This is a genomic window from Dysgonomonas sp. 520, from assembly GCF_010501095.1.
In the GTDB taxonomy this organism is placed as follows: Bacteria; Bacteroidota; Bacteroidia; order Bacteroidales; family Dysgonomonadaceae; genus QVMP01.
The window spans coordinates 57672-288357 of sequence record NZ_QVMP01000001.1 but is presented as its reverse complement, the minus strand read 5'-3'; the positions used below and the strand labels follow the sequence as shown (position 1 = coordinate 288357).

Annotated in this window: 200 protein-coding genes, 2 tRNA genes, 4 pseudogenes and 1 riboswitch (2 of these 207 only partly in view); of the genes and pseudogenes, 116 read left to right on the top strand and 90 right to left on the bottom strand. The window is 40.1% G+C overall.

The features are described 5' to 3' along the window. From D0T56_RS01250 to D0T56_RS01205, 11 genes are all read left to right on the top strand, one after another. A protein-coding gene (locus D0T56_RS01250) for a CPBP family intramembrane glutamic endopeptidase (RefSeq protein WP_163318319.1) crosses the window boundary here: on the top strand, positions 1-154 show its 3' portion. Its footprint begins 698 nt before the window's first position; the window shows 154 of its 852 coding nt (coding positions 699-852); its start codon lies off the left edge, out of view; the stop codon is at positions 152-154. Positions 155-191: 37 nt separating this feature from the next. Next, positions 192-797 (top strand): porin family protein, encoded by a 606-nt coding sequence (locus D0T56_RS01245; protein ID WP_163318318.1) that lies wholly within the window; start codon positions 192-194, stop codon positions 795-797. Between the two features lie 195 nt (positions 798-992). Then, on the top strand, positions 993-1169 hold the full coding sequence (locus tag D0T56_RS16575; RefSeq protein WP_185153809.1) for a hypothetical protein: 177 nt from the start codon (positions 993-995) through the stop codon (positions 1167-1169). 33 nt (positions 1170-1202) lie between these two features. Continuing rightward, positions 1203-3560: a TonB-dependent receptor gene (locus tag D0T56_RS01240; protein WP_163318317.1), complete on the top strand. Its 2358-nt coding sequence runs from the start codon at positions 1203-1205 to the stop codon at positions 3558-3560. A 17-nt stretch (positions 3561-3577) separates the two neighbouring features. Next, positions 3578-4642, top strand: a complete 1065-nt coding sequence (locus D0T56_RS01235; RefSeq protein WP_163318316.1) for a sensor histidine kinase — start codon at positions 3578-3580, stop codon at positions 4640-4642. Beyond that, the gene (locus tag D0T56_RS01230; RefSeq protein WP_163318315.1) at positions 4639-5715 is read left to right on the top strand and encodes a sensor histidine kinase; all 1077 of its coding nucleotides are present in this window, start codon (positions 4639-4641) and stop codon (positions 5713-5715) included. The genes D0T56_RS01235 and D0T56_RS01230 overlap by 4 nt, the downstream gene beginning before the upstream one ends. Then, positions 5712-6425, top strand: a complete 714-nt coding sequence (locus tag D0T56_RS01225) for a LytTR family DNA-binding domain-containing protein (RefSeq protein ID WP_163309340.1) — start codon at positions 5712-5714, stop codon at positions 6423-6425. The genes D0T56_RS01230 and D0T56_RS01225 overlap by 4 nt, the downstream gene beginning before the upstream one ends. A 231-nt stretch (positions 6426-6656) precedes the next feature. After that, positions 6657-7484: an RteC domain-containing protein gene (locus D0T56_RS01220; RefSeq protein WP_163318314.1), complete on the top strand. Its 828-nt coding sequence runs from the start codon at positions 6657-6659 to the stop codon at positions 7482-7484. Positions 7485-7740: 256 nt separating this feature from the next. Further along, a complete protein-coding gene (locus D0T56_RS01215) occupies positions 7741-8058 on the top strand; it encodes a helix-turn-helix domain-containing protein (protein WP_163318313.1) in 318 nt (105 codons plus the stop codon). Beyond that, the gene (locus D0T56_RS01210) at positions 8051-8389 is read left to right on the top strand and encodes a helix-turn-helix domain-containing protein (RefSeq protein WP_163318312.1); all 339 of its coding nucleotides are present in this window, start codon (positions 8051-8053) and stop codon (positions 8387-8389) included. Before D0T56_RS01215 ends, D0T56_RS01210 begins: the two co-directional genes overlap by 8 nt. 135 nt (positions 8390-8524) lie before the next feature. Continuing rightward, positions 8525-9664, top strand: a complete 1140-nt coding sequence (locus D0T56_RS01205) for a DNA alkylation repair protein (protein WP_163318311.1) — start codon at positions 8525-8527, stop codon at positions 9662-9664. A gap of 65 nt (positions 9665-9729) precedes the next feature. Here the strand turns inward: D0T56_RS01205 and D0T56_RS01200 are convergent, their stop codons facing one another. Further along, positions 9730-10251, bottom strand: a complete 522-nt coding sequence (locus tag D0T56_RS01200) for an antirestriction protein ArdA (RefSeq protein WP_163318310.1) — start codon at positions 10249-10251, stop codon at positions 9730-9732. Positions 10252-10514: 263 nt separating this feature from the next. On the opposite strand from D0T56_RS01200, the gene D0T56_RS01195 reads away from it, so the two are divergent. Continuing rightward, positions 10515-10679, top strand: coding sequence for a hypothetical protein (locus D0T56_RS01195; protein ID WP_221412319.1), 165 nt, complete (start codon positions 10515-10517; stop codon positions 10677-10679). Between the two features lie 208 nt (positions 10680-10887). On the opposite strand, the gene D0T56_RS01190 is transcribed toward D0T56_RS01195, so the two are convergent. Both D0T56_RS01190 and D0T56_RS01185 read right to left on the bottom strand, forming a co-directional pair. Then, positions 10888-12996, bottom strand: a complete 2109-nt coding sequence (locus D0T56_RS01190; RefSeq protein ID WP_163318308.1) for a type IA DNA topoisomerase — start codon at positions 12994-12996, stop codon at positions 10888-10890. Positions 12997-13031: 35 nt separating this feature from the next. Continuing rightward, complete coding sequence (locus D0T56_RS01185; RefSeq protein ID WP_163318307.1) at positions 13032-14597, bottom strand: DUF3945 domain-containing protein; 1566 nt, start codon at positions 14595-14597, stop codon at positions 13032-13034. Between the two features lie 263 nt (positions 14598-14860). On the opposite strand from D0T56_RS01185, the gene D0T56_RS01180 reads away from it, so the two are divergent. Then, complete coding sequence (locus D0T56_RS01180; protein WP_163318306.1) at positions 14861-16117, top strand: hypothetical protein; 1257 nt, start codon at positions 14861-14863, stop codon at positions 16115-16117. 38 nt (positions 16118-16155) lie between these two features. Here D0T56_RS01180 and mobC read toward each other — a convergent pair whose 3' ends face one another. The 3 genes from mobC to mobA are packed head-to-tail and all read right to left on the bottom strand — an operon-like array spanning position 16156 to position 19903. Beyond that, entirely contained in the window at positions 16156-18165 is a 2010-nt protein-coding gene (mobC, locus tag D0T56_RS01175) for a conjugal transfer protein MobC (RefSeq protein ID WP_163318305.1), read from the bottom strand. A 34-nt stretch (positions 18166-18199) separates the two neighbouring features. Next, positions 18200-19468: a conjugal transfer protein MobB gene (mobB, locus tag D0T56_RS01170; RefSeq protein WP_163318304.1), complete on the bottom strand. Its 1269-nt coding sequence runs from the start codon at positions 19466-19468 to the stop codon at positions 18200-18202. Positions 19469-19471: 3 nt separating this feature from the next. Next, positions 19472-19903, bottom strand: coding sequence for a conjugal transfer protein MobA (mobA, locus tag D0T56_RS01165; RefSeq protein ID WP_163318303.1), 432 nt, complete (start codon positions 19901-19903; stop codon positions 19472-19474). 730 nt (positions 19904-20633) lie between these two features. Between mobA and D0T56_RS01160 the strand changes: the two genes are divergently transcribed. The 27 genes and pseudogenes from D0T56_RS01160 (at position 20634) to D0T56_RS01030 (ending at position 40958) form a co-directional block, all read left to right on the top strand. Then, entirely contained in the window at positions 20634-21407 is a 774-nt protein-coding gene (locus tag D0T56_RS01160) for a ParA family protein (protein WP_163318302.1), read from the top strand. 3 nt (positions 21408-21410) lie between these two features. Then, entirely contained in the window at positions 21411-21833 is a 423-nt protein-coding gene (locus D0T56_RS01155) for a DUF3408 domain-containing protein (protein WP_163318301.1), read from the top strand. 11 nt (positions 21834-21844) lie between these two features. After that, entirely contained in the window at positions 21845-22585 is a 741-nt protein-coding gene (locus D0T56_RS01150; protein ID WP_163318300.1) for a hypothetical protein, read from the top strand. 147 nt (positions 22586-22732) lie between these two features. Further along, positions 22733-23035: a DUF4134 domain-containing protein gene (locus D0T56_RS01145; protein ID WP_032853573.1), complete on the top strand. Its 303-nt coding sequence runs from the start codon at positions 22733-22735 to the stop codon at positions 23033-23035. Positions 23036-23059: 24 nt separating this feature from the next. Continuing rightward, the gene (locus D0T56_RS01140) at positions 23060-23395 is read left to right on the top strand and encodes a DUF4133 domain-containing protein (protein WP_163209506.1); all 336 of its coding nucleotides are present in this window, start codon (positions 23060-23062) and stop codon (positions 23393-23395) included. Next, positions 23388-25475, top strand: a pseudogene (locus D0T56_RS01135) (TraG family conjugative transposon ATPase); the annotation flags it as partial. The gene D0T56_RS01140 and the pseudogene D0T56_RS01135, both read left to right, overlap by 8 nt. A gap of 636 nt (positions 25476-26111) precedes the next feature. Beyond that, positions 26112-27920, top strand: a complete 1809-nt coding sequence (locus tag D0T56_RS01130; protein WP_163318299.1) for a reverse transcriptase/maturase family protein — start codon at positions 26112-26114, stop codon at positions 27918-27920. 104 nt (positions 27921-28024) lie between these two features. Further along, a pseudogene (locus D0T56_RS01125) lies at positions 28025-28453 on the top strand (conjugal transfer protein TraG); the annotation flags it as partial. Positions 28454-28464: 11 nt separating this feature from the next. After that, the gene (locus D0T56_RS01120) at positions 28465-28779 is read left to right on the top strand and encodes a DUF3876 domain-containing protein (protein ID WP_163318298.1); all 315 of its coding nucleotides are present in this window, start codon (positions 28465-28467) and stop codon (positions 28777-28779) included. A gap of 52 nt (positions 28780-28831) precedes the next feature. After that, complete coding sequence (locus tag D0T56_RS01115) at positions 28832-29452, top strand: DUF4141 domain-containing protein (protein ID WP_163318297.1); 621 nt, start codon at positions 28832-28834, stop codon at positions 29450-29452. A 3-nt stretch (positions 29453-29455) separates the two neighbouring features. Further along, complete coding sequence (gene traJ, locus D0T56_RS01110) at positions 29456-30454, top strand: conjugative transposon protein TraJ (RefSeq protein ID WP_163318296.1); 999 nt, start codon at positions 29456-29458, stop codon at positions 30452-30454. A gap of 20 nt (positions 30455-30474) precedes the next feature. After that, positions 30475-31098, top strand: coding sequence for a conjugative transposon protein TraK (traK, locus tag D0T56_RS01105; RefSeq protein ID WP_163318295.1), 624 nt, complete (start codon positions 30475-30477; stop codon positions 31096-31098). Between the two features lie 6 nt (positions 31099-31104). Continuing rightward, entirely contained in the window at positions 31105-31389 is a 285-nt protein-coding gene (locus tag D0T56_RS01100) for a TraL conjugative transposon family protein (RefSeq protein ID WP_163318294.1), read from the top strand. Then, on the top strand, positions 31370-32710 hold the full coding sequence (gene traM, locus D0T56_RS01095; protein ID WP_163318293.1) for a conjugative transposon protein TraM: 1341 nt from the start codon (positions 31370-31372) through the stop codon (positions 32708-32710). The genes D0T56_RS01100 and traM overlap by 20 nt, the downstream gene beginning before the upstream one ends. Positions 32711-32756: 46 nt before the next feature. Next, positions 32757-33710, top strand: a complete 954-nt coding sequence (traN, locus tag D0T56_RS01090) for a conjugative transposon protein TraN (RefSeq protein ID WP_163318292.1) — start codon at positions 32757-32759, stop codon at positions 33708-33710. Between the two features lie 2 nt (positions 33711-33712). After that, positions 33713-34297 (top strand): conjugal transfer protein TraO, encoded by a 585-nt coding sequence (locus D0T56_RS01085; RefSeq protein ID WP_163318291.1) that lies wholly within the window; start codon positions 33713-33715, stop codon positions 34295-34297. Between the two features lie 12 nt (positions 34298-34309). Continuing rightward, the gene (locus tag D0T56_RS01080; RefSeq protein ID WP_163318290.1) at positions 34310-34768 is read left to right on the top strand and encodes a DUF3872 domain-containing protein; all 459 of its coding nucleotides are present in this window, start codon (positions 34310-34312) and stop codon (positions 34766-34768) included. A 148-nt stretch (positions 34769-34916) separates the two neighbouring features. After that, the gene (locus D0T56_RS01075) at positions 34917-35510 is read left to right on the top strand and encodes a M23 family metallopeptidase (protein WP_185153808.1); all 594 of its coding nucleotides are present in this window, start codon (positions 34917-34919) and stop codon (positions 35508-35510) included. A gap of 66 nt (positions 35511-35576) precedes the next feature. Next, on the top strand, positions 35577-36029 hold the full coding sequence (locus tag D0T56_RS01070) for a PH domain-containing protein (RefSeq protein WP_163318289.1): 453 nt from the start codon (positions 35577-35579) through the stop codon (positions 36027-36029). A 121-nt stretch (positions 36030-36150) separates the two neighbouring features. Further along, on the top strand, positions 36151-36471 hold the full coding sequence (locus D0T56_RS01065; RefSeq protein ID WP_163318288.1) for a helix-turn-helix transcriptional regulator: 321 nt from the start codon (positions 36151-36153) through the stop codon (positions 36469-36471). An 88-nt stretch (positions 36472-36559) separates the two neighbouring features. Continuing rightward, a complete protein-coding gene (locus D0T56_RS01060; RefSeq protein WP_163318287.1) occupies positions 36560-36991 on the top strand; it encodes a nitrophenyl compound nitroreductase subunit ArsF family protein in 432 nt (143 codons plus the stop codon). Then, on the top strand, positions 36991-37689 hold the full coding sequence (locus tag D0T56_RS01055) for an aromatic aminobenezylarsenical efflux permease ArsG family transporter (protein ID WP_163318338.1): 699 nt from the start codon (positions 36991-36993) through the stop codon (positions 37687-37689). Before D0T56_RS01060 ends, D0T56_RS01055 begins: the two co-directional genes overlap by 1 nt. 23 nt (positions 37690-37712) lie before the next feature. After that, complete coding sequence (locus D0T56_RS01050) at positions 37713-37946, top strand: thioredoxin family protein (RefSeq protein WP_163318286.1); 234 nt, start codon at positions 37713-37715, stop codon at positions 37944-37946. 10 nt (positions 37947-37956) lie between these two features. Further along, the gene (locus tag D0T56_RS01045) at positions 37957-39300 is read left to right on the top strand and encodes a permease (RefSeq protein ID WP_163318285.1); all 1344 of its coding nucleotides are present in this window, start codon (positions 37957-37959) and stop codon (positions 39298-39300) included. Between the two features lie 12 nt (positions 39301-39312). Continuing rightward, a complete protein-coding gene (locus tag D0T56_RS01040; RefSeq protein WP_163318284.1) occupies positions 39313-39771 on the top strand; it encodes an arsenate reductase ArsC in 459 nt (152 codons plus the stop codon). 14 nt (positions 39772-39785) lie between these two features. Next, on the top strand, positions 39786-40619 hold the full coding sequence (gene arsM / locus D0T56_RS01035; RefSeq protein ID WP_163318283.1) for an arsenite methyltransferase: 834 nt from the start codon (positions 39786-39788) through the stop codon (positions 40617-40619). 12 nt (positions 40620-40631) lie between these two features. Beyond that, the gene (locus D0T56_RS01030; protein WP_163318282.1) at positions 40632-40958 is read left to right on the top strand and encodes a cupin domain-containing protein; all 327 of its coding nucleotides are present in this window, start codon (positions 40632-40634) and stop codon (positions 40956-40958) included. Positions 40959-41241: 283 nt separating this feature from the next. On the opposite strand, the pseudogene D0T56_RS01025 reads toward D0T56_RS01030, so the two are convergent. From D0T56_RS01025 to D0T56_RS00995, 7 genes and pseudogenes are all read right to left on the bottom strand, one after another. Continuing rightward, positions 41242-42455: pseudogene (locus D0T56_RS01025) on the bottom strand (IS256 family transposase). A gap of 196 nt (positions 42456-42651) precedes the next feature. Beyond that, the gene (locus tag D0T56_RS01020; protein WP_163318281.1) at positions 42652-42879 is read right to left on the bottom strand and encodes a hypothetical protein; all 228 of its coding nucleotides are present in this window, start codon (positions 42877-42879) and stop codon (positions 42652-42654) included. Beyond that, positions 42876-43055, bottom strand: coding sequence for a hypothetical protein (locus tag D0T56_RS01015; RefSeq protein WP_163318280.1), 180 nt, complete (start codon positions 43053-43055; stop codon positions 42876-42878). Before D0T56_RS01015 ends, D0T56_RS01020 begins: the two co-directional genes overlap by 4 nt. Before the next feature lie 55 nt (positions 43056-43110). Beyond that, the gene (locus D0T56_RS01010) at positions 43111-45087 is read right to left on the bottom strand and encodes a ParB/RepB/Spo0J family partition protein (protein WP_163318279.1); all 1977 of its coding nucleotides are present in this window, start codon (positions 45085-45087) and stop codon (positions 43111-43113) included. Between the two features lie 23 nt (positions 45088-45110). Further along, entirely contained in the window at positions 45111-45326 is a 216-nt protein-coding gene (locus D0T56_RS01005; RefSeq protein WP_185153807.1) for a DUF3873 family protein, read from the bottom strand. A gap of 1 nt (position 45327) precedes the next feature. Then, positions 45328-45540 carry a hypothetical protein gene (locus D0T56_RS01000; protein ID WP_163209459.1) on the bottom strand — a complete coding sequence of 71 codons (213 nt, stop codon included), beginning with the start codon at positions 45538-45540 and terminating at the stop codon, positions 45328-45330. 12 nt (positions 45541-45552) lie between these two features. Beyond that, positions 45553-45792 carry a hypothetical protein gene (locus D0T56_RS00995; RefSeq protein ID WP_163318278.1) on the bottom strand — a complete coding sequence of 80 codons (240 nt, stop codon included), beginning with the start codon at positions 45790-45792 and terminating at the stop codon, positions 45553-45555. A 489-nt stretch (positions 45793-46281) separates the two neighbouring features. Between D0T56_RS00995 and D0T56_RS00990 the strand changes: the two genes are divergently transcribed. Beyond that, positions 46282-46569 (top strand): helix-turn-helix domain-containing protein, encoded by a 288-nt coding sequence (locus tag D0T56_RS00990; RefSeq protein ID WP_163318277.1) that lies wholly within the window; start codon positions 46282-46284, stop codon positions 46567-46569. Continuing rightward, on the top strand, positions 46559-46873 hold the full coding sequence (locus D0T56_RS00985) for a helix-turn-helix domain-containing protein (RefSeq protein ID WP_163318276.1): 315 nt from the start codon (positions 46559-46561) through the stop codon (positions 46871-46873). Before D0T56_RS00990 ends, D0T56_RS00985 begins: the two co-directional genes overlap by 11 nt. 51 nt (positions 46874-46924) lie before the next feature. Here D0T56_RS00985 and D0T56_RS00980 read toward each other — a convergent pair whose 3' ends face one another. Next, complete coding sequence (locus D0T56_RS00980; RefSeq protein WP_163318275.1) at positions 46925-48148, bottom strand: site-specific integrase; 1224 nt, start codon at positions 48146-48148, stop codon at positions 46925-46927. A gap of 1343 nt (positions 48149-49491) precedes the next feature. Here D0T56_RS00980 and D0T56_RS00975 point away from each other — a divergent pair. The 3 genes from D0T56_RS00975 to D0T56_RS00965 all read left to right on the top strand — a co-directional run bounded on the left by D0T56_RS00975 (position 49492) and on the right by D0T56_RS00965 (position 51040). Then, complete coding sequence (locus D0T56_RS00975; protein ID WP_163318274.1) at positions 49492-49821, top strand: hypothetical protein; 330 nt, start codon at positions 49492-49494, stop codon at positions 49819-49821. Positions 49822-49853: 32 nt separating this feature from the next. Continuing rightward, complete coding sequence (locus tag D0T56_RS00970; RefSeq protein WP_163318273.1) at positions 49854-50030, top strand: hypothetical protein; 177 nt, start codon at positions 49854-49856, stop codon at positions 50028-50030. Positions 50031-50158: 128 nt separating this feature from the next. Continuing rightward, positions 50159-51040 carry a DUF6759 domain-containing protein gene (locus D0T56_RS00965; RefSeq protein ID WP_163318272.1) on the top strand — a complete coding sequence of 294 codons (882 nt, stop codon included), beginning with the start codon at positions 50159-50161 and terminating at the stop codon, positions 51038-51040. 174 nt (positions 51041-51214) lie between these two features. Here the strand turns inward: D0T56_RS00965 and D0T56_RS00960 are convergent, their stop codons facing one another. The 7 genes from D0T56_RS00960 to D0T56_RS00930 all read right to left on the bottom strand — a co-directional run bounded on the left by D0T56_RS00960 (position 51215) and on the right by D0T56_RS00930 (position 60209). Next, on the bottom strand, positions 51215-52297 hold the full coding sequence (locus D0T56_RS00960) for an HpaII family restriction endonuclease (RefSeq protein ID WP_163318271.1): 1083 nt from the start codon (positions 52295-52297) through the stop codon (positions 51215-51217). Continuing rightward, positions 52284-53972 carry a DNA mismatch endonuclease Vsr gene (gene vsr, locus D0T56_RS00955; RefSeq protein ID WP_163318270.1) on the bottom strand — a complete coding sequence of 563 codons (1689 nt, stop codon included), beginning with the start codon at positions 53970-53972 and terminating at the stop codon, positions 52284-52286. The genes D0T56_RS00960 and vsr overlap by 14 nt, the downstream gene beginning before the upstream one ends. 292 nt (positions 53973-54264) lie before the next feature. Beyond that, positions 54265-55680 (bottom strand): phage/plasmid primase, P4 family, encoded by a 1416-nt coding sequence (locus tag D0T56_RS00950; protein WP_163318269.1) that lies wholly within the window; start codon positions 55678-55680, stop codon positions 54265-54267. Between the two features lie 258 nt (positions 55681-55938). After that, positions 55939-56045, bottom strand: a riboswitch (SAM-I-IV-variant riboswitch). 70 nt (positions 56046-56115) lie between these two features. Continuing rightward, positions 56116-57318, bottom strand: a complete 1203-nt coding sequence (locus tag D0T56_RS00945) for a site-specific integrase (protein ID WP_163318268.1) — start codon at positions 57316-57318, stop codon at positions 56116-56118. 102 nt (positions 57319-57420) lie between these two features. Then, positions 57421-57493, bottom strand: a tRNA-Phe gene (locus D0T56_RS00940). Positions 57494-57554: 61 nt separating this feature from the next. Beyond that, complete coding sequence (thiL, locus tag D0T56_RS00935; RefSeq protein WP_163318267.1) at positions 57555-58595, bottom strand: thiamine-phosphate kinase; 1041 nt, start codon at positions 58593-58595, stop codon at positions 57555-57557. A gap of 75 nt (positions 58596-58670) precedes the next feature. Beyond that, positions 58671-60209 carry a glycine--tRNA ligase gene (locus D0T56_RS00930; protein WP_163318266.1) on the bottom strand — a complete coding sequence of 513 codons (1539 nt, stop codon included), beginning with the start codon at positions 60207-60209 and terminating at the stop codon, positions 58671-58673. Between the two features lie 300 nt (positions 60210-60509). Here D0T56_RS00930 and ychF point away from each other — a divergent pair, with 300 nt between their 5' ends. Next, positions 60510-61613, top strand: a complete 1104-nt coding sequence (gene ychF, locus D0T56_RS00925; RefSeq protein ID WP_163318265.1) for a redox-regulated ATPase YchF — start codon at positions 60510-60512, stop codon at positions 61611-61613. Positions 61614-61825: 212 nt separating this feature from the next. Here the strand turns inward: ychF and D0T56_RS00920 are convergent, their stop codons facing one another. Continuing rightward, the gene (locus D0T56_RS00920) at positions 61826-63877 is read right to left on the bottom strand and encodes an HD family phosphohydrolase (protein ID WP_163318264.1); all 2052 of its coding nucleotides are present in this window, start codon (positions 63875-63877) and stop codon (positions 61826-61828) included. Positions 63878-64427: 550 nt separating this feature from the next. Here D0T56_RS00920 and D0T56_RS00915 point away from each other — a divergent pair. The 11 genes from D0T56_RS00915 (at position 64428) to D0T56_RS00865 (ending at position 89687) form a co-directional block, all read left to right on the top strand. Then, on the top strand, positions 64428-67616 hold the full coding sequence (locus D0T56_RS00915; RefSeq protein WP_163318263.1) for a TonB-dependent receptor: 3189 nt from the start codon (positions 64428-64430) through the stop codon (positions 67614-67616). A gap of 13 nt (positions 67617-67629) precedes the next feature. Further along, a complete protein-coding gene (locus D0T56_RS00910) occupies positions 67630-69189 on the top strand; it encodes a RagB/SusD family nutrient uptake outer membrane protein (RefSeq protein ID WP_163318262.1) in 1560 nt (519 codons plus the stop codon). A 121-nt stretch (positions 69190-69310) separates the two neighbouring features. Then, positions 69311-70312 carry an SUMF1/EgtB/PvdO family nonheme iron enzyme gene (locus D0T56_RS00905; protein ID WP_163318261.1) on the top strand — a complete coding sequence of 334 codons (1002 nt, stop codon included), beginning with the start codon at positions 69311-69313 and terminating at the stop codon, positions 70310-70312. 78 nt (positions 70313-70390) lie between these two features. After that, positions 70391-74440, top strand: coding sequence for a hypothetical protein (locus tag D0T56_RS00900; RefSeq protein ID WP_163318260.1), 4050 nt, complete (start codon positions 70391-70393; stop codon positions 74438-74440). Positions 74441-74589: 149 nt separating this feature from the next. Then, positions 74590-75759 carry a glycoside hydrolase family 105 protein gene (locus D0T56_RS00895; RefSeq protein WP_163318259.1) on the top strand — a complete coding sequence of 390 codons (1170 nt, stop codon included), beginning with the start codon at positions 74590-74592 and terminating at the stop codon, positions 75757-75759. Continuing rightward, positions 75756-77030: a DUF4861 domain-containing protein gene (locus D0T56_RS00890; protein WP_163318258.1), complete on the top strand. Its 1275-nt coding sequence runs from the start codon at positions 75756-75758 to the stop codon at positions 77028-77030. Before D0T56_RS00895 ends, D0T56_RS00890 begins: the two co-directional genes overlap by 4 nt. Before the next feature lie 45 nt (positions 77031-77075). Continuing rightward, complete coding sequence (locus D0T56_RS00885; protein ID WP_163318257.1) at positions 77076-78839, top strand: T9SS type A sorting domain-containing protein; 1764 nt, start codon at positions 77076-77078, stop codon at positions 78837-78839. A 614-nt stretch (positions 78840-79453) separates the two neighbouring features. After that, the gene (locus D0T56_RS00880) at positions 79454-81649 is read left to right on the top strand and encodes a T9SS C-terminal target domain-containing protein (RefSeq protein WP_163318256.1); all 2196 of its coding nucleotides are present in this window, start codon (positions 79454-79456) and stop codon (positions 81647-81649) included. 220 nt (positions 81650-81869) lie between these two features. Continuing rightward, a complete protein-coding gene (locus D0T56_RS00875) occupies positions 81870-83582 on the top strand; it encodes a T9SS type A sorting domain-containing protein (RefSeq protein ID WP_163318255.1) in 1713 nt (570 codons plus the stop codon). Positions 83583-83872: 290 nt separating this feature from the next. Then, a complete protein-coding gene (locus D0T56_RS00870; protein WP_163318254.1) occupies positions 83873-87901 on the top strand; it encodes a two-component regulator propeller domain-containing protein in 4029 nt (1342 codons plus the stop codon). An 802-nt stretch (positions 87902-88703) separates the two neighbouring features. Beyond that, positions 88704-89687, top strand: a complete 984-nt coding sequence (locus D0T56_RS00865; protein WP_163318253.1) for a phosphatase PAP2 family protein — start codon at positions 88704-88706, stop codon at positions 89685-89687. Between the two features lie 6 nt (positions 89688-89693). Here D0T56_RS00865 and D0T56_RS00860 read toward each other — a convergent pair whose 3' ends face one another. Then, a complete protein-coding gene (locus D0T56_RS00860; RefSeq protein WP_163318252.1) occupies positions 89694-90056 on the bottom strand; it encodes an Imm51 family immunity protein in 363 nt (120 codons plus the stop codon). Positions 90057-90597: 541 nt separating this feature from the next. Here D0T56_RS00860 and D0T56_RS00855 point away from each other — a divergent pair. Continuing rightward, the gene (locus tag D0T56_RS00855) at positions 90598-92613 is read left to right on the top strand and encodes a DNA topoisomerase 3 (RefSeq protein ID WP_163318251.1); all 2016 of its coding nucleotides are present in this window, start codon (positions 90598-90600) and stop codon (positions 92611-92613) included. Between the two features lie 408 nt (positions 92614-93021). On the opposite strand, the gene D0T56_RS00850 is transcribed toward D0T56_RS00855, so the two are convergent. From D0T56_RS00850 to D0T56_RS00830, 5 genes are all read right to left on the bottom strand, one after another. Then, complete coding sequence (locus tag D0T56_RS00850; protein ID WP_163318250.1) at positions 93022-93243, bottom strand: DUF2795 domain-containing protein; 222 nt, start codon at positions 93241-93243, stop codon at positions 93022-93024. Positions 93244-93307: 64 nt separating this feature from the next. Continuing rightward, positions 93308-93868 (bottom strand): cob(I)yrinic acid a,c-diamide adenosyltransferase, encoded by a 561-nt coding sequence (locus D0T56_RS00845; RefSeq protein WP_163318249.1) that lies wholly within the window; start codon positions 93866-93868, stop codon positions 93308-93310. 16 nt (positions 93869-93884) lie between these two features. Further along, positions 93885-94568: a class I SAM-dependent methyltransferase gene (locus tag D0T56_RS00840; protein ID WP_163318248.1), complete on the bottom strand. Its 684-nt coding sequence runs from the start codon at positions 94566-94568 to the stop codon at positions 93885-93887. 78 nt (positions 94569-94646) lie between these two features. Beyond that, on the bottom strand, positions 94647-95057 hold the full coding sequence (locus tag D0T56_RS00835; RefSeq protein ID WP_163318247.1) for a secondary thiamine-phosphate synthase enzyme YjbQ: 411 nt from the start codon (positions 95055-95057) through the stop codon (positions 94647-94649). A gap of 5 nt (positions 95058-95062) precedes the next feature. After that, a complete protein-coding gene (locus D0T56_RS00830; protein WP_163318246.1) occupies positions 95063-95737 on the bottom strand; it encodes a B3/4 domain-containing protein in 675 nt (224 codons plus the stop codon). A 132-nt stretch (positions 95738-95869) separates the two neighbouring features. Between D0T56_RS00830 and D0T56_RS00825 the strand changes: the two genes are divergently transcribed. The 4 genes from D0T56_RS00825 (at position 95870) to D0T56_RS00810 (ending at position 98657) form a co-directional block, all read left to right on the top strand. Next, complete coding sequence (locus D0T56_RS00825; RefSeq protein ID WP_163318245.1) at positions 95870-96736, top strand: nucleoside phosphorylase; 867 nt, start codon at positions 95870-95872, stop codon at positions 96734-96736. Continuing rightward, positions 96736-97395 (top strand): vancomycin high temperature exclusion protein, encoded by a 660-nt coding sequence (locus D0T56_RS00820; RefSeq protein ID WP_163318244.1) that lies wholly within the window; start codon positions 96736-96738, stop codon positions 97393-97395. Before D0T56_RS00825 ends, D0T56_RS00820 begins: the two co-directional genes overlap by 1 nt. 261 nt (positions 97396-97656) lie before the next feature. Further along, positions 97657-97896: a hypothetical protein gene (locus tag D0T56_RS00815; RefSeq protein ID WP_163318243.1), complete on the top strand. Its 240-nt coding sequence runs from the start codon at positions 97657-97659 to the stop codon at positions 97894-97896. Positions 97897-98105: 209 nt separating this feature from the next. Beyond that, entirely contained in the window at positions 98106-98657 is a 552-nt protein-coding gene (locus D0T56_RS00810) for a DUF4269 domain-containing protein (protein WP_163318242.1), read from the top strand. 245 nt (positions 98658-98902) lie between these two features. Here D0T56_RS00810 and D0T56_RS00805 read toward each other — a convergent pair whose 3' ends face one another. The 3 genes from D0T56_RS00805 to D0T56_RS00795 form a co-directional block, all read right to left on the bottom strand. Next, a complete protein-coding gene (locus D0T56_RS00805; RefSeq protein ID WP_163318241.1) occupies positions 98903-99337 on the bottom strand; it encodes a DUF5606 domain-containing protein in 435 nt (144 codons plus the stop codon). Positions 99338-99483: 146 nt separating this feature from the next. Next, positions 99484-100452: a glycosyltransferase gene (locus D0T56_RS00800; RefSeq protein WP_163318240.1), complete on the bottom strand. Its 969-nt coding sequence runs from the start codon at positions 100450-100452 to the stop codon at positions 99484-99486. Further along, positions 100449-101510 (bottom strand): stealth family protein, encoded by a 1062-nt coding sequence (locus tag D0T56_RS00795; RefSeq protein ID WP_163318239.1) that lies wholly within the window; start codon positions 101508-101510, stop codon positions 100449-100451. The genes D0T56_RS00800 and D0T56_RS00795 overlap by 4 nt, the downstream gene beginning before the upstream one ends. A gap of 45 nt (positions 101511-101555) precedes the next feature. Between D0T56_RS00795 and D0T56_RS00790 the strand changes: the two genes are divergently transcribed. Continuing rightward, positions 101556-102647, top strand: coding sequence for a glycosyltransferase (locus tag D0T56_RS00790; protein ID WP_163318238.1), 1092 nt, complete (start codon positions 101556-101558; stop codon positions 102645-102647). Between the two features lie 10 nt (positions 102648-102657). Here D0T56_RS00790 and D0T56_RS00785 read toward each other — a convergent pair whose 3' ends face one another. From D0T56_RS00785 to D0T56_RS00775, 3 genes are all read right to left on the bottom strand, one after another. Beyond that, positions 102658-103893: an ABC transporter permease gene (locus tag D0T56_RS00785; RefSeq protein WP_163318237.1), complete on the bottom strand. Its 1236-nt coding sequence runs from the start codon at positions 103891-103893 to the stop codon at positions 102658-102660. Continuing rightward, positions 103890-104252 carry a 30S ribosome-binding factor RbfA gene (rbfA, locus tag D0T56_RS00780; protein ID WP_163318236.1) on the bottom strand — a complete coding sequence of 121 codons (363 nt, stop codon included), beginning with the start codon at positions 104250-104252 and terminating at the stop codon, positions 103890-103892. The genes D0T56_RS00785 and rbfA overlap by 4 nt, the downstream gene beginning before the upstream one ends. A gap of 110 nt (positions 104253-104362) precedes the next feature. Next, positions 104363-105664 carry an MATE family efflux transporter gene (locus tag D0T56_RS00775; RefSeq protein WP_163318235.1) on the bottom strand — a complete coding sequence of 434 codons (1302 nt, stop codon included), beginning with the start codon at positions 105662-105664 and terminating at the stop codon, positions 104363-104365. Between the two features lie 366 nt (positions 105665-106030). Here D0T56_RS00775 and D0T56_RS00770 point away from each other — a divergent pair, with 366 nt between their 5' ends. From D0T56_RS00770 to D0T56_RS00745, 6 genes are all read left to right on the top strand, one after another. Next, on the top strand, positions 106031-106576 hold the full coding sequence (locus D0T56_RS00770) for a DUF1599 domain-containing protein (protein WP_163318234.1): 546 nt from the start codon (positions 106031-106033) through the stop codon (positions 106574-106576). A gap of 8 nt (positions 106577-106584) precedes the next feature. Further along, positions 106585-107889, top strand: coding sequence for a BT_3928 family protein (locus D0T56_RS00765; RefSeq protein WP_163318233.1), 1305 nt, complete (start codon positions 106585-106587; stop codon positions 107887-107889). Between the two features lie 29 nt (positions 107890-107918). Beyond that, positions 107919-108677: a triose-phosphate isomerase gene (gene tpiA, locus D0T56_RS00760; protein WP_163318232.1), complete on the top strand. Its 759-nt coding sequence runs from the start codon at positions 107919-107921 to the stop codon at positions 108675-108677. 71 nt (positions 108678-108748) lie between these two features. Further along, a complete protein-coding gene (locus D0T56_RS00755; protein ID WP_163318231.1) occupies positions 108749-109225 on the top strand; it encodes an SPOR domain-containing protein in 477 nt (158 codons plus the stop codon). 133 nt (positions 109226-109358) lie between these two features. Beyond that, complete coding sequence (gene folE, locus D0T56_RS00750; protein WP_163318230.1) at positions 109359-109946, top strand: GTP cyclohydrolase I FolE; 588 nt, start codon at positions 109359-109361, stop codon at positions 109944-109946. 18 nt (positions 109947-109964) lie between these two features. Next, positions 109965-110525 carry a hypothetical protein gene (locus D0T56_RS00745; protein WP_163318229.1) on the top strand — a complete coding sequence of 187 codons (561 nt, stop codon included), beginning with the start codon at positions 109965-109967 and terminating at the stop codon, positions 110523-110525. On the opposite strand, the gene ruvB is transcribed toward D0T56_RS00745, so the two are convergent. Beyond that, positions 110469-111491, bottom strand: coding sequence for a Holliday junction branch migration DNA helicase RuvB (ruvB, locus tag D0T56_RS00740; RefSeq protein ID WP_163318228.1), 1023 nt, complete (start codon positions 111489-111491; stop codon positions 110469-110471). The two genes, D0T56_RS00745 and ruvB, sit on opposite strands and share 57 nt — an antisense overlap. 243 nt (positions 111492-111734) lie before the next feature. Continuing rightward, entirely contained in the window at positions 111735-113621 is a 1887-nt protein-coding gene (locus tag D0T56_RS00735; RefSeq protein WP_163318227.1) for a carboxypeptidase-like regulatory domain-containing protein, read from the bottom strand. Between the two features lie 185 nt (positions 113622-113806). Between D0T56_RS00735 and D0T56_RS00730 the strand changes: the two genes are divergently transcribed. Next, on the top strand, positions 113807-114127 hold the full coding sequence (locus tag D0T56_RS00730; protein ID WP_163318226.1) for a cation transporter: 321 nt from the start codon (positions 113807-113809) through the stop codon (positions 114125-114127). A gap of 61 nt (positions 114128-114188) precedes the next feature. Here the strand turns inward: D0T56_RS00730 and D0T56_RS00725 are convergent, their stop codons facing one another. Continuing rightward, positions 114189-115031, bottom strand: a complete 843-nt coding sequence (locus tag D0T56_RS00725) for a lysophospholipid acyltransferase family protein (protein WP_163318225.1) — start codon at positions 115029-115031, stop codon at positions 114189-114191. A 130-nt stretch (positions 115032-115161) separates the two neighbouring features. Then, the gene (gene rplS, locus D0T56_RS00720) at positions 115162-115521 is read right to left on the bottom strand and encodes a 50S ribosomal protein L19 (protein ID WP_163318224.1); all 360 of its coding nucleotides are present in this window, start codon (positions 115519-115521) and stop codon (positions 115162-115164) included. Between the two features lie 526 nt (positions 115522-116047). Here rplS and D0T56_RS00715 point away from each other — a divergent pair. Both D0T56_RS00715 and D0T56_RS00710 read left to right on the top strand, forming a co-directional pair. Next, a complete protein-coding gene (locus tag D0T56_RS00715; protein WP_163318223.1) occupies positions 116048-116359 on the top strand; it encodes a hypothetical protein in 312 nt (103 codons plus the stop codon). Positions 116360-116672: 313 nt separating this feature from the next. Continuing rightward, positions 116673-117422, top strand: a complete 750-nt coding sequence (locus D0T56_RS00710) for a formylglycine-generating enzyme family protein (RefSeq protein WP_163318222.1) — start codon at positions 116673-116675, stop codon at positions 117420-117422. Positions 117423-117493: 71 nt separating this feature from the next. Here D0T56_RS00710 and ilvC read toward each other — a convergent pair whose 3' ends face one another. The 8 genes from ilvC to D0T56_RS00670 form a co-directional block, all read right to left on the bottom strand. Then, on the bottom strand, positions 117494-118540 hold the full coding sequence (gene ilvC / locus D0T56_RS00705; RefSeq protein ID WP_163318221.1) for a ketol-acid reductoisomerase: 1047 nt from the start codon (positions 118538-118540) through the stop codon (positions 117494-117496). 37 nt (positions 118541-118577) lie between these two features. Beyond that, complete coding sequence (locus D0T56_RS00700; protein WP_163318220.1) at positions 118578-119147, bottom strand: hypothetical protein; 570 nt, start codon at positions 119145-119147, stop codon at positions 118578-118580. Between the two features lie 5 nt (positions 119148-119152). Then, positions 119153-119887, bottom strand: coding sequence for an acyl-[acyl-carrier-protein] thioesterase (locus D0T56_RS00695; RefSeq protein ID WP_163318219.1), 735 nt, complete (start codon positions 119885-119887; stop codon positions 119153-119155). Positions 119888-119920: 33 nt separating this feature from the next. Continuing rightward, complete coding sequence (gene ilvN / locus D0T56_RS00690) at positions 119921-120469, bottom strand: acetolactate synthase small subunit (protein ID WP_163318218.1); 549 nt, start codon at positions 120467-120469, stop codon at positions 119921-119923. 13 nt (positions 120470-120482) lie between these two features. After that, positions 120483-122180, bottom strand: coding sequence for a biosynthetic-type acetolactate synthase large subunit (gene ilvB, locus D0T56_RS00685; RefSeq protein ID WP_185153806.1), 1698 nt, complete (start codon positions 122178-122180; stop codon positions 120483-120485). Positions 122181-122268: 88 nt separating this feature from the next. After that, entirely contained in the window at positions 122269-124098 is a 1830-nt protein-coding gene (gene ilvD, locus D0T56_RS00680) for a dihydroxy-acid dehydratase (RefSeq protein ID WP_163318217.1), read from the bottom strand. A gap of 327 nt (positions 124099-124425) precedes the next feature. After that, a complete protein-coding gene (locus D0T56_RS00675) occupies positions 124426-125097 on the bottom strand; it encodes a hypothetical protein (protein WP_163318216.1) in 672 nt (223 codons plus the stop codon). A 108-nt stretch (positions 125098-125205) separates the two neighbouring features. Continuing rightward, on the bottom strand, positions 125206-126396 hold the full coding sequence (locus tag D0T56_RS00670; protein WP_163318215.1) for a hypothetical protein: 1191 nt from the start codon (positions 126394-126396) through the stop codon (positions 125206-125208). 366 nt (positions 126397-126762) lie between these two features. Here D0T56_RS00670 and D0T56_RS00665 point away from each other — a divergent pair, with 366 nt between their 5' ends. The 7 genes from D0T56_RS00665 (at position 126763) to nspC (ending at position 137453) form a co-directional block, all read left to right on the top strand. Next, positions 126763-127578: a helix-turn-helix domain-containing protein gene (locus D0T56_RS00665; protein ID WP_163318214.1), complete on the top strand. Its 816-nt coding sequence runs from the start codon at positions 126763-126765 to the stop codon at positions 127576-127578. Positions 127579-128212: 634 nt separating this feature from the next. Continuing rightward, positions 128213-130195, top strand: coding sequence for a peptidylprolyl isomerase (locus tag D0T56_RS00660; RefSeq protein WP_163318213.1), 1983 nt, complete (start codon positions 128213-128215; stop codon positions 130193-130195). A 9-nt stretch (positions 130196-130204) separates the two neighbouring features. Continuing rightward, positions 130205-131104 (top strand): peptidylprolyl isomerase, encoded by a 900-nt coding sequence (locus D0T56_RS00655; protein WP_255490948.1) that lies wholly within the window; start codon positions 130205-130207, stop codon positions 131102-131104. A gap of 112 nt (positions 131105-131216) precedes the next feature. Further along, a complete protein-coding gene (locus tag D0T56_RS00650; protein WP_163318212.1) occupies positions 131217-132662 on the top strand; it encodes a peptidylprolyl isomerase in 1446 nt (481 codons plus the stop codon). Between the two features lie 75 nt (positions 132663-132737). After that, a complete protein-coding gene (locus D0T56_RS00645) occupies positions 132738-134426 on the top strand; it encodes an OstA-like protein (RefSeq protein ID WP_255490946.1) in 1689 nt (562 codons plus the stop codon). A 23-nt stretch (positions 134427-134449) separates the two neighbouring features. Further along, entirely contained in the window at positions 134450-136303 is a 1854-nt protein-coding gene (gene mutL, locus D0T56_RS00640) for a DNA mismatch repair endonuclease MutL (protein WP_163318211.1), read from the top strand. 7 nt (positions 136304-136310) lie between these two features. After that, entirely contained in the window at positions 136311-137453 is a 1143-nt protein-coding gene (gene nspC / locus D0T56_RS00635; protein ID WP_163318210.1) for a carboxynorspermidine decarboxylase, read from the top strand. 316 nt (positions 137454-137769) lie between these two features. Here the strand turns inward: nspC and D0T56_RS00630 are convergent, their stop codons facing one another. Beyond that, a complete protein-coding gene (locus tag D0T56_RS00630) occupies positions 137770-138594 on the bottom strand; it encodes a hypothetical protein (protein WP_163318209.1) in 825 nt (274 codons plus the stop codon). Between the two features lie 314 nt (positions 138595-138908). Between D0T56_RS00630 and D0T56_RS00625 the strand changes: the two genes are divergently transcribed. Then, positions 138909-139718, top strand: coding sequence for a helix-turn-helix domain-containing protein (locus tag D0T56_RS00625; RefSeq protein ID WP_163318208.1), 810 nt, complete (start codon positions 138909-138911; stop codon positions 139716-139718). A 77-nt stretch (positions 139719-139795) separates the two neighbouring features. On the opposite strand, the gene ahcY is transcribed toward D0T56_RS00625, so the two are convergent. Then, complete coding sequence (gene ahcY / locus D0T56_RS00620; RefSeq protein WP_163318207.1) at positions 139796-141214, bottom strand: adenosylhomocysteinase; 1419 nt, start codon at positions 141212-141214, stop codon at positions 139796-139798. A 60-nt stretch (positions 141215-141274) separates the two neighbouring features. Next, positions 141275-142564, bottom strand: coding sequence for a DUF6080 domain-containing protein (locus D0T56_RS00615; RefSeq protein ID WP_163318206.1), 1290 nt, complete (start codon positions 142562-142564; stop codon positions 141275-141277). A gap of 260 nt (positions 142565-142824) precedes the next feature. Between D0T56_RS00615 and D0T56_RS00610 the strand changes: the two genes are divergently transcribed. From D0T56_RS00610 to D0T56_RS00595, 4 genes are all read left to right on the top strand, one after another. After that, entirely contained in the window at positions 142825-144492 is a 1668-nt protein-coding gene (locus D0T56_RS00610) for a formate--tetrahydrofolate ligase (RefSeq protein ID WP_163318205.1), read from the top strand. A 91-nt stretch (positions 144493-144583) separates the two neighbouring features. Further along, a complete protein-coding gene (locus D0T56_RS00605; RefSeq protein ID WP_163318204.1) occupies positions 144584-145441 on the top strand; it encodes an N-acetylmuramoyl-L-alanine amidase-like domain-containing protein in 858 nt (285 codons plus the stop codon). Between the two features lie 8 nt (positions 145442-145449). Further along, positions 145450-146373 carry a CPBP family intramembrane glutamic endopeptidase gene (locus tag D0T56_RS00600; RefSeq protein ID WP_163318203.1) on the top strand — a complete coding sequence of 308 codons (924 nt, stop codon included), beginning with the start codon at positions 145450-145452 and terminating at the stop codon, positions 146371-146373. A gap of 11 nt (positions 146374-146384) precedes the next feature. Continuing rightward, positions 146385-147785 (top strand): undecaprenyl-phosphate glucose phosphotransferase, encoded by a 1401-nt coding sequence (locus D0T56_RS00595; protein ID WP_163318202.1) that lies wholly within the window; start codon positions 146385-146387, stop codon positions 147783-147785. On the opposite strand, the gene D0T56_RS00590 is transcribed toward D0T56_RS00595, so the two are convergent. Continuing rightward, positions 147782-149068 carry a metallophosphoesterase gene (locus tag D0T56_RS00590; protein WP_163318201.1) on the bottom strand — a complete coding sequence of 429 codons (1287 nt, stop codon included), beginning with the start codon at positions 149066-149068 and terminating at the stop codon, positions 147782-147784. The genes D0T56_RS00595 and D0T56_RS00590 overlap by 4 nt on opposite strands. After that, the gene (locus D0T56_RS00585; RefSeq protein ID WP_163318200.1) at positions 149061-149321 is read right to left on the bottom strand and encodes a hypothetical protein; all 261 of its coding nucleotides are present in this window, start codon (positions 149319-149321) and stop codon (positions 149061-149063) included. Before D0T56_RS00585 ends, D0T56_RS00590 begins: the two co-directional genes overlap by 8 nt. Positions 149322-149634: 313 nt before the next feature. Here D0T56_RS00585 and D0T56_RS00580 point away from each other — a divergent pair, with 313 nt between their 5' ends. Next, positions 149635-151179, top strand: a complete 1545-nt coding sequence (locus tag D0T56_RS00580; RefSeq protein WP_163318199.1) for a glycoside hydrolase family 10 protein — start codon at positions 149635-149637, stop codon at positions 151177-151179. Between the two features lie 172 nt (positions 151180-151351). On the opposite strand, the gene D0T56_RS00575 is transcribed toward D0T56_RS00580, so the two are convergent. Continuing rightward, entirely contained in the window at positions 151352-152197 is an 846-nt protein-coding gene (locus D0T56_RS00575) for a hypothetical protein (RefSeq protein ID WP_163318198.1), read from the bottom strand. Positions 152198-152541: 344 nt separating this feature from the next. Here D0T56_RS00575 and D0T56_RS00570 point away from each other — a divergent pair, with 344 nt between their 5' ends. The 9 genes from D0T56_RS00570 to D0T56_RS00530 all read left to right on the top strand — a co-directional run bounded on the left by D0T56_RS00570 (position 152542) and on the right by D0T56_RS00530 (position 160312). Continuing rightward, a complete protein-coding gene (locus D0T56_RS00570) occupies positions 152542-153459 on the top strand; it encodes a helix-turn-helix domain-containing protein (RefSeq protein WP_163318197.1) in 918 nt (305 codons plus the stop codon). 189 nt (positions 153460-153648) lie between these two features. After that, positions 153649-154059, top strand: coding sequence for a methylmalonyl-CoA epimerase (gene mce, locus D0T56_RS00565; RefSeq protein WP_163318196.1), 411 nt, complete (start codon positions 153649-153651; stop codon positions 154057-154059). A gap of 98 nt (positions 154060-154157) precedes the next feature. Beyond that, positions 154158-155717: an acyl-CoA carboxylase subunit beta gene (locus D0T56_RS00560; protein ID WP_163318195.1), complete on the top strand. Its 1560-nt coding sequence runs from the start codon at positions 154158-154160 to the stop codon at positions 155715-155717. 20 nt (positions 155718-155737) lie between these two features. Continuing rightward, positions 155738-155920 (top strand): hypothetical protein, encoded by a 183-nt coding sequence (locus D0T56_RS00555; RefSeq protein ID WP_163318194.1) that lies wholly within the window; start codon positions 155738-155740, stop codon positions 155918-155920. Between the two features lie 16 nt (positions 155921-155936). After that, the gene (locus tag D0T56_RS00550; RefSeq protein WP_163318193.1) at positions 155937-156356 is read left to right on the top strand and encodes a biotin/lipoyl-containing protein; all 420 of its coding nucleotides are present in this window, start codon (positions 155937-155939) and stop codon (positions 156354-156356) included. A gap of 245 nt (positions 156357-156601) precedes the next feature. Next, positions 156602-156673, top strand: a tRNA-Glu gene (locus D0T56_RS00545). A 35-nt stretch (positions 156674-156708) separates the two neighbouring features. Then, the gene (rpsT, locus tag D0T56_RS00540; protein ID WP_163318192.1) at positions 156709-156960 is read left to right on the top strand and encodes a 30S ribosomal protein S20; all 252 of its coding nucleotides are present in this window, start codon (positions 156709-156711) and stop codon (positions 156958-156960) included. A gap of 214 nt (positions 156961-157174) precedes the next feature. Further along, positions 157175-157975: a polysaccharide biosynthesis/export family protein gene (locus D0T56_RS00535; RefSeq protein ID WP_255490941.1), complete on the top strand. Its 801-nt coding sequence runs from the start codon at positions 157175-157177 to the stop codon at positions 157973-157975. A gap of 6 nt (positions 157976-157981) precedes the next feature. Then, a complete protein-coding gene (locus D0T56_RS00530) occupies positions 157982-160312 on the top strand; it encodes a tyrosine-protein kinase family protein (RefSeq protein ID WP_163318190.1) in 2331 nt (776 codons plus the stop codon). A 72-nt stretch (positions 160313-160384) separates the two neighbouring features. Here the strand turns inward: D0T56_RS00530 and D0T56_RS00525 are convergent, their stop codons facing one another. Next, on the bottom strand, positions 160385-160645 hold the full coding sequence (locus tag D0T56_RS00525; protein ID WP_163318189.1) for a lipoprotein: 261 nt from the start codon (positions 160643-160645) through the stop codon (positions 160385-160387). A gap of 190 nt (positions 160646-160835) precedes the next feature. Here D0T56_RS00525 and D0T56_RS00520 point away from each other — a divergent pair, with 190 nt between their 5' ends. The 4 genes from D0T56_RS00520 to D0T56_RS00505 all read left to right on the top strand — a co-directional run bounded on the left by D0T56_RS00520 (position 160836) and on the right by D0T56_RS00505 (position 164330). Beyond that, the gene (locus D0T56_RS00520; RefSeq protein WP_163318188.1) at positions 160836-161495 is read left to right on the top strand and encodes a hypothetical protein; all 660 of its coding nucleotides are present in this window, start codon (positions 160836-160838) and stop codon (positions 161493-161495) included. 132 nt (positions 161496-161627) lie between these two features. Next, positions 161628-162509, top strand: a complete 882-nt coding sequence (folD, locus tag D0T56_RS00515) for a bifunctional methylenetetrahydrofolate dehydrogenase/methenyltetrahydrofolate cyclohydrolase FolD (protein WP_163318187.1) — start codon at positions 161628-161630, stop codon at positions 162507-162509. 141 nt (positions 162510-162650) lie between these two features. Then, positions 162651-163319: an MIP family channel protein gene (locus tag D0T56_RS00510; RefSeq protein WP_163318186.1), complete on the top strand. Its 669-nt coding sequence runs from the start codon at positions 162651-162653 to the stop codon at positions 163317-163319. A 405-nt stretch (positions 163320-163724) separates the two neighbouring features. Beyond that, complete coding sequence (locus D0T56_RS00505) at positions 163725-164330, top strand: MarC family protein (RefSeq protein WP_163318185.1); 606 nt, start codon at positions 163725-163727, stop codon at positions 164328-164330. Here the strand turns inward: D0T56_RS00505 and miaA are convergent. The 11 genes from miaA to D0T56_RS00450 form a co-directional block, all read right to left on the bottom strand. Further along, positions 164322-165233 carry a tRNA (adenosine(37)-N6)-dimethylallyltransferase MiaA gene (gene miaA / locus D0T56_RS00500; RefSeq protein ID WP_163318184.1) on the bottom strand — a complete coding sequence of 304 codons (912 nt, stop codon included), beginning with the start codon at positions 165231-165233 and terminating at the stop codon, positions 164322-164324. The genes D0T56_RS00505 and miaA overlap by 9 nt on opposite strands. A 252-nt stretch (positions 165234-165485) precedes the next feature. Further along, on the bottom strand, positions 165486-166220 hold the full coding sequence (locus tag D0T56_RS00495) for a M15 family metallopeptidase (protein ID WP_163318183.1): 735 nt from the start codon (positions 166218-166220) through the stop codon (positions 165486-165488). A 6-nt stretch (positions 166221-166226) separates the two neighbouring features. Continuing rightward, positions 166227-169208: a glycoside hydrolase family 3 N-terminal domain-containing protein gene (locus tag D0T56_RS00490; protein ID WP_163318182.1), complete on the bottom strand. Its 2982-nt coding sequence runs from the start codon at positions 169206-169208 to the stop codon at positions 166227-166229. 2 nt (positions 169209-169210) lie between these two features. After that, entirely contained in the window at positions 169211-170056 is an 846-nt protein-coding gene (locus tag D0T56_RS00485) for a bifunctional UDP-sugar hydrolase/5'-nucleotidase (RefSeq protein ID WP_163318181.1), read from the bottom strand. 125 nt (positions 170057-170181) lie between these two features. After that, positions 170182-170940, bottom strand: coding sequence for a 5'-nucleotidase C-terminal domain-containing protein (locus D0T56_RS00480; RefSeq protein WP_163318180.1), 759 nt, complete (start codon positions 170938-170940; stop codon positions 170182-170184). Between the two features lie 107 nt (positions 170941-171047). After that, positions 171048-171338, bottom strand: coding sequence for a putative quinol monooxygenase (locus D0T56_RS00475; RefSeq protein ID WP_163318179.1), 291 nt, complete (start codon positions 171336-171338; stop codon positions 171048-171050). A 310-nt stretch (positions 171339-171648) separates the two neighbouring features. Further along, positions 171649-173034: a phosphoglucosamine mutase gene (gene glmM / locus D0T56_RS00470; RefSeq protein WP_163318178.1), complete on the bottom strand. Its 1386-nt coding sequence runs from the start codon at positions 173032-173034 to the stop codon at positions 171649-171651. Between the two features lie 14 nt (positions 173035-173048). Continuing rightward, complete coding sequence (locus D0T56_RS00465; RefSeq protein WP_163318177.1) at positions 173049-173624, bottom strand: DUF4827 family protein; 576 nt, start codon at positions 173622-173624, stop codon at positions 173049-173051. A 22-nt stretch (positions 173625-173646) separates the two neighbouring features. Beyond that, positions 173647-174681 carry a bifunctional oligoribonuclease/PAP phosphatase NrnA gene (locus D0T56_RS00460; RefSeq protein WP_163318176.1) on the bottom strand — a complete coding sequence of 345 codons (1035 nt, stop codon included), beginning with the start codon at positions 174679-174681 and terminating at the stop codon, positions 173647-173649. Between the two features lie 235 nt (positions 174682-174916). Next, a complete protein-coding gene (locus D0T56_RS00455; protein ID WP_163318175.1) occupies positions 174917-175150 on the bottom strand; it encodes a (4Fe-4S)-binding protein in 234 nt (77 codons plus the stop codon). Between the two features lie 13 nt (positions 175151-175163). Continuing rightward, positions 175164-175463 carry a GNAT family N-acetyltransferase gene (locus D0T56_RS00450; RefSeq protein WP_163318333.1) on the bottom strand — a complete coding sequence of 100 codons (300 nt, stop codon included), beginning with the start codon at positions 175461-175463 and terminating at the stop codon, positions 175164-175166. A gap of 183 nt (positions 175464-175646) precedes the next feature. Between D0T56_RS00450 and rsfS the strand changes: the two genes are divergently transcribed. The 3 genes from rsfS to D0T56_RS00435 all read left to right on the top strand — a co-directional run bounded on the left by rsfS (position 175647) and on the right by D0T56_RS00435 (position 179053). Beyond that, complete coding sequence (gene rsfS, locus D0T56_RS00445) at positions 175647-176006, top strand: ribosome silencing factor (protein WP_163318174.1); 360 nt, start codon at positions 175647-175649, stop codon at positions 176004-176006. Positions 176007-176072: 66 nt separating this feature from the next. Beyond that, the gene (gene ftsH / locus D0T56_RS00440) at positions 176073-178091 is read left to right on the top strand and encodes an ATP-dependent zinc metalloprotease FtsH (protein WP_163318173.1); all 2019 of its coding nucleotides are present in this window, start codon (positions 176073-176075) and stop codon (positions 178089-178091) included. Between the two features lie 119 nt (positions 178092-178210). After that, on the top strand, positions 178211-179053 hold the full coding sequence (locus tag D0T56_RS00435; RefSeq protein ID WP_163318172.1) for a phosphatidate cytidylyltransferase: 843 nt from the start codon (positions 178211-178213) through the stop codon (positions 179051-179053). A gap of 60 nt (positions 179054-179113) precedes the next feature. Here D0T56_RS00435 and D0T56_RS00430 read toward each other — a convergent pair whose 3' ends face one another. The 6 genes from D0T56_RS00430 to D0T56_RS16670 all read right to left on the bottom strand — a co-directional run bounded on the left by D0T56_RS00430 (position 179114) and on the right by D0T56_RS16670 (position 188552). Beyond that, positions 179114-180397: a tail fiber domain-containing protein gene (locus D0T56_RS00430; RefSeq protein ID WP_163318171.1), complete on the bottom strand. Its 1284-nt coding sequence runs from the start codon at positions 180395-180397 to the stop codon at positions 179114-179116. 24 nt (positions 180398-180421) lie between these two features. Beyond that, entirely contained in the window at positions 180422-185320 is a 4899-nt protein-coding gene (locus D0T56_RS00425; RefSeq protein ID WP_163318170.1) for a C25 family cysteine peptidase, read from the bottom strand. Positions 185321-185339: 19 nt separating this feature from the next. After that, the gene (locus D0T56_RS00420) at positions 185340-186260 is read right to left on the bottom strand and encodes a T9SS type A sorting domain-containing protein (RefSeq protein ID WP_163318169.1); all 921 of its coding nucleotides are present in this window, start codon (positions 186258-186260) and stop codon (positions 185340-185342) included. 204 nt (positions 186261-186464) lie between these two features. Continuing rightward, positions 186465-187421 carry a T9SS type A sorting domain-containing protein gene (locus D0T56_RS00415; protein WP_163318168.1) on the bottom strand — a complete coding sequence of 319 codons (957 nt, stop codon included), beginning with the start codon at positions 187419-187421 and terminating at the stop codon, positions 186465-186467. Between the two features lie 182 nt (positions 187422-187603). After that, positions 187604-188437 (bottom strand): T9SS type A sorting domain-containing protein, encoded by an 834-nt coding sequence (locus D0T56_RS00410; RefSeq protein WP_163318167.1) that lies wholly within the window; start codon positions 188435-188437, stop codon positions 187604-187606. After that, positions 188430-188552: a hypothetical protein gene (locus D0T56_RS16670; protein ID WP_255490939.1), complete on the bottom strand. Its 123-nt coding sequence runs from the start codon at positions 188550-188552 to the stop codon at positions 188430-188432. The genes D0T56_RS00410 and D0T56_RS16670 overlap by 8 nt, the downstream gene beginning before the upstream one ends. Positions 188553-189076: 524 nt before the next feature. On the opposite strand from D0T56_RS16670, the gene D0T56_RS00405 reads away from it, so the two are divergent. Next, positions 189077-191425 (top strand): transglycosylase domain-containing protein, encoded by a 2349-nt coding sequence (locus D0T56_RS00405; RefSeq protein WP_163318166.1) that lies wholly within the window; start codon positions 189077-189079, stop codon positions 191423-191425. A gap of 51 nt (positions 191426-191476) precedes the next feature. On the opposite strand, the gene D0T56_RS00400 is transcribed toward D0T56_RS00405, so the two are convergent. Further along, positions 191477-191824, bottom strand: a complete 348-nt coding sequence (locus tag D0T56_RS00400; RefSeq protein ID WP_163318165.1) for a hypothetical protein — start codon at positions 191822-191824, stop codon at positions 191477-191479. After that, entirely contained in the window at positions 191817-192116 is a 300-nt protein-coding gene (locus D0T56_RS00395) for a septum formation initiator family protein (RefSeq protein WP_163318164.1), read from the bottom strand. Before D0T56_RS00395 ends, D0T56_RS00400 begins: the two co-directional genes overlap by 8 nt. A 112-nt stretch (positions 192117-192228) precedes the next feature. Here D0T56_RS00395 and xerA point away from each other — a divergent pair, with 112 nt between their 5' ends. Together xerA and D0T56_RS00385 are read left to right on the top strand one after the other, a co-directional pair. Then, a complete protein-coding gene (gene xerA / locus D0T56_RS00390; protein WP_163318163.1) occupies positions 192229-193131 on the top strand; it encodes a site-specific tyrosine recombinase/integron integrase in 903 nt (300 codons plus the stop codon). After that, complete coding sequence (locus D0T56_RS00385; RefSeq protein ID WP_255490937.1) at positions 193128-193991, top strand: patatin family protein; 864 nt, start codon at positions 193128-193130, stop codon at positions 193989-193991. The genes xerA and D0T56_RS00385 overlap by 4 nt, the downstream gene beginning before the upstream one ends. A gap of 46 nt (positions 193992-194037) precedes the next feature. Here D0T56_RS00385 and D0T56_RS00380 read toward each other — a convergent pair whose 3' ends face one another. Next, complete coding sequence (locus D0T56_RS00380) at positions 194038-194898, bottom strand: helix-turn-helix domain-containing protein (protein WP_163318162.1); 861 nt, start codon at positions 194896-194898, stop codon at positions 194038-194040. A 315-nt stretch (positions 194899-195213) separates the two neighbouring features. Here D0T56_RS00380 and D0T56_RS00375 point away from each other — a divergent pair, with 315 nt between their 5' ends. Beyond that, positions 195214-196023, top strand: coding sequence for a hypothetical protein (locus tag D0T56_RS00375; protein ID WP_163318161.1), 810 nt, complete (start codon positions 195214-195216; stop codon positions 196021-196023). Between the two features lie 158 nt (positions 196024-196181). Here the strand turns inward: D0T56_RS00375 and D0T56_RS00370 are convergent, their stop codons facing one another. The 5 genes from D0T56_RS00370 to D0T56_RS00350 form a co-directional block, all read right to left on the bottom strand. After that, positions 196182-198242: an acetate--CoA ligase family protein gene (locus D0T56_RS00370; RefSeq protein WP_163318160.1), complete on the bottom strand. Its 2061-nt coding sequence runs from the start codon at positions 198240-198242 to the stop codon at positions 196182-196184. A gap of 75 nt (positions 198243-198317) precedes the next feature. Then, positions 198318-198791 (bottom strand): 23S rRNA (pseudouridine(1915)-N(3))-methyltransferase RlmH, encoded by a 474-nt coding sequence (rlmH, locus tag D0T56_RS00365; protein ID WP_163318159.1) that lies wholly within the window; start codon positions 198789-198791, stop codon positions 198318-198320. Between the two features lie 141 nt (positions 198792-198932). After that, positions 198933-200024 carry a glycosyltransferase gene (locus D0T56_RS00360; RefSeq protein ID WP_163318158.1) on the bottom strand — a complete coding sequence of 364 codons (1092 nt, stop codon included), beginning with the start codon at positions 200022-200024 and terminating at the stop codon, positions 198933-198935. Between the two features lie 32 nt (positions 200025-200056). Continuing rightward, positions 200057-200716 (bottom strand): cytidylyltransferase domain-containing protein, encoded by a 660-nt coding sequence (locus D0T56_RS00355; protein ID WP_163318157.1) that lies wholly within the window; start codon positions 200714-200716, stop codon positions 200057-200059. A 90-nt stretch (positions 200717-200806) separates the two neighbouring features. Further along, entirely contained in the window at positions 200807-202051 is a 1245-nt protein-coding gene (locus D0T56_RS00350; RefSeq protein WP_163318156.1) for a hypothetical protein, read from the bottom strand. Positions 202052-202227: 176 nt separating this feature from the next. Here D0T56_RS00350 and D0T56_RS00345 point away from each other — a divergent pair, with 176 nt between their 5' ends. From D0T56_RS00345 to D0T56_RS00325, 5 genes and pseudogenes are all read left to right on the top strand, one after another. Beyond that, on the top strand, positions 202228-202743 hold the full coding sequence (locus tag D0T56_RS00345; RefSeq protein ID WP_163318155.1) for a methylated-DNA--[protein]-cysteine S-methyltransferase: 516 nt from the start codon (positions 202228-202230) through the stop codon (positions 202741-202743). Positions 202744-202815: 72 nt separating this feature from the next. Continuing rightward, positions 202816-203964 (top strand): annotated as a pseudogene (locus tag D0T56_RS00340) (class I SAM-dependent RNA methyltransferase); the annotation flags it as partial. A gap of 33 nt (positions 203965-203997) precedes the next feature. Beyond that, positions 203998-205449, top strand: a complete 1452-nt coding sequence (locus D0T56_RS00335; RefSeq protein WP_163318154.1) for a glycoside hydrolase family 10 protein — start codon at positions 203998-204000, stop codon at positions 205447-205449. Positions 205450-205560: 111 nt separating this feature from the next. Then, the gene (locus D0T56_RS00330; RefSeq protein WP_163318153.1) at positions 205561-206502 is read left to right on the top strand and encodes a glycosyltransferase family 2 protein; all 942 of its coding nucleotides are present in this window, start codon (positions 205561-205563) and stop codon (positions 206500-206502) included. Continuing rightward, the gene (locus tag D0T56_RS00325; protein WP_163318152.1) at positions 206499-207917 is read left to right on the top strand and encodes a DUF6056 family protein; all 1419 of its coding nucleotides are present in this window, start codon (positions 206499-206501) and stop codon (positions 207915-207917) included. The genes D0T56_RS00330 and D0T56_RS00325 overlap by 4 nt, the downstream gene beginning before the upstream one ends. 17 nt (positions 207918-207934) lie before the next feature. Here the strand turns inward: D0T56_RS00325 and D0T56_RS00320 are convergent, their stop codons facing one another. After that, entirely contained in the window at positions 207935-209395 is a 1461-nt protein-coding gene (locus D0T56_RS00320) for a tryptophanase (protein WP_163318151.1), read from the bottom strand. A gap of 243 nt (positions 209396-209638) precedes the next feature. Continuing rightward, entirely contained in the window at positions 209639-211462 is a 1824-nt protein-coding gene (locus D0T56_RS00315) for a DEAD/DEAH box helicase (protein ID WP_163318150.1), read from the bottom strand. A 286-nt stretch (positions 211463-211748) separates the two neighbouring features. Between D0T56_RS00315 and D0T56_RS00310 the strand changes: the two genes are divergently transcribed. The 5 genes from D0T56_RS00310 to D0T56_RS00290 all read left to right on the top strand — a co-directional run bounded on the left by D0T56_RS00310 (position 211749) and on the right by D0T56_RS00290 (position 219030). Continuing rightward, positions 211749-212894: an acyltransferase gene (locus tag D0T56_RS00310; protein ID WP_163318149.1), complete on the top strand. Its 1146-nt coding sequence runs from the start codon at positions 211749-211751 to the stop codon at positions 212892-212894. Between the two features lie 170 nt (positions 212895-213064). Continuing rightward, positions 213065-214873, top strand: coding sequence for a long-chain fatty acid--CoA ligase (locus D0T56_RS00305; RefSeq protein WP_163318148.1), 1809 nt, complete (start codon positions 213065-213067; stop codon positions 214871-214873). A gap of 28 nt (positions 214874-214901) precedes the next feature. Continuing rightward, positions 214902-216029, top strand: a complete 1128-nt coding sequence (gene hemW, locus D0T56_RS00300) for a radical SAM family heme chaperone HemW (protein WP_163318147.1) — start codon at positions 214902-214904, stop codon at positions 216027-216029. Positions 216030-216331: 302 nt separating this feature from the next. After that, positions 216332-218650, top strand: coding sequence for a hypothetical protein (locus D0T56_RS00295; protein ID WP_163318146.1), 2319 nt, complete (start codon positions 216332-216334; stop codon positions 218648-218650). A gap of 23 nt (positions 218651-218673) precedes the next feature. Further along, positions 218674-219030: a hypothetical protein gene (locus D0T56_RS00290; protein ID WP_163318145.1), complete on the top strand. Its 357-nt coding sequence runs from the start codon at positions 218674-218676 to the stop codon at positions 219028-219030. A 60-nt stretch (positions 219031-219090) separates the two neighbouring features. On the opposite strand, the gene D0T56_RS00285 is transcribed toward D0T56_RS00290, so the two are convergent. The 7 genes from D0T56_RS00285 to D0T56_RS00255 all read right to left on the bottom strand — a co-directional run bounded on the left by D0T56_RS00285 (position 219091) and on the right by D0T56_RS00255 (position 227402). Then, positions 219091-220185 carry a Nif3-like dinuclear metal center hexameric protein gene (locus D0T56_RS00285; protein WP_163318144.1) on the bottom strand — a complete coding sequence of 365 codons (1095 nt, stop codon included), beginning with the start codon at positions 220183-220185 and terminating at the stop codon, positions 219091-219093. A gap of 12 nt (positions 220186-220197) precedes the next feature. Beyond that, positions 220198-220617, bottom strand: a complete 420-nt coding sequence (locus D0T56_RS00280) for a hypothetical protein (protein WP_163318143.1) — start codon at positions 220615-220617, stop codon at positions 220198-220200. Positions 220618-220695: 78 nt separating this feature from the next. Further along, a complete protein-coding gene (gene pdxH, locus D0T56_RS00275) occupies positions 220696-221334 on the bottom strand; it encodes a pyridoxamine 5'-phosphate oxidase (protein ID WP_163318142.1) in 639 nt (212 codons plus the stop codon). Between the two features lie 10 nt (positions 221335-221344). Then, a complete protein-coding gene (locus tag D0T56_RS00270; RefSeq protein WP_163318141.1) occupies positions 221345-222223 on the bottom strand; it encodes a BatD family protein in 879 nt (292 codons plus the stop codon). Between the two features lie 217 nt (positions 222224-222440). After that, positions 222441-223400 (bottom strand): outer membrane protein assembly factor BamE, encoded by a 960-nt coding sequence (locus D0T56_RS00265; protein ID WP_163318140.1) that lies wholly within the window; start codon positions 223398-223400, stop codon positions 222441-222443. A 94-nt stretch (positions 223401-223494) separates the two neighbouring features. Further along, a complete protein-coding gene (locus tag D0T56_RS00260; RefSeq protein WP_163318139.1) occupies positions 223495-224979 on the bottom strand; it encodes a hypothetical protein in 1485 nt (494 codons plus the stop codon). A gap of 86 nt (positions 224980-225065) precedes the next feature. Next, positions 225066-227402, bottom strand: a complete 2337-nt coding sequence (locus tag D0T56_RS00255; protein WP_163318138.1) for a cation:proton antiporter — start codon at positions 227400-227402, stop codon at positions 225066-225068. A gap of 192 nt (positions 227403-227594) precedes the next feature. Between D0T56_RS00255 and D0T56_RS00250 the strand changes: the two genes are divergently transcribed. Further along, positions 227595-228422 carry an MBL fold metallo-hydrolase gene (locus D0T56_RS00250; protein ID WP_163318137.1) on the top strand — a complete coding sequence of 276 codons (828 nt, stop codon included), beginning with the start codon at positions 227595-227597 and terminating at the stop codon, positions 228420-228422. A gap of 4 nt (positions 228423-228426) precedes the next feature. On the opposite strand, the gene D0T56_RS00245 is transcribed toward D0T56_RS00250, so the two are convergent. The 3 genes from D0T56_RS00245 to trpS all read right to left on the bottom strand — a co-directional run. Beyond that, positions 228427-229227: a GNAT family N-acetyltransferase gene (locus D0T56_RS00245; protein ID WP_163318136.1), complete on the bottom strand. Its 801-nt coding sequence runs from the start codon at positions 229225-229227 to the stop codon at positions 228427-228429. A 41-nt stretch (positions 229228-229268) separates the two neighbouring features. Continuing rightward, entirely contained in the window at positions 229269-230165 is an 897-nt protein-coding gene (locus D0T56_RS00240; RefSeq protein ID WP_163318135.1) for a DUF2156 domain-containing protein, read from the bottom strand. 103 nt (positions 230166-230268) lie between these two features. Then, on the bottom strand, positions 230269-230686 hold the 3' portion of the coding sequence (gene trpS, locus D0T56_RS00235; RefSeq protein ID WP_163318134.1) for a tryptophan--tRNA ligase. It continues 572 nt past the right edge of the window; only the last 418 of its 990 coding nucleotides appear in the window; its start codon lies beyond the right edge, outside the window; it ends in the stop codon at positions 230269-230271.

Here is a 230686-nt window from a genome sequence, read left to right as displayed (position 1 = left end):
TATTGTCTTTCATATCACAGCCGGATTTTTCAATGAATTATTTGCTCCGCACCCTGACAGTAAAATCATTCAGACAGTGTTGCTATGCGTTTTGGCAACAGTTGTGGTGCTAAAGGATAAGAAGTTCTTCTTCGATAAAACGATAAATAATTAACATACATATTTCACTAAACAATTAATAGATCAAGGTTATGAAGAAAATGATTATTACAGCGATTTTCGCTATTGGTTCAATGTTCGCAGTAACAGTAAATGCACAAACGAGTACTTCATTCGGGGTAAAACTCAACGGTAATCTCTCTAATGTGGAAGTATCTAACCTGCAAAATGGAAGCGATTCTTTCAAACCCGGAGCTTCGCTCGGCGGTTTCGCAAAAATCGAGTTCGGAGAATATTTTGCCCTGCAACCAGAACTACTGTTCAGTTATACGGAACGAAAAATAACCACAGCAGGTGAAAAAACGAGGTTCAAATACGCTTCGGTCGAGATTCCGGTGTATGCAATGGGGCAGTTCAACATTGGTCGAGGCAAACTGTTTGCCGGTATCGGGCCGAATATCGGTTATGGATTCAGCATAGATTCCAAAACAGAGAAATTGCTTGATTGGGAAGAAGGTGTAAATAAATTGGAATTGAGCCATTGGTATATGGGTGGTGGTGTTCTGGTGGGTTATGAGTTTCACAACGGCATATCCATTAATGCCGGATACAAATTAGGATATGATTTAAGTTCCAAAAACAAAGTATCGGGAGCAGATACACAAACGATAAGTTTGGGTGTAGGTTATCGCTTTTAACCATCCCTCGCATTTGCCATATTAAGCCTTTGGATAACCTCCGGAGGCTTTTTTAGTTAGAATGTCTCTAACCCTTCGTCTACAAACTATGCATTTCTGTCGCAGAAAGAATGCGGTTCGTATCATAAAATCCAAGTGCCTGTCTTTGGAAAGTACTTTTGAACCGGAATCAACAATCAATAAAAACATATTACGATGAACAAGCAGGAAGTAGTAACAAAAGTGTCGCAGCTATCAGGAGTAGAATATTCTGATTGCGACAAAGTGATCGAAGCGTTAGAATTGGTTTTGAGTGAAGAACTGGAAGCCTCGAACGGAATAAGAAAGGCATTCGGTAAAGTACATAAACTCATGGACTTTTTAAAGAAATAAAAATCAGTAACAACTCTATAAAATACATCAATCATGAAACAATTATCTATCTTCCTATGGCTACTCATTAGCATTTTGTTTTCAGTCAGCGCATCGGCGCAAGACAATAAACCCGTACAAACGATTCGTGGAACGGTCATCGACCATGCTTCGGGCAGTCCACTTCCTTATGTCTCGGTCGGATTGTTGGACTTGCCCAGCATTGGCACAACTACCAACGATGAAGGGAAATTCGAAATAAAGAACGTATCTGTCGGTCGCCATGACTTACAGGCTACATTTGTAGGCTATGAACCTGCCGTTTTTCGTGAAATCATGCTGACTTCGGCAAAGGAAATCTATCTGGAAATCCAACTGAAAGAAAGCGTTCTGCAATTAGACGAAATAGTTATCCGTCCCCGCATCAATAAAGAAGAACCCTTAAACAGTATGGCCCTCTCGGGCGCACGTATGCTTAGCGTGGAAGAAGCCAGTCGTTTCGCAGGAGGCATGGACGATCCTGCTCGTTTGGTCAGTTCGTTTGCCGGAGTAACATCTGCCGTAGGAAGCAATGGCATATCGGTACATGGAAACGCGCCGAGCCTGCTCCAATGGCGATTGGAAGATGTAGAGATACCCAATCCGAACCACTTTGCGGATGTATCTTCTTTGGGTGGAGGTATGTTGTCTTCATTAAGTAACAATGTATTGGGAAATTCCGATTTCTACACCAGTGCATTCCCTGCCGAATTTAACAATGCCGTTTCCGGTGTGTTCGATATGAAGATGAGGAACGGCAATAGTCAGAAGTTTCAACACACCCTGCAAGCCGGAGTGCTTGGATTGGATGTCGCTTCGGAAGGGCCTCTTAGCCGTAAGCACAACGCTTCGTATTTGTTCAACTATCGCTATTCAACTACTGGACTGATGAACAAAGTAAGCCCTGCTGGAGACTTGGAGCAGGAAATGGACTATCAGGATTTGAACTTCAGACTAAACTTCCCCACTAAAAAGGCGGGTGTTTTCTCGGTATGGGGAACGGCATTGATCGACAAAATCAAGCCCGAAATTAAGACACCCGAAGAATGGGATTACATGGATGATGCGAAAGATTCGCGTATGAAGCAGACTTCTGCCGCAGCCGGACTTAGCCATCGTTATTTCTTAAATAATGGCGGACTACTCAAAACCACGCTTGCCACTACTTATTCGAAAACCGATGCGTGGGAAAGCATCTATGACAACAATATGAACTCCTCGCCCTTTCTTGATTTCAAAAGTCAATATACAAACCTCGTCCTGACCTCTTCTTTCAACAAGAAATACAGCACGAAGCATACCAATAAAACTGGAATCACATTTACAAACATGAATTATGATATGGACTTCGACCTGGCTCCTTTCTACACCGAGTCATTGGAGCGCATCTCAGAAGGAAAAGGCAATACCAATCTGATTTCAGCTTATACCTCTTCGCTATTCAATATCAGCGACCGTCTTTCTGCTACTTTAGGCTTGAATGGACAACTCCTCACATTGAACAACAGTTGGACGATAGAGCCCCGTGCCTCAATCAAATGGCAAGCATCCGCACGAAGTTCGTTCGGTTTTGCTTACGGACTACACAGCCGCATGGAGAAAATGGACGTCTATTTTGTAAAAATGCAGGCAACAGGGAATGAGTTGGTTAACAAAGACCTCGACTTCACCAAAACTCATCATGTTTCGTTGTCTTACAATTACAGAATATCCGATGATATGAACCTGCGGGTAGAGCCTTACTTCCAATACCTGTACGATGTTCCTGTGATAGCCGACAGTTCTTACTCCGTGCTTAACCGCAGCACGTTCTATGTGGAAGACGCGCTGGTAAACAAAGGAAATGGACGCAACTACGGAGTGGACATTACGTTCGAGAAATACATGACCAAAGGCTTGTATTATATGGTAACGGCTTCCGTGTTCAACTCGGAGTATTGCGGCGGCGATGGTGTTTGGCACAATACGAAATTCAATCGCAACTATGTCATCAACGGATTGATAGGCAAAGAATGGATGATGGGTCGTAACAAGCAGGATGTGTTAAGTATCAACCTGAAACTGACGATGCAAGGCGGCGACCGTTATTCGCCCATAGATGAAGCGGCAACCTTAGCCCATCCCGATAAAGAAACACAGTACGACGAAACAAAGGCTTATTCCAAACAGTTATCGCCCATGTTTCTTGCCAACTATACCCTCAGTTATCGCATGAACCGAAGTAAAGTGTCGCACGAGTTCGCCGTAAAAGGCATGAACGCTACAGGATACAAGGAATATTTCGGGCATGAATATAATCTGAAAACGAGTGTGATAGAGCCAAGACGTTTGAAGAACGCAATCTTTAATGTGACCTACAGACTTGATTTTTAATACATTTTTATCATCGAATGACTTATAAGCAGGATATGCTCAAATCGAAATTGTATAATTTTCTGATTGCTCCAAAATACAGGATATGGAGGCATATCCTGTTTGTTTTGGCATTTGCATTAATTTCATTCAGGCAGACATCTTATATCTTTCGGGATAAAATAGATATAGTTCAGGATTATATACCGCTTCTCAGCTTGATAACCCTGACGGTGTATTTAGTGTCGTTGTATGCAAATATCTATTTTTTAGTACCCCGCTATTTGTTAAATAAAAAGTACAAACGATACCTGCTGAGTGTCTTCGCTATCATATTTATTCAAATAGCATACTTACTTATCATGGAATATGTTGTACGGAACGAGTTGGGATTACCTCATAAAATTCCGGTGTATAACCTATTTACCTTTATCCAATGCATACCCAGTTCTACCATAAATCTGATGTGCATACTGGGGACATCAGCCACAGTTCTGTTCAAAAGACAGGCAATGGAAAATGAATGGATAACCAGAATAGAACAGGAAAATATCAAATCAGAATTAGACCGGCTGAAGGAGCAACTCTCGCCCGACTTCCTTTCTAAGATACTCAATAAGACTTCGGTATTGGTTACGACCGATCCAAAGAAAGCTTCCGATATGCTAATGAGGCTCAGCGGGCTATTGCGCTATCAACTCTATGACTGCAACCGCGACCGGGTATTGTTGAGTGCCGAAGTGAACTTTATGAGAAGCTATCTGGAATTGGAAAAGATGTACAACAGCCGCTTTGAATATGAATTTACCGTTGACAAGAAGCTCAAAGACATCTTTATCCCTCCGATGCTCTTTATCCCGTTTATCCAGCATGCCATCATGCGAATAGAAAACTCGGATGAATTCATTTCCATGCATGTAAGTTTTACGCCCGAAAAGAACGCTCTGTTATTTATCTGCCGAACTTCAAACAAGGTATTGATATCGGAAGTTGAACTTTACGCGATAAAAAAAAGATTAGACCTGATTTATCCCGACGAGGGCTATTTCCTGTCCGTAGTCCATAACGAGGCAAGGCTTCAACTTAAAGATATAACTGTATGATGACGAATCAATCGAATGAAAAAACGATATTGCATTATCTGAATGATAAGAAATATCATATTCACAGGCATGTATTATTGCAACTATTTGCATTGATTTACGCTTCGGATGTTTTTTGCGCTGTTCCGGGAAAACTAAGTTTCTCCATAGGTGCCTTTTGGGCATTCATTGGAATGTATCTTATTTTTTGTCTGACGGTTTATCCCAATGCATATATTTTGGTTCCACGTTATCTGGCAAAAGGGAAAATAGTTAAATACATAATATCGGCTGTGATTCTTATTATTATATGCTTGTTTGTTATGGCTGTCATTTTAGCCCTGTTTGAGAAACCAAATACCGGGGTTCTGAAAATTGTCCCGTCGCGCAATATACTTCAAATCATGATGATTATGCTGCCGTCCGGATTGACCATTGGATTGCAGATTATTGCTGTAGCAGCATTTATGTCGTTCAAAAAATGGCTGGAAGATAATAAGCGGGCAGATGAACTGAAAGCCGCCACACTGACTACGGAGCTTATGTTTCTGAAAAGCCAGATCAACCCGCATTTCCTCTTTAATATGCTGAACAATGCTAATATTCTGACGGAAGATGATCCTGATCAGGCTTCACTGATATTGGTAAAATTAGACGATCTTCTGCACTATCAGATGAACGACAGTACGCGCGATAAGGTTTATCTGAGTGCCGATATATCCTTCCTTCGCGACTTTCTTGATTTGGAAAAGACCCGCCGGGATGATTTTAAATACACGATATCGAAAGAGGGAAATACAAGCAATGTACAGATAGCCCCTTTGCTGTTTATCCCCTTTGTCGAGAATGCGGTAAAGCATAATTTCGACAGTAGAGGCGACTCATTCGTGCATCTATCATTCACGGCAAGAGATGGCAGATTGGTATTTACCTGTGAGAACTCTATTCCACAGGAAGAAATACCCCGAAAAGTTGGTGGTTTAGGTCTGGCAAACATCCGCCGCCGTTTGGATTTATTATACAAAGACAATTACACATTGGAACAAACAAAAACCGATACTGTTTACTCCGTCATATTAGAATTAATGTTATGAAATGTATTATTGTAGATGACGAGCCTATTGCTCGCAAAGGAATAAAGAAGTTGATCGAGCAAATTCCGCAACTGGAACTGCTGGATAGTCTCAACAGTGCAAATGCGGCATCCACCTACATGGAATCAAACCAGGTCGATTTGATATTCCTTGATATTCAGATGCCGGGAATAAACGGAATCGAGTTTGCCCGGAGCATACCCAAACATACGCTGATTATTTTCACAACGGCTTATTCAGAGTATGCACTTGATAGCTATGAAGTCGATGCTGTCGATTATCTGGTAAAACCGATTGATCCGGCTAAGTTCCGTAAGGCGGTAGATAAAGCGATCATCTACCACTCTCTGCTACTGGATGAAGATAAAAAGAGTGTGGAGGATGTAGAAGACGAATGTATCTTTGTAAAGTCAGACAGGCGGTTCTTCAAAGTAAACCTGAAAGACATCCTCTTCATCGAAGGATTAAAAGACTACGTCATCATCCAACTGGACGGGCAACGTATTATTACCCGTATGAATGTAAAGAACATTCACGATCTTCTCCCCAAAAATACATTTCTGCGGATAAATCGTTCCTATATCGTAAACAAAAACTGCATAGATTCTTTCGACAACAACGATGTATTCATCAAGAAACATGAAATCGCCATCGGTAATTCGTATCGGGATGCTTTCTTTGAGAAATTTCTGAAAGGGAAGTCGGTGTGAGAAAATATTCTTCTAAATAGTATTTCTTAAATGATCTCGTAGCTTTGCCGCGAGGTCATTTTTCTATTAGATTAATCTTCTTTCTTCTCCTAAATATGCACTACAATCCTTTCTATACAAACGAGCTGTTTCTGTCTACAAATTAGTCTTATCTGTCTCAAATAAGAACCAGACTTTTCAAAACTATATATCTTCGTAGTGTATTAATCGAAGTTATAAAACATATTGTATATGCACCAGTTTACTTCCAATCTGAAAAGAGAAATAGATACCAATATTGAGCAAATAGAATGCTCGGAAATCAGTATGATTACAAAGTCTTTTGAGGTTTCATGTATGCTTACCGAAGCAGTCAATCAGTTAAAATCATTTATTTTATCATACAGTTTTAAGGACGATGAAGAAGAAATATTCTTTTTCAAAGAAACAAAACCCAGACTTTGTTCTCGTTTGATATACTATCGAAAAGTCTATAACATTGAGATAAACCGTCCGGCTGGAGTTGAAAAACAACGGGAGTACCTAAGCGAAATGCTAAATGATATAAACAGGTACAATCATAAACGTCTCGATTTTATACGCTATTACCGTTCTGGCTCATCAAATTTGGATTCACTCTATTTCCTACGTGGTCAGACAAATGCAGAACAATATCTGGAAACATTTCGCCATGAATTTGACCCTAATTTTTCCACCAACTGTGATTTTAAGGTTGCTAAAATATTAGCAAATGATATGCTTTCCGCTTATTTAATGGACGAAATAGAACTACTTACAGACAATGGGATTAAGATTTTTACCAACGGTTTTCCTGCCACCAAAATAACATGGATGGGAAGTAAAGCGGAATTACAGGAACAAATCTTCTCATGGGACAGTGCAGGAATATTCGGAAAAGTACCACAAACACAACTGTTTGACTATATCCAGAATGTCTTTAATATCCAATTAGACCGTAACCTCTCACGAAGTTTCGATGACCTAAAAATACGGAACACCCCTACGCCATTTCTTGATAAACTAAGAAACGCCCTACTACGGCGTATGGGAAGAAGATAACCGATACCGATGTCGGTATTTTTAATAGAACGCCCGATTTTGATGCTAATTTAGGTCAAAATCGGGTGTTTTAGCGTATAATCCGCATTATACCGACCTTTTCTAACTTTTCTCTCCCCGCTTTTTGACGGAAAACACATTTTTAATTCACTATAAACAAGCGAATTGGAAAATATTTTCAAGAAAAGTCATACCGACCTCGTTAGCGACTATTGAGAAACACCCGAACTTTGCAGTAAATCAACAAGTTGCAAATATGAAAGTGATAACAATAGAATCGGAAGCATATAAAAAACTGGTACGGAAAATTGAGTGTATCCATTCCGATATAAAAAAACAGGCGAAAGAAAATGCCGATCCACATCCCGATCCTTCAGAAGTTTGGCTAAACGATCAAGATGCCGCAACCATGTTGCAGATAAGTAAACGGACGATGCAACGGCTACGCAGTAACGGAGAAATAACCTACTCCATCCGAGGCGGTAAAGCGTGGTACACATTAGCAGAGGTTAAACGTCTGTTGCCGGGACGTGTGGTAAGAAACGATAAAAAGGAAGGAGGTAGCCATGAGTGAGGAAGACGAAGGATTGAGAGATTGGATGCGGGAATGGTTCGAGCAATTCATGGGGCGTTTCGACCGACTGGATAAGTTTATGGATATAATGAGCGGACGGCATAATGTATTAAATGGCGAACGGCTTTTGGATAATCAGGACTTGTGCCAACTGCTGAATGTGAGTAAACGCACTTTACAGCGTTATCGTTCTGCGGGTGAATTGACCTACATCACTATCCATCACAAGATATTTTACACAGAGAAAAACGTAGAGAAATTCATCCGTGACCATTTCGCCAAAGGAGATAATGACAGTGAAACGGAACTTGAACCTGAATCATCCGATTAGCTTTTCTGATTTATCCATTGTTAAGACCCCGTGCTGTCGCGAGATAGAGCGGGGTTTATCATTATAAAGAGGTAGAAACAACAGCTAATTCTCCATTATATGCTATTTTTGCAAAAGAATTTATTTAATAAAGATATGGCAGAAGCCTTTAAGAACTTTTATAATGTACAGTTTTTCGATAAATTTACGAAAGAACTGAAACTTGTTATCAATGATTTAGACGAACGCAAGTTTGTTTCGCTATCTATGGACAACGAGTGGGAAAACAGAGAGTACAAACAACGTATTGCTCACATAGCAACTGTTCTGAAAAAGTTTTTGCCAACGGACTACAAAGACGCTATCGCCAAGATATTGGAACTGCTGGATCATGTAGAAAAGGAGCAGCCCCATATCGGAGTAATTGACGATACGAAATTCACTCTCACTTTGGAATATGGCGCAATATTGGATAGTTACATAGAACAGTACGGACTGGACGATTACGAAAACTCTGTCAAAGCGATTGAAAGAATAACCCAGTTTACGAGCTGTGAATTTGTAACTCATCCGTTTATCGTCAGATATCCGGACAAGATGATGAAACAAATGCTGATCTGGTCGAAGCACGAACATTGGGGAGTAAGACGGCTTGCATCGGAAGGTTGCCGTCCACGCCTTCCTTGGGCGATGGCTCTGCCGGATTTGAAGAAAGACCCTATGCCAATCATCCCTATTCTGGAAAATCTTAAAAATGACCCAGCGAAATCGGTTCGACTGAGTGTAGCCAATAATCTAAACGATATTGCCAAAGACAATCCCGAAATAGTGATCGAACTTGCAAAAAAATGGCATGGAGAATCGAAAGAAGTGGATTGGATCGTTAAACACGGCTGCCGGACACTCTTAAAACAGGGTAATCCCGAAGTGATGGAATTGTTCGGATTGGGTGGTGTAAAAAATATCAGCATTGAGAGCTTTCAAATTTCAACCCATCAAGTTAAAGTCGGGGACTCATTGGAGTTCTGTTTTAACCTGCTGAACAACAATGACAAAAAGGTTAAAATACGCCTTGAATATGGGATTTACTACCAAAAAGCGAACGGAACATTAACCAAGAAAGTCTGCAAAATCAGCGAAAAAGAATACACTGCAAATTCAGCGATACGAATTAATCGTAAACATTCTTTTAAAGTGGTAACAACCCGAAAACTTCATCCCGGACTTCATCAGGTTGCTGTAATAATCAATGGAACCGAATTTGAAAAATATGACTTTGAATTAGTTGAATCATAATATCAAAAAATCCAAAGACACTAAAAAAGGCGGATGCTCCGCCTTGAAAACCGTTTCCGGTTCAGTTATGAATGTCGGAACACGTAACCGCTATCGAACCAGTAGTCGGTCATAAACAAATCGCGGGCGAATTTTTCATAGTCGAAATACGTTTTCGCAAATTCCGGCAGGTCGTAGCATTCTTCAACGACTTCATACGCATAATCTTCTTCATCTTTGTATGCGCCCTGAAAGTCATCCTCGAAAGAGGAAATCAAGTCGTTTATGTCTTTTGAATCGAGGTCGTGGCTTTCGTGATTCAGCCATACCTCGAATGCCTCTTTTTCACCCATATTTTCTACGGCTTCGATAATTTCAAAGATGTTATCGGACAGCCAGCTTTCACCTATTAACCCGGAGGGTATATATTCCCAATCCTGAAACATTAATTCCGGGTCTTCCTCATCCTTGTGTAACTCGCGGCAAGCCTCGTAAAATTCTTCTTTATCGGAATAATCCGAAAGGTCTAACCACTTACCGAAAATTGAACCTTCATTATACTTAGCGTAAGTTCCTACATAAATCCGTGCTTCTGATATATTTTCCATAACCTTAATTTTTAATCGGCATCTGCCGGGTTGATTTTTTATTCAGGTGCATTTCCGGTGTAGGGATTAGGGCAGTCAAGTATTCACGGATAAAATACTACCCTGAACTTATACAGTGTGGAGATTTTTCGCGTGAACCTGTAAGGCTTGTACTTTACTGCCCGTTAAGATTCCGTAAACACCTTTGCGCCATGATAGAAAATAACCTGCCGGGGTAGTTGCCGTATGTATTAAGGTGGAAAATGTAAGAAGCCGGATTTTTAATGCTTACGCCTATGAATGATGGTTCTTATTTAATGATGTGGTTTCCTGTCTTAACCGATAAGGAAGATAAAAGATGCTGCCGTTTCAACTGGACGAAAGAAAGAGCCGTAGGTAGCATAAGATTGGGAATATCCCGATATATAGGGGAAAACAATGCCGCTTAATATATAGATGCGAGGCTTTGATATGGACGAAAAAAAGGCATCCGAAGCCTTGCCCCGGATGCCCACCACTAAAAGATCAATGTTAAACGACTATTCCGAATCGTAAAACAAAGTCTTTCAGTGGCAAAGATACGATTAAGCGAGAACAGTGCAAAATTCATTTTAGCATTGTCGAGCGTGAGTATCTTATGAAAAGATAATGAAGATTTTACTTAGAACGTCGTCTTTTGCTACCTCCTTTATTCTGCGGGAACTCAAAGACTGTTTTATACTCCGCATCGAACTTGATTGCAGCCTCGAAAGTGCTTCCGGTCTTACTGCTTACAAAACCTTTAATAAGGGCGGTCTTGCCGTTCATCAAAAGGTCTGTCAGTTGCCCGTCCGTCAGTTCCTTTTTAGCAATGGAACGCCATACGGTAAGCCCGCAGCTTTCATTCTGGCATTTGGCGAGTTTATTGTAGATAACCACATTCCCGCTCTTGCATTTCGGACAAGGGCATGACTGGCGGTTATCCTGTCGTTCAAATGTCATATCCAACAATTCGGATGTTATTTGTGAAGCGTAAACCTCTATTGCTTTATGGAATGTCGATGCCTCCATATCGCCCGATGCTATCTTATTCAAGGCTTGTTCCCATTGCCCGGTCATAGCAACGTCCGCTATTTTCTTGTCCTTTACCGCCAGATAGACCACCAGCCCTTTGTTAGTCGGGACAAGGGATTTCTTTTCACGGGTGATATACTCGCGGGAAAACAGGGTTTCAATAATGGCGGCACGAGTAGCGGGTGTTCCGATACCGCAATCCTTCATTGCTTCGCGCTCTTCCTCGTTCTCTACCTCTTTACCAGCGCTCTCCATCGCCGCCAGCAACGAACTCTCTGTGTGAAGCGGGCGGGGCTTGGTTTGCTTCTCCTGTATCTCGCAATCGCGGACAGATAGACTATCACCTTCTATGAGGGCGGGCAGAACTGTCGTATCGTCCTCATCGTTTGGCTCGTCCTTAAAGTTAAATACTGACCTCCAACCGGGGACGAGCGTAACGCTGCCTTTGCAGGAAAAGTGTACGCCGCCCACGTCAAGCGAAACGGTGGTGTTCTCTTTGATGCAACGTTCGCCGAAGGCTTCAAGCATACGCCCGGCGACCATATCGTAGATAAGCTGTTCATCTTTGGATAATCCCGAAGCCGGATCTTCCGTAATAATCAGCGCATGGTGGTCGGTTACTTTACTGTCGTCCACCGAACGGGTATTAAGCGTTGTATCGAATCTGCTGTCAATATACGCACCAAAAAGAGGATGCGAACGAAGCATAGCGATCAGGTGCGGTATTTCCTCCAGTACGTCTTCGGAGATATATCGGCTACCTGTTCGTGGGTACGAAATCTTTTTTGCTTCGTATAAAGCCTGTGCTATCGTCAAGGTCTTATCCGCCGAAAAACCATGCTTGCTGTTGGCTTCCTTTTGAAGTGTAGTAAGGTCATAGAGCAACGGCAGCTCCTGTTTGACCTCCTTACGCTCCACACCTGTAACCTTAACCACTCCGGCAGCTTTGACCTGTGCCGTAACTTCTTCGGCAATGGTTCGTGTAACGAATTTATCCACCGAAAGGGCGGGAAAAGCCACAGCATCTTTCGCCGTATGGAGTTTCAGGCGGAAATAGGTTTGCGGTTTGAAATCCTTGTTTTCAAGGTATCGGCTGCAAATAATCGCCAGTGTCGGTGTCTGTACCCTGCCGAGCGACCAGACACCATACCCTGCGGAGATAGAAAGTGCCTGACTTGCGTTAATACCGACAAGCCAATCGGCGGTACTGCGGGCTTTTGCTGAAGCATACAGGTTATCGTAATCACTTCCCGGACGGAGGGTTTGGAAACCATCACGGATGGCGCGGTCGGTAAGTGAGTTTATCCACAAACGGTGGAACGGAAGAGAACTGCCTATATATTCAAATATATAGCGGAATATGAGTTCTCCTTCACGTCCGGCATCGGTAGCCACGATAATTTCATCCCCACGATTGAACAACTCCCTGATTACTTTAAGTTGTTTCATTACTCCGGGATCGTTCTTATACTCCTTGCCTTCTTTCACCTGACGGGGCAATAGCTTAAATTCTTTCGGGAGTATCGGCAGGTTCTCACGCTTAAAGCCCTCGATGCCGTAATGCTCCGGCATGGCAAGCCCGACCAAATGCCCGAAAGCCCACGTAACGGCATACCCGTTACCCTCTATATAGCCATCTTTTTTATTGTTTGCGCCGACTATGGCTGCTATACTCTTAGCCACAGACGGTTTTTCTGCAATTATAATTTTCATTTTAACATTGATTTTTTAGTGGTTTGAATAATGGATTACATCTTGCGCCCTTTCCCTTTCTTCGGAGCGGCAGGAGATTGTTTCTGTTCCTGCTTCTGCTCTTTTTTCTCCGCTTGCTTTTCGGTAGGTTGCGACTGACCTTTCTTTAACGGCTCGGTAGAATGCTTGGTCGCTTCGTTGGTCTTACCTTCGTTATTGACGGCGACCTGTGTTTTACTCTCGGCAGCGGGTTTAATGTTCTGTGTATTCTGTACCGCCTGTTTTGCTTCGATAGCCCGTACCTGATCGGGGTGCTTCGTGGTATGGCGAACTTTCCCTCTGTTTTCGTCAATCCATACCCACGCATTGTACTTCTGCCCTTTCTGGTCGGTAGCTTCCACCTTTTGCGCTCCCGAAGCATCCGCCTGTTGTTTGGGTTTCTGTGATTCCATGTCCTTGACAAAGACAGGTTCTTTGTTGCATAGCTTGTCAAAATCCTCGCGGGATAGTTGTACGCCGCCCTGTTTGGAGTAAACCCAAATCTCACCGAGCTTGCGGGCTTTAGGCATTTTCTGTTCCTGACCTTCCGCCTGCCCCTTGCCCTGTTTGGCTCGCCGTTCCTGGTTAAACTGCTGGCGTTGTTCATCGCTGAACTTAAAGTCGAAGTTTTTACTGGCGGCGTTGTACTGAACGAAGCGGTCAATCTTTGAGGGTTGTTCGCCTTGTTTAACTTTCTTATCCATGCCCTCAATCCAAACGGCTTTACCCTCTTTCAATCCTTGCTGTTGTTCATCGGAAAGCGGGGCGTTTTTCAAGGTCTGCGGAATATAAATATCCTTCAACGCCATAGCCTCAAAGCGGTTGGTAAGTTTGTCAAGGGAGATAAGCGAAGGAACTTTTTCGCCTCCGGCTACGGGTTCGAGGTCGAACACACGCCCGCCGTGTCCTGTCTTTTGGAACTGCTCTTTATCCTGCTCGGTAAAGACAACTCCCATAAACGGTTTTTCAAAATCGGGCTGCTCCTGTTTGGGATGGGTAGCGATTTTGATACTGCCGTCCGGCTGCTGTTCCAACGATAAGCGGGCTTGCATGGGAAATTCCTGTCCGTCAACGGCTGGCTTAATATCGACCAGACCGGGCGACTTATGACCATAAACCATTGCTTTGAGGGCATCTTGCAAGCTCTCACCGGAAACGCCTAACTTTTCAACCTCTTTCCAGTTGAGTTTATTCAGGTCTAAAGGTTGGTACTTGCCTGTAAACTCTACCTCTATGCGTATCTTACCGTCAAATTTGACGCGGTACGGGTCGAGTGCCTTGTCTTTGTGGTCGATACGGATAAGTTTGTCGAAGAAAGCCGCGACCTTATCCACCGCCGATGCGGCAACTGCATACACACCCGTGTGCGATGGGTGGCTGAACTGCGCCGAAAACTTCTTGAAGAAATTCTCCAACGCATTGCCGTTGGTGTCAATCTTCATAAACTGGTCGGCGTTCTCTTTCTTGGGATCGACTGTTTTTAGCTTGCCGTCCTGTTCTCCTGCGATGACTTTTAGTTTGCCATCTTCGCCCTGTGTCAGAAAGACTTTAGGCTCTTCATTTTTTACTTTTTTTTCGTCCATAATAAATATGTATTTATTCTGCATTAATAGTAATGCAGAACGAAAGTAAACCTAAGTAATGGATTGAGAGCAAGGATTTAAGACGGTGGATGCTTGTGTCCGGGGTTGTCTATGGATGTTTTGAAAATCGGGGCGTTTTTGCCTTCCGATTTTGCAATCTATGTATAAATTGATGAGAACTGAGAAAGAATAATATGATATGTTATTTTATACCTGTAACAGAGAAATAGCCTATCTTTGTGATTATTTGTAAATAAGGAATTATGAGTCAGACAACAGCTAATGGATTACTATATCCTGCAATGCATAAGTTATATAGTGCTCTAAACAGTTTGGAGCAATTTCAAAAAGGGAACAACTTTTTTGACAATATATCCTGTTTGGATAATTTCTTTTCAGAATACAGAAACATAACTTTTGTTTTGCAAAAATCATTAGCCCATACTGAATATGAGAGTATATATGAGGAGAATAGGGCGAAGTATCTTTTGAATGAAACCTGTAAATGGTTTGTAGAAAAAAGAAATGAAGTTCTGAAACAGCATCCTTTCAATTTAGAAAAAAGGATAACTATAACTTTATACTCTCCTCAAACATCAATTGCTCTACCTGAATATGTTTTCACTATTGAAAATGATGTGGAATATTCAACCATCATTGACTCTCTGAGAAGTCTTTTTATTGACATTAATCCAGTAGAAGTTTTTTTCTCTGTGGAATTTTCGTTCTACGAAAAAGGTCAGAACAAAGAATTATATGATGATTTGATCTTAGGCATAAGTAACATGAAAATGTTTATATCAAGTATGAGAGAAGCAATAAACGAAGAATGTAGATTATGCGATCAGTTAGAACAGAAAATAGATAAGATGAACTTTTATCAGGTTCCCAAGAATATGTTATTCATCGAAGACTTTGCTTATTATCCTCAAAAGGATCATTTTGAAAAAGGATCAAGGATGGAAGTTATGATGCCTGACCTTTCTATAAGGATGCCTTTGTCTGGGTTTTGTAACTTCCTCAGTAAAGACAGTAATGAAAAAAGGAATGCATTTGACGATTTTATCACGATGCATATAGTCGTATTTTCTATGCAGAAAACATTAATGCCAACTTTTATGATTGTGTATGAGGATGAAACTTTTGCGTTGAAATCATTTCATGCTTCCATAAAAACGACAATGTATAGGACTATAAATGATATTGCAAAGAGAATTGAATCAGATAAAATCAAGTCTATTTTTTATGTAACCGAAATGCTAAAATACGCCAATGAAAGTAATGATTATAGGGAAATTCTAAAAATGAACTCTAATGATAGAGCAAAATATAGAACATCCGAATTACTTTGCTTTTATATGTTAGACAGCAATTTGCATTTCCAATCTTATTGTTTTGATAGTGAAAAAATTGATGATGTGGGATATGTTATGTCTATATTAAAAAGCCAGTTCCAAGAAAGTACAATTACGAATTTTCTTCAGCCAATAAAAGATGAATTTGAAAGGATTAGAAAATAAGAGTCACCCAAATTTTGAGTGACTCCTACTAACTGTCTCTACTCCTCTTTCGGCAACAAATGCCGCAAGTTCTCATCATTGCGAATCCGCTCCAACTCATCCGCCACAATCTGTTTGGCTTCCGCTTTGATACGGTCGTAATTCTCCTTAATCATTTCCTTCATGCGATCCACGCCGTTTTCATCTACAAAGTTGGTAATAACGGGTATTTTACGGTACGCTTTCGTTTCAGCGGAAACACGCTCGTTATCGACAACGATTTCACAATGGAAAATCTTCTGTTCTATCCGTTCATCGAAGTTGTCCGCTACCGCACCCACAAACATACCCTGTGTGAGATTGGAGATTTTAGACGGAGGTATCAAACTATCCATTTGGGTAGAAATGGAAGTTGATTTATCGTTTCGGTTTATCGTCATGGACTGGCGTTTCTGTAATACTTTCCCAAAACGGTCGGAAAGCGTTTTTGCAGTATCGCCGACCACTTGCCCGGAAAAGATGTTACCTACGGTGTTCATTACTACGGCAGCTTCTTTATCTCCGTAGTCGCGCTTTAGCTGCGAAAAGTCCTGAAAGCCCAACAATACAGCAACCTTGTTGCTCCGTGCGGTGGCTATCAGGTTATCCAACCCTTTGAAATAAATAGTCGGCAACTCATCAATGATAACCGAAGATTTGAGTTGCCCCTTTTTATTAATCAACTTCACAATACGGGAATTATACAATCCGAGAGCCGCACCGTATATATTCTGGCGGTCGGGATTGTTCCCCACGACCAACATTTTAGGGTCGTCCGGATTATTAATATCCAGCGTAAATTCATCGCCCGACATTACCCAATATAATTGTGGACTAATCATGCGGGAGAGCGGTATTTTCGCACTCGCAATCTGTCCTTGAAGCTGGTCGGCAGCCCCAGATTTCCACGCATCCATAAAGGGAGAAAGGTAGTTTTCGAGGTCGGGATAAGAGGTTAGAATCGGAAAAATATCTTCATAACTTTTGTTCAAAAACTCGATAGCATGGGGAAAAGTACAATACTTCCCATCCTCATAAATCCGCAAATACCAGATAATAGCGGCGAAAAGAATAATCGGGGATTCGACGAAGAAGTCACCCTGCTTCTGTACCCACGTCCGGTTCAAATTCAGCATTATCGTATATGCCGATTCGTAGGCATCCGAAATATCATCCATAAACGAAGGATTAATCGGATTGCAACGGTGCGAACGGCTCGGATCATCGAAATTAATTACATAGAATGTCGGTGCTTTCTCGTAACCTTCCCGGTTGTTTAACAGGTGGTTATAAGCAATGGTAGAGAGGTCGGGAAATTTGAAGTCGTAAATATAGCCTGTATAGCCTTTCTCAATCTGCTGTTTGATAAACTGGTTTACAACGGCGTATGATTTACCCGAACCCGGAGTACCCAACACAATCGCTGCCCGGAATGGATTTACAACGTTTATCCACCCTTTCCACTGCTTCTTTTTATACCAGAATTTCGTAGGCAGATTTACCGAATAATCGTTTACCATCAACTTTGTTTCCTGCATGAACGATTCGTTTTCCGTATTGAAAACATCATCGAACATATTGTTTTTGAGTAAGCGGCTTATCCATGTACCCGCCATCAGGAGTAATATGTAGCCTATCGAAATGGTGAAAATATATAATCCGGCATTGGCTACTTTAGGTAACGGCAATGACAATAACCACCAGTTCAAAAAGAACAGGACAAAACCAATGCCGAGGCATACATAGATTTTCGTCCATGTAATCTTTTCCTCTTTCACGCCCTTTGTTCCCAGACAGGACAAAGCAAGAAACACTACGGCAAAGATTTTCGTCCACAGGATTGAGGTAAATAATCCGGCGGTACGGTTAAAATTCATCAAGATTTTATCGACCACCCCGATATTGATTCCCCACTCGTGCATTGCCTCATAGCAGAACCAATACACATTTATCACTACGAATAATATAGAGAGCGCACGCATAAAGTCCATCACCTTAGCCAAGCCCCTCAAATCATCTTCATTTTGCATAATCGTAAAAATTAAATTGTTATTATTTCAAATCTTATAGCTGCCTGCCATACCTGCGCTTTTTCTTCTTTTTGCGCTTAATGGTCGGCTGGGTATTATCCTGTCCTCCGGCTTCGGGAGTAAGGATAGATAGCAAACTGCCCGCTGCATCATCAATCGTTGATTGAGAGAATTGCGGTTGTTTGTCGGTGGCGGGTTTATCAGCCTGTCGCAGATTATCGGACTGCTTCGGCTGCCAGGTTTGCAGATCCTCGCGGGGCGAATCATCTGCAAACCGTTCGTTAAGGACATTCGCTGAAAACTCCTTACCCAGACGCGAACCGTTTAATACCGCCCGTTCGTTGTGGTCGATAAACGTAGCCCCGAAAATACGCCCTTCATCATTGCGGCGAAGTACCAAGTCAATGCCCTTCTTCTGTAATGCCGCCCGGAACTCGCTTTCGGTGCGGATACTGTTCAAGGTTTCGGAAACCACTGTGCGGGTACGGGCTGTAACACCGTCCGCTTTGATTGTTTCTTTCGATACGCCAAACTGCTTTTCCAATGTTTCGATACCGAGAGCTTTACCGAACAGGGAAGATTTCAAAGGTTTACCGATACGGTTGCCCTCGCCGTCCAATGCCGAATAAACCAATCCCCGGTAAGGCTTGCCCTTGTTTTCCCCTTTGATTTCTTCCACGCCTACATTATATAAGGAAAGCAGGGCGCGATATTCGCCGAGCGTCTGGAAACGGTACATTCCGGAAAGCGGTTTGATAACGTTGGCCACCTGTTTTTTTAAGTTCCCCTGGCTAACGTCTACCGGAGCAAGCCGCCACGCCTCGCCCTGCTTCTGACCGTTGGCGGGAATCAGGTTATATTCCTTTTCCAACTCCCGCCGGATTTTGTTACTGCGGTCTTTCTCGAAGCTGTCAGGAACAAGTGAGCCATCAGGACGGACACGGGTCGAAACGATGTGAATGTGCTGGCGGTCTATATCCTCATGTTTGAAAATCATGTAAGGCTGTGAGCCATATCCCAACCGCTCCATATACTTTTGTCCGATCTCGGTAAGCTGTTCATCGGTCAGCTTATCGTCCGGGTGCGGGTTCAGCGAAACATGGATAACAGGTTTCTTGGTGGTGATATGCGAAGGCATAAACCGCTCAAAATCCTGCATACAGGCAGAGGCATTGAACGCTCCATCGGTAGGTTCGATTACTAAATTAGTCGCCAAAACCTTACCCAAACCCTCGTCCACTTTCTCCTGATTGTAGGAAAGTGCGCCGTACAGATTGCTTCCGTGAGAGATTTTCGCCACCATTTTTTAGAGGTATTTCGCCTTAAACTGTTCACACAAGCTCATCACTTCGCGCCCGATTCCCGCCAGTTCTACGGTCGCTTTCTCCAATTTGTAGAGCAAAGCGAGTGCTTTTTTCTCCCCGAAATTGCTGTGCAGTTCCTTCACAATCTGGTTGTAATTCACGCCCACGCTCCGAAACTGGCTGTGTAACGCGGTCAGCTTTGCGGTAAATTCAACTGCCGAAGCGTCCGTTTTTACTACCCGGAACTCATCGCCAAAGATGCGGGCACAGATAAAAGCTGATAGCGAACTTACGCCTGACTGCTCGAACATGGCAAGAAATCCGGCGTGCTGGGTGTCCGTCAGGTTCACCGTCAGCCGATGTTTTGCCGGGTCGTTCTTCGGGGGTCTGCCCCCCTTTCCCCGCTTACGGGGTTCTCTTTTTTCTTCGTTCATAACATTAATCTTTTAGTGGTTATATGAACGTTTGCGGACGGCTCGTGCCGGCTTAATTTTTCCCGACTTCGGAGAGGAAAAACCCCTCTGGAAGAGCAAGAGGTTGATGCTGCAAAAAACGAAGTTTGCTGCAATCAACACATCTTGCTATTTGCCAAAATGCAAATACATTTTGCCCGCAAGGGGCATCTTTTCGTCCCGAACTTTTCGGGATGTAAGACTGCCTTCGCCGGGCAATTTTTGAGTGCCGGAACTATCTTAAAAATCGGCATGAATACCCCGCAACGTTTCACGCTGCAAAGTTATGTCTAATAAATAATACGCTGTATATCAACAGGTATAGACAATGCTGGACAGAAGCTACCACCCCTCGAAAATGTGGTGCAAGTATGAAAAAGAAGGCGTTTATTTGCCGAAAATTTGGATTTGAAGCCTTATTGATTTCTGAATTTACAGAGGCAAAAAATCAAAGATTTGAATTTGTATTGTCGTGCTGTCGTACTGTTGTAAATAAGTGCTGTTGTAAATGAATATCGCTTTGCTTTTTTGGTTTTCCAGCTATGTATTGCAATAAGTAAATGAACAGGTAAAAAACTATCAAGGCGATTCAATCCGTCAATAGAATAGTATCACAGTCAATAGGCAAACAAACGAATATCGACTGAAATAAAACAGTACCGAATCAGTGGTACGGATAATTAAATAATTAACAATTAAAACATTTAGAGCAATGAAAAATGAAGTAAGTAAAAAAGAGCCGAAGTATGTAGCATTCAGCACACAGAAAGGCGGAGCAGGAAAAACCACCCTTACCGTTTTGGTCGCAAGTTACCTGCATTATGTAAAGGATTTCAATGTGGCAATCGTGGATTGCGACTACCCGCAGCACTCCATCGCGGAGATGCGGGAACGCGATTTCAAAATGGTGGAACAGGACGAGTATTACAAAGGGATGGCTTATGAGCAATTTACCCGTATGGGGGGTAAGAAAGCCTATCCCGTAATTGAGAGCAGTACGGAAAAAGCGTTGAGCGATGCCGATACGCTTTGTGAGCAGGGCGAATATGACTTTGTATTCTTCGACCTGCCCGGAACGATGAACAATCGTGATTTAGTCCTCGCCCTTGCCAGCATGGATTATATCATTGCTCCGATTGCCGCCGACCGTGTGGTAATGGAAAGCACCCTTAACTACATGATTGTCGTAAGGGACAATATCGTGAACACGGGTAAGTCCAATATCAAAGCTATACGGCTTCTATGGAATCTGGTCGATGGCAGGGAAAAATCCGAATTATATGAGGTGTACGAAGGAGTTATCAAAGAGTTGGGGTTTATAGCCCTTAACACCTTCATCCCCGACAGCAAACGTTTTCGCAAGGAGCAGTCTGTCAATCACAAAGCCCTGTTCCGTTCAACATTATTTCCTGCGGATAAATCCCTTGTCAAAGGTAGTAATATAGATGCCCTTACCGATGAGCTTTTGGAATTGATAAATGGGTAAGCTATGGCAAAGAAAGTGGATACATCAGGGTTTGACCCCGACTTTATCATAGGTCAGACCAAACCCGACAACAGGGCTAATTCGCAGGTTATCCAACCCGCTGAACCTGCGTTGGAAGATAGCCCGCCGGAACAGGAGAATTTACCGGAACAGCCGAAAGAAAAAGAAACGCCGAAGCGCAAGCGCGGCGGGCAGGCAGGATATAAAGAAACCTTTTTGAAGCGTAACGAAATCAAGACACGGCAATGTGTCTATATCAGCTACGATGTTCATGCGGTTATCACAAAACTTGTCAGGGCTTTGGTCGATGCCGGAAATGATATTTCCGTAGGCGGGTATATAGATACGGTGCTTAATGAACACCTGCAACTCCATAAGGAAGAAATAAACGAGGTATATCGGCAACGCCCGGACGATTTACTGTAAATGAATAAGCTATGGAAAGATATATTATTTCAGCCATCGTATTGTACGCATTGGTTGTCGCCCTTTACCTGATTCGGGAACGGATGCAGAAACAGAAAAAGAATGCAGCGAAAAATCCCAGTTTCAATCCGTTTCGTTCTGCCCCGAAAGAGGATATAATTGGCAAAAGCAAATTTGACCTTAGACAATCCCGGACAGAAGCTACCACGCTGATTCATAATGAAAAACGGATTGAAAATGAGCCTATATTTGCTGACGAAAACAAAAAATATGCTCCGGTAACACCCCCTTTGGTTGAATCGGAAACAGTCTTATCCGATGAAAATATGACGGACGAAAATTCAAACGAAATCAATTTAGTAATTGAGAACACACCCCCCGAATTTGAGCCGGAATATAACACGGAAGATATAGACGAAGAAGAAACAGAGGACGAAGATACCGAAGGGGTTGCCGGGGTTTCGATGGCACTCGGACTTGGCTTTGATGAATTGGCAGGCATGGTGCGGACGGTAGAAACTGCCGATGTCGCAACAATCGAAGAAAAAGAAGAAGCCGGGCGGGTACTCATCGAGATACGAAAGACCGAAATGTTCGATCAGGTCGCAGGCGATGAACCGAAAAAGAAAGTGGTATCCACACTTATGGACGATTACTTCTCTGCTTTCCACCGAAAGAAACGGGAGGCGGGAGAAACGGACGAACCAACGGTAAAAGCACCGAAAGATTTTAATGTACGCGGCTTTGCGTAAGATGTATAACAGTAAAAAACAAAGTAAAATGAAAGAACGGGATTACGGTTAGCTACGCTGACCACCACTAAAAGATCAAGTTAAACAATTATTCATTTCCGGTACAGGGGACTATTCCACCCCCTGTACCATTAATCAAAAAATCGTATGACAAAGAAAAAAATTCTTATGTCGGCAGCCTTCATTTTCGCTGCCGTATCATCCGCCTTTGCACAGGGTAACGGTATCGGGGGTATTACCGAAGCTACCAATATGGTAACATCGTATTTCGATCCCGGCACAAAATTGATTTACGCCATCGGAGCCGTTGTCGGCTTGATTGGGGGAATCAAAGTTTATAACAAGTTCTCTTCGGGCGACCCCGATACATCGAAAACCGCCGCCTCTTGGTTCGGCGCGTGTATCTTCCTGATTGTTGCCGCCACCATCCTTCGTTCCTTCTTTTTGTAATCCATTTCCAAAAAACAATAAGAAATGGAGCATAATATTAATAAAGGCATTGGCAAGAGCGTGGAATTTAAGGGCTTGAAAAGTCAGTATCTCTTCATCTTTGCGGGCGGTTTATTGGCTGTATTCGTGGTCTTTGTGATTATGTATATGGCAGGTGTAGACCAGTGGGTCTGCATCGGTTTCGGCGTTATCGCCGCCTCCGCTTTGGTGTGGCTGACTTTCAACCTGAATGCGAAATACGGGGAGTATGGATTGATGAAAATGCTTGCCAAACGCCAGCACCCGCGCTACCTGATAAACCGCAAAAATTCCCGCCGCTTGTTCAGCCGACCAAAAAAGAAGGAGGTGCGCGATGCGTAATGTAATGAAAGCGGCTACCATCGAAAGCAAATTCCCGCTGTTGGCGGTGGAGCATGGCTGCATCATCAGTAAAGACGCGGATATAACGGTAGCTTTCCGTGTCGATCTGCCGGAACTGTTCACAGTTACCGCAGTCGAATATGAAGCCATACACTCGGCTTGGGCGAAAGCCATCAAGGTCTTGCCCGATTACTCGGTTATCCATAAGCAGGACTGGTTCGTAAAAGAAACCTACAAACCCGAAACGGACAAAGAAGATATGAGCTTTTTGTCCCGCTCGTTTGAACGCCACTTCAACGAACGTCCCTACCTGAACCATAGCTGTTTCCTGTTCCTGACAAAAACGACTAAAGAGCGAATGAGAATGCAGAGCAATTTCTCATCGCTTTGCCGGGGGAACATTATACCCAAAGAGGTAAATAAGGATACGGCTACCCGGTTTCTGGAGGCGGTCGGACAGTTCGAGCGCATCGTGAACGATTCGGGATTTATCTCTCTGACACGTTTAACATCAGACGAAATTACGGGAACAGAGAGTGAACCCGGACTGGTAGAGAAATACTTTGCCCTCTCGCTGGACGACACGACCTATTTAGAGGATATGGAACTCGGAGCGGACGGGCTTCGCATCGGAGCAAAGAAAGTATGCCTGCATACGATTTCCGATGTGGAGGATTTACCCGGAACGGTCGGAACGGATATGCGCTATGAAAAGCTATCCACCGACCGGAGCGACTGCCGATTGTCGTTTGCAGCACCCGTAGGGTTGCTACTCTCATGCGACCATGTATATAACCAGTACATTTTTCTGGACGATTCGGCAGAAAACCTGCGGAAGTTTGAGAAGTCTGCCCGCAATATGCAGTCCTTATCCCGCTATTCACGCGGGAATCAAATTAATAAGGAATGGATAGACAAGTACCTGAACGAAGCACATTCGTTCGGGCTTACTTCTGTCCGGGCTCACTTTAATGTAATGGCATGGTCGGAAGATGCAGAGGAACTGAAACATATCCGAAACGATGTCGGTTCGCAGTTGGCTCTTATGGAATGCAAACCCCGTCATAATACAACGGATGCGGCAACGCTCTATTGGGCGGCTATGCCGGGCAATGCAGGGGATTTTCCGAGTGAGGAAAGTTTCTATACGTTCATCGAACCCGCCCTGTGTTTCTTCACAGAGGAAACAAACTACAAAAGTTCGCTTTCGCCTTTCGGTATTAAGATGTGCGATCGTGTGAGCGGTAAGCCGCTCCATGTGGATATATCGGATTTACCGATGAAGCAAGGGATAACCACCAACCGAAATAAATTCGTGTTGGGGCCATCCGGTAGCGGTAAATCCTTTTTTATGAACCACCTCGTCCGCCAGTATTGGGAACAAGGAACGCACGTAGTTCTGGTCGATACGGGTAATTCCTATCAGGGATTGTGCGAAATGGTACGCCGGAAAACCAAAGGTGAGGACGGGATTTATTTCACATACACAGAGGAAAATCCGATCAGCTTTAATCCTTTCTATACGGACGATTACAAGTTCGATGTGGAAAAGAAGGACAGCATCAAAACGCTGCTTCTGACCCTGTGGAAATCCGAAGACGATAAGGTAAGCAAGACTGAAAGCGGGGAACTCGGCAGCGCGGTATCGGCGTATATCGAGCGCATCAGGGCAGACCGAAGTATCGTTCCGTCCTTTAATACTTTCTACGAATATATGCTGGGCGACTACCGCCGGGAACTGGAAGAAAGGGAAATCAAGGTAAGCAAAGAGGATTTTAACCTCGACAATATGCTTACCACCCTGCGCCAGTATTACCGGGGCGGACGTTTCGACTTTCTCTTGAACTCCGAACAGAACATCGACCTATTGAATAAGAGCTTTATCGTCTTTGAAATTGACAGTATTAAGGAGAATAAAGAACTTTTTCCTGTGGTAACGATCATCATTATGGACGCGTTTATCCAGAAAATGAGGCGGTTAAAAGGTGTTCGTAAACAACTGATTGTGGAAGAGGCTTGGAAGGCTCTTTCTTCGGCAAACATGGCTGAATACCTGAAATATATGTGTGCGCCCATCAAGGTGGCTTAATAAATGTCTCATTGGCAAGAGATTAGGTGAAGTGTTCTTTGAAAATAATGCCTATCATCGACCAGCTGATCTGAAAGGGAAACTAACCGGACAGGGAGTGTAGCATGCTTGGTAAAGTCATAAGCCAACCAGTTATCAGGTTGCCGCTGAATGGCGAGATGAAAAGATAGATATGAGGATAAAGTCCAAACTGATTGAATGATAGTCCGAGTTGTCCCACTTTCAGGCTATGACGTAAGATAACTATGAGAAGTTATTTGAATTTCAGATAATTTCTTACTCGTCATACTGTGATACTCTTACTAGTGTACAGGTATAGTAAGAGCAGGAACGTATCACGGAACAATTGCAATAAGCAATAAAGGACGGAAGTCATATCCGACAATCTATCAAGCCACAAATATTCTGAACTTCAGAATATGTTATCGAGTCGCAAATGGGGATTACCTATACCAGAGTGCCAGTTGTAAGGCTATGAGGTGCAGATCTCTGAAAATCTGGAGTGGTAACGGAGTCTCCGTAGTAGTCCGAGCAAGGGAAAGCCTTGTACAAGCAGGTAAAACTGCATGGCGAAGGGAGACAGCTAATTAACGTTTTAGTACTAATTTGGAAAATGTGAGAGACATTATGAGAAGTCCGGAAAAAGTATTAAACAGTCTATCAGAGCATAGCCGTAACTTGAATTACAAGTTCAGTCGGCTCTATAGGATTCTGTTCAATGAAGAGATGTATTATGTTGCCTATCAACGCATTTATGCAAAACCGGGCAATATGACACCAGGTTCTGATGGGCAAACCATCGATGGAATGAGCCTGTCTCAGATTAATAAACTGATATATTCATTAAAGGATGAATCTTATCAGCCGCAACCATCAAAGAGGGTAAATATTCCCAAGAAGAATGGGAAAACACGTCCGCTTGGTGTACCTGCGATTAACGACAAGCTAATACAGGAAGTTGTAAGAATGGTACTGGAAGCCATTTATGAGGGCACTTTTGAATATACCTCACATGGTTTTCGTCCCAAACGAAGTTGCCACACTGCATTAGCCCAAGTGCAGAAAGAGTTTAGTGGTGCAAAATGGTTTGTTGAAGGAGATATAAAAGGCTTCTTCGATAATATTGACCATGATGTGCTTATTAAAACTTTACAGGAACGTATCAAAGATGAGCGTTTTATCCGCTTAATCAGAAAATTCCTGAACGCAGGATATATTGAAAACTGGACATTTCATAAAACGTTTAGTGGAACACCACAAGGAGGTATTATAAGTCCGATTTTGGCAAATATCTATTTGGATAAGCTGGACAAGTATATGAAAGAATATACTCGAAAATTTGACAAGGGAGCAAAACGGAAACCTACAAGAGAGTGTATGGATTTTGAAAACGAAATGAAACGGCTAAGACGAAAACTCCCAAAAGTGGAGAATGAAGCTGAAAGAGCAAAAATCATAGCGATGATTAGAGCCAATGAGAAAACCAGAATCCTTTACTCTAGTGGAGATGAGATGGATGAAAATTTCAAGAGAATAAAATATGTGAGATATGCTGATGATTTTCTGATTGGGGTAATCGGTAGTAAAGAAGATGCTAAAATAATCAAGGAAGATATTAAGAACTTCCTCAATGGAAAGCTAAAACTGGAGCTATCGAATGAGAAAACACTCATTACCCACACAGAAAAAGAAGCAAAATTTCTTGGATATGAAGTTCTTGTACGTAAATCTCATACACCACGAAGAGATAAAAGGGGGCGTCTAAGAAGGAGCTCCAATAAAAGATTGTATCTGAAAGTCAGTACAGAAATTATCAGGAAGAAACTTTTTGAATATGGAGTAATAGAACTCAGATATCATAACGGAAAAGAGGTTTGGAAACCCAAATGTCGTTCAGGGCTCATCTTTAATGACGACCTCGAAATACTCGATAGATATAATCGGGAAATAAGAGGATTTTACAATTATTATTCATTGGCAAACAATTGCTCCATATTGCACAATTTCAAATACATCATGGAATATAGCATGTATAAAACCTTCGCAGGTAAATACAAAAGTTCTGTTAGAAAAATCAATAAGAAATATAGAAAGAACAAGCTATTTATCGTGAAGTACCAAACGAAAAGTGGTGTAAAACAGCGACATTTCTATAACGAGGGTTTTAAAAGGAAAGACCCTTCGAATGACAAAAAGATTGACAATCAACCAAATTCTATCTGTGATGCTGGACGTACCAGTTTAATAGCCAGACTGAAAGCAGAAAAGTGTGAGTTGTGTGGAACAGAAGGCAGACTGGTCATGCATCATGTACGTAAACTCAAAAACCTTGAAGGCAAGAAAAGTTGGGAACGTCATATGATTGCACGAAAACGAAAGACTATTGCCGTATGTGAAAGTTGTCATCAATGTATTCATTTAGGGAAGATAGACTGAGGGAATTAGTGGAGAGCCGGATACGCTGAGAGGTGTAAGTCCGGTTCGGGGGCGAGTTCTTGGAAACCTATTATAGAAATATAATGTGGCGCCGGGTGCTTAGCCTACACAAAACAGTCAGGAAATATTTCGGGGAAGCCATTGTCGTAACGCAGGAGGTGGACGATATTATCGCTTCGCCCATCGTGAAAGAGGCAATCATCAATAACTCCGACTGCAAAATCCTCTTAGACCAGCGCAAATTCATGAACCGTTTTGATGTAATCCAATCGCTTCTCGGTCTGACTGACAAAGAGAAAGGTCAAATCCTTTCTATCAATATGGCAAACCATCCCGGCAGGTTTTACAAAGAAGTATGGTTCGGGCTGGGCGGCGTTCAGTCGGCGGTGTATGCTACCGAAGTTAGCGGCGAAGAATATCTGACCTATACCACAGAGGAAACCGAAAAGATGGAAGTCTTCAAAAAGACGGACGAACTGGACGGGAATTATGAACTGGCGATTAAACAGCTCGCCGAAAGTAAACGCAACTAAAACGAGAAGCCATGTTCAGCAAATGTAATGCAGCCGACCCTTGCGCCGCATATCAGGATTTTAACCTGCGGGAGATTACGGGGCGTTGGGTAAGCCCGGACGGTGCGCCTGCGGTAAGGATTTACCGCAATACTTCCCGCAAGCGGGGAGGCATCCGTTTAGAACTTACTTACAACAACCCGCAGGTGGTCTGTGATTGTACAGTGTATTGCTTGTTTGGTCTGTATTACATCGACCTGTACGGGCGTATCGGAATTGCCTATGACCGGGAGCGGGAGGTCTTATTGCTTTCCGCTTTCGGTGAATATGTCCGGGCAGAGGAGTAGCCCGAAGGCTACTTCCGCCCTTATGAGTATTAACGAATAAAACAGTAAAACAATGAAAAAAATAATTGTATGCCTTACAGTAGCCTTTGCATTCTTCGGCTTCGAGGCAAAAGCACAGTGGGCGGTAATCGACCCCTCGAACCTTGCTCAAAATATACTGACGGTTTCCAAAACAGCAACAACGGCAACCAACGTAATCAACTCCTTTCAGGAAATGCAGAAGATTTATAATCAGGGCAAGGAGTATTATGACAAATTACAGTCAGTACATAATCTTATCAAGGATGCCCGCAAGGTCAAGGAAACGGTGGAGCTGGTCAGCGAAATATCGCAGATATATTCTACCAACTTCAATAAGATGCTGACCGATAAAAATTTCACTCACGCAGAACTGGAAGCCATATCTAACGGATATTCCAAGCTATTGAAAGAGAGTGGAAACCTGCTGTCGGATATAAAAAATATCGTCTCAACCTCCAACGGGCTTTCTATGACCGATGTCGAACGCATGGCAATCATAGACCAGATACATACCAAAATGGTGCAACACCGCAACCTTGTGAGCTACTTTTCCAAGAAAAGTATATCCGTTTCCTTTATCCGCAGTCAGGAATCCGGCGATATGGAACGGGTACGCTCCCTGTATGGTGATCCATCCGAAAGATACTGGTAAGCCATGATGTTGTTAGCAATAGATTTTGAAAACCTGCATCAGATTTTACGGAATCTGTATCAGGAAATGATGCCCCTTTGCGGTGACATGATCGGTGTCGCCAAAGGGATAGCGGGTCTGGGTGCGTTGTTCTATGTGGCTTCCCGTGTATGGCAAGCTCTCTCACGGGCAGAACCGATAGACGTATATCCGCTGCTTCGTCCCTTTGCGATTGGCTTGTGTATTATGTTCTTCCCCACAATCGTACTCGGTACAATCAACGCCGTAATGTCGCCTGTGGTAAAAGGAACGCATACCATACTGGAATCGCAGATAACGGATGTGCAGGCATTACAGGCGGAGAAAGACGCGCTGGAATACGATGCACGGGTACGCGAGGGTAAAGCATGGTTGGTCGATGACGAAGTGTACGACCAGAAAATGGAAGAGTTGGGCGTTTTTGATGCGGCTGAAATTATCGGCATGTGGGCTGAACGTACATGGTACGATATGAAAATGTGGTTCCGGCAATTAGTCCGGGATTTCTTCGAGCTACTGTTTAATGCCGCAGCCCTTACGATTGACACCTTACGCACCTTTTTCTTGGTGGTGCTGTCAATCTTAGGGCCGCTGGCATTCGCTCTCTCCGTTTATGACGGTTTTCAATCCACGCTTACCAACTGGCTTTCACGCTATATCAGCGTGTACCTGTGGCTACCCGTTGCCGATCTGTTTTCGGCTGTGCTGTCTAAAATTCAGGCACTCATGCTGCAAATGGATATAGGGCTATTGAAAGACCCGTCATACGTGCCGGATGGGAGTAATGGCGTATATATCATCTTTTTGATTATAGGCATTATCGGGTACTTCTCGATACCGACCGTTGCGGGTTGGGTGATTCAAGCCGGAGGCGGTAGCGGTACACGCGGAGTAAACACGGCGGCAAGCAAAGGGGCAGCAATGGCAGGAGGCGTAGCCGGAGCCGCTGCGGGCAACGTAGCCGGAAGATTATTAGGTAAATAATTAAAAATACTCAAAAAAATATGGAGTTCAAAAGTTTAAAGAATATAGAAACATCATTCAAGCAGATACGCCTTTTCGGTATCGTGTTTCTGGTGTTGTGTGCCGGAATTACGGGTTATTCCGTATGGTCGTCGTACAGCTTCGCCGAAGCACAACGCCAGCGTATTTACGTGTTGGACGGGGGCAAGTCCTTAATGCTTGCCCTCTCGCAAGACCTTTCGCAGAACCGCCCTGTCGAAGCACGGGAACACGTCAAGCGGTTTCACGAACTGTTCTTCACACTCTCACCCGACAAAAAAGCCATTGAAAGCAATGTGAACAGGGCGTTGTTCCTTGTCGATAAAAGTGCTTTCAAATACTATCAGGACATGGCGGAAAAAGGGTACTACAACCGTATCGTTTCGGGCAATATCAACCAGATCGTACAGGTGGATAGTATCGCCTGCAACTTCGATGTGTACCCCTATACGGCGGTAACATACGCCCGGCAGATGATCCTCCGGCAGTCGAACATGACTGAACGCAGCTTGATAACCCGTTGCAACCTGATTAACTCGGTACGCTCGGACAATAACCCGCACGGTTTCACTATGGAGAAATTCGAGATCGTGGAAAACCGGGACATCCGGGTAACGGAAAGGTAGGTAGCTATGATACGGAAAATCATTCAACGTGTAAACGAATGGCTGGAAGACCGCTTGCGTAGTCTTGTCAGACCGTTAAGCCCTGATGCGCGGGTAATCGTAATCGTTACCATGCTTATCGTATTCAGCGGCTTGTCTATCTACATGACCGTTTCTTCTATTTACAATTTAGGTAAAGGCAAGGGGGAACAAATGCAGATAGAACAGATAGAAAGCCTGAAACTGCAACAGCAGCAAAGGGATAGTATTAACAATCTTAATCATTACCAGTATGAGCGATCAAGTGAATAATAATGAGGTACAGCAACCGGAGATACCACATGTACCGGATAAAAAAGAGCCTCAAAAACCACCGAAAAAAGAACTTTCGATGGCGGAAAGGCAGAAACGCAAAAAGATGCTGATTATGCCGCTGTTCTTCCTGATTTTCGGCGGTGCTATGTGGCTGATCTTCGCCCCGACAGACAAAGACGAAACAAAGGTTGAAGGGCTGTCGGGCTTAAATGCCGAACTACCCGTACCCAAAGACGAGGGTATTGTTTCAGATAAGCGAAATGCCTATGAACAGGAAGCCATGAGGCAAAAGGAACAGGAACGGATGCGTTCTTTGCAGGACTTTTCGACCATGTTTGACCAAGCGGAAGAACCTAAGCAGGCAGAATCCAATCAGCCGGAGTATTACGAAAATCCGTCTGCCCGGCAAACGAAACCAGTAAATAATCTGCAAGCCTCCGCAAATGCCTATCAGGATATAAATAAGCAGTTGGGAGAATGGTACGAAGAACCTGCCGGGAAGAGCGAACAGGAACTCGCTGTCGAAGAGCGTATGAATGAACTCGAACGCAAGTTGGAAGAAGCCGAAGCACGGAAAGCCGCAGAGGATGAACAAACTGCCTTACTCGAAAAATCCTATGCGATGGCGGCGAGGTATATGCCGCCACAGGCAGGGCAGAACGAAAACAGCAACGCTGCTCCCTCTACGAAAGACAAGGTAAATGTTCAGCCCGTAAAACAGGTGCGCCACAATGTAGTTTCGCTACTGGCCGCACCAATGTCGGACGATGAGTTTATAGAATCGTTCAGCCAGCCCCGCAATATGGGATTTTTCACTGCTGCCGGGAATGAGGGAGTGAAAGACAAAAACAGCATCCGTGCCTGTGTGTACCAAACCGTAACGCTGACAAGCGGACGGGAGGTGCAAATCCGGCTGTTAGAGCCGATGCAGGCGGGAAATATTCTTATCCCTGCCAACTCGATCATTACCGGGGCGTGCCGTATCGGTAGCGAACGGATGGAGGTTACGATTAATTCGATTCAATATGCAGGCAACATTATTCCGGTTGAACTGCAAGTGTACGACACGGACGGGCAAAAGGGTATCTCTGTACCCAACTCCGATGAAATAAGAGCCGCCAAAGAAATAGCCTCGCAAATGGCGCAGTCGGCAGGGTCGAGCATTACAATTACCGATGATGCAGGTTCACAGTTTGCCGCCGATATAGGGAAAAGCCTTATACAAGGGGCATCGCAGTATGTGAGTAAGAAAATGAGCGTGGTTAAAGTTACGCTGAAAGCCAATCATAAACTACTGCTCTTACCAAAAGAGAATTAATAATACCACTAAAAAATCAATGTTTAACGAATTAAGAATTAAAAGTATGAAACGAATCTTTTTGATGCTCGCCCTTGCGGTGAGCGTATTTGCAGCCAATGCGCAGGAAGTAGCCAATGATACGACTACCGTAATAGAAACCAAGCCCACAACGGGCGACTACTATCAGGGCTTTACCCGCCCGCTGACGTTCGATAGGATGATACCGCCGTATGCGTTGGAAGTTACTTTCAGCAAAACGGTACATATTATCTTTCCGTCTGCAATCCGCTATGTCGATTTAGGGTCGGCAGATCTTCTCGCGGCGAAAGCGGACGGAACGGAAAACGTGTTGAGAGTGAAAGCCGCTTTAAGGGATTTCAGCCGGGAGAGTAATCTGTCCGTCATTACCGAAGATGGTGCATATTACACATTCAATGTTAAATATGCGGACGAACCTGTAAAGTTGTCCGTTGAAATGACCGACTTCCTGCACGATGGGGAGGCGGTGAACCGTCCGAACAATGCCCTTGCCGTCTATATGCAGGAATTGGGGCAGGAATCTCCGTTACTTGTCAAGCTGATTATGCAGTCCATCTATAAGAACAATGACAGGGAAATAAAGCATTTGGGTAGTAAGCGTTTCGGCATACAGCACACACTCAAAGGAGTTTATACCCATAACGGGCTGTTGTACTTTCACCTGCAACTGAAAAATTCGTCCAATGTGCCGTTCAATATAGATTTTATCACGTTCAAAATCGTAGATAAAAAAGTAGCCAAGCGCACGGCAATTCAGGAACAAGTGATCTGGCCGCTTCGAGCCTATAACAATTTGATGGTGATAGGCGGTAAGCGCACGGAGCGAATGGTTTTTACCCTGCCGAAATTTACGATACCCGATGATAAAATGCTTGTTATTGAGCTGAACGAACAGGAGGGCGGACGCCATCAGCGGTTCACAGTCGATAATGCCGATTTGGTACGGGCAAAGGTTATTAACGAACTGAAAGTGAAATAACCATGAGGCAGCTATCTTTTATTATGGCGGTTGTGTTGTGCCTGGTCTTTACAGACCAAGCACACGCACAACGTCAATTACCGGGTATGCGGGGCGTACAGGTAACTTCGGGAATGGTGGACGGTATCTATTCGTCTGCGCAGGATAACGAAGCTGGATATTACTTCGGCGCGGCTATGGCTACTTACGCAAAGAACGGCAATAAGTGGATGTTCGATGCGGAGTTTATGGAAAGGTATTACCCATACCGGACAATCCGCATTCCGGTTTCGCAGTTTGCCGCTGAAGGCGGCTACTATCTGAAAATCCTGTCCGATCCCTCAAAGACCTTTTTACTCTCGTTGGGAGGCTCTGCCCTTGCAGGCTATGAAACATCGAATTGGGGCGAAAAGACCCTTTACGATGGTTCTACGCTCCGGCACAAAGACGCATTTATCTACGGTGGGGCAATCACGTTGGAACTGGAAACCTATCTATCTGACCGTGTGGTGTTGCTCCTGACAGGGCGTGAACGCATCCTTTGGGGCAACTCTACGGGGCATTTTCATACGCAGTTCGGTATCGGACTGAAATTTATAATCAACTAAAAGCGAATCATAATGAAAAAAATAAAGAGTTTTTTCGGGATAACAGCCGGGCTGGTAGCGATAATGCTACTGGCCTTAGCCTGTTCTGACGATATGGATATTAATAAGGTGTACGCATTTGATCTGGTTACTATGCCGGTTCAGAAAAAAATCGTTCAGGGAGAGGTGGCGGAAATCCGTTGCCAGATCGTAAAAGAAGGAGATTATCAGGACACGAAGTTTTTTATTCGGATGTTCCAACCTGACGGTGTTGGGGAACTCCGGTTGGATGATGAACGGGTATTGTTGCCGAACGACCTTTACCCGTTGAAAAAAGAAACGTTCCGAATGTATTACACTTCGCACTGTACCGACCAACAGGTAATTGACGTGTATATCGAAGATAATCACGGGCAGGTAGTACAAAAGACTTTCTCGTTTCAGAATGACAAGGGAGAGGACGAAACGGAAGATGACAATGATAATAGGTAGCTATATCGTGTTCAATGCCTTATGCTGGCTATGTATAGCCCGGTCGTTGATAAATGCCCCGACAGATATAGAACTGTGGGGAGAGGAAATAGACTAACAGGAAAGCACCCGGATTTATTTCGGGTGCTTACTTTCATTCAAACAGACTATGAAATATATACTAATGTTCTTTATCGCCTTATTGTATTTGCCTGCATCGGGGCAACCAGGCGATTCTCTAAACAGGAAACCGGAGATAGAAAAATATATGGAACAGGTGTGTTCCGTATCGGAATTTCAGCAGATAGCCGATTCGTTGAAACTATCTACCAGTGAACTATGCGACTATCCAGTGATTTTTCCGATTAAGAAACCGGAACGTATTTCATCGGGATTCGGGATGCGCAAACATCCGATTTACAGGGTGTGGAAATTCCATACAGGGATTGATATTTCGGGGACTAAAGGAACTCCCGTGTATGCTACCGGAAACGGAATAGTAGTTCATAAGGGGCATTGTTCGGGGTATGGGAACTATATAGAGATTCAACACGCAGGCGGTTTCCGCTCGTTCTATGCACATTTAAGCAGGACAATGGTAAATGTAGGGGATTCGGTAGAGATAGCCCTGCAAATTGCTTGTGTAGGTAGCACCGGAATAGCAACGGGTAACCACTTACATTATGAAGTAAGGAAAGGTAATCGTTACCTAAATCCGACCGGATGGTGCTACTTATTGTTTGAAATATTGAAAAACAAGTGATTATACTTTGTGCTGTTTTGAAAATATGTATATTTACGGACGTTCTTAAATAAAAATCAGGTCATTATGAACTATATCGAATCAAATTTACAACCCGGAGAAGAGATAAAATATGTTGCAAAACTGCACTTCTTTCTGTTCGTGCAACCGATAATACTACTGCTTATCGGTGCTTTACTGACTTCAAGTCCTAAAGAAATATCAGCTATGACCCACTATGCAGGGTTATTGATTTTATTTTTCGGGATTGTGTCGCTTGTGCAAAGGCTATTCGTAAAAATAGGCTCATCTTATGCTGTAACCAATAAGCGGGTGGTATTAAAAACTGGTGTTATCAGTCGCCGTGCTGTTGATTTAGTACTGGCAAAGTGCGAGGGTCTGCACATAAAGCAAAGTATTTTAGGACGGATATTCGGCTTCGGAACAATTACGGTTACTACCGGAGGCGTTACAAGTTCATATCCATTTATTGCCGATCCGCTTGCTTTCCGGCGAGAAATAAATACACAGATAGGATAACTAAAATTCCGATGGTATAAGAACCACCGGAATTTTTCATTTTAGAGAGATAAAAATTCCATTCGTAATTTTGCGAATTGAAAGTCTATTCGTATATTTGCGAACTGAAAATAATAAAGCAATGCAAAAGCAAGAACTTACAAAGGAACAGGAACAGATAGCACGTTTTGCTAAAGCAATGGGACATCCTATACGGATTGCGATACTCCAGATGCTTGCCAGCCAGACATGCTGTTTTCACGGAGATATGTCGGAGTTACTGCCTATTGCCAAAAGTACCCTATCGCAACATTTGAATGAACTGAAAGATGCGGGATTGATACAGGGAGAGATTACACCTCCAACAGTTAAGTATTGTATCAATAAAGAAAATTGGGCTTTGGTAAAAGAACTGTTAGGCGGATTTATAGAAAGTGTCGCCACATCGAAAGGTGGCTGTTGACAGCTATTTTTTTGCCTGAAATATTCGTTGAATTACGAACTACGAACAGAAGATATAAAGTTAAACAATAATTCTAAAAACAATCAACATGAAAAAAAGTATTCTATTCGGATTACTGGCCTTATTACTGACCGCTTGTGGTGGTAACACACAAAAAAACAATCAGGAATCATCCGGTGTAACGGAAACCAAAACGCAGCTTGCTGATGCTTCCACTGTAAATGTTTACTATTTCCACGGTAAACAGCGTTGTAAAACATGCATTGCGGTAGGTGATGTTACAGAAAAAACGATAAAGGAGCTTTATACGGATAATCCTTATGTGAAATTCATTGAAGTAAAGACCGATGAAGAGCAAAATGCTTCGCTTGTAGAAAAATACGAAGTAACATGGAACGCCCTCATCATTGCTAAAGGCGATAACCATGTTGAAATAACCAAAGAAGCATTTGCCAATGCTTTGAACAGTCCTGAAAAACTTACTGACCTTATCAAAACCGAAGTCGATAAAAGGTTATGATGGATTATTTGCAAAATCTTGCTGACGGTTCAAACTGGCCGATATTAACAGCATTCGTATTGGGATTGATGACTGCCATTAGTCCTTGTCCGTTGGCAACAAACATAACTGCAACCGCTTATCTGAGTAAAGATATAGGCGTAAAACACCGTGTATTGTTCAATGGGCTATTCTATACACTTGGACGGATGTTTACTTATACGGTACTGGGACTTATCTTTTATTTCGGAGCGAGTCAGTTTCAGGTAGCACGGCTATTACAGAACATCGGGGGTATATGGTTGGGTATAGCGCTTATCGTTATCGGAATTTTAATGCTCGATATTATTAAATGGAATATTCCGGGAATGGGAAAGTTCACATCTAAACTCGAAAAGAAAGAAGGCAGGAAAAATTACCTTGATGCCTTTCTGCTCGGATTGCTTTTTGCACTTGCCTTCTGCCCATACAGCGGTGTGCTTTACTTCGGAGGTTTAATTCCTCTAACCATTGCCAGCCCGTCGGGATTACTACTCCCTCCGGTGTTCGCTATTGCAACAGGACTTCCCGTCATAGTTATAGCGTGGCTTTTAGCATACAGTGTCGGCAATGTCGGTAAGTTCTACAACAAAATGAACGTCTTTCAAAAATGGTTTAAGCGTATAGTCGCAGCCCTATTTATTATGGTTGGGATTTATTATGTCATCATAAGTATTTAGAAACAATTTTAATATAACAAGGTATGGAAATCATCGTTTTGGGTACAGGTTGCGCCAAATGTAAAACAACCTATGAAACAGAAAAGAAAGTAATTGAGGAAAACAATCTGGACATAAATCTCTCCAAACAGGAAGATATTATGGAAATCATGAAATATAATGTGATGACTTTGCCGGGCATAGTTGTAGACGGTGAAGTAAAAATCAAAGGCTACGTTCCTTCCGAAAGTGAAATCCGGAAGTTATTAGGAGTATAATAAACTACAAATGGAAACTAAAAAAGAGCTTAAAATCCTTGTCTGGATGATCGTCATTTTCTCTGCGGTATTTTTCCTGCCGTTAGAAAGTGAACGGTTTATGATTGCGATTGATGCTACACTCGACCTGTCGAAATGGTATGCACAGGAACACGTTGTTATGTGTCTTCTGCCTGCCTTTTTCATTGCAGGTGTAATTGCGGTTTTTATCAGTCAGGGTGCAGTATTGAAATATTTCGGAGCCAATGCTAAGAAATGGCTTTCCTATACGGTTGCTGCCGTTTCGGGTGCTATATTAGCGGTATGTTCCTGTACCATTCTTCCACTATTTACCAGTATCTATAAGCGTGGAGCAGGATTAGGGCCAGCTATTGCCTTCCTCTATTCCGGCCCCGCAATCAGCATACTATCTATTATTCTTACGTGGCGTATTCTCGGAACGGAAATGGGTGTTGCACGTATGATCGGCGCAATTCTTTTTTCTGTTGTCATCGGTTTAATAATGGCATTTATCTACCGGAAAGAAGAAAAAGCAAAGAAGGAGGAACAAATGAATATTGAAGTCCCTCCGGCTAAACGCTCGATGTCGCAAACGATGTTTCACTTTTTTACTTTAGTGCTGATACTTGTCTTTGCAAATTGGGGTGCTCCGGCTGCAAATGACACTTCAAGTATATGGTTCTACATATTTACTTATAAATGGTATATCACAGGGATATTGGCTCTTATGCTTGCCTATTCGCTTATTGCCATTCTGAAAATAAGATGGCAGTGGGTAGTAGGGGGAGTTATTGTTACGGCAGGTTCGGCAGTATTGGCAAACCTGTTTATACCAAACCCGAAACTGATTCCTCTTGTTCCTATGATAGTCGGCATCGCTTCACTGTCGCTTATGACGTTGTTTGATAAACGTGATGCAGAAAACCGCGAATGGACACTATCGGCATGGGGGTTTGCCAAACAAATTATGCCGCTTTTGGCTATCGGTGTGGTAACGGCAGGTTTCCTGCTTGGCTCCACACACGGCGACACGGCGATTGCTGGTGTGATACCCAATGAATGGATTGAGTGGGCGGTAGGTGGAAATTCTATTTTATCTAATTTCTTCGCCAGTTTTACAGGAGCATTCATGTATTTTGCCACCCTTACAGAAGTACCAATCATACAAGGATTAATAGCCTCCGGTATGGGAAAAGGCCCGGCGTTGGCTTTGTTATTGGCAGGCCCTTCACTTTCTCTACCGAATATGCTCGTTATTCGGGGTGTTATGGGTACACAAAAGACGATTGTTTATGTAACGTTGGTTATTATCATGGCAACAATCTCCGGTCTTATTTACGGAACATTTTTTTAAGAATACAACGAAATGAAAATATTGATTTTATGCACAGGAAACAGTTGCCGTAGCCAAATGGCTCACGGTTTTCTTCAATCGTTCGATAAAGAGATTGAAGTTTATTCAGCCGGAACTGAACCTGCGAAGGAAGTAAACCCGATGGCTGTGGAAGTAATGGCTGAAGCCGGGGTGGATATCAGTAACCATACTCCGCACGATGTCAGGGAATATACTAACCAATCGTGGGATTATGTGATAACCGTTTGTGATGAAGCGAATGAAACCTGCCCTGTATTTACTGGCGATGTAAGTCAGCGTCTACATTTTGGGTTTCAAGATCCATCAAAGGCGGAAGGTACACCGGAATTTATCAAAGACCAGTTCTACCGGGTAAGGTTTGAGATTAAAAATAAGTTTTCAGAGTTTTACATTACACAGATATTAAAGAAAGAAATGCCCAAGTGCGCCTGCTCCGGCGAGTGGGAATAAAGAGGCAATAAGTTATGGATTACAATAATGATAAGCTAAAAGAAATCGTAAAGCAGAAATACAGTGATATTGCTTTACAAGGAAAAGAAACAGACTGTTGTTGTGGGAATACCCAGCAAAAGGAAGTATATAACATTATGAGCGATGACTATTCAACGCTTGAAGGATATAACGAAGATGCTGACCTCGGACTTGGTTGTGGACTGCCTACTCAATACGCAGGGATAAAGAAAGGAGATACCGTTATCGACCTTGGATCGGGAGCAGGAAATGATTGTTTTATTGCACAAGCTGAGGTTGGCAATGAAGGAAAAATCATCGGTATTGACTTTTCTGAACCAATGATAGAAAAGGCTAAAGCCAATGCAGAAAAACGTGGAATACAAAATGTGAGCTTCCGGCAGGGAGATATCGAAGATATGCCTGTAAGTGCAGGTCGTGCCGATGTGGTTATTAGTAATTGTGTACTGAACTTGCTACCTTCCAAAGACAGGATATTCCATGAAATATACCGTGTGTTAAAAACCGGTGGTCATTTTTGTATTTCGGATGTTGTTCTCAGCGGAGAAATACCTGATAAATTGAAGCAAGCAGCAGAAATGTATGTCGGCTGTGTATCTGGGGCGATTCCAAAAAATGAATATCTTCAAAAAATAGAAGAAGCTGGGTTTGCAGAAATTACTATTTGTAAGGAAAAACCAATTGTCATTCCTGACGAAATTCTTGAAAAGTATCTGAATGAAGACGAAATAAATGCTTTCAAAACAATTAACGGGAATGCGATTGTTTCCATAACAGTTACCGGAACAAAAAACTCTGAGGGCTGTTCTTGTGGTGGATGTTGTTAAAAAAATAAAGCTATGAATAAATTATTTGAAAAAGGAGCCATTTTGAATATGGCAGAAATGATTGAATACTCAACTGGAGGAGTAATCAGCAAGCAAGTATTAAAAAATGATGCTGGAAATATTACCCTTTTCTCGTTCGACAAAGGGCAGGGATTAAGTGAACATACTGCACCGTTTGATGCTATGGTGGAGATATTAGACGGAGAAGCCGAAATTTCAATAGACGGCAAGCCTTTAGTATTGATTGCGGGACAATCTGTAATTATGCCTGCGGGTATTCCTCACGCTTTATATGCAAGCAAACAGTTTAAGATGCTGCTTACAATGATTAAAGGGTAGAAGAATTATAAAAAGAGAATTGCCTGTAAGGATTGTTTCGTTTGAATAGAAAGACAGAAACATGGTAGTGTAAATTAAACTGTGTCAGCGTTCTGCTTTCACTTTAAAATATCAGGTTTTTCATTTTCCTATCTCACTCAATGGGTAATGAGGAACCTGAGTTTTGTTGGTAAAAACGGTTAGGGGTCGATCCCCTAATCGTTTTTGTCTCAATGGTACAAAGTATCACCATCGTTTTGTTGGTATGACAAAACTAATAAATAAATCGGATATTGTGTCTGTATCAGAACAATTTAAATCTATCTGGGTAGATTATAGATAGCTGTTGGGCTGTTTTCCACCAGTTAGCCAAAGGCATAGTCCACTTTTTCCGTATGTTCCGATAGGCCAGATAAACTAATTTCTCTAAAGCTGTGTCATTGGTAAATACACCTTTGTTTTTAGTTACTTTTCTGATTTGTCTGTGATAGCCCTCAAGTGTATTTGTGGTATAGATCATTTTTCTAATACCATCTGAGTACTGGAAGTAAGCAGATAACTTGTCCCAGTTATCTCGCCAGGACTTAATGACAATAGGATAATCCTCACCCCATTTAAGTTCCAGATTGTCTAACTCAACCTCTGCCTGTTCTTTGCTCACTGCCTGATAAACCAGTTTAAGGTCTTTCATAAATATTTTTTGATTTTTACTGGCAACATACTTGATAGAGTTACGTATTTGATGAACAATACAGGTCTGGACTGTGGTCTCAGGAAAAATACTTTTAATAGCATCAGAAAATCCCGTTAGATTATCCGTACAGGCTATAAGGATGTCTTTTACACCACGGGATTGAATGTCGGTCAGACAAGAAAGCCAAAAATTAGCACCTTCACTTTTGGAAATATACATCCCCAATAAGTCTTTGTAACCATCACGGTTTATGCCTATAATGTTATAAATAGCTCGGGTGACAGGACGGTTCTTTTCATCCATAACCTTGTAGTGAATCGCATCCATCCAAACAATAGCGTATACTTCTTCTAATGGACGACTACGCCAAGACTGTATTTCAGGAAGAACACGATCGGTGATGGAACTAATAGTATCAGCAGAGACTCGATTGCCTAAATTCTCTTCCATCCAGTCGCTGATTTCACGGGTACTATTACCCAAAGCATACAGTCCGATTATACGATCAGCAACACCATCGGCCAAAATACGCTCACGCTTTTTAATAAATTCAGGTTCAAAGGTAGATTCACGATCACGTGGAGTGCGAACCGTAACTTCACCAAGAGGAGTTTGAACCTGCTTAGGACTAAAACCATTACGACGATTACCGCTGGAGCGCTCATCCTCATCCATGTGAGCATCCATCTCGCCTTCCAAGGCTGCATTGAGGATGCTTTCTAACAAGGGGCAAATGCTCCATCTTTACCTAATAAAGACTTGCCGGACTTTAACTGCTCTAAAGCCTTGTTCTTAATGCTTTCAAAATCGAATTCTTCTTTCATAAAAAAACTGTGTTAGTAAAGTTAATAATTTTATTCTTTACTGACACAGTTTAATTTACAGTCTCAGAAACATTGGATACGGCTTTTTGCTTCTTTTTCTCCCGCATAAAGCCCTGCTAATGGCTCATGGAAAAAGAAGTCCGGGCAAAGTTTCCCCTGCCCGGATATAAGCTCTTAAAATCGTCTTCAAAGGCATTTATAGCCCGTTTTCGACCATATTGCGCAGTCGGTCAGCCACCCATTGTGTTGTGGGATTGCGTGGATAATGAAACATCCTACGGCTTAAATTCTCAATGATTAACCGCTCCTGTCGGAGTTGTACGCTGCGATAGTTGGGTTCTACCTCGTGCAAAAGTTCCTCCAGTTCGTAATAATCTTGTTGTGTGGCAATAATCGGATTGCCGATATATGCGTCTATCCTCATACCTCGTCGAATTTATCTGTTTCACACTCAATTATAACGACTTTTGCATCGTGGGTATATAAGCCGTTTTCTTTGGCGTGATCCATCGCCAACGCCTCGGAGGTGAACACGCCGAAAAATGCACGGCTTGCCCTTGTCCTGTGAATATCCGTTTGGAATAATATAAATACCGTCATTTTGATAATGTTTTTAAGGAGCGGGATTTCTCCCGCCCCTTGTTGAACTTCAAATTTATACCGCTACTGCCTCCGCTTTGGGTTGCGCTTTGGGTACTCCGACAATCAGCACCTTATCCGCTTTCGGGGTTGGTTTTGCCTCTTTCTTCTCGGATTGGGTCGCTTTGGGCTGTTCCTTACCTTTCGGCTTAGCGGTTTCCGACTTCGGGGCGGTGGTGTTCACTTCTTTTTTGACGGCTTTTTCGGCTGTTTTAGGGGCTTTCTCCGTCTTGGCGGTCTGCTCTGCCTTTTTTGCTTTGGCATCGGCTTTCGCTTTCTTTTCAGCCTTTTTCAGCCCTGCAATACGTTCGTCCAATCGGGCGTTTTTCTTGCCGTAATCCTCTTTATAAGTGGCTACAATTTCCTCCGTCTTTTCGGGTAAATGCTGTTTTGAGAACGCCAACAGCATACCGCCTTTTTCATCGCCTACGGTTCTTGTGCCGTCCGTTAGGTGGCTATACAGATAATCACGGCGTACAATGGTTTTCTGTTCTTCGGTCAGCGAAGATGCAATTTTGAGTTTCTTCTCGTCCGTCAGATAGCCGTAATAGTCGTTTTCTTTCAGTCCTACGGCTTTGTAGTTATGACGGCGCAACTTGGAAAGCATAAAGAAATACATTGCCGTTTCTTCATCGGCGGTAAATGCCGATTGCGGTAGCTGTTCCGTGCGCAAAAGTTCCTTTAAGCCCTCGGCGGTCTTTTCGTCCGCCAGTTCGTTGTTACGCTTTTTCTTGGCGGTAAGGTCAGCGATTAACTGCTCGTTGCTCTTGGTGTCTTTGGTGGCTACCTCTTTGTAGTACATTCTTACGTTACTATCGCCGATTTTAGCATACACACGGATTTTGCCCTGCTCTTTAAGCGTTTCAAGTTCTTGGCTCTCTTTTTCGTATCGTTCCTGTTGCTTACCATATTTCTCCTGTGCCTTGTCGTAATCTTCGGGCTTTTTATACTCGGAGGCTTGCGGTTCGGTCGGGGCTGTGGGGTATGAATTAAGGTTATACGTTTGCACGTTCTTAAACTCATAACCGCCCTTTTTGATTATCGTTGTTGCCTCGTTGTCGTGGCTGTACTGTTCCCCGATAAATGTAAGTTTAGGGTCGGCAAGGGCTACGGCTTGCGCCTGTTCTACAAGGTATGCCGTTTGCTTGTCCGATAAACATTTTTTATTGGTACACTTGCCACAACCGCCACCCTCGGCGAATAGGTCAAAATTGCTCGAATTGTGAATACATTTCAGACACTTGGATTTATCGAAACTGTAATTATCAAGGTTGTTCGTATAACAGTTCCGTATCTTGCCCTCCAACGCATTAGCGGAGATATTGCACCATTCGCCTGCGCCGTCCTTGCCTAAACGGTCGTTCAAAATATCCTCCTGTATCTTCTTGTCGTACTTGCTAATAACTATCCCTGCCGATGCGGTTAGTTTGCCCTCTTTTACAAGGTTGGCAATGCCTTTGATAAGGTCGCAAAGTTTCAGCGTTTGATAGATATGCTTTTCGCTTTTGCCGTATGCTACGGCGAGGCTTGCAATGTCATACCGCTTGGTGTCAATAAGGCGTTTGTAAGCCTCTGCCGCCTCCATTGGTGGCACGTTCTCACGCTGTAAGTTCTCGGAGATTGAAAGGTCATACGCCTGTTCGTCCGTTACTTCCCGAACAATGCAGGGAATTTCTTTCATGTTCAACATACGGCACGCCCTAAAACGGCGTTCTCCGCAAATGATTTCGTAATGTTCGCCTTTTTCGCCCTTGCGCCGTACTGTGATAGGCTGTATCAGTCCATGAATGGAGATACTTTGCGCCAACTCTTTGAGTGCATCGGCGTCAAAGGTTTTTCGGGCATTGTAGTTGCTCGGCTCTATCAAGTCCGATGCGATGTTTACGGCTTTGCGTTCGCCGTTGTCGGGTTTGCTAACCACTACTGCGGTTACTACTTCGTTTGCTTTCTCTGCCACTGCTACTGCTGTGCCGTTGTTCTTAATTGCTGTCATGATTGTAATTATTTGAATGATTATTAATTGTTGTTTTTTATTTTCCTCGCTAACCACTTATCCCGCCTCATTCGGCACTCGGTAAGGGTTGGCATCACTACGCTAAAAAGTTCGCCGTCTGTGTCTCGATAATCGTATTGGAAAAGCCATTTTCCGCGAAAATCCTTGTAACGCTCGTAATTTTCTTCTCCTGCGGGGCATATTGATACTCCGTGCAGATTCATTTTAGGCTGTATCATATTACTGTCTGTTCTTAGGGTTATTGGCACAAATGGGGCATATAACAAGGATTTCCAAAATATCGTTATCCTCTTTGTCGGTTACATCGAAACTACATCTAACGCTATCGCATCCGCACTTTCGGGGGTTATGCTCAAATGAAAAACTGTTATTCGGATAATTGTTTGCATACTCGTTTAACGAGCCTAACGAATTGAAATACTTTGGTTTCATATCTTTTATGTTTTAGAAAATTAATACTATCAAAAGGAGGATAAAGCCCACGATAACGGCAAGGGAAATAAGACAGGACAAAACGCCTTTAATGATTGCCAACGCTAAATAAATCCCTGCGACAACCGCCACGAACGACCACCCCCAGAGGGCAAAACCCGCCACCGCAAAAGCTATTTTCAAAACCCAACCTATGCTGATTGGAAGGTTTGAGAATCGTTGTTTCCTGTTTTTTTCTGCTGTTCGTATCATAATTCTGACTTTTTTTTTAACGCTATGCCGTATCGGAGCCGGTTATGAGTGATCGAGTTTCAGGGGCTTTAGAAAGGTAGTGTTTAGCCGATGCCAGTTTTTCGGGAATAAATACGCTCGCCGGAACGGAAAGAGGAAGATTTTTCACGAAACCGCCCTGCGGCTCGAACTTGCTTCGGCGTGAAGAACACGGAAATACTTTCGCGCATGAAATCGAACACTTCATCGGCGTAATCGGCATTCCCGCTAAAAGAGGAAGAAGTTATAAGATACGGGCAGTAGAAAAAATCACCTTTACCCCCGGATAGTCTGAACAGGGAGTACAAAAAAGGGGCATATTTTGACCGCCGCCAAAATCAGTTTGTACTTTAGGTATAGACAAGTGCAGACGAAAGCTACCAGCCCGCAAAGGATTGATATATGGTGTATTTTAATGACTTACCTTTGTTCCCCCGTAATCATAGTATTAACGATTAATGGTAAATTACTATGGAGATAATAAATATAGAAGCCCGCACTTTTGAGGCTATGATGGAACGCTTTCAGGCATTTGCCCGGAAGATAAATCTTCTGTGCGATCAAAGTGAAGATAAGGAGATGAGAGAATGGCTGGATAGTCAGGAGGTTTGCATAATACTGGATATTAGCAAACGGAAATTGCAGTATCTGAGAAATTTTCAAAAAATCCCTTATTCAATGATTAACGGCAAAATCTATTATAAGCCGGAGGATGTTAAGAAGTATATAGAGTTAGAAAGGGGGGAATATGGAAGATAAGAATGCAGAAAATCAAAATAGCCTTATTACGAGAACTACTCCCCAGATCACAGCTTTTTTTGAATCCTTAGACCGGATGCTGGATAAGGTAGAGATACTTGCTAAAAAGAGTAGGCCTACTCTAAATGGAGAGAGGTATTTAACGGATAAGGAATTGTCTGAACGCTTAAAAATCAGCAGAAGGGCTTTGCAAGAATATCGGAACGAAGGGAAAATACCCTATTATCAAATCGGAGCGAAAGTTCTATATAAAGAATCTGATATTGAAAAAATGCTGAAAGACAGCTATCGTAAGATATTTTAAAACAACAAAGGCTATCCGAAAAGATAGCCTTTGTTACTGTTAAGCAATTTATTAAATTTCACTCATACTCATTTTGCTTTGTACCTTTTTCATGTCGGAATAGATGTTGTGATTAAGTACTTTAGCATAATGTTCCGTCATTCTTGTACTGGTATGTCCCAGCATTTTAGCGACATTTGTGAGTGCTACACCATTGGCAAGCGTTACGGTCGTGGCGAAAGTATGACGGGCGCAATGCGTGGTAACGTCCTTGTCAATCCCGCAGAAATCGGTAATTTCTTTCAAGTACGAGTTCATCTTCTGATTGCACATAACCGGAAGAAGAATACCTTTTGACTTACACATTCTATGATTTTCATACCGGCGAATTATTTCTAATGGAATGTCAAGCAACGGGATGTCGCACATATTTTCTGTTTTCTCCCTCGACTTACGAATCCAGTAAGTACCTTCGTTGTCTAAAACGATATGTTCTTTTCTTAAGTTGCTTACATCTACGAATGCTAATCCGGTGTAACAACAGAACACAAATACATCCCGTACTAATGCTATTCTCGGTAGGGTAAATTCTTTTGTTGTGATAATATCCAGTTCCTCTTTGGTTAGGAAAACCGGATTGGTTTTAGCTTGTTTGAATCTCATACCTGCAAAGGGATCATTTTTCAATAATCCGGTCGCCAGAGCAAGGGTACTGACCTTTTTAATGACTTTCATATATCTGACAAGCGTATTCTGACTTAGTCCTTTATCAACCGTCAGATATAGCTCATATTTCCGAATAAGTTGGGAAGTAAATTCGGTAAAGGTTATATCGGATTTTCCGTACTCTTTCTCTATTACCACTTGCAAGGACTTATAACAGTTATCGTATCTGTTAATGGTGGAGTAGGCATAATCCAGCCCGATACGCCGTCGGCAATCCTCGTTATGCTCTTTGAAAAATGTAAGGACGGTTTTCGTTGTTTCCTTATTAAAGAGTTTTTTCAATAAAATTTCGGGGGTAAAATACTCATCTTGTAATACCATGTTCCTGTGAATTTCATACAGGCGGGTATGGAGGCTGCGAATATAATCATTCAGCTCGTTAGCCTCCCGGCTCTTTCCCCGGCACATTCCTAACTTTGCATCCCAGATTTCTTCTTTTACGCTACGGTTAATACGGATGTCGCTGTAAACCCCGTCAATAGTTACCCTAAGTAATACAGGGCATTCTCCGTTTCTCAATTTTCGGGTCTTAATAATGTAGACCAGAACATTCATCATTTCTTGCTTCATAATACCTCTTTTTTAATGGTTCAAAATTAAGGAAATGAAACGAGTTTGTCGGTATGCAAAATTCGGCAAATCAGCACATTAGATACCGTTTCGTTTGCTTTTTTTCGCCGAAATAAAAAGCATATGAATGAACAAAGAGAAATGTTCTATAAATGGCCATTTTTTGCCATTTTCACAGGGTTGCCCTAAAAAGAAAAATCCCTGAAACTGTCTATGTTTCAGGGATTTGCTTCGTTTTGCTACTCTTCTTAAGTGGTGCCACCAGGAATCGAACCGGGGACACAAGGATTTTCAGTCCTTTGCTCTACCAAGTAAAACCGCACCTTTAACTATCTGTCGTGCAAATAAATAAAGATATTTTTCTTATTACGAAAATTGGCTGGTTTAACTATTGGTTTAACTTTATGATGACAGTTAAATCAAGAATGATTAATAATCAATTTTCTATATTAAGATTCTAAGTTAGTCATAATTTTACTTCTATACAAGGTTTATATTCAAATATTTATAACAAAATATTATTATGTACTTTTTCGCTTTATAAGCGAATTTAGAAGGCATATTTATTATGATAATACTCTTATAGGGGGTAAGGAAAATATCCGTCAGGGGGTAGCCAATTATATAATAGGTCTCGTTGTATTCTCGAATTAAGAGAAAATATCTTGCAGAAAACACATAAGTTTTGAATAAAAACAAACGAATTTCGATATGTTTTTTTAGATTTTTCTCACTCTTCAAAAGTTGACGGTTTCCATAATATTTTATATAGGGATTGGAATTAAGGATATCTATATTTTTAGATAAAATACCTGCTTTTTCGTCAAGGGTAAATTAAGACTGAACTGTCTCTGACTAAAAATATAAATAGGATAATAAAAACAACTTATATAGATTACATAATATTCTTTTTAAGGATAGAGTTTTTAATTTATTACCTTTCCTTTTTATACTTATATAGTACCTCTCACTCTCTCTAATTATTATTTTCATTATAGATATAGAAATTATTAGTTAAAGTAGAATTAAAGATTTGTTAAATAATAATTTGCTTATATTTGTAATTGAATCAATTGATTTTTTTTATGACATAAAAATTTATACATACATATTATTTGAGAAAGCGTTAGCTTTTATTCTTGCTTTTCGAAACTTCGACAATTTCAAAAGTACAACAAGAGTAAATAAGCCAATGCTCACGTTAATTTTTATAATTGGCGTGGGTTTTACTTATTTGTTGTACAAGGTAGTCGAAGACCTCGAAAAGCAGATATAGCTAAAGTCCCACGCTTTTTATATCTATTAACACCACTCTGGGATTTGGTGGTCTAATACAATTTCTTATGTGGATAATCATTGTTATAGTTATTATTGGTTTAGTTATTTGGCTAATTAGTAATTCTTCAAGTCAAGGTTCTATTACAAATCCAGAACAAGAGTTAAGGATTAATATAAGAAACTCAATACGAAGAATAGCTGCTCATGCTATGAAACAAGCAGGAGGAGACCCTAATTCTGTCTTAACCTCACTCGCTGTTGATTCTGCAGTTTCTATATTAAGGCAAAAAATGATGGAAGAAGTTCCAAAGTTTTCGAGAGCGTTTAATTTACCAGAAACAGTTGTTAAAGAAATTATAGATAGTGAGGTTGCACGAGTCTACGATGCTCCTTGACTTTTTTTATCCAATAACTAAAAAATACTTTTATGAAACACATTCTCTTTTTATTCATTTGTTTATTCTTTTATCCTACTCTTTCTTTTGGTTCTATCATTCTTAAAGCTAATGGCGGTCACGATATTGGAGTTGGAATCCTTGTTGGCTTATTTGCTGTAATTGCTGGTTGGATTTATAATACAATCAAAGACAAAAACAAGAAATAGTCATTTACATTAAGACTTAAGTATTAGATATTTTATTTGAAGTCCAAAGAGAAGGCTATGAGAAATTATTGTTATTTTAGCCTTCTCTTGACTATTTATTTATGAATGTTATAATTAAAGGAATCATCATGAAGCACACATCAATGCTCTTTTGTTTATTGTTACTCTTAATACTTTGCACTTCATGTGTAGAACAATCAGAATATGACAATTTGCAGTTAAAGTATAATAATCTTGTCAAGGAAAATGAAGAGCTGAGAAAGCAACTTGACGAAATAGAAAATGGAGCTGAGCGATTGTATAATCAGGCATTAGAACTTTCAAAAAATAATGAATTTGATATAGCAGAACAACAATTGAAAATACTCTTTGAACGGCATAGTGAAACTCAATTTGCTAAAGATGGGCGAAAAATAGAACAGAATATTAAAAATCAACGATATATTATAAAAGAAAATGACACTTGGGATAAAGCAAAGAGTACAAATTCAATCGAAAGTTTTCAACATTACTTAGAAGAATATCCAAATGGGAAATATGGTGCAACAGCGAATAAAGAAATAAAGAAAATTAAGGAAGAAATAGAGCAAGAAGCTTATAATAATGCCTATAAATCAAATTCTTCATCAATAATAAATGATTTTATATCTAAATATCCAAATCATAAAGGAGTCTCTGGATTAAAAAAGAAATTAATTCAAATTGAAATTGATGAAATATTTGGAAATAGCAATACAGGTGTATTACCAAGCTCAACTAAAACATATACTTCAAATTCGACAATATCTTCCGTGAAAATTCAGAATAATACAGGTTGTAATCTTGTTGTTAGATATAGTGGAGTTGATGTTTTGAAAATTGATATTCCAATTAATCAAGCAAGGACAATCTCATTAAAAAGTGGTTCGTACAAAATTGCTGCATCTGCTTGTGGTGCTAATTATGCAGGAACTGAATATTTACAAGGAGATTATAGTTCTAATTACTATATAAGCCGTTCTTATTATTAATCATATATTTCAAATTTAAGCCTATTTAATTTCGATTTAAGGCACTTTCTTTACCCTTATGAAGACTTATGTATCTCTATCGAAAACCGAGGCTTAAAATGTTAAAATTTAACTTTTGTTGACAAAAAAGAGACTGCCGAAATTTGAATTGTTCACAGTCTCTTTTTATTATAATTATTTTATAAATCTGATTTGCATATTAAGATTGAATAATAGTTCTCCTAAATCATTTTTATAAATTGAGCCAAAGTTATGCTTTGTGCTACTTGCCGTTTCTAATTTTGTGTTATTTAATAAATAATCCTCAAATTCATTTCTGTTATAAATATGATAACATAGTATTTCGCCATCATCTTTAACGACCAAATAGCCACCTGTAGCGTCTAATTCACCAGTCCAAACTTTAGACGGCATCATACCTAATGCGATGTCAGTAAGAAACCTTTTAAACTTATAGGAATAAAAAGGATGCTTTGAGCTCAAATCATATCCTAAAGGATTTCCTTTCGTTATTTCATCAACAAGTTCTTTCGTCGTTGTATGGTTAGTCGTAAAATATAAACAAAGAATGTTACTTAAGATGTCAGGGAGAGCACTATCTATTAGCATTAAATTATTCCCGAAGACAGGGTTTTCTGTTTTTGTAAAAGTAATAACTCCCAGCCTTCTAACAATAGCATTTATTCTGTCTTTGATCTTGCTCTTAGTAGATATTGAATTTATATCTTCAATTTCTGAATCAGATAACACAACATTATCTATTTTATAGATAAAATTTGTTGCCCTACTTGCATTAAGAAGTGTAGAAGCTCCGCCTAATTGAGATTTTATACTGAACCCCAATAAAGGAGTTGCACCTGTTCTGCAATCATGAATAACAACCTGAATATCTGTTTTGACAGAAGAACTTGCTTTTAATGAGTGACAGTCAAAAGTATTAATAAATTTTTCGGTGTCAGGGAAAGAAAATGTGCCACCAGATGCATTTTTTAGAGAGGTAAGCAAATTTGAGGCCTGCCGATGAAATTCCGATATAGGTATACGATATTCAATTAGCCCATTTTTTATTAAGACTAAAGAGTTGTCATAACTATATTCATAGGTACCATTCGACTCTGTCCGCAAGACTCTGACAATCGGATAAATAAGACTTTCAATTTGGTTTAAATCTTTATCTCCCGCATGTAGTTCTTTGTCTGCGACAACTTTTAAGAGTGTATATATTTCACTCCATTCTCCGATATTACCTGTCAACATTAATTCCTAAATTTAATAATATTTCTCTTGCTGTAGCTTCTATTGCTGGTACTGCAACAGAATTTCCGAATTGTTTATATGCGGAAGCATCTGCTACAGGAATTATAAAATCGTCAGGGAATCCTTGTAACCTGGCCCATTCTCTTGGAGTCATTTTACGAATTCCTTCTCTATTTACTTCTCCTTTTATTTTAGTGGTCGGTGTAAAATCCGTAATTCTATTATCAATGACAAGATTGCGTTCACGTCCCATTCCTCCAACAACAATAGCATTAGCTACAGAATCATCTGGTATTATTTCATACCCAAATCCATTACCCTTATTTTCGTGTCGCTCTTTGTGATTCCTAAGAGTTTGTAGATATTGAGTTGATAAATAATACCTTGTCGGAACGACATTGTTTTCTTTGATATCTGCAAAAACCTTTGTGTCATCTGTAGGATTGGGATAATCAAAATCATTAATATTTAAGTCTTTCCTAAACCCTACAATGTAAATACGCTCTCTGTTTTGAGGAACCCCAAAATATTTAGCGTTCATTATTTGAGGTTCTGGAACGTAATACTCTAAATCATTCCGTAAAACATTCAATATAGTTTGCAATGTTCTGCCTTTATCATGATTTACCAAACCTTTAACATTTTCAAGAAAAATAGCTTTGGGTTGCCGTGTTTTAATGATTTCTGCGACATCAAAAAACAAAGTTCCTCTGGTGTCCTCAAATCCTCCTCTTTTTCCAGCTATCGAAAATGCTTGACAAGGAAATCCTGCACATAAAACATCAAAACTATCAGGTATGTATGCTTTTATTTCCTTTTTTGTAATGTCACCAAAAGGAACTTCTCCAAAATTAGCTCTATATGTTTTTTGAGCTTCTTTATCCCACTCGCTTGTAAAGACACATTTTCCTCCAAGATTTTGAAGTGCTAATCTAAACCCTCCTATACCTGCAAATAAGTCAATAAATTTAAATTGAGGATTCTCATTTGGTTTAAACGGGATATCATGAGTCTCAAATATTTTATATTGAAGTGCTTCTTCTGCCACTTTATTCGTTATTTGTTCTTCTGGATATTTTAAACTTAATACTTGTTTGGCTATTTCTATTGCTCCTTTTTTATAGGATTTCGATACGCCATTGGAAGTATTATGCATATAATGAGTCAAAACAGCTTCATCATTTGATTCTGGTTCAATTAAGCGTATCTTAACTTTTTTTCCACTTATTTCTTCAAGCGATATTTTTTCTGTAAAATTCATTTTTGAATTGTTTATAGCTTCTTCAATTTCAAGAATACAAAATAACAAATTTTTCTTGATGTCACCACCCCAGAAACGAAGAACTTTCCATCCTTGTTTAGTTAACTCAACATTTACCTCTTTGTCTCGTTCTATATTGCGTTCTATCTTCTTGTGCCAGAACTCTTGATTAGACTTATGATCGTTTTTACGTATGTGCCAATCCTTTCCATGCCAAAATTCGCCATCAATAAAGATTGCTATTTTGTATTTTTTAAAGGTTAAGTCTGGTTTCCCGAAAACTGTTTTATCATTTTTTCGATATCTATGACCTCGAGCAAATAATGTTTTAGCTAAAGCAATCTCTATTTTAGAGCCAGATGCTTTAACCGCCTGCATATTTTTCTTTCTTTGCTCTTTAGTTAACTTATCCATAATATAAGAGTATGAATATAGCTATAAATATTTATATGGGAACAAATTTAATTATTCTTAGTTTATTTATAGGCAGCTTCGCTGCGAGTCAAGGGAAGTTGATATCTTAAAACAATAGAAAGTCAGAGTCTGTTGCTACCGCAACATCCCCTGACCTATATAATAAATTAAAAATAATATAAATGTAGATTATGTATACAATGTTGATTTTAAAAAAAATATTATTAAATATATATTAGATATTTATTTTTAAGTTTTAAAATCTTTACATTCTTTACATTCTTTACATAGATTACTCTATATATATTATATTTCCATCAATTATTCTTTTCGATTTATATCCCAGACTTTTGAGCATTTTATGAAATTTAATTGATGATAATGATATATATCCATTAGTTTTGCAATAAACCTGATATTCATCAAATAAAGTTTTTAACAATTTAGTTTTACTGATACTTGGTCTATAATTTTTCTCTTCAATGAATATTGCTACAGGATTTGAATCTTTTTTAAATTCTTGAATTTCATCTTCAATTATTTTTGATTCTGTAAAACCATCTTGATCTAATAATCTCTTCATACCATCTAATGCCCAATTAAATACTCCAGAAAGCTCATGTTTAATAATTTTTTTTGCTAAATCTTTGTCCTGTTTCTCCTTTGGTATAGTTGTGTTGAAAGGAATAGGCAATAACCTTCTATAGATTGCATCTGTTTGTTCAATATGAGAAGGAAGAGTATTAGTATTGAACATTAAACGACCATAATCTCTCATAATCTTAGGGTCTCTATATATCCCTCTAACACCGACTTCCTCTCCGCTTACCAATTGTTTAAATGTCTGAAAATCGAAAGATGTATCCATCTCACTACTATAGTTAAGCAGTACATTTTCTAACTCTCCACGTTGGTAACTTTTATGTTCTGCTAATTCTCGTAAAGAATAATTTGAAATATTTTCTTTACCTAATAATGCATTCAAAACATCAAAAAATACACTTTTACCATTAGCTCCTGACCCCAACAATATCGCAACAGCCTCATATTTGAGATGTTTAGCAAATACATATCCCACATATTCAGCTAATACGTTTTGTAAATCTTTGTCTGGTAATACCTCATTTAGGTATTTTTGAAATATAGGGCATTCTGCTTCTGGATTATATTCAAATTGTAATTGATATTTTAAAAAATCAGTTTTATCAAAATCTCGAAGACCGTAACTTTTTTCATTAATATAGAATGTCCCATTTTTAAGATTTATTGTTGTCTCATTATTTGATTTCTGATTCGATTTTATCGTAGAGGATGAGAATTGTTCTAAAAGTTTATCTTTAAATCGATAATGCATGGCATCAACTGGAGGAACCCCAATCTGTAATGCGAAATCCCCTAAAAATATTTTGAAAACATCACGATCAAGAATTTCCCAATAAGCACCATTGTAACTATATATCTGTTTCTCTGATGTAGCAAAATCTGAATTCAAAGACCTAACATGTTTAAGTAATTCATTGATTGTAACAACTTCATAAATTTTAGATGTTGTTTTTTCTGAACCTTTTAAATTTGCTATTTCTCTGAAATTTATTGCATAAGATTGGTTTATTATTTGCTCTAAAATATTATTGTATTTTAAGAGATCATTTGACCTACACAGATTTAAAGTCTGTTCGGTCATGTTGTTTAAATTATTTATATTCATAAACTTATGTTTTAGTTATATATTCCTCTGATCAAGAGAAATTTCTCCTGACAGAATTAATAAAATCTATTCTCCTAACATCTTAGAAAATAGAGTGTAATAGACAGAATAATTCTATCTAAATCAAGAAATATTAAGGTGGAGGATTAGCTAATATATGATGTAATATTAAGCTTCTTATATAAAAGAAAATAACAATATTCTCTCTGTTGTATACAGATGAAAATATTATTTTGCTGATTGAATTTTTACTGTTTCCCATGAGAAATATTTTGTTAATTTGTTAACCTCATCATTGGACCACCGTGGCTTTCTCGGCTCGGTTGGTGTGTATCTTTTCAGACACAACTCTATAGATGAATTATTACATAAATTTACAAAAAAACGCAGAATAAAGCAAAAAATACCATCGTTAAAAATTGTTAACAAAATAATCTATAACAAATTCTTCATTGCTTCGTCTATTTGGCTATTTTCAAAACTGTCAAGATAGATTTGTGTCACTTTCTCGGAACTATGTCCAAGCGACTCGCTAATTATGGAGGTGGCAACCCCTGACCGCTTTAATACCGTAGCATAAGAATGTCGAGCAACATAAGTAGTAAGAGTAATAGGTATATTTAATTCTTTACCGACTTCCTTAAGATATTTATTTACTTTAGTAATAACTTTATGAACTCTATTTGCTTTTTGTTGATCTGACTTATGAAAAGTAGAAAATATTGGAAACAAGTAAGGATTATCTGAATTTCTATACTTTGTTATTAATTCTAAGGCTTTAGGCTGCAAAGGTATCTTAATTAACTTCTTCGTTTTCTTTCGTGTATATACTAACTGATTGTTGATTATATTATTTGGTTTTAGGTTAGCTAAATCAACAAAGTTGATTCCTCCTGACAAATAAGAAAATAGAAAAAGGTCTATAGAGAATATAGTATATTCATGATTAGTTTTATAATTGATGATAGCTCCTATGTCGGATTTATTAATAGAACGTTTAAGAGTCTCCTGTGCGAGTTTTGAGACTCTATATGTTTTGAATGGATAATGTTCTGCTTTGACAAACTTTTCGTTTATAGCAACATTATATAAGGCTCTTAGTGTCCGCATACGTATTGCGATTGTGTTGTCGGTGATTCCCTTTGACAACCTTAACCAAGATTCATAATGCTTAAGCCATAATACATCAATATCAGAGAATGATATATCTAAATGTCCGTTATATTCCAATAATGAATTGAAGAGTTGATTAAAAGACAATGCGTATCCTGTTCTTCTTTCTTCCTTTAATTTCTGGATATGTGTTTCAAATAGTTGGTGTACTGTCTTGAAAACAGTAATGTGATTGACTTTTTCAACAAGTGTAGTAACCGTAAATTCTTTATTGATAGACTTGAACTCTATAATTTGTTCCGAATATTCTTTTATTTTGTCATTTATAAGATTGATAATCTGTTCCTTATTCGGACAATTTCTTTTAGGTTTATTCTTTTCAAAATCCCAATATTGAGCATGAATTGAGATACCTAAACTTTTGTACTTTTTCTTGTTGTTTTGACATATCCTTATCATTAAAGGATGTGCTCCATTTGAAAGAGTCTTAGACTTAAACAAAACGGCATTAACAGTAGTGTTCATAACGGTTTTTCGGTTTAACTCTTGGTTTAACTTTCATCGTTAAAACTGCCGATTTTCACATAAAAAAAGACAGCTACTAATTTGTAACTGTCTGATTTTCAGTGGTGCCACCAGGAATCGAACCGGGGACACAAGGATTTTCAGTCCTTTGCTCTACCAACTGAGCTATGGCACCATTGCCTTATTTGCGTGTGCAAAGATAGGACATATTTTATAAACTCCAAATAAAAAATCAATTATTTTTTTGAATTCAATGTATTCCAACCTTGGGCTTTCAATTCTATTTCTGTGTTATCTCGCGTTTGTAGACACATACCCAACGATATATCCGTCACATGACCAATTACATGGATACCTTTATCCTTCAATTCGGATATTTTTTCATGCATGTAAAGAGGAATTGTAAATAATAATTCGTAATCCTCTCCGCCATTCAATGCAACAGTGGTCACATTCATGTTAAACTGTTCTGCCATAACAGCCGTTTGGTAATCAATCGGAATGCGCTCTTCAAATATACGACATCCGACACCACTTTGCTTGCATATATGCATCGCTTCCGAAGACAATCCGTCTGAAATATCGATCATAGAAGTTGGAACTATACCATTTGACTCAAATAACTCAATAATATCTTTTCTGGCTTCCGGCTTCAGTTGTCTCTCCAATAGGTACTCTTTCCCTGAAAAATCAGGAGCAAAGTCCGCTTCACCTTTGAAAACAGCCTTTTCCCTTTCTAAAAGTTGAAGTCCCATGTAAGCAGCACCAAGGTCGCCTGTCACACAAATCAAATCAGTGTTCTTGGCTCCGTTTCTATATGCAATTCTGTCATCTTCGGCCTCGCCTATACATGTAATACTGATCGTTAATCCGGTTAAAGAAGAAGATGTGTCTCCCCCAACGATGTCTACGCCATAATGCTGGCAGGCAAGAGACAATCCCTCATAAAACTCGTCAAGATCTTCCACCGAGAAACGTTTAGAAATGCCTAGCGATACGGTTATTTGCTTAGGTTGGCCGTTCATTGCATAGATGTCGGAAAAATTCACGACTGCCGACTTATATCCTAAATGCTTCATCGGAACATACATCAAATCGAAATGTATTCCCTCCAGCAACAGATCGGTTGTCATCAATACTTTCTTGTCGGGATACGACATCACGGCAGCATCGTCTCCAACACCTTTTTCGGAGCTGGAATTGACTAATTTTATATTTTTTGTTAGATGTTCGATCAATCCAAACTCACCCAATTCTGCTATTTCTGTTCTTTTCATCTTTTCTATAAAAAAACAAACCATTAAGCCCTCGAAAATAAACCGGAGACTTAATGGCTCAAATTATTTTATTATTTACAGGCTTTTCAATAAGCCTTTCATGCTTACTTTATCTCCTATTATCTCTGCCAGTTTATCAATAGCAACACGTTCCTGTTCCATTGTGTCGCGGTAACGGATCGTTACGGTGTTATCTTCCAAAGTCTGATGATCCACAGTCACGCAATATGGCGTTCCGATGGCATCGCTACGACGATAGCGTTTTCCGATACTGTCTTTTTCATCATACTGACATTTAAAATCGAACTTCAAACTGTCTATCACCTCACGCGCTTTTTCGGGTAAACCATCTTTTTTCACAAGAGGGAATACTCCTAATTTGATTGGTGCCAATGGTGCAGGAAGTTTCAGTACAACACGAGTTTCTCCATTTTCAAGAGTTTCCTCTGTGTATGCTGCCGATACGGTTGACAAAAACATGCGGTCTACACCTATCGAGGTTTCGATCACATAAGGAGTATATGATTTATTCAATTCCGGATCGAAATATTGTAGTTTTTTTCCTGAATATTGCTCGTGGCTTCCCAAATCGAAATCGGTGCGGGAGTGAATACCCTCAACCTCTTTAAATCCGAATGGCATTTCAAACTCGATATCTGTTGCCGCATTAGCATAATGAGCCAGTTTGTCATGGTCGTGAAAACGGTATTTTTTGTCGCCGAATCCTAAAGCCTTATGCCATTTCATGCGCACATCTTTCCATTTTGCAAACCATTCCAACTCTTCGCCCGGACGAACAAAGAACTGCATCTCCATTTGCTCAAATTCACGCATGCGGAAAATAAATTGACGGGCAACAATCTCGTTACGGAAAGCCTTACCTATTTGCGCAATGCCAAAAGGGATTTTCATCCGTCCTGTTTTCTGTACATTCAGGAAGTTTACGAAAATACCCTGAGCTGTTTCGGGACGTAGATATACTTTCATTGCCCCGTCGGCAGTAGACCCCATTTCTGTTGCAAACATCAGGTTGAACTGGCGTACTTCTGTCCAGTTGCGAGTTCCGCTGATCGGGTCCACAATTTCACAATCGACAATAATATTGCGTAATTCTTCCAGATTGCTGTCGTTCAAAGCCTTGGCAAAACGGGTATGAACCTCGTCACGTTTCGCTTTGTTTTCGAGAACACGAGGGTTAGTTTCGCGGAACATTGCTTCATCAAAGCTGTCACCAAACCTTTTAGCAGCCTTTTCTACTTCCTTGTCTATTTTCTCGTCAATCTTTGCCAGATAATCTTCAATCAATACATCGGCACGATAACGCTTCTTGCTATCTTTATTATCAATCAGAGGATCGTTGAAAGCATCAACGTGGCCTGAGGCTTTCCAGATGGTTGGATGCATAAAGATGGCAGAGTCTATCCCCACAACATTATCGTTGAGCAGCACCATGCTATCCCACCAATATTTTTTTATATTATTTTTCAGTTCAACGCCCATCTGCCCATAATCGTAGACTGCGCTCAAACCATCATATATTTCACTCGATTGAAAAACAAATCCGTATTCTTTACAATGCGATACAATCTTCTTAAAAACGTCCTCTTGTGCCATAAATTAATATAAGTAATTGAAGAATTTAACGATATATTTCTAAGTTGTAACTTGCTAAGGGTATTTTATTTACCAAAGCAATAAACAGGTCTGTGACCTTATTTTAGTATGAAAAAATAATTTAGCTTGCAAAGTAAACATATTTTTTTGTTTTTTCTATCTTATTATCCGCCTGATAAGTAATTTAATTACATTTAAATGCCCAAATGAACAGATATTATATGGAGTAAAGTGTTATTTCAATTCATTTCTATAAATTTTCATTACCTTTGCATGCTCAAAAAATAAATAAACGAAATAATGGCATTACAATGTGGCATAGTCGGGCTTCCGAATGTTGGTAAATCGACTCTTTTCAATTGCTTATCGAACGCAAAAGCACAATCTGCAAATTTTCCATTCTGCACTATCGAACCCAATGTAGGTGTGATTACTGTTCCGGACGAACGGTTGAACAAATTGGCTGAATTGGTGAAGCCAAACCGCATACTCCCTACCACAGTAGAAATTGTAGATATAGCCGGACTGGTGAAAGGTGCCAGCAAAGGCGAAGGACTAGGTAACAAGTTTTTGGGAAACATTCGCGAGACAGATGCGATATTGCATGTGCTGCGCTGTTTTGATGATGATAATATTACACATGTCGATGGCAGTGTAGACCCTGTTCGTGACAAGGAAATCATTGATATCGAATTGCAGTTGAAAGACTTGGAAACGGTTACATCCCGTATTCAAAAAGTTGAAAAACAAGCAAAAACAGGTGGTGACAAGGATGCCAAACGAGCCTACGATATCCTGGTTCAGTTTAAGGATGCCCTTGAGCAAGGAAAATCGGCTCGTACCGTAAAATTCGATAACAAGGAAGACGAAAAAATAGCAAGAGAATTGTACCTGCTCACCTACAAACCTGTATTGTATGTTTGTAATGTAGATGAGGCTAGCGCAGTTTCCGGAAACAAATATGTAGATCAGGTTCGTGAAGCCATCAAGGATGAAGATGCCGACATCTTGATTGTTGCGGCTAAAATAGAATCCGAGATAGCCGAGTTTGAAACGTATGAAGAGCGTCAAATGTTTCTTTCCGAAATCGGCTTGGAAGAATCGGGAGTTGCTCGTCTTATTAAGGCAGCATACAATATTCTGGGATTGCTAACATATTTCACCGCCGGAGTGCAGGAAGTGCGGGCATGGACTTTTACGGCAGGATGGAAAGCTCCACAATGTGCAGGCGTTATCCATACCGATTTTGAAAAAGGATTTATCCGTGCCGAGGTTATAAAATTTGACGATTTCATCACCTATGGCTCAGAAGCCGCAGTGAAAGAAGCCGGAAAAATGAATGTGGAAGGCAAAGAATATGTGGTTCAGGATGGAGATATAATGCACTTCAGGTTTAACGTATAAACCAATCTACGAAGTCATCTAGACTTTTTAAATTATACTTAATTTTTGAGTTTTTGTCATGTTGAACGTAGTGAAACATCTAAAAAACAGATCCTTCGATACTCTCAGGATGACAAAATTGAATAAAACGAAAAAGTCTAGATGACTTCTGCTGCAAGTTTTTAATATTATAGCAAGAGGGTGGTGAAGTTTTATTTCGCCACCCTTGTTGTTTATTTATTCAATTCGGGATAAGATATCCGTGTATGATAGATTGTTATCAGTTTTTCAATAAATACTCCTTTGATTTTTTCTATATCCTTAAATGTCAGTGGGGTGTTTTTTAATAATCCCTCTTGCAACTGAAAGTCTATCAGCTTGTTCACCAATGAGGATATTGACTCTTCCGAATATTCGGGCAGGCTTCTGGACGCCGCTTCCACCGTGTCGGCCATCATCAGTATGGCTGTTTCCTTGCTGAATGGATTAGGACCGGGATAAGTGAATGCCGATTCGTCTATTTCCTCGTCCGGATGTTCATTTTTATATGAGTTGTAAAAGAAACGTGCTTTACCCTTGCCATGATGAGTAAGTATAAAGTCTATAATTTGCTGAGGCAGATTGTATGATTTGGCAATTTTCTCGCCTTCTTCCACATGACCTATTATAATTCTGGCACTTTCCAGATAAGACAGGTTTTTATGCGGACTTTGTCCCGGACTTTGATTTTCAGTGAAATATTCCGGGTTTTTCATTTTGCCCACGTCATGATACAATGCTCCTGTTCTGGCCAACGAAGCATTCGCACCTATTTTCACCGCTGCTGCTGCTGCCAGATTAGCCACCTGCATCGAGTGTTGAAATGTTCCGGGAGCAGTTTCCGATAGTTTCAGCAAAAGAGGTTTGTTGATATTCGACAGTTCCACCATGCTCACACCCGAGATGAAGCCAAAAACCTTTTCGCACATATATACCAACAGGTAAGAGAACATAACGAAAATGAAGTTGATGCCAAAATAGATAAACATCTTTCCGTTTTTCAGCAATACCTGAATATCCCTGTCTTGCCACAAAACAAAGCCTACGTATACTATTATATATCCTAATAGTATGAGGAAAGAACAACGAATCAACTGCGAACGTTCCGACAAATCCTTCAATCCGAAAATACAGATGAAGCCTATCGGGAATTGCAATAGGATAAACTCGACAGGGAAATCAACCATCAGCGAGCAGATGAGAATCGTCACGATGTGCGACATCATCGCTGTGCGCGAGTCGATGAAAGTACGTATCAGTATGGTCGGAATGGCAAAAGGAATGACATAGACACTTACCGATTTGTAGTCGGCGGCGATTCCGGTCAGCACACAAAAAGTTGTTATGGTTAACAACATAAATATGAGATTCTTCTTGTTGGCGTATTCACGAGGTCGAAAGAAGTACAAGTAGAGCATAAATGAGAACATGAATATCGAAACCATAATCACTTGCCCAATGGTCAGCCAGAGCTGCGACGACTCACTCAGCGAGCGTTCGCCACTGGCTTTCTCCAACGATTTCAGGATGCTGTATGTTCTGCTGTCCACAATCTCGCCCCTGTCGATGATTTTCTGCCCCGATTGAACCATTCCCTGCACCAACGATATTTGCTGCAAAGCATCTTCCATTACTTTCTGAGACATTTCGGCATCATAGATAATATTGCCGGAGAGGTAGTTGTTGAAATCTAAAGAACGCAATTCGAATGGGTTCATGACGGCGGGCATATCTTTCAGTATTTTCTGATACGCTTGCTTGGATGTATAGATGTCAGTCAATGATTGAACCTTCGCTATATTTTCGTTCTCGTCTCTCAGTTTAAAATGCTTTTGCCCGTTGGTATCTGTTATGCGGTCGTATTCTTCAATGGATATGATTCCCGTTTTGTATATTTCTTTCAGCTTTTTTACCACATAATTCACGTATTCGTCCGGAATTTCGTGTGTGTGGGCATCTTCTTGAAAATGCTTTATCGAGGCCGGTGCAATCGACTGGTTGTACTGGTAATATGGCTGAAATGCTGCGGTAACGCTGTCTCTTTCCTTTTTTATCTGATCGTCCGACTTACTGATGGGAAAATCGAAAGTGGCTTGTAACAAGCCATATCTCCAGGGTTTATTCTCTACAAATGAATAATTGAATTCACTTTCGTGCGGGGCAAATTTTAAGATTAAAAGTATTGCCAACACAAAAAAAACAAGTGGTGGGATATTTAAGCCTTTCTTTATATTAAATTTCTTCATAAAACCATATTTATAATACATAACCTTTCAGCCAAAGGAAAAGTTTATGCCCTGATTTTTATTCCGGTGAAAAACATTTAGTTTTTTGACGTAAAAATATAGACGGTTTCACAAATATAGTTATAAGTTACAAATGAGAAATTATTATTTCAGGATTATTAGGGTAACTCTGCCGATTATTGTGTTTTAATAGAAGCCGGGACTATTTCGTTGTGTTTTTCGTGTTAATGATACGATTTTCCACCCATTTGATACGATTTTCCATCATGAAAACTGCCTTTGAAACTACTTTTGTTTTGAAGACGATTCTTATAATATATCACGGATTAACATAAAAAATATCATTTTATAATAAAAGATATCCGGGAAATGAGAATTTCGAACTAAATTCATTTATCTGTAATTGTTATATCTTTTTCATCTTATTAAAACCAAATTGCCTTATGATGACACAATACCTTTGAAACTTCAGTATTCCATATTTATACAAAATGAAAGAATATCACAGGATTGTTCTTTCGATAGTTAACCACAAATACCTATTAAAAACATGAATTCGATTAGAATATTTTGTAAAGTATTTCTATTATTCATTTGTATAGGGATATCCGCCCAAACAAATGAAGATGCTTCTCTACAGCAAAAAACAATAACCGGGACAATAATAGACAACAACGGCGAGCCTGTTATCGGTGCAACGGTGCGTGTGAAAGATTCGAAAACCGGAACTGTAACCGACTTTGACGGAAAATACTCCATTAAGGCATCGCCTAAAGACAAACTTGTAGTGTCTTATTTAGGTTATAGCCAACAGGAAGTGGATGTGAAAAACAACACACAGATAGATATGACCTTGCAGGAAGACTCTAAAACTCTTGATGAGCTGGTTGTTATCGGTTATGGTTCGGTAAAGAAATCTAATCTTACAATAGCTACATCTAATATTACTTCGGAGGCTATTGAAGGACGTCCTGTAACTAACCTGAGCCAGTTGTTCAGCGGGCAACTTGCGGGTATTCAGGCTCAAACATCGAGTGGGCTTCCCGGCGAAGATATGCAAATTACGATAAGGGGAAACAATTCTCTGAACAGCAGCTCTACGCCTTTGTATGTGATTGACGGTGTCATCACTGAGTCGATGAACGATGTCAACCCAAGTGATGTTGCTTCTATCCAGATACTTAAAGATGCCGCCTCCACATCAATATATGGAGCTCGTGGGTCTAACGGTGTTGTATTGATTGAAACAAAACGGGCAAAAGAGGGTGTTACTACTGTAACATTCGACGCATCGTACGGTTTTCAGCAAGCTGACCGCCTGCCGGAAGTGATGAGTCCAAGAGAATGGTTTGCTTATAATATATGGATGATTAATGCACAGTACCTGAATAAGGGTGGAACAAACTCGATGTCGATACCGAATAAACTACGTCCCGAAGGCGACCGCATACCGGAGGCTTGGTTGTTGAACCCACAATCGGACACACCCGACTGGAGACTAAATCCGGATGTTCCTCAAACCGATTGGGTGGATGCCATATTGCGCACTGCTCCGATGCAGAACTATCAGCTTTCGATTGCCAGCACCGGTAAAATGGGAAGTATAAACCTTTCGGGGGGATATTTGAGTACGGATGGTATTGTTAAGAATACAGGTTTTCAACGTATCAATTTTCGCTTGAATGCAACATTGAATGTTACGGACAAACTGAAATTCGGAGGTAGCTTTGCTCCATCTTTCTCAAAACAGCAACGGGGCGAGTCGGAAGGTAAAGACAAAGTTATCTTGACCGCACTTCAATATCCGCCTCTGATGTCGATGGATAAAGGTACTGTTGAGCTGGGTTTTGACCCTGCCTATCCGAACAACGTAAACCCATACGAAAGGCTGAAGTCGGTGACGGACGATATGGATGTGAACCGTTTCAATACTTCTGTTTGGGGAGAGTATAAGTTTATTCCTCAATTGGTGTTCAAGTCTATCCTGAACTATAATTCAAGATCAACGACTTACGAATATTTCGTTCCTGAAAACGTGGTTGCGCCTAATGCCACAGGCGGACAGATATCGTCAGGTAGCGGTTATTCGGAAACTTATGATAACTGGGGGATTCAAAATGTTTTGACTTACGACAACACATTCTTGAAAAATCATAATGTCAACCTGATGCTAGGGCAAAGTGCCGACGAGATTAAAAGATATCGAGCCAATGTAGCTGCCTCCGGTTTTCCTTTAGAAAGTGTGCCAACATTAAATATGGGTACTATCCCCACCAATGCTTCTACCATTCGGTATACTGTTCGCACGTCCTCTTTCTTCGGCCGTTTGTCTTACGACTATGCCGGTAAATATTTGTTTACAGCTTCTTTCAGGTACGATGGATCATCAAGGTTTGGTTCAGGAAACAGATGGGCATTCTTCCCGTCATTCTCCGGTGGTTGGAAAATCAACGAAGAAAACTTCATGAAGAATATTAAGCAAATAAACTTATTGAAACTGAGAGCTTCGTGGGGTATGTCGGGGAACGACCAGATAGGATATAACGATTATCTTTCGACATTTGATGTAACCAACGCAGTGTATGGAAATACCGCTCAAGTTGGGATGTATCCTAAAAATCTGGCAAACCCCGATTTGAAGTGGGAGACAACTAAAGCTACTAACTTAGGTTTCGACCTGTCTTTGTTCAAGAACAGAGTGCAATTCAATTTCGACTATTATATCAACAAAACAGAAGACTTGCTTTTCAATCTGTCAGTTCCTGCAACAACAGGTTTCACAACCATGCGGACAAATACTGCTGCTGTTGAAAACAGAGGATGGGAAATTGACCTGACAACAAAAAATATTGATACAAAGAACTTTTCTTGGTCTACAACCCTCAACTTGTCTAAGACAAAGGATAAAGTTTTGGATATGGGAGATAACGACAACCTTATCACCGAGAAATGGTATTCTCACTACATCACGCGTGTAGGTGGCCCCATCAGCCAGTTCTATCTTCTTCGTACCGATGGTTTGTTGACAGAAAATGACTTCGGTGTAGGTCCTGACGGAAAATATGACAGAAATCAGCCTTTAGTGCCTGTTATGAACAATCAAATACCCGGAAACCTGAAGTTTGTAGACCAGAATGAAGATGGAAAAATTGATGAGAACGACCGTGTTCCTTACGGAAACAATACACCGGATTTGATATTCGGATTCACAAACCGTTTTTCTTATAAAAACTTCGATTTCAGTATATTCCTGCAAGGTCAGTTGGGTGGCGATGTATTTTATCTCGCATCACGGAATATTAATGCGGGAAGACGTTTCAACAACTCGCTTGTAGACTGGTTGCATTGCTATAAAGAAACTTACAGGGGAGGTGATCCTATACCTCACGAACTGGGTGTTGACATGTCTTGGGACGGAAAAACTCCGCTGCCTTACGGATTGGGAGCGAATGGCGTAAACGAAAATACAGTGACCGACCAACGTATTTATGACGCCACATATTTGAAGATAAAGAATATCTATTTAGGCTATACGCTGCCCGAGTCGGCATTGAAGAAACTGGGTATACGCAAACTGAAAGTCTATGGCACAATAGAAAACCTTTGCACTTTCACCGACTATGTTGGCAATCCTGATGTAAACAGCTACGAACCCAACAATCCGTTAGTCAGAGGGGTTGACTATTCAACCTATCCGCTTACAAGGACATATACAATTGGATTAAACTTAACCTTCTAAACAATCAAAGACGATGAAAACAATAAAAAAATCAATCATAATTCTCTGCTGTTTATTCGGATTGTATGCGTGTGACAGTTTTCTGGATGTTACTCCACCGTCGGAATATACGGACAAGAATTTCTATAAAACTCCTACCGATTTTAAAACGGCAATCACGGGAGTATACGCCCAATTGCAAAATATTTTCGGAAAAGGTAGTACAGGCTATATGAATGCCGTTATTTATCGTGGAGATGAAACACGCCAGAGTGCAAATGTAAACCGTTTCATAGACGGATCGACGGAAGCTGTCTGGAAAGATTCTTGGACTACTTTGTGGAACATTATATATCGTTGCAACAAGATACTGGATCGTATTGATGCCGTAGAATTTCCTAACAGCAAAGACAAAGAAAACATAAAAGGCGAGGCTTTGGCAATACGTGGCTATACATACTTGCAACTGGCTTGGTGCTGGGGTGGTATGCCAATTATTACAACCGAATTGTCTTTGGCAGAAACGCTTAAAGTACCTCGTTCAACACAGGAAGCTACTTATGCGCAAGCAGAATCGGACTTAAAAGATGCGTTTGAATTATTACCCGAAAACTGGGATGCCTCAAACATCGGGCGTGTTACTAAATATGCTGCTGCGGGAGTATTGGGCAGACTGTATATGTACACACACAATTACGAGCAGGCAGAAGTTTATCTGTCGGAAGTGATAGCTAAAGAAAATACGCTTTATGTTGTTGAAAAAAACTACGAAGATTGTTTCGACGATGCCAAAAACAATAGTAAAGAGCGAGTATGGGAAGTGCAATATCTGGGTGGTAATAGTACAAATCAGGCTTTGGGTATTTCGCAGCAATTCAGTTCTTGGTTTATTCCATCGTCATTGAATATCAGAAGTGATGGGCCTTTGATGAACGGAGTCACTTTCACCGGTGCTTCAAACTCGGTTAGGGTGTCACAAAGTCTTTCTGCCGATGGCGTTTACGAGGAAAACGATAAAAGACGGGCGGCGACTATCGTCAACGGTCTTAAGCTAGGAAACTCAAATCCCGATTATGAAGCCTATTTCTGCAAGAAATTCCTGAAAGCCACAGCGAACCCGCCGGCAGCAATTGATATGTGGAGTAATAACTTACCCATATTAAGATATACTGATGTGAAATTGATGTATGCCGAAGCATTGAACGAAATCAATTATGGCGCAAACATCACAACCAAGATATTGCCAATAATCAATGAGGTGAGAACAAAACACGGAGGATTACCAGAACTAACAAAAGACGATTTGCCAAATCAGGAAGCCGTATTTGAATATCTTGTCCGTGAGCGTTTTGTCGAGTTCTGCTTCGAAGGTCTTCGCTGGCCCGACCTGATTCGTTGGGGAAAAGCCAACAAGTCAATCAATCCGCAAAAAGCGATGGAAAAACACTTTGCCATTCCTGACGAAGGGTTTGATGCAACAACAGGCACGGCAATGTACAAGATGAAGCCTCATAATGTGCTTGCGCCGATTCCTTATTCCGAGATTGTGAGTTACAACAATAAGAGTATAATGTGGCAAAACGATGGTTATTAGTTGATTAATGAATTTACAGTTATGTTCTTTGTCATGCTGAACTGAGCGAAGCATCTATAAAATGCAGATCCTTCGTTTCACTCAGGATGACAATACGAAAACAAATACATAAATGACAATTATGAATAAAACAATAATAAAATTAGTGGCATTTACCATGTTGTTTCTTGCTGTATCGTGCGACAGCGACGATAACGATGGAAAATACAAGGGAGCTGTGGAACCGGGTGATTCTCATTTCAGCAGCGAACCTGTTTCGGACGGAACTCCGCTTGTTGCGGCCAATATTGATGTAACAAAACTGGGAGTTGTAACGGGCGATCCTGAAGATCCGGCAGAATTGGCGGCTCTGCGGGCAGAACGGAAAAAGATAATAGAGAAAGCCATCTCGGACATGGTTTTTGTTGATGGCGGTTCTTTCCTGATGGGTGCTACTGCCGAACAAGGTTCGGGTGTTCATCTATACGAACAAAATGTCCACAAAGTGACATTGAGCGATTATTATATCAGCAAATTTCAGGTGACCCAGGAGTTGTATCTTATAGTGATGGGTGGAACAAATCAGGGTAGCTTTAAAGAAGACGGAAACCTGAATATCCCTATCGACAATCGTCTTTTCTCCGAAATGGAAACATTTGTGGCTAAGTTGAATGAAATAACAGGACTTGAGTTTGCATTGCCTACCGAGGCTCAATGGGAGTTTGCTGCCCGTGGAGGACGCAAAAGAACCGGATTGAAATATGCGGGAAGCAATGACATTGAAGAAGTAGGTTACTATTGGGATAATTCTTCTCGCACAATGATGGTGGAGGGAGAATCGCAAACAAAACGTTGTCCTGAAAAAGTTGGAACTAAAAAGCCTAACGAACTGGGTCTTTACGATATGAGCGGAAATATGGCCGAGGCTTGCCAAGACTGGTATGCTCCGTATGAAACGACGGATCAGGTAGACCCTACGGGACCCGAATCTTTGCCCGAAGATGCTTTGCAGAAGAAAGTATGTCGTGGTGGTGGTTGGATCACTTTTGCAGACCCTTGTCGCATATCGGCTCGCAGTGCGTTTGTGACCACAGGTCGTTTCAACTATCTCGGATTCCGTTTGGTGCATCCAAAAACAAATTAATGTAGGGGTAGGCCTCTGGTCTGCCCGAAAAATCTTAGCGTCTTAGCGTTTATGTTTTCTAATTTAATTATCCTGTACATGAAAAATCAGATAATAAAAACCTGTTTTATTGTTTCATTCATATTTGCATCGCTTGTCTGCTCAAATGCTGCAAATTATGAACTGTCGCCCTCATCGAAAGTTGTCTTTGAGTGTAAGAATGTTATTCAGGTTGAAACATATTCATGGCCAACAACATTGGTGACTTATCCTGTGAAATTTGCAGGAAATATCACAGAGAAAGATTTGGTGTTGGTTAATACAACAACAGGAGCAAAGGAAATATTTCAATTGTCAAGAGTGAAAACAAGCGGAAACAACCTTGTTTCTGCTGATATCAGCTTTCTTGCAAAATTGCCAAAAGACGGAGAATATCGTTACGAATTATCTGTGCAAAAAGATGCTAACTTGCAATCCGAAAAAATAGCTGTTTCTGAAAATTCATCTTATTGGGAAATATCGGGAAGCAAGATCCAAGTTCGATTGCCTAAATCGGGTAACATTTCCGGTAATGATGCCCCTGCACCTGTTTTGGCTATCAATCAGGGCACTTCGTGGATAGGTAATAATAAGATCATTTCGCCCGAGAAGAAAGTCCTTTCCGTAACTTCCGAAACGAAAGAGCATGGCGCATTATTCATTGAACAGTCAATCATTTACAAATTTGAGGGTGGTGCGGAATATGTTGCCGATGTGAAATTGGTTAAAGATTATCCGTTCGTCATTCTTGATGAAACGATGAACAATCTGTCGGAAAGTGACGCTGTAAGAATGGAGATGGAATGGGACGGCTTCATCCCTACAAAACGTTTTGGCACTCAGTGGGACAGGAATCTGGAAAGTGAAGATGTTTGGTTGGATATAGACAAACCCGTTTACACAAGTTACAGTAAGGAAGACCCTCGCTGGACGGGGATGGGTTGGATAGAAGAACCCGAAAAACAAATGATTTTCCGCATATCTCCTTTCGGAGGAAATTCGGTGCGTGAGCAAACACCTGTGATGTCTTTTTGGGAAGAAACAGGGGAGCAACGGGAGCTAGGAATTTTTGTGTATGATAATAACCGATGGAACGATAAACAATATGGAATATGGCAGCCAACGCCTGCGCTTTCAGTTTATTTCAGATATACGGACGATAAACTGTACTTCACATATCCTTTGATTTCGGGTACCCGTTCAACTGCTCTTTCATTCTTTAAAGAAAAAGAGGGTAGGGGTAATGTTAATGAGTTCAATACGAAACTGGCGGCATTAGCCAATCGTGGCGGCAAACACAATCCGAAAGATTTGTATTATCGTTATTCTCAAATGTTGTTGATGCAATATGCATCCTTAAGTCTTGACAAGATAAAAGACTGGCAGTTAACTTATAGTGAAAAATCAAAAAGACCCGAAAATCCATTCAAAACCAGATCGGCAGGAAATAAAACCGATTTTCTGAAACAAATGTCTGTTTCGGCAATGGCATATTATCCGATGGGATTGAATTTCTATCCGGGCATACATTCTATCGAACACAGGATATTGTACGTAAATTATGTTGAAGATTATTTACGTTTTCATAAAGATTTGACTTCGGAACAAAGGCAGTCGGTCGAAGCATTGCTTATCCTTGGTGCTTATGTGAACATGTTGGAGGAAATGAATGCCATTCGTCATTCGCTTGCCGGAACTGCCAATATGGCTGCCGACGGCTGGGCGGTTCCTGCTCAGATAGCGTTTCTTTTCCCCGAACATCCGATGGCAAAGGAATGGGCAGATTATTTTGAGAAGCAATTGGAAATTAACGGATTGTTCTATACCCGTCCCGATGTGAACCTTTACGAAAGCAAAGGCGGACGCTGGGTAGAGAGCATGGGTATATATAACTGGGCTTTTCTGCGTCCTACATCACATTCCAACATTGCAGGGGAATTGTTCGACGGTAAAAATCGCTTTGCCTCTCCTTATATGGCGGCTCGCGGACGATGGATGCGTGATATGCTGACTGCACCTGTTGAGGATAGAGGAAGAGGATTTCCTCCTCACGGAGCGCATGGTGGAGGCTATCTTGTTCCTCGTTATCTGCTTATGTATCAGACTGCCGAATGGCTGAAAAACTACGATCCTATTCTTTCTGAAAATATATTCTGGACAGGGCAAGATGGTGAAGAAGTGGAGAAAAAGGCAACTGATACTGATTGGGAATCTGCATATAAAACCGTACACCCGAACCATTCAACAGGAACGAACCCGCATTTGAGAACCACAAAATATACCGGACATGGCATTGTGCTGCGTGCAGGGGTAGATACTCCCGAAGAATTGTCCATTCATCTGGAACAAGTAGATAAAGGACCTAACTATCGTTGGGGAAATCAAGCGGAAGGAAATAGCGGAGGATTGTATTTCTATGCTAAAGGAAAAGTATATACTGCGCATGAAAGCGAAATTGCAGGAGATCATATAGTTAACAATCTGGATGGACTGACAAACTTCGGCGTCATGAAAAACGGTGAATATCGTACCATCGGAATGAATGAGTTGAAAGCGCCTCTTTACGATTTTGGAGTTTCGCAGTTTGCAGAATTATTGTCCGACAATGGAAAAGATAAATATGTATGGCCTGACTATGTTTCAAGAAGCGTGATGCTTGCAGGTTCGGATTATTTCATCTTGTTCGACGAAGTGGGTACGAATTGGCGTGCTGCAGGGCGTTTCTCATGGTTCAACAAGAACGGGGAAGAATTTCCTAAAATCATGTTCCTTTCGCCTCCCGCCCGAAAAGATAGTTGGATGACAGTTCAAACGCCTAATTCACATGGTTTTTATCGGGACAACTTTGGCTCTGTGCTGACATTGGTAACTCACAAAAAAGACGAAGTAAACGTTGAGGGTGGAAAACTTCAAACCATTCCTTTGCTCAACAACACTGATGTAGCCGATTTCATTCGGAATAAAGAAAATACATTGCCTGCTGGCGTAGCAAAAATAAAGACTGCAAATAGTTCGGATATCGTTTTCCGAAATGGGAATAATATACATTACAAAGGAGAATCGGAAACCTTCAACGGTAAAGCGGGTTTGATTCGCCGCTTTCAGGATGGACGTCTCGAAATGTCTCTCTTCAAAGGCGAAAGCATCAGTGCCGATGGATTATCCGTAGCGCTCACACCTGAAAAAGAAGCTGCAATAGCTTTGTCAAGGAATAGTGTGAATGAAATATCAGGCAGATTGAAAACAAATGCTCATGTTTCTTTAAAAATTGAAGGATTGATTTCAGGCGGCAGATTGTATGCAAACGGGGTGGAATTGAAAATTCAAAGCAATAAAGGTGTAATAGAGACTAGATTTTCGGAAGGTGAATATTTCTTGGAATATACAACAGAAAAGCCAACGCCGATGGAAAGCCGCATTACTGATACAGAATACGAAAAAGATAGAGTGAAAATCTTTGTGGAAACTTCTAATCCTAGCGAATCGGTAAGGATGGAAATTTCTTATGATGGCGGAAAGACATGGAAAACAAAGGGTAATGTATCGAAAGGAATTTTCTATTTGAAGAAAGAAAATGTAGAGAAAGTGCATGTGAGAGCTGTTTCGGTAAACGGAAAGAAAGAAGCTGCGTTCGCACCTGAATATCCCGTTTATTTCACAAGTGATTTGCCTCATTATCCCGAAGGTTTATGGTTGAAACCGGATCAAAATAGAGTTCACTTAAATTGGGGCGAAATTTTGGGAACGCAAAAATACCGCCTTTACAGGAAGAAGACGGAAGACAAAGACTTCCAGCTTATCTACGAAGGAAAAGACAGGCAGTTCACAGACCGTAATGCCCAGAGAACGCAAAAGCCTTACGCCTTGCCGGGCAGTGTTGACAACCGCAATGCGGACAGAAGCAATCTGGTTGTATATGAATATGCGGTTACGGCTGTCAATGGAAACGGCGAAAGCATAAAAAGCCCTGTTGAAAATACCGACCCTGCATCATGGCGAAACTGGTATCCTGATACGGAACTGAAATTTAAGCGGCAATCGGCATTTTGGATGCCTCCTTATGTGTATCCGGTCATGGTTCCCGAAAAATATTATCCCGAAAAGAAGTGAATATTTAAACGCAAAGGGTGCAAAGATAGAAAGTTTTGTTTGTCATGCTGAGTGAAACGAAGCATCTAGAAAATAAACAGATTCTTCCCTATGGGTCAGAATGACAAAAACATTGGTAATTCAAATAACTAACTCTTTAAAAATATTATATGAAACTGAAAAAGAATAAATGGAACAAACTGCACATTGGAATAGCGGCATTGGCTTTAGCATTAGCTTCTTGTGGTGGCGGTGTGGAAAAAGACAGCTACGACTTGAGTAGTTTTCCCGAATATGCCGATCCTGTTGTGATAGGCAACAAATTGGCCGACCGTTTTCTGGAACAAGGACATTCCCAGTATGGAAGTCCGTTGCGCATAAACGAACCTCGTACACAGGTAACTTATCCCGATGTTTGTGCATGGTTGGGCGGATTTTGGTTTGCCAAAGCTACTCAAAATGATAGCTTGTTTAAAAGGCTTGAAGCCCGTTTCGATCCGTTGTTCACGACAGAAGCCTACTTGCAACCTGTTCCGAATCACGTTGATAATAACGTCTTTGGTGCATTGCCTCTCGAGCTTTATATGAAAACAAAAGAAGAAAAATACCGATCGCTGGGAATGATGTATGCCGACACTCAATGGCAAGTGTCCGATACGGCTACTGTTTCCGAAAAAGAATGGAGCGACAAGGGTTACTCGTGGCAAACACGCATCTGGCTAGACGATATGTTTATGATAACTGCTGTGCAGGCTCAGGCTTACAGAGTTACGAAAGACACTATGTACGTGAACCGTGCTGCACGGGAAATGACTGTCTATCTCGATTCTATTCAACTGGATAACGGTTTGTTCTATCATTCGCCCGAAGCTCACTTCTGTTGGGGTAGGGGCAATGGTTGGATGGCTGTGGGAATGGCAGAGTTGCTGCGTATTCTTCCTGAAGATAATCCTCAACGTCCCGAAATAATGGCTGCGTACAAAAAAATGATGGCTACCCTCAAAGACTGTCAGGACGAAAACGGCATGTGGAAGCAATTGGTAGACGATCCTACTTTGTGGGAAGAGACATCCGGCAGTGCAATGTTCACCTATGCCATGATAGTAGGTGTGAAAAAAGGTTGGCTTGACGAAAAAGAATACGGAAAAGTAGCACGAAAAGGCTGGTTGGCATTGGTGAAATTTATTGACGAAAAGGGAGACATAAAGAATGTTTGCGAGGGAACAAATATCGGCTTCACTACCGAATATTACAGGGATCGTTTGCCCCTTACGGGAGATATTCATGGTCAGGCTCCTATGCTTTGGTGTGCTTATGCTCTATTAACAAATGAATTATGAAAAAAATATCAGTCATACTGTCAGCTTTCATCTGCTTATGCAGTGGCATTATGCCGGCATTTGCTCAAAGGGAGATTGTAATCTCTAACAACAGCAAAAGCGAACGCATAGATGAGGCTTTCGTAATTAAGCGGTCACAATTTAAGGATGTTGAGCAAGCGATGCTTCCTGCCCTGAAAGATGATAAAGGTCAGTGGGTTGCATGTCAGGTTGACGATCTGGACGGAGATGGAAATTGGGACGAGTTGGCTTTTGTATATTCTTTAAAATCAGGCGAAACAGCCAGTTTGAACATAGAATGGGTTGATGCAAATGACTATCCTCAATTTATGCAGCGCACCAATGTTCGTTATGGAAAAATGACATCGCCGGGTAGGGTCGAAATTCTTCCGACAGATGTACATGGAAAATACAATCTCGCCCGTGGCGAAGGTTATCCATACCAAACGGATGGCCCGGCATGGGAGAATGACAAGATGGGATTCCGTCACTATATCGACGGGCGTAACGTTCGGGATGTATTCGGTAAAAGAACCCCGTTGATGGTCATGGATTCGGTCGGAATCAGGAAGGACGGTACTCCGGGAGATACTTATCACGAAATGAAATGGTGGGGAAGGGATATTATGAGCGGGGCACGTTCTGTTGGCCTTGGCGGAATAGCCTTGCAAACGCCCGATAGTTTGATCCGCTTAGGTGTTCCGATAGAGGAAGTTACGGACAATGTAGATTCAACTCGCTATACGGTTGTCGTTAATGGTCCCGTACGAAGTATTTTCAAACTGGACTTTTATGGTTGGGATATTTACGGGAGGAAAGTAGATGTTCATGAAACAATGACAATATGGGCAGGCAAATACGGATACGAAAATGTGATCACAACATCAGCCTTACCTGAAGGTGCAAATCTGGTGACGGGCATTGTAAACAATTTTAATGATATGCCCTATACTCAGGAAAAAACGGGTGAATACCAGATGATGACAACTCACGACAAACAAACCTATGACAAAGGTTGGTATATGGGCATGAGCCTGTTGATTGATCAGGACAATTGGGTAAACACCTTTGAAGCTCCAAAAACAGGGAACGGAATCACCACAACTTGGTGTGCCAACCTGAAACCCGATGCAAAAGGAGAATACCGGTTCAATTGTTACGCAGCCTGGGAATTGACGGACAACAGGTTTGCTGATAAGGATTTTTATCTGGATATGATACGGAAATATGCACAGGAATTGAGCAATAAAATCGTTCCTGTACTAAAATAAATCGATTACTTATAAATCTAGTTCTAATTAATAAAAACAAATGTTATGAAAATGAGATTATTTACTACATCTGTTCTTATGTGCGTAATGCTTTTCTCTACTCAGTCATTCGCACGGCGTGTATATGTTAAGTTGGCTTCCGATGCAACAGCATGGGCTCATGTTACGGCCAATTCTGAAAATGTTGTAATAACTCTGCCTTCGGGTTCAACCGATTTTGTTGGCAATGTTTTGAGCACATTACAAAAAGGCGATGAAGTTTGGGTGGCAAAAGGTGAATATACCAATACAGGCAAACTTGCCCTTCAGGATGATGATGTCAATGGTTATGTATACGGAGGCATTACTCTGTATGGAGGTTTTGCAGGTACGGAAACAGACCCGTCGCAACGGGCATTGAGTGATAAAGACGGAAACGGATTGGTTGAAGCATGGGAGTTTGTGAACGAAACAAACTTCAAGGGTGCGGGAAACAGTGCCGATAAAGCATCTAAATTTCAGATGATTCATTTAGGTCAGGGTTCAATATTGGATGGTGTTACTGTTTCCGATAACTACTATACAGGAAGCAATCAGGCTTCAGGTGGTGTGGTGGCAGCTACTGCAACTATTCGTAATTGCATCGTTCGCGACCTGACAGTAGAGGGCAAAGGAACTGTGAACGGTGGTGGACTATATGTTACGGGCGGACACGTGGAAAGCTGTTTGTTTGAATCATGTACCAACATTGCATCTGCTGCCATAGCTTGTTATGGCGGAGCGCTTCTTATTTATGGTATCGCCGATAATGTTTCGGGAACACCTACGGGATATATCAAAAATTCAGTGATACGTAATTGTAAAGCAGGTCAGGATAATAATGTAGGCCGTGGTGGAGCAATCTTCGGGAAAAGCGGCGTAATTGTTGAAAATTGTGTGATTTACAACAACTCGGTAGCCTTTACAAATACTGCCAGCAGTGGTGCTGCATTTTATTTTCATGGAGTGGGTGATGCAAACCTACATGTGAACAGAATAATCGGCTGTACTGTGGTTAACAATTGTAGTCCATATTGTACAATTTCTGAATCTGAATTTATTGAAGTATACAATACTGTTTTCTGGGGTAACTCTTCTGCCGACTATCCTGCAATTGACGGGACAAGCTACAATGCTAATATCCGTATGAAAGCAAATGCGAGTTTGTCTAATGCTTATCCTTTCCTCGATGGCATAGCTCATAATGGAACAATATTAAATTCCGATATTATCAGGAATGCTTCGTTCAGTCCTGTGCTTTTGGGTGGTGCATTGAACGACCTTACAGGTAATCAGGCTCCTAAATTCAAAAATGCGACTGAGTTTCAAGGTGTAGCCTTGGGTGCATCAGATTTGGACGAAATAAGAAAAGCTAACTGGACTTTAGTGGCAGAATCTCCAATGATTGATGCAGGAGTGAATGCTCCTTCAAATGCCAACTCCGGAATAAGTGAGGCTTCGCTTGCCGCTTCATTCTCCGGCGTAGATGCTCTTGGATTGGCTCGCAATGTTGGTAAATTCGATATTGGTGCTTATGAGTTTGGCGCAACATCCGGCATTGCAAATGAGGCAAATGACGCCCTTTTCAGAATGTATGTGATAGGTGGCGTTCTGACTGTTGACGGATTGGAGGAAGTTTCTACAATCGAAGTTTACGGTTTGAATGGAACATTGGTTTCGTCTGCAACAGTAAATGCTTCATCTGCAACACTTCCTCTATACAATAAAGGGGTATATGTGGTGTCGGTGAAAAGCAACAATCAGAAATATAGCCAAAAGGTTGTATTTTAAAGTAAGTATATAGGATTGAATACATTAAGCGTTCTTTTATTTTATACATTTTTCTTCTTCAACTTTTTGGTGTCAAAAAGTTGCAAAAAACAGTGCTTCGTTCCTCGCCGACCTGACAGGAGCGGCTTGTTGACTAAACTAAATAAACTCGCCCTTGGCTCAAACAGAATTTAGTTTTACGTCAACTTCACCGGTCAGGTGCCCGGCTGCGTTACTGAGGCACATCCTGCTTACGCCCGTCAGGCGAAACGGCATCTGCTTCGCAGGCGGGAACACGTTAAGCGAAGCAAGGCGCTAAAATTGAAAGTTGTTTGAGCATCGTAGATGCGAGTTATTTTCAATTTAGCCTGCAAGCTTGTAACGGGTCGCCGAGAAGCTAAGCCTTGACTTTTTGGTTCGTTTTGGGTCAAGCCAAAATGAACATTTCAAGTAGCGAGAGCAGAGCCAAGTTTACTTAGGCTATGCCGAGTCACGAGAAATGACTAATGCAATTGAACGAAGGCAAGTCTCTGCAAGAGACGCGGTAGTAGAATGTATAAAATAAAAGAACGTTCAATAAAATATACTATTCGCTAGTCGATTAAAACATTATAAAACATTATAAAACAATTGTCATGTTGAAAAAAATATTCTCTTTCTGTATCTTGTTTTCCTGCATTTTTGCAGGGCAGAGCATACAAGCTCAGAATTATACGCTTACGGGAAATACATTCGAGGAACGGTGCGAATCGATGATTAACTGCATGGTGAACGATATTGAGCCTTATACCGGAAATGTAAACATAAAATATACAGCTCCGTTCTATTGGGCACGAATCTATAAAGGTGTGGACTCGGAACGTGCCATTTCTCAACTGGAAACTTTGTATGATGCTGTCATCGCAAACCCATCTTCTGTTACAGGGTCGGATATAGAATTTTTTGCACACATGACAATTCATGGCTATTTTCTTTGCAAAGACCAAATCCCTGCAACTTTGAAGCTGCGTGTAAAAACATTCCTGAAGCAAATAAATTTTAATACCAATGGTAGCACGGCAACATTGAATCTGGATATGATGCGCTATACGGCAGGACTTCTTGCTGCACAAGAATGGTCGGATTTTACAGACCTGAAGGGTAAAAACGCAACCCAGATCACAGCATACAACCGTTCTCGTATCATCAATACGTTGAACAATATATATCATAACAATTGCAAGGAAATGGATGCCTTTGTATACCTCCCTACCAATACGATGTATATCCGTATGTTGGCTGAATTTTCAACAGATGAGGAGATACAGCAAAAGGCGTATGTTGTTTACCAGCAGATAATAGCTGCTATGGTGGGAGCATGGAATCAAGGTCTGTATATCGCTAATCCTCCCCGTTCGAAAGGCTGGGCGCAACTTGTGGCCGGGCAATTAGGCACAAACTCGCGCATAACAGCTTTGGCTTGGTTGTTTTTCGGAAATCCGACAAATACAATACAGATGCTCAATCAGTATGTGTCTGATTCGGACAATTATGCGGTTTTCTGCTTCTGGTCGGCTTATAAAAGGAACATAAAGCCTTTGCAGGCAATTCTGGATGCTGAAAAGAGAAAAACTTTCCCTTACGAATATATAAGTTATATTGACGATAAAACAGTCAATGCAAGTAACAATATTGTTCAAAACTGGAAGAACTACAAATATACATATCAGAGCAAAAATTATGGATTGGCAACACAAACGGAAATCCCTTACAACCTGAGTGCAGCTCTCAGCCGATACACATACAAAGAAACAAAACGTACCTATCTGGCTTGGCAAAGCGACGAAACCAGCCAATGCTTTTTCACTGTATGTCAGGACAATCCTGAACGGCCAACCGACGCCGTGAATGCTAATGCTGCGGGATATGGCGAGAATCCGTTTCATCGGGTTTTGCAATACAAAGGTGCGGCAATCGGGGTTACGAACGTACCCACTACCTATCTCGAAGGAAAGCGTTATCAGCTTTATGTGCCTTTCTCCAGGGTAGGGATCAAATTGAAAGTTGAATCCGACAATTGGGTTTTCTGTCATACCGGTTCCATGATGTTCGCTTTCAGAACGATAGAGCCGTTCTCCATGATGACGCGCTCTCCCTACAATGTAGCCAATTGCGATGTGCTGATGTTTACAGACCAGACCACCCGCAAAGGTTCGTGGATTTTGCAAACGACAGAGATCACCGACGACCTGAAAGGCGCAACACTGGAAGAAGAAATAAACAAATTCAAAACGAAGTTGCTTGCCAACTCGTCATTCGATACCGTAAATTACGATACAGACACTCCTCAATTACGTTATACATCAATGGATGGAGATGTACTTGACCTTACATTCTTTGCTCCGACATTGGCATATAGCGATCAGTACAAGATAAACGGAAAGGTTCAGACTCTTGGTGATGGAAGTTTGTATAATTCGCCATACACAAAGCAAACGGACAAATCGGATGATGTTTACATTTACAATACGGACGGAGAACCAACTATATTGAATTGGAAAGATCCTGTGCCTTCTTCCTCCATTGCTGAAAATATCTCGGACAATAAAGGAGTAATAAGCTGCTATACATCAGGTGGAATGTTATATGTAAACAATATTCCGGCAGATGGTTTGGCCGAAATAAACATCTACGATGGAACAGGCAGTTTGGTCAAAAAAAAACGAATCGAAATAACAAACAATCAAGCATCAATGGATGTCGGCAATCTTACTAAAAGTTTTTTTTTAGTTCATGTCAAATCTGACAGAAATAGCTGGATTGCAAAACATCTTATAACAGTGAACAGATAGCGGTTGTCAGTTAACAGTTATCAGCAATAGATTTAAAACTCAAAACTCAAAACTTAAAACTCAAAACTTAAAACTCAAAACTTATAACTTATAACTTAAAACTCAATCCATTTTAGCAAGCACGGAAAAGAGAAAATGTGCTTGTCTGAGGGTTCTAACGCCCTGTTTGAAACGACAGAAAACTAAATAAACCTTACTAATAACTTAAAAATCAATGATTATGAAAAAGAAATTGTTTACCATAGCAATTCTGATTTGTGCGATTCTTTACCCGACACAATCGTATGCCCGTCGTGTATATGTGAAACTTGCGGATGATGCCGTAGCATGGACTTCTGTAACGGAAGATGCGGAAAATGTAGTGATAACCCTGCCTTCGGGTTCAACCGATTTTGTTGTCAATGTTTTGAATACATTACAAAAAGGCGATGAAGTATGGGTTGCAAAAGGTGTATACAAAAATACAGGGAAACTGGCTATTGAAAATATTACTTTGTGTGGAGGTTTTGAAGGAACGGAAACTAGCCTGACGGAACGGGCAATAGCCGATAACGATGGCAATGGTTTGACGGAAGCGTGGGAGTTTGTGAACGAAACTAATTTTTGCGGTGCTGGAAATGATTCTTCAGAGCCATCTTCTTTTCAGATGATACACCTTACGGGTACTTCCGTTCTGGACGGGATTACTATTTCTGATAATTACTACAAAGGTAATCAGGCATCAGGAGGTATTGTAGCAACAGGAACAACGATCCGTAATTGCATTATCCGTGACCTTACAGCCGAAGGGTCTGGAACTGTTAATGGAGGTGGCCTTTATGTAACAGGCGGACATGTTGAAAGCTGTTTGTTCGAAAACTGTACCTCAATAGCTAGCAATACCATTGCTTGTTATGGAGGAGCACTTCATATTTATGGTTTCATTGATAGCACGCCGGGAACCCCAACGGGATATATCAAAAATTCAATGATTCGCAATTGCCGTGCCGGACAGGGTTCTAATAATGGGCGTGGGGCAGGTATTTTTGGTAAAGGAGGTGTTATAATTGAAAACTGTATCATTTATAATAATACTTCTACTACAAGTGGTGCTGCATTTTACTTTAATGGCAATGGAGACGGAAACACTCATGTGAACAGAATTATCGGAAGCACTTTGGTTAATAATCATAGCCAATATAGTTCTTTCCCCGAATGTGAATATTTTGAGATATACAATACCGTAATATGGGGAAACGCATCTGCTAATCCTCCTGTAAGCAGTAGCTACAACAGCAATATTCGCCTGAAAGCTAAAAATACGGCTATAACGGCTTATCCTTATATCGACGGTTTTGCTCATAATGGAAAGATACAAAACGACGCTGCTATTATGAATACATTTTCGCCCATAAAACTTGCGGGAGCATTGAACGATAGTCCGCCGGTAGAAGCAGTAAATCCTGAATTTAAAAGTCCTACCGGATTTATCGGTATTGCTTCCTCTGCTGCTGAATTGGAGTCGATAAGAAAAGCCAACTGGACTTTGTTGGAAACTTCTCCTTTGGTTGATGCAGGAGTTAGCAGCCCAACCAATACGATGACGGGAGTAGGTGTAGCGTCTCTTGCTGCTTCGTTTTCGGGCGTGGATATTATGGGAAATATACGCAATAGCGGAGGCTTTGATATAGGTGCTTATGAATATACGAAAGTGTCTACGGGAATCGAAAAAGAGACGGCTCTTTCTTATACAATATTCGTAAATAATGGAACACTGAATATACAGGGATTGCAAGAAGCTACTAAGGTTGATATTTATACAATCAACGGAGCCTTGGTTTCATCCGCTAACGTGAGCGAATCAACAGTTTCTTTCCCTTTAGCAGCTAAAGGAGTGTACGTAGTAACATTGAAAAACAACAATAAGGCGCATAGCCAAAAAGTTGTTTTCTAAATTCATTTTTTCATAGATGAGAGTGTTTCATGAGTAGCAAACTTGTCATTCTGAACGAAGTGAAGAATCCGTTGCTTGTTAAAAATCAAAATCATATAGATCCTTCGTTCTACTCAGGATGACAAAAAATAGCTTTTGAGACACTCTTATTGTTAATTAACAGAGGTGTTTAACTAAAAAAAAGCTGATTATACGTAAGTCTTATTTCTAATCAAGTCTTTAAATGGTATATTTGTGTATAAACAACCGGAACTAATAACTTGATAAAACCCGACAGCCGTATAATTAGGATGAGATACAAGGTGTTTGCTATAATCTTATTCATCTTCGCCGAATTGTGGTCGGTGACGCCCTATAAAACTTATACGGTGGCTGACGGTTTGTCTAATAGTTCGATAAAGGCTATTTGTCAAGATTCTCTTGGCTATGTTTGGTGCGGAACAAAAAACGGACTTATCCGTTTTGACGGGTACGAGTTCAGGACGTATAACTACAACGTTGAGAAAGAAGATGTTGTGTATAGTAATGATATTACGTGCCTGACGAAAGATAGTAGCGGGCTAATCTGGATAGGAACTTTTAACTGGATCATCCAATTTGACCCTTATACGGAAAAGTTTGTCGAACTAGACCTGAAATACTCGAATGGAGAACTGCCCAAGGGCGTGGTTACCAACATCTGGATAGATAAAAAAAACAAGGTGTGGATTTCTTCAAAAACAGGATTGTATGTGATTGAAGAAAAAGAGGTGAAAGCAATAGAATCACTGAAAGGTGCTTATATCAATAGCATGGCATTCTACGATGCCGAAAATCTTCTGTTGGAGGTGATGAATAAAGGGGTTGCCTTGTTCAATACGAAAACCAACAAACTGCAATATCTGGACGAAAGCAAGGTTGCCGGACGTCCTATGATCTACAAAATATTTCGCGACAGTAAGGGCAAAGTGTGGATGGGGGCCGATAGTAATAACATATTCACATACGAACCCTCAGATCAATCACTTGTTCCCATAAAAATACAAATGCCGGAAGATGTGAAATTCGATAACGACCAGATACACGATATTCTGGAATACAACGATTCCATTCTCATTCTAGGTACAGATAACGGCTTGCTTGGCATTGACCCGCAAACGCATACCTATCGGCGGAATATATCTTCCATGCTTCAGACCAACCTGTTGTTGCACAACCGGATAATGAGCCTGTACAAAGACAATCAAGGCGCATTGTGGGTTGGAACTTTTAACAAGGGAATGAAATACTGCAACCCCAACAGGTATTATTTCAATTTTTACGATTTGGATGCAGATAAAAATCAGCCTGCCGGTGTTGTCGGCAATCTGGTGGAGGAAAACGGTACATTATGGATCGGGCACGAAAGAGGCATCTGCCTGAAGGATATGAAGACCGGAAAACTCAGCCACTTTGATTTGGAATCGAAACTGGCAGGACAAAATACAAAATTTGAACTTTTCTTCATTTATAAAGATGTACCCCATCTCCTTTATTTATATCTTTTGAACAGAGGTATTTATACGTTTGATCTAAACACCAGGCAGATAGGCAGGCAAATCAACATTCCGCCCGCTTCTCAGGTGAGGAGTATGGCTAAAGATATGAATGGTAATATCTGGATTGCGGAAGAAGAATTATCTGTTTATAACCCTCAGACAGGCGAGGTAAACAGTAATCTTTCTACCAACTTCAACAATATCACCAGTTTTATGATGGCTCAGGATGTCTTGATGAGGCATAACGGGAATATGCTCGTAGGCACACGTACCGGTGGCGTGTGGGAATACGAATATGATGAACAACACAGAAATAAATACCTGAATGCCACGAGGTTGAATTTTGAACAGTTGAAAGATAAAAACGTAAATGTGTTGTTCGAAGACAGTAAGAATAATATTTGGATAGGTACTTATGGTTCCGGCTTGTTCCGATGTGATCTTGATAAGAAAGAATGTTCTCTGTTCGACGTGAATAACGGGTTGGCTCATAATTCAATTTGTGGAATTCTTGAAGACGAAACAAACGGAGATATCTGGGTTGCGACTCTTAATGGAGTTTCTAAAATCAGCGAGCAAAATGGTAGAATAATAAATTATACAGGAAAAATGGGATTTCCATTGGCGGAAGTTTCACGAAAAGCATTTATAAAAGGCTCCGACGGACTTTTTTATGTGGGAGGAAGTAACGGCTTGACTTCTTTCGATCCCAATTCGTTCCGAAATGGAGTTTCTAATCCTCCGGCAGTCAGAGTTTCGCTGGTGCAATCACTGAACACGAAAGACGACACAAAGGTGTTGCGTTACGACAATTTTGAGGATTTGAAGAAAGTGGAGTTTCCGTTCAATCATTCTTCTATTTTTATTCAGTTCTCAGCCTTGAATTATTTTTTTCCAAGGGGAACTCAGTATGCCTACAAACTGGAAGGTTTTGAAGATGAATGGAAGTATACGGAACGAAACGATGTTGTCTATTCAAATTTGCCGGAAGGGGAATATGTTTTCTGCATCAAATCGTGCGACAGCGATGGTGTGTGGCATGACGAGATGTCTACAATAAAAATCACTATACATCCCCCAATCTGGCGCACTACCTGGGCAAAGATTTTGTATGTCTTGGCTTTCTTGGGATTGCTGTATTTTATTATCCAATATTTCAACAACAAAAAAACATCAAAATACAGGCAGGAGATAGACCGAATAGAGAAAGATAATATTGAAAAATACTATCAGATGAAATTGGATTTCTTCACTAAGTTTTCTCACGAATTGCGAACGCCACTCACTCTGATAACCGGTCCGGTAGAGGATTTGCTAAAAGACAATTCTTTGCCAAACAAACTGTTATACCCTGCCCGGTTGATATATAAAAACACAAACAAGCTATTGCTTCTTGTGAATCAGTTGATGGATTTCAGGAAAATGGAGCATGGCGCAATGTCCTTGAAAGTGCAACAGGTAGATATTGACATATTTTTGTCGGATCAGATAGAAAACTTTAACGAGCTGGCGAGGAAAAAAGGCATTAGTTTGGCGTATATGAACCAATATTGGGAAAAAGATATCTGGTTTGATGCCGAACTAATGGAAAAAGTGATTTTCAATTTACTGTCCAATGCCATCAAACATACGAATAAGGACGGTGAGATAGTCATTACCTCGAAGAAAAAAGACGGCAACCTTATTATGTCGGTTCGTGACAATGGGGAAGGCATTGCCAAAGAAAACCTCGAACTGATTTTCAACCCTTTCTATCAGGTGCATCAGGGCAATCGTTCGGGTATGTTTGGTTCGGGTATTGGTTTGAACCTTGCCAAATATATCGTAACCCTTCACAATGGACGCATTTGGGTGGAAAGTACATTGGGTGATGGCTCTGAATTTTTTGTTGAATTGCCTTTAGGTAAAGATCATTTCGAACCGTCTCATACCGAGATTATCGCAACTAACAGGGACGACCGCAACCGTGTGCTTGAAAAGAACAGCATATCGCCAATTGAAATAGAAAAGCAGGATGAAGAAAAAAGTGATATCGACAATAAGCCTTTAGTCCTGGTTATTGAAGATGACGACGATTTGCGTTACTACATAACATCCCAACTTTCGGATCAGTATTCTATTATAGAAGCCGCCGACGGGAAAGAAGCACTTGCCGTTGCAACGGATAAATTGCCGGATTTGATTATAAGTGACATTCAAATGCCTGTGATGGATGGTATAGAATTCTGTAAGCTGGTGAAAGATGATTTACGCACAGCGCACATACCTGTAATCTTGCTGACGGCAAGAATCATGAGCGAACACATTCAGGAGGGATATGAGGCTTTGGCCGACGATTATATACTGAAACCGTTTGACGCGAATCTGTTGAAGGTTCGTGTCAGAAATCTGATAAACAACCGTATTCAGTTGCGGAAGCTATTCAGCAGTCAATTGTCTTCGCCCGAAGTTCCGTCGGCGGAGTTGACCACGAACGATTCTTTCTTGGAAAAACTATTCGAAATAGTGAGGAATCGTATTGAAGACCCCGAACTTTCTATCAACGATTTGTCTGAGGAATTGGGAGTCAGCCGTGCGCAGTTTTTCCGTAAAATAAAAGCGATATCAGACGTGTCGCCCAATAAGATAATACAAAATATCAGGATGAAAATGGCTGCCGATTTCCTCAAAACAAAGCAGTTTACGGTGGCGGAAGTTGCCTATAAAGTCGGATTTTCCGATCCTGCCTATTTCAGCAAAACATTTAAGAGTGTTTTTAATATCACCCCAACGGATTTTATAAAAGAGAAAAATACAATCTGAACCCGTGGTGCATTTAGGCCTTTGATATAAACTCATTTATTATAAGATTCATATTGGTTTTGTCATCCTGAACGAAGTGAAAAATCTGAGTGTTTTCAATTCAGATCCTTCGTTTTACTCAGAGGGTGTCCCAAAAGTAAATTTCAATGTCTTTTTGTCATCCTGAACAAAGTGAAGGATCTGTTTTTAGAAAGTATAGATTCTTCGTTGCACTCAGAATGACAACGTTCGAGGAGCGAAGGCGACTCAATGACAAAAATGAGTAATACTTTGATAGTGCAATCTTACTTTTGGGACACCTTGGTTATCTTTCATTATCTAAATGTATCACGGGTAATCTGATGATAATATCGGCAAATGAACAAACGTTCGTTGTGGCACGAAGTTTGTTTGTGGGGTGCTTCTTCGAGTTGTTCTTCTAAATTGTTTATCTCTTCTTACTGTTATTCGTTCTTCTTGATGAATGTTTCTAATCTGTAGATTATCAGTGATTTTACTCTGGTTGTTATGGTTGTGTTTTTGATATAGTTAATGGTCTTATGTAGAAAAAAAGGAAAATAAATCATTTTTCACAATAGAGGTGTCAATTTTCAGTTTGTCTATGCTTTTTTAAGTAAATTGAAATTAAACTATTGTTAATAGTGTTATCTTGATGCAAAATCATGTAAAAAAGAATTACATTGTAGTTGTATTTATTTCAAACTAATGGGTATAGCAAGGCAATATTGAATAATTGCTCAACACACTTGGTTACAAACAAAACACTTTTATCTAACTTCTTTATTTTTTTTACATGACTACTATGCTTCTGAAGTTCATCTTGTGCGTTATTCTTGTCTGTTATTGTTCGTGCTGTCTGGCACGTCGTCTCTCACAATTTTACGCCAACGACAGCACCATAAACCAGATAAGGGAAGTTGCCACGGCAACATTGGAAAATGATTCGTTAAAAAATATCCGGAGTAGCGATCAGAATACGATACCTCCGCCGAAAACGCCATTGGAAAAACCCGATATCAAACCGGATATCGAAAAACCGAACATGAAAGATATATTACCCTATCAGGATAAATTGGCAATGCCTTCGGCATACACGTTTTTTGAGAAGCCTGAAAAGAAGACATCTTTTTTCAATAAGCCGTTTGCAAAATACATAATCCCATCCACCCTTGTCACGTACGGAATAATTAGGCATGCCACCGGAGGATTTAAAAATGTGGATGAAAATCTACATGAAGAAATGACGGAGCATTTTGCGAAGAAAAGAACATTCGACGATTATTTGCAATATGCGCCGACTGCGGCTATTTTTGGTCTCGATTTGGCTACGAATCTTAGAGCCAAGCATAACTTGAGAGACAGGGCTATTGTAACTGCAACTTCTTATCTCATAATGACAACCGCCGTGCAAACTACTAAAAATCTGACCAAAGTTGCCCGTCCCAATAATGGCTCCCTCAATTCATTCCCTTCCGGTCATACGGCTACGGCATTTGTCGGGGCGCATATTCTTTACAAGGAGTACAGGGATGAATCGAAATGGGTTGGGATTGCAGGATATACTGCTGCCGCAACTACCGGATTTATGCGTATGCACAACAAAAGACACTGGTTCAGTGATGTGGTGACAGGTGCAGGGGTTGGCATCCTGAGTGCAGAACTGGGATATATGTTACTGCCGGCTTTCCATAAGTTGTTCGGAATAAAAGAATCGAAAAAACAAATAGCGATTGTTCCTGCCATAACTCCCGAAAATATCGGGATCGGAGGTGTTTTTACGTTCTGAGAGGGGTTAGTTGCTGTTGAGGCACTTGTTGGTCGCAATTTGTGATATTTTACTCTCATTTTCTACCAAGTCAGTTATAATTTCTATCAACTGGCTTGCTTTTTTTTCCCCGTTGGGCATCAGCGGAAAATGAACGATATACATCCCGTCTCTGGGGTCGGCTTTCATATCTTGTAGAATGTCGGGGTGGTTTTTATCCAGATAATAATTCAGAAAAACATTCCAGTTGTATCCGCTCATGTAAGCATCGCTATTTCTTCCGTTTAATTTTTGTCCTATTCCTGCTATTTTGTCCTGTTTTACATAAAGACAGATTGATAAATCGTTAGAGCTTTCATCTTTGATTTTTGCGAAATAGTTTTTAATCATGGATCTACTTTTTGTATTTTATGTTATGAAGTAATCAATACTTTTTATTCATTGATGTCGATCAGTATTTTGGATTTCACTATCAGAAAAATATTCTTTTGGTTTGCACATTTTACGGGTGGAGTAGAACCCCACTCCTACAATAAAAAATTGTTAATGTAGGGGCAGGCCTTTGGTCTGCCCGAAAGTAGGGGCGTAAAATTTTACGCCCTTATGACAACAATATCGGGCGAAATATTTTTCGCCCCTACTGAGGTTGTGCAAACTAAAAGAACGTATTAAGTAGCGAGAGCAGAAGCAAAATTTATTTTGATTATGCCGAGTCACGCAAAACGACTAATGTAATTGAACGATTTTAACTACCGATTCACACTATCATAGACTTTTAGAACAAGAAACAGCAATAAAAAGTTTTTGTTTTTTAGGAAAATTAAGGAAATAGAATGGCGCTGGATGTTTAAGCGCAATGCGTGTTGATAGGCGATGTCTGAGATTCTTTATATCTTTGTCTTTCACAAAACTAAAAAAGATAAAAGAATAGATGAAGGTCTGTATTGCAGAGAAACCAAGTGTTGCACGTGAAATAGCGAATGTTTTGGGAGCCAAAAACCGGAAAGACGGATACATTGAAGGAAACGGCTACCAGGTGACATGGACTTTTGGACATCTTTGCACGTTGAAAGAGCCTCACGAATATTATGCGCAATGGAAAAGCTGGCGATTAGAAGTCTTGCCAATGATTCCCCCTCGCTTTGGTATAAAGCTGATAAATAACGACGGCATTGCAAAGCAGTTTTCGGTTATTGAGTCGCTGGTTCAGAATGCCGATGAGGTTATCAATTGTGGTGATGCCGGACAAGAAGGGGAGCTTATTCAACGGTGGGTGATGCAAAAAGCAGGGTGCAAATGCCCTGTGAAGCGTCTTTGGATTTCATCGCTGACAGAAGATGCGATAAGAGAAGGTTTTCAGAAGTTGAAAGACCAATCCGATTTTACCAAACTTTATGAAGCTGGTTTGTCCAGAGCTATTGGCGATTGGCTGCTGGGTATGAATGCGACACGGCTCTATACGATCAAATACGGGCAGAACAAGTCTGTATTGTCTATCGGGCGGGTTCAGACCCCTACACTTGCCCTTATTGTGAACCGTCAATTGGAAATAGAGAACTTTAAACCCGAGCCTTATTGGGAATTGAAGACCTTGTACAGGGAGACTACGTTTTCGGTTACAAAAGGACGGTTTACGACACAAGAAGAGGGTGAGAAATTTCTTGAGGAAATAAAAGGCTCTTTGTTTGAAATAACGGATGTGACGATCAAGAAAGGAGAGGAGTCTCCGCCTCGTTTGTTCGATTTGACATCCTTGCAGGTAGAGTGTAACAAGAAGTTTGCTTTTTCGGCGGAAGATACCTTGAAAACCATTCAGTCGTTGTATGAGAAGAAACTGACGACATATCCCCGTGTAGACACAACCTTCCTGAGTGATGACATCTACCCTAAAGTGCCTGATACTCTTAAAGGATTGATCGGCTATGAGGATTTGACATCGCCGATACTTGGAGGGGAAAAAATACTGAAATCGAAAAAAGTCTTCGATAACAGTAAGGTTACGGATCACCATGCCATTATCCCGACAGGGGTAAGAGCCAACAATATGAACGAAAACGAGCGGAAAGTGTATGATCTTGTTGCCCGTCGTTTCATCGCTGTTTTTTATCCGAACTGTAAAATATCGACTACCACCGTACTTGGCGAAGCAAATAAGATAGAATTTAAGACAACAGGAAAGCAGATTCTTGATGCGGGGTGGAGAATTGTTTTCGAGAAGAAACACTCTGCACAGCAGGATGAGGACGAAAATAGAGACGATGAAAATATCCTGCCCACATTTGAAAAAGGTGAGTCGGGAGAACATGAGCCATCGTTGACAGAGAAATGGACTACACCTCCAAAATATTATACCGAAGCCACTCTTCTGCGTGCTATGGAAACCGCCGGAAAGTTGGTTGACGACGAAGAACTTCGTGATGCCCTGAAGGAAAACGGTATCGGTCGCCCGTCTACACGTGCGAATATTATAGAGACTTTGTTCAAAAGAAACTATATTCGTAAAGAGAAGAAAAATCTTTATGCTACGGTTACCGGGGTTGAGTTGATACAGACAATAAAGGAAGATCTGCTTAAGTCGGCCGAATTGACAGGTATTTGGGAGAAGAAACTTCGCCAGATTGAAAAAAGCGAATACGAGCCAAAGGCTTTTCTTGACGAATTGAAGCAAATGGTTGCGGGCATAGTGCATAACGTTAAAAATGATTGGGGCAGAAGCATCACGATTGAGGAGGTTGTGAAAGAAGAAGAAAAGCCGAAGAAAGAGAAGAAACCTTCAAAACCCAGAGAGAAAAAGGCTTCTGCAGCAAAGAAAAAAGAAGCGAAAGAGGCAGGTGTAAAAGAAGGAGATGTTTGCCCTGTATGCGGAAAAGGAAAAATACTGAAAGGAAAAACCGCTTATGGTTGTTCCGAATGGAAAGCCGGTTGTTCGTTCAGGCAATCATTTTGAAAAATAAAATAAGCTATTTTATAGCTGTACTATTAAAAAATGGAGTTTATGTTGACCGATTGGTTACATATGGTCTTAAAAAAAATAGACAACGCTACTTCAGTACCAGATAATTATAAAAAAGAAAAGGTTGTCTCACGACAACCCCAATCTTAATTGTTAACCTTAAATCTAATACCATGAAAAACACAGTACAAAGATATGAAGTTTTTTATGTTGTACAACATGTTTTGAAAAAAATATTTTTCAATTTAAGTGTATTTAACACACTGTTGGCTTGGTGGGTTATTGTTTGTGGTTTTAATTGGTTGATACATAGATGTATAGAAAATGCAAGGGTAACAAATCTGTTACCCTTGCATTTTCTATATTACCCTTATTTTTTCGTCTTCTTACATTTCTACACTCCTAGTACTCATCCTCGTTAAAGAAAAAGTCTTCCTTACTTGGATAATCAGGCCAAATATCTTCGATTGTATCGTATATTTCACCCTCATCTTCAAGTTCTTGCAAGTTCTCTATTACTTCAAGAGGCGCACCCGAACGCTGAGCATAATCAATCAACTCTTCTTTTGTTGCGGGCCATGGTGCATCTTCCAGTTTCGATGCTAATTCTAAAGTCCAATACATAATACTTATCCTGATTTGTTAATACTCTATTGTTTAATTTTTCGCAAAAGTAAAATAATAATTACTATTTGCAAGAGGTATCCCAAAAAATTTCACTTCCATTTTTCACGCTTTCTTGTCTTGCCAATAGAAAAAAGTAGTCGGAAAGCCTGTTTACAAACATAAGTACGTTGCTGTCGACAGGGTATTTTTTTTTCACTTTATATATACATCTTTCGGCCCGGCGACATACCGAACGGCAAATGTGAGCACGAGAGGCGGACTCGCTACCTCCGGGTAATACGAATTGACGTATTTGAGGTAGTTCGCTGTCTATTCTGTCCATTTCGTTTTCCAGCAATGATATGTCTTCATCCTTGATAATACTGGCTTCTTTCGGCGGCATGCTTTCGGTTTCGGTGGCAAGATACGACCCGACCGTAAATAGCTTATGCTGAACGAAAGACAATATTCTGTGGGTGTTTTCGTCTTCTATCCGGCATATCAGAAAACCCGTGAAGGAGTTTAGTTCGTCGATGGTTCCGTATGCGTCTAACCTTACGTGGTCTTTGGCTACTCGTGTTCCGCCAACAAGCGAGGTCTTTCCCTCATCTCCGGTCTTTGTATATATATGACTTTTTTTCATCTTTTAACGTATTTATTCAGAAATTGAGCCTGTAATTCCTCTTGTAAAACCTCTTGTCAAAAAACAATACGCCTATGTTAAAAAGGTCAAGAGATACTGTTACTTTCTCCGATTGCTTTAACATTCTCCATAACATTTGATTCTTTCTTTTTGTTCGTATTCCTTTTATAATAATGAAAGTTTCTTCGTTGCAAAGAGGAAGAATGTATGAAAGAAACAGATCATAATCAGCAAAATAGTTCTTAAGGTCGACAATTATACAGTCTTGAATATCATTGATGTGCGGCAGGCTATCTGTATGGAGGTTGATGCTTCTGCCCCAATCGTTATAGAGAATATTCGCTTTTTCGCTTTTTTTTGTTGATGGTTCGTAGCAGTTGCATCTTATGCTGCTCGATGATGCAGAGGCATACAATGTTGTCTGCCCATCGCCGGAACCTATTTCCAGAATATTCTTAGCACTAAAATGGTTTATAATTCTAAAAACAAACCTGTTATATTTCTTGGAATGTTGTTTTACATTGTCATATTTCGATATGAAATTCTGAATGTCATCAAATGCATAGTATTTCCTTTTTTCTTCAATGACATTAGTGATAAGTGAGAAAACAAAAGGGGAGTGAATTCCATGCCCTCTTCTATGACGTATTTTTTGAAGAATACGGGTACCGATTTTCGATATGCGGTAGATTTTAGGCATGTTTCTGTTTTCGTCAATTTTTTATCCATCGCAAAAATAGGATAAACTTTTGTTTAGCCAAAACAATTGGCGTATATCTCACCCGATGATGGTAGCCACAATCTTTCTATTACCTCCATAATTACGAAATTCGCAAAGGTATATACCTTGCCATGTGCCCAGATTAAGCCTGCCTCTTGTTATGGGGATAGTGAGACTAACGCCTGTTATTGTTGCTTTTGCGTGAGCGGGCATATCGTCACTGCCTTCGAGAGTATGCACATAATAGGGCTCACGTTCTTTCACGAGCCTGTTGAAAATACTTTCCATATCGGTGCGCACATCCGGATCGGCATTTTCGTTTATGGTGAGGGCGGCAGAAGTGTGCTTTATAAACAGATTGAGTATGCCGGCATCAGGCAAATCAGGGAGATTTCGTTCTATCTCATCCGTCACCAGGTGAAACCCCCTGTTTTTTGCTTTCAGTGTAAATTCGACTTGTGAAACCATGTCTTTTAAAAATAAGTAACATTAAGATTTTCAGCCGAAGCAAATTCACGAAGTAAGTCCTGCATGAAATCGACAGCCTCGGATAATCCGTCCTTTCCGCTATATCCATTTACGATTGCCAGCAAATGAGAAGTGCCGGGCTCTATCTTTGTTCGTTCGTTATCGCTTGTCGGCGTACCGATTCCCCCTGCATTGTCACGGTATACAGGCAATCCTTCTATGTTGAGCATACCCCGCCCGATAGCTTCGTAGGGTTCGTCTTTCTGTCCAACACCCAAGACGATATTGTTTCCGGCTATTTTATCCGCATCAAACCCTCCGATAGAATAACCCGTGGACATGGATACAAGGTTTATAAGATCAACCAATGTGTCAACCTGATAAAGTGGCAGATCTCTCAGTATCCGTCTTCTCAGGCTTTCGGCAGACGGGCGATAGCGATTCGGGTCTTTGCCCAGTTTTTTGTAAGCCTCGCGAGTGGCTGTTATGGGCGCATTTTTTTTGATGTCTTCAATATGAGGATTATGTATCTTGTATTCTTTGATGAATGTATTTATCTTTTCCCATAATCCGTTGTTGTGAGTGCTGTTTTGTACATCTGCGAGTATGGCTGCTCCAACAAAACGAGGACAGGCATTTTTTATTTCGTCGGCTACTTGTATATTGAAGACTTTCTCCATCGTTTATATTCTGAAAATTTGGAGCAAAAATACAGATTATGCCTCTATTTTGTAAAACTTTAAGACAGAATATTACCTCTTTGAACGAGGATTAATATATATTTGTTAAATATAAAACCAAAAATTGCAGTTATGAGAATAATACCAGATTCAGAGTTGATCATAAACAGTGATGGCAGTGTATTTCATTTGCATATCCGCCCCGATCAGTTGTCCGACAAAATAATCATGATGGGAGATCCTGACAGAGTGGGTCTTACCGCCTCTTTCTTCGATAGCATAGAGTGTGAAGTACAGAGCCGCGAGTTCAGAACTATCACCGGAATGTATAAAGGAAAACGTATTACGGCTTTGTCGCATGGCATTGGTCCTGACAATATAGATATTGTGTTGACGGAGCTTGACGCTTTGGCTAACGTAGATTTTGAGACTCGTGAGGTGAAAAAAGAGTTTAAGCAACTATCAATGGTGCGTGTAGGAACATCGGGAGGCTTGCAGCCTTATTGCCCCATCGGGTCGTATGTTGTGGCAGCTAAGTCGATTGGTTTTGACGGCGTTTTGAACTATTACGAGGGACGAAACTCGGTTGCCTTGTTGGAGTTTGAAGAAGCCTTTAAGAAACACGTCAACTGGTCGCCTTTGCATTGTTCGCCTTACGTGGTTGAAGCCGATGCCGAATTGGTGCAGCGAGTGGGGCACGATATGGTGAAAGGCGTGACAATATCTGCAATAGGATTTTACGGTCCTCAAGGGCGGTATGTGCGTATGCCTCTTGCCAACCCCGATCTGAACAGTAGAATAGAAACTTTCAAATACGGGGAAGATATGGTTACCAATTACGAGATGGAAAGCGCTCCCCTTGCAGGATTAGGTCGATTGATGGGGCATAAGGCAATGACCGTATGCACTATCATAGCAAACCGCCTTGCGGGCGAATCGAATTCGAATTATAAAGGTTCTATCGAAGATCTGATTGTAAAAGTATTAGACCGTATTTGATGAAGCCCGAAACAAAGAAAATATGGAAAAGAATAATGGCTGTCGTAGGCATTGTTCTTTTCCTCGTTATAGCCATTTTGGTTTATGCCAGTTGGAAAGTGCCTCACGATACGGATGCGTTTGTTTTTGATGATGTAGGGGATGTGCCTCCCTGTAAGGTCGCTTTGGTGTTAGGTGCTTCGAAGAATTTGGCGAACGGGCAATCAAATCCTTATTTCGACTACCGTATTCGGGCAGCCAAAGAGTTGTATGAGGCGGGTAAAGTGAAAGCCTTTGTGGTTAGCGGAGATAACAGGAGGCATAGCTACAATGAACCGGAGGACATGAGGCAGGCGTTGATGAAGGAGGGGATACCGGATAGTGTAATTTATCTCGATTATGCCGGACTTCGTACTTTGGATTCGGTAATCAGGATGCATAAAATATTCGGACAATCTTCTTTTATAGTTGTCTCTCAGAAGTTTCACAATCAACGGGCAGTGTTCCTTGCTCAGGATAATGGATTGACTGCGTATGGCTATAATGCGGAAGATGTAGCCTTAGGGCGTTTTTCTTTTAAAACAAAAATCAGGGAGAAATTCGCGTTGGTAAAGGCGCTTGTCGATATTGTCCTGAATAAGCAACCCAAACATCTGGGCGAACCGGTGCATATTGAATAGATATTAATCGAATAAAGTGTTATTTGATTAGTTATGCCAATCAGTAGTTGAGTTTATTATAACAAAAATGTTCTTTTAAATTGTATAATATTTTTCGCCCCTACCTTCGGGCAGAGCAGAGCCCTGCCCCTACAAAACGCTCCCTTCCATCCTGTCGTTATATGGGATTTGCAATCCCATGCTTGGGTGCTATCCGGATTTTAAATCCGGAAAATAATAACTCCGAGGTTACAAACCCCAGAGGACAAAGATGGTTCAGCTATGCTCAAACAACTTTTTGTTCGTGTCGCTTATCTGCGCTGTGTGGGTACCTTGTCAATTAGCCAAATGTCGCGTTTACGCCCGTCAGGCAGAACGGCATCTGCTCTGCCCGAAGGTAGGGGCGTAAAATTTTACGCCCGAATGTCAGGGCGAATGTTTATTCGCCCCTACACAATATCGAATAAAAAAGAAGGCGCAGGTGTGTCAAAAGTAAATTTTAGTGTCTTTTTGTCATCCTGAACAGAGTGAAGGATCTGTATTATAGAGCTTAGATTCTTCGTTGCGCTCAGAAACAACGTTCGAGGAGCGAAGGCGACTCAATGATAAGGATGAGTAGTATTTTGATAGCGTAATCTTACTTTTGACATCCCCCCCGACAGAAAAAACAATGTTTACAATCCTAATTCAAGATAAACTTTAATAATACAAAATGACTGTCAGATACGATTATGAATCATTGGCAAAATATAGAATATCTGAAAAATGGCAATGCTGTGCAAAGACACTCTTTTCGGGTGTTGAACGAAACGGGCATATTGTCCATTCTTAAAGACTTTGAGCCTATTGTGGTTGGTACTATCCCGATAAATATTGATATTGAGGGCAGTGATCTGGATATTGTCTGTAATGCTTCCGATCCGGAGCGTTTTCGGCAGTTAATAAAAAAGGAGTTCGGCAGTTTCGATCGTTTTAGGGATGATATAAACCAATCACGTTATGTAGCCGGATTTTTCTATTCAGGTCTTGAAATAGAGATTTTTTCTCCATCTGTACCCTCTGTCATGCAAAACGGTTACAGGCATATGGTTATTGAAGACAGAATCCTGAAATTAGGAGGGGAAAAGTTGAGGCAAGAAATAGTGAAGCTGAAAAAAGAAGGTTACAAGACGGAACCCGCTTTTGGAAAGTTGCTTAATTTAGTAAATCCGTATCAAGACTTGTTGGGGTTGATGGATATGACAGACAGTCAATTGATGGACATTATAAAAAAACACTTGTAGTGCATTTATAGCTTTAATGTTAAAGTATTCATGATGAAATTTTTATTTAAACTGTCATTCTGAACGAAGTGAAGAATCTGGGCTTTTAGTCTTAGATCCTTCGTTTTACTCAGGATGACAAGATGATTATGTATTATCTTTCAATCTGTTGCCTTTTATTTTTTAATGCACTACGAGTAAAAAAACATTTCCTGATACAGTGATCTGTAAAAGGAAATGTTTCGTATATCACTTCAAAGCGAAAATTATTTTTCTTCTTCTTTTGTTTCTGTAGTTTCTTCTTCGGCTTTTTCTACAGTCTCAAAGTCTATATCAGACTCGATGAGAAGGTTGTACCAGTTAATCAGTTTTTTGATGTCTGCGTTATAAATGCGCTCTTTATCAAAATTTGGGAGCACTTCGCCAAGAAATGCTTTCAATTCTTCGGGTTTTGCGGTTGATGGTGTGGAGGCTTTTGCTCCGTTTTCTTTTTGCTTGATACTAACCAAAACATCTCTCAAAGGAACTTCGTCTTCTGTTGTATACATTGCGATATCGCCCAACGACACAACTTTATCTCTAGCATAGATAGGCATTCTTTTTTTATCGGTCAGTGACTCGACAATAACCATGTTTTTCGCGTTAGAAACCAATTTGAACAAGCCGGGCTTTCCCGAAACAGACAAGATAGTCTTCAACATAATTCTAATATTTTTCTTTTAGTAAATGTGTGTGTGCTTAATTAAAATATTGTGGCAAAAATAGTGCGATTGACGTAAACAACACATATCATTTTCATAAATTATTTTAATAAAATTGTACAGCTTTGATAATCAGGGTAAATGTTTTAAAAGAATTTTAGCTTTGAAGCATAAATAATACTTTTTTCGTTGTTGAACAGTAGCCTGAAGATGGAATATTTGAGAGAATATGAATGTTGAGGAAGTGGATACAGTTTCAGATTACGAAATTCTTGCATCGTATCTCTTATCGTGTCCTGATCCATTTTCAATAGTATCAGGTTTATGATCATATCTACCGTGAGGAAGTTGATTTTCCTTTTCAATCCGTTTCTGACGGGTTCCGAAAAATTATTTGAGTCCTTAAATGCCAATAGTTCTTTGGTTACGAAGACGCTATCCTTCAAGCGCTTTCTGATAAAGTCTTTATTCCTTTCCTGAGTTATTGAGTTTGGACGCTGTAAATATCCATAGACGAATAAATCTCTGAAAACAACACGCTGGGCAAAGGCAAAGGCTTGAGGTATGAAAAGCTCGTCTTCGTGATAAATACCTTCCGGCATTTCTAAAGAGTGCTCCCTCAATAAGGAAGAAGAAAATAAAAAAAGACAAGCACCACCTTTCAGATTGAAGTTGTTTAGGTATTTTGCACCTGTCATAGTTTCGTCGTAAGGCACTTTCCTTTTCACATCCTGTTGTTTGCCACCTGCAAAAATTTCTTTCCAGTTGAAGCCTATGATATCAAAATCCCCACCGATCTGATTGATTAACGGATTTAGGGTGTCGGGAAGCAGATAGTCGTCCGAATCAAGAAAATGTATGTATTTTCCTCGGGCATCCATTAACCCTCTGTTACGAGCAGCGCCTAATCCTTTGTTCTCTTGATTGATAACTTTAATGAAAGGGTAGGATTCTTTCAACTGTGCTATGATTCGGGGCGAATCGTCTGTGGAACCGTCGTTTACAATGATTATTTCATAATCGCTCAAGGCTGCATCCTGCGAAATGATACTCATAATACATTTTTCAACGTATTGAGCGACGTTATACACAGGTATGATAAAACTGATTATCATTCTTTTTCAAATGATGATTTTTGGGGCAGAATGGAGTTGAATGCCGATTGTATTTTTTTGCTTAATCCATCGAAGTCTGTTATGTTTTCACTGTCGTTTATGCAGATTTGTTTACATTTCTGCATCCTGATGATATTGCAGATGTCGTCGATAGTGTCAGTCGTTATGTCAACATTTTTACCGTCTGTAAATTTATTTACAGGAGAAAATTCTCCTTTTGCCAGATGCCAATATCTGAATATCCATTGGTTTACATCTTTGTAGTATCTGAACCTTGTGATACCCGCATTACGCAAAAGATCGGGTTCGGCTGTCCATACTTCTTCAAATGTTTTCTTTCTGAACGACTGGTGAAGATGATGTCCCAACAGTCCCGGAAATTTTTTCCAAGGCAGCAAAAGTAGAGACTTTATCAAGAAGCCACCATACTTGAGGTTTATCCATTTCGACAGGTTTTTCCTGATAACCATGTTTTTATTGAAATTACGGTTTATCGCCATGATCCCATTTGTGAAAAGTTCGGGCGATTCTATCGGGAATATAGGGTCTAAAACAGCCGAATCGCAAGGTAATCCATTTCTGAAAAAATCGGAAATGGGAGCTTCTCTCAATAAGAACATATCGTCGTTGACGTATATAAATTTCTCGCTAAGCCCTTCAATCCGATGGAGGTTAACCTCTATTGTTCGGGAACTGAATGTTGGGAGATATTCTTTCGGAATATAATCTTCATGCCTCACCCAATGGATTTTAGGGTGGTTGATATCGAGCCATTCCGGTAATTCGCCGGATGTGATGAAGTGTATTTTTCTGACCCACGGAGCAAAACACTCAATGCCTCGGAACCAGTATCTTAGCAATCCCCAATCGCGAAATCGGATTACTCTCTTATCCCCATCTTTCGATAATTTTGCATATTGCTTGTATCGCTCCTGCCATTCCACATTATTTCCGTCTACCCAGGGGATTACAATATCTATCGGTTCGTTTTCCGTCATATTGAGATTAAGTATTATGATAATAATAAAACGTATAAAAGTAAATATTATTTTAGACATTTAGTCTATCTTTGCATTCGTTTGACCGATAATAGGCTTTATTTGATGAAAATTTTACTCTTGGGCGAATATAGTAATCTGCATTGGACCTTGGCTCAGGGACTGAGAACCCTGGGGCACGATGTGACTGTTATATCTTCGGGAGACAGCTTTAAAAGTTATAATAGAGATATTACTCTCAATCGCAAAAGTTATGGTATCGTCGACACCTTCGAGTACGCATTTTCTGTTTTAAATATATTTCGGTCATTAAGAAATTATGATATTGTTCAGATAATAAACCCACTTTTTCTTAATCTGAAACCCCAACGAAATATGCAGGCTTTCAATTATTTGAAAAGGCATAATGGCAGGGTGTTTTTAGGTGCATTCGGAACAGACTCGTTTTGGGTGAGAGCTTGTCTTGACGGAATGTTTCGGTATTCAGAATTCAGTAAGCCCGAGCAGGATAATTATTCGGCACTACAACAATCGCTCATTGATGACTGGCTGGGTACGGATAAAGAAACCTTATGTAAAGACATAGCTTCCTCTGCCGATGGGATTATAGCATGCCTTTATGAGTATTTCGAATCTTACAGACTTTATTACCCTGACAAGTTGGCTTTTATACCCGAACCCGTCAATACGCACGAGTTGGTTTTCAAGCAACGAGGCAATCAGGATGTTGTGAATTTCTTTATCGGAATACAGACGAAAAGATCACAGTTTAAAGGTACAGATATCTTATACAGAGTATTGCAAGAGGTTCACAGTAAATACCCTAAACAAAGTGCCATACAAAAAGCAGAATCGCTTCCTTTTGAGGAATATGTGAAGATGATGGCTGAGTCGGATGTCATTTTAGATCAGTTGTATTCATACACACCTGCCATGAATGCTTTTACGGCAATGGCGCAAGGCCTTGTTTGTGTAGGCGGGGGCGAACCCGAAGGATATGAAATATTGGGTGAATATACCAACAGGCCAATCGTAAATGTTACTCCCGACGAAGAAGATATTTACAAGAAATTAGAAAACCTGATACTGAATCGGCAAGAAATTCCCGAATTGTCGAAAAATAGCCGGATTTTTGTCGAAAAACATCACAATTATATCAAAGTTGCGCAACAATATGTCGATTTTTGGACAAAATAGGGTAGTGCACTTAATTAAAATCTGACCGGATTAATCTCTTCCTTAAGCTATTGACGGGGTATAGTATTGCAACAACTCCTATCGAGCAGACTGTAGCAAAAACAGCGATAATATCCAATATCTGCACTTGCACGGGATATGCGTCAATAATGAATGCGCCCGGAGTTTCGCCCAGTTTCAGTAGTCCGAAATATTGTTGAAGCAGACACAATATCAATCCCAGAATAAGACCTACGATGGCTCCCGATATGGATATCATCCACCCTTCGAACATGAATATCTTTACAATCAGGTTGTTATTGGCTCCCATATTCTGGAGGATTCTGATATCTTCTTTTTTGTCGATGATAAGCATAGACAACGATCCGATGATATTGAACACGGCAATAACCAAGATAAAGGCAAGAATGAAGAATGTCACCCATTTTTCAATGCTGACCATCCTGTACGAATCTTCCTGTTGCTGAAAGCGATTCTTTACCAGATAATTGTCACCCAGTATTTCTTCCATTTGTTTTTGTACGGCATCTACCGATATGCCGTTTTTCAGCTTTATATCGAGAGATGTTACTTCTCTGTCATATCTGAATAAGGTTCGAGCCTGCTCTATTGATATAAGCAACAATTGCTCGTCGTATTTTTGCTGATTCAGCGCAAATATCCCTCCGATGCTTGCATACTCGGTGGTAAATGCTGTGGCAGGGTTGGATAAGTTCACCTTTACATTCCTTTTGGGTGCGTAAATTTCCAGATTGGAAACAAGGTTGGCTCTGACCCTTAAATTCATGGCTAGTCCTGCCCCGATAACCCCGTAGTATACATCACCCTCTTTCAATTTAAACTCACCTTCGAGGATAAGGCTGTCTATGCTTGCCAGATGTTCAAATTGACCGGAAACGCCTTTCACCACCACAGGCAACTGCCTGCCTTCGAACCGAAGAAGGGCATTCTCTTCTATGGCTTCCGACACAATGTCGATCTCGGGTAGAGCCGTTGCTTTCTGTATCAGCGAATCACCCGGATCAAAGGCTTTCCCTTTAGCCGGAACGATCTGTAATTGAGGATCGAACGAACTGAACGTTTTTGTCACAATTTCGGTAAATCCGTTGAATACGGACAATGTGCAGACCATCGCCATAGTGGCTATTGCAATACCACATACCGAAATCATAGAAATCACATTGATTGCGTTGTGCGATTTCTTGGAAAAGAGGTATCGTTTGGCTATGTATAGAGAAACGTTCACCCGTTTTTGTCTTCGGTCTTGTTGTCTTTGTTCAGCAGTCTGTCTATGTTGTCCAGATAATCCAGCGAATCGTCCAGAAAGAACGTAAATTCGGGGATAATACGTAATTGTTTGCCCAGGCGTTGTCCTATATCGTAGCGGATAGCTTTTACATTGGCATTGATATTCTTGAGAAGTTCCGCTCCTTTTTCCGACGGAAATATGCTCAGATATGCTTTCGCTACACCAAGATCGGGACTTATCCGTACCGAACTAACGGAAACCAGAACTCCCGTCATTTGCTTCGTCTGGAGCAGGAAAATGTCGCCTAGCTCTTTCTGTATCAGTCTGTTTATTTTTTGTTGCCTTGTCGATTCCATAATGTTTGTTATATATTGGGATAATCGCCCTGAAAATGAAGATACAAAGATAATGAACTTATTTCTTGTTCAACTTTTTGGTGTCAAAAAGTTGCAAATACGTCTGATGTTTATCGAGCCTGTATCTGTTTTTTTACTTTCGGATATAAAAATGTTTGCATGATGCCCCGCATCGAAAGGTAAATGATAAACGCAAACCAAAGGGCATTGTTGTCCCAGAGGGGATACAAAGCATAAAAAACAATGAAGAAACAGGCGGCAGACACAAACATCGAGTTTCTCATGTATTTGGTTGCGGTGGCTCCGACAAAAATTCCATCCCAGAGGAAAGCCGAAAAACTGGCTATCGGTATCAGTAATGCCCACAACTGAAATGGTTTGCTTGCCTCCACAATGTTCTGTTTATCGGTGAGGATGTGAAATATCGGATTAATGAACAGTCCGTAACACACTGTAAATAGCAATGCAAATGCCGTTCCCCAGATGAAAAGCCTTTTGATGAGGATTTTCATCATGCCGATGTTTTTACCCCCGATGAACCGTCCGGACAAGGCTTCGGCGGCATAAGCGAAGCCATCCATCATGTACGAGAACAGCATGAACAACTGCAACATCAACGTGTTGACGGCTAATATCGTGTTGCCCATCTTTTCCGATTGCGAAGTGAAGAAGGTGGTAACGGCTATCAGGCAAAGTGTTCTGAGGAAAATATCTCTGTTCACTTTGAAAAAGGGGATAAATGCCTTGATGTCTTTCAGTATATTCAGGTTCAGATATTGTCTGAGAAAGTGATGTCTTCCCGCAGCGGCAACCATAGCCATTGCAAAGCCTGTGTATTGTGCTATTACGGCGCCCAGTGCTACTCCTTTGATCTGCATGCCCAACACAAATACGAGTACGAGGCTCGACCCTATGTTGACAATGTTGACAACGATGGCTATATACATCGGGGTTTTGGAATCCTGCATGCCGACAAACCACCCCGAAAATGTGTACATGCCGAGAATAGCGGGTGCAGCCCATACGTAAATGTGAAAATATTCCGACACATACGCTTGCAGGCTAACATCAATACTCATCAGGCGGAAACACAATCCGAGGATGAGGTTTTGTATCAGGATGATAACCAAAGCTGATATGAAAGCTATGAATAATGAGCGGAAAAGCGAATCAGTGATCGACTGTTTGTTGTCTGCCCCATATGCCTGTGCGGTGAATCCGCTTGTGCCCATACGCAGGAACGAGAAGTTCCAGTAGATGAGGTTGAAGATCATAGCGGCGATGGCAATGGCTCCGATATATAACTCGGAGTCAAGATGCCCTACGATAAACATATCCACCATGCCCAATAGAGGTACGGTTATGTTGGATATGACGTTGGGGATAGCCAGCCGCAAGATTTGCTTGTTCATGAATGCAAAGGTAGCAATAATTGGAATAATGGAAAGAACCGAAAGGGTGGGTGAGAGGCTTAACGATTAGGAAAGGTTAACCCGTAGTGCATTTAAGACTTTGGTGTTAACTTATTTGTTATAAGATTTATATCGATTTTGTCATTTTGAACGAAGTGAAAAATCTGTGTGTTTTCAATTACAGATCCTTCGTTTTACTCAGGATGACAATATAAATATGTATTATACTTCAGTTAGTTATCTTTTATTCTCTAAATGCACTACGGGTGAAAGGTTATAAAAATTAAAGATATGGATAAAACAGTCCGATATAAAAGGCATTTTTACTTTTTTTGCTAACTTTGTAATCCGTTTTAAAAACTTCTTATGGCCAATACAGCAGAACAATTTGAATACGTAATTGCTACGTGCAGGACACTTTTCGAGAAAAAACTGGCAGACTATGGAGCCTCGTGGCGGATACTCAGGCCACAATCCGTAACCGACCAGATATTGATCAAGGCAAAGCGCATCCGCAGCCTTGAAGAAAAGAAAGTGAGCATGGTGCAGGAGGGCATTGCCTCCGAATTTATAGGTATAGTCAATTATGGTATTGTTGGCCTGATACAACTCGAATTAGGGTTTACCGATGTGGTCGACATCACGCCCGAGAAGGCTATGGAGTTGTATGATAAACACATGCTGGTGACGAAAAACCTGATGTTCGCCAAAAATCACGATTACGACGAGGCGTGGCGGAATATGCGTGTCAGTTCGTATACCGACCTGATTCTCGTGAAAATTTTCCGTACCAAGCAAATTGAGGAAAACGAGGGACAAACATTGGTTTCGGAAGGGATAGACGCCAACTATATGGACATGATAAACTATTCTCTTTTCGGGCTCATAAAATTAGAATATCCAGAAGATTAGTCGGAAAGATGAAAGGTAAAGGTTTGTTGATGAAGATTTTGGTTGAGGTTGCACGGTTTCTGTTAGGCGCAACGTTTGTCTTTTCAGGCTTTGTTAAGGCTGTCGACCCGATGGGTACTGCCTATAAGATACAAGACTATTTCCTCGCTTTCGGGATGGAATCTTTCACCGGATTGTCGCTGACATTATCCATTGCTCAGGCAGTTCTAGAATTTGCTTTGGGTGCATTCATGCTGGTCGGTATCTATCGGCGGGTGACAACTATCTGCGTCTTGCTGGTCATGCTTTTTATGACGCCACTCACCCTGTATCTGGCAATAGCGAATCCTATTTCAGACTGCGGATGCTTCGGCGATGCGTTCATTATTTCCAACTGGCAAACATTTTACAAAAATATCGTCTTGCTTGCGGCATCAGTGCTTGTTGTGTGGCGGTTTTACCTGATTACCAACTTTTTCACAGGAAAATTCTACTGGTTGGTAGGTATTTTTACCATTTTCTACATAACCGGATTTTGTTTATACAACACCACTTACGAACCTGTATTCGATTTTCGACCTTACAAAATAGGGGCAGACTTGCCCAAATTGATGAGCGTGGAACCCGGCAAGGGAGATGTTTACGAAAATATACTGGTCTATGAAAAAGACGGTGTGAAAAAAGACTTTACGGAAGAAAATTACCCTTGGCAAGATTCGACGTGGACATTTGTTGAAATGACCACAAAGATGATAAAAGAAGGAGAAAAACCGGCGGTTCAGGATTTTGAAATAATCCGCTTGTTTTTCAATCCGGAGAAAACCGAAATCGTAGCCGATGAAAATATAACACAAGAGGTGCTTGCCGATACGGGATATGTTTTCCTGATGATTGCATACTCGTTGCCCGAAGCAAATGTTTCATATCTGAGCAACCTTGAAGATGTAAGCAATTATGCGAACGATTATGGTTACAAGTTCTATTGCCTCACTTCTTCTACGTCTGACGATATAATAAAATGGGAAAAAGAAAATGCCTTCAATTATACATATTGCAAGACTGACGAAAGAACTCTGAAAACAATAACACGTTCCAATCCGGGACTTGTATTGCTAAAAAACGGTGTGATCATCAACAAGTGGGCATCGCTCCAGGTGCCTCAGGAAAGTGACTTGATTAAACCTTTAGATGAATTAAGTATCAATAAAGTAGCAACAGAGGAAAAGACAAACGAAAACTGGCGTATTTTCCTGATTCTGTTATTTGTTGTACCTTTACTGACTGTTAAGTTTTTCGACTTCATCATCTATCAAAGAAAGAAAACTATTGGTTAAAATAAATAAACAAATTAATTTACAATCTTATGAGAAAGAACATTGTAGCAGGAAACTGGAAAATGAACAAGAATCTTCAGGAAGGTATTGCTTTTGTTGAAGAATTGCAGGTTGCTTTGTCAAACGTAGACAAAATCAACTGTGATGTAGTTGTAGGAACTCCTTTCATTCATTTGGCTAATGTTTCGGCTGCTATCAATACAGGACTTATCGGAGTGGCTGCGCAAAACTGCGCCGACAAAGAATCGGGAGCTTACACCGGCGAGGTATCGGCTGCTATGGTAGCTTCCACAGGTGCTAAGTATGTGATATTGGGTCACTCGGAACGCCGTCAGTATTATGGCGAAACTGACGCTAAACTAAAAGAAAAAACACTTTTGGCTTTGGCTAACGGCCTTACTCCAATCTTCTGTATCGGCGAAGTGTTGGAAGAAAGAGAAGCCGGAAAACAAAACGAAGTGGTGAAAGCTCAGATCGAAAACGCGTTGTTCAACCTTTCGGCTGAAGAGTTCTCTAAAATCGTTCTGGCTTACGAGCCGGTTTGGGCAATCGGAACAGGCAAGACTGCCACTCCCGAACAAGCTCAGGAGATGCACGCATATATCCGTAAAACATTAGCCGAAAAATACGGCAAAGAAGTAGCGGACAATACGTCTATACTTTATGGAGGAAGCGCAAATGCCGCTAATGCGAAGGAACTATTCTCAAACCCGGACGTTGACGGTGGTTTGATTGGTGGTGCTTCGCTTAAGGTGGAAACTTTCCTTCCTATTGTTCAGGCTTTCTAAAAAATCTGAATATATAAAGTCACAGAGGCAAAACCTGCTTCTGTGGCTTATTAAACTAAAACAAGAGAAAAATGAAACTACATTTTTATTTTCTTATAGCCTTTGTTATGACATCATTCAGTGTGATGGCTCAACAAGATGTTGAGGGGGAAGTAAAACTCTATCAGGACGAAGCTATAAAAAATCTGATAGGTTCGCCCCGCAAAGATTCTACTATCAATCACAATAATCCTGATTCTACTTACGAAGGTGATGGCGAGGTACATAAAAATGCTCCAATCGACGGACGAAAGGGAAATTATCGGATTCAGGTATTTTCGGGAAATCAAAAAGACTCGAAAAAAGAAGCGATGTCGAAAAGAAGCCTTGTGAAAGAACGGTTTCCATCTATGGTAGTTGATGTGCAATACGAGTCTCCTATATGGAAAGTGAGAGCCGGATATTTTACTAACAATGCCGATGCTCAGGCCGCCTTGTACGAACTGAAAAACGCTTTCCCTGCCTTCGGACGGGAAATGTATGTGATCAGGGTTGCTCAAAAGAAATAAAGGTCACTGGTCTTTTGTTGCTTTAACAGGCAAAATAACCCCAAATTGTAGGGATCGGGCTCAGCTTTGTCTGAGGAAACTAAATAGAATTTAATCAATCACTTAGGTGATTCTTAGTTTATCTTATTGAAAAATGATAGAAAGTTCGCAAAACAGTGACGAAAAGGACATCTCTTCACTGGCAGGTCATTATAAAGAAATAATTTCTCTCTTGGGCGAAGATGTCAATAGAGAGGGACTTCTCGATACGCCCGAAAGAGTAGCCAAGGCTATGGCTTTCCTTACGAAAGGGTATAACGAAAATCCGGAAGAAATACTGAGAAAGGCTCTGTTCAAGGAAGATTATCGCCAGATGGTGATAGTAAAAGATATTGATTTTTATTCACTCTGCGAACATCACATGTTGCCATTCTGGGGAAAGGCACATGTTGCCTACATACCCAACGGGTACATCACCGGACTGAGTAAAATACCTCGTGTGGTTGATGTTTATGCCCGTCGTTTGCAAGTGCAGGAGCGCATGACAAGCCAGATAAAACGCTGCATACAGAAAACGCTGAATCCTTTGGGCGTGATGGTTGTGATAGAGGCACAACACATGTGCATGCAAATGCGTGGAATAGAAAAACAAAACTCAATAACAACAACATCAGACTTTACGGGCGTGTTTGAACAGGCCAAAACACGGGAAGAATTTATCAACCTGATAAAAGGAAGATAGCTGCCATCTTCTAAAGCTATGAAAAGTTATATTTATAAACTGGGGAACAATGTAAAAATCTTGCTTCTATTATTCTTTTTCACCTTGTTCCTTCTGGGTGTATCATATGTTTTTGTACTTGCATATAATTCTAATGCTTCTTCTCAAAAGAATAAAACAGAATATTATAATGACCCTATATTAGATAAAGACTTCTATAATTATTATAGTGCACACGAAAACTCTGCTACAAAACAGTCTTATAAAACAGCCAAAGTCAATAAAATCTACAAGGCTCTTTTGCCTTATATACTTTTAGCTATCATAGCTTGGTTTGTTATTGCCTATTTTTTTCATACTGTTATCATCGAAAAAACAACACGTTCCCACCCATTATGTAAAGAAGAATTTGACAGGGTGTATGTAATAACGAGAAGGTTATGTAAACGATACGATTTACCCATGCCTAAAATGAATGTCATTTACGACAGGTCGTTCCACCTATGGATGAAAGAATTGAGGCTTTGGAAAAACTTGCTTCTGTCAAAAAAGATATCCCTGTTCGGTAGGACGGATTTTTCCCAGATGACGATAAGCTAACTCGGTAACTTCACGGCCTCGTGGGGTGCGTTTCATAAAACCTTCTTTGATGAGGAAAGGTTCGTAAACTTCTTCTATTGTACCTGCATCTTCGCCCAATGCCGTAGCAATGGTAGTGATTCCCACAGGGCCTCCCTTAAACTTGTCGATGATGGTGGTAAGTATCTTGTTATCAATTTCGTCCAATCCGTATTTGTCAATATTGAGAGCCTCAAGGGCATAAGCCGCTATTGCCTTATCAATGACTCCTGTTCCTTTCACCTGCGCAAAATCACGAACCCGTCGCAACAAGGCATTGGCGATACGAGGTGTTCCCCGACTACGGGACGAAATTTCGGCGGCGGCATCCGTGTCGCACTCAACTCCCAGAATATCAGCCGAACGAAGAATGATTTTAGTCAATGTCTTATTGTCGTAATACTCCAAGTGCATGTTGATGCCAAATCGGGCACGCAAAGGGCTGGTAAGCAGTCCGCTACGGGTGGTTGCGCCGATAAGTGTAAACGGGTTCAGCTCAATTTGTACGGAACGTGCGCTGGGCCCTTTATCTATCATTATATCAATGCGATAGTCTTCCATTGCACTGTACAGATATTCTTCCACAACGGGAGACAGACGGTGAATTTCATCTATGAAAAGGACATCATTTGCTTCTAACGAAGTCAACAACCCTGCCAAATCGCCCGGTTTGTCCAATACGGGACCGGATGTAATCTTAAATCCCACGCCCAATTCGTTGGCTATGATGTTCGACAGCGTTGTTTTACCCAATCCGGGAGGACCGTGCAACAGAGTGTGATCGAGCGATTCGCGGCGCATTTTGGCCGCCGTCACAAAAATGCGAAGGTTTTCAACCACTTTATCCTGACCACTGAAACTGCCAAAACTCAGAGGACGAAGCGCATTTTCAAAATCATTTTCCGAATTATTGAAACGCTCGTTACGTATATCGAAAGATTCTTCCATAATTAAATTAAGCCAGAGACAAAAGTAAGCATTTTGCCTCAAAAACAGAGCAGTTTCTCCTTTTGTGACAGATATTTTTCGCTAGTGATAGAGAATTTGTTTCCCAACCGGCAATCAAGCAGGGGCGAAATATTGTACAATTTAATTGAGCTTTTATCAAAAGAGAGGAGTGTGCCGTAATTGAATCGACACACCCCTCCTGTTTTGGCAAGTTGTTGTTAAGAAAGAAGTAGGGATTAGTTTTTAACTTGCCTTGATAATTACCTTCTCGGCAAACCATTTTCCTTTATAATATGCTTTCACAAAGTAGACACCGGATGACAAATGGCGAATGTCGGCTTCTATAATTTCTCCTTCTTTAGGTTTCATCCGTAGCAATGATTTACCGGCCATATCAACAAAATATAAGTCTTGTGCTTCTTTTTTGAATTCTACTTTCAAAACGTTACTGCATGGATTGGGATACACCTTCATGATGTCGCTTGATGTCAGTGCCGATACATCCTCTTCGGGCGATTCGTCGTACGGGTTGGGTACGTGCTTGTCGCTGGCTTCTTCTTTTTTCAAAGCTTTGTCCCACTTCGAATTTTTGCAATCGGGCATTTGCGTGTATTGTTTGATGACACGGACTATTGCATCGTTCAGTTTTTCCACATCCCATTTGTCGGTGGTTGGTTTTATGTGGCTACCGCCAACACCACTGTCGTCTGTAAGGAAAATATAAGTTCCGTTAGTAGCCAGAGCCAAACAGCGCATCAGGTATTCACCGTCTTTTTGCATACCACTGCAAACGATAGGAACCAAACGTATGCCCTTTTCCGCAGCCAGACGGGTTTGCTCCGCTATGCGTGCAATGCTGGTGGCATCGTCGTGAGCAGGAGCATCCAGAACAAGAAATGCAATACGTGCCAATGCGTCATCGTTCCAGTTTTCGTTGGCAATGGCTTCATACATAGCTTCATCCACAGCTTCGGGGTAATCGCCGCCACCGTCAGCCCTTTGACCTTTCAGAAAATTGATTGTATTGTCTATATCCGCATCCAACGACGATTTGCGAACCAGATATTCGTCACCTTTGTCTCTGTATACAAGACTGCCCATGCGCAATTGAAAATCAGATTGCTGTTCTTTTACCCTTTTTATTATATCGTTAAGTTCTACTTGCAGGTATCTGATTTCATCACCCATCGAACCGGTAGCATCCACAACGAAGAATATGTCGATTCCGTTTCTGATATTGCAATCGGCGTCTATCTTTGTTGTGTTTATCCCTTGTGTAAATGGAATAATCCGGGTCAATTCTGTTTTTTTTCCGTCATAATCGAACACAAGTTTCAGGTTTTCGGTAGAGGTTTCTTTTTCGAGAGTAAATAAATCTGCCCATAACTCGGCTTTTCCGGTATTGTCGGTGCGTGTTTTCCACAAAACCGTTCCAAATTCGTTCTGCAAGCTTACTTCCGCATTCACTACGGGCATACCCTGCCTGTTTGTCAATTGAGCCATGTAGCGATCTAAAGGTCTGTATTTCCACTTGTTCAGATATGTTTTGAAGTCTTTGGTCAAGATGTTTTCCCATTGATCCCATTTCGCAAAATCGCTCAACTCTCCTGCTGTGAGCGTTCCTGAATTGATGCCTGAAAAATCGCTGTCATGATATTCTCTATAGTCAGCAATGCCATCGCCAATGAAATAATCACTACTTGAACTTTCCATAGCAACAGAAGCCGACATTTCGGCAAACTTGTCAGCGCTGATTTTTGCAACCGATCCTGTAATGGTTTTTTTCTTGCTTATAGCATGGCCCATAACAACTGTTTCATCAAGTGTATGCGAGTCTTCTTGCAGTACTATTGTGATGTTATTGGTTTTTCCATCAACCTTATATTCTTGTGTTTTGCAACCGATATAACTGAAAACAACTATATTGTTTGTCTTGAGATCGGGTATATCTAGTGAAAAATTTCCATTCAGGTCGGATACTGTACCGATCGTGGTTCCTTTAATCGTAACGGAGACACCTATATACGGATATTCGGTTGTGTCAACAATTCTGCCTTTCAGAGTGAAACTTTGGGCGTGAAGAGCCAGAACGCTCGCAAGCAGTAGGCATAGAGATACAAATCTTTTCATAGTGTTATGTTTTTTTATTTGTTTGGTCTGATATATAGAGTGTAGTTTGTTTGTGATTCCATAAAATTGATTGAAAATTATTTTTCAAAATTACAATTCACAAAAATTGACATTGAGTTTTAATTGTTTATTGTGTATGTTTCGTATTTTTGTGCTGCTGATAAATTAAATAAAGATACACACTTATGAAGACAAAAATAATAATATTTCTTTCAGCCATATTTATGCTGAGTTTCAATGTCGATACTTTTGCTCAGGAGAAAAAGAAAAACAATAAAGAAGAGGTGCTTTTCGATGTTTCCCTGCACTGCCATAGTTGCCAGAAAAAAATAGAAAAACAGGTGGCGTTTGAAAAAGGAGTCACAGACCTGAAGGTTAATCTTCCCGAAAAGACTGTTTGGGTGCAATACAAAGCAGACAAAACCGATGCTGCCAAGTTGAAGGCTTTTATCGAAAGTTTGGGCTATGAAGTTGCTGTTCATCAGGAAGAAGCTGACGTAAACTGATCATCACACAATCAATCATAAGAAAAGAGAGCTTGGAAAAATATCCGAGCTCTCTTTTGCTTTACATCTTATCGTTCGGGTTGGCAAGGTCGTATGTCTTTTGTTTCAGAAACTTGCCAAGGTTGTCAATGTCTTCATATTTTAGTATTTCTTCCGGCATAATTGGTGTCCCAAATCGGATGTGAATCGTTTTTCCTTTTTTGTTATAAACTTCATGTCCTAAGCGAAGTGAGCGTAGTCGCCAATCTACAAGGTCGAGAAAATTGAAGAACCACGAGTTTTTTCCACTAAAATACATCGGGATGACAGGAACTTTTGACGACCGTATCAACTTGATGACAGACGGTTGCCAGTCACGGTCTTCCACAGTCATTTTACCTTTTCTTATCTTGGTTTTAGAAACCGCTCCGGCAGGAAAGAAACCCATCGGGTGACCTTCTTTCAGGTGGCGGATGCTCTCCTTGACACCTTCAAGACTCGATTTCTGGGCGATTTTGCCACTGCTATACGGGTTGACAGTGATAAAGTTCATAGCCATGGTGTCAATCATGCCGAGGATGAAATTTACCATCATTTTGTAGTCGGGTCTGACTTCCCCCACCACCTTTATTGCTGCTATGCCGTCGATGTGTCCGTATGCATGGTTAGAAACCGTAATGAATGGCTTGTCTTTAAATTGATCCAGAACTTCTATGTTTTCTACCACAATTTTAACGCCGACATCATCGAGCAGGTTTCGGCAAAATGCTACGCCTTCGTATTGCTTGGAAGTATCGTAGATACGGTTCACTTTGTTCATGCCCGTGATACTCATTGCTATTTTTATGAGTGCATTTCCGAAACGTCCTCTAAAAACAGGACTTAGTTTTTGTATGTCTTCTTTGCTGAGAAGTTTCTCCTTCATGTATAAAGTGTTGTTGTAATTTAAGATTCAAAAATACGAAAAAGTATACTTTATATCGTTTTTATGAACGAAAAAAGCAAGCGATCCGGAACGAATGCCTGCTTTTAAACAAATATTTTGTAAGTTACAGTTATTTGTTGGTAGTAACTCTTTTTTCTTTGATTCTTGCTTTTTTACCTGTAAGGGCACGTAGATAGTATAGTTTTGCTCTGCGAACTTTACCAACTTTGTTCACTACGATGCTGTCGATAAATGGAGATTCAAGAGGGAAAATTCTTTCCACGCCCACGCTATCCGACATTTTACGAACTGTGAAGCGTTTTTTCTCGCCGTGTCCTGCTACTTTTATAACCACACCACGATATTGCTGTACACGTTCTTTATTTCCTTCTTTGATGCGGTATGCAACTGTTACAGTGTCTCCGCTCTTAAATTTTGGATGTTCTTTTCCTGTGGCAAATGCTTGCTCTGCAACTTTAATCAAGTCCATGATTTCTGTATGTTTTTATGAATTTTAATTACGCAATATACATGAGCTCGTCTCATCAGAGATTACGTAAAGCGGGTGCAAATGTATAGATTATTTTTAGAATATGCAATAGATGACAGTAGATAAATGTTTTATGGTAGGAGTGATTATTTTTTTTTCGTTTTCTTGGATAAAAGCTTAATAATTATGATATTTGTGCTAGTATATACAAACTTTTAGCCTATGGTATAAATATGTGAACTAATACATACATTTTTAAATATTGGAAAAAGCGTCTAGCTTTTATTCTTGTTTGCTGAAATCTCGACAATTTCAAAAGACTACCAAGGGTAAAGTGAAGATGCTCACGCTATATGCGTGGGCTTTACTCATTTATTTGGTAGTTTAGGTAGTCGAGAACCTCAGTGAACAAATGATACAGTATTGTCCGCGCTCTTTTTTGTGTATGTATGTGGCAAAACCACGAGGACAGACTAATTATTTATTAATTTGTCTGTATTAACACAGACATAATCCTAAAAAAGCTATGAAAAAATATTTGTTTATTTTAATAACAATGATTTGTTTTACAATTAATGTGAATGCCGATGGTGGAAAAACTTGTGAAGTTAAAAATAGTGAAACAACTATCGGGTATGTAACAGCCTATGTCGATAAAGGGTGTCTATATGTTTCTAATGACACAAATAGAAGAGTTACTGTTACAGTAACTTATTATTCAGGAAGTGGACAGGGTGAAACTGTAGTTAGTGTAGATGCTGGAAAAACGCATCTAGCTAAAACAGATTTGGCTGCAAATGCCTATGTCGTGAAAGTTAAAAATCCAATTTGTCAATAAAACAAGATGAAAAAAATTAAAATACTTATAGTATCATCTTTGTTGTTACTTTCTTATGTAGTAACATCTTGTGATGCATACTCTAATATGAGTAATGAAGATGCATACAATGTTGGATATAGTATAGGGTCAGCTATTCGTCAATCTATTGATAACTAGTAGGCTGGCGTAAAATTGAAGAGTGTTCCAAAAAATCGCTCTTTGTCATCTTGGGTTTGTCTAGGAAGCTCTATATAGTCCTATATTGACTCTGTAGGATTCTTGACGTTGTCTAAAATGATAATTGTATTAATTTTTTGGAACACTTTAATAAATGAACAAAATGATTTGCATAAAAAGAGGATTTTTGAATGTTGTAAGCCTTACTCTTCTATTTGTTTCCTGCAATAAAAGTCCGCAAATAGATATGGTATTTGTTGAGAATGGCTCTTTTATGATGGGTAGTATAGATGTGGAAGCCGAGTCTGACGAGAACCCACTATATGAAATCACATTAAATGATTTCTATATTAGTAAATATGAAATTACACAAGCCGAATGGAAAGCTGTGATGGGGTATAATCCATCTTATTTTAAAAATGACAACTTACCTGTTGAATGTGTCTCTTATAATGATGTATTGAAATTTATTTCTAAACTGAATGCCCAGACAGGTGAAATTTATCGTTTACCAACAGAGGCAGAATGGGAGTATGCTGCTCGAGGTGGAAATAAAAGCAAAGGATATAAATATAGTGGAAGTAATGAAATTAATAATGTTGCATGGTATGTTGATAATTCAAATAATGGAACACATCCAGTAGGAACAAAATATCCTAACGAACTGGGAATTTATGATATGTGTGGAAATGTGTATGAGTGGTGTTTTGATTGGTATGACAGTACTAGTTATGACGGTACTTTAACTAGCAGATTTAAATTAGAAAAAGTATATTCTACTCGGATATTTCGTGGAGGTAGTTGGTTTAGTAAGTCACAATATTGTCGTATATCTAATCGTAGCCATAATTTACCAGATACTAGAAATTATAGTCTTGGATTTCGACTTGCTCTTGATCCGTAAAAAAGGTAATGCGAAACAATAGTTTCGCATTACCTTTTTTTGTTTTTATTTAGAACATAGAAAGATAACTATCAATTATTCTCTGGTCTAAGTTTTCTCACAACCGCACCTGTGCGCCACATTTCGCTTTCACGAAGCTCTTTCAATTCTGCTTCCAGTTTTTCACGGTAGTCAGGTTTTGAGTTTGTGTCGATTGAGCGTTGTGCTTCGTTGCCGTTTGCTACTTCCGAATAAAGTTTTGCGAAAACAGGTTTCGTTGCATCGTGGAAAGGTCCCATCCAGTCAAGTGCTCCGCGTTGAGCAGTTGTTGAACAGTTTGCATACATCCAATCCATGCCGTTCTCGGCAAATAGAGGCATCAACGATTGAGTCAATTCTTCAACAGTTTCGTTGAAGGCTTCCGATGGAGAGTGGCCGTTTTCGCGCAACACTTCGTATTGAGCCAGAAGTATACCTTGAATTGCGCCCATCAATGTTCCACGCTCTCCTGTAAGGTCGGAATAAACTTCACGTTTGAAGTCTGTTTCGAACAAATATCCCGAACCAACACCAATTCCCAAAGCTACTACTCGTTCTTTGGCACGGCCTGTTGCGTCTTGAAAAATAGCATAGCTTGAGTTCAAACCACGTCCTTCAAGAAACATACGGCGAAGGCTTGTACCCGAACCTTTGGGTGCAACTAGGATTACATCAACATCGGCGGGAGGAATGATTCCTGTGCGCTCTTTGTATGTGATGCCGAATCCGTGAGAGAAATACAAAGCTTTGCCTGCTGTTAGGTGTGGCTTGATTGTTGGCCAAACTTCAATCTGAGCAGCATCTGAAAGAAGGTATTGGATCACAGTTCCTCTTTTTGCAGCCTCTTCTATTTCGAAAAGAGTTTCGCCGGGAACCCATCCGTCTGCTATTGCTTTTTCCCAAGTCTTACCGCCTTTGCGTTGACCTACAATTACGTTGAAACCATTGTCGCGAAGGTTTAGTGCCTGACCGGGGCCTTGAACACCATAACCGATAACCGCAATAGTTTCGTTTTTCATCACTTCTCTTGCTTTTTCCAAAGGAAATTCTTCACGAGTAACTACGTTTTCTGTTACTCCTCCAAAATTCATTTCTGCCATTTTCTTTTTTTCTGATTAAGTATTTATAATTAATTGATTATTTGTTGTTTCCAATAAATGGTAAGATGTAAGAAATCCTTACGTTAATATCGGGGTACAAAGATCCTCCATCTTTGTAGGAAGACATGTCGAAAGCATAACCAAGTCCGAGGTTTAATCCCCACGAAAAATGTTTGCCTATACTCTTTTGTATGCCCCAGTGAGCGCCAATCAACATTGTTTCCCAATTATCATCAAACCTTAAGGTTTTGGTCGTGTATTTTGCATGAATGCCAAAATAATTACCCGAATTGAATAGTAAAGAGTTGCTGTTCTCCAGGCGTTTCTGTCTGTTATAGAAATATTTTCCGCCTAAGGAGAAAAACGCAACAGGGTCGTTCAAGTACCAACGGTAATTGAAATCGCCCGAACTGATCCAATATCCGGCACCTAACCCAATGCTTCCCTCTAATAAGATTTTCTTGCTGACAGGCTGTTCATACGTTATACCTAGTCCGGCTAAACTAAGGTCTACACGAGCATTGTTTTTCAGGGCGGCATCATCAGTTTGAGCCGAAAGAAAGTGAAACCCGAATAAAGCTGTAATTAGTAATAGTATTTTTTTCATAAATATTATTCCCAAATTACTTTAGCCGAGCAAATTGCTTTATCTCCACTTTTCATTTCAAGAATGGAAACACCCTGCGCATCTTTTTTTTCTAATATATCGAGGGTCGAGCCATAATGACCTTCCTGAATGTAAGTGATTTCGAATCTTCTGATTTCTTTCTCCTGATACATCGACAGCGGAAAAATATCTACAAAATGCTCGATATATTTCATGCTGTTCAAGTGTTTGTTGATGTCGATATCGCTGTATTTCACATCGAAGGATGTAACTTTTGTCGCATCGTCTTTCAATAGCGGAATCTTTCCGGGAGCTTCAACCGGAGCAGGGTTTCCGTTGGCAAAATCCGACAATCCTTCCAGTTCGGTAAGGTTTGTGGGACGGCGGCTTTGCATGTCGATAGCAGTCCATACAGAACGGGCACATCCAAGCATTTTGCCATTTTCGTCTTCAAAAGAGAAGCAGCGTTCGGTAAACATCTTATTCACATCGGCAACCCATGTGTTCAGCCTGATTGTGGTATCGTTTTTCGGATATTCGAATATCTCTATCGCCATACGGATCAGCACCCAGACCTTGTTTTGCCCGGTCATTGCCGAATAGCCGAATCCTCTTTCTTCGGCGTGGCGTGTGGCTGCCTGAAGCATGAAACCGCCAATCATAGGGAGGGTTGCTTTTCCTCTGAAATCACTTAAGTAAGCGTCAATCGTATAAGGATATGTTCCAACTATCTCTTTCATCAGTGTGTTTTTTCGTGTTGTTTTATTTATATCTTACAGGTTTTTCCGTTTCTCCTCACGTCCTTTAAGCATATCGCTCAGGCGTTCTATCTTCGATTTTGTGATGGCTATTCGTCCCGAACGTATAAATTGCAAGACCCCGATTGTCTTGCTCAGTTCGTTGAACAAACCTTGAGTTTCTTCGTAGTGCCCTGTTTTGTGCAATACAATGCTGTTCTCGTTAATGTCCAGAATGCGGATATTGTATTTACGGATAAGGTCTTCCACCGATCCCAATTTCAGAAAATCGGGGGTAGACAATTTATAAAGTGCTATTTCCTGATGCACCAATTCTTCGTCGGTGTTGAAGTATGATTTCAACACATCCACACGCTTATCTATTTGTTTGACAACTTTTTCTATTGTTTCCCTGTCTGTGATCACGGTGATCGTGAATTTATGTATTCCGGGGATTGCCGACGGCGACACCGAAAGTGTTTCTATATTCAACTGGCGGCGAATGAAAACAGTTGTCACCTGACCTAGCAGTCCAACCGTGTTTTCGGAAAAGATGGTTACCGTATATAATTTTTTTTCTTCCATAGGTTCTGATTGTTTATTCATTTCCCAAAAGTATGTTCGTTACGCATGTTCCGGCAGGAATCATCGGATAAACCATTCCTTTGGTTTCAACATCAATGTCGAGCAGGTATGCTCCTTTGTGATTCAACATTTCCGATATGGCAGAGTCGAGGTCTTCCCTTCGGCCGATTTTCTTCGACGGAATGTTGTATGCCTGAGCTATCTGCACAAAGTTAGGGTTTTTCATGTTGGTTTCGGAATATCTTTCGTCGAAAAATAATTCCTGCCACTGGCGCACCATACCCAGAAAATGATTGTTCAGGATGATGATTTTCACATCAATGTCGTATTGCATGATTGTTCCAAGCTCTTGTATGGTCATCTGGAAACCGCCGTCGCCTACGAAAAGGCAAACAGTTCTGTCGGGTCTTCCAAACTTTGCCCCGACTGCAGCCGGCAGTCCGAATCCCATTGTGCCCAGTCCTCCCGATGTGACCACGCTTCTGGTTTGGTTGTATTTGAAATAGCGAACGCCCATCATTTGTTGTTGACCAACATCCGTAACCAGGATGGCATCGTTGTGTGTGGCCTCGGATACCCGGTTGATAACTTCGCCCATTTTCAGGGGACCTGACTCCGGGTATAATTCGTTCTTTATAACGATATTGTATTCTTTTTCGTAGTGAGGCTTAAATTCTTCAATCCATTGCCTGTGATCGGCTTCTCTCAGTAGCTCGGTAACTTTAGGCAAAGATTCCTTTACATCTCCCAAAACACGAGCTGTTGTTTTCACATTCTTGTCCATTTCGGAAGAGTCGATATCGAAATGAATAATCTTCGCTTGTTTCGCATACGTATTCAAATCGCCCGTAACCCGGTCGTCGAAACGCATACCTATGGCGATAAGCACGTCACATTCGTTCGTTTTCATGTTGGGTGCTATATTGCCATGCATACCCAACATGCCCATGAGCAACGGATAGTCGGACGGTAGGGCAGACAATCCCAGAATCGTAGAAGCGGCAGGTATATTGGCTTTTTCGAGAAATGCTTTCAACTCTTCTTCGGCTTTGCCCAATATTACACCCTGACCCACCAGTGCCAAAGGCTTTTTAGCCTCATTGATTATTTGGGCGGCGGCTTCTATTTGTTCATCCTTAATGTCGGGCTTGGGCTGATAGCTGCGAAGAAAATTTATTTTTTCATATTTGAAGTCCAGTTTTCCAAACTGGGCATCCTTGGCTATATCGAGCACAACGGGACCCGGTCGTCCTGTGGATGCGATGTGGAAAGCTCGTGCTACGGCAGCCGGAATATCTTCGGCTCGGCGTATCTGGTACGACCATTTGGATATAGGCTGGGTGATGCCAACTACGTCTGCCTCCTGAAAGGCATCGCTGCCCAACAGATTTGAACTAACTTGCCCCGATACCACTATAATAGGTGTGCTGTCGAGCATGGCGTCCGCTATGCCGGTGACTGCATTGGTGGCTCCCGGACCGGAAGTTACGAATGCCACTCCAACTTTGCCCGATGTGCGGGCATAACCTTGTGCAGCGTGTGTTGCGCCTTGTTCGTGACGCACCAATATATGATTTATTTTGTCTTTGTAATCGTAAATCGCATCGAAAACAGGCATAATTGCACCCCCCGGATACCCGAAAATGGTGTCAACGCCTTCATTGATCAAAGAGAGTATCAATGCTTCGCTTCCTGTTATTTCTTTAGACATAATATATATTTTTTTAGTTATAAGTTATAAGTCTGAAGTTGTAAGTTTTTTACTTAAAACTTTTATTGCTTAAAACTCAATGCTTTGTTTACTCTATTATTCTCACTCCTCCAAGGTCGGCCGAACTGACCATGCTTGCGTATGCTTTCAACGCTTTTGAAACGACTCGTTCCCGATTGGGTTTGAAAGCCTCTTTTCCTTTTGCTTCCTCTTCTTTCCGACGGGTATTTAATTCTTCTTCGGTCAATTTCACATTAATGGAGCGATTTGGAATATCTATTTCTATCGTGTCGCCATTTCTTACCAGCCCGATTGCACCTCCTGAGGCTGCTTCCGGCGAAATATGTCCTATCGACAATCCTGAAGTTCCTCCCGAAAAACGTCCGTCTGTTATCAAGGCGCACTCTTTTCCCAAGTGTTTCGACTTGATATATGAAGTAGGGTAGAGCATTTCTTGCATTCCCGGTCCGCCCTTAGGGCCTTCGTATGTTATAACAACTACATCTCCTGCTACTACATCTCCTCTCAATATGCCGTCGCATGTCGCATCTTGCGAATGGAAGACTTTGGCTGTTCCCGTAAATTTGAAGATGCTTTCGTCCACACCTGCTGTTTTCACAACACATCCGTTCAGTGCTATATTTCCTTTCAGTATTGCCAGACCCCCGTCTTTAGTGTATGCGTGTTCAATGTCTCGGATGCAGCCTTGCTCACGATCAGAGTCGAGGGTAGGGAAGTACGAATCCTGAGATCCCATCACAAGGTTGAACCTGTTTGCGGGAGCCGATTTGTAGAGCATTTCGGCTTCTTTGTCAGTATTTTGTTTTGTTATATCATATTTGCCGATAGCCTGGGCAAGTGTCATTCCGTCGGCACGATAAACAGATGTGTCGATGAGGTTGCCTTTTGCCAGCTCGTTCATGATGCTTAGTATTCCGCCTGCACGGTTTACGTCCTGAATATGGTATTTGTCGGTATTCGGAGCAACTTTACACAGGCAAGGGGTTTTTCGTGACAATTTGTCTATGTCGTCCATCGTGAAGTCTACGCCCGCTTCGTTTGCTACTGCCAGCAAATGGAGTATCGTATTTGTGGAACCTCCCATCGCAATATCCAGAGTCATTGCATTCAGAAACGCTTGCTTGGTTGCTATCGAACGTGGCAGGACAGAGGTGTCGCCATCCCTGTAATATTTGTAGGAATTGTCGACAATCATCTTCGCTGCATCCTTGAACAGCTTTGTGCGGTTGATGTGTGTAGCCACAACTGTACCGTTTCCGGGTAAGGCTAAACCGATAGCTTCGTTCAGGCAGTTCATCGAATTGGCGGTGAACATTCCCGAACACGATCCGCATGTAGGGCATGCCGAGCGTTCAATTGCGTCAACCTCCTTGTCCGAAACAGAATCGTCTGCCGCTTTTATCATAGCGTCTATCAGGTCTAGTTGCTTGTTGTTCAGTTTGCCTGCTTCCATTGGTCCTCCCGAAACAAATATAGCAGGGATATTCAGCCTCATGGCAGCCATTAACATTCCGGGTGTAATTTTGTCACAATTGCTGATGCAAATCATGGCATCTGCTTTGTGAGCGTTCACCATATATTCTATACTGTCGGCAATCAGGTCGCGCGAGGGCAGGGAATAGAGCATTCCGTCGTGCCCCATGGCAATGCCATCGTCTATTGCAATGGTGTTGAATTCGGCAGCAAAGCATCCCAGAGATTCTATTTCGGCTTTCACTTGTTGCCCTATTTCGTGCAAGTGGACGTGCCCCGGCACAAACTGAGTAAAAGAGTTGACGACGGCAATCAGTGGTTTGCCCATTTGATCTTCTTTCATTCCGTTTGCACGCCAGAGGGCTCTAGCCCCGGCCATGCGGCGACCTTGTGTGCTGGTCGAACTGCGTAATTCGATTTTCATTGCTAATCAGTTTTTAAAACAAAAAAGACCTTTCTCGTTTCCTGAGAAAGGTCTATATATATTTTACTTTTATACTCTTTTTATATCTTCCGAGCAGTGCCCTATATGCATACCTTTCTCATTTATTCGTGCAGACGAGCAGAATATCGAGGACGAGGTAGTTATAAGCACTTTTTGTCATAGTTTTAAACTCTAAATAATGGCACAAAGTTACAAATGTTTTTTAATTGGCAAGCAATAAGAGCGTTTTTTTTGATTTTTTATTTACAAAAATCTCGAAAACGGTGTTCTTTCCTTGATTTATAACAATATTGATGTCGGTTTGAATCATTTGGTCAATATGCAATAGCCGCTCACGCCCGGATGGAAATGATCGAATTGGAAAATGAGGACTTTAGATGTTCCGGCTTTTTCGTCAATGTTCAATTCCGAAATGTCTTGCTTGTTGCCTTGGCTGTCGTAAGAGGTCAATATCAATTTGTCTTTAAAGTCGTTCTTGAATTCAAGAAACAGTCCGATAGCATATTTCGAAGAACTTTTTGTCTGTTCTGCCCTGCCAATAATAATTCCTTCTTTATTTATAGATTCGTCTGTGAAGACTGTTGTTTGACCTATGGTTTCATCCAAACTTGTTGCGGTTGCTTTTATGCCTTTTCCTAATATCTTACCTCCTTTGGCTGCCAGTTTTTCGATAGCTTCGTCGTCTAACGCATTACCTAAACCTTGAGCAGCACCCGAAACAACGCCTCCAACAGTATTGCTAAGTTTCTCCGCAGTGTTTTTTGCATCTTGCTGAAATTGCTCAGATCCGGCGTAGTCTATCGCTGCCACTACGGTTTTGTAGATGCAGAATACGGATAGCAGTGTCAATGCAATGAATACTACGAGCGATATGATCCATAACTTTTGGTTTTTCTTAACCAATCCTCCGATAGTAAAACCGAGAGCAACTAAAGTCAATAGACCAACCAAGATAGATAGTAATAAGTGAGATAGCATGATGCAGTTTTTTAAGTTATATTCAGATACGAAGATATTAAAAAAAGACAAAGGACACAACTCGGTAATGAATCTGTGTCCTTTGATAAAATGTATTTTTTTTGTAGGCTACAATTTCCACCAGATCAAGGAAGTGCGAGCAGCGGTATGCGATCCCCCTGCAGTTAGAGCCCAAGGATATGGTACGGTTGAGGGATGTGAAATCTTAAAAGTGACCTTGTCTCCTGCCGAAAAAGTTCCACCTAAAGCTACTGAATATGTACTTTTATAGGGATACTTCCCCGCTTTTTGTTTAAAAGTATAAAGGTTTATTTCTGCAATGTCTATCAGTCTATCTTCTTCCGTCTGTGGATTTAGCCCCCTTAAAGATAAATAATAGACACATCTGGTTTCATCGGTTTCTGTTATATTTCCAATTCCTCCATAAAGTCTAAAATTGAAAGCATAAGAACCGCTCTCTGGAATAGTTATTTCTCCAAAATTAAGTACTGCACCACCATCTCCATTTAAAGTGCCAACTTCGCTTGCAGTATGTGTTGTTAAATTTAATAGGCTTAATGTTGACTTTGGTACTTCTGTCACCATCCTGATCCAATTCACACCATTCCAATAATATACACCGGGTGTTACTTGTGCGTTACTGGTTGTGTTGTATACCATCATTCCGGCTACGGCATTGGTCACAGGAGCTTTTACGTTTGCAGCTGTCAGAGCCACCCGATTCAGAAGCAAACCTTTGTTTGCATCGCTCAGTTCTATTTGCGCAGAACTGTTGAAGGTGGTTCCCGAACCTATTTTAGCTAAACTACCCACACGGGTATTCCCCGTAATGTTTGCCGTACCAGTCACTTGCAGTTTATATCCGTTCGAGGAATTCGATCCGACGGCTACGTTTCCATTCTGGAAGATATTCTGCGAATTGCCTGTTGCTTGCGTTGTACCACCCTGCACATACCACGGTTCGGTGGTCGGCATATTCTTGTAGAATGGCTGCCACAAAGAGCCGTCAAAATAATAGTACCCAACGGCAGTTACATTTGCCGTCTTGGTAGTTGCTGTTCCTGAAATACTTGACACGTAGACAATGCTTCCTCGCTGTGCAGAAGAGTATTGAGCATCCTTGCTTATCAGTTGGGCACGAGTCAGATTGGGCGCGATAATACCCTCCGGGGTTGTAGCGTCTGTTTTTGTGGGGGTTACGTGCATTGTTGCGCTTGGCGATTCTGTGTTCACTCCCACCTGTGCGTAGGTTATGGAGCAAGCTAAAATAGCAGATAAGAATAATAAACTTTTTTTCATAATTTTTAAATGTTGTTTTTCGTGTTAGTTTTTTGTTTTTGTCTGTTTTTTCTTTTTCTGAATAATGCTAAGGTGTTGATGTTGTGTTGTTTATGTGTTCTGTCACTTTGTAAGTGACGGAAATTTCAGATTTGATTTACAATAGGTTGTTTATTAACGACTTACAGATCGCATAGGTGGGTGATGTTTAACAAAAAGTGTATCGAATAAGAAAAACGTTTTTTTTAGAAAAAGAAGCAGACCGAAAAAAAACAGACACTACTGAAAATGTGGTGTTTAAGTCGTCGTCTCAAAAAATGATGATAAAATATTTGTTAGATATTCTTTAAACACGCACAGTAACAGATGCTTAAACAACATTAAAACATGAAATTTGAGGATAAGGATATAAAATCGAGTATCCGGTTCGTTGACCTGGATAGGGGTCAGAAATGGAAAGCGAACAGGAGAAATTGCAGTGTTATTCTGGTCGATAAAGGACGGTTGAATATTTCTTTTTCAACGCATCGGGAAGAAACTGTTTCGGCAGGAAAGATATTCTTGATTCCGACCGGATATGAAACCGAAATAAAGGCTGTGGAGGCATCGGCTCTGATATCCGTTGAAATGGGAGAAGAGATCAACGAACTCGCTAATTTTTACTCATATAGACCGGTGGAGAATGATAATAATCAAAACCTTTACTTGTCTTTCAATCAGGTTATTACCGCATACATCAAATCACTGCTTACTTATAAAGATAACGATTTAAATCATAGTTTTTTAGCCGGCATAAAAGTGAAAGAATTGATGTGTATTCTGAAGGCTTCTTATGCGGAAGAAGAACTCGCCGGTTTATTCAGTGCCTATATCAGCTATGATTTGTATTTCTCGGAACGGGTCAGGAAATTATCGCAGGAGATTAAAAACATTCGTCAACTAGCCGAAATGATGAATTACAGCTATTCGGGATTCAATAAGCGATTCCGCAAGGTTTTCGGCATGTCTGCCTATTCGTGGTTTCGTCAGGAAAGGGTAAATGTCGTATTTCACGATATTTACCATACCAACAAGAGCCTGAAGCAAATTTCGATTGACAACAGGTTCAATACCCTGTCTCATTTCAATGAATTTTGCCACAGAAATCTGGGGAATTCACCCTCTGAAATCAGGCGAAAGAATCAGACCAGAGAGTATGGATAAAAAGAAACCTCTGTCACTTACAAAGTGACAGAGGTGGGTTATTATCAATAACTAAAGTACAAATATACGCAAATTATTATTCGGAAAGTAATATTTTCCATAATTTTTTAATGAGAGGTGATTCTGGTCATTGATTTCGCTCTTTGCAGAATAATGCGAATCAGTAGTTGTGAAGCGGTGGGTTAAATAGTACAATATCTTCCTAGTAGGGGCGAAAAATATTTCGCCCGATGTTATTGGTATGAGGGCGTAAAATTTTACGCCCCTACTTTCGGGCAGACCAGAGGCCTGCCCCTACAAACACACCTCCTTTCATCCTCCTCCTAAAGGAGGAAGTGCTTATTCCCTCTCTTTTGGAGAGGGTCAGGGAGTGGTGTAGGGGTGGGGTTTTACTCCACCCGCACAGCGACTAATTTAAACCAACATTTTGTTATAGTAAATGCAAATGCAGACTGACATAAACTAAGAATAAGATGAAGGTAGACTCTTTCTGTTTTTTATTGACCTCTGCATCGCCAAAAGCAAAATCCACAATTGTTTAAGATGTTTTATCTTTTTAAATGGGGGCAGAATAACTATTTTACCGAAAACTTAATATCTTTGCACACAATTGAAACGTTAAATTTAAAACATTATGAATAAGAAGCATCTGACCTTTATTATTTTCATTCTAACTACAGTTTCTATTTTAGCACAATCAAAAAACGACGCCATTCTGATGAAAATTAACGGAACTCCTGTTACTAAGTCGGAATTTGAATATGTGTACAATAAAAATAACTCTGAAAATGCAATTGAAAGGAAATCATTAAATGAATATGTCGATTTATTCGTCGATTTTAAATTGAAAACAGAGGAAGCTAAAACAATGGGTATAGATACCTCTCGCCAGTTTCTTCGTGAATATAACTCGTATCGTGATCAGCTGATTTTACCATACCTGAAAGATACGGTTACGGAAGAATCCTTTGGTAAAAGCCTGTACGATAGATATAAAGAAAATATAGAAGTAGGTCATATTCTTATCAAATTTTCAAAGCAACAACTATTTCCTGCCGATACTCTGGAAGCATACAATGAGGCTATGGCGGTGAGAGCGAGACTTATCGGTAAAAAAGCGGAAGCATTTGAAGCGGTTGCAAAAGAAGTGTCGGCCGACACATACAGTCTGAAAGGTGACCGTCCGGGATATATGGGATGGGCAACAACGATGATGTTTGTTAAAGAATTTGAAGATGCAATGTACAATCTGAAATCGGGCGAAATAAGCATGCCTGTCAGAACAGCTTTCGGATACCATTTAATAAAAGTTTATAACAGGCGTCTCGATCCCGGTCAGATGAAAATAGCCCACATTATGTTCGGATTCAGTTCAGCAGAACCGGCTAAAGAAGAGATGGATAGTTTGTCTACTCTTGCCAATTCTGTTTACAACAGGATACTGAAAGGTGAAGACTATGAAACGCTTTGTAAAGAATACTCCGTAGACAGGCAAAGTGCCGAAAAAGGTGGGGAAATGGGTTGGATGACCATCGAAGTAAGGCTTCCTTCCGAGTTTAAAGACGCCTGCGTTGCTTTGACCAAAGTTGGAGACATAACAAAGCCAATCAGAACCGATTTCGGTTTTCATATAATAAAACTCCTCGACAAGAAAGACCGTATGCCTTGGAACGAAGCAAAAAGCAACATCATGGGGCAAATTCTAAGGTCTGACCGCCAGCTAGATTTAAACAGGTTGAAAAAAGAAAAACTGGAAAAACAAATCCTAACGAAATCTAACGCAGGCATGTTGTCTCAACTATCAACGCTGGCTGATACCGTATTTCCTACCGACTCTTTGTTTATTGCCGATCTTAGTACCAAAACAGGTGAAATAGTGGCTGTAAATAATGTGTCTCATTCGGTTGAAGAATTTGGTAAATACATCGAAAAAAATTCGCAAGCAGCAGCGTCGAAAATGTCAACGGATGGACTTTCAAATCTGTACAACGGTTTTGTGTATTCGCTTTTGCAGGAAGAGCAAAAAAATGAATTGGTGAAAAATAATCCCGAAATAAAGAATCTTGCACAAGAATACTACGATGGCATCCTTTTGTTTGATGTGATGAACAAAGAAGTTTGGGAAAAAGCGGCAAACGATACAACCGGATTGGAGAATTATTTTTCTGCTAACAAATCGAAATATCAATGGGGTGCGCCCAAGTTTAAAGGGGCAGTTATCCACTACAAAGACGATGCTACCCTGAAAAGAGTGAAAGATGCCTTGAAAAAGAATAAGGTGACACATAGCAACATAGGATCTATTCTGAAAGAAACATTTGCAAACGATTCCATTCAGCCAATCCGCCTCGAACGTGGTATATGGGCTAAAGGCGAAAATACGTTTGTCGATTACGAGATATTCAACAAGAAAGCGGGTGAAAAGCCAACTCCAAACGAAAAGTTCCCTCTTTTCTACGTACAAGGCAAAACGATTAAAGCACCGGAAGAATACACAGATGTGAAAGGTCTGGTTGTTTCCGATTATCAAGATATGCTGGAGAAAAAGTGGCTTCAATCCTTGAGAGAGAAATATCCTGTCGATATTGACAAATCGGTTTTAAGCACCATTAAATAAAAAATAAGCATGAAAATAAAGTGTTTGTCTACAGCATTCTTCGCAATCGCACTTGTTGCGGTTGCTGGAGTGTTGTCATGCTCATTCGGAAACGGCAATGCCGAAGTCAATGAAGAAGAAGCATTGGTTACGGTAAACGGACGAACCCTTTACTTAAGTGATCTGAAGGAAATAATTCCTTCGGGCATAGACGCCGAAGACAGTATCAAGGCTGCGGAGTCTTACATCAGGCTGTGGATCAACGATGAACTGATGTATGAAAAAGCCCAGAAAAATGTGGCAGATAAAGAACGGATCGACGAGCTGGTAAACAATTACAGGCAATCGCTCACAGTATTCACCTATCAGGAGCAATTGTTGAAAGAACGGTTTTCGAACCAACTGTCGGATAATGTATTGAAGAAATATTACGAAGAAAATCTCGACCGGTTCAAACTGCAATCGAATCTTATAAAAGGCTTGTTCCTTAAAATACCGTCTTCGTCCGACATGATCGACGATTTTCGGCGGTGGTATAAGTCGAACTCAAAAACAGCGATAGAAGGTATCGAGAAAAACCATTTGAAACATGCTGTTACGTACGATTTCTTCTACGACAGATGGATGAGTATGGATGAAATGATGACGAAGATACCCTATACCGTTACCAACTCGGAAGAATTCCTTAAAAAGAACAAAAGCCTTGAGGTGGATGATTCTACCAACGTCTACCTATTGTATATAAAGGAGTATGCGTTGACAGGTACAACGGCTCCGTTCGAATATGTAAAACCTCAGGTGATGGAGGTATTGATAAATCAGCAGAAAGCAAATTTTTTGAAAGAATTTGAAGAAGACCTGTACAATCAGGCTATAAAAGAAGAAAAGATTACCTATTATTATAAAAAAGACACGGAAAGTAATAAGTAATAAAAAATATGGTTAAAGAATGTTGTGTTAAACAATCAGTCTAAATAAACCTATTTCAATATTGTATATATTTACGGCTCGAAAAAATAAAAATTGATAAATTAAGATATAAATGACAAAGCATCTATACAAAGTAGCTCTACTCTTTTTGCTTTTAGTAAGCAGTATCGCCCTGAAATCTCAAGACAATATAGCAGATCAGGTGATCTGGGTAGTGGGAGACGAAGCTATCCTGAAATCTGAGGTTGAAGGAGTTAAAATGCAAATGATAATGAGTGGCGAAAAGTTTGACGGAGATCCCGATTGCCTCATCCCGGAGCAGATTGCCGTTCAGAAATTATTTTTGCATCAGGCTAAGATCGACAGTATTGATGTGCCTATGACAAATGTCAACCGTCAGGTCGATAATTATGTCAACAATGCCATATCCAGATACGGATCGAAAGAAAAACTGGAAGAATATAGCGGAAAAACGGTTTCGCAGTTGCGTGACGATTGGCGCGAGCAATTGAGAGATAACGCCATCACCGACAATGTGAAAGAGAAGATTGTGGGAACGATAAAACTTACACCGTCAGAGGTTCGTAAATATTACACGCAGCTTTCGCAAGACAGTTTGCCTTTTATTCCCACAACAGTGGAAGCGCAAGTCATAACATTTGAGCCTAAAATACCAATATCCGAAATTGATGCCGTTAAGAACGAACTGAGAAGTTTCACCGAAAGAATCAATAAAGGAGAATCTCCTTTTTCATCGTTGGCACTTCTTTATTCGCAAGACACGGAATCGGCAAAAAAAGGCGGTGAGCTAGGTTTCATGGGACGAGCCACATTGGCTCCGGAGTTTGCAAGTGCAGCGTTTGCTCTTACAGACCCCAATAAAGTATCGAACATTGTAGAAACCGAATTTGGTTTCCATATTATACAATTGATAGAACGCAGAGGCGACAGGATAAATGCGCGTCACATACTGCTGAAACCCAAGGTTCCACAGTCTGAGATAGACAAAACCGTATCGGAACTCGACACGATAGCCAACAAGTTGAGAAACAATACATATACTATTAAAGACGCTTTTTCTTCATTTGCACAGGATGTAGATCTTTTGCCGGAAGCGTCGACAGCTAAACTGACATTCGACGAAGCGGCTCAATACATATCGGCCGATAAAGATACCCGCAACAACAAAGGCTTGATGGTAAACAATAAGAATCCATACAGCAGCAACTATGGCACAGCCAAGTTTACGATGGAAGAATTGCCTGCCGAAGCAGCTCAGGTTATCGACAAAATGCAAATTGGTGAAATATCCAAACCTTTTGTTATGATAAATGAAAAAGGACGTCAGGTTGTTGCCATTGTAAAACTGAAACAACGAGTAGAAAGACATAAAGCCAATGTGATGGACGATTATCAGATTCTGAAATCGTACGTTGAGGCAGAGAAAAAAGAAGAAATACTAAAAAAATGGGTGCAAGATAAAATCAAAAACACCTACGTAAGAATAAACGATAACTGGAAAAACTGCGATTTCCAATATCAAGGTTGGATAAAATAGACCGGTGTTCTCAAAAGGAATTTTGTAACAGATCGGCAAGACAAGGTAACTTGTAAATCGTAACTTTAGTAAATAATGCTTAGTAAACTAAAAAGTTTCCTCAATAAAGGGCACAGAAATCGGGTTGCGATTCTTCTGTGCTTCCTTGTTATGTATGCTTCGGCGAGCAACCTTATGCGGCAAAAAATGCAAGCACCGCCATCTCTCCCCAAAAGTGTACAGAAAAAGGATACGGTTCATCAACATACTGCCAACAAAAAGGTTATAAACATGAAGCGTGCCGAAAATATCCTGCAAAGGGAAGGCTTTGAGCCGCTTGTTCTTCTCGATTCGGTTATTCTGTATCACGATGGCATTTATATGCATTGCGACAGCGCATACCTGAACGAAGCCACAAATACATTCGATGCGTTTAGCAATATAAATGTAAATCAGGGTGATACGCTTTTTATGTATGGCGATTACCTGCACTACAATGGTAATAATAAACTGCTTGAGGTGCGTAGAAATGTCCGTCTCGAAAATGATAAAGACATGACTTTATTCACCGACAGTCTCAACTATGACCGTGTTGCCAACCTTGCGTACTACTACAACGGAGGTATGCTTGTAGACCCCGAAAATGAATTGACTTCCGACTGGGGGCAGTATCAACCGGCTCTGAAACTAGCCACTTTCAGGGATAGCGTGAAGTTGGTAAATGACAAATTCACCCTCTATTCCGATGCGCTGAAATACAATACCGACACAAAGGTGGCAACTATAATTGCCCAATCGACAATAGTTTCCGATAGCGGAACCATTTATACGTCAAACGGTTGGTACAATACAGTTACGGACGAATCTTTATTGCTCGACCGGTCGACGGTCGTAAACAAAGAGGGAAACCGCTCTCTGACAGGCGATTCCATCTTCTACAATAAACAGGAGGGATTTGGCGAGGTGTTTGGAAACATGTATATGCAAGACACCTTGAAAAAGGTAATATTGAAAGGCAATTACGGGTTCTATAACGACCTGGCAGATTTTGCCTATGCTACGGATTCAGCCATTGCCATTGAATATTCTCAAGGCGATAGCCTCTATCTTCATGCCGATACCCTGCGCCTGACCACCATCAGAGACTCTATCAATGGGGATATGCGTGAAATAATGGGTTTCTACAATGTGCGTTTTTTTCGGTCTGATGTGCAAGGCGTGTGCGATTCGCTGATGTTTAAAACTCAGGATTCTATATTGTATCTCTATAAAGACCCTGTTCTCTGGAACGAAAACTATCAGATGTTGGGCGATACGATCGAAATATATATGAACGACAGTGCCATAGATATGGCTCATATAAAAAAATACTGTTTTGCCATCGAAGATATAGACTCAATTCACTACAACCAGTTGAAAGGGAGAGATATGAAAGTCTTTTTTGAAGGAAAGGAAATGCGAAATGTATTAGTAGAAGGCAATGCAGAGTCAATTTTTTATCCTATCGAAAAAGATGGCTCCATGATAGGTATGAACCAGACTCAAAGTGCTTATTTGAGCATATCTCTGAAAGAAAAGAAAATTGACCTGATAAAACTCTGGCCTCAATCGACCGGAACTCTGACTCCCATACCCGATTTATTAGCCGATCAAATGAAATTTCCCGATTTCAGATGGTACGACTACATACGCCCGCTTGACAAGGATGATATTCTCAGGCGAACGAAGCGCAAGGACGATGGCGGAGACATGAAGAAACGGAGGAGGCGTACCGAACAACAATAGATATAAAGAAAGGAAAGGAATCAATGAGTGATATTATCCATCTGTTGCCGGATTCAATAGCCAATCAGATTGCCGCAGGTGAGGTTGTGCAGCGACCTGCATCCGTGGTTAAAGAATTGGTGGAAAACTCGTTGGATGCCGGAGCAACACATATTCAACTGATAATACAAGACGCCGGGCGAACACTGATACAGGTGATTGACGATGGCAAGGGCATGTCTGCCACCGATGCACGTATAGCTTTTGAGCGTCATGCCACTTCAAAAATCAGTAAGGCAGACGATTTGTTTGCCCTATGCACAATGGGATTCAGGGGCGAAGCGTTGGCTTCTATTGCTGCCGTTGCTCATATCGAACTGAAAACGAGAAGACAAGAGGACGAAGTGGGCACGCATATACTGATTGAAGGATCGAATGTAGAAAAACAGGAACCTGTTGCAGCACCTGTCGGCTCCAATTTTTCTGTTAAAAATTTATTCTTCAATGTGCCGGCACGCCGCAAGTTTCTGAAAGCAAATGAAACAGAAAAACGACATATACTTACTGAATTGGAGCGGGTTGCGCTTGCAAATCATGAAATAGCATTCACTTTTATTGATAATGGCATTGAAGCCTTAAAACTTCCTTCGGGAAACCTGAAACAGCGCATAGTGAATGTTGCCGGACGGAATTTCAATCAGCAGTTGATTCCCATAGAAATAGAAACTTCCCTCGCAAAAATATATGGATTTATAGGGAAACCCGAATCGGCTCGCAAAACGAGGGCACAACAGTTTTTCTTCGTCAACGGGAGGTATATGCGGCATCCTTATTTTGCCAAGGCTGTGATGTCTGCCTACGAACACCTGATTCCTGTGGGCGAAAATCCCAATTATTTCATCTATTTTGAGGTTGCTCCCGAAACCATTGACGTAAATATCCATCCTACCAAGACAGAGATAAAGTTCGAAAACGAACAGCCTATATGGCAAATTTTGGCGGCTACCGTAAAAAGCGCATTGGGCAAATCGAACGAAGTGCCTACCATAGATTTCAATACGCACGACGCCATTGATATACCTATACACGATCCGTCGAAGCATGCACCTCAGCCAAAGGTGAACTTTGACCCGACATACAACCCGTTCAAGACCAGCTCCGGTTCGGGAGGAAGCGGTGGTAGTGCGGGTGGTTATAAACGTCCCGAAACAAATTGGGAGGATTTGTATAAAGGTTTTGAAAAAGAGGGTAATGCGGATAATCTTACCGTTGATAAACCGGTGGATATATTCACGCAAGGAAAGGAAAACGACACGGAAATCCAATCGCAAGAAAGCCTGGCAGTTCATTATCAGTACAAAAACAAATACATTCTGACGTCTATCAAATCGGGATTGATGATCATAGACCAGCACAGGGCACATGTGCGTATTCTTTTCGATCTTTTTCTGAATAATATCCGTCAAAACAGGGGGGTATCGCAACGTGTACTGTTCCCCGAAATTGTAGACTTTTCCGCTTCGGAAGCAGCGATGATTCCCTACCTGATGGACGACTTTGAAGCCATTGGGTTCGAATTGAGCCATTTGGGTAATAATTCTTACTCTATCAACGGGATTCCGTCGGAACTGGAAAAAACCGATCCGATAGAACTTTTACACAAAATGGTGCAAAAAAGCATCGAAACAGGTAGTGATGTGAAAGACGACGTTCAGGAATCGCTCGCTTTGTCGATGGCTTACGCAACATCAATACCCTACGGCAAAAAAATGTCGCAGGAAGAGATGACCGACATTGTCAACCGCTTGTTTGCATCATCAACCCACAACCATACACCCGACGGCAAGACAATCATATCTACCCTTGCCGACGATTATATTGACAAGCTTTTTAAGTAAACAGTTTATGATAGAGATACATAAAATACCGTCGCCTTGCTATGTGATGGAAGAAGAACTGCTCAGGAAAAACCTTTCGCTTATACAATCGGTGAAGGAAAAAGCCGGAGTGAATATCATACTTGCCTTCAAGGCATTTGCCATGTGGAAATCGTTCCCTATCATAAGGGAATACATACCCCATTCTACTGCCAGTTCTATATACGAAGCGCAGTTGGCTTTTGAGGAAATGGGAAGTCCTGCCCATACGTTTTCTCCGGCATATACGGACGAAAATTTCCCGATATTTATGAAGTACAGTAGCCATATCACGTTCAACTCTTTGTCTCAGTTTCAACGGTTCTATCCGATGGTTGAAAAAGACGGGAACAAGATTTCATGCGGACTGCGTGTCAATCCTGAGTTTTCTGTCGTGGAAACAGACCTTTACAATCCGGCTACCCCCGGCTCCCGGCTTGGGGTTATTGCCGACCAATTGGGTGATACATTGCCGAAAGGAATCGAGGGGTTGCATTTTCATACGCTTTGCGAATCGTCGTCGTTCGATCTGGAGAAGACTTTGCTGGTGGTGGAAAAGAAATTCGGGCATTTGCTGTCGCAGGTGAAATGGCTGAATATGGGAGGTGGTCACCTGATTACCCGCAAGGGGTACAATGTAGATCATCTGGTCTTGCTGCTAAAGAGTTTTAAGGCAAAATATCCTCATCTCGATATAATTATGGAACCGGGCAGTGCTTTCGTCTGGGAAACGGGAGTTCTTGTATCAACAGTTGTTGATGTTGTTGAAAACAGGGGAATAAAGACGGCTATTCTGGATGTTTCCTTTGCCTGTCACATGCCCGATTGCCTCGAAATGCCCTACAAACCCCGAATCAGGGGGGCATACCACGATCCGGTGGAAGGGAAACCGACTTACAGGATGGGCGGCAACAGTTGTCTGAGTGGCGATTTTATTGGCGAATGGTCGTTCGACGAACCGCTTGCCATTGGGGATAAAATTGTGTTTGAAGATATGATTCACTATACAACCGTAAAAACCACAATGTTTAATGGTATTTCACATCCCGATATTGCATTATGGACGAAAGACAATAAATTGGAGGTATATAGGGAGTTCGATTATTCTGATTATAAAAACAGAATGAGTTAAAATTGTTAAATAATAGGCATGTACGTAATATTTTGATTTCTACCTCGTTCTTCTATATGTAAGGAAATCAAAAATTAAAAAAGCCTATGATTAAAAAATTTACACCAAAGAACAAAACATCTCACAAAAAAGAATCGAACCAAGATGGACCGTCATCCCAGTCCATTGAATTTTTGAAACTCTATGCCCGCACTCTCCATGTAGAGAGAAATGTCCCCGAGGCATTAAGTAAGATGTGCATGAATTAGTTGATAAAGATTATACGAACAGAGGATGCTTGGTAAATTCCGGGCATCCTCTGTTTTTTTGTGCCTGATTAATTAATCCTCACATAAGAGCCACCTGAACATTGAGGGCAATGTCCGCCATTTCCGATAAAGAAATACCCTGTAAGCGGATTGGGTAAATCTGTTCCTTGAATAGCCATTGCAAAATATGCAACTTTTCCGGTTGCTTCTGTCAATGTAATATTTTGGCTTAAGTAAAATAGATGACCGGCTTGTGATATTGTTGAGGCCAATAATGAGTATACTTCATAAGACCCTTCAAAACGATTGGGACTGGCTGCGTCCCAAAAGCTAATATCATTGCCGGGCAACAATTGCAATACAAAAAAGGAAACATTAGAATTTGCATCCAGATTGGATAAATTTACTCTGGCTCCTATAGTAACAGAGTATGTTCCGTACGATGGAAATTCTATGGAATATGGTGTCCCATCCGGTTGATTAAGCATAAAGACTTTGTAGAACCCAAAATTATACGCAGGATCTACAGATATAGGAATAATTTGCGGGGTTATTCTCGTAAATTCACTAAATCCGGGAGCAGACCAACGTCCGTTTCCGTTTGCGTCGCTGGTTAGTATCATGTTATTTCCCTGCGACCCGTCCTGCAAGCGGAAGCCACCACCTTGTGTGCTGCTTCTGATATCTACTTTCGTCTGAGGTGCATTCGTTCCAATTCCGACTCTGCCTTGCGCATCCACCACCACATCGTCTGCCACGTTTGTGTTACCGCTCGTGTTGCGTGCCGCATCAATATGAAATACTCCCTGAGGTGATTCCGTATTCACTCCCACCTGTGCTTTGAGTGCCGTAACGGCTAAAAAAATCAATAAAATTAAACTGCTCTTTTTCATAAGTTTCTAATGTTGTTTGTTGTGTTAAATATTTCAGTTTTAACCCTTTGCGTATCTGTCACTGGGTAAGTGACGGAGGAGTGGTTTTGGATATGTTATTCTGCTTGTAATCAAAGGATTAAGAAAGAGCAAAATTGGAAAAGATAAACATTAATTAAACATGGTCGAAAAAGGTAAGTAAGCAGCATTACTTATTTCATTCTAAGTTTTTAGAAGACAGTCACTTTCTGGTTCAGACGAAAAATGTATACGAAAAATAATTATTAGACATTGGTTAAACACGCACAGTAACAAATACTTAAACAACAGAAAATATGGAATATGAAGAAAAAGGAATTCTGTTCGTTGATCTTCAAAAAGGTCAGGAATGGAAAACAAACAGGAGAAATTGCAGCATTATTCTCATAGGTAAAGGTCGGTTGAATATTTCTTCTTTATCGCACAAAGACGAAAGGATTTCGGCAGGAAAGATATTCATGATTCCCACCGGCTACGAAACAGACGTAAAGGCAATGGAAGAATCTGCTCTGATATCCGTTGATATAAGCGAGGAAATCAATCAGTTGACTCATTTTCAATCGGACAAAACGGATGAAAATGATAACAGTCAAAACCTTTACCTGCCTTTCAACGATATTATCTCCGCATACATCGAATCGTTACAGGTCTACAAGGGTAGTAGTTTAGATTACAACTCATTAGCTAGAATAAAAATAAAAGAATTGATATACGTATTGAAGGCTTCATACACACAGAAAGAACTCAGCCGTTTTTTCAGCAGTTATATCACAAACGATTTATACTTCTCAGAGCAGGTGAAGATATTATCTCAAGACACTAAAAACATTCGCCAACTAGCTGAAATTATGAATTATAGCTATTCGGGGTTCAACAAGCGATTCAGGCGATCGTTCGGCGTATCGGCTTATTCATGGCTCAGAAAGCGTCGGGCAAATGTGGTGTATCACGATATTTATTACACGAACAAAAGTTTGAAGCAGATTTCGACAGAAAACATGTTCAGCACGCTTTCTCACTTCAACGAATTTTGTCACAAAAATCTGGGAAATTCTCCTTCCGAAATCAGAAGAAAAAAAAAGACCCCTCTGTCACTTACCCAGTGACAGAGGGGAGGTATTATCAATCATTACGATACAAATGTATCAAAAAAATGTTATACTACAAATTCTCGAACAAAACCTTAATATCTGTAATGCTCTGGTTTGTAAGGGCCATCAACCGAAACCCCGATATAGTCGGCCTGATCTTTTGTTAGCTTGGTCAACTTAACTCCAATTTGTTCCAGATGTAAGCGGGCAACCTCTTCATCCAGATGTTTGGGTAAACGGTATACATTCACGTCATAATCTTTTTGCCAAAGTTCTATTTGAGCCAAAGTCTGGTTTGTAAACGAATTACTCATCACAAATGAAGGGTGTCCCGTAGCACAACCCAAGTTTACCAAACGGCCTTCAGCCAGCAAGAATATAGAATGACCATCAGGGAAAGTATATTTATCAACTTGTGGTTTGATATTCGTATGCCTGATTCCATTGAAATTAACAAGTTTTTCTACCTGAATTTCATTATCAAAGTGCCCGATATTACATACAATAGCCTGATCTTTCATTTGAGCCATGTGTTCTATTGTAATAATGTCTTTATTGCCCGTAGTAGTTACAAAGATATTACCCTCTTTCACAGCATCTTCCATTGTAGTTACCTCATATCCTTCCATTGCAGCCTGAAGCGCACAAATAGGGTCGATCTCCGTAACAATAACGCGTGCTCCATAAGATTTCATAGAATTGGCACATCCTTTACCTACGTCGCCGTAACCTGCAACAACAACAACTTTCCCGGCTATCATCACATCCGTAGCGCGCTTGATTCCATCAGCTAAAGACTCGCGGCAACCATAAAGGTTATCGAACTTCGATTTAGTAACCGAATCATTCACATTGATTGCAGGAATAAGCAATTCGCCACGTTCCATCATCTGATAGAGACGATGAACACCCGTAGTTGTTTCCTCCGAAACACCTTTCCAGTCTGCCACTGTATTGTGCCAACGCTGATTATCTTCTTTCAGTATGCGGTTCAATGTATCCAGAATAACTTGCTCTTCATGATTAGCACCTTTTCGGTTGATTGTTTCGGCATCATTTTCCGCTCTATAACCCATGTGAATCAATAAAGTTGCATCGCCACCATCATCCACAATCAAGTTAGGACCTTTTCCTCCGGGGAAACGAAGAGCCTGCTCTGTACACCACCAATATTCTTCAAGGGTTTCGCCTTTCCACGCAAAAACAGGTATTCCGGCAGCAGCTATGGCCGCGGCAGCATGATCTTGAGTAGAAAATATATTACAACTTACCCAACGGATATCAGCACCAAGTTCTTTCAGGGTTTCTATCAAAACTGCTGTTTGCACAGTCATGTGAAGCGATCCCATTATGCGAGCACCTTTAAGAGGTTTTGATGCGCCATATTTTTTGCGAAGTGCCATTAATCCGGGCATTTCGTGTTCAGCTATTTCAATTTCTTTTCGTCCAAAATCAGCCAGACTGATATCTGCCACCAGATAAGGCAGGTTTGGTAATAATTCTTTTGCCATATTTATATTTTTATGTTTAGGTCACAAAGTTACGATTTTCTTTATTAAGATGTTTCTATATTAAACCGGATAATATGCAATTCCTAATTCTATCAATCTACTTATTGACCATAAATTATTTATAAACAACACGGCAACCAATATACATGCTAAAAACCAATATATTTGTTGCTGTCTTTTATTCTTTAATAGTTTATAAGTCCAGCCTAAAAGTAGAGGTATACAGTAAACCCAATGACCACCGTAAATGAAATAATCCCTAAATCCGAATTTAAACACGATGTGTAAAAAAACATCAACGCCTAATAGTAAAAGTATAAACAATATATACTTATTTTTAAATCCTTTGATTATTGCAAAAAAGACAATCGCATATACAATCCCTACAAAAAGATATTGAAACAAATAATGATAAGAATCCAAGCATATCATATCCATAGTTGTATTTAACACAGTGCCATGCTCCACGTATAATTCCGGATACAAGATGCTCGCCCCCATAAAAAAATGAAAAATATTCTTTATGTAAGAATTTTCAATATAAACTTCACTGGAGGAAATTCCAAAATCATCAAACATTATTTTCACCTGAGTCCAAAAAGTAGGCATCATCAATATCAATATAAAAAATATGGATGTAGCAAGAAAAATTTTAATCAATATTTTTTTCTTTTTTTCATTCGAGAATAACATAGGAACCAAGCCTTTGACAAAATTGGTAATTGTAATTCCTCCCAATAATACGACAAAAGACACATTTATAAAAAATGAAACCTTCTTCTTTTGTTGCATACAAATAGAATAAAAAAGAAGCATGAAAACTAAAACAAACATAGAAAAAGAGAACGATTCGGGCGTAAAAGCCAAAACCATACTAGTTGACATAAAAGCATAAAAAAGTGTGAAAATTAGAGCAGCTTTATTTTCTATGTTCGCTATTTGCCTAAAATATCTATATACATAAACAGCAGATAAGGAGAGCAATAAATTGAAAAAGAGAGCAAAAAATAGTGTCTTTGCTTTGTATGTAAACAATTTAGTACACAATGCGCCGATCCACAACAAAGGCTTTGTGAAATTTCGAAGTAAAGGATGTCCTTCAACATATGTGTAGCCTTTATGATAGTATTGTGTATTATCAAAAGAAAAATACAAATCACATTCCAGTGAACTATCCAATAAACTTGTTTTAAAAACAACGAAAAGAGAATACGACAAATAAAATAAAAACAGTGCTATTAGCAGGATTCGTTCTTTTTTATTTTGTGGCAGTAAAAGATTTAATAAAAATTTACTTTGTTCTAAAGTAGTTTTTATATGAATAGCATTGTTTTCAGAAATAAACTTCATCGATAATTATGTTTTCTTAATAAATTGAACCGCAAAGTTAATATATTTTGAGCAAGATAAACCTATAAAATAGTTTTTTATACCAACCTGCTTTTAAGGCATATCACATTTTCAAAATTAAAGATAGCCGACAGTCTTATAAAAGTTCTTTTTTTACATTTTGCTTATTTTTTACAGGAATGATTAATTATCTTTGCCATAATTTTGTCAATTTGCTAAATATATTAACGCATTACTAATTAAACATTCATATTTCTGTCATGAAATCGGATATTGAAATAGCTCGCAGCATAAAACTTGAACCTATAAAAGATGTAGCCCGGAAAATAGGTATTGCCGAAGAAAATCTTTACAACTATGGAAAATACATGGCTAAAATACCTACCGACCTCATTGACGAATCAAAAATTCGGGACAGCAAGCTGATTCTGGTTACGGCCATAACTCCCACCAAAGCGGGGATAGGTAAAACAACTGTTTCTATTGGACTTGCTTTAGGTTTGAATAAGATTGGCAAAAATGCAGTCGTAGCCCTGCGTGAACCATCTTTAGGCCCTTGTTTCGGAATGAAAGGCGGAGCCGCAGGTGGTGGATATGCCCAGGTACTACCGATGGAAGATATCAATCTGCACTTTACGGGCGATTTTCACGCTATCACTTCTGCCCATAATATGATAACAGCCTTGCTCGATAACTATCTCTATCAGAACAAGAAAGAAGGTGTAGGCTTGAAAGAGATCTTATGGAAAAGGGTTCTTGATGTTAACGATAGAAGCCTGAGAAATGTGGTTACGGGATTAGGAGGAACAGTGAATGGAATCCCAGCCGAATCGGGATTTGATATCACACCGGCATCCGAGATTATGGCAATATTGTGTCTTTCGAAGGATATTGAAGACTTGAGACGCAGAATTGAGAATATCATACTGGGATATAAATACGACGATACCCCTTTCACGGTTAAAGACTTGGGCGTAGCAGGTTCAATTACGGTGCTTCTGAAAAATGCTATCAACCCCAATCTGGTGCAAACGACAGAACACACTGCCGCAATTGTGCATGGGGGACCTTTCGCAAACATAGCGCACGGATGTAATTCTATTATAGCCACCAAGATGGCGATGAGCCATGCCGATTATGTTATCACCGAAGCCGGCTTTGCTGCTGATTTGGGAGCGGAAAAGTTTTTCAATATAAAATGCCGTAAATCGGGACTGAATCCGAAATTGACAGTCATTGTAGCTACTGCTCAGGGATTGAAAATGCACGGGGATGTACCTCTCGAAGAAATAAAGAATGAGAATATTGAAGGTTTGGAGAAAGGCTTGGCTAATCTGGGTAAGCATATCGAGAATATGAAGTCTTTCGGGCAAACGGTTATTGTTGCATTCAATAAGTATGCCTCCGATACAGATCAGGAAATAAACTTGGTGAAACAGTTTTGTGCCGATAACAATGTCGGGTTTGCTATAAACGGAGCCTTCGGGAAAGGTGGTGACGGAGCAGAAGAACTTGCCAATCTGGTTGTGGAGACAATAGAAAAGGCGCCTTCTTCAACGGTGAAATTTACTTACGAGGATAACGATTCGATTGAAGAAAAGATAAAAAAAGTAGCCAAAAATATTTATGGAGCATCGACTGTTGTTTTCAGTAAAACGGCTCAGAAAAAAATCAGGCATATAGAAAAATTGAATTTAGGGCACTACCCTGTATGTGTAGCCAAAACTCAATACTCTTTCTCTGATGACCCTACGGCGTATGGTGTGGCCAAGGACTTTACGTTTACCGTTAATGATATTGTTCTGAATAATGGTGCTGAATTTATCGTAGCCATTGCCGGCTCTATGATGCGTATGCCGGGGTTACCCAAAAGTCCGCAAGCAAACAGAATAGATATAATCGACGGACAGATAGAAGGACTTAGCTAAGGTTACAGACCTTTTCATTACTATGGTAAGTGAAACAATCTAAAGATGTTGCAACATTGAAACATATCATTAAATTCTATCAATTCCTTTAATGAAGATATTTAAACAGATTATATTATCTGCCGTTTTCGTACTGATTTCGGCAGTATCTTTATCTGCTCAGGTAGAATATACAAAAGCAGACTCCCTTATTTTCGAAAAATATAAAGACGCCTTTGCAGGCAAACAGGATTTACCATTATCCGCCCTGATCACCGAAACCGCCTTGTTTTTTCGTGGTACGCCTTATGTGTCGAACACCTTGGAAAAAACTAAAAATGACGAGAGATTAACTGTCAATCTGCGAGAATTGGATTGCACCACGTTGGTTGAAAACTGTATAGCTCTCTCGCAAACAATAAAATCGGGAAACGCTTCATTCGAAAACTATTGTTCTCACCTTCAGCAATTGCGATACCGGGACGGAATTGTGGACGGATATTCTTCTCGTTTGCATTATTCATCCGATTGGATGATGGAAAACGAAAAAAGAAATTTATTCGAAAATATAAGTCAAAATCTTGGTGGAGCTAAGATTATCAAGACAATAGACTATATGACAACCCATACATCGGCTTATCGGCAATTGAAAAACAATCCAGAAGAAGTGAAAAAAATAAAAAAAAATGAAAAACAACTCAATAAAAGAGGGGGATGGTACGTTATAAATAAACAGAACATTGCAGATATTGGTAAAGAAATAAAAAATGGAGATATTATACTTTTTTCAACTACTATAAAAGGCCTGGACTTTTCTCACATGGGTATTGCATATTCAGACAATGGCCGTGTTACGTTTATCCATGCCTCAAGCACAGCAAAAAAAGTTACTATCGAAAAACACAGCCTTTCTCAATATTGCCTTAATTCGGGGCGGTGTAACGGTATTGCGTTGCTAAGAGTAAAATAAACTTAAGGATGATTAGCAAAATTAAACATGCATACGGAGATATGAGCAGTTGGATGCAACTTGTTCTTCTCGTTCTTTTTACATTGGCTGGGACTTTTGTGAGTATCCTTGTTCTGATGCTTGTGCTCTCGCTGATGGGGGTGGATATCCACAACCCGTCGGCCATTGTGTCTTCTGCCCTCTTGATGAGGGTAAATCAGTTTGTCCAAACCACATTCATGTTCTTCATACCGGCTCTGTTGTGGGGATATTTATTCAATAAAAAAACATCGGAAGGACTGAAAATAAATAAAGCGCCTGCTCTTTCTTTCGTCTTGGTGGGTATTGCTCTCATTATAATAGTTCAACCGCTCATCAACCTGACAGCATATTATAACGACAGGCTTGTTCTGCCCGAATTTCTGTCTTCTTTAGAAGTCAAATTGCGAACAATGGAGGAAAGTAACGCATTTCTGATGCAGAAATTGTTATCCGAAAATTCGACATACAATATAATAGCCAATATCTTCATCATAGCCATAGTGGCAGGCATTTATGAAGAATTCTTTTTCAGGGGAGCCTTGCAGCAGATATTCAAAAAAATAATAGGCAACTATCATGTAACGGTGTGGGTGATGGCTGTCATATTCAGTGCCGTTCACATGCAGTTTTTCGGATTTGTGCCTCGCGTTATTCTTGGAGCCATTTTAGGTTATTTGTTTGTTTGGTCAGGAAACTTGTGGGTGCCGATTATCGTGCACGTATTCAACAATGCTTGGGCGGTGATAATGAGCTATGTATACGGAATTGAAGTGATGTCTGTCACTTCCCAGACATTGGGTGTTGGCGATACCCTCTGGGCATCGGCTATCAGTCTGATACTGACATTCATTGTAATGTTTTATCTTGCAAAGAAATATTTAAGAAAGAGTATAGAATCGGGAGAAATCTGAATAATATGGTGATGGGGATTACAAATAAAAAAGGAGGATATGGGTTCCTGATCGGGTGGATCGTGATGTTAGGCGATTTACTTTGCATCAACCTGTTTTTCCTCGTTCTGTTTAAATATTACGGTTATATCTTTTTTTATGACAAGCATAGCCTTATCGAATTTTTTTTGCTGATAAACTTATCATATTATGTAACCAAACATATTATCCCTGCCAATATTTCGTCGAACATTGTCTTTTTCGACAAGATTGTTCAGCGAGCAGTGTCGTTCATATCAGTGTTGATGCTTATATTCATCACAGGGGTCACTCTTTTCGGAGTTGTATCTCCCAAATGGTACGAATGGGCGATATGTTATCTGGCTCTGTGCTTTTTCTATTCTTTATGGCATGTGATTTTCAGGATCGTATTGAAATCTTACCGGCAAAGCGGGCACAACTACAAACGTGTCGTTATTGTTGGCGGAGGTCTTAATGGTCTGGATATTATGCACGAATTTGCATCAAGTGTATATGGCTATAAAGTATGTGGACTGTTTGACGACAACGAAGAACTAAAAAAAACACAACCGCTCTATGTGGGAAAAATATCGAAAGTAGAGCAGTTTTGCATTGATAACGAAATCGACGAAATATATTGTACCCTACCAGGTAATCAGGAGCCGAAAATATTGAAGCTGCTCAACTTCTCCGAAAAAAACATGATCAGGTTCTATCTGGTTCCTGAATTTTACAAATATATCAAACGTAAACTTGTGCTTAATTTCCTCAGGTCTACACCGATTATAGAGATTAGGACAGAACCCCTGCAATCTTTTTCAAACAGGCTGTTAAAAAGAGCATTCGACATAGTTTTTTCTCTAATAGTTCTGGTGACAGTCTTCCCGTTGGTCTACTTAATATGCGGATTATTAATTAAGTTGGAATCGCCCGGACCTATCCTATTCAAGCAACAAAGGACTGGTTTGCACGGAAAGATTTTTACGTGTTACAAATTTCGATCCATGAAACTGAACAAAGAGGCAAATTTGTTGACAACCGTGAAGACAGACCCTCGTATAACAAGGATCGGGAATTTTATGAGGAAAACAAGTATTGACGAACTTCCCCAATTTATAAACGTACTGGTTGGAGACATGTCTGTTGTTGGTCCACGCCCCCACATGATAAAACAGACCGAGATTTACAATAAACTTATTGATACTTTCATGATCCGCCACCTGATAAAACCCGGAGTTACGGGTTGGGCGCAAATATCGGGCTACCGAGGCGAAATAAAGACAGTGGAACAAATGGAAGGCCGATTCAAACATGATGTCTGGTATCTTGAGAACTGGTCGTTCATTCTCGATCTTAAGATTATATTTGTCACAGCTTTTAAAGTTGTTTTTGGCGACGAAGACGCCTACTAATCAGTATTTACTTGCTTCGTAAACTCTATCCTGACGTTATTATCCGCCGGATAGAAATCGAGTTGAATATTTTCGCTTGTGTCCACTTCCTGCCCCATTGAAGAAGCAGGGTCTTTCAATTGTTGTTTCAATTCGTCAGTCAGCACCTCATCTCCTGCAACATGCAGCAGCAGTATATTACCCGCTATTCCGGCTATACTATTGACCGTTTCGCCGGAAATGCCAAGTCCGAAAGAATTGATCTTACCCACGGCCTGACGTTCTGCTATTTTTCTCAATTGATCTTTACTTTCCTCCACCAAATGCTCATTCCGAGAGATTGATGTTATGTTTCGGGTGGTTACATCCATCCCTCTATCGTCGAGAGTGACGATGCGGTAAGGGAACGGATAAGAAGCCAAGGCTCCGGTTTCTATATCGTAAGTTTTATTTCCTTTAGCCGAAACAAATTCCGTTATATCATTTGCGTGAAAGTGACCTGTGAATATCGCCTTCATGCCTTTATCGGCAAAAAGATTGGCAAGCCTTTTCCAATCATCTATCAGATATTGCTTGAAAACCATATCCTGATACATTATGTGCTCTACCAAACCATGATGCATCATGCCTATGACCGTTTTGTTTTGTTTTCGGGCATCGTCCAATGTTTTCACTATCCATTTTTCCGTATCGGGATTAATTCTTCCTGCCGTAATGGTGCTGGTGGTGTATTCTTTGTATAAACACCCGTCAATACCGATCAGCCATGTAGCATCGTTCAGTTCAGCCACATAACTCAGTGATGCCGTATCCCTGTCTAAAATATCTTTTTCATCCGCAAGAAAATCACGGAACATTGCCACATCTACTTTATCCACAGGGTACGAAGATTCTTCTTTATATCCCAATGGATTAGGCACATTGATGTCATGGTTGCCCGGAACGGCAAAAATTCTGACACCCTTGTTCCTTAACCGGTCTAGCTTTGCCGACAAGTCGGTCAGGCTTTGTTTTTCTCCGTCTTTGGTCAGATCGCCGGGAATGAGCAACACATCCAAATCCTCAATTTCCAAGTCGCTAAGCACCTGATCTAAAATTTCCGGAACATAGTTAACGCTTCTGCCCGAAGACTCGGAATACGACCGGATTGCATTTCCTCCATCCATCAAATTTTCAGATAGATAGTGCATATCCGAAACAACTCCGATCTTGAGTGCGTGAAGTGTGTGATCTGAAGCACAAGACGAAAAAGACAGAAATGTAGTAAAGCAAAGAAAAATAAGCCTCGATACTGAATTATTCATAAACATTGTATGTGTCAATATATTCAAACGCATCTTTTTTTGTTCTTCCCTCCACCAGATGAAGGCATACCGCAACAATGGCACTCAATATAAAAATGTAAGCGCCTCTCCGTTTTGCTCCGTTCATATTCCTGAAAAAACCGTAAAGAATCATAATTAATCCTACTGCAGCAATGATTACAAAAATGATTTTACCTGTATGGAGCCAGTCCATAGCCTGATTGTAGTTGTTGTACTGTTCTAATGGGTCCATTTGAATATTTATTTTTTTGCTAAATTAGTCAAAATATTTTAAGTAGCATTTCAAAATAAGGTTGCAAACCTTTATTAATGCGAATCGGTGTTAAAAAAAATGTTGGATTATTTTGTATAATACCTACCCGGTAGGGGCGAAAAATATTTCGCCCGATATTATTGACATGAGGGCGTAAGATTTTACGCCCCTACTTTCGGGCAGAGCAGAGCCCTGCCCCTACAAACCCCAAAAGGAGGAGGTATAGGGGTGGGGGGGGGTACTCCACCCGCACAACGACTAATTTAATCCAACAAGTAAAAAATGAACATATATGAAAAGATTTTTTCACAGATCAATCGCAATTCTATTGTGTAGTTGTTGCGCATTCCTGTTTTCCTGTAAAACGCAAAAACAACCGCAAGTACACTATTCCGACATCAAATATCCCAAGCGGGAGTTCAGGGGAGCATGGATTCATACCGTCTGGCAAGGTCAATATTCGAAAATGAATTCAACCCGGATGAAAGCCTATTTCACAGATATGCTCGACAAACTGAAGGCTGCCAATTTCAATGCCGTGATATTTCAGGTGCGACCACAAGCCGATGCTTTCTACAAATCGGAACTTGAGCCTTGGAGCAGCCATCTTACGGGAGTGCAAGGGAAAGCTCCCGACGGAAATTTCGATCCTTTAGCCTTTATGGTTGAAGAGTGTCATAAAAGAAATATCGAGCTTCATGCCTGGTTGAACCCTTATCGAGTGACCATTTCCGAGAATCAGAAACTAGCATCAAGCCATATCTATCATAAATATCCCAACAGGGTGGTAAAATATGGAAAACAATCATATTTTGATCCGGGTATTCCGGAAAACAGAAAATTTATATGCGATATTGTAAAGGATATTGTTGCCCGCTACGATGTCGATGCCATACACATGGACGATTATTTCTACCCATACCCCATTGCCGGCGAACCCTTCCCCGACAACGACAGCTTCAACAAATATGCGGCTGCACAAGGCTTCTCGGCAAAGCAAAGGAACGATTGGAGACGCAACAATGTGAATATGCTGATCAGGGAGATTAAAGATGCCATTGTGGTGACCAAACCTTGGGTAAGATTCGGCATAAGTCCTTTCGGAATATATCGCAACAAGAAGAGTACGCCCGACGGGTCGGGAAGTAATACGAACGGACTGCAAAATTACGACGACCTTTTCGCAGATATAAAACTGTGGGTCGAAAAAGATTGGGTAGACTATAATATTCCTCAGGTATATTGGGAAATAGGAAATAAATCGGCCGATTATAATACTTTAATTGAATGGTGGGCAAAGAACAACTACCATAAACATTTATATATAGGTCAGGATTTGAGTCGTACGATGGACGTAAAGGGCAACAATCAACTGTATGACAAAATGATGAAAGTCCGCAGCAATCCCGACATACATGGCAACTGTTTTTGGCACGGATACAATGTTATTGACAATTATAAAGGAATATACAACGAATTGACCGGAAACTACCAGAAATATCCGTCCCTCATTCCGGCATACGATAAAATGCACAAAAAAGCACCGAAAGAGGTGAAAAATATCAAGAATGTATATACACCTACAAAGCATATACTGACATGGCAAAGAAACGGTGATAGCAAAAATCCTGAGAATGCTCAATATTTTGTCGTATACAGGTTTAAAGACGGCGAGTCGAAGAATCTGGGAAATGCTACCAATATAGTGGCAACAACTCAAGATACCCAAATTATTCTGCCTTACGAGGGTGGAAAGACTAAGTATGAATATGTTATCACATCTGTCGATCGCTTCCATAACGAGTCGAAAGGGAAATCGAAAAAACTGAAATTGTAATCAGATTTTAGGATGCAAAGGCAGGCCTGGGGCCTGCCCGAAAGATCGGGGGCATATTGAATACCCCGTTGTTTGTTGTTTCTGTCGAGCAAATGTAATTTGCGCCAACATTATCAATTACCAAAAAATGATTGAATATTAAAAAACGTTTGGCAATTACTATTTCTCAGAACTAATTGATCCTCACATAAGAGCCGCCTGTACATTGAGGGCAACTTGAATGACTGCCTATTGTAAAATTAGCCAAAAGAGGCGACGGAAGATTTCTACCTCTTACTAATATTGAAAAATATACAGTATTGCCTGTTCCATTATTCTCATCAATCTTTGGAGTTAAAGTTATATTTTCACTCAGATATACACGATAGTCTGAATAGAGCGATTCTCTTGATTTCATTCCATATACTTCATACGATCCGGCAAAACGAAGGCTGGAATCCCAATAGGTTATATCATCTCTTGGTAATAACTGTATTATTACAAAATCAATTTGGGAATCAGCAGTCAGATTATTAAACACTATATGCATACCTAAAGTTAGAGAATAAGTTCCGTATGATGGTAAGGTAAGAGAATAAGTCTCGTCTGTAGTTATATCTTTTATCATTGTATTAACCGAATGATAGCTGGTCGAAGTTGCTTGTGTTGGTATGGATATTCCCATCGATTTTGCTTCTACCCTCGTAAACTCACTAAACCCGGGAGCAGACCATTTTCCGTTTCCATTGGCGTCACTGGTCAGTACCATACCACTCCCCTGACTGCCATCCTGCAAGCGGAAGCCTCCACCTTGCGTACTGCTTCTGATTTCTACCTTCGTCTGAGGATTGTTCGTCCCAACTCCGATTCTGCCTTGTGCATCCACCACCACATCGTCTGCCACGTTGGTGTTTCCGCTCGTGTTGCGTGCTGCGTCGATATGAAATACTCCCTGTGGCGATTCCGTGTTCACTCCCACCTGTGCCTTTAGCGACACAACCATAAAAAACATAAATAATACTGATAAATTCTTTTTCATTTTCTTGCTGTTTGTTGTGTTGATTTTTTTCGTTTTTTGATAAGTTCGTATTCTTTAATTATTTAAAGTTCAGTGCGTTGTAATTCCGTCACTTGTAGAGTGACGGAATTATATGTTATATGGCTAGTTATTAAATGGTTGTAAAAATGGAATTTTGTTAAAAAAATGAATTTGATAAACATCTAAACTTTAAGAGGAAATATTGGATAGTATTGTTTTATACTATCTCTCTTAGTTTTAAATATTTATTTACAGATAAAAAGATTTAAATAACAAGTGTTCGAGAATCGGTCGTGATACATTTGTTAAACAAGCACAAAACCAAATACTTAAACTATAAAACAATGACAAGTTTCTATGATGAAAAGATGTTTCCGAACGAAACATCGCCATTTGAATTTTTATCTTTAGAAAAAGGATGTGAATGGACAAACAAAGATTGCCAATGCAGAATAATATTGTTACTAAAGGGGCTGTTAAAGATTACTTTTGCTAAACGAGAAGAGATGACAATTTCATCCGGAAAAATGTTCTTCCTACCGTTAGGTCAAGAATCTTCAATAGCGACGCTGGAAAGAAGTTCGGTGCTAATAATATCGATGAAAGATGAAAGTTGTTTCGATGGATTGGGCATGGACGAAAAGAATCATGACGAATGTGATAAAAGGCTCAATATGCACTGTTTACAGATTAGCGATGTGTTGTCGGAATATATCCGTTCTTTACAGGTATATAACAGTAATGAGATAAACAGCAATCTACTATATACATTGAAAATGAAAGAGTTGATATATATCATAAAGGCATCTTATTCACAAACGGAACTCAACAGATTTTTTTACATCTACCAAATCAGCGATTTGCTTTTCACGGGACAAGTCAGGCAGCAGTCGGAAAGTATAAAGAATGTGAGGGAGTTAGCCGAACGTATGAATTATAGTTACTCCGGATTTAACAAACGTTTTCGGAAAGCCTTTGGCATATCGGCTTACTCATGGCTCAGAAAGCGTCGGGCGAATATGGTGTATCACGACATTTATTACACCAACAAAAGTTTGAAACAAATCTCGACAGAAAACATGTTCAGCACGCTTTCTCATTTTAATGAATTTTGCCACAAAAATCTGGGAAATTCGCCTTCCGAAATCAGGCGAAGGAGAAAAAATAAAAAACAAACCTCCGTCACTCTACAAGTGACGGAGGTTTGTTGTATGCATATAACTAGTATACAAAGATATATAAATTTTCTAATAGCCGCATAATAATCCGGCGATTATTTCTTCCTGCTCGAACCCGAACGGAAGGCTTTTGAGAAATTGTTTAACTGCACTAAAATGTGATTGATAAAATCTATACTAACATTTTTCCACAGAATAATTCTCTTTCTTAATAAATTAAATCGTAATTTTGCCTCCGATATAAACAAATACTAACTTATTTATCAAAAAGTCATGAATATTTCGCATATCGAACATCTTGGTATTGCAGTGAAAAGCATAGAAGAAAGCCTGCCATACTACGAAGGTGTACTTGGTTTAAAATGCTATAATATTGAAGTAGTAGAAGATCAAAAAGTAAAAACCGCATTTTTTAAAGTAGGTCAAACAAAAATCGAACTGTTGGAACCTACAAGTCCGGACAGTACTATCGCTAAGTTTATAGAGAAAAAAGGTGAGGGCATTCATCATATCGCATTTGCGGTTGATAGTGTTGCCGCAGCTTTGTCTGAGGTAGAAAGTAAAGGCGTTCAACTAATTGACAAAGCCCCCAGAGGTGGCGCAGAAGGTTTGAATATCGCATTCCTGCACCCGAAATCAACTTGCAGTGTTTTGACGGAATTGTGTGAAGATCCAAACAAATAATAAGATATACATTAAGATTTTATGTTTCAAACAGGCATAAAATCTTTTGTGCTTAAATCTGACTATTAAACTAAACTTAAAACAAAATAAAATAAAACATGAGCCAACTTGAAAAAGTAAGAGAGCTTATTGAACTTCGTGAAAAAGCACGCCTGGGAGGTGGAGAAAAAAGAATCGAAGCTCAACATGCAAAGGGAAAGTACACAGCACGTGAACGAATTGCCATTGTTTTGGACGAAGGTAGTTTTGAAGAGTTTGACATGTTTGTTGAACATCGTTCGCATAACTTCGGAATGGAGAAAACGAAATTCCTTGGTGATGGCGTTGTTACAGGATGCGGAACAATAGACGGGCGTCTTGTATATATATTTGCGCAAGACTTTACCGTAATCGGAGGTTCGTTGTCTGAAACTATGGCAATGAAAATCTGTAAGGTAATGGATATGGCAATGAAAGTGGGTGCGCCATGTATCGGTATCAATGACTCGGGAGGTGCACGTATTCAGGAAGGGGTGAATGCTCTTGCAGGATACGCCGAAATCTTCCAGCGCAACATTTTAGCATCGGGTGTGATTCCTCAAATTTCAGGAATTTTCGGACCTTGTGCCGGAGGTGCGGTATATTCCCCGGCTTTGACCGACTTCAATATCATGACGGAAGGCACATCGTATATGTTCCTTACAGGTCCTAAAGTTGTGAAAACCGTAACAGGCGAAGATGTTACTCAAGAAGAGCTTGGAGGTGCAAGCGTACATACAACCAAATCGGGGGTAGCTCACTTCTCTGTTGAAAACGAAGATGACGGTTTTGTGTTGATTCGCAAATTGTTAGGTTTTCTTCCTTCAAACAATATGGAAGATGCACCTCGTGCCAAATGCACAGACCCGGCCGGAAGAATGGAAGACTTGTTGAATGAAATCATTCCTGACAATCCGAACAAAGCATACGACATGTATGAAGTAATAGGTTCGGTTGTTGATAACGGAGAATTCCTTGAAGTACATTCAGCTTATGCAAAAAATATAATAATCGGTTTTGCCCGATTCAATGGATATTCGGTAGGTATCGTTGCAAATCAGCCTCAATATATGGCAGGTGTTCTTGACATCAATGCGTCACGCAAAGCCGCCCGTTTTGTGCGTTTCTGCGATGCGTTCAACATTCCGTTGGTAACACTGGTTGACGTACCGGGCTTCCTTCCCGGAACAGGTCAGGAGTATGGTGGTGTGATTGTGCATGGAGCAAAACTTCTTTATGCTTACGGTGAAGCTACTGTGCCTAAAGTTACAGTGACACTTCGCAAATCTTACGGAGGTTCTCACATTGTGATGAGCTGTAAACAACTTCGTGGAGATATAAACTATGCATGGCCAACGGCTGAAATTGCCGTAATGGGTGCGGATGGTGCAGCGGAAGTTCTGTATGCAAAAGAGATTAAAGCAGAAACCGATCCTGAAAAACAAGCGGAAGTGGCATTGGCCAAAAAAGAAGAATATAACAAGCTATTCTCCAATCCGTACAATGCAGCACGCTATGGTTACATCGACGATGTGATAGAGCCTCGCAATACTCGTTTCCGTGTTATCCGGGCTTTAGAACAATTGAGAACAAAGAAGCAAGTGAATCCTGCTAAAAAGCACGACAACTTGCCTTTATAATCTCTAACATCATAAGAATTATGAAAAAAGCAGAACAAATAGATACTGATATTTTGGCTGTTATCGCTATGGCTCTTTATGATATTGAAGATGAAGTTCATGATGTTGAAGCAAAAGTTTTAACAATCAAAAGACAGTCTCAGGAATATTTACCATGGTCTTCCAAAGAGTTTGGATTAAGACAACTACCAACCAGAAAGTAAAAAAAGAAAGTAGAATATGAAAACTTTTAAATATACGATTAACGGTAAGATATACGAAGTTACCGTTGACAAAAAAGATGAAACTTTGGCTGAGGTAGGCGTTAACGGAGCCTATTACAAAGTAGAGCTGGAAAAGAAGGAAGAAGAACCGGCAGCTCCAAAAATCCAACGTCCCGTGGCCTCTGCGTCCGCACCATCTGCGCCTAAAGCGGCCGGATCGGGCAAAGGAGCGATTAAATCGCCACTGCCGGGCATCATCGTTGATGTTAAGGTAAGCGTTGGAGATACTGTGAATAAAGGAGATACAGTAGCCGTATTAGAAGCAATGAAGATGGAAAATGTTATATCGGCTCCAATGGCCGGAAAAGTAACTTCCATCAACGTAAATCCGGGCGATTCTATACTTGAAGGAGTTGTAATCCTGACAATAGAATAATCTTCGATAGACTAAAATAAAGAAATCCTCCTTTTCAATTTTTGAGAGGAGGATTTTTATTTTGCAAAACATAAAGTAGTAGAACTTGTTGATTTGCAATATCCGGAGTAGCAAATTTTACTTTTTGAGGAAAAAAAGTAAAAAAATACAATCAAAAAATTTGGATATAAATAAAAACGTGCTACCTTTGCATCCGCAATCGAGAGAGATTAGCTACGAATAAGTAACAGATCAACTCAAGATATGGCCCATTCGTCTATCGGTTAGGACGCAAGATTTTCATTCTTGAAAGAGGGGTTCGACTCCCCTATGGGCTACAATATTTAATTATAATAAAAAAAGATTAGTCAAAATGGCAAATCATAAATCAGCAATAAAAAGAATCAAACAAGCTAATGTGAAACGTTTACGTAACAGATATGTTGCGAGAACAACACGTAATGCTGTGAAAAAACTACGTTCAACAACAGATAAAGCTGAAGCTCAAGGTCTATACCCTTCGGTTTGTTCAATGCTGGATAGACTAGCAAAGAAAAACGTTATTCATAGAAATAAAGCTAACAACTTAAAGTCTAAATTAGCTCATCACGTAAACACGTTGTAAAGATTCAAATCTTTACACTTTAAAAATATAAAAGTAGCAGGATAAATCTTTTTTATTCTGCTATTTTATTTATACTGCATTGACCTGTAATAAATTGCGATAAACAACAAAGACTTTAACTTTCAAGTTATCTTTAAGTAGATACTAAGCGTTAAAATTAAATATTTTCTTATCTTTGTTGCCGATTTAATATAAAGACAAATAAATGAGAACTATGAAAGTTTTACCTGTATTTTTTGCTTTATTATTCTTTTTTTCTTGTAACACATACAAAGAACTACCTTATTTGAAAGACGCAGAGACTCTCTCTGGAAAAGAATTAAAAGAGAATGCATTATTGTATGATGCAAAAATAAAACCAAAAGATATACTAAGCATAACGGTTAATGCTCAATCTCCTGCTGTTGTTGATTTTAATTTACCGTTGGTTTCTAACGATCAATACAGCGCAGTCTCCACAACAACACAAAGTGTAACACTGTCATCGGGTTCTCTACAAAACTATGTTGTGAGCAATGAAGGTGAAATCAATTTTCCTGTATTAGGCAAGTTGAAAATTGGAGGGATGACAAAAACAGAGGCTCAAAACTTTATCGCATCACTGATTTACCCTAAATATCTAACTGAAAATCCAATTGTAAACATTCGTTTTCTTAACTACAAAGTGATGGTTGCCGGAGAGGTTTCCAGTCCCGGAGAGTATAGCACATTAAACGAAAAGATGACAATCTTTGAAGCACTGACAAGGGCCGGCGATTTAACTATTTATGGTAGGAGAGACAATGTTCTGCTGGTGAGAACCAAAGATAATGGAGAACTTGAAATTCATAGAATAAACTTACAGGATAAAAATTTATTATTGAATAAAGATATATACTATCTGCAACAAAATGATTATCTGTTTGTGGAAGCAAATGCAGCCAAAGGAAACAGTTCTCGATTTGGTTCTTTCGAGACTATAACCATGTCTGCATTGTCAATCATGATTTCTGTAATATCTATCATTCTTAGATAATTTAATATGAGAAAAGAGAAGGACATCTGGACAAAGGAAAAAGATGATGAATCGATAAACATATCTGAGATATTATTAGAGTATATCAGATATTGGAGATGGTTTGTTGCTTCATTCATTTTGTGTGCTTTACTAGGAGGGTTTTACATTATAACAACTCCTAAAAAATATAAAGCATCATTGCAAATATTACTTAATGTTGATAAAAATTCAACCGCAAGTTCGGCCTTAACAAATTTAGACCAACTTGGAATATTTACATCAACAAATAATATTGACAATGAAAGAGCAATATTGGCATCGACAGACCTATTGGAAAAAGTTGTAGTGGAATTGGGGCTTCAAGCTTCTTATTTTGAAAAAGGGAGTCTCATAAGTGAAGATATATTTACAGAATCTCCTTTCACTGTAACCTACACTGAAGGCGAATATTCTTTAGACCTTATTGAACTTCAGATAACAAAAAATGGTTCCGGCTTTGATGTTTTCGGAGCATATAAGGATAACGAAGGAAATGAACAGGAAGTAGAATATACTCAGGTCGAATTTCCACAAACAATAAAACTAGACAAATATGGAAATTTGTTAGTTCAACTTAGTGGAAAAAAAATAAAATCTGATGAATATGAAATTGTTGTAAACGATGTTTTAACTGTTGCACGGAGGTTATCATCTATGATATCTATAAGTGAAACATTTCAGGGAGCTTCTGTGCTGGATATTGATATAGTTGTAAGCAATAAATCGAAAGGTGTAGCTATCTTAAATGAATTGGTTTCGCAATATAATGAATCAAGTATTGAAGAAAACAACAGAATGACTCAAAACACTGCCAGCTTCATTAATGACCGGTTAAAAGAACTTGAAGTGGAATTGAGTGGAATAGAAACATCCCTTGTCGATTATAAGCAAACAAATAGCATTACAGATTTAACTTCCGAAACTAAGTTGTATGTAGAACAAACAGGAACATACGAACAACGGAAATTGGATATTGATACCCGATTAAACATTATTTCTCTGATAGAATCATTTATACAGAAGCCTGAGAATGAGTTCAAATTAGTGCCTAATATCGGTATCACAGACCCATCTTTGTCTCAATTGATAATGGACTATAACTCAAAGCTATTGGGTTATGACAGGCTATTAAGCACAACAAATGAAGATAGTCCGTCAAGACAAAGATTGTCTGAAGACTTATACAACACAAGAGAAAGTATATTGCTTTCTGTGAAAAACCTGAAACTTGCAAACCTTTCTACCAAGAAAGATTTGGATAGGCAAGCTTTGGAAATGAACACCCGGATAAAGTCTCTCCCTCAGCAACAAAAGAACTTGTTGGAGAAAATGAGAGAACAAAAAATCAAAGAAAATTTGTTTTTGTATTTAATGCAAAAGAAAGAAGAATCGAATATTGCAATGGCTTCCACGCCGGGCAAAGCTCGTATTGTTCAATCTCCGTCATTAAAGAGTCCAAAGGTGTCACCAAACACAAAAATCATATTGCTTGCTGTCATTCTAGTAGCATTGCTTCTGCCCATCGTTTTGATATACATTGTTAAAACCCTGAGAACTAACATATCAAGTCAGGAAGAACTTGAACAAATAACAGAAGTTCCGGTTGTTGGACAACTAGGGACGGTTAAATCCAAGAATCCAATACTGGTACATCAAAATACAAATACCCCTATTGTTGAAATGTTCAGAACGTTACGCAATAATATTAACTTTATCTTGAAACACAATAAAAATAAAGTTATTTTGGTAACATCTACAATATCGGGAGAAGGAAAAACGTTTGTAAGTCTGAATCTTGCTTTAAGCTATGCTGCATCAAATAAGAAGGTGCTGCTGATAGGAGCCGATATAAGAAATCCGAAATTGAAGATTTATATGAACATGTCGAATAAAAAGGGACTGACAGACTACGTCATAAGTTCGGACGATAAATGGGAAAACTATATATCTACATCAAGTGAGAACAGCAAGCTGGATATAATGATTTCGGGTACAATACCGCCAAATCCGAACGAATTGTTGATGGACAAAAGGCTTAAACATTTATTGTCGGATGCAAAAGAAAAGTATGATTTTGTTATTGTCGACACAGCTCCGGTAGGATTAGTTTCAGACACATTTCTGATTGACGAATATGTGGATGTGACACTTTATACTGTTAGAGAAGGAGTAACCCCGAAAAAAGCTGTTGAATTTGTTAACGACCTGGTGTCAGAAAGCAAATTGAAAGAAGTATGCATTGTATTGAATGGTGTGAAAAATTCTAGTTATAGGTATGGATATGGTAAAAACTATGGCTATAATACTGAAAAATAAAAGAAAATATATCTACATAAATAAAAAAAGAATCCGATTTGTTGGATTCTTTTTTTATTGTCAAACTGTATTTTAATTCTCAGTTTCTTTATACCATTTGTTTAAGTGATTGTCTACAAAAACAAAGTACCAATAATTTTTATATCGGTCTTTATACATGATGGTTTCGTTGCCATAGCTTCGTTGTTCTACGGTATCATATTTGTCACCCATCAGGCCAACCACCTCTTGTTTTGTCATGCCCAAATCAATCTGTTTAAGAGCTGTGTTGTATGCTGCACCACATGCAGTTAGTGCTGTTGCAAGGAATAGTGTAAAAAGAATCTTTTTCATAATTAAAATATTTTTTGTTTTTAAAGTTAACAACTTAAATGAGAATTAAGTTCGCTATTGTCCAATTCTCCTATTCTATTTAAATAAAAATAAGATAATGGTTTGTCAATTCTGGAATAATTATATCTTTGAAGTCTGAATGTGAAAAAATAAAAAAATTAACATTGCAAATATTTAAAGACACCTATTTATGAAGAGATTAAATTTCATTATTCTGCTTTTATCTTCCATCTTGTTCTTCTCTTGCGAAAAAGATCCTGATGAAATAACAGTAACGATAAACCAGCAAGGCAACCTGAAAATTAAAGTGATTGACAATGACAAGAAACCTGTGTCGGATGCGAATGTTTATGTAAGTTATAGCACAGATTATAACTTATACGAGGGGGTTTCAGATAAATCGGGTATGTGCGATGTAGGGAAACTATTGCAAGGATCTTATTTATGCTATGCAACAGCTGAAAAAAATGGAGTTCCATATTCTGTAAGTGAAATAGTACAAATTATAGCCGGCTCGGAAAAGGTTTTGGAAATGAATCCGCTAGCAAACGCAGGAGCTTTGACATTGTATTTCTACTCTTATTATAATATAAATGTAGGTGCTTTGAATGTCGCATTGCTTCCGTTCTCGTTAGGTAGCCAACCAAGTGTAGACCAAATTAAATCTGCTGCATATTTCACAGGAAAAACAGACAAGGATGGAGTTGTGAAGTTTACAGAAATTCCGGCCGAACGTAGATATAATGTTTATGCCTACACTGATGAAGGTTTAGTATATCGTGTTTATGATTATTCATACGTCTATGCATATAAAAACACAGAACAAAAATATACCTTGGAGGTATATTAAAATAAAAAATGCTTCTGATGATAAACGAAAGTTGCCTCTAAATGATTTAGAGGCAACTTTCGTTTTGTCTGTATAGGGATACTTTTTTTACTTTTATTATCTTTGCACCAAGTAGAAACATAAAATATCGTTATGCAACTGATCGACGGCAAAGCCATCTCGGCTCAAATAAAAAAAGAAATAGCAGAAGAAGTAACTAAAATAAAAGCTGCCGGAGGAAAAACTCCTCACTTGGCCGCAATATTGGTAGGACACGACGGTGGTAGCGAAACGTATGTTGCCAATAAGGTGAAATCGTGCGAAGAGGTTGGTTTCAAGTCCACCCTCATTCGTTATGAAAATGATGTTACGGAAGAAGAATTGCTGCAATGTGTTGAGCGATTAAATCAAGATGCTGATATTGACGGATTTATAGTTCAGCTACCCTTGCCTAAACATATCTCGGAGCAAAGAATCATCGAAGCCATAGACTACCGGAAAGATGTGGATGGTTTTCACCCTATCAATGTAGGGCGTATGTCAATCGGTTTGCCTTGCTTTGTGTCTGCTACTCCGGCAGGAATACTGGAACTGCTTAAAAGGTATGAGATACCCACGCAAGGAAAAAATTGCGTTGTTCTGGGGCGGAGCAATATTGTAGGGAAACCCGTTGCCAATTTGATGATGCAAAAGGGATATCCGGGTGACGCTACCGTGACGGTTTGCCATAGCCGCACGCCCAATATTAAGGAGATTTGCCAGCAAGCGGACATAATAATCGCAGCATTAGGTGTCCCCGAATTTTTAACAGGAGACATGGTGAAGGATGGCGTTGTTGTGATTGATGTCGGTACAACCCGTGTGCCGTCAACAGAAACAAAGTCGGGCTTCAGGCTGAAAGGCGATGTCAAGTTTGATGAAGTATCGGAAAAGGCATCCTACATAACCCCTGTTCCGGGAGGAGTTGGACCGATGACAATTATTTCCCTGATGCGAAATACATTGCTTGCCGGAAAAAAGGAGATATATAAATAAGAGATTCGAACATAAACAAATAGGTCTGTGACCTTAATTTTTTATAAAACTACAATTCATGTGATTCTTTTTGGAACAAAAAAGTATAATTTGGCGTTTTAAAGATAATTACGATTATTAATTAATTTTTTTTTATTCATTATGAAGAAATATCTTGCGGAGTTAGTTGGTACAATGGTACTTGTGCTAATGGGATGTGGAGCTGCTGTTTTTGCAGGAGCTAATCAGCCATTTGATAGTGTTGGGACTTTAGGGGTTGCTTTTGCCTTTGGACTTGCGGTTTTGGCAATGGTTTACACTATCGGTAAAATATCGGGTTGTCATATAAATCCGGCTATTACTCTTGGTTTGCTTCTATCTAAGAAAATATCGGGAAAAGATGCCGGTATGTACATGATTTTTCAGGTTATTGGAGCCATTTTAGGGTCTGCAATACTTTATGTACTTGCAAAAGATTCAGGTTCGACAACTACGTTGACAGGAGCAAATGGATACACTGACGTTTTACCCGCTTTTGTGGCCGAAACAGTATTCACATTTATCTTTGTGCTTGTAATATTGGGCGTTACATCTAAAGGTGCAAATAACGCATTTGCAGGAGTGGCTATCGGTTTAGCTTTGGTTTTAGTGCATATCGTATGTATTCCGATTACGGGAACATCGGTGAATCCTGCAAGAAGTATAGGTCCGGCCTTATTTGAAGGTATGGATGCCATCAAACAACTATGGTTATTTATTGTTGCTCCGTTTGTGGGTGCAGCATTGTCGGCTGTTGTCTGGAAAGTTCTGGATACAAAAGAAGCTGAATAACAGGGGACTACCCAACAGAAAAGAAATAAAGCCGGAGTCCACACAATGTGTCTCCGGTTTTTTGTTTCTAAGAACAAGACTTCGTATATTTGTTATAAATGCGAATCAGTAGTAGAAAATGTTGGATTAAATTGTACAATATACTCCTACTAGGGGCGTAAAATTTTACGCCCGTGTGGCACAATATCGGGCGAAATATTTTTCACCCCTACTTTCGGGCAGACCAGAGGCCTGCCCCTACATCCTATCCTCCTCCTTTAGGGGGAGGGGTTTATTCCCTCTCTTTTGGAGAGGGTTAGGGAGAGGTGTAGGGGTGGGGTTCTACTCCACCCGGAAAATGTCGAATAAAATCCACCGTTTTCAACTACTAATTTTGGCGTAAATAAATAAAAACTTAATGATATTATGGACTTTTCATTCAACATATCGCAGGTAATAAGTACATTCATCATACTATTTGCTATCATTGATGTACTGGGAGGAATACCTATCTTTTTAGGTGTTCAGGGAGAAAATAATAAAATAAATGCGTCCAAAGCCTCTGTCTATTCCTTTGTCATTTTGGTCGTTTTCTTATTTGTAGGCAAATGGATATTGGATTTGTTTCATGTTGATGTTGAATCTTTTGCCGTGGCAGGAGCTTTGGTTATCTTTATCATATCGCTCGAAATGATATTGGGAATAGAGATATTCAAATACGACTCGCCCGGAGCATCGTCTACGCTTGTACCCGTCGTTTTTCCCCTGATTGCCGGACCGGGCACATTTACGGCACTGCTGTCTTTAAGTTCCGAATATAGCTTTTTGAATATTATTTTAGGTTTACTAATAAATATGGTGATCGTATTTGTTGTCCTTAAAAACCTGAAGTTTGTTGAAAAAATGCTTGGTGTTGGAGGCGTATTCATTATGCGTAAGTTTTTTGGCGTCATATTGCTCGCCATATCTGTTCGCCTGTTCACCGTCAACATCAATGCTTTGATCGACACCATTAATTCAAGTTTACAATAAAGCCTTGATTGAATTAATCTTTTCAGCATCAGGCAGGTTATGGTTTATCCAATGAATAGACAAACCTCTTTTTTCCATTCCTCTGAACCATGTCATCTGACGTTTGGCAAATTGATGTATCGCTATTTCTAACTGATCGACCATTTCGTTATATTTCAGTTTGCCTATAATATGCAGGGTGATATATTTGTATTCCAAACCGTAGTAAATCAAATCTTCGGGTTGTATGCCCTGATCAAGTATACCCTGAACTTCGGCTATCATTCCCTCTTCCAATCGCGTCCGTAGCCGATCTGAAATTCGTCTCCTACGGGTTTCGCGGTCTATATCTACACCAATAATTAAACTATTGAGATTGATTGTCTTACTCGCCTCAACAGGATGCAAGAGTGTATATTCGGCAATTTCAATGGCACGGATTGCCCTTTGTGCCGTATCAACGTCTGTCTTGTTATGAAGGTTTTTATACGACGACAAAATAAGTGTCAACTCATTCAATGATTTATCTTGCAGTTTTTTTCTTAACTCCTTATTTTCGGGGACATTGACTAAAGGATAACTTTTCAATACCGACTCTACATATAAACCTGAACCTCCACACAAAACAGGCAACTTGCCCCTGTCTGTAATATCCTTGTAAGCTCTGTAAAAATCTTGCTGATACTCAAATATATTGTATTTGTCTCCGGCTTCACGAATATCAATCAGGTGATAAGGTATTTGCCTGCCTTCAACAATATAGTCACTCAAATCTTTACCGGTGCCAATATCCATCTGCCTGTATACCTGTCGAGAGTCTCCACTTATTATTTCGGAGTTTAGTTCGTAGGCCAATTTACATGCCAGGCTGGTCTTTCCGGATGCCGTAGGTCCTACTATCGCTATCAAATCGTACTTGCTCATATCTGCAAAGGTAATTCTTTACTTCTTGTCTACACGTAAAAAATATATTTAGAAGTCATCTAGACTTTTTAAATTATACTTAATTTTTGAGTTTTTGTCATGTTGAACGTAGTGAAACATCTAAAAAACAGATCCTTCGATACTCTCAGGATGACAAAATTGAATAAAACGAAAAAGTCTAGACGGTTTCTTATTAATAATGCGAATCAATGATTGGGAAGCGTTGTATTAAATTCGGCGAAAACTCCGATTTTATTCAATTAATCGGCAGGTTTTCTTTGCATCAGCCAAAGATAGCGCATTGAAATGCCACCACTCGCCACGAATAGTCAGGAAGCCTGCACCAGTCATTACTTTTCGCAAGAGGTTGCGGTTTTCTATCTGTTTTTTGGTTAGGAAAGCCGCCTCGTTGGTTATTCCCGCTTCTTTGCCGAAAAAGTCGAACGGCGTACCCATATCCAGAGCATTGCCAGACAAATCGCAGATAGTCAGGTCAACAGCTATACCATAATTGTGAAGTCCCGTTCGAGAAGGATTGGCAACATAAGCCTGATATTTTGTGCCTTGTACCACTTGAAACATTTTCTTTTGAACAGACAATGGACGAGCGGCATCATATATCAACAGACTGAGATTCGGGTCTATTTCTTTCAGCAATTTTTGCGCCTTTATTAGTTTTTCTGCGGCCAAAGGATGCAGATAAGCATTGCTCAGGGTGTCGTACAACACCACTTTGGTAAAATTGTCGGTGGTGGCATACTTCAAATCTACAACCAACGAAGAATCCAAGTGATTGACACATATCAATCCCTGATCAATCATCTTCTGCTCAAGGCAAGAGATAATCGGCTCAGGTTGAGCGATCGAGTCTGTTGTGTGAACTTTCGGATCATCACTAACCGTCTGCTTATCAATATTGTTTGTTTTTCCGACACAAGACACATAACAAACAGATATCCAAACAATAATAAGAAAGAGCCTAATCATTTGCTTCTATTTTGGGTTATTCAAGGCGTTGTATATTTCTTCTTGTATTCTCGATCTGATATTCAGGCTCATAAGTTTCCTGTTTGTGCGTTTAGGATATACCCTGTTCGACAAGAATATATAGATCAGCTGGTTGTCCGGGTCTATCCAGAAGCTGGTTCCGGTGAAGCCTGTATGCCCATAGGTAGAAACCGGTGTACTGGGACTGGTGGGACTTGAATTGGTATTCTGTATATCCGGCTTGTCGAAACCCAATCCCCGACGAGATGTGCTGCTTTTGGTGATAGTGAAGGTTCGGCATGTCTGCTTGCTCAGATAGTGCTCTCCGCCGTATTCGCCATTGTTCAGCAGCATCTGATATAGCTTTGCCAGATCATTGGCATTTGAAAAAAGTCCGGCATTTCCGGAAATACCTCCTAAGAAGGCTGCGCCCTCATCATGGGCGTACCCCTGCAATAGCTGCTTGCGCAAGAAATCATCTTTTTCGGTAGGAACGATCATATTCTTACCGAATTTCTCCAAAGGATTATAAGTAGTGGTATATGCCCCCAGCTTCTCATAGAAGTTCTTTTGCAGAAAGGAGCTAAGGTCTTCCTTGCTGATCTCTTCAACAGCTTCTTTCAGCAACATAAAATTGAGGCAACTATACAGGTATTTTTTTGTCGCACGAAGTTTAGCATTAGCCAGCAGATCGAGCAAAGTGTCTTTGTATGCCACATTGCCATACAATTTGTCGGCTATCTTAAGGTCATATCCTTTCTTGGGTACTGCAGAAATCAAATTGGGCTTGAACTTGTAATCAGTCCTAGCCCATGTTGTCCTATCAAATTCTGCCGAGTAGAGTGGGGTTTGCCTGGCATTGAAGAGCTTTCCGTTATAGCTATCCGTGTCTATGGCGGGCATGTAGTACGGAATGAAGGAGGGCATCCCCGTTTCGTGCAGCAGTGCTTCTCTGACCGTGATATTTGCTTTATCCGTATTTTTGAGTACCGGAACATATTTGCTCAACTTGTCGTTCAGTCCTATTTTTTTCTGATCGAAGAGTTGCATTACAGCGGGGACGGTTGCCGTAGCCTTGCTCATGGAGGCTAAATCGTAAATGTCGTCGTCCGTAACTTCTTGTTTAGATTCGTAAGTAAACGTGCCGAACGATTTGTTATAAATCACAACGCCATCTTTGGCTATCAACACCTGACAACCCGGATATGCTTTTTCTTTCAAACCCTCCCGAATTACATTTTCTATTCGCCCCAACTTCTGAGACGATACCCCGACCTCCTCAGGTATGTTGTAGCTCAAACGCCCTTTTTCTGTTTTAAGACCATCGCCCATATCAAACAATCCCGGAACCGTTACGGGCAGTATGCCATTTATAGAGTTACCTCCGAAAAGTGCCTGTGCCGCATACTCTTGTGCAAAACGGGTGTTTTCGTATGCAGCCAGAACGGCGTCGGCGGCATTAACGGACTTGGGGTAATTGCCTATCTTGTATGGATTGGAAAGAAAGACCAAAATTCCTTTCTTATCCTTGAGAATGTTCTCTATTGCATTGTCCGAATAGCCTTTGTTGCCATGAATGGCTATGATTACGGTTGAATATCTGGCTAAAGACGATCTCAGTCCGGATAATGCTTCTGAGCCGGGAGCTTCGAATGTAACCACATTATCGTAGAGATTGAGTGTTCTCTGAAAAGAGTTTCCTTTTGTTGCCCCAACAGACACAACCGCAATTTTCTGCTTATCCAGATTTTTGAAAGGAATGATGTTGCCGTCATTTTTCAGCAAAGTCATTGCCTTTTCATTGAGCTTGCGGTTCAGCCATTCGGCATGAGGTGAGTTTAGGCTTGCCATCAGATTTTTAGTATCGATGGTGGCAGCCTTATTTGCACCCAATATATATTTCCATCTCAGTATTTTCTTGCATTTTTCATTTATCAGTTCTTCGCTGAGGGTTTTGTTTGCCACAGCGGCTTTCAAGGCATTGAACTCCTTGACAGGATAGATTGGCCCTAGCAACATATCATTCCCTGCACTGATAAGGCGGACACTCATATCAGGCTCTCCCGAAATGCCTTTCATTTCGAGCCCGTCGGTTACGATCAGACCGGAAAAGCCAAGCTGATCTTGAAGCAAATCGGTCACAATAGGTTTAGACAAACTGCTGGGATCGCCACTTTTGTCAAGTGCCGGAATGTTCATGTGTCCCACCATTACACTGCCAAAACCAGCCTCAATGTAATCTTTAAAAACAGATATATCTTCTTCGTTCAGTGTTTCTAAATCCCTGTCGACAAGCGGAAGGGTGTGGTGCGAATCGGCAGATGTGCTTCCATGCCCCGGAAAATGTTTTGCAGAAGACAAGATGCCGTTATCTTCCAAGCCTTTAGAAAATAGTCTGCCATGATGCGACACACGCTCCGGATTGTCGCTGAAGGCACGGGCGCCGATAACCGGATTGTCGGGATTGGTATTCACATCCATCACGGGTGCATAATTGACATGAATCCCCATCAATTTACACTGGCGAGCCATCTCTTTTCCGTAGAGATAGAGCAATGAGTCTTCTTGAATTGCGCCCAGCATCATATTCCAAGGAAAGCGGGTAGTATTTTCCAATCTCATAGATAAACCCCATTCGGCATCAGCGCCAACCAGTAACGGAATTTTAGAATTTCTCTGGGCATAATTTACTAGTCCCGCCTGCCCTGCAGCCGTTCCTTTGCGAAAGATTATACCGCCAACGTATTGGTTATTTATAAGGCTGAGCAGTTTTTTCTTGTTCACATCCGAATTGTTGGCATTGAATGCAACCACAATCATCTGCCCTATTTTTTGATCGAGGGTCATTGTGTTAAACACAGAGTCGACCCATGCGTTCATTTTCTTCTGATCTGCTTTCTTTTCCATGTTAGGAACAATCTTGTTTGTTTGAGCAAATCCGAAGACCGATGTAAATATAATGAGTGCCGAAGCGAAATATCTTTTCATTTTCAGTTTATTTTATCAAGTACAACGTCAATCCGTCCTATATATGAGCCGTTTTTACCTTGTTGAAAAATCATCACATCTTTTCCTGAAAGGTTTTTGCGTATATCGGGTTTTTCCATATAAGTGTGCGAATGTCCGCCTATAATAATGTCAATATATTCGGTTTCTTGTGCAAGCCGGATATCATTCACTTCTTTGGTATCGTATCCGATGTGGGAAAGGCAAATGATGAGGTCGCACTTTTCTTTTTCTTTCAAAATTTGAGAATATTTGTTTGCCGAAGAAATGATCGGGTTAAATACCATTCCTTCGTATTTGTTTTTTTCGATCAATCCTTCGGGGTCAATACCTACACCGATTATACCAATTTTCACACCATCTCTTTTCATTGTGATGTATGGCTTCACCAAGCCTCTGAGCACGGTGTTGGAAAAATCGTAGTTGCAATTGACAATAGGAAAGCTGAGCCCTTGTATTATTCTTTTCAAAGTATCCAATCCGTAGTCAAACTCATGGTTTCCTAGAGTTCCGGCGTCGTATTTAAGAAGGCTCATTGCCTGCGCCTCCACTCGTCCTTTAAATAGATTGAAATAAGGTGTTCCCTGAACAAAATCACCGGCATCAAGAAGTAGTGCTTTGCTGTTTTCTTTTCGTATTTGTCCGATATAGTCGGCACGCCTTATCACACCCCCTTTGTCCGGATATTCTTTATCCGTTTTCGGCATCGGCTCTATACGGCTATGCGTATCATTGGTGTGAATGATAACGATATTTTTCTGGGCAGATATTGTTCCTGTCAAAACGGTCAATAAGAACAATAGTGCGAATATATTTTTTGATGCTTTCATTTTCTATTATTAATGCCAATCTGTATTTGAAAAGCGTTTTTTGTTTGTGTGATCTTCCCCTGCATTTTCAAATTAAAACATAAATCAATGTTTAATTGGTATTATCAAACTTTATTGAATAATATTTATTCCTTTACTACTATCCTTTCATCCAAAACCGATGAAATCACTTTGCCTTCCTTCGCCTTTTGTTTGATATAATTCATCATCGCATCCCTTAACGTTATGTTGAGAGGTTCGATGGAGTCAGCCTTCTTCAACGCTTCCATGCCATCGTTGCCTCCGGCAAGATAATCGAGCGTAACAACAGAATACACCTTATCCTTGTCAACAGCTTGCCCGTTGATAAGGGCGCTTACGAGTTTTCCGTCTTTGCTGATCACGAGTTTTGCTGATGAAGAAATTCCCGCTCCTCCCATTTTTGCATACGATTCGAAAATTTCGTTCAAAACAGAGCCTCTCAATTTTGCCAGAACAAGAGCATTTTCGAAAGAGAATATTTCATACATATTACCAATGGTAATATCTCCTTTCGGCAGGCTAGCCCTGTGTCCGTCTACGTTCATCAAGGCAAGATCGCAATTGTCGTTGGTGAATTTGTCTCCTTCTGCTTTCATCAGATCAGAAGTAAGATTTGTTAAGAGGCTTTCGGGACGCCCCTTTTCCATATACTGAGACGATTGTCCGATAATCACAGACATCTCTCTGTCTATCTGTTGTTTGTAGTGATCAACAAGCCGCACCACGGAGGTGTTCCGGTTTTTGTCGAAGCCACCGTCCAACAATATCCTTTCTCCCCTCATCGAGGTTACGCCATACCGTTGCTGCTTACACGCAGAAATTGTAAGAAGAATGATAAACAGGAAAAACAATCTTTTTTTCATCGACTTTTCTTTTGACAATAGAGTTTGTGCGGATTTATTAAGATGACTTCAACATTTCCACACATCACTGCAAACGAATTGAACAATATCTTATTCAATATAACATCTTAGTACACCTTTTTGATCACATTAATTGCCAAGCTGTCTATTTTGCCATCAATGCCGGAAGCAAATGCTTTGAAATGCGGACTCTCATTATGCTTGTCGATAGCCTCTTGCGAATGCCAGACTTCCAGTATGATGTATTTTAATGGATTTTGAATATCCTGATGCAATTCGTACGAAATATTACCGGATTCTTTTCGTGTTTCGTCTACTACGGTGCGAAATATTTTTTCCAAATCACTTTTAAACTCAGCTTTTATAACTATTGTTGCTACAATTTTTAACTCTTCCATTCTTTTTTTATTTGTTTCGCCCCGACTTTGGCGAATGTTGTTTCTTAATTTTTTTTCTTAAAAGCGGATGCAATCTATCCGACTGACATATCAAAATTAAAGAAAATCTTCTATTCAACCGGGTCATATACTCCAAAAGGGCCGAAATATTAACTTACTTTATTACTTTGCAAAAAAAAGAAAAATAATTATTACTAATTTATTCCATTAATTAGTTTTTATGTACAATAATAACTTAATGTCTATAAACAAAAATAGCGGGAACTTTCATCGAAACTCCCGCTATTCGTCTATATTAAATACTAAATTGTTATTTAGCCAGTTCTTTGATAATATCCATTACTTCCGCTCCAACGGCTTCCGCCTCTTGCATTGTCGAAGCCTCGGAATATACCCTGATTATAGGTTCAGTATTAGACTTACGCAAGTGAACCCACTTGTCGGGAAAATCAATTTTTACACCGTCTATGTCTGTTACATCGTAAGATGAGAAGCGTTTTTTTACAGCTTCCAAAATAGCATCCACGTCAATATCGGGTGTAAGTTCTACTTTCTGTTTAGCTATAAAATATTGTGGCAACTCTGCACGAATTTCGCTTACTTTTTTCTTCTCGTGAGCCAGATGCGAAAGGAACAAGGCGATACCGACCAAGGCATCACGTCCATAATGGCTTGCAGGATAAATGATTCCGCCATTGCCCTCACCGCCAATCACAGCTCCTGTTTCTTTCATTTTCGATGTCACGTTCACCTCACCCACTGCTGCCGCAGTATAAGTTTGCCCGTATTTTTGAGTAATATCACGTAAAGCCCTACTCGAACTCAAATTGGAAACGGTATTTCCGGGAGTGTGTTTCAATATGTAATCGGCAACAGCTACCAAAGTGTATTCTTCGCCAAACATATCTCCATTTTCGCATATTATAGCCAGACGATCGACATCAGGGTCAACAACAAACCCAACGTCCGCACCCGCCTTACTCATCAACGACGAAATGTCTGTCAAATGTTCGGGTAGAGGCTCCGGATTGTGAGGAAAATCGCCATGTGGCTCGCAATACAATTCAAACACTTCACTCACGCCTAAACTTTTTAACAGTTTTGGCAAGACGATTCCTCCAACAGAGTTGACACAATCTATGGCAACCTTAAAATCTGCCGCCTTAATAGCTTCTACGTCTACCAAATCCAAGTCCAATACGGCTTGAATATGTGCGTCGGTATAGTCTTTTGTGAATACTTTTCCTAAACCGTCTACATCTGCATAAACAAAATCTTCCGATTCGGCTAGCCTCAAAACTTCATTGCCTTCCACTGCATTCAGAAATTCACCATCCGAATTCAGTAGTTTCAAGGCATTCCACTGTCTTGGGTTGTGGCTGGCAGTAAGGATTATTCCCCCGCAAGCATTTTCCATCACAACAGCCACTTCCGTGGTCGGGGTAGTTGCCAAACCGATGTTAACAACATCGAAGCCTATCCCCATAAGGGTTCCGACTACAATCTGATCCATCATTGCCCCCGAGATACGAGCATCACGACCAACAACAATTTTGTTTGTTCCGACTTTAGTCGTTTTCTTTATGAATGTAGCGTAAGCTGATACAAACTTAACTGTATCGAGAGGGTTCAACCCTTCACCTATCGAGCCTCCAATAGTACCTCTGATGCCAGAGATTGATTTAATTAGTGCCATACTCTATATTTTTTTTACCAAATTTTGTAATATTTAATTTCGTTCAACCACAACGGCTCGTAGGCCTCTTGTTGATATGCAGACCCGTAATTAAAAGGAGCTATCACACTAACAATACCACCTTCTCCTACATATTTCAATGGCATTGCAACCGTATACGACATATAAGTATAGCCCAATACAGTTGATTTGTTAGCATATAAAGTTTTTTCATCTCCCAGATAATGAAATTGGGCGGATTGGTTTGCAGGAAAATTCGCTTCCACCGAATCGCTCGCCAAGAAAAATCTTGTGTTGAATCTATAACTAATCATAGACCTGTTGGACGCGCTAGCCTTGTGCTCCAAGTCGCCATAATCCAGTATGCTGAGATAAATTCCTGTCTTAGGATCTTTATAATACACACCCTTCTCGAAAACACTATCGGCGGGAAATCCATTCCTTACCTCAAATCCTTTCTCCGCGATAAACTCACTTATTAGTTTTCGCTCCTTCTTTAGCCGGTCGGCGTACGAAACACCATTATCACAAGACATAAAAATCAAGGAAATAGCTGCTATAACGAATGTCAGTCCAATATATTTCTTCATCAGAAATTGTATATAGTTTATATTAATTAATTTTATCGAAAACTTCTATGAATTTGGGCAATGCCTTTTCAAAACGGTCTATGGCATCTTGCATCGAACCGAAAAATTCACCTCCGGCGGCATTCAGATGCCCTCCGCCATTAAAATATTGCGACGAAAATGTGTTGCAAGGAAAGTCTCCCTGCGACCTGAACGACAATTTTATCATCCCTTCGTCTTCGCGCATAAATGCCGAAAAGACAATGTCTTTTATATTCAAGGGGAGGTTTGCAAACCCTTCCGTATCTCCTTTTTGTGCTTTAAATCGTTGTTGTTCTTCCTTTGTCAGGGTTATTAAAGCCGATTTGCAATCGTGAAAAACCTTCATTTTTTCAGACAAGGCGTACCCCATCATCCGGAAACGGTCTTCCGTATAACTATGATACACATTCGAATATATCTGGTCTTTATTGATGCCTTTTTTCAACAATTCGCCGATAATGTAGTAAATCTCCGGATTGTTGGAGTTGTAGGAAAAACCGCCCGTGTCGGTCATCATTCCTGTATAAATAGCATCGGCTGATTCTTTGCTCATCTGCTCGAAATCGCCCATACGGCAAATCAGCCTGAATATAAGTTCACTTGTTGATGAAATCTGCGGATAAGAAATTGTTACATCGCAAAAATTGGCAGGATCGGGATGATGATCAATCAACACTTTTTTCGCTTTAGATGCTTCCACCGACAGCCCCATATCTCCAATTCGTTTTAAGATATTGAAATCGAGACAAAAGATCAAATCAGCCTCCGCAATCAGCTTGTTGGCAAATTCGGCATACTTTTCGTATATCAGGATATCTTTGGCTCCTTTCAACCACCTTAAGAAATTAGGGAAAGAGTTAGGTACTATCACCGTCACATCGTTGCCCAAATCTGTCAGGTAATGACATAAACCCAGAGCAGAGCCTATGGCATCCCCATCAGGAGAAACATGCGTTACTATTACTATCTTATCGTATTTATCCAGAAAATCTTCTACTTGCGAAATTTTTTCCTGAGATATTACCTTTGAAATCATCTGTTAAAATTATTTTAAACATTCGCTTAAAACATCCCTAAACGGGATTTTAGTTGCAGATGCCAAAATTACGAAAAAAATTATATCATTTACATGAATTCTTATCGACTTCATAATTGTTAACAATCAATTTAGCCAAACGTCTGCCCTATCAATAAAAAAAAGGAAGCACCCGTCAAGGCACTTCCTATGTTTACGCTAATTACTTTTGATATCCTAAACTTAACCAATCCAATCATTCTAATGTATCTTTTTTCTCCGTCAACCTATAACTTAATGCGCCCGAAGGGCATTGATCTATCTGACTCATTAATTCTTGTGTGGTTGCGTTTTCTATTTTTATCCAGGGTCTTTCATTCGGTCTGTATACCAAAGGCAAGGCTCTGACACATACCCCGGAGTGTATACACACCGCCGGTTGCCAGACGATAGTCAGTTCGCCATTCGAATATTTAATTTTCTTTTCCATCACATTTGGGGTTCTAAACATTTATTCCTCTCATGACAATACGCCTCCATTCCGGATTTTTCTTTATATATCCGGCAACAAACGGACATAAAGGCACCAGGCGAAGACTCTGTGCATCAATATCTTTTAACACTTTTTCCACTAATTGAGAACCAATACCTTGCCCCTCCAGCTCTACGGGAACTTCCGTATGAGTCAGGTAGATTTCCCCGTTTTGGGTTTTTATGTACTCTATTTTTGCCAGATATTTCTCTACATGAAACTCGTATTGGCTATCTGCGTCGTTATCAATCAATTCATAATCTTTCATAATACTTGTCCGGTTTTGTTTTCTGTTTATTAGATTAAACATCTATCCGCTATATATTGTTTAGTTGATTACATTTGGCTATATAAATTATTTTTGCTCATTCAAAATATGCTGTCCGAAAAAATAATAGTATCAATTATTAAAAAAAACGACTTATCTTTGCATCCTTAGAATAAATTATATTGAATGGAAGACGTAAAAAAATTAGTAAATAAAATTATTTCAGCAGCACAAGATAGAAAGGCTAAAGATATTGTAACGGTAGACATGACAGGCATGATAGGTGCCATCTGTCAGTATTTTGTTATTTGCGAGGGCAATACCCCAACGCAAGTATCTGCTATATCAGACCACATAGTCGATTATCTGAAAGCAGAAATGAAAGAACGCCCCATATCTGTGGAGGGTGAAAAAGAAGCCCGTTGGATAGGTATAGATTATGGTACGGTTATTGTACACATTTTCATTCCCGAACTCAGGGAATTCTACAATATAGAAAACCTGTGGGAGGATGCAGTATTGGAAAATATTCCCGATATTGATTAATTACCCTGAACAGTAATCCGGAGGGTATATCATCAAGTTCTATCACTTACTTAGAATAAAAAAAGCATGGAAAATAATAGTAATAATAACAATCAGAATAAACCCAAGGGAACACCGAAAATCCCGTTTAGCATTTATTGGGTCTATTCTCTTGTAATCATGATTCTTATCGGGATGTGGTTCTTTGCCAGCGATTCGCTGGTGAAAGAAGTCGGATGGTCTGATTTTCAACGCTATGCCAAAGGGAATAGTCTGGAAAAGGTGATCGTTTATAATAAGAAAAATTCGCTGGAAGCCACAGTACGCCCCGATTCGGTTCAGTCGATATTCAAATCCGAGCCTGAAAAGGTGGGTAAAAACCCTCGTATTTTGGTCTACATACCTTCTGCCAGTAAGTTCGATGATTTCTACAATACATTGGACGATGACGCAAAAGCAAAACTTGATGTCAGCTACGAAAACGGCTCTGACATGTTCGACCTGTTGATCAGTTCGTTACCCATCATCTTTTTGATAGGTTTTACAATCTTTATAATGAGGCGTATGACCAGTGGTGGCGGAAGCGGCGGAGGCGGCGTCTTCAACGTAGGAAAATCTAAAGCCCAGTTGTATGACAAAGGTGGAGATTTGAAGGTGACATTCAAGGATGTGGCAGGATTGGCTGAAGCAAAAGAGGAAATTCAGGAGATAGTAGAATTTTTGAAAAATCCACGCAGATATACCGACATCGGAGGTAAGATACCTAAGGGAGCATTGCTTGTAGGTCCTCCGGGAACAGGTAAAACCTTGCTGGCTAAGGCTGTTGCAGGGGAGGCTGATGTGCCTTTCTTCTCTATGTCGGGTTCCGATTTCGTGGAAATGTTTGTCGGAGTAGGAGCGTCCCGTGTGCGTGACCTTTTCCGTCAGGCGAAAGAAAAATCACCTTGTATCATATTCATAGATGAAATTGACGCAATAGGTCGTGCCAGAGGCAAGAACCCAAATATGGGATCTAACGACGAGCGTGAAAATACACTAAACCAGCTACTTACCGAAATGGATGGTTTCGGAACCAATAGCGGTGTGATTATTCTTGCGGCTACCAACCGTGCCGATATTTTAGATAAGGCATTATTGAGAGCCGGACGTTTCGACCGTCAGATATATGTAGATTTGCCCGATATGAACGAAAGGCAAGAGATATTCAAGGTTCACTTGCGTCCCGTAAAAATAGACGATACGGTAGATGTTGATTTTCTGGCACGTCAAACTCCCGGTTTTTCGGGGGCAGATATAGCTAATGTCTGCAATGAAGCCGCGTTGATTGCTGCTCGTAACGGAAAAAAAGTAGTACAAAAAGACGACTTCACCAATGCCGTAGACAGGATTATCGGCGGTTTGGAAAAGAAAAATAAAGTAACTACACCTAACGAACGGAAAGCCATTGCCATACACGAAGCAGGGCACGCAACACTGAGCTGGCATCTGGAACATGCCAATCCGTTGGTAAAAGTAACCATCGTACCTCGGGGAAAAGCTCTGGGTGCAGCATGGTATTTGCCCGAAGAAAGGCAGATAACCACTAAAGAGCAAATGCTGGACGAGATGTGCGCCTTATTGGGCGGACGTGCTGCCGAAGAAGTGTTTATCGGTCACATTTCATCAGGAGCCGTGAACGACTTGGAGCGGGTTACAAAGCAGGCTTATGCCATGATCTCGTATATGGGAATGAGCGACAAGCTTTCTAATTTGAGTTATTACGATTCAACCGGTCAAGGCTATGGTTTCACAAAGCCATACAGTGAAGAAACTGCCCTTGAAATAGACAAAGAGGTACGTGAAATGATCAATGCCCAATATGAACGAGCTAAGGCATTGCTTAAAGAACATGCCGAAGGGCATGCAAAATTATCGGCTAAGTTGTTGGAAAAAGAAGTCATCTTTGCTGACGATCTGAAAGCTATTTTCGGCGATCGCCAATGGAAATCGAGAGCAGAAGAATTGATGGACGAAGAACGTGATCTGGCTGCTCGCAGTGAAAATCCCGCAGATGTAAAAGGTGATGATTCTCCCGGTATTTTGGCCGAAGAAAACCAATCGGAATAATAAAAAAAGACAAATAAGGTATCTTTATGTTTTAAAAGATGCAATTCGGCTTGAATTGCATCTTTCTTTTTTATAATTTCGTTCGTTTTTAATATAATAGGAACATAAAAGATAAATAAGTGGCATTACCAAACCTTATAACCCGTATACTGACAGGAGCTGTGTTTGTTGCAATCCTTTTGGGTAGTATACTCTTCAATCAATATACCTTTCTTATAGTTTTCGCTTTAATTCAATCCCTAGCCCTGTGGGAGTTTTATGGTCTGATAAACAGTGCAAAACAAACAAATATTCCGGAAAAACTCAACGCATTGGGCGGACTGCTGCTGTTTCTTGCGGCTTTTGCGTATTATTCGGGACTATATACTTCATCGGTTGTCTTTATACCATACCTTATTTATATACAGTTTTTATTTGTTTTTACTCTCTATAACAAACGGTCTTCAGCCGTCAGGTCATTAGCCTATTCATTGATGGGGCAGGCATACATTGCACTTCCTTTCTCCCTGGCTAATTATCTGGTGTTTACGAATAATGCCGGCGGATACCACTCTATTTTCCTATTGGCTCTTTTGGTGATGCTGTGGGTAAACGATTCTTTTGCCTATCTGACTGGTTCACAGTTTGGAAAACATAGGCTGTTTGAGCGCATATCGCCTAAAAAATCGTGGGAAGGTTCTGTTGGTGGAGCCGCGTTTACATTGCTCACCGCACTTATTTTCTCTCACTTCTACAACGAATTTCATGTTGCAGGATGGCTGGGTTTTGGTCTGATTGTGATTGTGTTCGGAACATGGGGCGACTTGATAGAATCGCTGTTGAAACGAACTGTAGGGGTTAAAGATTCAGGCAACATATTGCCGGGGCACGGAGGCATTCTTGACAGGTTCGACAGCCTGATATTCTCTATTCCGGCACTTTTTGTTTATTTGAAGATCGTACAATTTATCGCAACTTTATAAAAGAACAACCTATTTTCTTAAGAATAGGTTGTTCTTATTTTTTATCATCACCGATTAATATCAATCTGTTAAAATCATTCGCTTGGTATCTATTTCTCTACCATCTGCAATGAGGGAATAAATATACATTCCCGGAGTTAATTCGTAGCTATTGATTGTTATGGAGTTTTCTCCCCTAAACAGATTTGTTATATTCTTGATTTGTTTCCCTTGCATATCATAAACATAAAGATTTGCATTTTTAACATTATCTTCCAAGAAATAACGTATCTCTGTATTTATCGAAAACGGGTTGGGGATATTTTGATACAGTTTATTATTAGAGATAACAACACCGGATATATCCGACGATATTGCTTCATCTTGTCCGGTTTTTTTTGTCATAACATTAGGAGATACTAATCGTTGAAGATTCTCTATTTGCTGTTGCTGATCTTCAATTTGTACTTGTTGTTCTTTCATGGCTTCAATTAATAAGCCCACCAATTCGACATAAGAAACAGCCTTTTTCCCATCATAAGATGTACGCACCACTTCGGGGACAACTTTTTCTACTTCTTGAGCCACAACTCCCATATGCTTTCTTTTCTTCTCTAAATTAATCTGCTGAACTAGTTCGGATGTACTTTTGAAATTTATAATTTCGGATTGTCCTTCTTTTTTTCGATATTCTTCCATATCCTGAATTTTAATTTCCTGATTATCGGTAAATTGAGAATTAAAGGTAACCCCTCTTAGTTGCATCACTTTTTCTAGTGGCGAAGTTATTGTCTCGATATTACTTTTCGTTGATTTGTCGGATGTGATCAAGTGAAAGTTCGAGTAAACTTCACCATTTGTTAATACGAAAAATGTTTTATGCCATTCTTTGGTTGTTTTATCTATATACCAGCCAGCATAACTGGCTGCCAATGGATTATATGACAACACCTTAAGTATGTCGCCGCCATTTGAAATATCCCAATGCCCAAAGACAGCTAAACTGGTTTGCAAGGTTGATGGATATATTGTAACACGTCCCTGTATGCCTGTAGATCCATCATATGCCTGCCGTCCGATAACAATTTGACCCATATTGTTCATAAATAATCCTTTCTGGCTATTTGTGTTTCTACTTAGATATGCATTATCACCACTCCTGAAGATATAGAACGGAGTTCCTGATCCATTCGAAAAAGCTATTCCGTTACGATATCCATCAACTCCAATATTTAACTTACTATAATTAGTCGTGGTTGCGCTTCCGAAGTTGGCTCTACCATTACTGTCTACTTTAAATTGTGCTGTTGCAACTAGCGAGATGGATAATAATATTGCTATCGTTAATAATTTATATGCTTTCATAGTTCTTATGTTTTTGTTAGATTTTTAATATTTGTCAATTGTTCCATATTGATTTTCAAAAACTGCACCTAGTTGTACCTCGAATTGTCCACTATGCCTCAACTTGATGTAGGCATTATTCTTCAACTGGACATTACTGCCTGACAGAGCCTTGACATTAGCTTGATAGATTTTTCCGCCGTTGACTATCAATGACGCTCCTTCTTTAACAATAATACAAGCTTGCTTTTCCATTGTAATTATTGCATTTGATTCCAATGTTAAACTTTTCCCGGATTCTATTATGATATTTCCACATATATTTTGTGTATTATTCCATTGAGTATTTGTATTTATCAACAACGGAGGACATATTATTCCATGTTCTCCAGTATTTTGAGCATTGTGCCTTGAACTTCCCCATTCAATTCTATTTGCATTTCCATTCGTTTTCCAAACATATACAACACCATTAGCTACTGCCATTATTTCACTATTCCCATCACCATCAATATCAGCAACAGATAAGTATGGTGCATGGCGATAATTTGATGGTATCTGTATTGGGAAGCCTGCAACATCAGAGCCATCCAACTTTAATCCATAAATCTTACCATCTTTTTTAGGTGCGATCAGTATCTCAATTTCTTCGTCTCCATCCAGATCTGCCAAGATAGGAGGCATTGCAGATTCAATCTCCATGCTTTTGTTTAAAATAATATTACCGTTACTATCCCATACCTTAAGTGCATCTTTACCCGAAGCTACAATCTCAAGTCCCCCTGTTCCAGTCAAATTACCTACTGAAAATGGAAATGCTCCATCTTTGTTTCCAATATTTGTAATCTTCTGATGCTCTTTTCCCCATTTGACATCAAGGTTTGCATTATAATCTGTAACGTGAATATAGCTTTCATCTGCTCCTCTATTTGCCCTCATAATAATTTTCTTTTGTCCGTTGTTGTAAAGGTCGCAAACCACGGGTGTATGATGGAACGAATACCCCGGAGAACTATAGTACCATTCATCATAATCATAATTGGGAGGACCTGATTTTATAAATCGTTTTCCATAACAATCCCAGATGTATATACCTTCACGGCATCCTGCTATTATTTCCATTCTTCCATCATTGTCTATATCAGCGACAACAGGCGCACCCGCATTCCATTTGTCAACCGAAGGATTTGCTACACACCATAGTTCCTCTAAACGATTGTCCAATACCTTTATCAGGTTGTTATCTATATCTGAATGCAGGATGATTTCCATAGATCCATCCGGACTATTATCAATATTTGCTAATATCGGAGCCTGCTGATAATATTCATTCGAAGGGAGTATTTTTTTGAATTCGATTCGGGGTCTATTGTTTTCATCTTTCTCCATGCCATAGACAGTTATATAGTTCTGATTTCCGTAATTTTCGCGTGTAACGGAAACAATATAGTTTTTGCCTGTTCCATACAAATCACCAATAGCTACTGGGGCTCTGATTACAGCATCCAGGTTGGAAAATTCGCCCGTTGTAGTTACATTATTATCTACATCGAATAATTCTTTACCTTCATGATTCAAACCTATCAAATGCCCTACCTTAGAGTTGTCCTCTCCCGCCATTGCAGTGAAAATCTCTTTTTTACCATCGTTATCCACATCGTAGGCTATTGGAGCTATCATTCTCGAATTAGGAATACTTATATTCATTGTTACAGGGAAAAGCCCGGAAGCAGGAGGGGTAGTCCAAGCGGTAAATACACCTGACTGGTTCCCTTCATTCCCCGAATTTGAAACAGCGCTTATTTTATAGTAATACTTCTTTAGTGGTTGGAGATTATAATCCTTGAAATAAGTATGAGGGACAGGGTATGTATTTACTTTCGTATAAGTTCCATTCTCTGTATCGCTCCTGTAAATGTTATAACCTTGTATGGTAAAGTTTCCTAAAGGCTTATTCCAGTATAAGGCGATCTCTGTCTTGTCACTCTCAAATTTTATATTGTCGAAAAGTATATTACCTGGTTTATCTAGCAGATTGAAAGAGAGTGTATCTTGTCGTCCATAAGCATTTGCAATAGCCAACCGGATATTTAAAGCACTACCTGTAATGTAAGAATTAGAAACAGAAAATGTAAACTCGGAATTGTTTTGCATTGTTTCCTGATATTTTATATTAGGGTAAGTACATGGACCAGAAAAGATAACTATAGGTGGTTCTTGAATCATCTGTGCTTTAAGACCTGCTGTTTCTGCTTTTCCGGCATTGAATACATCAACCTTCATCCTTACAACTTCTCCCGGTTCTATAATTTTGTTATTATTGGTTGTATTGATAATAGTCTGATCTCTCACTTCAATTTTATGAGTATGCACTTCTATGTTGAATTTATCATAATAATTAGCACTCGCTGCATCCTTTATATCCAACCTGAAAGTAATAGCCATACCCAGAGTATCGTTTTTCAATATCTCGGGTGCATTTTCTTTTATCTTGAATTTATATTTCGTAAGCGATGAGTTGGTTCCGCCTGCTACAATATTGCCAAAGTTTGCCAACGGTTCCTGCATTATTATATGAGAAGATGTGCAGTTGAGAGTCGCTGAAACATTGTTTACTGTTGCCGACCCCGTGTTTTTAAGCCGAACAGTCAATTCAATTGTTTCTCCCGCATCAAGTTGTTTATCACCATTGCTATCATAAAAAACAAGGCTATCAATGGAAACATTTGTGTTGTAATTGGACGAATCCGCATAACGCTTTGTGAAAGGAATATAATTATGGGAAGTGACAGTAACATCAATACTGTCTTTTGTGTATGAATCTATCTCATAACGATGCGGACCGGCTCCCGTTACTTCTTCTGCCATATAGGCTTCATTGCCTTTCATGATACAGAGCATTGCTTTTTTATCAGAGGGAAAACCGTTTATTGTGACAGCTACATTGGTCTTGCCCGGTGTGGAGGGTGTGGCATTAGCCGTAACATTCAGGTTTTGCGGTGTTGCCGTCCACACAGGCATCTCGGGATCGCCGAGGAGGGTTAAACGGCGTTTACCAGATGTATTCGTTGGTTTACTCGTATTCCGAAAAACATATCCTAAATTGTAACAAGTAGTATCATTATATAAGTAATCAATAAATCTGGCAAATTCGTCATGTTCATAATAGTAGCCATCATCAGAATTACCAATAAAAGCAACACATCCACCATTAGAGTTGTTTAAATAATTTGCACCAAAGCAGTCGTAATTAAAAGTTGCAGGTTTACAACCTGCCGAATACATGATTTGCAAATAATTTTCATTGTTTAGTCGGAAAATATCTTCTTTTGTTATATCCATTCCTTTGTCTTTTGATGATGCTCCAATGCTACTTATACTCGAATGATCTAAGTGGTAGACAATATGTATATTCTTATTTGGTTGATTTTGTTTCTGTAATAGTGAATAAAAGTTTATTTTATTCAATTCAATATCTGCAACTGGACAATCTATAGAATATGGTGGAGTTGGTCTTTGAACTTCGATTACCGATCCGTTGCTCATTTTGTATGAGCAAATTGTGTCATTGTAATTTTTATAATTATATTTTGTGCCAGAGCAATCAAAATTGTCATACATTAATATTGATTTTTCTTTTATATGAGAAGGTAAATTGGTCTCTTTAACATGTTTAATTGTTTTCAAATATTCTTCATATCCTCCTCTTGTAAATCTTATTTGCTCTTTTTGAGAAAGTGATATGCAATCAGATCTATCTAGATGTGCACAAGCAACAAGAAAATTATTATAATATTCACGATCTACATCTTTTGCTTTTTCATAAGTTAATATTTTTTTGATAAAAGTCTGTACATCTGCAATATCTTTCACTGGTGCTCTTCCCAGATAAAAATCGTGACCATCAACAGATGCCGAAAACCTGTTACCAGAATACCATGTCCCTCTTGTTGTTGCATAATATAAATCGGTAGGATATCCTGACACTATTCTTCCAGGTATAATATCTGTATTGCCACCTAATAAAACAAACAAGCCAGTACCCCATTTCGATCTAGCCTCTATCAGATAATTCCTTATCTTTTCAGGGACATCTACTCCTTTGTAATTTGGGATAATTTCTTCTGTAGTTTTGATTATGGTGGGTACACCTTTCTTTGTTTTCCAGTCTGCTAGTTCCTGAAATATCGGCTTTAATTCGTTATTCGTAATTATTATATATCTGGGAACAATCTCCTCTTTTACGAATGATGATTTTGTCATTTTTTGCTCAACAATTCCTTTTGACTGGGATACAATGGTCGTTGATGGATAAAATCTCTCCACATCATCGGGATTTTGTACTATAGCTTTAATATGTTTTTTTACGAAATCTTTTTGTATTTGGGATTGTTTTGACAATTCTTCTGATTCACTTTTCAACGGAACAGTAGCCGAATATTCCAAACTGAAGTCTATATTACAAAGATATACTTCTTTTGAGCGAGGAATATATTCTATAGGGCAGATACCTACAGTTACAATACGATAACCCAATTCATAATGATCCGAAACTATTGAGACTGGTTTGTTTGGAAATGGTAACTGTGTATTATACAAAACCGTATCCATTCTAAATGCCCCCTCATATTTGTTGTTCACAGGAATTGGAGGCTGTGATGGATATACGTAAAATGCTCCTGGCAATTTTCGTTTTGTCAATGTATTGATTCGAATGCCTGTTACATTAGCATTTGTAGGAATTATAAAAGATTGAATTACATATGGTAATTCAGGGGTGCCAACATCATCCCCAGATTCTGTGTTTGGTAAAGAAAACCGAACGAATTCTCCATATGATATTACCTCTAACTCACTAGGCGCAAAATTAACTCTCCCTCCAACCTGGGAAAATAGCCCCATTGATAGTAGTAAAGTTGTAAGCAGTAAAAATGATTTCTTCATAGATGTTACATTAAATATTTCAATGAGTAATAAATATCCCTTTTTGAGAGATGTTTTCACCTATAATTTGATAGATATAGATTCCCCGAGCACAATTTGACAAATCAATACTTGTCGAAATATTGCTTTCGATTGCCTTCGTTTTGAGACCATTAATATTATACATTATAAGTTTAAAGAAAACATCATTTATAGTGTTATGAATTTCTAGTGATTTTGTATTTTCATTATATTTTACATTAATTTGATTATTGATATTGTTAATCACAATAGAGTTTACAGGAGAATCAAAACATGTTCCACAATGTTCGAGATTACTATATTTTACTTTATTCTTTTCTTTCATACAAATAAGACTTCCTCCCAGAGGTTTTCCAGATCCATCTAAAGGATAAGTAATCGGAGAGAAAAAAAATCCGGAGAGACTACCAATTCCCTCAATCCACTTTTCTCTAGTTTCCTTTAGTTGTATCATTCTACCTAAATTTACGATCTCATCTTTCTCTATAATATCATCTATATTGTTTGATGTTTCTGTTATGTGTTTTAGTGTCGGCTCATTGTAATATGGGTCGGTATAAAACCTTCCAAATAAGACTTTTTCTCCTGTTCTTTTTGAAAAATCATACAAAATATATTCCTCTAGAATCGTACCATAAATATTATCAGCAGGTTTTAAATAAACAATCTTTTCATTCTGTCTTATTCCTCCGATATATACATCACTTTCATCTATACTCAATGTGCTATCATTCAATAAATAAAGTTTTTGGTAGGTCTGTTCATTAATAATGGTATCTCCTGATAAGCCATAAATGAAGTGTTTTGTTGGTTCATATGAATATACATAGACACTCCATATAGCATCCGATGTAGGAAATACATCCTGTGCCTGCATTGGTTTCACGTTCCACCATGCTAGGAGAACCACAATTGTCAAGAGTAGTTTTTTTTGCCTTCATAAGCATAGAATATTAAGTTTAACTTTTATTTTCTTAAAATTCAGATATGTATTTTGCATAGAAGATACTATACCTGAAACGGCACAATATCATTTTTCGAAAAGTTTGAAACTCAAATATATTAAAATATATTTATAATTGCAAAAATGAAGCAGTGGTTTTTCATATATTATAAATTTATTTTAATCAATAATTAACTTTCCACTTTGGTATCTATTTTTTCCTGTGATTTTATATAGATATAGTCCAGCAGAAAGAGAATGGACATTAATGTTGGTTTGAGAATCGGCTAAGGCGAAAGTATTTACGACTTCTCCATTTGCTGTAAATAGGACAAAATCTAATCCGGGAACAAACTCGCTAAAAATGATTTTAATAATTTTATCTTTTTGTTTGTAAGCAACCTTTAATTGGTTTTCAATATTATTATTTTCAATTGATGCTGTTGGTGTTTCAAAGCAAGACGTACAGCCTTCTTTCATGTATTTTACGTGATTCTTTTCTTTCATACAAATCAATTGATAACCAATTGGAGAACCAAACCCACTTGGAAACTGAAGAGGATGAAAAAATAGTCCTCCTAGACTCCCTATACCTTCTATCCATATATCAAGACCTATAGAATTTTCTGTATCTATATACAAAAAAACATTATCATTATTTTTTTCTACACTATATACTACTCCTGTTGTATTATATATATTTGTACTTACACATTCAAATGAGAAACAATTGTTAGGAGGCCATCCCATCATTGGAGGTTTTTTTCCAAAATTTATTTCTTCATCAACTGATTTTGAGAAATCATACATCAAGAATTCATCAAATTTGGAGCCGTCTTTTTTGTCTGCTGGTTGTACCCATACTCTTTTATCTGCTTGTCGAATGCCTGCCACAAAAATGTCTCCTTCATCAATGTTCAATGTAGTATCATTCAACAAATAGAGCTTTTTATAGGTCTGCTCATTGATTATTGTATCACCAGATAAACCATATATTATCTGTTCATTTTTTTCAATATATTTATGTATTACCCATATAGCATCTGATGTGGGAAATACATCCTGTGCCTGCATTGATTTCACGTTCCACCATGCTAGGAGAGCCACAATTGTCAAGAGTAGTTTTTTTTCCTTCATAAGCATCGAATATTAAGTTTAACTTTTATTTTCTTAAAATCCAGATATGTATTTTGCATATAAGATACTATACCTGAAACGGCACAATATCATTTTTCGAAAAGTTTGAAACTCAAATATATTAAAATATATTTATAATTGCAAAAATAAAGCAGTGGTTTTTCATATATTATAAATTCATTTTAATCAATAATTAACTTTCCACTTTGGTATCTATTTTTTCCTGCAATTTTATATAGGTATAGTCCAGCAGAAAGAGAATGGACATTAATGTTGGTTAGAGAATCGGCTAAGGCGAAAGTATTTACGACTTCTCCATTTGCTGTAAATAGGACAAAATCTAATCCGGGAACAAACTCGCTAAAAATGATTTTAATAATTTTATCTTTTTGTTTGTAAGCAACCTTTAATTGGTTTTCAATATTATTATTTTCAATTGATGCTGTTGGTGTTTCAAAGCAAGACGTACAGCCTTCTTTCATGTATTTTACGTTATTCTTTTCTTTCATACAAATTAATTCGCAACCTTCTGATCCTCCAGGTCCACTAAAAAAGCCTCTGTATGAAAAAAATAGACCTCCTCTAATACTCCCAATCATTGGCATCCATAAATCTCCTGAACCTGTCCATGGAGCAATATCATATACATTTTCAAATATGCTCATTAATATACCAACCATACCTCTAATATCGTTTTTATCAACACATTCGAATGTAGAGCAAAAATTCCCATATCCCATATAAGGCCTATTATCAAAATAAATTGTATCACCCACATTTTTAGAGAAATCATACATCAAGAACTCTTCAAACTTAGAGCCATCTTTTTTGTCTGCTGGCTGCACCAACACTTTTTTATCTACTTGTCGAATGCCTGCCACAAAAACGTCTCCTCTGTCAATATTCAATGTAGTGTCATTCAGTAAATAAAGTTTTTGATATGTCAGTTCATTCATTATGGTATCACCAGACAAACCATATACAAACTGTTGTCCACCTTTAAAAGCCTCATACATATGTATCACCCATATAGCATCCGATGTAGGAAATACATCCTGTGCCTGCATTGGTTTCACGTTCCACCATGCTAGGAGAACCACAATTGTCAAGAGTAGTTTTTTTTGCCTTCATAAGCATAGAATATTAAGTTTAACTTTTATTTTCTTAAAATTCAGATATGTATTTTGCATAGAAGATACTATACCTGAAACGGCACAATATCATTTTTCGAAAAGTTTGAAACTCAAATGTGTTAAAATATATTTATAATTGCAAAAATAAAGCAATAGCTTTTATATAGTTATATTTTTCGTAATTTACACTGAAGTTTTTCATGTATTTAATTGTTTTACAGATTATTAAACACAAATATTTGCCTAACAATAAGCAACTTGTTTATTTTGCTTGGTCAGAGGTTTCATGGATAAGAACTACATCTGTTCAATAATATTAAGAATTGAGGTATTCTGCCGTATAAGTGACAGAAATATTTAACGATATATTTTCGGATTATAACTTACTGTGACTGTTATAGTTGGCGGATCAACAAAAAAGGTCTGAAACCTTATTTCAGATACATTGCAAATAATTTCGTTGGTTTTGCTTATTTTTGCGCTTCACATTGCATCTTTGTGTGTCAAGTCTTTATATTGAATATGGAAGAAAAGAAAAAGAAGAAGAAAAAGAAACCTGTAATAAAAATATTATGGGGAATTTTTATCGCAGGTATTTTGTCTGTTATATTTATTTTTACTTTAATCTGGGTTGGGGCTATCGGATACCTTCCTCCTATCAAGGACTTGGAAAATCCGATCGATAAATATGCCTCTCAAGTATATTCGGCTGATAATGAATTGCTGGGAACATATTCTCAAAGCAAGGAAAACCGTATCTACTCAAACTACGAAGACCTGTCTCCTTATCTGACACAGGCATTGGTTGCAACAGAGGATGAACGCTTCTACAAACACTCGGGTGTTGATGCTTATGCCTTGGGGCGTGTGTTGGTGAAGACAATATTTATGTTCCAGAAAAGTGCCGGAGGAGGTAGTACCATCACTCAGCAGTTGGCAAAACAGTTATACTCACCACCATCCGAAAATCTGAAAGAACGTGCCCTACGTAAGCCTGTGGAATGGGTTATCGCCGTTAAACTGGAAAATTACTATACGAAGGAAGAAATTATCAACCTGTATTTGAATAAGTTCGACTTTCTCAACAATGCCGTAGGAATACAGTCGGCAGCCAGAGTATACTTCAATAAAACACCCAAGGAACTGAATATTCAAGAGTCTGCCACACTGATAGGTATGTGTCAGAATCCGTCGAAATATAATCCACGGAGACGCCCTGAAGCCACCAAAGGCAGACGGAACGTGGTGTTGGATCAGATGGCAAGAGCGGGTTACATCACTAAGGAACAAGCAGAGTCTCTAAAGAAAACAGATCTGGTGCTTGATTATAAAAGAGTTGACCATAAAGATGGGCTTGCACCCTATTTCAGGGAATATCTGCGTAAGGCGATGACTGCGAAAAAGCCGGTCAGAGCGAATTACGAATCGTGGCAGATGGAACTGTATAAAAATGATTCGATAGCTTGGGAAACAGACCCGTTGTATGGTTGGTGCAACAAAAATAAAAAATCAGATGGTTCAAATTATAACCTATACACCGACGGTTTGAAAATTTATTCCACAATAGATTCCCGTATGCAAACTTATGCCGAAGATGCTGTAAAAGAACACATGGGTGGATATTTGCAACCATCTTTCGCCAGAACTAAGAAAGGAAAATCGTATGCTCCGTATGCCGCATACGACGCCAAAAACGTAGACACACATCTACGGAAGGCTATGAAAAATTCGGATCGATATAAAAACATGTCAAAAGCTGGAATGTCTGAAAATGACATTTTCAATGAGTTTAAAAAGCCTATTGACATGAAAATATTTTCGTGGAAAGGTGGCGATATAGACACCATCATGTCTCCGTGGGATTCTATCCGTTATCACAAAGGGTTTCTACGCACGGGTTTTGCCGCTATGGAACCTCAAAACGGACACATGAAAGCATACGTAGGTGGTATTGATTTTCAATACTTCCAATACGATATGATAAACATCGGAAGAAGGCAAATCGGGTCAACAATCAAACCATATCTTTATGCTCTGGCTATGATTGACGGACGTACACCCTGCGATCAGATGTTGTATCAACAGCAGAATATTACGCTAGAAAACGGAAAGGTTTGGAGTCCGAAAGGAGGAAGAGCCTCTATGATCGGAAATATGGTGACTATAAAATGGGGGCTTCAAAACTCCGACAACTGGGTCACAGCCTGGCTGATGAGCCAGTCATCTCCGTATGCATTTGCAAAATTGTTGCGTTCGTTTGGTATAACGGGACAAATTGATGCGCAAGTTTCACTGGCTCTTGGCACACATGATGTATCTGTGGGTGAAATGGTTAGCGCATATACGGCATTCGTAAACAAGGGAATCCGCTCGAAACCGATATATGTGACCCGTATCGAGGACGCTTATGGCAATATCGTGGCAACATTCAATCCCGAAATGTCGGAAGTATTTAATGAACTGACATACGTAAAAATGCTGACAATGCTGCGTGGTGTGGTTGATGGCGGTACAGGTAGCAGGTTGAGATATAAGTATGGACTTAAAGGCCCTATGGGTGGAAAAACCGGAACAACACAGAAGAATGCCGATGGTTGGTTTATGGGTTTCACGCCCGAACTTGTTGGCGGTTGCTGGGTTGGAGGAGAAGAACGTACAATTCACTTCGACAGCACATCGGAAGGACAAGGAGCTGCAATGGCACTGCCTATCTTCGGGTTGTTTATGCAAAAAGTATACGCCGACCCCAAACTAGGCTACAATCCGAACAAGCAATTTGAAAAGGTTGCAGGAAATCCTGATCCTTGTGCCAATAAAATAGGCAATGACGAAGTGGAACAGGTAGTCGGCATTGACGAATCGTTCAATTAAAGTCGAGATAAAATATAGTAAGATAAGAGTTGGATTAATAAAATTCAGCTCTTATTTTTCTTTATCCTCTTTCTCCAATTCTTTGGGGATTGCTATCGAACTATACAGAATGAGAATTGCGGCAACAAGCATGGCAATTACCCATTCTTTAAATTCATTAAAAAGCAGATAACAAGATATAACCATCAAAATAACGGCGAATATTTGCATATTGAACAACCGCTTGCCTCTGACTGATTTTCCGGGATAGGGAGTTGTGAAAGTAGTTGCGCCGAAGCCAGCAACACCTACAAGCATAACATACTTGAGATCGGGTAGAAAAAAGAACCCTGCTGCTCCAATAAGTATCAACAGGGCGGATATTTGATAAAACAGTTCTTTCCTTTTTTGTTTATTCATCTTCCTTTTTGTTTTCAATGACGAATACATCTTCGTTATCCCGTTTCATGAGGTAATTTTCTCGTGCAAACTTCTCGATGTTATCTTTACCCGATTTCAGCTCTTCCAGTTTCCGAGAGTTTTCGTCCTTTTGTTTTTTGTAGTATTCAATCTGTTTATTCAGGCTGCTGATCTCGGATTTATATTCATAATGGGCAAAAATATTGCTGTCGCTCAGAAAAAAAGCGAAAATAATAAGCACTAAAATGATGCCTATTTGTAACTTTGAGAAATATTTTGATATCCAGCCCATAGGTTCGGATTGAAAATTTTGTTAATATCTGAATCAGATTACAAATATAAGAAAAAGAAAGAATTGCAACTATAAGTATCAATCCTTTTGGTAAAAAAAGAGAGAAAAGAAAATGCGTCAGGAAAGCATTGTTAGTAAATACAGAACTTATCTATTATTGGAAAAGGCTCTTTCGGGAAACTCGATCGAAGCATATATCAGTGATGTGAATAAATTGCTCAATTTTATTCACAACGAAAATTTGGATCTGAAGGATATTACCTTAGATAATCTTCAACAATTTATTGCGCAACTCTACGATCTGGAAATCAGTCCGAAGTCTGTTGCCCGGATAATTTCCGGGACAAAATCTTTCTTCGGATTTTTACTTGCCGATGGCTATGTCTCTTCCGACCCGACCGAACTGTTAGAAACTCCCAAGCTGGGGATGAAGTTGCCCACGGTGTTGTCTATTGAAGAAATAGACGACATGAAGCGTATTATCGACGCCTCTACCCGTGAGGGGCAAAGAAACAGGGCAATTATAGAAGTTTTGTATAGCTGCGGTTTACGTATATCGGAATTGACGACATTGAAGTTCAGCGACTTGTTTCTCGACGAAGGATTTGTCAGGGTGGAAGGCAAAGGAAGCAAACAGCGTTTGGTTCCGATTTCTCCAATAGCGATAAAAGAATTGAACTATTATTTGATGGAAAGGGAGACTTATCCGATAAAGAAAGGTTCTGAAAATATTGTGTTTTTAAGTAAACGGGGAACTCCTATTTCGCGTATCATGGTTTTTCATTTTATAAAGGAATATGCGGCTAAAGTGGGTATTAAGAAAAATATAAGCCCGCATACATTCCGTCATTCATTTGCAACACACATGCTTGAGGGAGGAGCAAATATCAGGGCAATACAACAGATGTTGGGGCACGAAAAGATTACTACGACGGAAATTTATACGCACATGGACAGGGAGTTTTTGCGCCAGGAGATTATAGAACATCATCCGAGAAATAACCGGGTGGAATGATAATAGATATGGAGAATAATGTGAAAGACTTCGGTCTGGTTTTGGAAGGGGGTGCCATGAGGGGTATTTTTACTTGTGGCGTGCTGGATTGGATAATGGACAACAACCTGCACTTTCCGTATACGATAGGTGTGTCGGCCGGAGCATGCAATGGAGCCTCATACATATCCAATCAGAGAGGACGTGCCCGGTTTAGTAATATAGAATTGTACGAAAAATATCAGTATGCCGGATTGAAACATTATCTAAAAAACAGAAATGTAATGGATTTTGATCTGCTTTTTGATGAATTTCCGAACAAAATAGCACCTTACGATTATGCTACTTATGCCTCATCGGGCAAACGGTTCGAGATGGTTGTGAGCAACTGCCTAACGGGACGTGCCGAATATATGGAAGAATATGAAAGTCACCAACGATTGTTGGACATATTGCGGGCATCGAGTAGCATGCCTTTATTTTCGCCCATCACTTATGTAGACGAAACTCCGATGCTGGATGGTGGTGTTTGCGATTCTATACCTGTTGAACGTGCCATAAACCAGGGGTATGAGAAAAATGTGGTAGTCCTCACCAGAAATAAGGGTTACAGGAAGAAGAAGTCTGGGTTGAAAATGCCTTCGTTCGTTTATAAAAAATATCCGTTGATGCGTGATGCGGTGAATAGGAGAAGCGAATTATATAATGCGCAGTTGGATTTGGTTGAAAAGCTGGAAGATGAAAATAAGATTATAGTTGTTCGTCCGATCGAAAATATGACCATAGAACGTATTGAAAAAGACATAGATAAGTTAAAATTCTTTTACGATCACGGATATGCATGTGCAGAATCTGTATTGAAAAACAAGTTTGTGCTGTAATCTCTTTTCTCTTGATAGAAAGTTGAGTGTGATCTTGCATATTTCGCTACAATTTGCGTATATTTGCAACTTCAGAACAAGTAAACACCTCCCCTCTGTCACTGGGTAAGTGACAGAGGGGTCTTTTTTTTCTTCTGATTTCGGAGGGAGAATTTCCCAGATTTTTGTGACAAAATTCGTTGAAGTGAGAAAGCGTGCTGAACATGTTTTCTGTCGAAATCTGCTTCAAACTTTTGTTCGTGTAATAAATATCGTGATACACCACATTTGCCCGACGCTTTCTGAGCCATGAATAAGCCGATACGCCGAACGATCGCCTGAATCGCTTGTTGAACCCCGAATAGCTATAATTCATAATCTCAGCCAGTTGGCGAATGTTTTTAATATCTTGAGATAATATCTTCACCTGCTCTGAGAAATATAAATCGTTTGTGATATAGCTGCTGAAAAAACGACTGAGTTCTTTCTGTGTGTATGAAGCCTTCAATACGTATATCAATTCCTTTGCTTTTATTCTTGCTAATGAATTGTAATCCAGATTACTACTCTTGTAAATTTGTAACGATTCGATGTATGCGGAGACAATATCGTTGAAAGGTAGGTAGAGGTTTTGATTGTTATCATTTTCCTCCGTTTTGTCCGATTGAAAATGAGTCAACTGATTGATTTCCTCGCTTATATCAACGGATATCAGAGCAGATTCTTCCATTGCCTTTACGTCTGTTTCGTAGCCGGTGGGAATCATGAATATCTTTCCTGCCGAAATCCTTTCGTCTTTGTGCGATAAAGAAGAAATATTCAACCGACCTTTACCTATGAGAATAATGCTGCAATTTCTCCTGTTTGTTTTCCATTCCTGACCTTTTTGAAGATCAACGAACAGAATTCCTTTTTCTTCATATTCCATATTTTCTGTTGTTTAAGTATTTGTTACTGTGCGTGTTTAACTAATGTCTAATAATTATTTTTCGTATACATTTTTCGTCAAGAACTACAAAGTGTCTGTTTTCTAAAAACTTAGAATGAAATAAGTAATGCTGCTTACTTACCTTTTTCGACCATGTTTAATTAATGTTTATCTTTTCCAATTTTGCTCTTTCTTAATCCTTTGATTACAAACAGAATAACATATCCAAAACCACTCCTCTGTCACTTACCCAGTGACAGATACGCAAAGGGTTAAAACAGAAATATTTAACACAACAAACAACATTAGAAACTTATGAAAAAGAGCAGTTTAATTTTATTGATTTTTTTAGCCGTTACGGCACTCAAAGCACAGGTGGGAGTGAATACGGAATCGCCTCAGGGAGTATTTCATATTGATGCGGCACGTAACACGAGCGGCAACACAAACGTGGCAGACGATGTGGTGGTGGATGCGCAAGGCAGAGTCGGAGTTGGGACGAATAATCCTACAAATAAACTAAGTGTCTTTACGAACGGATACAACACAGGACTTCATCTTCCCAATGGAGCCATAGTTGGACAAGTATTGACCTCAGACAACGATGGCAATGCATATTGGGGCGCTCCCGGAGAAGGTATACAAACGGTGAATGTTGTTTGGGAAAAAGATGCTGCATTCTGGATTAACACAGAAGATGCTCTGGGAGACGGCTATTTTAGTACCGGAACAACTCTAACACTACCTCCCGGAAAGTGGTGGATTCAAGCTTCTTTGTTAGCATACCCAATCAATGAATCAACCGGGGCGAGAATCTATTCTCCCGGCATGTATTGGATTAGAGCAAGTTTTACAGATGGAGTTCCAAGTAAAGGTACACAATCGTTCAAGACCGGAGACTTTATTGGTAATACTTTAATATCGGGATATATGTTTGAAAATGTAATGTGGGCACCCATGAGCGGTGCGGTTATATTGCACAATAAAACCAATGCAGATAAGGTATATACGCTTATAGGAGGTGGCGTAGGCAGAATAGGCTCTTCTCCTCATATATGCATTGCAAATATTGGACAAGGTGTTCTGGGAGAAGATAACATAATAGCCATAAGAATGCAAGATTAGTCAAATCTATCAGTCATTAAATATATTTAAGGTATGGGAATCGCAACTTTTCCATACCTTTTTTCCTGATTTTTGTGGCAAAATTTATGAAGTGAGAAAGCGTGCTGAACATGTTATCAGTCGAAATTTATTTCAAGCATCCTCTGTTCGTATTTTTCTCACTTCTCGATCCTGATGCGTGCATCAACAGCAACAACCTGCTTGTCATTCGCCAGAAGCGGATTTATATCCATTTCCTTTATTTCGGAGGCAAACCGAAGCAGGATAGACAAACGCACAATTATCTCGGTAAACAGTGCTTCATTCAGACCTTGTTGACCTCTCGTACCTTGAATTATTTTGTATGCCCGAAGCGAATGTATCATTGACGACGCTTCCTGAAAGCTGAGCGGGGCAAGACCCGATGCCACATCTTTCAGAATTTCGACGAAAATGCCTCCCAATCCGCACAAAACTATATGACCATAGCCATGTTCATACTTTGCGCCGATAAACAACTCTGTTCCGGAAAGCATTGGTTGAACCATCACTTCGGTGGTTTCGGGTATCGACATTAAACGGTCAAATTCTAAAGCAAGATGTTCCTTTGTCTTAATATTGAGAACAACTCCGCCAACATCCGATTTATGCACAGGTCCCACGCATTTTGCAACAACAGGGTAACCTGCTTTTTCGGCAAAAGCCAACACACTGTTTTTATTAGCCGAAACAAACTCCTCGACACATGGCACACCTGCCGCCTTCAACAATTTCTTCACCGTATCGGGATCAATATACCCGTCAGTTTTTATTGAATCTATTATCCGTCTGATCTTTGGAATATCTACGTTCAAATCCTCCATTTTTCCCGCCGAAGGTTTGTTTATAGTTACCACTCTCGACATTGCATCGGCAAGAGCTACCTCGTCAATAAAATTAACGTGGCCTTTCTTTACAAAGTCGTCCATCTCTTTCGCAGCCGTTTTAACGGAAGGCAGAATAGCATAAATAGGGATAGGGCTTGTGCGCATTTTGCTGTCTAGTATCTCGTATGCTTCACGCACTTTTGTTACTCCGGGATCGCCATAGATAACGGCAATTCCGTCTACATCCCTGAATTTTTCGATACAAAAATCAATTGCATAACCCAGATGTTCGCCTGTTCCTGTTCCTAGCAAATCAATGGGATTTGAAACTGCGCTTCCGGGAAGCAGATGTGTCTTCAACTCCTCGGAAAGCAATTTGGGCATCTCGGGAACATTGATTTTCCCTTTCGACAAAGCGTCGGTCAAAATAACCGCCGGTCCTCCGGCTTGAGTAATGATAGCCAGATTGTTGCCTCTCAGTTTTGGAAGAGATAAAACCGCCCCTACATTTGCCAGCTCGTCCCTCGAAAAACAGCGGATGATTCCTGCTTTACGGAACAATGCTTCAATAGCCAGATCGGAACTTGCTATTGCTCCCGTATGTGACGAAGCCGCCCTGCTGCCCGATTCGGACGTTCCTGACTTTATGGCGGCTATCTGACAACCTTTGCGAATCAAAGAAGCTGCGTGTTCCAGAAATCGGTCGGGACTTTTTATTGTTTCAATATATAGTAGCTTTATTCTCGAACTTGTTTTAGGATCAAACGTCTCATCCAGATATTCGAGAACGTCGTCCACGCCTATCTGAGCAGCATTACCAACAGACCATACCGAGCTAAAGCGAAGCCCTACACGCATAGACGACTCGATGATAAAAGTCGCCGTTCCTCCCGAACTAGAAACCATGTCGACCCCGTAGCGGTCGATATCCGGAATTGGTTTTGTGAAAATACATTGATGGTTCAGGTTGAACATTCCGCTGCAATTGGGACCGATAAGCGAAGCTCCGGCTTTTGTCACCATTTCGGCTATTTCTTTTTCCATCTCCGCACCCTCAGGAGTTTCTTCACTGAATCCGGCCGAAAACATGATAAACGCTTTCACTCCTTTTTTCTCGATAAGGGTTTTCATCACAGAATAGCAAGCCTTTGCGGGGATGGAGATGACTGCCAATTCGGCATTTGGTATATCTTCAACACTTCTGTAACATTTTATACCTTGCACAATATCTTCTTTGGCATTCACTACATAAAGATCGCCACGGAATGTTCCGGATATAATGTTTGAAAGCGCGCTTCCTCCGGGTTTTAATTTGTCATTGGAACCACCCACTATCACAATGCTTTTAGGGTCTACTAATTCTCTATTTATCATAATTATCAGGTTTTACACAAAAATAGCATTCATTTTCTTGACAAAATGATATTTCGGATATATTCTAAAACATATTTATTCGTGGTGATAAGGCTCATTGTTGAGTATCGTCATCGCACGATAGAGTTGTTCGATAAAAATCAGGCGTATCATCTGATGCGAAAAGGTCATTTTCGACAATGAAATCTTCTCTGCAGCCTTACTGTATATCGCTTCAGAGAATCCATAAGGCCCTCCAATAATGAATACTAAACGTTTGTTTACGGTATGCGTTTTCTTTTCTATGTACGACGCAAACTGCATGGATGTATATTCCTTGCCTTTCTCATCCAGCAAAACTATATAGTCGCCGGCTTGCAAATTTTTAGAAAGAAGCTCACCCTCTTTTTCCTTTTGCTGTTCAATAGTCAGGCTTTTAGTATTCTTCAAATCAGGAATCACCTGCAACTCGAATGGGATATAATGCCCCAGCCTGTTCTGATATTCCTTAATGGCTTCCGTAAAATACGAAGCATCTGTTTTTCCTATAACAAGGAGAGTGGTTTTCATGTTTACGAAAATTAAAATAATTATGGATTGGTAGTCGAAAATGTCCTTTCATTTATCACATACTTCGGGGTGGCGTGAAAATAAAAATCGAGAAATTAGAGTTGTCCACGCTCTTCAATTGTCAATTCAACTTTAATACAATTACACCTTGTTTCTCAATTTCATCATGGTTTGAAACAAAGTCAAGGCGAATGACAGCCGATGCTTCACGCAGAAGAACAGAAAGCGTTTCCTTATTCCGGTTTTCACTTGTTTGAGATCTTGCACAGACTTTCTTACTTTCTCGTTATTGATTATATTTCTGACTTGTTTATAATTGTGTCGGAATGTGTTGTCATTGACCGAAAAGAACAGGTTGTCGAGACTGATAACAACCCTCAATACATAATCGCTCTTGATTCGTTTATCGGCTTTCTCCACATACTGAGGCGAGAACACTTTCGTATATTCTTTCCTCAACATATCCAGATAATACAATTCTTGCTGCCACCTTAAAGGGTCATACTTATTCGACAAAGATGTGGTCAATACTTCGTAGTGATACAAAACATCCTTCACGAATGTTATTTTACGGGCATAAAGCATTGTAGTTATGCAGAACAAGCGATCTTCGCTTCGCCGCAGATTCACATCGAACCTGATATTGTTCCGCTCTATCACTTCCCTCCTGTACAAGTATATCCAGGGAACACCCATCAAAAATATTTCTCCGAGTTTCTCGGAACCTATCATCGACAAAACCACTTCGTCAGTCATTCGGTTTCCCTCAAAATTGCCAGACAGATGAGTTGAAGTAAACACCTCTCCTTTTTTACAGGCATTGAAACGAAGAATATCAGTCGGATCATTTTTCAGGTAGGTCACCAAAGTGTCGTACATATCCGGTTCGAGCCAATCGTCCGAATCCACAAAACTGATGTAATCTCCCGAAGCAATATCCAACCCTAAATTGCGAGCGGCCGAAACGCCCCCGTTTTCTTTATGGACGACCTTAATCCTGAGATCGTGTTCCGCATATTGGTCGCATATCTGAGGCGACGAATCTGCAGACCCGTCATCAATCAGTATGATTTCCAGGTTCGTATAGGTTTGCCCTACCACAGAATCGAGGCAGCGGTTCAGCAGTTTTTCGATATTATAAACAGGAATTATAACCGAAATAAGAACACTGTCAGTCTCATTTGAGCCTGGATTATCATATTTCCTGCTATTTGTATTACCTTCGGTTATCAATTTTTTTAAGCAATAGGATGGTATTATATTGATTACAGTTTATATTTTTTTCGATAGAAAAATTCAGCTATTTCGAAGTCAAATTCAGTATCAATATCCACAGATTCCGCTTCCGACAGTTCGTACATGTATGGCACACGCCCGATCACATTTTTATATTTTATCATATTTTCTTTCGATATGATCGATATAGCGAAATTCAGGGCATAAATGTTGGGTAAATCCTGACTACGTGGCTGATGCTCCAAGTCGTAATTTATCGGCTTATTATCGAGAAACATAAACTCTTTCACCAGATTAGCCGAATTGAGCGAATCGAACTTATTGCTTATCTCCTTAAATGTCCTTACCGCATTGCTATAACTTTCAGAATTTACCAGCGGATTGGTGACGTTGCAATATGCAATCACATCGCCATTGAAATTTTCTGCCATATTCTGATACACATCGCTCATAGAAACACTGCTTGTGGCAAACACAGGGTCCCTTTTCACGGCTTCTGCGCCAAGGCTGTCGGCAATTTCGAGCATGCGGTCGTCGTTTGAGTTAACAACAATGCCGTCAAACTCTTTAATTCCTTTCAATTGTTTGATTTTCAACTCTAAAAGATTAGAACCGGCAAAAGGTCTGAGGTTCTTGTTGACTACTCTTTCCGAACCTGAACGAACGGCTATTAATGCTTTTATTTTCATCTCAACAAGGTATAATAGATTAGTATATTCTCGTGTTTATTAATTAGTTACGGGTTGTCGGCAGATTCTATGCAACATCTTGTAACTATTTTACAAATTGGGATTAAAGATGTACCGAATAACATCTTTCACTTCCGTTAGTATTTCGTCTTGACTTATATTCCTTAATTTTTCAATTCTATCTTCCAACTGTTCCAGATTTTCGAACTTATCATCCAGTCCGACAAACTCTTCGTTTTCTTCCTCAGTCCATCTGAGGCAAGGTTTCCCTAAAGCCAGAGATTCGTAATAGGCTGTCGTATTTACCGATATGGAAAAATCGACCAGATCGGATTTCAATATTTCCTGCACCGAGTGCTCACGTCCCAGAAATATCATATCGGAACTGACATCGGCATATTGGGCATGAAAACTATCTTCAACAAAAGGGTGTTTCTTTATATAAAAAACAATGCCGTTATTGTGCTTCTTGTTGTATTGTTTCAGCACCTCCAGCAGTTTGTCATTTGTCCCGATATACAGTTGACGCCCCAGCAAAACAAGGCATTTCTTGAAATTCTGATTTATTGATGTTATCTTAAAGTCTTTATACTTGAGGTTTCCGATAACAATCAACCGGGATGCGTCAAACCCGTGCTGAGTGAGGAAATCAACTGTCGATTGCCCCCAGCAAAGCATCTTCTGCGCTATACAGTTTTCATAATTAATGACATCGAAAGGAATCATTAGTTTGAAATCGCAAAATATCCCATGTTGCAGGGTGATTGTTTCCACATTATGTTTGTTGAAATACATGGTCAGCAAAGACTCTTCCTTGTACGACGAATTGAAACTGACATATCTCTTTATTTGCTGTGGAACAGGAGCTCTCTCCATTGTTTTTATCTGATTCAATATCCTTATCAGCAATGCAATAAAGTTCAACTTGCTCATCACTCCCTTTCCTATACCTCGTCGGTATATCATCCATACGGCAAACCAAAAATGCTTGATGAATGTCCAACCAAAGGGCGATATTTTTTTCAACGGCAGAGCCGACAGGTTAACCACTTCCGAGTCCGGATAATATTGTTGCGCAGTCAGTGCCAGGCTTCGATAATCTGTACGGTCTATGAGGTAGGTAATCAGCACATTTTGCTTAGTGTCAAATGCCTTTGGCAAATCGACGAAACTGCAACTGTTGTAGAATTCTTTAAAAACATCCCTGACTATGGGAGTGGCATTGTAGTCAAAATTCAGATAACCGACTATCAGGTTCTTTATATTATAACCTTTATACGAAAAATCGAATTTTTCTTTTATAACCTTATATTCATTAAACCAAGTTTGATCCATAGGGTATCTTTTTCTGACTAACACAAATTTACATGAATATTTCAGAAAAGCACACATGTAGATTCAAATTTTATCTCTTTTGAAGAATTTAGCTTATCTCATTTCATTCAAATATACTTTTTATATTATATTTGGATAGTCGGAATGTATTTACAATATATTACAAATTGAAAAAGATGTCACACATATCATACACTCAAATAGAATCTCCTTTGGGCGAGATCGTTGCTTGTGCGACAGACAGAGGCATTTGCTTCTTGAATTTTTCGGAAGGAAAGCATAACGAGTTGCAACTGAAACAAATCGAAAAAGAGTTCAATGCCAAACTGAAAGAGGAAGACAGTGAGTTTTTTTGTCAACTTCGTAAAGAGTTGAACCTCTATTTCGCAGGAAAGCTAAAACAATTCAGTGTCCAATTAGATATGATTGGTACGGATTTTCAACGAAAAGTCTGGGACTCTCTGAAACAAATACCCTACGGCGAAACCCGTACATACATGCAACAATCCGTAACCTTAGGCAATCCGAAGGCTATCAGGGCTGTCGCAAATGCCAATGGGAAGAATAAAATATCAATCGTCATTCCTTGCCACCGGGTTATAGGCTCGGACGGAAAAATGACCGGATATGCCGGAGGCGTATGGCGAAAAGAAAAACTGCTTGGTCTGGAAAAAGGCTCTATCCGGTTTTAAGAAACAAAAGACTAAAACAATAAAATATAAATAAAAAAACTTCTTACACACATGCAGGGAAAAACGTTCCAAATGATTGCCAAAACGATGGCCGGACTGGAAGATATACTAGCCGAAGAGTTGGTTAATCTGGGCGCAAATAATCTGGAAATCGGAACACGAATGGTTTCTTTCGAAGGAGACAAAGCTCTACTATACAAAGCCAATATACATTGCCGCACCGCCTTACGCATCCTGAAACCGATATATACCTTCAAGGCGAGAAATGCTGACGAAATATACAAGGAAGTAGAAAATATTGACTGGCGCAAATATATGACCGAAAATCAGTCTTTTGCCGTAGACTCGGTTGTTTTCTCCGAAATATTCACCCATTCTAAGTTTGTGGCATACAGGGTGAAAGACGGAATTGTCGATTTCTTTACGAAGAAAACAGAAAAACGCCCATCCGTAAGCATATCCAACCCCGATTTGCTTATTAACATACACATTGCCCACGACAAATGTACGTTGAGCATCGACAGTTCGGGCGAGTCTTTGCATAAGCGGGGTTATCGTACAGGACAAACAGAAGCTCCACTGAACGAGGTGCTGGCTGCCGGCATGATTCTCCGAACAGGATGGAGGGGCGAATCGGATTTTGTTGATCCGATGTGCGGATCGGGCACGCTGCTTATCGAAGCTGCCATGATAGCGATGAACATCCCTCCGGGCATTTACCGCAGCAACTTCGCTTTCGAAAAATGGAAGGATTTTGACCAGGACCTTTTCGATTATATCTACAACGACGACAGTGGAGAACGGGAGTTCAACCACAAAATATTCGGCTCCGACATTTCGGAAAGAGCCATTGCCATAGCCACCGAAAACGTAAAGAGTGCCGGTGTGGCACGGTATGTAGACTTAAGTGTAAAGCCAATACAACAATACACGAAAGCTCCGGCAGAATCGGGAATACTAATCACGAACCCACCGTATGGCGAACGCCTGAAACCTGCCGACATCAACCAATTGTATAACACGATAGGCGAACGGCTGAAGCATGTATTTACCGGCTATCGGGCATGGATACTCAGCTACAAGAAAGAAAACTTTGACAACATCGGACTCAAGCCTTCTAAAAAGTACAGGCTCAAAAACGGGTCGTTGGATTGCGAATTTCGTGGTTATGACATTTTCGCAGGGAAGAAATATCCCGCCAGAACAGAAAAAAATACAGACTAAAGATAAAATTGCATTTCAAACTTTTACATCATGCCGAAACGTTTACAAATTCTATTTTTTTCATTGTTCACATTCATATCCGTATGTGGGCAAGGACTTCCTCCGGTCACGGAAGTGCGTGCCGTATGGTTGGCAACCCATTTCGGACTCGACTGGCCCGATAAAAACAAAAGTATCGAAAGCCAGAAAAAAGATTTGACCAATATGCTTGACGTAATAAAAGAAGCAAACTTCAATACTGTCTTTTTCCAGACCCGTCTGAGAGGAGATGCCTCGTACAAATCGAAGATTGAGCCGCTCAACAAAAATCTGAAAAGCAGTAAAACCTTCGATCCTCTTCAATTTGTCATCGAAGAATGTCATAACAGAGGTTTGGAATGTCATGCCTGGTTCATAACCTATCCTCTAGGCACAAAAAAGCATGTAGAAAATCATGGGGCAAATTCAGTTGTCAAAAAATATCCGGACATGTGCATCTTTTATGATGACGAGTGGCGTCTCGATCCGGGGCATCCCAAAACAAAAGAATACCTGCTGTCGCTTGTCGATGAGATTGTTTCGGGGTATGATATTGATGGCATATCGTTCGACTACATCCGCTATTCGGAAGCTAAACCGGGTTTTCCGGATCAAAAAACTCATGCCAAATATGGTAAGGGAAAGAGCTTGCAGGAATGGAGAAGGCAGAATATCAACTCCTTTGTGCGGGATGCGTATAAACTTGTGAAAAGTAAAAAGAATTGGGTTCAGGTAAGCAGCAGCACCATAGGTGTTTATCAGAAGATAGCGAAAGTGAAAGGTTTTCCTTTGACGGCTTACAACGATGTTTTTCAAGATGTTGCACATTGGATGCGGGAAGGCATACACGATGCCATCTATCCGATGATGTATTATAAAAATGAATTGTTCGACCCTTATTTGCTCGAATGGTCTAAAATATGCCAAAGAAGGCTTGTGGTTCCGGTGCTTGGCATATACAAGATGCTGCCTAACGAAAAGCATCCCGACAATGGAAACTGGAGCACCGATCTTTTTTACAGTCAAATAAAGAAAACCCGTCAGCACAACATAAAAGGGCAAGGCTTTTTCAGAACAAAATTCATGGTCGACAACACCAAGGGTTTCTTGTCGGGCATTAAACGGAACTATTACAAAAACCCGGCAAAACTGCCCCCTCTCACATGGCTGAACAGTACGCCTCCGGCTCCACCTCGTAATCTGACCATCGTGAAAGCAGGAAAAAACAGGATAAAGCTACAATGGCAACATTCGTCTAAAGGTGATAACAAACCCTCCTTCAACATATATTCGTCTACATCAAAAAATATAAACCTGAGTAATTCTTCTCATTTAACAGCTATTGGAGTCAGGGAAAATGAGATTATATTGGAAACCAAGGGCGGCATGTATTTTACCGTAACAGCATCCGACAGATACCGCAACGAAAGCAGCAACAGCTCGGTGGTTTATCTGCCCAACTAGACAAGTAATATTACATGCAATTTGAACCAACGTTTTTTTAGAAGATATAACTGCCGATTGGTATTAAATGAAAATGATTTATTTACTTTGCAAAAGAGAAATAGAAATAATATGCATAAAATATCAATAATCATACCTTGCTATAACGAAGAAGAAGCATTGCCGTATCTTTACAAAGAATTGGAAAAGGTGACAAAGGTGATGTCGGAGCAAGAATTTGAATTCATCTTCGTTAACGATGGCTCGAAAGATAAAACTTTAGACGTTTTCAGAGAATTGCGTGCCAAAGATGAACGTGTCAGATATGTGTCATTCTCCCGCAATTTCGGAAAAGAAGCCGCTATTTTTGCCGGATTGGAAACCGCTACCGGAGATTATGTGGCAACCATCGACGCCGATTTGCAAGACCCGCCCATGCTGTTGGAGGAAATGTATAAAACCCTGCAAACGGAAGATTACGACTGTGTGGCTACCCGACGCGAAGATCGTAAGGGTGAGCCCATTATACGATCGTTCTTTGCACGGAAGTTTTATCAGCTCATCAATAATATATCCGATACCAAGTTGGTTGACGGAGCACGCGACTTTCGCCTGATGACACGCCAGATGGTAGATTCTATTCTCGAATTGAGAGAGTATAACCGTTTCTCGAAAGGCATATTCGGCTGGGTAGGGTACAACACCAAATGGATTTCGTATGAAAATGTAGAGCGTGTTGCAGGTAAAACCAAATGGTCTTTCTGGGGATTGTTCTTTTACTCGCTGGAGGGTATAATAGCTTTCTCTACACGCCCCTTGGCCATAGCATCGTTGTTTGGTATACTTTTCTTTATCATATCTCTCGTGTTTATTGCCTATATTGTGACCAAGACTTTGCTCTGGGGCGATCCGGTTGCCGGATTCCCGACGCTCATTTGCGGTATTTTCTTCATCGGGGGTATACAGCTTTTGTGTTTGGGCATATTGGGGCAATATCTCTCCCGATTATATCTGGAAGTAAAACGGCGTCCGATTTATATTGTCAAAGAGACTGAAAAGTCTAAAATAAAATGAACCCGTTTCGCATATTAGATTCCCTGTCCGCATCCGTTAGCCGATGTTTGCTTAAGGTTTATGGCTTTACGGGTAAAGATGCGATGAAGAAAGCTAACATGGCTTTGGTTGTCGTTTGCTCTTTTCTTCTCATCTTCATACTGAACAGGAATCATCCGCTTTTTGGTGACGATTGGATGTACAGCATGTTGCCTGAGCCATCGAACGACCGCGTAAAGAGTTTCACGGATATACTTTATACCCAATACGAGCATTATTTTACATGGGGAGGGCGTTCCGTTGTGCATGTGATAGCACAATCGCTGTTGTTGCTGGGCAAATTGCCTGCCGACATATTGAATAGTCTGGCCTATGTTGCCCTTACTCTTGTCATTTATACCTTTGCCAATAGAGGGAATAAAAAAAATCCGTCGTTGCTTATCGGAATCAATCTGCTGATCTTCTTTTTTCAACCTGCTTTAGGTTCCACAATGTTGTGGAAAACAGGCAGTGCAAACTATTTGTGGGGAACGTTGATTGTCCTTTCTTTCCTGCTTCCTTACAGGAATTATTTATTCAATAGTCAAAAAACGAACGGTAATATAGTCAAAAGTATAGCTTTCTTGTTTTTCGGAATCGTAGCCGGATGGACTAACGAGAACATGGGGGTTGCCCTGATTGCGATGACAGCTTTATTTATCTGTTATTATAAGTCTTCATCTATGAAAATACCCGCTTGGGCTTGGACGGGACTTATCGGGGCGATAGTTGGCTGTGCCTTTATGGTTGCCGCACCGGGAAATTATGCCCGGATGGATATGATTGGCGGAACGTCAGAACATGTGTTTTTTGTATCTGTATATATAAATCAACTTTTAGGCACAATGGCGGCATTTTATTATTATAGTATTGTGCTGGTTTTTATCCTCGTGCTGACTCTTTTCTTTTGGTTGTCTTGCTCTAAGAAAGAAAACAGGAACAGGCAAAAAGGATTGATGTTGATCATTTTTTCGGGTGCATTGGTTGCAGTCTTGGCGATGTCGGCTTCGCCTATTTTCCCGGGTAGGGCGTCTTACGGTATCAATAGCCTGATTATACTGGCGATTGCGATTCTCTTTGCAAATTTGGATTTTGATAAGTTGCTTGTAAAAAGAATAACATCTACGGTTTTGTTCTTCGGACTGCTATTTCTCTCTGTGGATTATTATAGGGGATATAAAGAGCTTTCTTCTGTATCTCAAGTGTATGCGGAGCGAGAAGCGCAATTGTCGGAAGAAAAAAACTTGGGGGTATCTGACATAACTTTTCTGAAAAGAATAGAGGAACCTAAAACCAGATTCCTCCATCATTTCGATTTATCTTACGATTCTTTAGATTGGCACAACCGAATATATTCAAGATACAATGAGTTACATTCGGTCAAGGTTGCGCCTTAATTTTTCAGATTATATTTTTACAGGCTATCGCCAAAATCTTCCCTGAATTTAGCCAATAGTTTCTGAGGCCAATCGTTAATTGGTTCAAGTCCACCCATGAAGAAACGTAGCACAGGGGGTTCGTAAACAAACTTAAGTCCACCTATCATGTGTCTGTTGTCATACAGCCACGACATGCGGTCTTCAACGTATTTTATTTGCGACAGGGTGAATACACGGCGTGGTATGGCAAGCCTGAGCAATTCCATATCGGCATAAGTTTCGTTGCCATATTCGTCCCGCTGATTAGATACGGAGCCTCTTTCCATACCTCGTACTCCTGAAATCAAGAAGAACGCAGCAGCCAGCGATCCCGCAGGATATTGTGTTTGAGGAATATGAGCACATATTTGCATGGCATCCACATGGCAACCCAATACACCCGGAGGTGTTACCACGGGTATACCCTTATCTTCGAGCGAATTTACCAGATATTCGATAAATTGAGGACTTTGGCAAATCATAGTTTCGTCAAGTGTTTCGTATAGACCCACTGCGATTGATTCAATTTCACGAACCGACATTCCGCCGTAAGTCAGGAAACCTTCGAACAATGGGATAAGCGGTTCCAACTCTTTAAACAACTTATGATCGTTGGTACAGATACCTCCTCCACGAGAAGAACTAAGTTTGCGGGCTGAGAAATAAACCAAATCGGCCAGATCGGTCATCGTTAAGATGATTTCGGCCATCGAACTGTTTTTGAATTCGTCCTCTCTTTGCTTTATCAACCATGCGTTTTCTCCCAACAGACTGGCATCCAGCACCAGACGAATACCGTATTTGTTAGCTATATCGCGAACGTCACGCAGGTTTTGCATCGAAAACGGTTGTCCACCGATGAGGTTGGTCGATGCCTCCATTCTGATATATGGTATATTTGATGATCCGTGTTTTTGGATACATTCTTCAAGTTTTTCAAGGTTCATGTTTCCCTTGAAAGGGTGCTTGCTGTTGATAACGTATGCTTCGTCGTAAAGCAATTCTTCAATCCGTCCTCCGTATTGTGTGATGTGAGCCATTGCCGTTGTGAAGTGATAGTTCATCGGAACAACGCTTCCTTTACGCACAAAGGCATTTGAGATAACATTTTCGGCTGCACGTCCTTGATGCACCGGCAAAAGGTATTTTTTACCCAATACATCCTCCACTGCCTTTTGATATCTTACAAAACTTTGCGATCCGGCATAAGCATCGTCGGCAATCATCATTGCGCCCAATTGTTTGTCACTCATGGCATTGGTGCCGCTATCGGTGAGCATGTCGAGATAAACATCTTTCGTATCGAGGCGGAATGTATTAAACCCCGCTTCGTACAAGGCGTCAAGCCTTCTTTCGATAGGAACCAGATGCAATTTTTGTACTACACGCACTTTGTGCAATTCCAATGGAATGTCTTCACCATTGTAGAATTTAATTTTCGGAGAATTTCCAGACATAGTTAGATATGTTGCTTTTATGGTTAGATATTTTAGTATAAAATTTCCGAAAGGTAAATATAATAATCAAAATATGCAACGAAATGTTTGTTATTTACTTAATTTGTGATCAAAGTGATAGTTTTGTTTCCTGTTTTTTTTAATCTCTGCCGTAGTGGAAGGTCTTTAAATCAAGGTGGTCTGAAGACAAAAAAAGCAGGTTGAATTTTCAACCTGCTTTCACTTTCTTTATAGTATACTTTATCAAGAGTATTTTGGTTTGCGTTGACCTTTCCGGTGCTCTTTCTTTCCCGAGTCGGAATGAGAGCGTTCGCCTCTGAAGCTATCTTTACGACGGCTTTCACCACCATTGCCACGAGGGCGTCTTTCGCTTCGTCCTCCTCTGTCGGAGCCTCCTCCGGCCTGAGCGAACTCAACCGATATGCGACGTCCTTTGTCTTCTTGTCCGTTCAGCGATTTAACCACTTGAGAGGCATCACCTTCAGGCACATCGAAGAATGCGAAATTCTGCATAAGGTCTATACGCCCGATTCTTATTTTTCCGGGAACGTAGTCGTTTACCAATCCCATCAGAGTTGCCGGGTTCACGTTGTCGGTGCGACCGATGTTGATAAACAAACGAGAATAGCCTTTTTCGGCTGCACGTCCGCCACGCGAACTGCTATCGCCTCTGTCCGACCTGTCTCTGCCGTCTCTTCTGCTGCTGCGTCCGCCTTTGTCGTCTCTGGTGTATCTTTCAGATGGCGACTCAATTTCTTGCGCATCACGGTAGTAGTCAATCAAACGGTTGAATTCGAGAGATATAACACGTTTTATGATGTCTTCTTTTTCCAGCCAATCCAGTTTGCGGAAGATTGAAGGTAAAAGTTCTGCGATTTCTTCTTCGTTTACTTTTACTTTTTCAATTCTGTCAACCAGGCTGAATAATTGTTTTTCGCAAATAGAATCGCCCGTAGGGATAGCTTTTTGCTCGAACTTTTTATTTATAATTTTCTCTATTTCACGTATTTTTCCTTTTTCCTTAACGTGAGCGATAGCGATTGAAGTACCTGTTTTTCCCGCACGACCTGTACGGCCGCTTCGGTGAGTGTACGATTCGATGTCGTCGGGCAAACCATAGTTGATAACGTGAGTCAGACTGTCAACATCCAATCCACGGGCAGCAACATCGGTTGCAACCAATAGTTGCAGACTGCGGATGCGGAATTTTTGCATCACATAGTCACGTTGAGCTTGCGACAAATCGCCATGCAACGAGTCGGCATTATATCCGTCTTGAATCAGTTTGTCTGCAATTTCTTGCGTTTCGCGGCGTGTGCGGCAAAATATGATTCCGTAAATATTAGGATAGTAGTCGGCAATACGCTTCAAAGCAAGATATTTGTCTTTTGCATGTACCATATAATATACATGCTTCACGTTGTGCGATCCCTCATTCTTACGCCCGATAGTTATTTCTTTGGGCGAATCCATATATTTGCGAGTGATTTTTGCTATTTCCTTGGGCATAGTTGCCGAGAAAAGAAGCATGGAACGATTTTGGGGAACTTTAGACAATATTTCGTCAATGCTGTCGGTGAAACCCATGTTCAACATTTCGTCGGCTTCGTCCAAAACTACATGTTTCACAGCTTCCAAATCAACAACTTTACGGTTGATGAGGTCTATCAAACGACCCGGAGTGGCAACAATGATCTGAACGCCTCTCTTCAACGATTTTATCTGGCTTTCTATGCTCGAACCTCCATAAACGGGAAGCACTCTCAAATTGTCGATGTATTTTGAATAATCGGCCAAGTCGCCGGCTATTTGCAAACAAAGTTCACGGGTAGGAGCAAGGATAAGCGCCTGAGGAACATTTTGTTTTACATTGATTTTTTGTAATACGGGCAAGCCGAACGCTGCAGTTTTACCTGTTCCTGTTTGTGCCAATGCGATTACATCGCGGATTTCGTCTAAAAGGTAAGGGATTACTTCTTCTTGTACGGGCATCGGATTTTCATAGCCCATTTCTTCTATTGCCCTACGGATTTCCGGAGCAACACCTAATTCTTCAAATGTCTTCATTAAAATTTTTCGTGATTTCTAAAATAAATGGAGCAACTATTTTTTCTCAACTGCCCCCACATCACGACTGTAAAAATAAGAGAGAGAAAATAATTGTTCTTTAACTCAATCCGGAAGAGAATAATCACTTATTCTATTTCCAAATCGGCTGCAAAGATAATTAAATTTTTTATATGATTAATATATGTAGGCCGATTATTTGTGGTATTTCTAAACTGCTAAAACAAAAAATGGTAATTGTTAGGTGCATTTATAGAATATGTCCTTGGTTTAACTTAGTGAATTTATGAAAGAAGAAATGTTTAATATTTTTTCTATTTTTGTACATTCGTTACCTAAAATATTATTTGAATTGGAACCTAAAAAATATGAGTACATAGACAGTTTGCGTGGTATAGCTATATTGATGGTGCTGCTTATTCATAATGGAGGATATGGTTCTTCGCTTCACGATATATCCCCTTTGTTGGATAAGATTAGGCTTGCCGGGCGTTACGGTGTTCAACTTTTTTTTCTGGTGAGTGCCTATACACTGATGCTGTCGCATCAAAGCAGATATGTGGAAAACAAATCTACCCGTAATTTTTTCATACGGCGATTGTTTCGAATTGTTCCCATATATTATATTGCTCTGGTAATCTATGCTTTTGATAGTTTTCTCATCGCATCTAATTACGATGTTGTGGTGAATTTTAAGGAAATCTCATTGCCGGACATAATAAGGAATTTGTTCTTTTTGAATAATTTCTATATAAATATGCCATTTTATGTTCCGGGAGGTTGGTCTATTGTTGCGGAAATCACATTCTACTTATTATTGCCTGTTATATATAAATATATCACTAATTTGAATAAGGCACTTTTGCTTTTTATAGTCTCGGTGGCGATATCTTTAGTTTTTTCTGTTTTGGTTATAAATATATATCCGAATACTAATACATTATTCATTTCTTTCCCTACACAGTTTCCGGTTTTTATTTTAGGTATTGTTTTGTTTTTCATTGTTAGTCAGAAAAATATATCCGTAAACAAATGGTTGATAGTAGCTTTAGTGATAGGCACGCCGATATATATTTATTTCATTCCGACAGAAAATGTGTCAGACTGTTTGAGGGCAAGTCTTATATTGTTTTTATTCTTTTATATTGTTCATAAGAAACAGTATAGGGTAGTGGTAAATCCATTTCTTTCGTTTGTTGGGAAGATAAGTTTCAGTATGTATCTGATTCATTTCGGAGTATTGTTTTGGATGAGTCGTTTAGGCTTTGTAGATTTCATGCCAAGTACAACCTCAATGGCATGTATAGTCAATTTCATAATCCGCTATGTTGTAATGTTTGTCATTTCTTGTGGATTATCGTATTTGAGTTATCAATACGTAGAGAAGTATTTTATAAAGAAAGGTAAAGGTTTGATTCGACGATTGAGCTAGGTTTCGGGTTGATGTAGAGAGTGTGATAACTGTTATAGTTAGGCTCGGAAAAAGGGGTGATTGTTTCGTTAACAGGTGCATTGACAACTATAAAAACACAAGGTAAAGTGACTTTTAATCATTTTTTAGAGTAACTTTGCTCCCTAAACAAAGGAAAATATCAATAAGTTATGAGCAATTACCATTTGTCAGAGTTGGTTCATCGTAGAGCCGAAAAGTATGGGTCGAAAACAGCGTTAAAATATCGTGATTTTAATCAGAAAAGATGGAAGACCCTTTCGTGGGCGAAATTTTCGGAAAAAGTGATGAAGACTGCTTGGGCAATGGCAGAAATCGGTGTGGACGCTAAAGACAAAATCGGTATTTATTCTCAAAACTTATATCAATATTTCCTTGTCGATTTTGGTGCGTATGCAAACCGTGCTACCACCGTGCCTATATATGCAACAGCATCGCCGTCGCAGGTTGAATATATAGTGAAAGACGCTCATGTGAAGGTGCTTTGTGTGGGCGAGCAGTTTCAATACAACAATGCGTTTAAGATACAGCAACAATCGGATGTGCTGGAACGCCTGATAATATTCGACAAACAAGTAAAACCTCATCCGGAAGATACAACATCGCTCTTTTTTGACGATTTCATAGCCTCGGGAGAAAACTCGGAAGCTCAGGTGAAGGTGAATATCCGCATGAAAGGTGTGAAGGATTCGGATATTGCATGTATATTATATACGTCCGGAACAACCGGCGAGCCAAAGGGTGTTGTTTTGTTGCACTCTGCTTTCAGGGAAGTTTTCAGGATACATGATATTCGGCTGACAATGGTTTCGGACAAAGATGTGTCTATGAACTTTTTGCCATTGGCGCATGTGTTTGAAAAGGCATGGTGCTATTATTGTATTCATGCGGGAATAACCATTGCTGTCAATCAGGATGCGAAAGGAGTGCAGAAGTCGATAAAGCAGATACATCCGACGCTGATGTGTAGTGTGCCTCGTTTCTGGGAAAAGGTTTATGCCGGAGTGAAGGAGAAAATAGAAACATCAGGTAAGATAATGAAATGGATCTTCAATGATGCTATAAAAACGGGTAAGAAGCATAATCTTGATTATAAGAACAAAGGACTGAAACCACCTGTCGGAAATCGCTTGAAATTTTTTATTTACGATCACACAGTCTATTATTTATTGAAATACGTAGTAGGCATACATAAAGGAAACCTGTTTCCCTGTGCTGGATCGCCTTTGTCGGTGGGAGTTAACGAGTTTCTGCAATCGGTAAATATACCGCTTATTGTTGGTTACGGACTCACCGAAACTACAGCTACGGTGAGTTGTTATCCTACTCAAAACTTTGTTTTGGATTCGGTGGGAACTCCAATGCCGGATTTGCAAGTGAAAATAGATGTCAATGGTGAAATATTGGTAAAAGGGAAAACCATAACAAAAGAATATTATAACAAACCAGAGGAAACAGCAAAAGCATTTACCGAAGACGGATTTTTCAGAACCGGAGATGCAGGGGAGATACTTCCCGACGGATCTTTAAGATTAACCGAAAGAATAAAAGATTTGTTTAAAACATCGAATGGTAAATATATTGCCCCTCAGGCTTTGGAAACAAAATTGGGCGAAGATGCCTATATTGATATGGTGGCGGTGATTGGCGATGAGCGTAAGTTTGTCAGTGCCCTGATTGTGCCTAACTACGAAGCCTTGGCCGCTTGGGCAGAAAGAAACGATGTTAAATATACAACGATGGAAGATTTGGTTCGGAATGAAGATGCCAATGCTTTGATTTCGCGTCATATAGAAGCACTGCAAGCCGGATTTGCATCTTTCGAGAAAGTGAAGAAATTTACGATGCTTTCGGAGCCATTCTCAATAGAAAACGGAGATTTGACAAATACACTGAAAATCAAGAGGCGAGTGGTTGCGGAAAAATACAAAGCCTTGATTGATAAGATGTATGCCGAATAAGTTGAGGCTGATTTGTAGTTTATAAATAATGGCAGGTATATACATTCACATTCCATATTGTAAGAAAAGATGTGTTTACTGTGATTTTTTTACACAAACTGATATGGTTCAGCGTGTGTCGTATGTTGACGCCGTATGCAAAGAAATATCGTTAAGGAAAAATTATATTGGCGCAGAGCCTATTGAAACCATTTATTGGGGTGGGGGAACGCCGTCTCTGCTGTCTCGGGAAGATTTTGTGCGAGTTTTCGAGGCTATATTCAGGGAATTTGAGGTTGTGCCCGATGCAGAAATTACGCTCGAAGCCAATCCCGACGATTTGGATAGCGCATATATCCGTATGTTGAGGTCATTGCCATTCAATAGAATCAGTATTGGAATTCAGAGTTTTGATGATGATGAGCTTTTGTTTCTGGGGCGCAGACATACAGCCGAAAGGGCAATATCTGCAATTAAAGATGCACAACAGGCTGGCTTTGAAAATATTAGTGCAGATTTAATTTATGGATTGCCGGGGCAGACAACGGCTCGCTATATAGAAAGTCTGCAAAAGCTTATCGCTCTAAACGTTCAGCATATATCTGCTTACCACCTGACTTACGAAAAAGATACGCCATTGTATACTATGCTGGATGATGGCAGGATTGACGCTGTGGACGAGGAAGTTAGCCTGGATATGTTTTCTGCTATGATTGAACTTTTAAAAGATGAAAGCTATATTCACTACGAAATATCAAACTTTGCGAAAGATGGTTTCTACTCGAGACATAACACATCTTATTGGAAAGACGCCAAGTATCTGGGGATAGGAGCAGGTGCCCATTCGTATAATGTGTTGACGAGGGAAAAGAATGTCTCGTCCATACCTTTATATATAAGTGGTGTGAAGATTGGGGATCCCGCTGTGGAGCGGGAAATACTGGATGAGAAAACCCGCTACAATGAATTTGTGATGACCCGGTTGAGAACTATGTGGGGAATAAACCTTTCTGAGCTGAAGATTAATTTTGGTGATGATATGTTAAAATATTGTTTAAATAATATAGAGGCATATTTGGCAAAAGGTTTATTAAGAAACGAAAAAGAACGCATAGTCCTGACAAGTAAGGGGATATTTACCTGCGATATGATAATAAGTGATATGATGAAGTTGTAAAATTGATTTTTTTATCTTACTTTTGTAGGACGAAAAGTGTTATGTATCACTCTTTAAATCGGAAATGTTTATCTTTTTATGGTTAAAGAGTGTGAATTTGTGCTTAAAATAAGTTAAAATTAGCCTCCTCTAAAAAATAAAACGAAAATTGATGCTTCTTTTCTTATTTAATCATATTATCTTTGCCTGTCCGTGATACGGCGCAAGCATTTACGAGATTTCACTATGTGTTATTAATTAAACGATTACAAAATTACATCAGATTCCATATATTTTTAAAAGATTTAGTGATGTGTAAAAAAATGAAAAATAAAATACTATTGTTGATGTGTATCTTCCCTGCCTTTTCATTTATACAAGGACAGGTCGTTTTTTACAATAAAGGATTAATGTCGGTTGTCGGACAAGACACGGCAAAAACTATCCTGTATGTTCAGGGAGATATGAAGGTGGGTACAGATGCTACCAACACAGCTATCACAAGTAATATTTCGATGTCAAAATCGAAAGTGCGTTTAACAGGAGATTTCTACAACGATGTTAAAACAGGAGCAGTATTCAAAACTGCCACTGCCGGAAATGAAGGCGTCTTTGAGTTTAAGCCATTATCAACGGCTACTCGTGAACAGCGGATATTGACAAGTAAAACTACTTATACCGATATTCCATCAAAGGCAACATCTTACATCAATTTTCCTCACGTGAAAGTGGAAAATGCAAAATCGGTATTGGTATATCCTGAGATAGCGATGAAAACTAAAGACCTGATATTACATAAAGGTTGGTTGGTCTTGGATTCAAAGAAAGCTGCTGCAAATGTGGATTATCCGTCAGGTTCAACAGTCGATTTGATAAACAACAGAACAGTAATGGCTCACTTGTTAGTGGATGGAAAAGCTGTATATAACGGTTGGGAATTAAATGGGACACCTGCTGCCACAAAAGAGTTGACAGCTGCGGATTGGAAATATCCTGCCAACGAAAGAGGTTTTGTAGAGGTTCGCTTAAGACTAGATGATAACAATAGTGCCATAAATATCGGAGCAGAAAGACCTATGTTTGGTTTTGGTGTGCCTTATGAAAGCATGTATGCGGATTATTTTGTATACAATAATATAATGGGGCCTGTGCATGAAAGTTTTTTTGGTCCGGGAGGGAAGCCTATCATTGACCCTATTACTGAATTGACAGCAGGTAAAGGTTATATCAGTGGAATCGATATCAGAGGAAATCAAAATCCTGCTACATATTATTGGGATATCAATCCTATATATAGTGGTGTGATTGATTTTGACCATAGAGCAAAGGATGGTCATTATTTCAATAGATTCAAGTTTTTTGGTGATAACACAAGGAATAAAAACTTCATAAATAAAACATTAAAGCATTATCAGGCAGAAAAATTGAATGTAAGTAACGTTCCTGTCACTTTGGATCTTGGGTTCAACTATTTGGCAAATCCTTTTATGGCGCCGTTGGATATCACAGAATTATTATCTAGTAGTAACGCAGGACCAAAAGGAGAATGGGGTATAGTCCCAGATAATTCAGGAAATCTAAATCGAGATATATTAAATAGGATTTGGGTATTGAAGGGAGATGCAAAAGGCGTTGCTCAGACAGCATATCCGTATCTTAAAATGACCGTTACTTATAACTTTTATTTGGCTAAAGGTGTAGGAGGAACATTTACGGCTGATAATGATGATGATGGATTGGCTAGTAATGTAACTATTGCTCCTCTACAAATGTTTGTTGTTGCTGCTACAGAAAAAGGTAAGGGGAAAACGATGATTATCCCTAAAAGCAAACGCTTGATGAGTCGTGCGGAATTTATCCGTAATACACCTACCAGAAGAATGGATGACTTTATTCTTGAAGTAGTTGATAATAATACAGGTATGTCAGACAGAACTAACGTGGTTCTTAGACCTGAAACGGATATATACAAATCAGTAACAAGAAAAGGTAATCCTGAGTACCAGAATGTGACGAAATTGAACACTGAGGTTGCGAGTGGTGGTGTAGCTGCAAAATCTGCTTTGGCAGAAGTAACGGCAGCCGACGTGAAATCTTCTATTTATAGCCAACTCTATACAATTGATCAAAAAACAGGTGGAGCTTTAACCGTGAACTTCTTGCCGGATGATACAGAGTCTGTTCAGGTATACATGCAACCGGCAACAGAAGCACAAGAAATTACTATTAGAGGATTACGTCTGAATACAAAAGAGGTTGTTGGTACTATATTATTGGAAGATAAAATAGACAGACAAACAGTTGAATTGACTCCGGAAACCAGATATGTAACAAATTCGTCTCCGATGGACCCTGCTGATAGATTTGTATTGCATTTCAAACCTAAATCAGGAATAGACGAAAGCGATGTGGATGATCGCAATATTCATGCTCACTATAATGAAGGAACCTTAACAGTTTCCGGATTCAATGCGGAAGATTTTGGTGGATATATTAATCTATATAGTATTCAGGGAGCTTTGGTTCTTAGAACACAAATTGAGCAGTCTGTAATGGAAATACCTTGCTCTTTAGTTACAGGTGCTTATGTTCTTAAAACAACCGGACCAAAATCTTATGTTACAAAACTTTTGGCGAAATGATGAAAATAATGAAATTTGATATAATGCTACTAAAGAAAATTGCTCTTGTAACGATACTGTTTCTTACATCGAATGCTGCTTTTGCATTTGACTTTGGAAGTGACAATTCGCATGATATAACTAGTGGGTCTCCTTCTGAATATTATGAAGGACAAGCTGGTGTGGGAACAAAACCTCCTTCAGGCATGACCTACGATGATTATTTGACATTGTTAGGCAGCAATAACGATGATAATATAAGTCCTGGAGGAACTGAAACAGGAGACGGTGGATGGGATGGTTCGGAAACGCCAATTGAGGATGGTATAGTTCCATTAGCTTTTGCTATCACTCTTTATGGAATGTATGTTTTATATAGAAGAAGAACAGCAAGAAACTAAAATAAAAAAAGGTATCTCATTGAGATGCCTTTTTTGTTTATGAATCAACTGGTTGTATAGTTATAGATAGTTGATAGGATTGATGTCAAAGCTGGACAAATAAATATCCAGTTCAGGAAACTTTTTCGAAAGTATTTCATTGAAAATGTCCTTTGTGCATACTTCCGACTCGTGATGACCTATTGTTGTGAGTAATATCTTATCTTCAACATCGTAAAAATCATTATACTTCGCTTCACCTGTGATAAATACATCTGCGCCATAAGATATGGCTTTAGGTATGAGAAAGGCTCCGCTTCCGCCGCATATAGCTACATCTTGTACAGGCTTTCCTCTGTATGCCGAATATTGCAGCGAAGTGATACGAAAAGTATCTTTTATTAAATATAAGAATGCCTCTTCGTCCATAGCCTCAGGTAATGTGCCTACAACCCCGCTGCCGGCTTGTGTCCAGGCATTGCGAAGCGGATATAGGTCATAAGCAGGCTCTTCATAAGGGTGAACCGATATAAGTGCCCTTTCAACTTCCTTTTGTTTGAAGGAGGGAAGAATGACTTCGATACGAATTTCATCCTCGAAATGTAGTTCGTTCACTTCTCCGCAAAAAGGATTTGCTGCTTCTCCTGCCTTGAAAGTTCCCGTTCCGGCAACATTAAAACTGCAAGAATCATAGTTGCCAATATTGCCCGCTCCCGCATTGAATAGTGCTGAACGAACACTTGCAGCATGGCTATTGGGCACAAATGTCGCTAATTTGATAAGTGAATTCTCTGCCGGAGCTAAGATGCGGATGTGTTTCAGATCGAGCATGTTAGCCAGTTTGTAATTTACTCCGTCAACAGCATTGTCCAGATTGGTATGAGCGGCATATAAAACGATGTCATGTTTGCATGCCTTGATCATGCAACGTTCGATATAATTCTTGCCTGTGAGCGACTTAAATGGCTTAAATGCTATGGGATGATGCGATATAATCAGATTGCACCCAAGTGATATAGCTTCATCTACAACGGTTTCCGTGATGTCGATGCACAAGAGCACCTTCTTTACGGGTTGATTAATATCTCCTATTTGCACTCCACTATTGTCGAAGCTCTCTTGTAGTGGCAGCGGAGCCAGATTTTCTATCTGCTGGATTATTTCTTTTATTTTCATCGGGTCACTCTATTAGTGGGTATTTATCTTATAATCATTGATATATTCCAAAACAAACGTGAGCAGCTCGGCTTCTGCCAAAGCAAATGTTTGATATAGGCTTACAGGGCTGCTTTCGTGGGCAACTGGGTCATCCTCTCCTTTTATGGTATAATATTTCCATCTGTATCCGAGGGAAAAAGATCGCGAATCAGCAACAGGATAAACACCGCAGTATATTTTCAGGCTATTTCGTATCCAATCCAGAGCCAGAGATGTGGTTGGGGCAGATATCAGCGTTTCTTCTTCGTTGAAATTGCCGGGACTACGCTTTTGAACAAAACTGAGATAAAGCATCTGATCCAGAACATCGTAGAAGTGCGTAACCTTTGCGTTAAAGCCCAATTCTTTAAGTTGTGCCGCCTGTTTAAATGTAACAATTGGTTCCTGCATAAGATTCAATTTTAAAGAAATACTAAGTTAGGCATAAAATGATATTATAGCCAAAATAATCCGTTTAAATTGAAATGATTAAGGAGCCAGACGGCTGATATGCCATCGGTTGTTTTCTAATGTATAACAAATCCTGTCGTGAAGACGGTTGCTTCGCCCTTGCCAAAACTCAATCAGAAGGGGTTTTACAATATATCCGCCCCAGTTTTCAGGACGTGTAACTATCCCATTGTCAAACCTTTTCTCCGTTTGAGACATTAGTCCGTCAAGATATTCCCTGTTGGGGATTTCCTTGCTTTGAGGCGAAGACCATGCACCCAATTTGCTTTTCTCGGGGCGAACGTTGAAATATAGATCGGATTCTTCCGGCGATATCTTGCTCACTATGCCTTCTATTCTCACTTGCCGCTCAAGTTCGAGCCACAGGAAGTTCAGGGCGCAATATGGATTTGAGTCTATTTGAGTGGCTTTCTTGCTGTCGTAGTTGGTGAAGAATACAAAGCCGTCCTCTTTTACTTGCTTTAGCAAGACAACCCGCGATGATACCTTGCCTTCGGGCGTGGAGGTGGATAGGGTCATTGCGTTGGGTTCGGCAACCTGTGCACTGATCGCTTCGTTAATCCAGACTTCAAATTGTGAAACAGGGTCACTTGTCACATCTTTTATGTCCAATGTTTTGAGCGAATAATTCCTCCTTAAATCGAATAAATCTTCCATTTTTCCGAAATTAAAGAACCGAACCGACAACTATTCTGATTTTTTCGGAAGAAACAGTCTTTTTTATCATCGAATTGTAGAGTTCTCGTTGGGTCATTCCTGATTTATCTCTTTTTTTATCCGGATCTATAAGCAATGTCAAGCTGTATGGTTCGATAGGATAGCTTCCTGTATCTTGTGGATATATAGTGTATTTTGCAATTTCAATAACATTATAAGTTTTTCCGTTCAATTTTTCTTGTTTCGAGTCTCTTTCATCATCAACAGCCTCTCTTTTTACTCTGAACCCGGAGAAGCGGGGTCTGTCCGAATCCATAACGTTTTCTATCTCCAGATCGGATTTTATGTAAAGCGTATACGATATTTCTATCGGGTCGCCTATTCCGGCAGCTCGTTTCGAAGTGCTTGTTTTGATGAAAATATCTTTGTCGGTTATCTCAATTTTTTTGCTGTCTTGTTTCTCCGTTTTAGGTTTTGTTTTGCTTTCAACAATCTTGATTTTTTTACTTTTGGTAGTCAGTTTCTTCCCGTTTACATCAATCGAAGCCTCAGGAATGGTAATCGTACCTTTGTCTCCCGATTGAAGCATATAAGTATATTTTGTTTTATATTCGGTTATTCTTTCACCCGTTTTAGGATTTGTTGTAGACTGCACGCTGCTCGATGTTGAAGGTCCATAAAGCACGTACACATTCTCTAATTTGGTTTGCGCAACATCAAAATCTTTGCCTTCGGCTCCTTCCAATACGTAATGAAGCTGAAAACGCGTGTCAGGTAAAACTTCTTCCGGAACTTCTGTGTAGAATTTTATTTTGCCCTCTTTTTGTGCATTAATATTTGACAGACAAAATGATAAAAGGAAAATGTATAGAATTGTTCTTTTTTTCATCTTTGTAAAAATTTATCTCAATACAAATGTAGTTATTTTTTTAACAAAGTTGTAGGCTTGAAAAGACAAGCGCATCAAAAGATTATCTCTCTTATTTGAAATGCTTGTAGGGACGAAATGGTATTCGCCTGAAATAAAAAAGCATGTTTCATAGAAGGTGAAACAAGTAAAAAGAGACTTTCGGAATAGCCTCTTTTACTTGTTGTTTTGTTATATTTTATCGCCTGCTATTTCTTGAACTGCCCGATCCGGAAGAAGAACTTCCACTGGAACTTCTGGTAGACGAACTTCTACTTGACGAAGAATTACTGTCGGAATTCACCGAAGAACTTCGGCTGGATGAAATTCCGCTTGAACTTCTGGAAGAAGAACTCGTGCTTGTGGATGTATTCCGGCTCGAAGAGCTGCTGCTGGTACTGCTATCAGTGTTTCTTGACGAACCTCTGCCCGAACTGCTAGAGGAAGAACTCGTGCTTGTACTTGTAGATGTGTTGCGCCCCGAAGAACTGCCGCTAGTGCTACTGTCAGGGTTTCTTGATGAACCTCTGCCTGAACTACTTGAGGAAGAATTGTTGTCTTCTCTCGATGGGTTTCTGGTAGAGTTTCCGCTACTTGGGCGTGAACTATTGCTACCGCTACCAACGGAAGAACCGTTCCCCCCTGAACTTGGCCTGCTCGAACTGTTTCCGCTATTGCCGCCCACTCCACTTGGAGGACGGGTAGAGCCGTTGTTCGTTCCACTGCCCGGAGGTCTTGTATGTGTTCCGCCACTTGGAGGGCGTGTATTGTTTCCCGGTTTTTGAGGTGGATAATAGTTTCCGCCACCGTGGTGCGGAGGCCTTATAACTATTATTGGTCGTCCCGGAGGCGGCATCATCACCGGAGGGGCAGGGTAGGGGGCATACACAATGTCGTCGTACAGATATTCGTACCCCACCAGATAGTCGTCCCAAAATTCAAGAGCATAGACTTCGCTGTTGTAGGCCCTGTATTCCAATATTTCCTGATATCCGTATTGAGTTCTATTTACGGCTAACACTCTGGATGGAGGACCTATCTGGTATTCCACTTCTCTTTTGCTCATGCCTGTTGATAACTTGTTGATGTCGACAGTTTTGTACACCCCGCAAGATGCAAGCAAAAATGTTATGGATAAAATTACAATTAACTTTTTCATAATATTATTGTATTGTTTGTTTTCTCTTTTGTCAATACTAATTAGAACAGATTATGTACTAAATGGTTTAATCTTGTAACTCAAAATAATTGTGTTATTGTTTGAGATGATAGGCTTCGAAAAGGTTATTCTTTCCCCGAAGTTCGTATTTTTGATCTATTATTTCCCAAAAACGAAGGTTTGTGCTTTGACTTCTGAACTCGGTGAATACCCACTTCGGCGGATTGGTTTCCATCATATCGTTTATTTCGGCTATAATCTGCGGGTTAGATCTGCCCATCCATTCTTGCATGATATAATATTTGAAACATGGCAATACATCGCCCGAAGGGTAGAAGCGTGAATAGGTGTGGTATCCGAAAACGGAGTTCTTCTCATCTTCCGGAACAAGGGATGTCATTTCGCGCGCTTGGCTTATGTAGTAGCTGTCGCCTTCCGACCCGCCGCCATTCTTGATGTATCTGAATGCGGAAAATGCAATCAGTCCGAGAAATAAAATAACGGAAAAAGTGACGGCGAAACCGTTCCGTGACTTTCTTTTGCTCAAGACTATGAAAAAGAAAATGCAGCCTGTTGTCAAACTGGGTATATTGAGGGTCATATAATGATAATATGCCGATCCGATGTGTGTTGTGATATATCCGAAGAAAAACAGCAGAAAGGCAAAAAGCAAGGCATTCTTGTCTCGTTTTGCCGACAAGTAATACAAGGAAGTTCCTATAAAAAGAACGATGAAAGGAACCCATGCTTTCAGTATGTAGAAGAAAGTACTTGTGGCATTTACGAAAGGAGAGGGCAGTCCTCCGTCTGTTCCGAGATATTTAAAATTGTGGATGAAAGCAGCATCTATCATTGGCATGAAACTGTTTGTCGTCCAGAAATATATAACAACAGGAGCCGACCCTAAAATGAAACCGATGATAAAGAATATCACTATGTTTTTTACTAATCTCCAATTTTTATCGCTGATGGAAACAATAAACATGTAGAGCATACAGGCACAAAGTGCTCCCATGTTGTTGAGCCGCAGCCAGAAAAGGAATGCGGCGCATATTCCTGTCAATACCAGATGGAAGGAGTTTAATTTTTTGTTGCCCGAAAAATAAAATTTCAGGGTTACATACAGCGTGTAAAATAGGAAGGGCAGGCTGTATTCTTCCGTCAGGTTGCCGCCTTCCATCGTGAATGTGAAGAAAAACAAGGCGATGACTGTTGTCAGAAAGCTGTAAGACTTGCTCAGTATGAGTCTTGCGCAACAATATATGATGGACAGCGTTAGCGTGAGGTTTATTATTTGCAGGATAAACAGTCCGAGCCTGTCGGGTGCAATTGATTGCCCCAAAGCCTCAACAAAGGTTATGACGGGACCTTTGTGGTCGAAAAAATCGAGGTAAGGGACTTTTCCTGCGAGAAGCATTTTACCCATCATCAGGTAGTTTGAACTATCGCCTCCATATCCGATAAACATCGGACTGGTGTTTATTGAGTGAACTCCGAGAAAAAAGATTGAAATTATCAGAAAAAACAGATAAAACCAGCCATTTTGCCTGAAAGAGTTGGTATTTTGTCGATAGTTCATATTGAAATATGTGTATTAATGTTCAAAATTAAAGATCGTTTGTTTTTATATAAAATCCAAATGCTAATTGTTCCGGTTGACTCTTATCAGGAGGTTTTCTCCATATTTTCGCCGAATTTCTCCATTTTTGATACTTCTCCTGCAATCCACAAAACGTCGTCTACCATCAACACCGTGTCGGCGTTAATGTCCATGATAGCTTGTTCGTCTCGGTCGATGGCAATTATCATACATTCGGTTTTCTCCCTGATATTCAGTTCTCTGATGCTTTTGCCAATCATAAACGAATCGTTCTCGACAATGTATTGAGACATGTCGATGTATTCTTCGTCCGAAGATGTATCGTTTGCTGTTTCATTGCCATGATGCCTATCTATCATCTGTTCGAAAGTTTGCAGTTCGTCGTCCGAACCTATTACCACTATCTTATCCATCGGGAACAGATACTCGTTGCCATCAGGTATGTTTATCTTTTGCGAACCCCTGATGATGCGCACTATATTCACCCCGGTTTTTTGCTTGAAATTGAGGTCACGAAGCGTTTTTCCGACAATATCCGAGTTTTGTGGAATGTCGTAGTCTTCTATATGCACGTTTTTAGACAACAAATCGTTGGCAAATTCTTTTCTGATAGATTGTTTTTCGGCTTCTGCAACTTCCTTCATATTCAGGTTTTCCAGAAAGCGAGCCTCCATTCTTCTCGATTGGTTTTTGAATCCTTGCGAGTATATAATGAAAATGATAATGGCTAGTGAAATAATGACCATCAGCACGGTTGCACTGGGAAACAGAGGGATGAGTACTATCAAGATAAGGAGCATGCACAATGCCGTTCTGAATACGAGCAGCGATATCAGTGCGCCTTTATTGAAGTGCTTGTCGTCCGACCACAGTTCGCGAAATTCTTTCGAGCGGTTCTTTTTCATGATGATGGCACGCATAAACGGAGCCATAAGCGTGAGGGTAATGGCGGCTGACAATATCCGCCCCCAAACATCGGGAACGTTGGATGTGACGAACGGTATGACGGATTTGTTGCATATCAGGAGAATGGCTACTGAAATGCAAAAATAGACAGCCACGCTGCTCAAAATGCTTTTCAGCAGTTTGTTCCATGTGGTTTGATCGTTAATGCTTTTGTAATTTGCCGAGGCATAACCTGTGATCAGCTTGTCCCATTTAGATGGGATATGTTTTTCGAGGAAACTGTATGCGTTTGTTGAATATTTTATGCAATAAGGTGTTGTAAATGTTGTTATTACGGATACGGCGACGATAACAGGATATAGGAAAGCATCCATTACCCCGAGGCTTATTCCCAAGGTGGCTATGATGAACGAAAACTCACCAATCTGAGCCAAGCTGAACCCTGACTGTACGGCAACTTTAAGCCCTTGTCCTGAGGCTGATACGCCAATTGTTGCAAAGATAATACGCCCTATCAGAACAATGACGGTAAGCAGCAGTATAGTGCCCGCATGTTCGACCAGAACGGCTGGGGCAATCATCATACCCACAGAGACGAAGAATACCGCACCGAAAAGGTTTTTTAAAGGTTCAATCAGGTGTTCTATGCGTTTTGCCTCAATTGTTTCGGCTAATATAGACCCCATAATGAAAGCTCCTAGTGCAGATGAGAAGTTAACAAAATTGGCAAACAATACCATCCCCAGACACAAACCTACGGCTATGATTAGCAGCGTTTCATCGTTCAGGTAACTTTTAAACTTTTTCAGGAATGTAGGTATCAGATAGATTCCACCCACAAACCATATCATCATGAAAAAGATCAACTTAAGTACGTTGTCCAGCAAAACCATGCCTCCAACATTGTGGCTTTGCGCAACTGTGGATAACAATACCATCATCAGGATGGCGGCGAGGTCTTCAACGATGAGCATCCCGAACACAATACTTGCAAACTTCTTCTTCTGCAATCCCATGTCGTTGAAAGCCTTGATAATAATGGTTGTGGACGACATAGACAACATTCCTCCGAGAAAAATGCTGTTCATCTGCGACCAGCCAAGCAATTGCCCCACTATGTATCCGATCACTATCATAGACCCCATGTTGATTATCGTGGCAATTGATGCTGTTCCGCCAACCTCCATCAGTTTTTTGAAACTGAACTCAAGCCCCAGTGCAAAAAGCAGAAAGATGACCCCGATTTCAGACCATGTGTGTATGCTGCTTGTGTCCAGAACCTGAGGGTAATAGTTGATCAGTGACAGATATTTTCCTCCCCCTGTGTTTGTAAATATTTCTTTCAAAACATCAACAAAACCGGTTCCGACAAAGAACCCCGCTACAATGTATCCGAGGACAACAGGTTGTTTCAGCCATTTGAACAGGATGGTGACTACGCCGGCCACAATTAGAATAAGAGCCAGATCTGAAATTAAATCGGGTAAATGAGCCATAAATATGTTTAGTGTATATGATTTTTATGAAAAAGTGGGGATAAACCCTTACAAAAGTATTAAAATAGCTAGAAAAAAGCTAGAAAAATGACTGATAATACACCCGAAAAACGCATTTTTTTATATTTTACACAAAAGATTTAGCAACTATTATTTCAACGAAAAGGAAGATTGGCTTAACTTTGCAACATCATGCAGTTCGACCTCTTTCCAAAGACAACCAAATATAAACTAATCAGCCTTTCAAGTGGCAGCAATGGTAATTGCTACTACTTAGGGACGTCCGAATACGGAATTCTCATAGATGTAGGGATAGGATTCCGCACCATCAAAAAATATTTGAGGGAATATGGCATTGCCATTGAAACCATTGTTGGGGTGCTGATAACCCACGATCATGCCGACCACATAAAGACAGTGGGTAGCTTTGCCAATAAAATGAACATTCCGGTTTATACGACAGAAACCGTACATGCGGGGATAGACCGTTGCCATTACGTGGAAAGTTGCGTAATTTCATCGAAACGGATTATATCGAAAGAAATACCGTTCACAATCAAAGATTTTCAAATTACGGCGTTTGAAGTGCCTCACGACACCATAGAGAATGTCGGATATCAGATTGTTTTCGACAACAACACGGTGGTGCTGCTGACTGATGTGGGGCGAATCACCGATACTATTGTGAAATATGCGTCAACCGCCAATCATTTGATAATGGAGGCCAATTATGACGAAGAAATGCTTCGCTTCGGTCGTTATCCCGAATACCTGAAAAAGCGTATTACCAGCGGGATGGGGCACATCAGCAACCGACTTTCGGGCGATTTTATCGCATCTATTTATACCCCTCAGCTCGAAGAAATCTGGCTGTGTCATTTAAGTAACGACAACAATCGCCCTGAGATTGCTTACCGTACTGTTGAAAGTTGCCTTGAAAAAGAAGGCATTTATGTAGGTAACCATGTCAAACTGCAAACCTTAAGCCGGGGAAAACCCTCCGGATTGAAAGAGTTCTGAAAATTTATTCCAACATCAGGTTCATAGTAGGTGCGTGATGATCAAATAACAATCGGGTCAGCGATTTAATATCAACTTCTATCTTGTCTTCGCCTCCGTTTATCGAAAACGTTTTGTTGTTTTCTGAAATAATAGGATCGGAAACTTTAACATCTAAAGACTTACGGGGATTTTCCTCTTCAAATATCTTGAGAAAATATCCGGCATCAACAATTCTGGCCATTCCCGATAAATCGTACTTAGGTGGATAGCCATCGTTTCGGTACTCTTCAGCCATTGTCGTGAAGTCGTCGAAAGATTTTCGGATAGTGAAATCCTTTCGGTTAAATGTAGCGTCAAATTCCTTATACGCATATTCCAAATCGGTCGGATATTTGTTCAGTATATCCCTGAACGGAAGAACGGTAGTTCCTTTGTCGAATATTTTTTCGTATCCGTATTTTGCATAAAATCCATACAGCCAGTCTTCTGCGGGAATGAGAATGCTTAGAGGAATTTTGCGGTCTTGCATCACCTTAAACGATTCGGCGATCAGTAGCTCCATATATCCACGCTTGCGATATTCCGGCAGAGTGCTTAGTCCTGCAAAATAATAGACAGGAACCTGCCTGTCGTAATAAGAGAACACGTAGGGGTACATGTGCAGTACGGCTACCGCCACAGCATTTTCCATATACACCAACGTGTTTTCGTGCTTATACTTTTTAGTGAAAATCAGTTCCGTGTATTCATCCGTATCTTCGAAACACGTCTTCCACATGTCACGAAGCATGGGTTCTATCCTGTTGTTTGAGAATTGAATCATCCTTTACTAAATTTCTTCTTCAAAGATAAACAAAACTTAGGTTATACCTTGGGTATTAATATAGCTTCTTGTAACAAGATGTCAGGATAATAAGAACTTTTCGCTTTTCTCAAAGACTCCAATCCCATGTCTTCCTCCCGGTTTACGTATGTGTATTTAGTTGCTTCATGCTCAATGAATTGTTGGTTGATGATAGTGTATGCCCCGTTTATCTCGGAAAAGGCCTTTTCCACATGAACCACAAAAGTATCTTCTGTTAGTTTTTCGCCAATCGTGAATGCTACAATCTTGCCATTCACACGGATGGCTCCACCTTTCAGTTTCAGGGCATGAAAATTGTCCAGCATTTTGCGTGTGGCAATGTAATCATATTTTAGTGTCCTGTCTTTATCTTCATGAACCTTATCCCATTTATCGAGCATTTCCACACATTCGTCCAACTCGTGCTGATTGAATATCGGGAAATATTCCCAATCGGGATTGTCGGCTTTGAAGCGGTTGATATGATTGCGTTTGCTTTGTAGCTTTTTCCCGCTGAGTTTTATCAATTTTTCCGAGAGGTAGAGATATTCATCGTTATTCCTGTCGTGGATATACTCAAACCGGTCGGGCATAACAGCCTTTATATCATCCCACATCCTCAGGGTTATCCCCTTCATCCTGAATGGTATATTGTTTGCCTTTGCATCTTCCATCATTTCCTCGATAGCACATTTCAGGTTCATGTGCCCGATTGGCATCATGTAATACATATATCCATCCGATTCGGTGAATCGAAGAAAAAGTGTCTGGTTTTTAACGTCGAATTGAGTCTTGAATTTTGCGTTCCACGAATAAAGGTTTGCAAACGAAAAGTCACATGCTCTGTATGTATTTCCTGTCAGACAGGCATCTATAAGTTTTTTATCCGATAGCTCTATGTCTTTGTAGTTGATCATAAAAAAATATTGTATGCGATTTCTAATAATGGTATAACAAAAATAAGCCACAAATGTTATTTTGCGGCTTATTTTATATTCTATCTGATATAGGAAATATCTATCAGAATTTCGTTATTCCCATTATCTCACGTACTTCACGAACGGTTTTCGAAGCACTTTCGCGTGCTTTTTCTGCACCTTCCGATGTCACTTTGTGCAGATACGCATCATCGCCCTGAATATCAAGGATACGTTCGCGAATGGGTGATGTCACTTTAATTATGTCTTCTGCCAGTTGCTTTTTCAAGTCTCCATACCTGATTTCGCATTTGTTCCACAATTCTTCGTAATGTTTCACTACTTCTTCCGCAGATACGACTTTCAATATAGTGAACAGGTTTTCTATATAATCAGGTTTTTCGGAATTAAACTCTTTTGGACCCTCGTCCGTCAAAGCTCGTTTTACTTTCTTTTCTATTGATTTTGGGTCTTCGCCAAGATAAATACAGTTACCTTCCGATTTTCCCATTTTTCCGCTG

Bases quoted from the DNA above. Each gene is read 5' to 3' on its own strand.
- D0T56_RS01245 (WP_163318318.1), top strand. From the start codon at position 192: ATGAAGAAAATGATTATTACAGCGATTTTCGCTATTGGTTCAATGTTC.
- D0T56_RS16575 (WP_185153809.1), top strand. From the start codon at position 993: ATGAACAAGCAGGAAGTAGTAACAAAAGTGTCGCAGCTATCAGGAGTA.
- D0T56_RS01240 (WP_163318317.1), top strand. From the start codon at position 1,203: ATGAAACAATTATCTATCTTCCTATGGCTACTCATTAGCATTTTGTTT.
- D0T56_RS01235 (WP_163318316.1), top strand. From the start codon at position 3,578: ATGACTTATAAGCAGGATATGCTCAAATCGAAATTGTATAATTTTCTG.
- D0T56_RS01230 (WP_163318315.1), top strand. From the start codon at position 4,639: ATGATGACGAATCAATCGAATGAAAAAACGATATTGCATTATCTGAAT.
- D0T56_RS01225 (WP_163309340.1), top strand. From the start codon at position 5,712: ATGAAATGTATTATTGTAGATGACGAGCCTATTGCTCGCAAAGGAATA.
- D0T56_RS01220 (WP_163318314.1), top strand. From the start codon at position 6,657: ATGCACCAGTTTACTTCCAATCTGAAAAGAGAAATAGATACCAATATT.
- D0T56_RS01215 (WP_163318313.1), top strand. From the start codon at position 7,741: ATGAAAGTGATAACAATAGAATCGGAAGCATATAAAAAACTGGTACGG.
- D0T56_RS01210 (WP_163318312.1), top strand. From the start codon at position 8,051: ATGAGTGAGGAAGACGAAGGATTGAGAGATTGGATGCGGGAATGGTTC.
- D0T56_RS01205 (WP_163318311.1), top strand. From the start codon at position 8,525: ATGGCAGAAGCCTTTAAGAACTTTTATAATGTACAGTTTTTCGATAAA.
- D0T56_RS01200 (WP_163318310.1), bottom strand. From the start codon at position 10,251: ATGGAAAATATATCAGAAGCACGGATTTATGTAGGAACTTACGCTAAG.
- D0T56_RS01195 (WP_221412319.1), top strand. From the start codon at position 10,515: ATGCTTACGCCTATGAATGATGGTTCTTATTTAATGATGTGGTTTCCT.
- D0T56_RS01190 (WP_163318308.1), bottom strand. From the start codon at position 12,996: ATGAAAATTATAATTGCAGAAAAACCGTCTGTGGCTAAGAGTATAGCA.
- D0T56_RS01185 (WP_163318307.1), bottom strand. From the start codon at position 14,597: ATGGACGAAAAAAAAGTAAAAAATGAAGAGCCTAAAGTCTTTCTGACA.
- D0T56_RS01180 (WP_163318306.1), top strand. From the start codon at position 14,861: ATGAGTCAGACAACAGCTAATGGATTACTATATCCTGCAATGCATAAG.
- mobC (WP_163318305.1), bottom strand. From the start codon at position 18,165: ATGCAAAATGAAGATGATTTGAGGGGCTTGGCTAAGGTGATGGACTTT.
- mobB (WP_163318304.1), bottom strand. From the start codon at position 19,468: ATGGTGGCGAAAATCTCTCACGGAAGCAATCTGTACGGCGCACTTTCC.
- mobA (WP_163318303.1), bottom strand. From the start codon at position 19,903: ATGAACGAAGAAAAAAGAGAACCCCGTAAGCGGGGAAAGGGGGGCAGA.
- D0T56_RS01160 (WP_163318302.1), top strand. From the start codon at position 20,634: ATGAAAAATGAAGTAAGTAAAAAAGAGCCGAAGTATGTAGCATTCAGC.
- D0T56_RS01155 (WP_163318301.1), top strand. From the start codon at position 21,411: ATGGCAAAGAAAGTGGATACATCAGGGTTTGACCCCGACTTTATCATA.
- D0T56_RS01150 (WP_163318300.1), top strand. From the start codon at position 21,845: ATGGAAAGATATATTATTTCAGCCATCGTATTGTACGCATTGGTTGTC.
- D0T56_RS01145 (WP_032853573.1), top strand. From the start codon at position 22,733: ATGACAAAGAAAAAAATTCTTATGTCGGCAGCCTTCATTTTCGCTGCC.
- D0T56_RS01140 (WP_163209506.1), top strand. From the start codon at position 23,060: ATGGAGCATAATATTAATAAAGGCATTGGCAAGAGCGTGGAATTTAAG.
- D0T56_RS01130 (WP_163318299.1), top strand. From the start codon at position 26,112: ATGAGAAGTCCGGAAAAAGTATTAAACAGTCTATCAGAGCATAGCCGT.
- D0T56_RS01120 (WP_163318298.1), top strand. From the start codon at position 28,465: ATGTTCAGCAAATGTAATGCAGCCGACCCTTGCGCCGCATATCAGGAT.
- D0T56_RS01115 (WP_163318297.1), top strand. From the start codon at position 28,832: ATGAAAAAAATAATTGTATGCCTTACAGTAGCCTTTGCATTCTTCGGC.
- traJ (WP_163318296.1), top strand. From the start codon at position 29,456: ATGATGTTGTTAGCAATAGATTTTGAAAACCTGCATCAGATTTTACGG.
- traK (WP_163318295.1), top strand. From the start codon at position 30,475: ATGGAGTTCAAAAGTTTAAAGAATATAGAAACATCATTCAAGCAGATA.
- D0T56_RS01100 (WP_163318294.1), top strand. From the start codon at position 31,105: ATGATACGGAAAATCATTCAACGTGTAAACGAATGGCTGGAAGACCGC.
- traM (WP_163318293.1), top strand. From the start codon at position 31,370: ATGAGCGATCAAGTGAATAATAATGAGGTACAGCAACCGGAGATACCA.
- traN (WP_163318292.1), top strand. From the start codon at position 32,757: ATGAAACGAATCTTTTTGATGCTCGCCCTTGCGGTGAGCGTATTTGCA.
- D0T56_RS01085 (WP_163318291.1), top strand. From the start codon at position 33,713: ATGAGGCAGCTATCTTTTATTATGGCGGTTGTGTTGTGCCTGGTCTTT.
- D0T56_RS01080 (WP_163318290.1), top strand. From the start codon at position 34,310: ATGAAAAAAATAAAGAGTTTTTTCGGGATAACAGCCGGGCTGGTAGCG.
- D0T56_RS01075 (WP_185153808.1), top strand. From the start codon at position 34,917: ATGAAATATATACTAATGTTCTTTATCGCCTTATTGTATTTGCCTGCA.
- D0T56_RS01070 (WP_163318289.1), top strand. From the start codon at position 35,577: ATGAACTATATCGAATCAAATTTACAACCCGGAGAAGAGATAAAATAT.
- D0T56_RS01065 (WP_163318288.1), top strand. From the start codon at position 36,151: ATGCAAAAGCAAGAACTTACAAAGGAACAGGAACAGATAGCACGTTTT.
- D0T56_RS01060 (WP_163318287.1), top strand. From the start codon at position 36,560: ATGAAAAAAAGTATTCTATTCGGATTACTGGCCTTATTACTGACCGCT.
- D0T56_RS01055 (WP_163318338.1), top strand. From the start codon at position 36,991: ATGGATTATTTGCAAAATCTTGCTGACGGTTCAAACTGGCCGATATTA.
- D0T56_RS01050 (WP_163318286.1), top strand. From the start codon at position 37,713: ATGGAAATCATCGTTTTGGGTACAGGTTGCGCCAAATGTAAAACAACC.
- D0T56_RS01045 (WP_163318285.1), top strand. From the start codon at position 37,957: ATGGAAACTAAAAAAGAGCTTAAAATCCTTGTCTGGATGATCGTCATT.
- D0T56_RS01040 (WP_163318284.1), top strand. From the start codon at position 39,313: ATGAAAATATTGATTTTATGCACAGGAAACAGTTGCCGTAGCCAAATG.
- arsM (WP_163318283.1), top strand. From the start codon at position 39,786: ATGGATTACAATAATGATAAGCTAAAAGAAATCGTAAAGCAGAAATAC.
- D0T56_RS01030 (WP_163318282.1), top strand. From the start codon at position 40,632: ATGAATAAATTATTTGAAAAAGGAGCCATTTTGAATATGGCAGAAATG.
- D0T56_RS01020 (WP_163318281.1), bottom strand. From the start codon at position 42,879: ATGAGGATAGACGCATATATCGGCAATCCGATTATTGCCACACAACAA.
- D0T56_RS01015 (WP_163318280.1), bottom strand. From the start codon at position 43,055: ATGACGGTATTTATATTATTCCAAACGGATATTCACAGGACAAGGGCA.
- D0T56_RS01010 (WP_163318279.1), bottom strand. From the start codon at position 45,087: ATGACAGCAATTAAGAACAACGGCACAGCAGTAGCAGTGGCAGAGAAA.
- D0T56_RS01005 (WP_185153807.1), bottom strand. From the start codon at position 45,326: ATGATACAGCCTAAAATGAATCTGCACGGAGTATCAATATGCCCCGCA.
- D0T56_RS01000 (WP_163209459.1), bottom strand. From the start codon at position 45,540: ATGAAACCAAAGTATTTCAATTCGTTAGGCTCGTTAAACGAGTATGCA.
- D0T56_RS00995 (WP_163318278.1), bottom strand. From the start codon at position 45,792: ATGATACGAACAGCAGAAAAAAACAGGAAACAACGATTCTCAAACCTT.
- D0T56_RS00990 (WP_163318277.1), top strand. From the start codon at position 46,282: ATGGAGATAATAAATATAGAAGCCCGCACTTTTGAGGCTATGATGGAA.
- D0T56_RS00985 (WP_163318276.1), top strand. From the start codon at position 46,559: ATGGAAGATAAGAATGCAGAAAATCAAAATAGCCTTATTACGAGAACT.
- D0T56_RS00980 (WP_163318275.1), bottom strand. From the start codon at position 48,148: ATGAAGCAAGAAATGATGAATGTTCTGGTCTACATTATTAAGACCCGA.
- D0T56_RS00975 (WP_163318274.1), top strand. From the start codon at position 49,492: ATGTGGATAATCATTGTTATAGTTATTATTGGTTTAGTTATTTGGCTA.
- D0T56_RS00970 (WP_163318273.1), top strand. From the start codon at position 49,854: ATGAAACACATTCTCTTTTTATTCATTTGTTTATTCTTTTATCCTACT.
- D0T56_RS00965 (WP_163318272.1), top strand. From the start codon at position 50,159: ATGAAGCACACATCAATGCTCTTTTGTTTATTGTTACTCTTAATACTT.
- D0T56_RS00960 (WP_163318271.1), bottom strand. From the start codon at position 52,297: ATGTTGACAGGTAATATCGGAGAATGGAGTGAAATATATACACTCTTA.
- vsr (WP_163318270.1), bottom strand. From the start codon at position 53,972: ATGGATAAGTTAACTAAAGAGCAAAGAAAGAAAAATATGCAGGCGGTT.
- D0T56_RS00950 (WP_163318269.1), bottom strand. From the start codon at position 55,680: ATGAATATAAATAATTTAAACAACATGACCGAACAGACTTTAAATCTG.
- D0T56_RS00945 (WP_163318268.1), bottom strand. From the start codon at position 57,318: ATGAACACTACTGTTAATGCCGTTTTGTTTAAGTCTAAGACTCTTTCA.
- thiL (WP_163318267.1), bottom strand. From the start codon at position 58,595: ATGAAAAGAACAGAAATAGCAGAATTGGGTGAGTTTGGATTGATCGAA.
- D0T56_RS00930 (WP_163318266.1), bottom strand. From the start codon at position 60,209: ATGGCACAAGAGGACGTTTTTAAGAAGATTGTATCGCATTGTAAAGAA.
- ychF (WP_163318265.1), top strand. From the start codon at position 60,510: ATGGCATTACAATGTGGCATAGTCGGGCTTCCGAATGTTGGTAAATCG.
- D0T56_RS00920 (WP_163318264.1), bottom strand. From the start codon at position 63,877: ATGAAGAAATTTAATATAAAGAAAGGCTTAAATATCCCACCACTTGTT.
- D0T56_RS00915 (WP_163318263.1), top strand. From the start codon at position 64,428: ATGAATTCGATTAGAATATTTTGTAAAGTATTTCTATTATTCATTTGT.
- D0T56_RS00910 (WP_163318262.1), top strand. From the start codon at position 67,630: ATGAAAACAATAAAAAAATCAATCATAATTCTCTGCTGTTTATTCGGA.
- D0T56_RS00905 (WP_163318261.1), top strand. From the start codon at position 69,311: ATGAATAAAACAATAATAAAATTAGTGGCATTTACCATGTTGTTTCTT.
- D0T56_RS00900 (WP_163318260.1), top strand. From the start codon at position 70,391: ATGAAAAATCAGATAATAAAAACCTGTTTTATTGTTTCATTCATATTT.
- D0T56_RS00895 (WP_163318259.1), top strand. From the start codon at position 74,590: ATGAAACTGAAAAAGAATAAATGGAACAAACTGCACATTGGAATAGCG.
- D0T56_RS00890 (WP_163318258.1), top strand. From the start codon at position 75,756: ATGAAAAAAATATCAGTCATACTGTCAGCTTTCATCTGCTTATGCAGT.
- D0T56_RS00885 (WP_163318257.1), top strand. From the start codon at position 77,076: ATGAAAATGAGATTATTTACTACATCTGTTCTTATGTGCGTAATGCTT.
- D0T56_RS00880 (WP_163318256.1), top strand. From the start codon at position 79,454: ATGTTGAAAAAAATATTCTCTTTCTGTATCTTGTTTTCCTGCATTTTT.
- D0T56_RS00875 (WP_163318255.1), top strand. From the start codon at position 81,870: ATGAAAAAGAAATTGTTTACCATAGCAATTCTGATTTGTGCGATTCTT.
- D0T56_RS00870 (WP_163318254.1), top strand. From the start codon at position 83,873: ATGAGATACAAGGTGTTTGCTATAATCTTATTCATCTTCGCCGAATTG.
- D0T56_RS00865 (WP_163318253.1), top strand. From the start codon at position 88,704: ATGCTTCTGAAGTTCATCTTGTGCGTTATTCTTGTCTGTTATTGTTCG.
- D0T56_RS00860 (WP_163318252.1), bottom strand. From the start codon at position 90,056: ATGATTAAAAACTATTTCGCAAAAATCAAAGATGAAAGCTCTAACGAT.
- D0T56_RS00855 (WP_163318251.1), top strand. From the start codon at position 90,598: ATGAAGGTCTGTATTGCAGAGAAACCAAGTGTTGCACGTGAAATAGCG.
- D0T56_RS00850 (WP_163318250.1), bottom strand. From the start codon at position 93,243: ATGTATTGGACTTTAGAATTAGCATCGAAACTGGAAGATGCACCATGG.
- D0T56_RS00845 (WP_163318249.1), bottom strand. From the start codon at position 93,868: ATGAAAAAAAGTCATATATATACAAAGACCGGAGATGAGGGAAAGACC.
- D0T56_RS00840 (WP_163318248.1), bottom strand. From the start codon at position 94,568: ATGCCTAAAATCTACCGCATATCGAAAATCGGTACCCGTATTCTTCAA.
- D0T56_RS00835 (WP_163318247.1), bottom strand. From the start codon at position 95,057: ATGGTTTCACAAGTCGAATTTACACTGAAAGCAAAAAACAGGGGGTTT.
- D0T56_RS00830 (WP_163318246.1), bottom strand. From the start codon at position 95,737: ATGGAGAAAGTCTTCAATATACAAGTAGCCGACGAAATAAAAAATGCC.
- D0T56_RS00825 (WP_163318245.1), top strand. From the start codon at position 95,870: ATGAGAATAATACCAGATTCAGAGTTGATCATAAACAGTGATGGCAGT.
- D0T56_RS00820 (WP_163318244.1), top strand. From the start codon at position 96,736: ATGAAGCCCGAAACAAAGAAAATATGGAAAAGAATAATGGCTGTCGTA.
- D0T56_RS00815 (WP_163318243.1), top strand. From the start codon at position 97,657: ATGCTCAAACAACTTTTTGTTCGTGTCGCTTATCTGCGCTGTGTGGGT.
- D0T56_RS00810 (WP_163318242.1), top strand. From the start codon at position 98,106: ATGAATCATTGGCAAAATATAGAATATCTGAAAAATGGCAATGCTGTG.
- D0T56_RS00805 (WP_163318241.1), bottom strand. From the start codon at position 99,337: ATGTTGAAGACTATCTTGTCTGTTTCGGGAAAGCCCGGCTTGTTCAAA.
- D0T56_RS00800 (WP_163318240.1), bottom strand. From the start codon at position 100,452: ATGATAATCAGTTTTATCATACCTGTGTATAACGTCGCTCAATACGTT.
- D0T56_RS00795 (WP_163318239.1), bottom strand. From the start codon at position 101,510: ATGTCTAAAATAATATTTACTTTTATACGTTTTATTATTATCATAATA.
- D0T56_RS00790 (WP_163318238.1), top strand. From the start codon at position 101,556: ATGAAAATTTTACTCTTGGGCGAATATAGTAATCTGCATTGGACCTTG.
- rbfA (WP_163318236.1), bottom strand. From the start codon at position 104,252: ATGGAATCGACAAGGCAACAAAAAATAAACAGACTGATACAGAAAGAG.
- D0T56_RS00775 (WP_163318235.1), bottom strand. From the start codon at position 105,664: ATGAACAAGCAAATCTTGCGGCTGGCTATCCCCAACGTCATATCCAAC.
- D0T56_RS00770 (WP_163318234.1), top strand. From the start codon at position 106,031: ATGGCCAATACAGCAGAACAATTTGAATACGTAATTGCTACGTGCAGG.
- D0T56_RS00765 (WP_163318233.1), top strand. From the start codon at position 106,585: ATGAAAGGTAAAGGTTTGTTGATGAAGATTTTGGTTGAGGTTGCACGG.
- tpiA (WP_163318232.1), top strand. From the start codon at position 107,919: ATGAGAAAGAACATTGTAGCAGGAAACTGGAAAATGAACAAGAATCTT.
- D0T56_RS00755 (WP_163318231.1), top strand. From the start codon at position 108,749: ATGAAACTACATTTTTATTTTCTTATAGCCTTTGTTATGACATCATTC.
- folE (WP_163318230.1), top strand. From the start codon at position 109,359: ATGATAGAAAGTTCGCAAAACAGTGACGAAAAGGACATCTCTTCACTG.
- D0T56_RS00745 (WP_163318229.1), top strand. From the start codon at position 109,965: ATGAAAAGTTATATTTATAAACTGGGGAACAATGTAAAAATCTTGCTT.
- ruvB (WP_163318228.1), bottom strand. From the start codon at position 111,491: ATGGAAGAATCTTTCGATATACGTAACGAGCGTTTCAATAATTCGGAA.
- D0T56_RS00735 (WP_163318227.1), bottom strand. From the start codon at position 113,621: ATGAAAAGATTTGTATCTCTATGCCTACTGCTTGCGAGCGTTCTGGCT.
- D0T56_RS00730 (WP_163318226.1), top strand. From the start codon at position 113,807: ATGAAGACAAAAATAATAATATTTCTTTCAGCCATATTTATGCTGAGT.
- D0T56_RS00725 (WP_163318225.1), bottom strand. From the start codon at position 115,031: ATGAAGGAGAAACTTCTCAGCAAAGAAGACATACAAAAACTAAGTCCT.
- rplS (WP_163318224.1), bottom strand. From the start codon at position 115,521: ATGGACTTGATTAAAGTTGCAGAGCAAGCATTTGCCACAGGAAAAGAA.
- D0T56_RS00715 (WP_163318223.1), top strand. From the start codon at position 116,048: ATGAAAAAATATTTGTTTATTTTAATAACAATGATTTGTTTTACAATT.
- D0T56_RS00710 (WP_163318222.1), top strand. From the start codon at position 116,673: ATGAACAAAATGATTTGCATAAAAAGAGGATTTTTGAATGTTGTAAGC.
- ilvC (WP_163318221.1), bottom strand. From the start codon at position 118,540: ATGGCAGAAATGAATTTTGGAGGAGTAACAGAAAACGTAGTTACTCGT.
- D0T56_RS00700 (WP_163318220.1), bottom strand. From the start codon at position 119,147: ATGAAAAAAATACTATTACTAATTACAGCTTTATTCGGGTTTCACTTT.
- D0T56_RS00695 (WP_163318219.1), bottom strand. From the start codon at position 119,887: ATGAAAGAGATAGTTGGAACATATCCTTATACGATTGACGCTTACTTA.
- ilvN (WP_163318218.1), bottom strand. From the start codon at position 120,469: ATGGAAGAAAAAAAATTATATACGGTAACCATCTTTTCCGAAAACACG.
- ilvB (WP_185153806.1), bottom strand. From the start codon at position 122,180: ATGTCTAAAGAAATAACAGGAAGCGAAGCATTGATACTCTCTTTGATC.
- ilvD (WP_163318217.1), bottom strand. From the start codon at position 124,098: ATGAAAATCGAATTACGCAGTTCGACCAGCACACAAGGTCGCCGCATG.
- D0T56_RS00675 (WP_163318216.1), bottom strand. From the start codon at position 125,097: ATGCTATCTCACTTATTACTATCTATCTTGGTTGGTCTATTGACTTTA.
- D0T56_RS00670 (WP_163318215.1), bottom strand. From the start codon at position 126,396: ATGAAAAAAAGTTTATTATTCTTATCTGCTATTTTAGCTTGCTCCATA.
- D0T56_RS00665 (WP_163318214.1), top strand. From the start codon at position 126,763: ATGAAATTTGAGGATAAGGATATAAAATCGAGTATCCGGTTCGTTGAC.
- D0T56_RS00660 (WP_163318213.1), top strand. From the start codon at position 128,213: ATGAATAAGAAGCATCTGACCTTTATTATTTTCATTCTAACTACAGTT.
- D0T56_RS00655 (WP_255490948.1), top strand. From the start codon at position 130,205: ATGAAAATAAAGTGTTTGTCTACAGCATTCTTCGCAATCGCACTTGTT.
- D0T56_RS00650 (WP_163318212.1), top strand. From the start codon at position 131,217: ATGACAAAGCATCTATACAAAGTAGCTCTACTCTTTTTGCTTTTAGTA.
- D0T56_RS00645 (WP_255490946.1), top strand. From the start codon at position 132,738: ATGCTTAGTAAACTAAAAAGTTTCCTCAATAAAGGGCACAGAAATCGG.
- mutL (WP_163318211.1), top strand. From the start codon at position 134,450: ATGAGTGATATTATCCATCTGTTGCCGGATTCAATAGCCAATCAGATT.
- nspC (WP_163318210.1), top strand. From the start codon at position 136,311: ATGATAGAGATACATAAAATACCGTCGCCTTGCTATGTGATGGAAGAA.
- D0T56_RS00630 (WP_163318209.1), bottom strand. From the start codon at position 138,594: ATGAAAAAGAGCAGTTTAATTTTATTGATTTTTTTAGCCGTTACGGCA.
- D0T56_RS00625 (WP_163318208.1), top strand. From the start codon at position 138,909: ATGGAATATGAAGAAAAAGGAATTCTGTTCGTTGATCTTCAAAAAGGT.
- ahcY (WP_163318207.1), bottom strand. From the start codon at position 141,214: ATGGCAAAAGAATTATTACCAAACCTGCCTTATCTGGTGGCAGATATC.
- D0T56_RS00615 (WP_163318206.1), bottom strand. From the start codon at position 142,564: ATGAAGTTTATTTCTGAAAACAATGCTATTCATATAAAAACTACTTTA.
- D0T56_RS00610 (WP_163318205.1), top strand. From the start codon at position 142,825: ATGAAATCGGATATTGAAATAGCTCGCAGCATAAAACTTGAACCTATA.
- D0T56_RS00605 (WP_163318204.1), top strand. From the start codon at position 144,584: ATGAAGATATTTAAACAGATTATATTATCTGCCGTTTTCGTACTGATT.
- D0T56_RS00600 (WP_163318203.1), top strand. From the start codon at position 145,450: ATGATTAGCAAAATTAAACATGCATACGGAGATATGAGCAGTTGGATG.
- D0T56_RS00595 (WP_163318202.1), top strand. From the start codon at position 146,385: ATGGGGATTACAAATAAAAAAGGAGGATATGGGTTCCTGATCGGGTGG.
- D0T56_RS00590 (WP_163318201.1), bottom strand. From the start codon at position 149,068: ATGAATAATTCAGTATCGAGGCTTATTTTTCTTTGCTTTACTACATTT.
- D0T56_RS00585 (WP_163318200.1), bottom strand. From the start codon at position 149,321: ATGGACCCATTAGAACAGTACAACAACTACAATCAGGCTATGGACTGG.
- D0T56_RS00580 (WP_163318199.1), top strand. From the start codon at position 149,635: ATGAAAAGATTTTTTCACAGATCAATCGCAATTCTATTGTGTAGTTGT.
- D0T56_RS00575 (WP_163318198.1), bottom strand. From the start codon at position 152,197: ATGAAAAAGAATTTATCAGTATTATTTATGTTTTTTATGGTTGTGTCG.
- D0T56_RS00570 (WP_163318197.1), top strand. From the start codon at position 152,542: ATGACAAGTTTCTATGATGAAAAGATGTTTCCGAACGAAACATCGCCA.
- mce (WP_163318196.1), top strand. From the start codon at position 153,649: ATGAATATTTCGCATATCGAACATCTTGGTATTGCAGTGAAAAGCATA.
- D0T56_RS00560 (WP_163318195.1), top strand. From the start codon at position 154,158: ATGAGCCAACTTGAAAAAGTAAGAGAGCTTATTGAACTTCGTGAAAAA.
- D0T56_RS00555 (WP_163318194.1), top strand. From the start codon at position 155,738: ATGAAAAAAGCAGAACAAATAGATACTGATATTTTGGCTGTTATCGCT.
- D0T56_RS00550 (WP_163318193.1), top strand. From the start codon at position 155,937: ATGAAAACTTTTAAATATACGATTAACGGTAAGATATACGAAGTTACC.
- rpsT (WP_163318192.1), top strand. From the start codon at position 156,709: ATGGCAAATCATAAATCAGCAATAAAAAGAATCAAACAAGCTAATGTG.
- D0T56_RS00535 (WP_255490941.1), top strand. From the start codon at position 157,175: ATGAAAGTTTTACCTGTATTTTTTGCTTTATTATTCTTTTTTTCTTGT.
- D0T56_RS00530 (WP_163318190.1), top strand. From the start codon at position 157,982: ATGAGAAAAGAGAAGGACATCTGGACAAAGGAAAAAGATGATGAATCG.
- D0T56_RS00525 (WP_163318189.1), bottom strand. From the start codon at position 160,645: ATGAAAAAGATTCTTTTTACACTATTCCTTGCAACAGCACTAACTGCA.
- D0T56_RS00520 (WP_163318188.1), top strand. From the start codon at position 160,836: ATGAAGAGATTAAATTTCATTATTCTGCTTTTATCTTCCATCTTGTTC.
- folD (WP_163318187.1), top strand. From the start codon at position 161,628: ATGCAACTGATCGACGGCAAAGCCATCTCGGCTCAAATAAAAAAAGAA.
- D0T56_RS00510 (WP_163318186.1), top strand. From the start codon at position 162,651: ATGAAGAAATATCTTGCGGAGTTAGTTGGTACAATGGTACTTGTGCTA.
- D0T56_RS00505 (WP_163318185.1), top strand. From the start codon at position 163,725: ATGGACTTTTCATTCAACATATCGCAGGTAATAAGTACATTCATCATA.
- miaA (WP_163318184.1), bottom strand. From the start codon at position 165,233: ATGAGCAAGTACGATTTGATAGCGATAGTAGGACCTACGGCATCCGGA.
- D0T56_RS00495 (WP_163318183.1), bottom strand. From the start codon at position 166,220: ATGATTAGGCTCTTTCTTATTATTGTTTGGATATCTGTTTGTTATGTG.
- D0T56_RS00490 (WP_163318182.1), bottom strand. From the start codon at position 169,208: ATGAAAAGATATTTCGCTTCGGCACTCATTATATTTACATCGGTCTTC.
- D0T56_RS00485 (WP_163318181.1), bottom strand. From the start codon at position 170,056: ATGAAAGCATCAAAAAATATATTCGCACTATTGTTCTTATTGACCGTT.
- D0T56_RS00480 (WP_163318180.1), bottom strand. From the start codon at position 170,940: ATGAAAAAAAGATTGTTTTTCCTGTTTATCATTCTTCTTACAATTTCT.
- D0T56_RS00475 (WP_163318179.1), bottom strand. From the start codon at position 171,338: ATGGAAGAGTTAAAAATTGTAGCAACAATAGTTATAAAAGCTGAGTTT.
- glmM (WP_163318178.1), bottom strand. From the start codon at position 173,034: ATGGCACTAATTAAATCAATCTCTGGCATCAGAGGTACTATTGGAGGC.
- D0T56_RS00465 (WP_163318177.1), bottom strand. From the start codon at position 173,624: ATGAAGAAATATATTGGACTGACATTCGTTATAGCAGCTATTTCCTTG.
- D0T56_RS00460 (WP_163318176.1), bottom strand. From the start codon at position 174,681: ATGATTTCAAAGGTAATATCTCAGGAAAAAATTTCGCAAGTAGAAGAT.
- D0T56_RS00455 (WP_163318175.1), bottom strand. From the start codon at position 175,150: ATGGAAAAGAAAATTAAATATTCGAATGGCGAACTGACTATCGTCTGG.
- rsfS (WP_163318174.1), top strand. From the start codon at position 175,647: ATGGAAGACGTAAAAAAATTAGTAAATAAAATTATTTCAGCAGCACAA.
- ftsH (WP_163318173.1), top strand. From the start codon at position 176,073: ATGGAAAATAATAGTAATAATAACAATCAGAATAAACCCAAGGGAACA.
- D0T56_RS00430 (WP_163318171.1), bottom strand. From the start codon at position 180,397: ATGAAAGCATATAAATTATTAACGATAGCAATATTATTATCCATCTCG.
- D0T56_RS00425 (WP_163318170.1), bottom strand. From the start codon at position 185,320: ATGAAGAAATCATTTTTACTGCTTACAACTTTACTACTATCAATGGGG.
- D0T56_RS00415 (WP_163318168.1), bottom strand. From the start codon at position 187,421: ATGAAGGAAAAAAAACTACTCTTGACAATTGTGGCTCTCCTAGCATGG.
- D0T56_RS00410 (WP_163318167.1), bottom strand. From the start codon at position 188,437: ATGTATGAGGCTTTTAAAGGTGGACAACAGTTTGTATATGGTTTGTCT.
- D0T56_RS16670 (WP_255490939.1), bottom strand. From the start codon at position 188,552: ATGAAGGCAAAAAAAACTACTCTTGACAATTGTGGTTCTCCTAGCATG.
- D0T56_RS00405 (WP_163318166.1), top strand. From the start codon at position 189,077: ATGGAAGAAAAGAAAAAGAAGAAGAAAAAGAAACCTGTAATAAAAATA.
- D0T56_RS00400 (WP_163318165.1), bottom strand. From the start codon at position 191,824: ATGAATAAACAAAAAAGGAAAGAACTGTTTTATCAAATATCCGCCCTG.
- D0T56_RS00395 (WP_163318164.1), bottom strand. From the start codon at position 192,116: ATGGGCTGGATATCAAAATATTTCTCAAAGTTACAAATAGGCATCATT.
- xerA (WP_163318163.1), top strand. From the start codon at position 192,229: ATGCGTCAGGAAAGCATTGTTAGTAAATACAGAACTTATCTATTATTG.
- D0T56_RS00385 (WP_255490937.1), top strand. From the start codon at position 193,128: ATGATAATAGATATGGAGAATAATGTGAAAGACTTCGGTCTGGTTTTG.
- D0T56_RS00380 (WP_163318162.1), bottom strand. From the start codon at position 194,898: ATGGAATATGAAGAAAAAGGAATTCTGTTCGTTGATCTTCAAAAAGGT.
- D0T56_RS00375 (WP_163318161.1), top strand. From the start codon at position 195,214: ATGAAAAAGAGCAGTTTAATTTTATTGATTTTTTTAGCCGTTACGGCA.
- D0T56_RS00370 (WP_163318160.1), bottom strand. From the start codon at position 198,242: ATGATAAATAGAGAATTAGTAGACCCTAAAAGCATTGTGATAGTGGGT.
- rlmH (WP_163318159.1), bottom strand. From the start codon at position 198,791: ATGAAAACCACTCTCCTTGTTATAGGAAAAACAGATGCTTCGTATTTT.
- D0T56_RS00355 (WP_163318157.1), bottom strand. From the start codon at position 200,716: ATGAAAATAAAAGCATTAATAGCCGTTCGTTCAGGTTCGGAAAGAGTA.
- D0T56_RS00350 (WP_163318156.1), bottom strand. From the start codon at position 202,051: ATGGATCAAACTTGGTTTAATGAATATAAGGTTATAAAAGAAAAATTC.
- D0T56_RS00345 (WP_163318155.1), top strand. From the start codon at position 202,228: ATGTCACACATATCATACACTCAAATAGAATCTCCTTTGGGCGAGATC.
- D0T56_RS00335 (WP_163318154.1), top strand. From the start codon at position 203,998: ATGCCGAAACGTTTACAAATTCTATTTTTTTCATTGTTCACATTCATA.
- D0T56_RS00330 (WP_163318153.1), top strand. From the start codon at position 205,561: ATGCATAAAATATCAATAATCATACCTTGCTATAACGAAGAAGAAGCA.
- D0T56_RS00325 (WP_163318152.1), top strand. From the start codon at position 206,499: ATGAACCCGTTTCGCATATTAGATTCCCTGTCCGCATCCGTTAGCCGA.
- D0T56_RS00320 (WP_163318151.1), bottom strand. From the start codon at position 209,395: ATGTCTGGAAATTCTCCGAAAATTAAATTCTACAATGGTGAAGACATT.
- D0T56_RS00315 (WP_163318150.1), bottom strand. From the start codon at position 211,462: ATGAAGACATTTGAAGAATTAGGTGTTGCTCCGGAAATCCGTAGGGCA.
- D0T56_RS00310 (WP_163318149.1), top strand. From the start codon at position 211,749: ATGAAAGAAGAAATGTTTAATATTTTTTCTATTTTTGTACATTCGTTA.
- D0T56_RS00305 (WP_163318148.1), top strand. From the start codon at position 213,065: ATGAGCAATTACCATTTGTCAGAGTTGGTTCATCGTAGAGCCGAAAAG.
- hemW (WP_163318147.1), top strand. From the start codon at position 214,902: ATGGCAGGTATATACATTCACATTCCATATTGTAAGAAAAGATGTGTT.
- D0T56_RS00295 (WP_163318146.1), top strand. From the start codon at position 216,332: ATGAAAAATAAAATACTATTGTTGATGTGTATCTTCCCTGCCTTTTCA.
- D0T56_RS00290 (WP_163318145.1), top strand. From the start codon at position 218,674: ATGCTACTAAAGAAAATTGCTCTTGTAACGATACTGTTTCTTACATCG.
- D0T56_RS00285 (WP_163318144.1), bottom strand. From the start codon at position 220,185: ATGAAAATAAAAGAAATAATCCAGCAGATAGAAAATCTGGCTCCGCTG.
- D0T56_RS00280 (WP_163318143.1), bottom strand. From the start codon at position 220,617: ATGCAGGAACCAATTGTTACATTTAAACAGGCGGCACAACTTAAAGAA.
- pdxH (WP_163318142.1), bottom strand. From the start codon at position 221,334: ATGGAAGATTTATTCGATTTAAGGAGGAATTATTCGCTCAAAACATTG.
- D0T56_RS00270 (WP_163318141.1), bottom strand. From the start codon at position 222,223: ATGAAAAAAAGAACAATTCTATACATTTTCCTTTTATCATTTTGTCTG.
- D0T56_RS00265 (WP_163318140.1), bottom strand. From the start codon at position 223,400: ATGAAAAAGTTAATTGTAATTTTATCCATAACATTTTTGCTTGCATCT.
- D0T56_RS00260 (WP_163318139.1), bottom strand. From the start codon at position 224,979: ATGAACTATCGACAAAATACCAACTCTTTCAGGCAAAATGGCTGGTTT.
- D0T56_RS00255 (WP_163318138.1), bottom strand. From the start codon at position 227,402: ATGGCTCATTTACCCGATTTAATTTCAGATCTGGCTCTTATTCTAATT.
- D0T56_RS00250 (WP_163318137.1), top strand. From the start codon at position 227,595: ATGCAGTTCGACCTCTTTCCAAAGACAACCAAATATAAACTAATCAGC.
- D0T56_RS00245 (WP_163318136.1), bottom strand. From the start codon at position 229,227: ATGATTCAATTCTCAAACAACAGGATAGAACCCATGCTTCGTGACATG.
- D0T56_RS00240 (WP_163318135.1), bottom strand. From the start codon at position 230,165: ATGATCAACTACAAAGACATAGAGCTATCGGATAAAAAACTTATAGAT.